Genomic DNA, 223,617 nt, shown 5'->3' with positions numbered 1-223,617 from the left:
CGGCACCGGACTCCTCGCCGAGGAAGCCGTCGTCGGGACGGGCCGCGGTCAGTCGCCCGCGGATGAGCTCTTCGACCTCACGGTCGGCCTCGGTCACGATGTCGGCGATCGACGACTTGGTCGCCGCGAGATGCACGCCTTCGCGTCGCCGCCGGAGCGCCAACTCACCCGCCTCACGGGCGATGCCGACCGCGAGGTCGCGAAGTTCGAGTTCGAGACTCACTGCGCCGGGGGCTGGGGAGCGGGCGGCGGCGGCGGGAAGGCCGCCGGGTCGACCGGCTGCGGAGCCTGCGAGGCCGAACCGGAGCCGGGTCCCTGCGGCGCGGCAGGCGCCGGCGGGATGGGGGGCGCCTCGTGCGGGGGCGGCTCATGCGCGGGCGGGCCGGCCTGCTCGTGCGGTGTCGTCGGCTGCGCGTACGTCGGCGCGGAGGGCGGGGCGAACTGCGGCGCCGACGGCTGCCCGAACGCGGGCGCCGGCTCGGGTGCGACGGGCGACGCGGCGACGGTCGGCGGCAGCGCATGCTGCGCCGGAGCCGCACTGGGGTAGCCCGTGTAATACGCGTTCCAGTCGGGCGAGCCGTCGGCCAGCACGGGCAGCGGGGTGATGCCGTCGGCGTAGGTCGGCCACGACGGAGCCGAAGCCACCGCGCCAGCCGGACGGGGGGCCTTCTTCGGCGCGAACAGGGCGTTCAGCAGCGGGATGAGCGTCGTGCCCACCGCGGCGAGGATGGTCAGCGCCACCACGATGCGCCAGTACAGCTCTCCGTAGTCGAAGCTGTGCGGGAACGCGAGGAAGAACACCAACAGAGCCACGAGCGCCGTCAGGAACACGAGCGTGACGATGTAGATGACACGCGTGAACGTCGTCACGTGACGGCGGGCGGCCGGCGTGAAGAGCCGCACGTGCAGCAGGCCGAGCTGCAGGATGCCGATGACGAGCAGCAGCTGGAAGAACCGCTCCGCCCCGGTGAAATAGGCGTCTTCTTCGGGAAGCCAGATCTTGACCGCGCCGACCAGCAGCGCCACGATCCAGGTCACCATGCTGGCGAGGGCCAGCCAGTCGGGCCGGTTCGGCGCGAGCCCCGCCTCGAGGATCGCGATGCCGGCGAACGCGGCCAGGAGCAGGATCGTCAGGAAGGCGCGACCGATCAGTCCGTCCTGGTCGCCGATCAGCACCCAGATGACGCAGACGAGCGCCGCGGCGATCAGGGCGCCGATGGCGATCCAGATGGCCCCCCGGATGAGCAGCGACATGTTCTTCTTCTCACCCTGCGTCGTCGGACGCGGCGTGACGTCGGGCTGGGACATGGCCATCCTCTCGTTGAGCGGCAATGCCATCATCCTGCCACGGGCGGGGCCGGTTGCCACGGCATCCGAACCGTCCTGGAGAACTCGTTCGCAGATCGGTACCGGTGCAGGAGAAGTCAGCCGGCGCGATTGGCCGAGGCGGCGGCGAAAGCGGCGATGCGCGCCTGCGCATCGGGCGTCTCGAGCGCGGCGCCGATCGACCGCGCCTCTTCGCTCAACTGCTCGACGAACGTGCGCTCCGGCTGCGAGCGCACGAGGCGCTTGGCCTCGCCGTAGGCGTCGGCGGCGCCCGCCAGCCAGAAGCGGGCGATCTCCTCACCCCGCGCGCGCACGAGAGACGCCTCATCGACGCCCTCGGCGGCGTCGACGGCTTCGGCGACCAGTCCCCACTCCACCGCCTCCGCTGCCGAGAGCAGGCGATCCTGCAGCACGAGCTGGAGCGCGCGCCGCTGACCGATGGCCCGGGCGAGCTGGGCCGAGACGGAGAGATCGGGCGTGAGTCCGATGTTCGCGTAGAGGCTGCCGAGCTTCGACCGCGAGCCGACGACGGCGTAGTCGCTGGCGAGGAGGATGCCGAGCCCTCCGCCGGCCGTGGTTCCGTGCGCAGCCGCGACGACCGGGACGGACGACTCGGTGAGAGCACGGATTCCGCTGTTGATCACCTCGGCGAGCGCGGTGATGTCGGCTCCGGAGCCGCCCATGGTCGCCATGTCGATGACGTCGCCGCCCGCGCAGAAGGCGGGGCCGGTCGCGTCGATCAGGATCGCCCCGACGTCGGCCCGCGACACCGCTTCGGTCGTCGCACCCCTCCAGGCGTGCGCCAGGTCGGCGTTGAAGGCGTTGAGGCGCGACGGACGGTTGAGCGTGAGCCGGGCCATCCCTTCGTCGACGGTGAACAGGACGGCGTCGCTCATGGCTTCTCCTTCGAGCACGGAACGGGTGGGTCCAGCGTAATCGCGATCAGCTCTGCTCCCAGACGCGCGAGACGAACGTCTCCATGCGCCGCCGCGTGCCGTCGAGCCGGAAGTCGACCTGTCCGGGTGAGCGGACCTCGTTCGGAGCGAGCGGATGCGCGAGCCGCACGTTCTCGTGACACGAGAGGTCGGCGCAGATGTAGGTGCCGAACGAGTCGCCGCGCCGCCCCGCCTCCCCCGCGCGGCGTGCGGAGAGCAGCGCGACCTGGTTGCCCGGCTGCATCGTGTGGCAGATGTTGCACATCCCCGACCGCACCCTGGCCGGGTCCGATGCGCGCAGCACGACACCGACGACGACGCCCTCGTGCTGGATCAGCACGTATCCCCGACGCGCGGCGCTCGGGTCGCGCCACGCGAAGAAGTCGAGGTAGTCCCAGTCGACGAGCACGAAGTCGTGCGGCATCTCCATCGTGCGCAGTTCGTCGGCATCCGCGTTGACGAACGATGCCCGGACTTCGGCTTCGGTGAGCGCTCGCATCACTCCAGTCTATGAACCGGCGGCCGCTCCGAGGCCGCCGCGCCCTCGTCACCGGCGTCGGCTGCCGCGCGGTCGCGGATGAGGAAGCCGAACCCGAAGGCGATGAAGAACATCAGTACGCCGTACACCGCTGCCGGGAGGCTCAGCTCGACCGATCCGAGGACGGACTGCGCGATGACGATCGCCAGCGTCGCGTTGTGGATGCCGATCTCGAACGACGAGGCGACGGCCTGCCTCCTGCCGACCCGCAGCCATCGCGGGACCAGGAAGCCGATAGCCAGGCTGATCAGGCAGAACAGCACCGTGATGAGCGCCAGCCGGGCGACGTTGTCGACCAGGAGGCTCCAGTTCGACGCGACCGCACCGGCGATCACCACGATCAGGATGACGACGGATGCGATGCGCACCGGCTTGTCCATCGCGGCGGCGAAACGCGGCCAGAACCGGCGCACCATCATGCCGACCGCCACCGGCAGGAGCACGATCGCGAACACCTCGAGCACCTTCGACCACTGCAGACCCAGACGGTCGTCGAACGGCTGGAAGTAGGCGATCGCGAGGTTGGTGATGAGCGGCAGCGTGATCACGGCGATCACCGAGTTCACCGCGGTCAGCGAGATGTTCAGCGCGATGTCGCCGCGGAACAGATGGCTGTAGAGGTTGGCGGTCGTGCCGCCGGGCGATGCCGCCAGCATCATCATGCCGACCGCCAGGACGGGCGGCAGCTGGAACGCGAGCACGAGTCCGAAGCAGATGGCCGGCAGCAGCACGAGCTGACAGAGCAGTGCGATGATCACCGCCTTCGGCTGCTTCAGCACGCGGGCGAAGTCGGCGAGGGTGAGGCTGAGCCCGAGTCCCAGCATGATGATGCCGAGGGCGACGGGGAGTCCGATGGTGGTCAACGCTGATCCCATGGCACTCAGTGTGACGGATGCAGGGCCTCGGTGTCACGGACTATCGCGACGGGAACGGACAAGGGCCCCGCATGCGCGAGGCCCTTCCGGAGTGGTGGCGAGTGAGGGATTCGAACCCCCGAAGTCGAAGACGGCTGATTTACAGTCAGATCCCTTTGGCCACTTGGGTAACTCGCCAGAGCGCACCCGCCCGACTTGGCAGCCAACCGGGGGCACGAAGATCCATCATACCCGCCGGATGCGGGCGCAAGAAATCGGAGCGTCAGCTGCCGAACACGCCGCGGTCGCCCTCGGCGAGCGATTCGGGTGTGCGCAGCAGACCGCCCTCGGCGCGGCATGTCGCGGCGGCGATGTCCATGGCGCGGATCAGCAGTGCCGTCCACTCGTCGAGGTCGTCGGGGCGGCCTGACACGAGGCCGGCGGCGACGGCGGCGAGCGTGGCATCACCGGCGCCCACCGTGTCGACGATGCGCCCGGGGAGCGACGAGATCGGGGCCTCGACGGTGCCGGCATCCGTCTCGAGCACCGCACCGTCGGCACCGGCGGTCGCCAGGACCGCCGCGGCTCCGCGCTCGCGCAGGCGGGCGCGCAGCGCATCGAGATCGCCGTCGTACAGCACGGCCGCATCGTCGGCCCCGACCTTCACGATCTCGGCGCCGACGGCCACGCGCTCGAAGCCCTCGACGAAAGCGGCGCGATCGTGCAGCATCCCCGTTCTCGGGTTCGGATCGATCGCCAGACGCGCGCCGTGGGACGCCTCGACGAGCGCGTCGACCTCGGCGGAGACATCGAAGGGGAAGCAGCTGATCGCCACGAGATCGGCGGCGGCGATCGCCGCGCGCGCTTCGTCGGAATATCGGATGCTGCGCTGCTGCGCCGCGTCGTTAAAGACGTACTCCGGTTCGCCGTTCGCCGCGCGCTGCACCACCGCACGAGAAGACCCGCGCGGCGCCGGGGTCTCGATCAGCTCGACGCCATGATCCGACAGGTATTCGCGGATGTGATCGCCCGCGTCGTCGTCGCCGACCATCGCGATGAGCGCTGTCGTCACGCCGAGGCGCCGAAGGCCGACGGCGACGTTCAGGGCGGCGCCGCCCACCAGCTCGCGCACACCCGATCCGTCGCGGATCTCGTCGATCAGGGCATCGCCGATGACCACGACGGAACCCGATGAGGAAGTGTCATTGCTCATCCGCCGACCCTACCGCGAGACGGCGCTGCCGGCAGGCCCGCGCGCTTCCCCTCGCCGGCGGCGGAGCACGCTACGGTGTGGCCATGAAGGCACGACTCCTCGCATCCGCCGCCGCCCTCGCCCTCCTCGCCGCCCTCACCGGGTGCGGCGCCGGGGCGGATGGCTCAGGAGGGGCGTCGAGCTCGCCGAGCCCGTCGTCCGATGCGACGGAGAGCCCCGGCGCGACCACCGGCCCCGCCCCCAGCCCGTCGCCGACCGCGAAGGGCATCGCGCTCCCGACCGACTGTCGCGCGATCCTCTCGGAGGACGTCCTCGATCAGCTCGACGGCATCCCGCTCAACGACGCGGCCTTCGGCCCCTCGGGCGTCGCCGCCGACGGCAGCCTCACCTGCAACTGGGCCGACCCCGCCGCCGACACCACGCGACTGACGACGACCATCTCGAAGATGAATCGCGGCCCCGCCCTCGACATGCTCAACGCCCTCGCCGACACCGAGGGGTTCACGTGCTTCACGCCCGACGACGGGACCCGTTGCGAGAAGACCTGGCAGAACGAGCAGTACCCCGTGACCGACGGCCGCACGCTCTTCTGGCGTGAAGACGTCCTGATCGACACGCGCTACTCCAACCTCGCCCCCTCCGGCTACACGTCGAGCATCGTGGAGCACATCTTCGGCTAGGCGCGGCATCCGCACACGACGAAGGCCCCGGGCTGATGCCCGGGGCCTTCGTCGTGTGCTTCGCTCGTCAGTTGTACGTGCCCGGCGTGATGTCGTCGGTCGAGAACGCGTCGAAGTCGACGTAGCCGAAGTCGCCGTCGGCGTACGCCCCGTCGGATGCGAAGATCCGGTTCGGGTAGCGCTCGCTCTTGGCTTCCTCCGTCGCCTCGACCGTGACGTCGCGGTACTTCGAGAGACCGGTTCCGGCGGGGATGAGCTTACCGATGATGACGTTCTCCTTGAGACCGACCAGCGGGTCGCGCTTGCCCTGCATGGCGGCCTCGGTGAGCACGCGGGTCGTCTCCTGGAAGGAGGCGGCCGACAGCCACGACTCCGTCGCGAGCGACGCCTTCGTGATACCCATCAGCTCGGAACGACCGGATGCCGGACGCTTGCCCTCGGCGACAGCCTCGCGGTTGATCGTCTGGTAGCGCTTCAGGTCGACCATCTCACCCGGGAGCAGGGTCGTGTCGGCGTGATCGACGACGGTGACCTTGCGGAGCATCTGACGGACGATGACCTCGATGTGCTTGTCGTGGATCGGCACACCCTGCGACCGGTACACGCCCTGCACGCCACCGACGAGGTAACGCTGCACCTCGCGGGCGCCCATGACGCGCATGATCTCCTTCGGGTCGAGCGTGCCGACCTGGAGGGGCTGACCGACGGTGACGTGCTGGCCATCCTCGACGAGGAGCGTGGCACGCTTCAGCACCGGGTAGATGACCGGCTCGTCGCCGCTGTCGGGCGTGAGGATGACCTTCTTGCCCTTGTCGGTCTCGTCGATCGTGATGCGGCCGTCAGCCTCGGCGATCGGGGACGCGCCCTTGGGGGTACGCGCCTCGAACAGCTCCTGCACGCGGGGAAGACCCTGCGTGATGTCGTCCGCCGATGCCGAACCACCGGTGTGGAACGTACGCATCGTCAGCTGGGTACCGGGCTCACCGATCGACTGGGCCGCGATGATGCCGACGGCCTCGCCGATGTCGACGGTCTTGCCGGTCGCGAGCGAGCGGCCGTAGCACTGCGCGCAGACACCGACGGCCGAGTCGCAGGTCAGCACCGAGCGCACCTTGATGCTCTCGACGCCGGCCGCGACCAGCTTGTCGATGAGGACGTCGCCCACGTCGTCTCCGGCTGAGGCGACGACCTCGCCCTTGCTGTCGACCGCGTCGGAGGCCAGCGTGCGGGCGAACACCGAGTTCTCGACGTTCGCGTCGCGCACCAGCTCGCCCTGCGAGTTCGGCGCGGCGATCGGGAGCTCGAGGCCCTTCGACGTGCCGCAGTCCTCCTCGCGGATGATGACGTCCTGCGAGACGTCCACCAGACGACGGGTCAGGTAACCCGAGTCGGCGGTACGCAGCGCGGTGTCGGCCAGACCCTTACGGGTACCGTGCGTCGCGATGAAGTACTCCGCCACCGACAGGCCCTCGCGGTACGAGGAGATGATCGGACGCGGGATGATCTCACCCTTGGGGTTGTTCACCAGACCGCGCATACCCGCGATGTTGCGGATCTGCAGCCAGTTACCACGGGCGCCCGACGACACCATGCGGTTGATGGTGTTGTCCTCGGGGAAGTGCTCGCGCATCGCGGCCTGCACCTCGTCGGTCGCCTCGGTCCAGATCTTGATGAGCTCCTGACGACGCTCGGCGTCGGTGGTGAGACCCTTCTCGTACTGCGACTGGACCTTCGCGGCCTGCTTCTCGTAGCCGGCGACGATCTCGGCCTTGTTCGGCGGGGTGAGGATGTCGCTCAGCGCGACGGTCACACCCGAGCGCGTGGCCCAGTAGAAGCCGGCATCCTTGATGCGGTCCAGCGTCGCGGCCGTCTCGACCTTCGGGTACTCCTCGGCCAGCTTGTTGACGATCTGCGACAGCTTGCCCTTGTCGGCCTGCTCGCGGACGAAGGGGTAGCCCTTCGGCAGCGCGTCGTTGAAGATCGCCTGACCCAGCGAGGCGTCGACCAGCCCGTGCTTCTCGTAGCCCTCGGGAGCGTCGCCCTCGAGGAACGTCAGACCCGGGATGCGGATGCGGACCTTGGCCTGCAGGTCGAGGGAGCCCTCGTCCTTCGCCAGGAGCGCCTCGGCGACCGAGCCGAACGCGCGGCCCTCACCGGCTGCGCCCTCCTTGACCGTGGTCAGGTGGTGCAGACCGATGATCATGTCCTGCGAGGGCAGGGTCACCGGACGGCCGTCGGACGGCTTCAGGATGTTGTTCGACGCGAGCATCAGCACGCGGGCCTCGGCCTGAGCCTCGACCGACAGCGGCAGGTGCACGGCCATCTGGTCACCGTCGAAGTCGGCGTTGAACGCCGCGCAGACGAGCGGGTGCAGCTGGATGGCCTTGCCCTCGACGAGCTGCGGCTCGAAGGCCTGGATGCCGAGACGGTGCAGGGTGGGTGCGCGGTTGAGCAGCACCGGACGCTCGCGGATGATCTCCTCGAGCACGTCCCACACCTCGGGGCGGGTGCGCTCGACGGCGCGCTTGGCGGCCTTGATGTTCTGCGAGTGACCGAGGTCGATCAGGCGCTTGATGACGAACGGCTTGAAGAGCTCGAGCGCCATCTGCTTGGGCAGACCGCACTGGTGCAGCTTCAGCTGCGGGCCGACGACGATGACCGAACGGCCCGAGTAGTCGACGCGCTTGCCGAGCAGGTTCTGGCGGAAGCGACCCTGCTTGCCCTTGAGCATGTCGCTCAGGGACTTCAGGGCGCGGTTGCCGGTACCGGTGACCGGGCGACCGCGGCGGCCGTTGTCGAACAGGGCGTCGACGGCCTCCTGCAGCATCCGCTTCTCGTTGTTGACGATGATCTCGGGGGCGCCGAGGTCGATCAGACGACGAAGACGGTTGTTGCGGTTGATCACGCGACGGTAGAGGTCGTTCAGGTCGGAGGTCGCGAAGCGACCACCGTCGAGCTGCACCATCGGGCGCAGCTCCGGCGGGATCACCGGCACGACGTCGAGGACCATGGCGGCCGGGCTCATGCCGGTCTCGAGGAACGAGTTGACCACCTTGAGCCGCTTGATCGCGCGGATCTTGCGCTGACCCTTGCCCTCGGAGATCTGCAGGTGCAGGTTCTCGGCCTCGGCCTGCAGGTCGAAGGCCGCGAGGCGACGCTGGATCGACTCGGCGCCCATGTAGGCCTCGAAGTACTGGCCGAAGCGGTCCTGCAGCTCGTGGAAGACGTCGTCCTCCGGGCGCAGCGCTCCGACCTCGAGCGTGCGGAAGTCCTCCCACACGCGCTCGAGCTTCATGATCGCCTCGTCGGCACCCTTGCGGATGAGCGACATCTCCTTCTCGGCGGCGTCCTTGACCTTCTTCTTCTGGTCGGCCTTGGCGCCTTCCGCCTCGAGGGCGGCGAGCTCCTCCTCCAGCTTGGCGAGGCGCTCCGCGATCTTGGCGTCGCGGCGGTCGCCGAGCGTCTTCAGCTCGAGGCGGATGTTGTTCTCCTGCGTGCCCAGGTCGCGGTGACGAGCTTCCTCGTCGACCGAGATGACCATGTAGGCGGCGAAGTAGATGACCTTCTCGAGGTCCTTCGGCGCCATGTCGAGCAGGTAGCCGAGGCGCGAGGGAACACCCTTGAAGTACCAGATGTGGGTGACGGGCGCGGCGAGCTCGATGTGGCCCATGCGCTCACGGCGCACGGAGCTCTTGGTGACCTCCACGCCGCAGCGCTCGCAGACGATGCCCTTGAAGCGGACGCGCTTGTACTTGCCGCAGGCGCACTCCCAGTCGCGGGACGGACCGAAGATCTGCTCGCCGAACAGACCGTCCTTCTCGGGCTTGAGGGTGCGGTAGTTGATGGTCTCGGGCTTCTTCACCTCACCGTACGACCACGCGCGGATGTGGTCTGCGGTGGCGAGGCCGATGCGAAGCTCGTCGAAAGTTGTGGACTCGAGCACTAGTTCTCCTGTGTCGGAAATTCTTTGTTGAGAAGTCTGGGCTTCGACAGGCTCAGCCACCCGGTGGGCCCTGATGCCAGAGACGTGGGTCCCTGTGCCAGAGACGTGGGTCCCTGAGCCTGTCGAAGGGTTAGATCTCGTCGATCGAGGCGGCCTCGAAGCGGCTGGAGATGTTGATCCCGAGCTCTTCCGCCGCGCGGAAGGCCTCGTCGTCGGTGTCGCGGAGGTTGACCAGCGTGCCGTCGGCCGAGAGCACCTCGACGTTCAGGCAGAGCGACTGCATCTCCTTCATGAGCACCTTGAACGACTCGGGGATGCCGGGCTCCTGGATGTTCTCGCCCTTGACGATCGCCTCGTACACCTTGACGCGGCCGAGGATGTCGTCGGACTTGATCGTGAGGAGCTCCTGGAGGGCGTACGCGGCGCCGTAGGCCTCGAGGGCCCACACCTCCATCTCACCGAAGCGCTGTCCACCGAACTGCGCCTTACCACCGAGCGGCTGCTGGGTGATCATCGAGTACGGACCCGTGGAGCGCGCGTGGATCTTGTCGTCGACCAGGTGGTGCAGCTTCAGGATGTACATGTAGCCCACCGAGATCGGCGCCGGGAACGGCTCACCCGAGCGGCCGTCGAACAGCTGCGTCTTGCCGCTGGAGTCGATCAGGCGCACACCGTCGCGGGTCGGGGTCGTCGAGTCGAGCAGACCCGCGATCTCCTCCTCGCTCGCACCGTCGAACACCGGGGTCGCGACCTTGGTGCCGGGAGCGGCCTCGAAGGCGTTCTCGGGCAGGCGCGCGGCCCACTCCGGGTTGCCTTCGACCTTCCAGCCCTGCTTGGCGATCCACCCGAGGTGGGTCTCGAGCACCTGGCCGAAGTTCATCCGACCCGGGATGCCGAGCGGGTTGAGCACGATGTCGACCGGCGTGCCGTCGGAGAGGAACGGCATGTCCTCGACCGGCAGGATCTTCGCGATGACGCCCTTGTTGCCGTGACGGCCGGCGAGCTTGTCACCCTCGGTGATCTTGCGCTTCTGGGCGATGTAGACCACGACGCGGCGGTTCACGCCGGAGCCGAGCTCGTCGTCGCCGTCCTCGGCGTTGAACTCCTTGACGGCGATGATCGTGCCCTGCTCGCCGTGCGGCACCTTCAGGGAGGTGTCGCGGACCTCGCGGCTCTTCTCGTTGAAGATCGCGCGCAGCAGGCGCTCCTCGGCCGACAGCTCGGTCTCGCCCTTCGGGGTGACCTTGCCGACGAGGATGTCGCCGGGGCGGACCTCGGCGCCGATGCGGATGATGCCGCGCTCGTCGAGGTCCTTCAGGAGCTCCGGGCTGACGTTGGGGAGGTCACGCGTGATCTCCTCCTTGCCGAGCTTCGTGTCGCGGGCGTCGACCTCGTACTCCTCGATGTGGATCGACGAGAGAGTGTCGTCCTTCACCAGGTCCTGGCTGAGGATGATGGCGTCCTCGAAGTTGTAGCCCTCCCACGTCATGAACGCGACGAGGAGGTTCTTCCCGAGGGCCAGCTCGCCGTTCTCGGTGGCGGGGCCATCGGCGATGACCTCTCCGACCTCGACGCGCTCACCGGCCGAGACGACGACCTTCTGGTTGTAGGACGTGCCCTGGTTCGAGCGGTCGAACTTGCGCAGGTGGTACTCCTGCGTTCCGCCCTCGTCGAGCATGACCACGACGCGGTCGGCCGAGACCTCGGAGACGACACCGGCCTTCTCGGCGGTGATCACGTCACCGGCGTCGATGGCGGTGTAGCCCTCCATACCGGTTCCGACGAGCGGCGAGTCGCTGCGCAGCAGCGGCACGGCCTGACGCTGCATGTTGGCGCCCATGAGCGCGCGCTGCGCGTCGTCGTGCTCGAGGAACGGCACGAGCGAGGTCGCGACCGACACCATCTGGCGCGGCGAGACGTCGATGTAGCCGATCTCCTCCGGGAGGAAGAGGTCGACCTCGCCGCTGCCGCCCTTGGGGCGCGCGAGCACGTGGCTCTCGCGGAAGCGACCCTTGGCATCGAGCGGGGCGTTGGCCTGCGCGATGTTGAAGTCGACCTCCTCGGATGCGGTGAGGTAATCGATCTGCTCGGTCACGACACCGTCGACCACCTTGCGGTACGGGGTCTCGATGAAGCCGAAGGAGTTGATGCGCGCGAAGGTCGCGAGAGCACCGATCAGACCGATGTTCGGGCCTTCCGGCGTCTCGATCGGGCACATGCGCCCGTAGTGCGAGGGGTGGACGTCACGGACCTCGACGCCGGCGCGGTCGCGGCTCAGACCACCGGGGCCGAGAGCCGAGAGGCGGCGCTTGTTGGTCAGACCCGCGAGCGGGTTGTTCTGGTCCATGAACTGCGACAGCTGCGAGGTTCCGAAGAACTCCTTGATCGCGGCGACGACGGGGCGCACGTTGATCAGGGTCTGCGGCGTGATCGCCTCGATGTCCTGCGTGGTCATGCGCTCGCGGACGACGCGCTCCATGCGCGAGAGACCCGTGCGGACCTGGTTCTGGATCAGCTCGCCGACCGCGCGGATGCGACGGTTGCCGAAGTTGTCGATGTCGTCGGTCGCGAGACGGATCTCGGTCTTCTTGCCGCCGCGGATGCCGGTGAAGGTCTCCTCCGTGCCGGCGTGCAGACGCACGAGGTACTTGATCGTCGCCACGATGTCTTCGACGGTCAGCACCGACGAGGTCAGCGGAGCATCGAGGCCCAGCTTGTGGTTGATCTTGTACCGGCCGACCTTGGCGAGGTCGTAGCGCTTCGGGTTGAAGTAGAAGTTGTCGAGCAGCGCGCGGGCGGCCTCGGCGGCGACCTGCTCGCCCGGACGGAGCTTGCGGTAGATGTCGCGGAGGGCGTCTTCCTTCGTGACGATCGTGTCCTTCGCGAGCGTCTCCTCGATGGAGGTGTAGCCGGCGAACTCGGCGAGGATCTCCTCGCTGGTCATGCCCAGCGCCTTGAGGAAGACGGTCACCGACTGCTTGCGCTTGCGGTCGACGCGCACGCCGACCTGGTCGCGCTTGTCGATCTCGAACTCGAGCCAGGCGCCGCGGCTCGGGATGACGCGCGCCGACACGATGTCCTTGTCACTGGTCTTGTCGGGGGTCTTGTCGAAGTAGACACCGGGCGAGCGCACGAGCTGCGACACGACGACGCGCTCGGAGCCGTTGATGATGAACGTGCCCTTGTCGGTCTGGAGCGGGAAGTCGCCCATGAAGACCGTCTGCGTCTTGATCTCACCGGTGAGGTGGTTCATGAACTCGGCCTCGACGTAGAGCGGGGCGGCGTAGGTCTTGCCGCGCTCCTTGCACTCGTCGATCGAGTACTTCTCCGGCTCGAGGTACGGGTTCGTGAACGACAGCTGCATCGTCTCGCCGAGGTCCTCGATCGGAGAGATCTCCTCGAAGATCTCGCCGAGGCCGCTGTTCTCGTTGACGTCGGTGCGACCGGCGGCCTTCGCCTCGGCCACGCGCGCCTTCCAGGCGTCGTTGCCGACGAGCCAGCCGAACGACTCGGTCTGCAGTGCGAGAAGGTCGGGGACCGTCAGCGTGTCGGAGATCTTGGCGAACGAAAGACGGGATGCTCCGCGTCCGTTCTTGGTGGTGGTGGATGTGGATGCGTTGGGAGCAGCAGCCAAGGGAATAACCTCCGTGAGCCCCGCAGGGCTTCTCGATTCCTTTGTCGTCAGGTGGAGTGTGCGCTCAGAAGCTCAGACGAATGCCGACCACCATATGAGGGCATGGAGAAGCGAGCGCAACTACCAACTATAGACGCGATTGTGCGACATGGCAAGCTCAGTCCTTGACCAATTCCGGATGCTGCGGTAAAAGCCCCGACTCACGCCGCCGAGGGATCGATCAACCGGAGTCCCTCGAATCGCGCGAGCCCCCGGTCGAACGACGCCAACGTCGCTCCGTGCTCGATCGCGAGGGCGGCGTGATACGCGTCAGGCACGTCGTTGCCTCGCGCCCCCGCCTGTCGCACCAGGCGGTCGAAGATCCGCCAATGCCGCTCGCCCGGGCGCAGAATGCGCGTGCCCGGAGCGTCAATCGCGTTTCGGCAGGCATCCATCGCCGTGCCGGGATCAGACGGCGGGTCGAAGACCTTCGGATGCGTCAAGAGCCGCACAGCGCCAGACAGAGCGAGTTCTGAGACGCCGATCAGCTCCCCCTCTGCACGGCGTCGTGACATCCACTCCGTGACGAATCGGTACTGCGGATGCCCGATGCGCAGGGCCGGGATCCAGAGATTCACGTCGAGCAGGATCACAGATCTTCCATCAGTTCGAGCATGGCCGAGTTACTCCGCCAGTTGACACCCGGGCGCAGACCTCGGTCTCCGGGAACCTCGACGGCTACGTCCGCCCAGGAGAAGTCGACGACGGGCTTCTGCCGCTCAGCCAGATACTCGCGAATCGCATCATCGACGACGTCCCCGAGAGACGCGTGCTTCCTGCTGGCGATCACCTTGATCTCGGCGAGGAGGTCATCGTCGATGTTGACTGTGGTGCGCATGCTTCAACGATACGCGCATCATGATGCGTCGTCAACGCATCACGATGCGGGCAGGCGACCTCGGACTCAGGAGGCGATGTTCAGCTCGTTGCCCGGGATCGAAGCCAGGAGCTTCCGCGTGTACGGATCGCGGGGGTTCGTGAAGATCTCCTCCGACGACGCCGCCTCGACGAGCTTCCCGTCTTTCATCACGCACACGTAGTCGCTGATGAGACGCACGACGGCGAGGTCGTGCGAGATGAAGAGATAGCTCAGGCCGTATTCGCGCTGCAGGTCGCCGAGCAGCCGCAGGATCTGGTCCTGCACCAGCACATCCAGCGCGGACACCGGCTCGTCGCACACGATCAGATCAGGCGAGAGGGCCAGCGCCCGCGCGATCGCGACGCGCTGCCGCTGCCCGCCGGAGAGCTCCGAGGGGTAGCGCCGCAGCATCGACTGCGGCAGCGCCACGTCGTCGAGCAGCTGCCGCACGCGCTTTCGCCGATCGGCACCGCTCCCGCGCCTGTAGAAGTCCAGCGGCTCGGCGATCAGCCGCTCGATCGTGAACATGGGGTTCAGGCTCGAGTACGGGTCCTGGAAGATCGGCTGCACGCGCTGACGGAAGTTCTTCGTCTCGGCGCGGCTCAGCGACGCGATGTCCTTGCCCTCGTAGCGGATCAGCCCGCTCGTCGGCTCGATCACCTTCAGCAGCATCCGGGCGGTGGTCGTCTTGCCGGAGCCGGACTCCCCCACGATCGCCACGGTCTCGCCGCGCGGGATCGCCAGCGACACGTCGTCGACCGCGACGAAGTCGTCCTTCTGACCCCGCACCGGATACACCTTCGTGAGGTTCTCGATCTCGACGATGTTGTCTCCCTTCGACAGGCTCAGGGACCCACCCTCATGGGCTGCCGAGCTCGTCGGAGCGTCGGCATCCGACCGGTCCTCGACGGAGAAGGCCTCCGGCCGGAGCCGCGCGACGGCCACCGACGGCGCCGCCTTCACGAGCGACTGCGTGTACGGATGCTGGGGATCCTCGAGGATCTGACGCGCAGCGCCCTGCTCGACGACCTTGCCGCGGTGCATCACGACGACGCGCTCGGCACGCTCGGCCGCGAGACCCAGATCGTGCGTGATGAGGAGCACGGCCGTGCCGAGTTCGCGCGTCATCTCGCCGATCTGATCGAGGATGGTCTGCTGCACCGTGACGTCGAGCGCGCTGGTGGGCTCGTCGGCGATCAGCAGCCGCGGCTTGCAGGCGAGGCCGATCGCGATGAGCGCGCGCTGCCGCATGCCTCCCGAGAACTCGTGCGGGTACTGCCGGGCGCGGCGCTCCGGATCGGGCAGTCCCGCGGCGGTCAGCGCCTCGACGACCTTGGCCTGCACGTTCTGCCGGGTGGCGAGTCCGTGCGCCAGCAGCGTCTCGGCCACCTGCGTGCCGATCTTGGCGACCGGGTTGAGGTTCGACATCGGATCCTGCGGCACGAGTCCGATGTCGCGCCCGCGGATCATGCGCAGCTCGTTCTCCGATGCGTGCGCGATCTCGCGCCCGTCGAGACGGATGCTGCCTGCCGCCACCTTGCCGCCTCCGGCGAGGAGGCCGATGATCGCCATCGCGGTCGTCGACTTGCCCGACCCCGATTCGCCCACGATCGCGACGGTCTCGCCCGGCCGGATCTCGAGGTCGACGCCCTCGACGGCGTGCACGACGCCGTCCATGGTGGCGAAGTCCACAGCCAGGCCCTGGACGGACAGCAGCGGTTCGGCCGGCATCCGGTTCTCCCTCTCGGCGCGGATCGCGCCCTCGTCGTGCGCCATCATCGTGCTCTCGTCCGGGGGTCCATGGCTTCGCGGAGGGCTTCTCCGAGCAGCGTGAATCCGAGGGCGGTGACGGCGATGCAGATGCCGGGCAGGAACGCCAGCCAGGGGGCGATCGCGAGCTCTGCCTGCGCGTAGGTCAGCATCCGGCCCCACTCCGCCGTCTCGGGGCGCCCGCCGCCGAGGCCGAGGAACGACAGTGCGGCGGCGTCGATCACCGCGGTGGCGAGGGTGAGCGTGCCCTGCACGATGACCGGGCCGATGGCGTTGGGCAGCACGTGCGACATCGTGATCCGGCCGCGGCCGAGGCCGAGGGTCTGCGCCGAGAGCACGTAGTCGCTGGACCGCTGCTGCAGCATCGAGGCGCGCAGCAGGCGCGCGAAGATCGGCACCTGCGAGGCGCCGATGGCGATCATCACGGCGAACGGGGTCTGTCCGAGGATGGCTGCGATCGAGACGGCGAGCAGCAGGTTCGGCACCGACAGGATGATGTCGACCACGCGCATGATCACGGTGTCGACCCAGCCGCCGAAGGTGCCGGCCAGGAGTCCCAGCAGCATTCCGCCGACCAGCCCCATCGCCGTGGAGACGACACCGACGAGCAGCGACGCCTGTGCACCCCAGATCAGCTTGGAGAGCACGTCACCGCCGAAGCGGTCGAGACCCAACGGGAACTCCGGCAGTTCTCCCGGACCCGGGATGTGAGTGGGCGTGATGTTCTTCGCTCCGGGAAGCGCGGTCTCGGGGTACGGGGCCAGCAGCGACGCGAGCGCCGCGACGAGCAGGAACGCCAGGACGATGACGGCGCCGATCCAGGCTGTCGGATTGCGGCGGATGCGACGGAACACGTCACGCCAGAAACCGCCGGAGCCGCCCTTCAGGTCGGACTGCGCGATCGCGACGGTGTCGATGACCCCGCCGCTCTCGGCGCCCGGGCCCTGCGCGGGAGGGAGTGCGACGCTCATGACGCGGACTCCTTTCGTGCGATGGAGGAGGAGATCACTGCACCCTCACTCTCGGATCGATGAAGCTGTAGGAGACGTCGACCGCCAGGTTGATCAGCGCGTACGCGATCGCGATGAAGATGATGAATCCCTGGAGCACCGGGAAGTCCCGCGTGAAGATGGCTCGCGCCAGGAACGACCCGATGCCGGGGAACGCGAACACGGTCTCGGTGAGCACCGCGCCCGAGATGAGCAGACCGGTCTGCAGACCGATCGTGGTGATGACGGGCAGCATCGCGTTGCGCAGGATGAATCGGCTGCGCAGGGTCGAGGCGCCGACGCCCTTCGCCCGTCCGGTGCGCACATAGTCGGCGTTCTGCACCTCGAGCACGCTGGCCCTCGTGATGCGGACGATGATCGCCAGCGGAATGGTGCCGAGGGCGAGCGCGGGAAGGATGAGGTGCAGGATGGCGTCCCACGAGGCGTCGAACTCGCCGGTGATGATGCCGTCCCACACGTAGAAGCCGGTGGGATGGGTGGCGTCGATCCGCGGATCCTGTCGGCCGTCGGAGGGCAGCCAGCCGAGCTGCACCGCGAAGACGTACTTCAGGATGAACGCCAGGAAGAAGACCGGAATCGTGATGCCGACGAGGCTCAGCACGACCGACGCGTGATCGGTGAACCTGCCGTGACGTCGGGCCGCCCAGTATCCCAGCGGGATGCCCACGCCGACGGCGAAGATCAGCGCTGTGACGCTCAGCTCGATGGTCGCGGGGAATCGTCGGAAGAACTCCTCCACCACGGGGCGGCTCGTCTGGATCGAGGTGCCGAAATCGCCCTGGAGCAGTCGCCCGACCCAGACGAAGTACTGCTCGATGAGCGGCTTGTCGAACCCGTAGAGCTCGTTGACCCTGGCGATCGCCTCCGGTGTCGCCTTCTCGCCGAGGAGGGCGACCGCCGGGCCGCCGGGAAGAGCCCTGACCCAGGCGAACAGCAGGATGCTGAGACCGATCAGCGTGGGGATGAGGAACAGCAGTCGCCTGCCGATGGTGCGCAGCAAAGAGATCTCCGATGATCGGATGCGGCGCCTTCACGAGCCCCTTCGACAGGCTCAGGACCCGAGTGGGTCGCTGAGCCTGTCGAAGCGCTGACAGCCCGAGACGAAGGACGCCCCGTCGGTCAGGTTGGACCTACTCGGTGAGGACGATGTCGGTGAAGACTTCGTCGTTCACGGGGCTGGCCGGGTAGCTCTTCACCCGCGGGTCGAACGCCAGTGTCGGAGCCGGGTGCGCGAGCGGCACACCGGGGATGAACTGCGCGACCTCCTCGTTGATCGCCTCGTACAGCGGGGTCTGCTCCTCGAGGCTCGGCACACCGCGTGCCTCGGCGAGCTTCTGGAACAGCTCCGGGTTGTCGAAGCCCCACTCCGAGCTCTGCTGACCGAAGAAGACGCCGACGAAGTTGTCGGTGTCGTTGTAGTCGCCGGTCCAGCCGAGGAGGTGGATGCCGTGATCGGAGGTGCCGGTGGTGCGGTCGAGGTACTCGACCCACTCCTCGGACACCGGGGTGGTCTCGACGCCGACCTCGGAGAGCTGCGACGACAGGACCGTGAAGATCTGCTCGGGGTCGGGCATGTACGGACGCGACACGTTGACCGGGTAGTTGAAGTCGAGCGCCAGCGGGTTGGACTCGTCGTAGCCCGCCTCGGCGAGCAGGGCCTTGGCCTTCTCGGGGTCGTAGTCGTACGTCGTGACTCCGTCGTTGTAGCCGTTGACCACGGGCGGCACGAACTGCGTCGCCTTCTCGGTGCCCTCGGGGAGCACCTGGCTGATCAGGGCGTCCTTGTCGATCGCGTACGAGAGGGCCTCGCGCACCTTCGGGTCCTGCAGCTCCGGCACCGCCTGGTTGAACGCCAGGTAGAGGATCGTGAACGGCGGACGCGACACCATCGTGAAGCCGTCGTCCTCGAGCGCCTTGGTGTCGGCGGGACCGACGAGGTCGTAGCCGTCGATCGAGCCGGACTCGAGCGCCTGACGGCGAGCAGTCGGGTCGTCGATGGTGCGGAAGATGATCTCGTCGACCTGCCCGGCCTCGCCCCAGTAGTCGTCGTAGGCGGTGAGCGTGACCTGCTCGCCCGGGGCCCACTCCTCGAACTGGTAGGGACCGGTGCCCACCGGGTGAGCCGTGGCGTACTCGGAGAGCTGCGGGGCCTCGGCGGTGCCGCCCACCTCGTCGGCGCCGAACTCGGACATCGCCGACGGGCTCTGCATGCCGAAGGCCGGCAGCGAGAGCGACGGGATGAATCCGGCGAAGGGCTTGTTCAGTTCGATCGTCACCGACGACTCGCCGTCGGGCGTGCACGACTTGTAGACCGCATCCGCCGGGTTCGAGGCGTAGCCCTTGAACAACTTGTTGTAGTAGTAGCCGAAGGCCTCAGACGCCGCGAGGCCGGTCCAGTTGTACCAGCGGTCGAAGTTGACGCAGACGGCCTCGGCGTTGAACGGGGTGCCGTCGTGGAACGTGACGCCCTCCTTCAGCGTGAAGGTGTGCGACATGCCGTCCTCCGACGACTCCCACGACTCGGCCAGAAGCGGCGCGGGGTCTGCGGTGCCCGGCTCGGTGCCGACGAGTCCCTCGAAGATCTGGCGGGAGACGCGGAACGTCTCGCCGTCCTGCGCGAAGGCGGGATCGAGGCTGGCCGGGTCGGACGAGGCGGCGAAGACGAAGGTGCCGTCGACGTCGCCCGAGCCCTCGGCGCCGTCGTCTCCTCGTTCGCTGGCGACGCATCCCGCGAGGACGAGCGCCGCGAGCGCCGCTCCGGTGACGGCGACGAGTCCTCGCCGCCGGCTGACTGTGTGCTGCATGGTGTGACCTTCCCTGTAGGGCGTTCCCTGCACGCGCCGGTGGCCTCTTCGCCCCGGAGCGGTGATTCCACCGACGCTACCCAGCGGAACCACAGATTCCAAACACCCGCGTGTCTCGATCCGGTATCGACGACTCCTCCCCCGGGGCGATCCGGTAGTGTCCAGATCGTGCCCGACTCCTCCCCGCTCGCCGTCTGCGTCGGGGAGGGCATGGTCGCCCTCGTCCCCCTCACCGCGCAGCCGTTGGAGGACAGTCGCACGTTCCACCGCTCCCTCGCCGGTGCGGAGTGGAACACCGCGATCGCGCTCGCCTCGGCCGGCATCCGTACCGCCGTCATCGCCCGCGTCGGCGATGACGGATTCGGACGCTTCCTCACTTCCGAGCTCGACCGGCACGACGTCGACGCCTCGGCCGTGGAGATCGACCCGGATGCTCCGACCGGACTCTACGTGAAGGAACTCGCGCCGCGCGCCGACGGTGCCGTCGAAGGCACGATGCACTACTACCGCGCGGGATCCGCCGGCGCCGCGCTGTCGCCGACCACGCTCGAATCCGCCGCGGCATCCGCACTTCTGAGCGAGGCGGCGCTCGTGCACACCTCGGGGATCACTCCGGCGCTCTCTCCGTCGGCGCGAGCGGCGCAGGAGGCGATCTTCGCGGATCGCCGCCCCGACCGCCTGGTCAGCTTCGACGTGAACTGGCGTCCGGCGCTGTGGCGCGAACGCGAAGAGGAGGGGACGACGCTGCTCGCCGACTTCGCCCGCCGGTCCGACGTGCTGTTCTGCTCCCGTCCCGACGCGCAGGCCGTGTTCGGGGCCGCCGATCCCGACGCGCTGCGCGCCCTCTTCCCCGAACCCCGCTACCTGCTGGTCACCGACTCCGGCGGCGCGGTGGCCTTCGACGGCGTGGAGCGGGCGGCGAGCGCCGCGCTCGACGTTCCGGTGGTCGAGACGATCGGTGCCGGCGACGCCTTCGCCGCGGGCTTCCTCGCCGGGGTGCTGACCGGGCTGTCGCTCCCGGGCAGCCTCGCCCGCGGGCATCGCATCGCCACGCGCGCCCTTTCGAGCACCCGCGACCACGTCGACTGACCGCTGCCCGAGCCCCGGGCTCGCCATTGGGCGGAGAACTCCGCGATGGGCGGAGCCTGGGCGCCCGGACTTCCTCCCCACGGAGAGAGGTCCTCCGGAGCGAACTCAACGGCGGCGGCGCGGAGCAGCCGCGTCGTGCGTCAGCTGCAGCGGAACGGCGACGGGCTCACCGCGGAGCTGCACCACCCGCACGAACAGCACGTCGACGAGCGCGAGCTGGGCGATGCGGCTCGACATCGCCGCCATGCGGAACGGCGACTCGTGCGCGTGGGTGAGCAGCACCACGTCGGCGGCGAGGGCCAGGGTCGAATCCGCGGCGCTGGTGACCGCGACCGCCAGCGCCCCGGCATCACGGGCGACCTCGAGCGCGCGCAGGGTCTCGAGCGTCTCACCGCCGTCCGAGAACGCGATGGCGACGTCTCCGGCGGTCCGCAGCGCGGCCGTCGTGACGGCGAGATGCGGATCGGGTGAGTGCGCCACCGAGCATCCGATCCGAGCGAGCTTCAGCTGAAGGTCCTGTGCGGTGAGCGACGACGCCGCCTGGCCGAACAGATCGATGTGGCGGGCGGCGACGACGGCCCGGGCGACCCGGTCGAGAGCCGCTGCGTCGATCGCCAGCGCCGTCTTCTCGATGGCGTCGATCTCCATGGCGGCGATCTTCGCGGCGATGGCGGGCGGCTCGTCGTCGGGATCGATGGCCGTGCTGTCGAGACCGAACCGTGCCTGCTGCGCCTGCGCCAGCGTGACCGTGCGCGCGACCGCGACGCGAAGCTCGCGGTACCCGCTGAAGCCGAGCGTCTGCGCGAATCGGGCGACCGTCGACAGCGACGTCCGGCAGAGCTTCGCCAGGTCGTTGATCGCGAGGTCGACCACCAGGGTCGGGTCGTCGAGGATCGTCTCGGCGACGCGCGACTCGGCAGCGCTCAGCTTCGGCAGCGAGCGGCGCACCAGCGCGAGAACGTCAGCGTTCATGTCGTCGGGCCCGTCTAGGCGGTGGTCGGGGTCTTCTCCGGAGGAGCGTAGCGGCCCAGGAGCAGTTCGCGCGCGATCTCCGCGCCCAGGCGGCTCGCCGCCGAGACCTCGACGGTCGGCAGCGGAAGCGGATGCCGGGCCGGCAGCCCCACGTTCACGACGACCGCCTTCGGATCGCGCGCGGCGGCACGCTCGACGAGGGCGCGCTGCGCGGCATCCGCATCGGGCCGGTCGATGAGCAGCACCGTGGTGCCCGACGCCGCGACGGCCTCGGCGATCGCGCGGTCCTGGTCGGTGATCGACGCCGTCGCCACATCGACGCGCGCGCGCGACCCGTCGACGGCGAGCGCGGCCGAGACGTAGTCGGCCGCGCTGTCGACGGCCAGGGTCGACCGTCGCCGCGCGTCGATCACGTCGAGGCGACCGGTGGGATCGGGCAGGCGGTCCGAGACCGTGACGGCGCGCCGGAGGATCGAGGCCGCGTCGTAGCCGCTGTCGGGTTCCGATCCGGTTCCGGCCCGGCTCCGCAGCTTCTCCGCGAGCGCGGCGACTCGGGCGGCGGCGTCTTCCACGCGCTCGCGCGACAGGGACCCGTCGCGCAGCGCGCGCACGATGCCGTCGCGCGCCGCGAGGAAGTCCCTCCGGTCCTGGTCGGGGAGGGCGGCGTCGCCCGGATTCGTCGGATTCCCGATGCACAGCAGGTCGGCCCCGGCGGCGAGCGCACGGGCAGCTCCCCCGCCGATGCCGACCGACTCGCGGATCGCCGCCATGTCGAGAGCGTCGGTGATGATCACGCCGTCGAAGCCCCACGAGCGCAGCATCCCTAGCACCCTCGGGTTGAGCGTGGCGGGCGCGTCCCCCCAGGCCGGCACCACGATGTGAGCCGTCATGACGGCATCCACCCCGGCTTCCACGGCCGCGCGGAACGGCTCGAGGTGCACGCGTTCGAACTCGGCGATGTCGAGCGCGATCTCGGGCAGGTCGTGGTGCGAGTCGAGGTGGGTGTCGCCGTGCCCCGGGAAGTGCTTGACGCAGGCGGCGACAGCCGCATCCTGGATGCCGTCGACCGCCGCCACCACGTGGCGGGAGACCAGGTGCTCGTCGGAGCCGAACGAACGGACGCCGATCACGGGGTTCCGCGGATCGGTGTTGACGTCGGCGACGGGGCCGAGGACCACGTTCGCGCCGACGGCGCGCACGCGTCGCGCGAGCTCGGCGCCGGTGCGCTCGGTCGCGACCAGATCGTCGAGCCCTCCGAGCTGCGCGGCACCCGGAACCGTCGACCCGGTACCGGCCTCGAGCCGGGTGACGCTGCCGCCCTCCTCGTCGACGCCGATCAGGGCGTCGGGATTCGCCGCCAGGATCGCCGCGCTGAGGTCGGCCAGCCCTGCGCCCACGTTCTGCCCGAAGTACACCACGCCGGCGAGACCGTCGCGCAGTTCGTCGATCAGCCACGCCGGCGCCTCGGTGCCGAGGAAGCCGGGCCAGAGCACGCCGTTGGCGAGTCGCTCGAGCTCGTCGGTCATCCCTTCACCGCTCCTGCGACCATGCCGGAGGCGAGACGGCGCTGCACGATCACGAAGAAGATCATGACCGGCACGGTGATGATGGTCGACGCGGCCATGATGCTGCCCCAGTCGTTGGAGTACAGGCCGAAGAACGACTTCAGTCCGATGGAGACCGTGTACTGGTCGGTCTCGGCGCCGAGGATCGTCATCGCGAAGATGAACTCGTTCCACGCGGTGATGAAGCTGAAGATGCTCGTCGCGACGAGACCCGGCATGACCAGCGGCAGCAGGATGGAGCGGAACATGCGCCACCAGCTCGCGCCGTCGATGTAGGCCGCCTCTTCGAGCTCGACCGGGACGGCCGCCACGAAGCCGCGCAGCATCCAGATGCCGAACGCCAGCGAGAGTGCCACGTACACCACCATCAGCCCCAGGATGCTGTTGAGCAGCCCGAGACTCTTGACCTGCAGGAACAGCGGGATGACGAGCGCTTCGAGCGGCACCATCTGCACGACGAGGATCATCATGAGGATGGTCGTGCGGAATGTGAAGCGGAAGCGCGCGACGGCGACCGCGGCGAGCAGGCAGACCAGGGCGCTGACCAGCACCGTCACGAGGGCCACGATCGCGGAGTTGCGCAAATAGGTGCCGAAGCCGCCCTCGGTGAGGACGAACGCGAAGTTGTCGAACGTGAACTCCTGCGGGAGCAGCGACTGCCCGCCGCTGGAGGCCTTCTTGTCGAAGGCGCTCGACACCATCCAGTAGACCGGGAACAGGGTGAAGATCAGAACGGCGGCGACCGCGATGCCGATGCCGATGCGCGAGCGGAGGGATGCGCGGGGGTTCACAGCTCGTCCTCCTTCATGAGCGACCGGATGTAGACGATCGTGATGCCGATCAGCACGAGCGTGAGCAGCACAGCGAGCGCGGCGCCGAAGCCGTAGCGGTTCTGCCCGAACGACTCGACGTACGACCACACGCCCAGATTGAGGACCGAGCGGTTGCCGCCCGAGCCGCCGGGCATCAGGTACACCTGCGCGAAGACCTTGAAGTCCCAGATGGTCGACAGGATGATGACGACCGAGAAGACCGGCTTGAGGGTGGGGAAGATGATCTTCCAGAATCGGCGCCAGGCGCCGGCGCCGTCGAGCGCGGCGGCCTCGAGCATCTCCTTCGAGACGCCGAGGAGCCCCGCCAGCACCGTGATGGCCACGAACGGGAAGCCGTGGTGCACCACGTTGAGGAGGACGATCGCGTAGAAGGTCCACTGGTTCGTGAACCAGTTGACGGGATCGTCCATCAGACCGAGATCACGGAGCACGCTGTTGAAGATGCCGCGGTCGGCATCGAAGATGAAGGTCCAGACGTAGGTGCCGGTCACGGCGGGCATCGCCCAGGCGACCATGATGCAGCTGGAGACGATGACGCGCCACGTGGTGCCGAGACGGGCCAGGAGCAGCGCGACGAGGGTGCCGACCGCGACGGTGGCGAACACCGCGACGGCGGCGAAGCCGACCGTGTTCGGCAGCACGACCGTCCACAGCGTCGGGTCGGTGACCGCCTCGACGTAGTTCTCGAGACCGATCCAGTTGTACTCGCCCGTGTTGATCTCGCGCAGACCGTAGTCCTGCAGCGAGTAGACGAACACCTGGACGAGCGGCCACAGCATGAGCACCGCGAGGATGGCCAGCCCGGGCGCGAGGAGGAGCCACGGGCGGGCCGCGACGATCGAGAGACCGCGTCGCGACCGCCCGCCGGCCACGGAGGCGGAGGAGGACTCCGCCTTCGTGGCCGGCAGCGGCGGTTGCACCATCGTCATGACGAGGAGACGTCCTTACTGGTTGAGCAGGTCGGTCATCTCGGCGGCGGCATCCTTCGTCGCGGTGGCGACGTCCTTCTGCCCGCTGAGGATCGCCTGGATCATCGCGTTGGTCGTCTTCTTCGCCTGCACGGCGCCGAAGTTCGGGGTGACGGGGACGGATGCTCCGCCGTCGACCATCTGCTCGGCGAAGGGCGCGACGAGCGGGTCGGTCGAGGCCAGCGCCTCCTCCATCGCCGACTGGACGCCGGGGAAGTAGCCGGTCTCGTTCGACCACTGCTCGGCGAACTCGCCGGTGGTCATGAGCTGGACGAACTCCCACGCGAGGTCGGCGTTCTCCGTGGTGTTGAACACCGACAGGTGCGATCCGCCGAGAACCGACGGGGCGATGCCGCCGTCTTCACCGGGGATGACCGCCGCGCCGATCTTGCCCTCGAGGTCGGGGTTGGCCTCGACAAGCGCCTTCGGCGTCCACGATCCCGACAGCATCATCGCGACGTTGCCCTGCGTGAAGGCGTCGCGGAGATCGGTCTCCTTCCAGGTGGTGGCGCCGGCCGACGAGAAGCCGTGCTCGGTGGCGAGGCCGGTGTAGAACTCGATGCCGGCCTGCGATTCGGCGCTGTCCAGCTCGCTGGTCCACTCGCCGCCGTCCTGCGTGGCGATCTCGCCACCGGCGCCCCACACCCACGGGTACACCTGGAACTCGGCGTCGCCCGGGACCGGGAACGGCAGCATCTCGGGCTTGGCCGCCTTGATGGCCTCACCGGCGGCGATGATGTCGTCCCAGGTCTTCGGGGCCTCGAGACCGAGCTCCTCGAACACGTCGGTGCGGTAGACGATCGAGCGGACGCCCGCGTACCACGGCATGCCGTAGAGCGCGTCGTCGTAGGTGCCGGCGACGGCGAGGCCCTCGACGAGGTCGTCGCGCAGGCCCTTCTCGGCGTCGACGTACTCGTCGAGGGGCTCGAGCGCCCCCGCGTCGGCGAACTCAGCGGTCCAGGTGGTGCCGGTCTCGGCGATGTCGGGGGTGGTGCCGCCCGCGATCGAGGTCACGAACCGGTCGTGGGCGTCGGCCCACTGGATCTCCTCGATGGTGACCGTGGCTCCGGTCTCCTCTTCGAAGGCCTCGGAGACCTTGTCGTAGAACGCGGTGGCGTCGGGGTTGGTGCCCTTCATGATCCAGACGGTGAGCTCCTGGCCCTCTCCGTCGGTGCTGCCGCCGTCGGTGCTTCCGCCGGCGCAGGCCGCGAGGCCCAGCGTGGCCGCGGCGCCCAGCGCCACGACCGGAAGAATGCGCTTGTGCATCAGGGATCTCCTCTTCGAAATGTCTCCGGGCGGCATCGGCTGCCCCGGATAGGAAAAAGTATCCACGACTAACTAATTCGCTGCAAGTTACTCTCATATTCGTCACGCGCCCGTAACATCGCCTCCCCCGTAGGCTCGAGACCATGGGACGGGCGCGATCGAGAGACACCGAGCATCCGCAGACCCGCCTCGACCACGGCGGTATCGCGAGCGTCGTGCCGTCGGAGTTCGGAGGCGGATTCGAGCTCGTCGTCGACGGCACCCCCCAGTCGCACGTCGACCTCGAGGACCCGACCCACCTGCACTTCGAGTACGTCGTGCGCATGGGTGCTGTGATCGATCAGCTGCCCCCGGGGCCGCTCACCGCCGTGCACCTCGGAGCGGGAGCGCTCACCCTCCCGCGCTACGTCGAGGCGACTCGGCCGGGCTCACGGCAGCAGGTGATCGAGCTCGAGGCGCCGCTGGTCGCGCTCGTCCGCGAGCATCTGCCGCTTCCGCGCGGCGCCGGCATCCGCATCCGCATCGGCGACGCGCGCGAGGGGGTGGGCCGACTGCCGGCGGCGCTGCGGGCGCAGTGCGATCTCGTGGTGTCGGACGTGTACTCGGGCGCCCAGACGCCCGCGCACCTGACGAGCCTCGAGTTCTACCGAGAGGTCGCGGCGCTCCTCACCCCGGCGGGCGTGCTGCTCGTCAACGTCGCCGACGGACCCGGGCTGGCCTTCGCCCGCCGACAGGCCGCGACCATCGCCCAGGTGCTGCCGGAGATCGGCATCCTCGCCGACACCCAAGTGCTCAAGGGGCGGCGCTTCGGCAATCTGGTCGTCGCGGCATCCGCCTCTCCCCTCCCCACCGAATGGCTGCCGCGGATGCTCGCCGCCGGCCCCCACCCCGCGAAGATCGCCCAGGGCGCCGAAGTGCGCGACTTCGTGCAGGGAGCGCGCATCGTCACCGACGGCGACGCCACCGCTTCCCCGCGCCCCGACGCCTCGCTCTTCCTGCGCTGACGCCCGGCCCGGCGCGGTGCGGTCCGGTCACGTCCGGTCCGGCTACACCCGCTGAAAGAAGGAACACGCCGGTAAGAAGACCCCGCGCCCGGCGTGTTCCTCCCCCGAGCGACCGAGGCGACGGACGGACGCACCGGCCCGTCCCGGTCACCCCCGCCGAAAGAAGGAACACGCCGGCAACAAGGCCCCGGGCCCGGCGTGTTCCTCCCCCGAGCAACCCGGCCGCGGACGGTCGCACCGGCCCGTCCCGGTCACCCCCGCCGAAAGAAGGAACACGCCGGTAACAAGGCCCCGCGCCCGGCGTGTTCCTCCCCCGAGCAACCCGGCCGCGGACGGACGCGCCGGGCCGTCCCGGCCACCCCGCCGAAAGAAGGAACACGCCGGTAAGAGGGCCCCGCGCCCGGCGTGTTCCTCCCCCGAGCGACCGAGGCGAGCGGGCGGGCGAGCCGGCGAGACGAGCGAGCGCGGGCGAGGCGAGGCGAGCGGGCGAGGCGAGCCGAGCGGGGCGAGACGGAACGAGGTCGGATGCCGCGGGCAGGGCGCGCCGCCCCGACGACGAGGCCCCCGCCGGGCAGACTGGACGGGGACGCTGCGGAAGGAGAGCGATGAGTTACATCCAGGGATACGACCAGGAGACCCTCCGCGAGCTGGTCGATGCCGGCGAATGCGCGGCGCGCCTCGCGGAGATCGAGTCGCAGCGGAGTCTTCCCGCGCTTCTCGAGCGCGTGTGGCTGCTGAAGGTGCTCGGCCGTCTCGATGAGGCGCTCGTGCTCGCCGACGAGACCGTGCGCCAGGCGCGGATGGCCGGAACGCGGAAGGACGTGCTCCGAGCGCGGGTGCTGCACGCGACGATCCTGCAGTATCGCGGCGCCCACGCCGCTGCCGAGCAGGAGCTCGCGACCTGCGCCGACGAGGCGGAGGGACAGCGGTGGCTGTCGATCGCCGCGTTCGCCCATCACCATCACGGCAAGAACGCCTACGACGCCGGCGACTACGAGACCGCGCGCGAGAGCTTCAAGCGCTCGCTGTTCCTGCGGCGCGAGGCCGGTGCCGAGGACCGCGACCTCGAGACGGCGCTCCTCGCGATCGAGGCCGCCGAGCGTCGACGCTCGACGCAGCTCGTGGCGGGGTGAGCCGACCGACTCATCCCGGTGTCGGTGGCATGGCTTAGCCTGAGCGCATGGCGGAACTCGACCGTGTGCGCATCTGGGGTGAGGCGCTGATCCGGATGCACCTCGACGACAGCTGGTCGTTCGACTTCGACCATGCGAAGCGTCGGGCCGGGCTCTGCGACTATTCGAAGAAGCGCATCACGGTGTCGCGGTACCTCGCAGCGCGCTTCGACGACGACGAGATCCATCAGGTGCTGCTGCACGAGGTCGCGCACGCGCTCGCGGGTCACACCGCCGCGCACGGTCCGTCATGGAAGCGCATCGCCCGCGACCTCGGCTACGTCGGCGGCACCACGCACCGGGGCGAGACAGCCGTCGAGCTGGCGCCCTGGGTGGGTCGATGCCCGTCCGGGCATGTGACCTATCGTCACCGCCGCCCCACGCGGGCGACCTCGTGCGCACGGTGCTCCCGCACGTTCGATCCGCGGCACGTGTTCGCCTGGACCCGGCGGGAGATCACCAGCGAGACGCGGCTCGCCGCGCAGGTGTCGCGCTGATCGACCGATCAGCCGTTCGCCCCGCCCGAGTCCGCCCCGCCGGACCCCGCCCCGCCGGACCCCGCCCCGCCCGAGTCCGCCCCGCCCGAGTCCGCCCCGCCCTCCCCTGCAGTGCGCGTCCCCCGACGACGTCGCAGCAGCGCGGCCACCCCGCGCCACCCGAGCAGCAGCACACCGACGACGATGGTCGCGACCACGATGAACGGTGCTTCGGCCGTGTCGCCGCTGGCGACGCGCACCAGCATCCCGCCGCCGACCGTCACGACCCACACGACGACGCCCCAGAGCAGAGACCACGGCCGCCGCGGTCTGCCCGGCAGCAGCGCCGCGACGAGGTGTCCCGCCAGCAGCGCCACGAGGAAGGGCCACGCGGTGAGCAGGAAGCCGCCCGGATCCTCATCATGAGAGGCGCGACCGATCGCGGCGAACACGAGCACGAAGACGGCGTCGCCGACGACGGCGGGAAGGAACCTCATCGGTCGACGGCCCGCCGCTCGAAGCGCGTGAACACTCCCTCGCGCAGCACGGGCACGACGTCGAGCGCGTCGAGCTCGGCGGCATCCTTCGTGGTCGTGGGCTCCAGGCCGGATGCCTCCATTCGTGTCGTCGCCTCGACGCCGGCGTCGATCTCCCGTGCTGATCCGCTCGCGCTCAACAGATGCCGCAGCGCCCGCCGCAGGGCGCGGAAGCCCTCGGCGGCCACGGCCGCATCGGGCGCGGTATGGTCGATGCCCAGATCGGTGAGGGCTGCGACGATCGCCCCGGCGCCGAGCTGATCCTCGACGGCGAAGCGCACTCCGCCCGCGGCATCCGTCTCGCCGGCTGCGATGATCGCGACCGAGGTTCTCGCCTGACGCTCCTCCTGCACGGCCTGGATCGCCCGCGCGACGGCCGAGGCGTTGCGGAGGCCGCCCAGAAGCACCGTGGCCGTGGGCGCGGCGGCGGCGGCGAGCGCCGCCCCGTTGCGCGACCACGTGAGCGAGTCGGCCAGGGCCACCTCGTTACCGGATGCGACGGCGTCGGTCACCGTCGACGAGAACCGCAGCACGTCGACCACCACGACGATGTCGGCGGGAGCCAGGCGGTCGAGACCCGCGGCACCCCAGTCGAGGCGGACCTGATACGTGGACTGATCGAACGGTGACGGCATCCGACCAGCCTAGAGGCGACCCGCCCGCGACGGGATCAGTCCGCGGCGAGCGCTTCCACGGGAGCGATGCGCGTCGCCAGACGCGTCGGCGTCGCGGCGGCCACGAGGGTGAGCACCGCCGTGGCGACGACGATGATCGCGACCGGCACCCACGGCACCTGCGGCACCACCAACCCCGCCGGCTCGAAGTCGGGCAGCGTCGGAACGGCGCCCAAGAGCGACTGCGCCGCGATCCACCCATAGGTGATGCCGAGCACGAGTCCGGTGAGGGTGGCCGCCACCGTGATGTGCGTGGCCTCCAGAAGCACCATGCGACGCACCTGGGCGTTCGAGAGGCCGATCGACCGCAGCAGGCCGAGCTCGCGGCGCCTCTGCACCACGCCGATCGTGAGCAGGTTGACCAGACCGACCGCGGCGATCACCGCCGACACCGCGACCAGCACCATCATGATGGCGGCGAACGCGTCGAACGGGGCGAAGAACTCCGGCGGGATGTCGTCGGTCGTCTGGCGCATCATCAGCCCCTTGGCCGATTCGAGCGCGACGGCGAACATGGTGACCAGCGTCACGCCCATGACGACGCCGATCGCCATGCGCGAGGAGCGCTCGGGATAGCGCAGTGCATTCTCGGCCGCGAGGCGGGCGGTGGCGCTCGAGCCGAGGAGGCGTCCGACCAGGCGCAGGACGGGCGGCATGAACATCACCGCTCCGAGCGCGAGTCCGGTGAACGAGAGGATGCCGCCGAAGAAGGCCACCGCCACGCCGACAGGACTCACGAGTCCGATGACGACCCCGCCCGCGAGCAGCACCGCACCGCTGATGAAGAGCACCCACGCGCCGACGTGCCGGCTGCGGCGGCCTGCGACCTCGTCATGGGCGCGATCGACCGATCCGCCGAGGGCCTGCAGCGGCGTCACGGTCAGCACCCGTCGCGATCCGGCCCAGGCTGCGGCCCAGGTGGTGAGGGCGACCCCGATGACCGGCAGGGCGATGAACGGCTGGGCGAGGGAGAAGCCCGACGGATCGCCGTCGATGAGCTGGGCACCGATGTGCACGCCCACGGCGGCCAGCACGAGGGCGGTCAGCAGACCGAGGAGCGCGCCGATCACCCCGACGACCAGTCCCTGGCGGCCGACCTCGGCGCGCTGCGAGCGGGCGCTGGCGCCGATGAGACGCAGCAGGGCGATCTGCCGCGTGCGCCCGGCGATGATCGTGGCGAACGTGTTCGCGGTCACGATCGCGGCGACGTAGATCGCCACGGCCGTCAGGAGCACCGAGAGCAGCCCGACCACGAAGGCGAGCGTGCCGCTGTCGCCGATGAACGGATCGGCCTGGAGCACCGCCGCGATGTAGGCGGTGACCTCGACGAGGATGACACCGAAGGCGGCCGAGAGCGCCGCCACGAGGATGCTGGCCCCCATGCCGCGGTCGCGGAGCCACGCGAGGCGAGGACCGGCGGCTCTCGTCGCGGGCACGGCGGTCGCGACGGCGGTCATGCCGCCACCTCGGTGGCCAGCATGTACGCCGAGATCTGCTCGGCGGTCTGACGCGGGTGATCGGCGACGATGCGGCCGTCGCCGAGATACAGCACGCGGTCGGCGTGGCTCGCGGCGACGGCATCGTGCGTGACCATCGCGATCGACTGGCCGTGCTCGCGGCTGGCCGTGGCGAGCAGTTGCAGCACCTCGCGCCCCGTCTGCGAGTCGAGGTTCCCGGTGGGCTCGTCGGCGAAGACGAGGTCGGGGGCGGTGGCGAGGGCGCGGGCGATCGCGACCCGCTGCTGCTGCCCGCCGGACAGCTGGTGCGGGCGATGGCTCAGTCGCGAACCGAGGCCGAGCGTCTGGATGAGTCCGTCGATGCGCGCGCGCTCGGTCACACTCGGACGACGACCGTCGAGCTCGAACGGGAGCATGATGTTCCCCAGGGCGTCGAGGGTGGGCACGAGGTTGAACGCCTGGAAGATGAAGCCGACGCGACGTCGGCGGAGGATCGTGAGTTCGAGGTCGCCGAGACCCGTGATCTCGGTGTCTCCGATCCAGACCCGCCCCTCCGTGGGGCCGTCGAGGCCGGCCATGATGTGCATCAGTGTCGACTTGCCCGAGCCCGACGGTCCCATGATCGCCGTGAACTGCCCGCGACGGATGCCGACGCTGACGTCGTCGAGCGCACGAACGGTCCCCTCGCCCGAGCCGTAGGTCTTCTTCAGGTGCTGCACGCGGGCGGCGAGCCCGAGGTCGGTGGTCGTGATCTCCATGACATCGACGCTATTTCCGCGACCCGGCGCCGCGCGTCGGCCGAGGGACGCATCCGCGTACATCGGAAGGATGATCGCGCACGGCGTCGGATCGGCGGATGCCGTCAGACGAGGCCGTGCTCGAACGCGAACACGACGAGCTGCACCCGATCCCGCAGTGCGAGCTTGGTCAGGATGCGGCTGATGTGCGTCTTCACCGTGGCCTCGCTCAGGAACTCCCGCCCGGCGATCTCGGCGTTGGACAGTCCGCGGGCGGCGAGCGCGAAGATCTCCTTCTCCCGATCGGTCAGGTCGGCGAAGTGCGACGGCACGGGCTTGGGCGCGGCGGCGAAATGCGCGAACAGTTCGCGGGTGGCGGCGGCCGCGATCACGCTCGACCCGGAGTTCACGGTGCGGATCGCCGCCAGCAGGAACTCCGGGTCGGCGTCCTTGAGCAGGAAGCCGCTCGCTCCCTGCCGGATCGCGCGCGCGGCCGCCTCGTCGAGGTCGAACGTCGTGAGCATGACGATGCGGGGCGGGTCGGGCCGCGCGAGGATCTCGGCGGTGGCGGTGAGGCCGTCCATCACCGGCATCCGGATGTCCATCAGCACCACGTCGGGCCGCGTGCTGCGCACGACCTCGATCGCCTCCTGCCCGTTGCCCGCCTCGCCCACGACCTCGAGGTCGGGCTGCGAGGCGACGAGCATGCGGATGCCGGCGCGGAACAGCGCCTGGTCATCGACGAGGACGACTCTGATCATCGCGCCTCTCCCCGCTCGTTCATCTGCAGCAGGTCGAGGGAGCCGGCGCCGTCGACCGAGGCCCCGATGGGGAGGGAACCCTCGACGACGAACTGCCCGCCACGGCGTTCGGCGCGCAGGACGCCGCCGACCAGCTGCGCCCGCTCGCGCATGCCGATCAGCCCGTGGCCGTCGGTCGACCCGGTCGCGTCACCGTCGACCGTGTTGCGCACGACGATGTCGACGCGCTCCGGCAACCAGGCCAGGTGCACGTGGACGGTGCCGTCGCCGTGTCGGATGGCGTTGGTCAGCGCCTCCTGCAGGATGCGGTACACCGCGAGCTGGATCGCTCCGGGCGGCTCGCCCGGCGGCATGGGGTCGACGGTGACGAACGGTTCGACGCCGGCCTGGCGCACCTGGGCGAACAGCGTCTCGAGGTCGGCGAGCGTGGGCTGTGGTCCGTCGCCCTGGCGGTGACGGAGCTGGGTGAGCAGCATCCGCACGTCGCTGAGGGCGGCGCGGGCCGTCTGCGCGATCGTTCCGAGCGCCTCGGAGGCCATCTCGGGCTTCACCGCCGCGGCGTATCGGGCGCCGTCGGCCTGCGCGATGACGACCGCGAGCGAGTGGGCGACGACGTCGTGCATGTCGCGTGCGATGCGCACCCGCTCCTGCTCCTCGGCGGCGAGCGACTCGGCCTGCAGCTGTGCCGTGCGGGTGCGTCTCGCCCTCAGCACGACGCGCCACAGCAGACCGCAGACCCAGGAGAACCCGAGCGCGAGCACGGCGACGAGCAGCAGCAGCACGCCGGTGTTCAGCTGCTCCCACCCGATGCCGGGGCCGAACGAGACGCCCTCGATGAGAACCATGTAGGCGGCCGCGACCGCGCCGCCCAGCAGCACCGAGCCGAATCCCCACCAGAGCTCGCGATGCGTGCCCCAGGCGGCCGTCGCGTACAGGACGAGGAGGATGGCGACGTCGATCGGCAGCGGGCCGAATCCGACCGACATCTGCACGATCGCTCCCGCCCAGGCGGCGGCGAGAGCCAGACCGGGGGCGAGGCGCCCGATGGCGACGCCGCCGAACATGAGGACGCCCGCGAGAAGGACTCCGCCGACGCTCGTCCCCTGCACCACCGAGCCGCCGGTGCTCGGACCGTACAGCACGATCGACACCGGAGCGAGGACGAGGAAGAGCAGCACCGCCCCGACGATGTCGAGGATCAGCGCCGCGCGCGAGAGCGGGCGGATCACTTCTCCCACGCTACGCGAGCGACCCGCCGACCGGCATCCGTCGAGAGATGTATCCCGCCGGGTGTCGAGTCAGGCCCGGCAGATGATTTCGCCGTGCGGCACGAGGAACCATCCGTCGCCGTCGTCGGCCCAGCGCTTCCAGGCGTCGCTGATCTCGCGCAGATCCGCGCGAGTCGCCATCTCACCGTCGACGAGCTGTCTCGCCAGAGCGGACTCCAGGATGCGGTCCGCCCACATGCCGCCCCACCAGGCGCGCTCAGCGGGCGAGGCGTAGCTCCACACAGAGGCCGTCGCGGTGATGTCATCGAATCCGGCCGCGCGCGCCCAGGCGAGCAGGCGGCGACCGGCATCCGGCTCTCCGCCGTTGGCCCGGGCGGCCGCGCTGTACAGCGCCAGCCAGCGATCGAGCTCGGGCAGCAGCGGGAACCACAGGAAGCCGGCGTAGTCGGCGTCGCGCGCGGCCACGATGCCGCCCGGCACGGCGACGCGGCGCATCTCCCGGAGGGCCTGCACGGGATCGTCGACGTGCTGCAGCACCTGGTGCGCGTGCACCACGTCGAAGGTGTCGTCGGCGAACGTCAGCGCGTGCACGTCTTCGACCGAGAACTCGAAGTTGTGCAGGCCGCGCTCAGCGGCGAGGTCACGCGAGAGCGACAGGGCCGCCTCGTCGATCTCGGTCGCCGTCACCCGCGAGACGACACCGGCGAAGTCGGCCGAGATGGTGCCCGGTCCGGCGCCGATGTCGAGCAGGTGCGTCGAGGCGTCGAGATGCGGGCGGAGGTAGGCGGCGGAGTTCGCGATGTCGCGCACGTTGTGCGATCGGAGGACGGACTCGTGATGTCCGTGGGTGTACGGGGCCATGCGCTCAGTCTGGCAGGACCGCGCGGTCAGCGAAGGCCGGCCACCACGCGCCGGACCGCCTCGCGGTCGGGCTTGCCCGAGGGAAGCGTCTGCAGCTCGTCCACGAGGATCAGCCGCGTGGGCCGCGCGTGCCGGCCCAGAGCCTCGGCGACCGCGTCTCGCGCGTGCGACAGCTGCTCGGCCTCACTGCGTCGCAGCGCCTCGCCACGCGGGGCCACGATGACCGAGGCCTCGCCCCACCGGTCGTCGTCGACGCCGACCACGACCGCCTGATGGAGGCCGGGAATCGTGCGCACGACGCGCTCCACCCGGTCGAGCGAGATGTTGATGCCGCCCGAGACGATGACGTTGTCGGCGCGGCCGTGCACCCGCACGACGCCGTCGTCGACGAGGCCCAGGTCGCCCGTGCGATACCACCGGATGCCGTGCTCGTCGCGCACGAACGTGCGAGCGGTCAGCGCCTCGTCGTCCAGATAGCCCTCGGCGAGCATGGGGCCCGCGATCCGCAGCTCACCGTCGGACACGCGCACCGCGGCGACGTCGAGCGGCACGCCGTCGTACACGCAGCCGCCGCTCGTCTCGGTCGAGCCGTAGGTGCGCACCAGGTGCACGCCGAGGTCGGCCGCGCGTTCGCGCAAGGGCTCCGCGAGCGCCTGACCACCGACGAGGATCGCCCGATAGGCGCGCAGGGCGGCGCGCACGGCGGCGTCGTCGGCGGCGGCGTCGAGCAGGGTGGCCACCTGCGCGGGCACCAGCGACGTGAAGAGGTCGGGAACGCCGGTCGACTGCGAGCCGGATGCCGGTCGCAGCATCCCCAGCGTCGCCTCGGCGAACGCGTCGGGCGAGAAGCGGCCGCCGAGGGTGGCGGGTTCGGTGCCGGCCAGGATCGATCGGACGAGCACCTGGAGGCCCGCGACGTACCCGGCCGGCAGCGCCAGCAGCCATCGTCCGCTGCCGATGCGGGTCGCCGTCGCCTCGGCGCTCGCGCGCAGCGCTTCGGCGCTCAGGGCGACGCGTTTGGGGATGCCGCTCGAGCCGGAGGTCGCGATGACGATCGCGACGCCGTCGGGCACCGAGCCCGGGGTGTCGGCCAGCATGCCGAACCCCAGCGCTGGGCCGCCTTCGAGCGCGTGCCGCAGCGCGGGCTGCAGCAGGGCCGGATCGTCGGCATCCGTCGGAATGAGTGCGGTCATCGCGCCGATTCCGCGGGGTCAGTAGTGCCAGGGGAACGACGACCAGTCGGCGTCGCGCTTCTCGAGGAAGGAGTCACGGCCCTCGACGGCTTCGTCGGTGCCGTACGCGAGTCGGGTGGCCTCGCCGGCGAACACCTGCTGGCCGACCAGCCCGTCGTCGACGGCGTTGAAGGCGAACTTCAGCATGCGGATCGCCGTCGGCGACTTGGTGAGCACGGTGCGCGCCATCTTCAGGGCCTCGCGCTCGAGCTCGGCGTGCGGAACGACGCGATTCACCGCGCCGGCTTCGTAGGCGCGCTGCGCGGAGTACTCCTCGGCGAGGAAGAACACCTCGCGCGCGAACTTCTGTCCCGTCTGTCGGGCCATGTACGCCGAGCCGTATCCGGCGTCGAAGCTGCCGACGTCGGCGTCGGTCTGCTTGAAGCGCGCCTCCTCCGCCGACGCGATGGTCAGATCGCACACCACGTGGAGCGAGTGCCCGCCTCCGGCCGCCCAGCCGGGCACCACCGCGATGACGACCTTGGGCATGAAGCGGATGAGACGCTGCACCTCGAGGATGTGCAGGCGGCCGACTCGGGCGCCCGCCTTGTCTCGCTGGGCCTGGGTCCCTGAGCCTGTCGAAGCCGATTCCTGGGTCCCTGAGCCTGTCGAAGCCGATTCCTGGGTCCCTGAGCCTGTCGAAGGGTCGGAGTACTGGTAGCCGTCGCGTCCGCGGATGCGCTGGTCGCCGCCGGAGCAGAACGCCCAGCCGCCGTCTTTCGGGCTCGGCCCGTTTCCGGTGAGCAGCACGGCGCCGATGCGGGGATCCTGCCGGGCGATGTCGAGGGCGCGGTAGAGCTCGTCGACGGTGTGCGGGCGGAAGGCGTTGCGCACCTCGGGGCGGTCGAACGCGATGCGCGCCACTCCCCCGTCGTGGGTGACGTGCGCGGTGATGTCGGTGTAGTCCTCGGCGCCGGGCGCGAGCGTCCACTCCGCGGGGTCGAACAGATCGGAGACGGATGCACTGGTCACGGCATCCAGCCTATTCCCCGCCCCGCGGGCACGGCGGAGCGCCGCCTCTCCGCGAGAGACGGCGCTCCGATCGGACTGCGGTCACCGGGTACGCGCGCGGAAGGTCTTCCACCAGCCGTCGATGATGTCCCAGACGACGATGCCCGCGGTCACGACGGCGAAGACCACGGTCACCACCCGGAAGATCCCTCCCTGCGCGGCGGCGCCGGCGTTCGCCTTGGCGAGGTCTTCGGCATGCTCGGTCGCGAGGAAGTGCAGGAACTCGGGGTTCACCAGCTGCCCTGAGACGAGCAGGTAGAGGGCCGGGACGCCGAAGGCGAGCGCGAGCACCGTGTTGACGGTCGCCAAGGGCACGCTCCAGCGACCTGCGCGATAGACGGCGACGGCGAGGATCAGTTCGGCGGCCATCACGACGAACAGGGCGGTGATCCACCACGGCCACAGCTCGGGATTCAGGAGGGGAAGCGCCTCGCCGTCGGGGCGGAGGAAGCCGCGCAGCGAGTCCCACAGGATGGCGGCGGCCCCCAGCACGAGGAAGATGATCGAGCCGATCATCTCGGACAGTCCGGCGCGGTTCTCGACGACCTCGGGCAGCTGATCGACGCTCCAGGCGGTCACCGGCACCGGGACGGTGCGCTCGAGGACGGCGAACACGAGCGTCGTCCAGAATCCGAGGTTCACGATCACCTGGAGGATGACGACGACGATCGCGCCGATCGTCTCGCCGATGGTGGCGAACTCGAGGACCTTCGCGATCGCGATGCCGACAGCGGCACATGCGGGGACGATCCAGAGCAGCAGCTTCAACAGCCGCCACCAGACGAGGAAGTAGCGCGGACCGATGAGATGCAGAGGTCGATCGGCATAGCCGGCGGCGAGGATGCCGGGGTCGCCGAGCTCGCTGAGCACGGCGCGCTCGGCGACCTCGCGCGGCTCGCCCTGGTCGACGCGGGCCTGCACGGCGTCGGCGATCGACGCTTCGAGCTCGGCGCGCACGTCGGCCTGGGCGGCGGCGGGAAGGCTGCGGATCGTGGCGTCGACGTAGCGGTCGGTGAGGGTGGCGGTGGCGGTCATGTCAGTTCTCTTCTTCGGTGAGGGAGGCGATGGCGGTCGTGAGGGAGCGCCATTCGTCGGTGAGGGTGTCGGCCAGGCGGATGCCGGCGGCCGAGGTGCGGTAGAACTTGCGGGGCCGTGCCTCGTCGGTGTTCCACTCGCTCGTGAGGTACTCCTGCTTCTCGAGCCTGCGCAGAAGCGGGTACAGGGTGTTGGCGTCGGTCGCGAAGCCGCGACGTTCGAGGTCTTCGAGCAGTCCGTAGCCATAGCCCGCGGTGCGCAGCAGCTGCAGGCAGGCGAGCACGACGGTGCCGCGCCGGAGCTCCTGCAGATGCGTGTCGAGCGTCTCGTTCATGTCGGTCACATTACTGTGCCTCACACACTATTGTCAACGACACGATTATGTGACGCGGCAGAGCCCGGGAGTACGGTGACGGGATGGGCATGGAGATGATCCGCGTCGATCCGTTCGACGATGGCGCGGTCGACGACTGGTGGTCCGCCTACGCGCACGCCGAGCGCGCCGATCGCGGCGCGAAGGCCGTGGTCTGGACGCGCGAGGAGAGCCGCAGCGAACTGCAGCAGGAGTCGAGCGTGGTCGACCGTCGCGCCTACCTCCTGCGCGCGGGCTCGGTCATCGTCGGCTCAGCCGGCATCGGTCTTCCGCGGAAAGACAACACGCACGTCGCGCACCTGTCCGTCAGTGTGCCGCCCGCGCACCGGCGTCGCGGCTTCGGCTCGGCCGCCCTGGCGTTCCTCGAGGCCGAGGCGGCGGCATCCGGTCGTCGTGTCGCCCACGGCCAGACCTCCTGGCCCTACGCGCTCGGCCCCGACGGCACGGGTTCCCCCGGTCGCGAGTTCGCGCGTCACCACGGCTACGCACTCGCGCTCGGAGACGTGCAGAGCCGCCTCGACCTGCCGCTCGATCCCTCACTCGTCGACCGTGTGACGAGAGACATCACGAGCGCCGTCGACGGATATGAGATCCGCAGCTGGGTCGGCCCGGTGCCCGACGATGTCGTCGAGGGCTGGTCGGTGCTCGATACGTCGATCGAGACCGAAGCCCCCAGCGGCGACCTCGAGATCGAAGCAGCGACGCCCGACGTGGCGAGCATCCGCGAGAACGAGGACCTGCTCGAACGACAGGGCCGCACGTCGTTCGGGACCATCGCGCTCGACCGTGCCGGCGAGGCCGCCGCCTACACGCAGCTCGTCGTTTCGAGCGCCGACGGCAACGCCTATCAGTGGGGCACGCTGGTGCGCAGGCCCGACCGCGGCCACAAGCTCGGCACCGCGGTGAAGGTCGCGAATCTGCGGATGCTGCAGCGCACGGCACCGCAGACCCGCACCGTCTACACGTACAACGCCGAGTCGAACGCCCACATGCTCGCGGTCAACACGCTCCTGGGCTTCTTCCCGAGCGAGCGCATGGGCGAGCTTCAGAAGAGACTGAGCTGACCCGGCGGCGTATCGGGAGACGGGGACCATCCACCGGGCACAATGAACTCATGCCTCCCGCGCTCGCAGATCTCACCGCCTCGGCCCGTGTGGTCGCCCTGCCGATGCACACGCGCTTCCGCGGGGTCGACACCCGTGAGGCGCTGCTCTTCGAGGGTCCGGAAGGGTGGGCGGAGTTCTCGCCCTTCGTCGAATACGACGACGACGAGGCGGCGACCTGGCTCGCCGCGGCGATCGACTTCGCGTGGCGCCCGCAACCGGCGCCGCTGCGCGACCGGATCCCGGTGAACGCGACCATCCCCGCGATCGACGCCGCCCGGGTGCCCGACGTCCTCGAGCGGTTCGCCGGATGCCGGACCGCCAAGGTCAAGGTCGCCGAACCCGGACGAACGCTCGCCGACGACGTCGCTCGCGTCCGTGCGGTCCGCGAGACCATGGGCCCGGAGGGGCGCATCCGCCTCGATGCGAACGGTGCCTGGAACGTCGATGAGGCCGAGCACGCCGTGCACGCTCTCGCCGAGTTCGACCTCGAGTACGTCGAGCAGCCGTGCGCGACGGTCGCCGAGCTCGCCGAGCTGCGCACGCGCGTGAAGTACATGGGCATCCCGGTCGCGGCCGACGAGAGCGTGCGCAAGTCGTCCGACCCGCTCGCCGTCGCGCGCGCGAAGGCGGCTGACCTGCTCGTGATCAAGGCCCAGCCGCTCGGCGGCATCAGGCACGCCCTGCAGATCGTCACCGCAGCGGGGCTTCCCGTCGTCGTGTCGAGCGCGCTCGACACCGCGGTCGGTCTGTCTCAGGGCGCGGCGCTGGCCGCGGCGCTTCCCACCCTCGACCACGACTGCGGGCTCGGCACGGCATCCCTCTTCGTCGACGACGTGGCCGACCGGCGGCCGGTCGACGGAGCGATTCCCGCTGAACGCGTGATTCCCGATCCCGACGCGCTCACCCGCCTGGCGGCATCCGCCGAACGGCGCGAGTGGTGGCTCGACCGCCTCCGCCGCTGCCACGAGGTGCTCGACCGGCGGGACTGACGCGCTCCCCTACCCGAGGAGCAGCTGCACGAGACGACCGAGCTCCTCGCTGTCCGAGCGCCGCAGCTGCTCGGCGTCGTGGCCGGCCATCGCGCCGCGCACGGTGATGCCCTCCCAGACGATCATGAGCATGCGAGCGGCCGACTCGGCGGGGATCCGCAGCTCGAGTGAGCTCGCCTCGACGATGTCGGTCACGATCGTGGCGATGCTCGACACCATCTCGCGCTCCTGGGCGAGGTACGCCGCACCGAACTGCTCGTCGCGCAGGGCACGGATGCGGATCTCGCTCATCAGCATGACGCCCGGGCGGTCGTCGCCCCCGGCATCCATGATCTGCTGCACGAGGTCGACGGGGTCGCAGTCCTCCACGAGTCCGCCGTCGGCGGCGATCTCGTCGACGCGCGTTCGCACGGCGTTCACGCGCTGCTCGGCGACACGACCGGCGAGCATGAGGAACAGCTCGTCCTTCGACTCGAAGTTGGAGTAGAACGCGCCGCGGGTGAAGCCCGCGCGCTCGCAGACGGTCTCGACCGATGCACCCTCGAGCCCGACCTCGGCGAAGACCTGGGCGGCGGCATCGAGGAGACGGGCACGCGTGTTCACGCGGCTGCGGGTCGCAGTCGTCGTCATCGCATCCTCCTGACCCCTCATTCTCACATCGCGTCCCCAGACTTGGGCACGCGGACCACTTTACGATACAACTATGTATCGGATACAGATCTGTATCCAACCTGCATCCTCGGAGGAGCCCCGTGTCCACACTGCTGTCCTCGCTCGGCCGCTGGTCGTTCCGGCACCCGTGGCGCGTCCTCGTGTCGTGGCTGCTGGCGCTCGGCCTCGCCGGTGCCGGCGCCCTCGTGCTCGGCGCCGGGACCGACAACACCTTCTCGATTCCCGGGACCGAGTCGCAGGCGGGCCTCGAGCAGCTCAACCGCTCGTTCCCGCAGGTCAGCGGCACGAGCGCGCAGATCGTCGTCGTCGCGGCCGACGGCGACTCGATCGTCGATGATCCGTACCGGGCAGACATCGAGGATGCCGTCGAGCAGCTCGCGGATCTCGACGACTCCGTGCTCTCGGCGACCTCCCCCTTCGACGAGAACGTCCGCGGCATGGTCGACGACGACGAGACGGCGGCCATCATCCGGCTGCAGTTCGACGGGCAGTCCAGCGACATCGGCGATCAGACGAAGGATGATCTCCGGGCCGTCGTCGCCGACCTCTCCGACGAGCTCCCCTCCGGATCCGAGATCGCTCTCGGCGGCGACCTCTTCGCGACCTCGATCCCCGGCGTGACGCTGACCGAGGCGGTCGGCCTGCTGATCGCCCTGCTCGTGCTGATCGTGACGTTCCGCTCGTTCGTCGTCGCCGGTCTGCCTCTGCTCACAGCCGTGCTCGGCGTCGGCATCTCGATGGCGGGCATCTTCGCCGCCACCGCCTTCGCCACCGTGTCGTCGACGACCCCGCTGCTGGCGCTCATGCTCGGACTCGCCGTCGGCATCGACTACGCCCTGTTCATCATGGCCAGGCACCAGGACCAGGTGAGAGCCGGCACCGACCCCGAGGAGTCCGCATCCCGCGCGGTGGGCACCGCCGGCTCGGCGGTCGTCTTCGCGGGAGTCACGGTGCTCATCGCGCTGATCGGGCTCGGCTTCGCCGGCATCCCGTTCCTCACCACGATGGGCGTCGCCGCGTCCGTCGCCGTCGCCATCGCCGTGGCCATCGCCGTCACGCTCACCCCCGCTCTGCTCGGCTTCATGAAGGGACGAGTGGTCGGGCGACCGCGTCGGGTCCCGAAGGCGAAGAAGGGCCAGGCGACCGCTGCTCCGCGCGGCGGCTTCAGCGACCGCTGGGTCGCCGGTGTCACGAAGCGGCCGATCCTCGTGTCGCTCGCCGTGGTGATCGGACTGGGCATCGTCGCGGTCCCCTCGCTCAGCCTGAACCTCGCGCTCCCCAACGCGGGCGTGCTGCCGAAGGACTCCGAGGCGCGGCAGAGCTACGACCTGGTCGCGGAGGAGTTCGGCGCCGGATTCAACGGGCCCCTGATCCTCACCGGCACGATCGTCACGAGCACCGATCCGCTCACCCTCATGCAGGACCTCGGCGACGAGGTCGCGCGCATCGACGGCGTGAAGGAGGTCGCTCTCGCCACCCCGAACGAGACCGCTGACACCGGCATCGTGCAGATCGTTCCCGAGACCGCGCCCGACGACCCGGCGACCGCCGAACTCGTGCGCGAGCTCCGCGCGCACCACGACGAGTGGCTCGACGAGTTCGGCGTCGATCTCAAGGTCACCGGCTTCACGGCCGTCGGCATCGACATCTCGGACCAGCTCGGTCACGCCCTGCTGCCGTTCGGCGTCTTCGTGATCGGTCTCTCACTGATCCTCCTCACGATCGTCTTCCGGTCGCTGTGGGTGCCGGTGACGGCCGCCGCCGGATACCTGCTGTCGATCGTCGCCGGGTTCGGCGTGGTCGGAGCGGTGTTCGCGTGGGGCTGGTTCGCCGACGCCCTGCACGTGGCGAAGGTCGGTCCGATCATCAGCTTCATGCCGATCATCCTCATGGGCGTGCTCTTCGGCCTGGCCATGGACTACCAGGTGTTCCTCGTCTCGCGCATGCGCGAGGACTACGTGCACGACCCCGCCCTTCGACGGGCTCAGGGACCGGGCCCCGAAGCCCGTGCCGACCGACGCGCAGCGGCTCTCCGCGCCGTGCGCAGCGGGTTCACCGGCTCGGCCAAGGTCGTCACGGCCGCAGGCCTCATCATGTTCGCCGTGTTCGTCGCCTTCGTGCCCGAGGGCGACTCGTCGCTCAAGCCGATCGCGCTCGGCCTGGCGGCCGGTATCGCGATCGACGCGTTCCTCGTGCGCATGACGCTCATCCCCGCGCTGATGGCCATCCTCGGCGAGCGCGCCTGGCAGATCCCGGCCTGGCTCGAGCGCATCCTGCCGAGCGTCGACATCGAGGGCGAGGCGGTCGAGCGCGAGCGGCACTTGGCCGACTGGCCCGGCGACGACTCGGTGGTGGCCGCCGACGACCTCACGATCACGGATGCCGGCATCCACGCCCTGCATCTGCGGGTGCCGCCCCGCGGATCGGCCGTGGTCACCGGATCGTCGGCGGGCGCGCTGCGCGTGCTGGCGCTGACCCTCGCGGGGCGCATCACCCCCGACGGCGGTCGCCTCCGCGTGGCCGGACACCTGCTGCCCGGCCGCGCGGCGTGGGTGCGGGCGCACGTCGGGGCCGTGATCGTCTCGGATGCCGAGGGCACGGCATCCGAGCTCACCGAGGCGCTGCGCGGGCGCCCCCCGCTGCTCGTGATCGACGGCGTCGACCGCCTCGCGCGTGCCGAGCGCGATCAGCTCGCCGCGCGTCTGCGCGATGCCGACCCGACGCTCGCCGTGGTGCTCACCGCGCTCTCCCCCGAAACGGCACTCGCCGTGCTCGAGGCGGCCGCCCGCCCCACCCCCGCCCCCACCCTCATCGCCGAGACCCCGGCTTATCGCCGAGACCCCGCCCTCCTGACGTCAGCAGCCGGGGGTCTCGACGCGAAGTCGGGGTCTCGGCGTGACGACGACACCACCACCGAGGTGAACGCATGACCCGCTCGCTCACGCCCCGCCGCTCGCTCACCTGGCTGACGATCCTCGGCATCCTGCTGCTCCCGGCGGCGATCGGGGGCATTCTCGTCGCCGCGCTGCAGAACCCGACCGAGCGCCTCGACTCGATGACCGCCGCGATCGTCAATCTCGACGACCCCGTCGAGATCGACGGCCAGGTCACCCCGCTCGGCCGCCAGTTGGCCTCGGGACTCGTCGAAGGATCCGACGACCTCGACTCGAACCTCACGTGGGTCATCTCGAACGAGGAGGATGCCGCCGACGGACTCGCCGACGGCACCTACCAGGCCGTCATCACGATTCCCGAAGACTTCTCGGCCGCCGCGACCTCGGCGGGCCAGGCGATCTCCGACGGGGGCGGCTCGGTCGAGCAGGCCACCATCCGGGTCACCACCCCCGACGACGGCCTCGTGGCCGACGACCTCATCACCAGTCAGATCGCGAACGTCGCCGCCTCGAGCATGGGCACGATGCTGTCGGAGGCGACGACCGACAACATCCTCGTCGGGTTCACCACGATCGGCGACCAGATCGGGGAGGCCGCCGACGGCGCCGTCCAGCTCGCCGAAGGAGCGCGGGATGCCGCGACCGGCGCCGCCGCGATCCCCGAGGGCGCGACGCAGCTCGCCTCCGGTGCCTCCCAGCTCGGCTCCGGCGCCTCGACGCTCGCGTCGGGACTCGACACCGTCGCCGGGAAGACGCGCGAGGCCGCCGCGGGCGCCGCGCAGATCGGCTCGGGGCTGACAGCCGGAGCCACCGCCCTCGAGCAGAACGTCGGCGGCACGCAGCAGCTGGTCGGCGCGGTCCAGTCGGGGTCGGCATCGGCGGGCACCGCGGCCGCGCAGACAGCCGCCCTGGCTCAGCAGCTCGGCGCGCTCGCGGCGTCCTGCTCGCCCGCGACCGCGGGCCAGGAGCTGTGCGACCAGCTCGCCGAGGCCGCCGATGGCGCCGCGACCGCGGCGACCTCGGCCGGCACCGCCTCGGGCGTTCTCAACAGTGATCAGGTCGCGGGCGGCGTCGCCGCCCTTCCCGGGACGTTGTCGGCCCTCGCCGCGCAGCTCGGTCAGGCGGGAGCCGGCGCGACGCAGCTCGCCGGCGGACTCACGCAACTCGCCGACGACGGCATCGGCGCATCGGCGACCGGGGCGCGGACCCTCGCGACCGGCGCGGGTCAGCTGTCGAGCGGCGCGACCGACCTGGCGACCGGGGCCACCGAGCTCACGACGGGCCTCGACAGTCTCGCCACCGGCACCGGCGACCTGGCCGGAGGACTGCGCACGGCATCCGACTCCCTCCCCTCGTTCAGCGACGCCGAGTCGACGTCTCTCGCGTCTGTGATCGCCGACCCGGTGACCGCCGAGGGTGCGGGCGACACGATCTTCGGACCGACCGCGATCCCGCTGCTGACCGCCGTCGTGCTGTGGTTCGGAGCGCTGGCCTCGTTCCTCGTGCTGCGCCCGCACACCGCCCGCACGCTCACATCACGCCGCTCCTCCGCGGGCCTCGCGCTCCGCGGCTTCGCACCGGCGGCGGCGATCGGTGCCGGGCAGGGTGTGCTCGTCTCACTGATCGTCCAGATCGTGGCCGGGTACGACGCCGCGACCTGGTGGGCGTTCGCCGGTATGGCCGTGCTCGCCGGGGTGGCCTTCACCGCGGTGAATCAGGCGCTCGTCGCCGTTCTCGGCGGACTCGGCCGGTGGGTCGCGGCTCTCGTCGGCGTCCTCGCCATCGCGACCGGACTGGTGTCGACCGTGCCCGAATGGCTCGCAGCCATGGGGGCGGCTCTGCCGACGGCATCCGCCTTCTCGGGTCTGATCGCCGCGAACGGAGCAGCCGCGGCCGCTCTCGTCGTCTGGGCAGTGCTCGCCCTGGTCGCGACGACGCTCGCGGTCGCGCTCCGACGCACGACGTCGGTGAAGGCGGCTCTCGCGACCGCCTGAGCGGACGCAAGCGGCTCGGGTCAGCTCAGTCCCGAGTAGGCGTGCAGGCCCTTGAAGAACACGTTCACGATCGTGAAGTTGAAGATCACGGCCGAGAAGCCCACGATCGCGAGCCAGGCCGACGGGTTGCCGCGCCAGCCGCGGGTCGCCCGCGCGTGGATGTAGCCGGCGTAGATGACCCAGATCACGAAGGTCCACGTCTCCTTGACGTCGAAGCCCCAGAAGCGGCTCCAGGCGTAGTAGGCCCAGATCGATCCGGCGATGAGCGTGAAGGTCCACAGGATGAAGCCGATGATCGTGAACCGGTAGGCCATGCTCTCGAGGCGCTCGGCTGCCGGGAAGGTGCGCAGGAATCCGGGTCCGGTCTTCGCCGCGCCGTCGTGCAGCAGGCGCTCGCGGCGCGACTGCATGAGCTGGATGACCGACAGCGCGAACGCCAGGGCGAAGAATGCCGTCGCGAGCGACGCGACGAACACGTGGATGATGAGCCACACGCTCTTCAGCGGGTCCATCAGGGGCGAGACCTCGACGTAGAAGTTCGTCGCGGCGAGGCCCAGCAGCACGACCACGAGGCCGGTGATGAACGTGCCGAGGAAGCGCAGGTCGACGCGCGTCAGCACGACGAGGAAGACGGCGACGATCAGCAGGGTGCCGATCATCGCGAACTCGTAGAGGTTCGCCCACGGAACCCGACCGGCGGCGATGCCGCGCGCCAGCGTCGCACCCAGGTGGAAGACGAAACCGAGCACCGTGAGCGACGTGCCGATACGCGCCATGACGAAACGCGGCGGCTTGGGCCCGGCATCCGCCACGATGTCGCCTCGGCCGGAGGCGCCCCGGCCGTCGGCACCGACCAGCGCCGGCTCACGCACGGTCTGAGCGGCGGCCGACACCTCGGAGCGGCGGGCGAGATCGAACGCGTAGGCCACGAAGGCCGCCGCGTAGATCGCGATCGCCGTCCACAGCAGGATCGGCGAGATCTCGTTGAGGTCGAGCATGGTGTCAGTCTACTTTCGGGATGTCGGATGCCGGGGGCCGCGGGTCTGCCGAGCGACCCGCATCGTCCGGCGCGGGGCGCGCCGTCGTGCCGCCCGCTGAGTCGAGCAGCCGGGCGTGACCGGCGACGAGTTCGTCCACGGCCCCGGCCAGCGTCGGGTCCTCACCACGGGCGAGAGCTGCGTACTCGAGGTGCACGGCGCCGTCGCGGGCGGTGGCCTTGACCCACACGCGGCGTCGCGGCACGAACAGGGCCAGCATCAGGCCCGCCAGCGCGAGGATCGCGAAGCCGAGCACGAACGGCCCGGAGTCGTCGCGGTGGATCTGCAGCGACGCGAATCGCTTGACCGACTGCGAGGCGTCGGTCGCGCCGGCGGGTGACTCGTCTTCGAACGTGATGGTGCCAAGGCCGTTCGGCAGGTCGGCCGTCGCCCCCGGGCTGAGCTCGATCGACTCCTTGCCGATCGCGCGGCCGGTGAGCTGGGTGAGCTCGGTCGTGTCGAGCACGTAGACCGAGCGCGGCACGCCGTCGTTGACGCCGAGGTCGCCCTCGAAGACGTCGAGGGTCAACAGCGGGTTGACCAGGTCGCCGTAGGCGGAGGCGATCGTCCCTTCCGCGCCCGTCGCCGCCGTGGGGTAGAACAGCGCACGGATGCCCAGCTGCTCCGGCATCCCGTCGGTGATCTTCACGATGCCGAGCGAGAACATGTTGGTGTCCTGCGGGAGGAAGGGCACGCTGCCGGTGAAGACGACGTCGCCGGCGGCGTTGCGCACCGTGATGGTCGGTGCGTAGCCGTTGCCGAGCAGGAAGATGTCGTCATCGGCCACGGCGAGCGGCTCGTTCACCTTCACCGCGCCGCTGCGCTCCTCGCCGTTCTCCTGCACGGTCACGTTGGCCGAGAAGTCGCCGGCCTGCCCCGAGCCGGGCTCGCCATAGGGCTGATAGGTCACGTCGAAGGAGTCGAGCCGCATCGAGTACGGTGCGAGCGCGTCGTCGCCGACGAAGCGACCGCGGTTCATGGAGTCGTAGTCGATGAGCGTGTTGGCGAAGGTCTCGCCCTCGACGAGGACCCGCTGACCCGTATACGAGAAGCCGCCGCCGATGCCGACCGTGATGAGCATCCCGACGAGCGCGAGGTGGAAGAGGAGGTTTCCGGTCTCGCGCCAGTAGCCACGTTCGGCCGAGACCGAGAACGTGCGCGCGCGGTCGTAGCGCTCGACCCGATAGCCCAGGGCCTTCAGCTGCCGGGTCGCGACGTCGACGGCGCCGGATGCCGCGGCTTCCGCCTGGGTCCCTGAGCCTGTCGAAGGGTCCCGCACGACCGCACGGTAGTCCTCGAGGCGCTGCAGCCTCGCGGGAGTGCGCGGGGGACGCGCCCGCAGCGCCTTGGCGTGGTGCTTGATGCGCGGGATCACGCAGCCGACGAGCGACGTGAACAGCAGCAGATAGATCGCCGAGAACCACGGCGACAGGTAGACGTCGAAGAGCTTCAGCGCATCGAGCACCGGGAACAGGTCGGGGTTGTCGCGCTGCCACTGGGTGACGCCGTTCGGGTCGGCCATCCGCTGGGGGAAGATCGAGCCCGGGATCGCCGCGATGGCCAGGACGAGCAGCAGGATGAGCGCCGTGCGCATCGAAGTGAGCTGACGCCAGCCCCAGCGCAGCCAGCCGACGACGCCGAGTCGCGGCTGAGTGATGGAGTCGTCGCCGTCGACGTGGTCGGACGGGCGAAGCGGGTCGGTGGTGGTGTCGCTGGTCACGGCATCCTGGTTCTTCTTCTCAGAGCGGGAGGAGGACACTGCCCATCACCGCCGTCAGTCGCGACATGATGTCGGTCCAGATCCCGGCGACCATGAGGATGCCGAGCGCGATGAGCAGGACGCCGCCGATGATGTTCACGACGCGGATGTGACGGCGCAGGAAGCCGACCGTCTTGGCCGCCCACCCGAAGCCGAGGGCGACCAGCAGGAACGGGATGCCGAGGCCCAGGGAGTACGCCAGGCCGAGGAAGCTGGCTCGGACGGGATCGCCCGCGTTGAACGACAGCGCCACGATCGCGCTGAGCGTCGGCCCCATGCAGGGCGCCCACCCGATTCCGAGTGCGACGCCGAGCAGCGGAGCACCGATCACGCCGTACTTCGAGTCGACGTGGAAGCGCAACTCGCGCTGCGCGAATCCGAAGAGTCCGAGGAAGACGAGGCCCATGAGGATGATGACGACGCCCAGGATGCGGGTGATCAGGTCGCCCCACTGCAGCAGGAACACGCCGACCGTGCCGCTGAGGGCGGTGATCGCGACGAACACGATGCTGAACCCCAGGATGAACAGCAGCACGCCGATCAGCAACCGTCCCCGAGTGGCCACAGCAGGTCCCTGAGCCGAAGTGGGTCCCTGAGCCTGTCGAAGGGCGCCCGCCCGCGGCGCGACCGCACCGCCGAGGAAGCCGAGATACCCCGGCACGAGAGGAAGAACGCAGGGAGAGAGGAATGACACGAGTCCGGCGAGCATCGCGACCGGGACCGCGAGCCACAGCGCGCCGGTCCCGATGATCTCTCCGGGGTTCACGGCGTTCCTGCGACGGTCATGACGACTCCGCGAGCGCGTCCTTGACGAGCGTCGAGAGGATCGAGGTTCCGTCGATCGGACCGATGATGCGGGCGGCGACCCGGCCCCGCGTGTCGAGCACGAGGGTCGTGGGTGTCGCGGCGATCGGCGTGACCTCGGCGAACGCGAGCTTCGCCTGCGCCGTGTCGGCGTCGATCAGGCTCGGGTACGTGATGCCGTACTCCTCCGCGAACGCGATGGCGGTGTCGGCCTGATCACGGGTGTTGATCCCGACGAACGAGACGCCGTCGTCTTCGAACTCCTGCCAGACGCTCTCGAGATCCGCGGCCTCCACACGACAGGGGGCGCAGCCCGCGTACCAGAAGTTGACCACGGTGACCTGGCCCTCGAGGTCGGCGCTGCCGAGCTTCTCGCCGGATTCGGTCACTCCGCTGAAGTCGACGGGCTCACCGCGTTCGGCCTCGGGAATCTCGACGATTGCTCCGTCGGCGGCGACGTACCCCGTGTTGTCCCCGCTGAGGAACGACTCGCTGACCGGGTCGGGCGCGCAGGCGCTCAGACCGATGGCGACCACCGCGGCGAGCGTGGCTCCGGCGGCGCGGCGGGGAAGCCGGGCGCGGAAGCGGCGGCCGCTGCGGATCATCCCGTCGACGCACGCAGGGACCTGGTTCGCAGATGGCACGATTCCCAGTTTACGTGCGCGTTCCTATGCATGGGATGCACGGCGGACCCGCCGATCGCACCGCGTTTCGTCTCGTCGCTGCGCTCCTCGCTCGACGACCGGGGAACGTCAGACCGCGCCGACGTCGACGGCGCCGCCGGTCGCGGCCGGCTCGGCGTACGCGACCTCGCGCCAGACGTCGCCGACCCGCTCGAACGACGTGACGCTCGACAGAGCGCAGCGCCGCGTGCGCGGGTCGTGACGCAGCGGCAGACCGGCGACGCGCAGGTGCGTGATCCAGATCGGCGCCTGGTGAGAGACCATCACGACGTCGCCGTCGGCCGCCGCATCCCAGGCCTCATCCATCACGCCGAGCATGCGCTCGGCGATCGAGGCGTAGGGCTCTCCCCAGCTGGGCAGGGCGGGCTGGCGCAGATGCCACCAGTTCAGCGGATTGAGCAGAGAGCGTCGCATCTGGGTGCCCTCGAACACGTTCGTCGGCTCGATGATGCGGATATCGATCTCGGGCACCAGATCGAAGCGCTCCGCGAACGGCTCGGCCGACTCCTGCGCGCGCTCGAGCGGTGACGAGTACAGCGCCGTCACCGGTCGGTCGAGACCGGCGACGTACTCAGCAGCCGACTGCGCCATCCGCCGCCCGGCCCTGCTCAGGTGGTAGTCGGGCAACCGCCCGTAGAGGATGCGCCGAGGATTGTGCACCTCGCCGTGGCGGACGAGATGCACCCGGGACGCCGGCATCGTCAGACCCTGCTGTATCGGGCGTCGCCGAAGCCGAGGATGAGGTAGCCGATGTAGGGGAAGACGAACAGGAGGAAGAACGAGAAGAGTCCGCCCTTGCCGAAGCGCTCACCGAGCTTGATCGCGACGATGATGCCGAAGACGATGTTGACGAGCGGAATGAGGTAGAGCAGGGCGAGCCAGCCCGACATCCCGGCGATCTTGACGAGGAAGACGACGTTCACGATCGGGATGATGGCGAGGATGCCGGGATACCCGGCCTTCGTGAACACCTTCCACAGGCCGATGGCGACGAGGATGTAGAAGACCAGAACGATCAGCCCCGTGGTCCCGGAGAAGATCGATGCGTACAGGTCGGAGATGCCGTTGGTGTCCATGGGGCGCCTTTCTGTCGTGGCGATCCTACTGACCGATATGCCACCGGCCGGGGAGGCGATGCCCGCCCACGTAGAATGGGCGGGTTCGCCATTTCCCAGATCAGAAGGAATCCTCCGTGCTTCGCACCCACTCGGCAGGCTCGTTGCGAGCCGAGCACATCGGTCAGACCGTCACCCTCACCGGGTGGGTCGATCGCCGTCGTGACCACGGAGGAGTCGCTTTCATCGATCTTCGGGATGCGTCGGGCATCGCTCAGGTCGTGATCCGCGACGAGGAGGTGGCCCACCCGCTGCGCAATGAGTTCGTGCTCCAGGTCAGGGGTGAGGTCTCGCGCCGCCCCGACGGCAACGAGAACCCGAACCTGCCCACCGGCGAGATCGAGCTGATCGCCTCCGACGTCGTGGTTCTCAACGAGTCGGCTCCCCTGCCGTTCCAGGTGTCGACGGCTCTCGCCGAGACCGAGAACGTCGGCGAGGAGGCCCGCCTCAAGTACCGCTATCTCGACCTGCGCCGCCCCGCCGCGGCATCCGCTCTGCGACTGCGTTCCGACGTGTACAAGGCGATCCGCGACGTGCTGCACGACGAGGAGTTCACCGAGGTCGAGACGCCGACCCTCACGCGCTCGACGCCGGAGGGCGCTCGCGACTTCGTCGTGCCCGCGCGTCTGCACCCCGGCAGCTGGTACGCGCTACCCCAGTCGCCGCAGCTGTTCAAGCAGCTGCTCATGGTCGGCGGTGTGGAGAAGTACTTCCAGATCGCCCGCTGCTACCGCGACGAGGACTTCCGCGCCGACCGTCAGCCGGAGTTCACCCAGCTCGACATCGAGATGAGCTTCGTCGAGCAGGAAGACGTGATCGCCCTCATGGAGCGGCTCGTGGTCGCCATGTGGAAGACGATCGGCGTCGAGGTGCAGACCCCGCTTCCGCGCATGACGTACGCCGAGGCCATGTCGAAGTACGGCTCCGACAAGCCCGACCTGCGCTTCGGCCTCGAACTCGTCGAGGCGACATCGTATTTCGCGGAGACGCCGTTCCGCGTGTTCCAGGCCGAGTACGTCGGCGCCGTGCGGATGCCCGGCGGTGCGAGCCAGCCCCGCAAGCAGCTCGACGCCTGGCAGGACTGGGCCAAGCAGCGCGGCGCGCGCGGCCTCGCGTACGTGCTCTTCAACGAGGATGGGACGCTGGGCGGACCGGCTGCCAAGAACCTGTCGGATGCCGAGCAGGCGGGCCTCGCGGAGTTCGTCGGCGCCGAGCCCGGTGATTGCGTGTTCTTCGCCGCGGGTGCGACGAAGGAGAGCCGCGCGCTGCTCGGCGCCGCGCGCGTCGAGATCGGCCGTCGCCTCGGCTACCTGAACCCTGACGAGTTCGCCTTCACCTGGGTCGTCGACGCGCCGATGTTCGAGCCGGCGTCGGATGCGGTCGCCTCGGGAGACGTGGCCGTCGGTGCGGGCGCCTGGACCGCCGTGCACCACGCGTTCACCGGCCCGAAGCCGGAGTTCGAGGACACGTTCGACACGGACCCGGCATCCGCCCTCGCCTACGCGTACGACATCGTGTGCAACGGCTCGGAGCTCGGCGGCGGATCGATCCGCATCCACCGCGAAGACGTGCAGAAGCGCGTGTTCGAGGTCATGGGCATCAGCGACGACGTCGCCGCGGAGCAGTTCGGATTCCTGCTCGACGCCTTCAAGTTCGGTGCGCCGCCCCACGGCGGCATCGCGCTCGGCATGGACCGCGTGCTGCAGCACCTGTCGAAGACGGAGTCGATCCGCGAGGTCATCGCCTTCCCGAAGTCGGGCAACGGCTTCGACCCGCTGACGGCGGCTCCCGCGCCCATCTCGGCCGCGCAGCGCGCCGAGGCCGGCGTCGACGCCGAGCCGGAGGATGCCGAGGCCTGACGCGCCCCTGGGTGCCTGAGCCTGTCGAAGGGCCCCTGGGTCCCTGAGCCTGTCGAAGGGCCCTGGGTCCCTGAGCCTGTCGAAGGGCCCCTGGGTCCCTGAGCCTGTCGAAGGGCCCCTCACGGATGCTTCGACAAGCTCAGCAACCCGCGGGCGCCGTCAGAGGGCGAGACCCATCGCGGGCATGATGTTCTCGTTCCACACGTCGACGCCGAGCTTCGCGATGAGCCCGATGACGACCACGAGGAACACGACGCGGATGAATCCCGTGCCGCGCGAGATGGCCATGCGCGACCCCAGATAGCTTCCGGCGACGTTCGCCGCAGCCAGGATGCCGCCCAGCAGCCACAGCACCGACCCGTGCGGGATGAACAGCAGCAGTGCGCCGGCGTTCGTGGCGAGGTTCACGATCTTCGCCTTCGCGCTGGCCTGCAGGAAGTCGTAGCCCAGCAGCGCGACGAGGGAGATGACGAGGAACGTCCCCGTCCCCGGTCCGATCATGCCGTCGTAGAACCCGATCACGAGTCCCGCGAGCCCCGCCATGATGTGGTGCTTGTGGCCGTGGAACCGCAGCCGGGTGGCGGCGCCCATCTGCGGCCGGAACGCGGTGAACAACGCGACCGCGAGCAGCGCGACGACGATGATGGGCTTGAACGCGGCGGCAGGCAGCAGTGTCGCCACCGCTGCGCCGCCGAACGACCCGGCGAGCGCGATCGCCGCCATGGGCAGTGCCGTGCGGATGTCGGGCTTCGCCCGCCGGTAGTAGGTGACGCTGCTCGTCGCGGTGCCGAACACCGAGGCGAGCTTGTTCGTCGCGAGCGCCTGGATCGGCGCGATGCCCGGTATCAGCAGCAGGGCGGGCAGCTGCAGCAGACCGCCGCCTCCGACGACGGCGTCGATCCATCCGGCCGCGAACGCCGCGACGACGACGAGGATCAGCACCCCCCAGGTGAGCTGCTCCACCCCGAGTACCGTGCCGATGTCCACCCGTCCATGATTCCAGAGACCGCGACCGTCCCCGACACCACGGCCGCAGCATCCGCCCTTCCTCCCCCTCGCCCCTGCCGAGCAACCGCCGAGCTCCACCGAAGGATTGGTGCGCTTCCGAAGGACGAATCGCGCTCTTCGCTCCTTCCGGAGCGCTCTTCTCCTTCTGAGACGCTCAGCGACCCGTTACCGCCACCGCGCCGTCACCACGCGTTCACCCGTGTCGGGAGCGTCGGCAACCTGGCGCCCATAGTGTCCTCTCGCAACCCCGCACCGGCGACCCGCCGGTCACCCGAGAGGACCCACATGGCTCGTATCACCCGCCGCGCGCGCATCGGCGCCGGCATCGCCCTAGCCGCCACAGCCGCACTCGCACTCTCCGCCTGCTCCGGCGCAGCCGACGCCTCCGCCGGAGACGGCGAGGGGACGGATGCCGCCGCGGCCACGTCCCTGGCCGATTTCGGAACCTTCGCCGACCTCGAGGCCGCCGCAAAGGCCGAAGGACAGCTGAACGTCATCGCGCTCCCCCGCGACTGGGCGAACTACGGCGAGATCCTCGACCTGTTCGCCGAGCGCTATCCCGAGATCACCATCAACGAGGCGTCGCCCGACGTCTCGAGCGCCGAGGAGATCCAGGCCGCCGAGACCAACAAGGGACTCGACACCGCTCCCGACGTCTTCGACCTGGGGCTCACCGTCGCCCTGCAGAACACCGACGTGTTCGCCCCGTACAAGGTGGAGACGTGGGACGACATCCCCGACGCTCTGAAAGAGCCCACCGGCCTGTTCGTCGGCGACTACGGCGGGTACATGTCGATCGGCTACGACTCGTCGAAGTACGACGCCCCCACCTCGCTCGACGATCTGAAGGGAGCCGACTACAAGGGGGCCGTCGCCCTCAACGGCGACCCGACGCAGGCCGGCGCAGCCTTCGCCGCGGTCGGTCTCGCGACCGTGCAGTCCGACGGCACGCTCGACGACTTCCAGCCGGGAATCGACTTCTTCTCCGAGCTGCAGAAGGCCGGCAACCTCCTCAAGGTCGATGTGACGACCGCGACCGTCACGAGCGGCGAGACCCCGGTCGTCTTCGACTGGGACTACCTCAACGCCGCGCACACGGCCGACAACGAGAACTGGGAGGTGGTCGTGCTCGACGGCACCGGTTACGCCGGCTACTACAACCAGGCGATCAACAAGGACGCCCCGAACCCGGCGGCCGCGCGCCTGTGGCAGGAGTTCCTCTACAGCGACGAGGTGCAGAACCTGTGGCTGAAGGGCGGGGCACGTCCGGCCCGCATGGAGGCCATGACCGAGGCGGGCACGATCGACGCCGATCTCGCGGCGGCGCTTCCGGAGGTCCCCGCCGAGACCGTCGTCCCGACCGAGGAGCAGTCGACGAACGCCGGCACCCTGCTCGGCGAGAAGTGGGCAGCGGCGGTCCAGTGACCGTCCTGACCGAACCGGGGGTGGATGCCGCGGCATCCGCCCCCGTGCTCCCCGCCGGGCCTTCGCAGAACGCGAGGGCCCGGCGGGGCGCACCGTCGTGGGCCTGGCTCGGCCTCGTCCCGTTCGCCGCCTACGTCATCCTGTTCCTCGTCGTCCCGACCGTCCTCTCCGTCGGCTCCGGGTTCTTCACCGAAGACGGCACCTTCACCTGGGGCGACGTCGCGGCCCTCGGCGATCCGGTGGTCGTGCAGACCTTCGCGAACTCGGCCGGCCTCTCGCTGCTCACCGCCGTGGTCGGCGCGATCGTGGGCGCCCTCGTCTGCTACGCCCTGCTCGGGATGAACCCCGAGGGCGCGGTGCGCTCGACGGTGGATGCCGCCGCCGGAGTGCTCGCCCAGTTCGGCGGTGTCATGCTCGCCTTCGCCTTCATCGCGACGATCGGCATCCAAGGTGTCGTGACCGTCTTCCTCCAGGACGCTCTCGGCATCGACATCTACGCCGGCGGCACCTGGCTCTACGAGCTGCCGGGCCTCGTGCTGCCCTACATCTACTTCCAGATTCCCCTCATGGTCATCACATTCATGCCGGCGCTCGCGGCACTGAAGCCGCAATGGGCCGAGGCGAATCTCACGCTGGGCGGCACGCGCGCGAGCTTCTGGCTGCGCATCGGCATCCCCGTGCTCGCGCCCTCGTTCCTCGCGAGCCTTCTGCTGCTCTTCGCGAACGCGTTCTCGTCGTACGCCACCGCGGCCGCGCTCGCGAGCCAGGGGTCGCAGATCGTCCCGCTGCAGATCCGCACGGCGCTCACGAGCGAGACCGTGCTCGGGCGGGAGAACCTCGCCGGCGCCCTGGCGCTCGGCATGATCGCGGTCGTCGGGGTCGTCATGGCCCTCTCGTCGCTCATCCAGCGGCGGGCCGCGAGGTGGCAGTCGTGAACCGCCTCGCCCCCTCGCTCGCCACCCGGTGGATCATCGGCATCGCGCTCGGCCTGTTCTTCGCGATCCCGCTCGTGTCGACGTTCCTGTTCACGCTTCGCGACACCCGCGGAGGGATGTCCCTCGAGCGCTGGGCCGCACTGTTCGACCCCGCCGCATCCGCCGCCATCAGACCCATCTGGACCGGTCTGGGCAACTCGCTGGTGCTCGCCGTGGTCACGGTCGCGATCGTGCTCCTCCTGCTCGCGCCGACCATGATCCTGGTCGACCTGCGGTTCCCGAAGCTCCGATCCGCGCTCGAGTTCGCCGTGCTCCTCCCGATCTCGATTCCGGCAATCGTGCTGGTCGTCGGTCTCGCTCCGATCTACCTGCAGATCGGCCGCGGCCTCGGCACCGGGACCTGGACGCTGGCCTTCGCCTACGGCATCACCGTGCTGCCGTTCGCCTTCCGCTCGATCCAGGCCTCGATCGACGCCGCCGACCTGCGCACCCTGTCCGAAGCGGCCCGGTCGCTGGGCGCGGGCTGGCCGACCGTCGTGCTGCGGGTGCTCGCACCGAACATCCGTCAGGGCCTGCTCGCGGCATCCCTCATCTCGATCGCCGTGGTGCTCGGCGAGTTCACCATCGCCTCGCTTCTGAACCGCCAGGTGTTCCAGACGGCCATGGTCGTCGTGCAGAAGCAGGATCCGTACGCTCCGGCGATCTTCACCCTGCTCGCACTGCTGCTCGTCTTCCTCCTGCTCCTCCTCATCGGCCGCGTCGCCCGCGGCACCGGAAAGGCCCGCCCATGACCCTCGATCAGGCTCTCCCCCGCACGGCCGACAACGTGCTGCTCGCCGAAGCGGGCGAAGGCACCCGCGTCGAACTGCGCGGCATCGTCAAGAGCTATGCCGGAAATCGGGTGCTGCACGGCGTCGACCTCGACATCGCCCCGGGCGAGTTCGTCTCGCTGCTCGGCCCTTCCGGCTGCGGCAAGACGACCCTGCTGCGTGTGCTCGCGGGGCTGGAAGGAGCCGACGACGGCGCCGTGCTGCTCGGCGGACGCGATGTCTCCCGCGTGTCGACGAACAAGCGCGACATCGGGATGGTCTTCCAGTCGTACTCGCTGTTCCCGCACCTGCGCGTGGTCGACAACACCGCCTTCGGCCTGCGTCGCCGCGGCGTCGGACGGGCGCAGGCCGCCCAGCGCTCCCTCGACGCCCTCGCGCTGGTGGGGCTCGCGGACTTCGCCGACCGCTACCCGCACCAGCTCTCGGGCGGGCAGCAGCAGCGGGTCGCGCTGGCGCGCGCGCTGGTGACCGAGCCGAAGGTGCTGCTGCTCGACGAGCCGCTGTCGGCGCTCGACGCCAAGGTGCGGGTGCAGCTGCGCGACGAGATCCGACGCCTGCAGCTGCGCCTCGGCATCACGACCGTCTTCGTCACGCATGACCAGGAGGAGGCGTTGGCGGTCTCGGACCGCATCGCGGTGATGGATGCCGGGCGCATCGAGCAGATCGGCTCCCCGGAACAGCTCTACACGACGCCGTCCACGGCGGGTGTGGCCGCGTTCGTCGGTCTCTCGAGCGTCGTCTCGGGGGTCGCCGACGGCGATCGCGTGATGGTGTGGGGGCAGGCGCTTCCCCTGCAGACGCCCGCCGACGGCCCGGTCGACGTGTACCTGCGACCCGAGAACGTGTCCTTCGCCTCGGAGGCGGATGCCGCGACCGACGCTCTCGTCGAGGAGAGCACGTTCCTGGGAAGCATGCGCCGGACGCTGGTGCGCACGGAGGCGGGCGAGCTGGTGCGGGTGCAGCACGCCCCCGGCATCCGTCCCGCCTACGGCGACCGCGTCCGCATCGCTGTCGCACCGGAGCCGGTGGTCGTGCATCCGCGCGGCTGATGCTCGCCGGCGTCGATCCCGACACCGGCTCGGCGAGCTACAGCACGCGCGAGAGGAAGTCCTTGGTGCGCGGGTGCTGCGGGTTCCCGAGCACCTCGCGCGGGTCGCCCTCTTCCACGATGTAGCCGCCGTCCATGAAGATCAGCCGCGAGCCGACCTCGCGCGCGAAGCCCATCTCGTGCGTGACGACGAGCATCGTCATCCCCTCGTCGGCCAGCGAGCGCATGACCTGCAGCACCTCGCCGACGAGCTCGGGGTCGAGGGCCGACGTGGGCTCGTCGAACAGCATCATGTCGGGATTCATGCACAGCGCGCGGGCGATGGCGACGCGCTGCTGCTGACCGCCGGAGAGGTGACCCGGAAAGGCGTCGGCCTTCTCCGCCAGGCCGACCCGAGCCAGCATCGCGCGCGCGACGTTCTCGGCCTCGGCCTTCGAGCGCTTCTTCACACGCTGCTGGGCGATCGTCAGGTTGCCCATGACGTCGAGGTGCGGGAACAGGTTGAAGCTCTGGAACACCATGCCGATGCGCGTGCGCACACGGTCGATGTCGACGTCGGGATCGGTGATGTCGATGCCCTCGATGAGCACCTTGCCGCCGGTCGGCTCCTCGAGGAGGTTCACCGACCGCAGCAGGGTCGACTTGCCCGAACCCGAGGGTCCGATGATGCAGACGACCTCGCCCGCGCTGACGGTCAGATCGATGCCCTTGAGCACCTCGTTGTCGCCGAAGCTCTTGACCAGCCCCTGCAGGTCGATCGCCGGAGCGTGAGTGTCGATCAGGTCGGTGATCATCGCTGCCTCGCCATCCGTCGTTCCAGCCACGCGCTGAAGCGCGTCAGGGGGATCGTCACGATCAGGTACAGGATCGCCGCCATGATGAGCGGCGTTCCGTTGGCGTTCTGGGTGGCCGCGTCACGGGCGAAGTTGGTGAGCTCCTTCGACCAGATGAAGGTTCCCGCCACGAAGAGCAGCGACGTGTCCTTCAGCAGGAGCACGAACTCGTTGGTCAGCGGCGGGATGATGATGCGGAAGCCCTGGGGGACGATGATCCAGAACGTGGTCTTCATCGGCGACATGCCCAGCGAGCGGGCCGCCTCGGTCTGCCCCTTGGGGACGGCCTGGATGCCGGCGCGGATGGTCTCGGCCATGTAGGCCGACGCGACCAGGATGAGTCCGACGAGGCCGAGCACCACCGGCCCGCCGAGCTTCGTGCCCGGCACCCCGAGGCCGATGGGGAGGATGAAGGCGATCGCGAAGATAGTGAGGATCGCGGGAAGACCGCGGAACAGCTCGATCCATGCCGTCGCGATCCATCGGAACGGACCGATGCTCGAGAGCTTCAGCAGCGCCAGGACGACGCCGAGCAGCAGCCCGCCGACGAAGGCGACGGCCGTGAACCAGAGCGTGTTCACGAGCGCCGTCGTCAGGATGCCGGGGAGCATCTTCGCCGCGACCTCGGGGTTGAAGTACAGCGTCGCGATCCTCGCCCAGTCCGTGCTGACGATCAGCCAGACGGCGACCGTGATCAGCACCACGTAGACGGTGTACCGATACAGCTTGCTCTTGGTGGTGCGCCTCAACGCCATCGTCAAGGTCCTCTCGACCCGCCGTGCCCGCCGCTTACTTCGCGGTGAAGTACGTGTCGTAGATCGTCTGGTAGTCGCCGCTGTCGCGCAGCTCCTGCAGCGCGCCGTTGACCGCCTCGAGGAGGGCGTCCTTCTCGCCCTTGGCGAAGGCGAAGCCGTACGACTCGCCGGTCTCGTACTCCTCGACGATCTCGTAGGCGCTGTCGGCCTTCTCGTGCTCGAGGTTCACCGGCTGGTCCTGCAGGATGGCGTCGATCTGCCCGGCCTGCATGGCCGGCCACAGCTCGCCGTCGGACGGGTACTGCACGATCTCGGCGCCGGTGGCGTTCTCCTGGGCGTACGCCTCACCCGTGGTGCCCTGCTGAACGCCGACGTTCTTGCCGCCGAGGTCGTCGATCGAGGCGATGCCCGAGTCGGTGCGCACCAGGAGCGACTGCAGCGACTCGTAGTACGGGTCGGAGAAGTCGATGTTCGCCTTGCGCTCGTCGGTGATCGTCATCGCCGACGCCCCGATGTCACAGGTTCCCGCGGCGAGGGTGGTTCCCGACTGCAGCGCGTCGAACCCGACGTCCTGCACCGACAGCTTCAGGTCGAGCTTCTTGGCGATCGCGTCGAGCAGGTCGATGTCGAAGCCGGTGTAGCCGGTGCCGTTGTCGCCGCCCTCGAACTCGAAGGGCGCGTAGGGGATGTCGGAGCAGACGGTCAGCGTGCCCGCCTCGATGAGGCCGTACTCGTCGCCCGCGCCCGAGTCGCCGCCGTCGGAGCCGTTCCCGCCCGCGCTCGTCGCGCAGCCGGAGAGGACGAGGGTGGCGGTCGCCGCGAGGGCGAGACCGGCGAAGATGGTGCGACGGTTCATGTCGGCTCCTGTGAGACGAGGGCGAAGAGGCCCACGGACGTTAGGTGATCATCTAAACATGCGCCCCGTCGCCGCGACCAACGAGAGGCCCGTCCGGCGGATCACATTTGTGTTGCAAGTGCAGGTCGGGCCCTCGACACCGGTCGGGACCCGGGTTCAGACCTCGAAGTCGACCGCGACCCGAGAGGCGACGACCGAGCGGACGAACGCGACGACCTCTTCGTGTGCGGGATGGACCTGATACTCCTCGAGCGCTTCGATCGATGCGAAGTCGGCGACCAGCGTCGCGTCCCAGTTCGCACCCGGGTACGCCATGTTCGCACCGGCCGAGATCGACAGCAGCTGGGGAACCACTCCGTCGAGTGCGTTCAGTCGGCGGGCGATCTCCTCCGCCTGCCGTGCGCGCTCCGCCGGGTCTTCCGTGGCGAGCTTCCAGCTCACGACGTGCCTGATGGTCATGCGTCCTCCATGCGCTCGTTCGGCTCGTCGGCCCGGATCGCGTCTTCGAGAGCCGCCCGCAGCCGGTCCGGCGACACCCGCCAGTGGCCGTGGAGCTCCCCGTCGATGAGCACGACGGGGATCTTCTCCCACCAGAGGTCGTACAGCGCCGGATCGTCTTGGATCGACGCCTCCACGATCCGGATCCGCTCCGCCGCGGCATCCGGCATCTCGGCGACGACGGCGTCGATCACGTCGGATGCGACGGAGCAGAGGTGGCAGTCCGGCTTGCCGATCAGGGTCAGCGTCGTCACGCCGACGGAACCTCGACCGCGCGCCCCTGCGCGATCCACTCGCCGGTGCCGCCCTCGACGTTGGTCACGTCGTATCCGCGTGCTTCGAGCGCTTCGGCGACGCGGGCGGAGCGACCGCCCATCTGGCAGATGACGTCGAACGCGCCGTCGGGCAGCTCGTCGAGCCTGTTCCCGATCTCGGACATCGGGATGTTGACGGCCCCGGGCACGTGACCGGACGCGTACTCGTGCGCCTCGCGCACATCGACGAGGGGCGTGCCGGATCGCTCGGCGAGTTCGGTGACGGTGATCGACTTCATGGCGTCCTCTCGGCGGTGCGGAGATGCGGGCGGAGACACAAAGCGCCCGTCCGAAGACAGGCGCTCGTGTCTGGCCGCTTACTTCTTGTTGCGGCGCTGGTGGCGAGTCTTGCGAAGCAGCTTGCGGTGCTTCTTCTTCGCCATGCGCTTGCGGCGCTTCTTGATGACAGAACCCACGGAAACCTCACTAAGTCAGCGGCTGGGTGTCGCGCGAAGTCGGACACCCGGGTAACGGGCACGGAAAAATGCCTCGGATCAGTCTAGCAAATCCCGGCAGCCGCTCTGCGCCGCGTCACTCCTCGACGTTCTCCGTCACGAGGAAGCGCCAGACCAGCGCGTGTCCGAGAGCGACCAGAACGATGAGCAGGAGCGCCTCGATCTGAATGCCGGTGAGGCCGAGCGGCGCCACCAGCTGCGGCGCGACCCCGATCACGGCGATCGCCACGTACAGCGCGACGGCCGCGATCTGGGTCCACAGGATGGTGGCGGGGGTGCCGTCGCCCCGGGCGCGCGAGATCAGTCGGACCATGGACGCGCCGCCCACCACGGCGACCACGACGAACGACAGCCGCCACAGCAGCGGGTTCTCGGTGCCGCCCACCTGAGCGAAGAGCCCCATCATCGCGGGCAGGAGGAAAGAGAGGTAGATGCCGCCGATCGTGCGGCGCATGGCGGGGTTCGACGTCCAGTCGCGACGGGAGCGGACGACGTTCCACCAGAGACCGGTGAGGGTGAAGCAAGTGGTGGAGAAGAGGGCGTAGAAGGTGCTGACGTCCACGGCTTCTCCTCGTCGTCAGCCGATGTCGGCGATCGGACGCTGGAGCGCCTCGGCGACCGCGGACTCCGGCACACGGTAGCTCCGGCCGAAGCGGATGGCGGGCAGATCGCCCGCGTGGACCAGTCGGTAGACGGTCATCTTCGACACGCGCATCAGTTCCGCGACCTCGGCCACCGTCAGGAACCGGACGTCAGGCACTTCGGGCATCCCACGTACCCCTTTCTCGATGGAGACACTCTATGGGGTACGTGGGACGCGTGTAAACCCATGTGGCTGCTGTGATCAACGCTGTCCGACGACAGCGAACGCGCGCACCGGGAACGTCCCGAACGCGCGCACGGCCGGCGGTGCCGCTGTGAAGCGCGCGCCGCGCGCCGGAACCGCGTCCAGGTTCGTCAGATGCTCGACCACGTGCACACCGGCAGTGAGAAGGATGCTGTGCGCCGGGCGCTCGCCACCGCTCTCGGTGTCGTCGATGTTCAGGGAGTCGATGCCGACGAGGCGGACGCCGGCGTCGACGAGGAAGCGCGCGCCGTCCTCGGTCAGGAACGGCGCGCCCGCGGCGTACGCCGGCGTGCCGAAGTTCCGGCTCCACCCGGTGTCGAGGAGCACGGCGGTTCCGCGGAGATCGCGGTCGGCGAGAGTGGCGGAGCCGATCCCCCGGCCACCTGCGCTCCACGCGTCGCGGAGGTGGAACACCTCGGCCGGCAGGTCGACGAGCGTGTCGAGATCGAGCGCCGCCAGGTCGGCACCCTCCGCGTAGCGGTGGAAGGGCGCGTCGAGGTAGGTGCCCGTGTTGCCGATCATCGTGATGACGTCCATCGCGAACTCGGTCCCCGGCGCGTACTTCGACTGCGAGTCGCGCCGCGTGAGGTAGGAGGTGATGGTGGGCGCCGGAAGACCCGGGTAGGTGATCAGTCCCTCCTCGATGGGGTGGCTCAGGTCGATCACCCGCCGCGCGATCTCCGGAGCGCGGGTGTCGACACCGCGGCTGCCGCGATGCGCCTCCTCGACGATCCGCAGGTCGTCGAGCCGCACCTCGCTCACCAGCGCCAGCCCGAGGTGGGCGACCAGCAGGCGACCGATCTCGGCCGACGACATGTCGGGGCTCGGCAGATCGAGCCGGAAGCCCTCGCCGTTCATGCCGCCGCCATTGGCGAAGGCGATCGTGAAATCGAAGTGGGCGCGGTGCTCGGTCGTCATCCGTCCATCATGGCAAGGGCCGGCAGCACGGAGATGCTCAGACCGATCTCCTGGATTTGGCAAGGCGTTCGCCGGCATCGCGCCGCGCCTGGCGCTCGATCTTGCGCGCGTCCCTCAGCGCCTTCTCCGCCTCGCGCACCGCCTTCTGCGCCTCCCGCAGCCGGCGATCCCCCGCGAGCTCGGCCGGGTCGAGAGCGACCCAGGCGTCCACCGTCGCATGCGGTTCGCCGCGATCGAGGTCGGAGATGTAAGCGGCGACACCGTCGAGCACCCGGTCCACGGCGAACCGGAACGGGTCGGCGGGCGATTGGAACACGTCGTCGTCGACGGCTCGGCGGAGCGCGGGGAACTCGTCGGCGGTGATCACCCGGTCGTAGAGCGTCGCTTCTCGCAGCGCCACCTCGCTCGGACTGAGACCGGTGCCCCGGCCCTGCTCGGTGTAGCCCGCCTGGACGATGCCGCACCACCGCGCGTCACCGGTGATCGCCAGCGCGACGGCCATCCGCTCGTCCGCCGTGAGCGGCGTCTCCTCCAGAGCGGCGAGAGAGGCGTCGAGCCAGGCCGAGCTGTTCGGCGTGATCGGTGAGCCCGTGATGGGCAGCGAGAGCACCCACGGATGCCGCAGATAGAGGAGGACCTGCTCTTCATACAGGGCCACCAGCTTCTCGCGCCATCCCGTCGCTTCGAGATGGCTCTCCGGCGGCAGACCGGTCGCCTGCTCCTGCATCAGCAGCAGCAGGTCGTCCTTGGCGCTGACGTAGCGGTAGAGCGACATCGGGGTGAAGCCGAGCTTCGCGGCGACCGCCGCCATCGACACCGCCCCGATCCCCTCGGCATCGGCCAGCTCCACGGCGGCTTCGACGATCTTCTCGACGCTCATCTCGCGCTTCGGACCCCGCTGCGGGTCGGCGGCCACGCCCCACGCGAGTGCGATGCCGCGGGGAAGCTCCGGAGGCTCCACATCCGTCATGCCCTCATCCTACTTCTGTTTATTTTGTAAACAGTGTATTACCGTCATACACACTTGTTTACGGGTTACACAGTGACCGTCTCAGAAAGGAAGCGGATGGAAACCGCCATCGAAGTGCGCGGCCTGCGCAAGGCGTTCGCCGACAGAGTCGTCATCGACGATCTCGACGTCGCCGTCGGCACCGGCGAGGTCTTCGCCCTCCTCGGCCCGAACGGTGCCGGGAAGACGACCACGATCAACATCCTGACCACGCTCACGCCGCCCGACGCCGGCACGGCGACCGTGGCGGGCTGGGACGTCGCGCTCCACGGCACCGAGGTGCGACGCCGGATCAGCCTCACCGGCCAATCCGCCGCCGTCGACGACGCGCTGACGGCGACCGAGAACGTGGTCATGTTCGCGCGCCTGTCGGGGCTCGGACGCACGGCGGCGAGACGGCGGGCCGCCGAACTCATCGCGCAGTTCGACCTGACGGATGCCGCCAGGCGAGCCGTGCGCACCTTCTCCGGCGGCATGCGCCGTCGGCTCGATCTCGCCCTGAGCTTCGTCGTCACCCCCGAGGTGCTCTTCCTCGACGAGCCGACGACCGGCCTCGACACCCGCAGCCGACGCGACGTCTGGGACACGGTGCGGATGCTGGCCCGCGGCGGCACGACGGTGTTCCTCACGACCCAGTACCTGGAAGAGGCCGATCAGCTCGCCGATCGCATCGCCGTGCTGCACGACGGCCGCATCGCAGCCCTCGGCACCCCGGCCGAACTGAAGTCGCGCATCGGCGGCGACACGGTCGAGCTGCGCGACGACCGGGGCGAGCTTCTGCGCGAGATCCCGACCGACGGCACCGTCGCCGACCTGCGGCGGGCTCTCGACGTCCTCGACGAGCAGAGGGCGCACGGCACGGTCACCCTCCGCCGTCCCACCCTCGACGACGTGTTCCTCGCCGTCACCTCCGCCGCCGTGTCGACCACCCCCACCATCGAGGAGCTCGCATGACCATCGCCTCCGCCGCGGCATCCGTTCCGGCACCGCCCCTCCCCCGTCCGCGTCTGCGAGGACTCCGCGCCGAGGGCATCTTCGTCGGTCGCAGCCTCCGCCAGTCGCTCCGCGACGGGGAATCGCTGCTCATGGCGATCATGCTTCCGGTGATGCTGATGCTGATGTTCACCTGGGTGTTCGGAGGGGCGATCGATCCCTCGGGGGCGTACGTCGACTACGTCGTTCCCGGCATCATCCTCACCTGCGCCGGATTCGGCGCGTCATCGACCGCGGTCTACGTCGCGGGCGATATGCGCACCGGCATCATCGACCGGTTCCGCACGATGCCCCTCCGTGCGGGAGCCGTGCTGACCGGGCACGTCGTCGCCAGCGTGCTCAGGAACCTCGTGGCCACGGCGATCGTCATCGGGGTCGGCGTGCTGGTCGGCTTCCGTCCGCGCGCGACGGTGTGGGAGTGGATCGCGTTGACGGGCCTGATCGCCCTGTACATCCTCGCGATCACCTACCTCTTCGCCGCCATCGGCCTGGCGGCGCGAAGCCCCGAGGGCGCGAACGGCTACGGTTTCGTGCTGCTGTTCCTGCCGTACCTCTCCAGCGCCTTCGTGCCCGTCGCGAGCATGCCGGGCTGGCTCCAGCCGGTCGCCGCGCACCAGCCGATCACGCCGATCGTCGAGACGATCCGGGGCCTGCTCTCCGACGCGCCGCTGCAGGGCGACCCCTGGTGGGCTCTCGGCTGGTGCCTGGCGATCCTGCTGATCGCGGCCGTCTGGGGCGCGTGGCTGTTCCGCCGCAAGGCCGCCCGCCGCTGACACCGTGACGGGAGCCGGGGCGATGGCCGAGCCTCAGGCTCCGAGGCGCTTCAGGGCCGTGGCGACGACGTGCTTCGCCGACGCCGCCGCGCGGCCGACGACCTCGGCCGCGTGCGCGGCGCTCTCGGGGAGCGGCGCCACCGGGTAGGCGATGTCGGGCGCGTCGTCGCCGTAGGCGTCGACGAGGAAGGGCACCAGCCAGTCGTCGACCACCTCGAGAGGTTCGACCGACAGGCTGTAGAAGCGACGCTGACCGTCTTCGCGCACCGAGACGAGCTCGGCGTCGCGCAGCACCTTGAGATGCTTCGACACGGTCGGCTGGCTGATGCCGAGGTCGGCGACGATGTGGCTGACGCTCGTTCCGGACTCGCCTTCCGACGTGCGTCGCAGCAGGAGCTGGAGGATGTCTCGCCTCGTACCGTCTGCGATCACGTCGAAGATGTCCGTCATGCAGATCAGGGTAGTCGTCCCCGGCACGGAGTACCATGACGAAGGCTCGGCGAAGGACGCCGTGTGAGCGCCCCGCACGGGTACGCGCAGGATGAAGGAGGACGCGATGTCGGGCATCGCTTCGGCGTCGTCTCCTCGCGAGCGCCTCGAGGGCGTGGTCGGCTGGGCCAAGCACGTCGTCACGTCGTCTCCGTCGCGATTCGCGATCGTCGTCTTCGCCCTGCTGATCCTCGTCTTCACGGCTCTGCTGTCGTTGCCCATCGCCTCGGCGAGCGGAACGGTGACACCCCTCAGCGACGCGCTCTTCACCGCCGTCTCCACGATCTGCGTCACGGGACTCGCGACCGTCGACATGGCGAACCACTGGTCGCCGTTCGGTCACGTCGTGGTGTTCGTGGGCGTCAACATCGGCGCTCTGGGCGTGCTGACCCTCGCGTCGCTGATGGGCATGCTCATCTCACGCCGTCTCGGGCTGCGGGCCAAGCTGATGGCCGCCGGCGACACCAACCCGCTGCGCGCGCACGGCGGGGTGGTGAACGAGAGCCAGACGGTCCGTCTCGGCGAGGTCGGTCAACTGCTCACCACCGTCGCACTCTCGGCGTTGATCATCGAGGCGTCGCTGGCCGCTCTGCTCTACCCGGCCCTCGTCATGGCGAAGGTCGATCCCATCGCGGCGCTGTGGGAGGCGCCGTACTTCGCGGCCATGGCCTTCACCAACACCGGCTTCGCGCCCAACGACGGCGGAGTGGCGGTCTTCGCCGACGACTACCTCGTGCTGTTCCTGCTCATGGTGGGCGTGTTCCTCGGCAGCATCGGGTTCCCGGTCATCTACACGCTCGCCAAGCACGTGTGGCACGTGAAGCGCTGGTCGCTGCACACCAAGCTCACCCTGGTCACGACCGTCCTGCTGTTCGTGGTCGGAGCGGCGGTCTTCCTGATCCTCGAGTACGACAACCCGAGGACCTTCGGGTCGATGGACGCGGCGGACACCACGTTCCAGGCGTTCTTCCTGTCGGCCATGACCCGGTCGGGCGGATTCAACGTGATCGAGATGGACGACCTCAACGGGTCGTCGCTGCTCGCCGCGAGCATGCTCATGTTCGTCGGCGGCGGATCGGCGTCGACCGCCGGCGGGATCAAGGTCACCACGCTCGCCGTGCTCGCCATCGCCGTCTGGTCGGAGGCGAAGGGTCGGCAGTCGGTCGAGGTGTTCGGCCGCCGCATCCCGAGCGACGTGCAGCGCGTGGCGCTCAGCGTCGTGGCCTGGGGAGCGACCATCGTCGCGCTCTCGACGATCGTCATCGCCCAGATCACCAAAGACGACATCAGTCACGTGCTCTTCGACGTGATCTCTGCTTTCGGCACGGTCGGTCTCTCGACGGGGCTCACCGCGAGCCTCCCCGACTCCGGCTCGTACGTGATGGCGGCCACCATCTTCATGGGCCGCGTTGGTACAGTGACACTCGCCGCGGCAGTCGCCGCGACATCGCGATCGCAGTATTACTCGCTGCCCGTGGAAAGGCCGATCGTTGGTTGAAGTCCTCCGTGGCGACGCGCCCGTCCTCGTCATCGGTCTCGGCCGGTTCGGCGCCGCCTGCGCCGGAGAGCTCGACCGTCTCGACCGTGAGGTGCTCGCGATCGACGACAACCTCGAGCTCGTGCAGAAGTGGTCCGACCGGGTCACCCACACCGTGCAGGCCGACGCGAAGAACATCGACGCGCTGCGGCAGATCGGGGCCGGCGACTTCCAGGTGGCCGTCGTCGCCGTCGGCTCGTCGATCGAGGCGTCGGTCCTCATCACCGCCAACCTCGTCGATCTGAAGGTGCCGCAGATCTGGGCCAAGGCCGTGTCGCAGTCGCACGGCAAGATCCTCGCCCGCGTCGGCGCGAACCACGTCATCTACCCGGAGCGCGAAGCCGGCGAGCGCGTCGCCCACCTCGTGAGCGGGCGGATGCTCGACTTCATCCGCTTCGACGACGACTTCGTGCTGGCGAAGATGTACCCGCCGAAGTTCATCCGCGGCGTCGGCCTCAACGAGTCGGGTGTGCGCAGCAAGTACAAGGTGACGGTCGTCGGCGTGAAGAGCCCGGGCAAGCCGTTCCGCTATGCCGAGGCCGCGACCATCGTGACGAACCACGACCTCATCATCGTGTCGGGAACCAACAGCGACATCGAGCGCTTCGCGTCGCTCGACCGCTGACCGGCGTCGCCGCTCACGCCCCGGCGGCGAGCTCCCGTGACCGGGCGAGCGCGGCGGCTGCGGCATCCGCGAACGTGCGGTCCAGGCGCGCGTCCTGCAGCACGGCGATGGCCCGCTCGGTGGTGCCCTTGGGGCTCGTGACGCGGCGGCGCAGTTCGGCAGGGTCGTCGCCCGAGGCGTCCAGCAGAGCGGTGGCGCCGATGAAGGTCTGCTCGGCCATGAGTCGGGCGTCGGCATCGTCGAAGCCCAAGCCGATGGCCGCCCGCGTGAACTCCTCGATCAGCAGGTACACGTAGGCCGGTCCCGACCCGGAGATCGTGCCGAGCGCGTCGATCTTCGACTCGGGCACCTCCACCACCACGCCGACGGTCTCGAACAGCCGACGCACGATCGCCCGATCGTCGGGGTCGGCCGACGCGCCGGCGGCGAGACCCGTCACTCCCCGACCCACGGTCGACGGGGTGTTGGGCATCGACCGGATGACGCGGGCCTCGTGTCCGAGCACCGACGCGAAGGCCTGCAGGGTGACGCCGGCGGCGAGGCTGACGACGATGGCGTCGGGCGCGAGGTGCGGGGCGATCTCTGTCAGGAGGTCGGGCACCATCGCCGGCTTCACTCCGACGAGCACCACTCGCGCGTCGGCGACGGCATCCGCGTTGCCGTCGGGCCGTTCGGCGAGGGCGATGCTGGTGACGCCGTCGAGTCCGGCGAGGGCCTCGGCCTTCTCGACCGTGCGATTGGTCGCGGTGATGCCGCCGTCGACGCGCATGCCCGACGCGAGCACGCCGCGAAGGATCGCGCCGCCCATCGAACCGGCACCGAGGAAGGCGAGGGAGGGAAGCGCGTCAGCCATGTGGTCATCCTACGGCGGGCGCTCCGGCATCCGTCGACGACCAGATCTAGACTCGTGCCATGAGTGCATCCGGAGGCAGCAAGGCCATCGTCGCGGCGTTCCTGGCGAACCTGGGAATCGCTCTTGCGAAGTTCCTCGCGTGGGCGCTCTCGGGATCGGCGTCGATGCTTGCCGAGGCGATCCACTCGGTGGCCGACTCGGGCAACCAGCTCCTGCTCATGCTGGGCGGACGCAGGGCCCGGCGCGAAGCCGACCGCTCCCACCCCTTCGGCTACGGCCGCGAGCGGTATGTGTACGCCTTCGTGGTCTCGATCATCCTCTTCTCGGTCGGCGGACTGTTCGCCATCTACGAGGGCGTCGAGAAGCTGACCCACCCGCACGAGCTCGACCGAACCTGGTGGTGGCTGCCCCTGGCCGTGCTGGCCGTCGCGATCGGTCTCGAGTCGTTCTCCCTCCGCACCGCCGTCCGCGAGAGCAATGTCGTGCGCGAGAAGGGCCAGTCGTGGGTGTCGTTCGTGCGCCGCTCGAAGGCGCCCGAGCTTCCCGTCGTGCTCCTCGAGGACGTCGGGGCCCTGACCGGTCTCGCCTTCGCGCTGCTCGGTGTCGGACTCACGCTGATCACCGGCAACCCGCTCTTCGATGCGCTGGGCACCGTCATGATCGGCGTGCTCCTGGTGCTGATCGCGATCGTGCTCGGTGTCGAGACCAAGAGTCTGCTCGTCGGCGAGGGCGCGACCCAGGCCGACCACGATCGCATCGTCGACGCCATCAACGCCGGCGACGAGATCGAGAAGATCATCCACATGAAGACGCTCTACCTCGGCCCGGACGAGCTGATGGTGGCCGCCAAGATCGCGCTCAACGCCGACAAGCCGCTGCGCGAGGCGGCCGACGACATCAACGCGATCGAGGCTCGCATCCGCGATGCCGTTCCCGTCGCCCGCGTCGTCTACATCGAGCCCGACGTCTACCGGCCGGCCATCGACCCCGAGCCCTCGACCGACGTGTTCGTGCTCAAGTCGTCGGATTGAGACGGCGCGGCCGGCCCGCGGTCAGCGCCGCTGCTCGAAGAACGCCCGCAGCAGCGCCGTGGCGGCATCCGCCTGCACCCCGCCGATCACCTCGGCCCGGTAGGGCAGCCGGCGGTCGCGCAGCACGTCGTACAGCGATCCCGCCGCTCCCGCCTTGTCGTCCCAGGCACCGAACACCACGCGGCCGATGCGCGCCTGAAGGATCGCGCCGGCGCACATGATGCACGGCTCGAGCGTGACCACGAGAGTGTGCCCGGTGAGATTCCAGGAGCCGGCGGATGCCGCGGCGCGGCGCAGCGCCTCGATCTCGGCATGACCGGTGGGATCGTGCGTGAGCTCGCGCGTGTTGCGCCCCTCGGCGACGATGCGTCCGCCGGCGTCGAGGATCACGGCGCCGACGGGGATCTCCGACGACGACGCAGCCTCCGACGCCAGCTGCAGGGCGCGCACCATGGCGAGATCGTCGGCCGCGGTCATGCGTCGAGCCTACGGCAGGGCGACCGGGAGGCCGAGGTGGGATGTCGTGCCCGGGCGACGGCGCGCATTAGCCTGTATCCATGCGTGTTCACGTCGCCGACCACCCCCTCGTCACCCACAAGCTGTCGGTGCTGCGCGATGCGCGCACGCCGTCGCCGGTCTTCCGCCAGCTCACCGAAGAGCTGGTGACCCTGCTCGCCTACGAGGCGACCCGCGGCGTCAAGGTCAGCCCGATCGAGATCACCACCCCGGTCACCACGACCATGGGCGTGAAGATCTCCGAGCCGCGCCCGATCGTCGTGCCGATCCTGCGGGCCGGACTGGGAATGCTCGAGGGCCTGGTCAAGCTGCTGCCGACCGCCGAGGTGGGGTTCCTCGGGATGGTGCGCGACGAGACGACGTTCGAACCGTCGACGTACGCCGAGCGGCTGCCGGAAGATCTCAGCGACCGTCAGTGCTTCGCGATCGACCCGATGCTCGCCACCGGCGGATCACTGGCGGCCGCGATCCAGTTCCTGTTCGACCGCGGCGCGAGAGACGTCACCGCCATCTGCCTGCTCGGCACCCCCGAGGGCGTCGCGGCGATCGAGGCGATGGCCGGCGACCGCGATGTCACGCTGGTGCTGGGAGCCCTCGACGAGCGCCTCAACGACAAGGGCTACATCGTGCCCGGGCTCGGCGACGCCGGCGACCGCCTCTACGGCACGGTCTGAGCGCTCGAGCCGCCTGAGACGACCAGACGATAGGCGCGTTCGTCGCCGAAGTGACGGAACCCTGCTCGGTGCAGGATCGGCGCGGAGGTCGAGACGCGGCCCTTGACCAGTGCGGTGATCGCTCCGAACTCGGCGCTCACCCGCAGCCGCTCGGCGAGGACGGCACGGTACGCCCCACGACCCCGGGCGCTCTCGACGGTGGCGGCGCCCCAGAGGCGGGTGAAACCGTCGACGATGGTGCAGCCGCCGGTGCTGACGGCGAGTCCGTCGAGGCGAGCGAGCACGCGCGCGTGGTCTCGGGCAGCGAGGCCCGCCTCCACCTCGTCGAGCTCAGTCCGGAGGCCCGCCTCGTCGAGCGGCTCCTGACCCCAGACCGGGACGTTGATGCGGTCGACCTCGCGTATCTGGTCGGGCGTGCACACCACCTCGGCCTGCACGTCGGGAGGCACGTCCACGACGAGTTCCTCGAGAGGCGCGGCGAACACGGCGACGGTGTCGACGTGCTCAGCTCCCCGTCGTCGGAGTTCGTCCTCGAGATCGGGGTCGTCGGAGGGGTTGGTCCAGAAGGTGAGGTGCTCCTCCTCCCAGTCCCGCGTGCGCTCGATGGCGTGATCGAGCACGGCGGCGGCATCGTACGGCGACCTCACCTGGGACCCCCGCACTCCCCCGCCGAACCGGGCCGGATAGCGCACGAGCTGGAGGTGCTCGCGTACCTGATCGCCGCCCCGGGGGAACCACACCCAGGCCGCGGAGGCGCGCAGCACGTCGTCGGTCGTGTGTGCCCGCGCCGTCATCCTGCGGCTCCGACGAGTCGGGCGAAGGCGCTCAGTCGGGCGACACCCTCGGGGGTGTAGGGCAGGTCGTCGAGCAGCGCCGGCGAATGGATCAGGTAGGCGACCGCCTGCGCGCGGGAGATGGCGACGTTCAGCCGGTTCTGCAGAAGCAGGAACTCGGGTCCGCGCGGTGCGTCGCGCCCGCTCGACGCGGCGAGCGAGGTGATCGAGACGACGGCCTCCTTGCCCTGGAAGTTGTCGACGGTGCCGACCGGCACCTCGGAGAACCCCGCATCGGCGAGCGCGTCGTGCACGAGCTGGCGCTGGGCGTTGTACGGCGTGACCACGATGATGTCGGCAGGGGCGAGAGGTCGGGTGGACCCCTTCTCGTCGTTGTCGGTGAAGGTGCGCCCCACCAGGTCGCGCACGAGGCGGACCACCTCGGCCGCCTCTTCCGGCGACTGTGTGGCGTTGCCGCGATGGCGCAGCGGGATCACGTGGAGACCGGCATCGATGCCCGCGATCGAGCGTCGTTCGGTTCCGGGTGCCGAGGCGAGCTGCCCCGCGTAGGCCAGCTTCGACACCGGCGCGGCGACGAGCGGATGCATCCGCCACGACGACGCCAGGAAGTACCCGTACTCGGGCCGGACCACGGGATCGCCGTCCATGACCCAGCCGAGCGCCGACGTGTCGACCGGCTCGGGATGAGCGCCCTGACTGACCTGCGGCAGTTGCTGCGGATCGCCGAGGAGGAGCAGCCTCTTCGCCCCCGCCGCGACGGCGATCGTCGATGCGAGGGAGAACTGGCCCGCCTCGTCGATCACCAGGAGGTCGAGTCCCGCTCGCTCGACGCGCTGCGTGTTGCTGAAGTCCCACGCGGTCCCGCCGACGACGACCCCCTCGTCTGCGTGGTCGGCCAGGAAGGCCGCCATGCCGTTCTTGGCGATCGCCGTGTACGAGATCGCCGCCCCGGCATCCTTCGGCGCCTTCGCGACGCGCGCCGGATCCACGCCGTCGGCGACCACGCGCTCGAGCAGCGTCTCGATGATCGCGTGCGACTGCGCCACCACGCCGACCCGGAATCCGTGCTCGTTCACGAGTCGGGCGATGACCTGGGAGCCGGTGTACGTCTTGCCGGTGCCGGGCGGACCCTGGACCGCGAGGTAGCTGCGGTCCAGATCGAGCACCGCGCGCACGATGGCGTCGATCGCATCGCCGTCGGCCGGAGGGATCGTCCGCCCCGACACGGTGCGCGGAGGGATGCGCCGGAGGATGTCGGTCGCAGCATCCGCCGGGAAGTCGGGCGCGGCGGCGTGGAGCGCATCGGCCCACTCGTCGATCGCTCCCTGCAGCGACACGACACGCGGTGGAGCGGCCGGGGTCAGCGCCAGAGGCAGCTCGTCCCACGTCTGCCCCTGCACGGCGGACTCGGTCACGAGGTAGCCGTCGTCGAGGACCTCGGTCACGGCGACCGAGTGCGGCACGTGCACGGCGCGCGACGGCACCTCGGTGTCGAAGGGAGCCGGCACCTCGTAGAGGGCGAACGGCTGCGCCCCGGGACCGAGCGTGGTGCCGGGTGACACCTCGCCGCGGATCTCGATCTCGCGCGACATCACGCGTCGTCCTTCGCCGATGCTCCAATCGCGGCGCACCGAGGATGCGGCGCGATCGACTCGCACGACGTCGCGCGTGCCGTCCCACATCGTGACCGGTTCGCGCAGACGCTGGAAATGCGAGACCCAGAAGCTCTTCGCCTCGCGGGGGAAATAGTCGATGGCGGCAGCCGCGAGCCGGTGCACGAGGCCGTCCTGCCCGGCGTCAGCGGCGCGCTCGGCGTCAGCGAGGAGAGCGATGGACCGCGGCGAGGGTTCGTACACGACTTCGTCGATCTCGTCGGGCGGTGCGGGTGTCACGCCTTCCTGTCGAGCGATGTCGATCAGCCAGTTGCGCAGTCGACGCGTCGAGACGCAGTCGTAGCGGTTGTAGTCGGCGAGGTCGGCCAGCACGGCCTCTGCCGCGGCGTCGTCTCCGGCGTCCGCGAGCTCACGCGCTGCGACGTACTGCACGATGGAGTCGTCGCCCTTCTGCACATCGCTCGTGCGGACGTCGTCGCCCATGTAGAGCGGTTCCAGCTTCTTGATCGAATACGACCGCGAGCCGACCCTGACGGTGCGGAGCACGAGGGGGTACAGGTCGACGAACACGCCCTCGCGCAGCAGGCGATCGACCTCGCCCTCGCGCACGCCGTGCCGCGCCGCCATGGCGACGAGGTGCGAGGTCTCGTACGGGGCGTAGTGGTAGATGTGCATGCCGGGGTGGGCCGCCCGGCGCGCGGCGACGAAGTCGAGGAACGACTCCAGGGCTCGGCGCTCGTCGGCGAAGGTGTGAGCCCACAGCGACGAGTACTGGTCGGCGTTGTCGACCCAGCCGAAGAGGTAGTCGATGCCCCAGTGCGCGTCCCCCTCGGCGGCGGGCTCGGTGTACAGCGGATCGCCCTCGAAGTCGAAGAAGATGTCGCCGTGACTGGGGAGCGGCAGGGTATGGATCGCCGGCGCGTAGTGCACCTCGTACGTCGGCGCGTCGTCGGCCTCGGCGCGGAGCTGCAGGGCGGCCTGGGCCCGGAGCGTCTCGAACGTGTCGGGATTCATCCCGGCCGGCGCCTCGGCGGCCGTCGCGAGCGCGTCGATCGTCTCGATGCCGGCCGCCCGCAGCCGAGCGCGCTGCACCGGACGCATGCGCGCGACCATGAGCAGGTCGCGGTGCGCGAGCACCTGCTCCTCGCACGTGGCGCATCGACCGCAGGCGACGATCTGCAGCTCGTCGCGGTCGTCGCCCCAGGCGAGCGGCCGACCGGCGGGGCCCTCCGCGATGCGCCGGTCGGCGATGAGCGCGCGCAGGCGCGCGCGGCGGACGTGGAACAGCGGAAGCAGGTCGTCGACGACGTGCGTGCTCAGGGTGCCGTCGCCGAGGATGAGATCGACCTCGTCGGAGCGCGGGATGCCGAGCCGGTCGAGCTGATCGACGTATGCCGCCAGCTGCATGAGTGCGGTCACCCGCGCCTTGCGAGCGAGCTTCGAGTCCTGGACGCGCCAGCGCCCCTGGTCGTCTCGTCGGAGGAAGTCGGCGAATCCCACGAACTCCTCGGTCGCGAACGCCGCCTGGAACACGACCAGAGCGTCGGACCCCAGCGCCTCGATCGTCTCGTCTGTGGCTGCTCTCAGCGCCTCGGCGTCGCTGGACGAGACCTTCTCGACCTGATGGACCCGACGGTCGCCGAGGTCGTCGACATAACGCGCGAGAACGGCGCGCTCATGCACGTCGCCGAGGAGCGCGGCGCGCTGGAGCGTCGCGTCTTCGGGCTCGTCGACGGCCGGCACGCGGCCGAGCTTCGCGTCGATCGCGCGACACCAGGCGAACTCGCACTCGGCAGCCGCCTTGAGGTCGCTGGCGCTCCAGATGACGCGCTGCGCCTCGGTGTCGATCCGCACGATGCTCCCGTTCTCTCGGATGCTTCGACACTATCCGCGGCATCCGACACGGGGAGAAACGGCTCGCGCCTCACCGCCACCAGTCGTCGTCGGGCGTCACCGGCAGGCGTCGCTTGTGCTCCGTCGCGAAGTACCTCGCCTCGATGCGCCCCGCGACCTCCGGATCGACGGGTCGGCCCTCGAGGAAGTCGTCGATCTGCTCGTAGGTGAGACCGAGCTCGTCCTCGTCGGCGCGGCCCGGCTGCCCGTCGAGCAGGTCGGCGGTGGGAACCTTCAGCGCCAGGCGGTCGGGGGCATCGAGGAACCGCAGCATCGCGCGCCCCTGTCGCTTGGTCAGTCCCGCCAGCGGCAGCACGTCGGCTGCGCCGTCGCCGAACTTCGTGTAGAAGCCGGTGACCGCCTCGGCCGCGTGATCGGTGCCGATCACCAGCAGCCCTTCGTGACCGGCGAGCGCGTACTGCGTCACCATGCGCAGACGTGCCTTGATGTTGCCGCGGTTGAAGTCGCTGACATCGTCGGTGACGGCCGCCTCGATGTCCTTCTCCACGCCGTCCACGCCGTTCTGGATGTTCACCTCGATCGAGCGGTCGGGTGCGATGAACGCCAGCGCCGCCTCGGCATCCGCTGCGTCGGCCTGGACCCGGTAGGGAAGCCGCACGGCGAGGAAGGTCGCCTCGCCGCCCTCGGCGCGCACCCGTTCGACCGCCAGCTGAGCGAGTCGTCCGCCGAGCGTCGAGTCCTGACCGCCGGAGATGCCGAGCACGAATCCTCGCGCCCCCGTGCTGCGGAGATAGTCGGCGAGGAAGCCGACTCGCCGGTCCACTTCGGTCTCGGGATCGATGTCGGGCCGGGCACCGAGGTCGTCGGCGATCTGCTTCTGCACTGTCACGGGATCCTCCACTCTTCCTTCGAATCAGTATCGCGCCTCCCGGGACGACCGGGGCGATCGGCGGCGGAGATCGGTCCCGGCATGACCTGACAGAATGGGGAGGTGAAGCTCCTCGTCGCCGCCCTCGCCTCCGAACTGTCTGCATTCCCGGAGGAGCTCGACGGCTTCGATCGACTGGTCACCGGCCCCGGCAAGCTCCAGGCCACGTACGCACTGACCCGTGCCCTCGACGCGCGCGACTACGACGAGATCGTGGTCGTCGGCACGGCGGGAGCGATCGATCCGACCCTGGAGTCGACGGTCCACGAGGTCGAGACGGCGTTCCAGCACGACGTCACCGACCTCGACGGCATCGCCGGACAGCACGTCTCGCTGCCCGCGCGTGTCACCACGGGGCGGACGGGGGTGCTGATCGCGACCGGCGACCATTTCGTCGACGACGCGGAGGTCACGGCGGTGATCCGTCCGAGCGGTGCCGCACTCGTCGACATGGAGACCTACGCCTACATCTGGGTCGCGGAGCAGTTCGGTGTGCCGATCCGCGTCTTCCGGGCCGTGTCGGATCAGGCCGAGGACGGCGCCCTCTCCGATTGGCGTGCGGCGGTGGCACGGTGCAGCGTGCAGCTTCGGGACGTCATCCGCAGCGAGTACGGCGTCTGACCGCGACGCTCGCCGCGAGGGATCGCCGCGATGCGGTCACCGCGTCTCGATGATGCTCGGCCCCTCGGCGGTCGCCCGAACGGTCAGCTGCGCGGGGATCTGCTCCTGCATGGCCTCGACGTGGCTGATCACTCCGACGGAGCGCCCCCCCTGCCGCAACTCGTCGAGAGTTCGCATCGCGACGTCGAGCGTGTCTCCGTCGAGCGAGCCGAAACCCTCGTCGATGAACAGCGTGTCGAGTCGGATGCCGCCGGCTCGCGCCGTGACGACCTCGGCGAGACCGAGCGCGAGCGCGAGGGAGGCGAGGAACGTCTCGCCCCCGGAGAGCGACTGCGGCGGGCGGGTCTGCCCGGTGAAGGCGTCGGACACCACGATCCCCAGACCGGATGCCGCGCCGCGGGCGGCCAGCGCGTCGGAGTGCTGCAGCTGGTAACGGCCCGTGGACATGTCGTGAAGGCGCCGGTTGGCCGCGCCGACGATCTCCTCGAGCTCGGCCGCGAGCACGAACGTCTCGAGAGTCATCTTGCGTGTGTTCGCGCCTCGCCCGGCGATGGTGTCCGCCAGGCCCTGGAGCACCTCGAACTCCTCGGCGGCGTCGGCCGTCTTCGCGTGCTCGGATGCCGCGGAGTCGATCAGCGACTCGAGTCTCTCGGCGATGCCCGCGGCGCGACCGGCATCGTCCACCGCCTGCAGCCACGCCGCACGGGCGGCCTCCGCGGCTTCTTCGGCGGGGGCGAGCTCGATCGGCTCCTCGGGCAGCGTGCGCAGCTCGAGGTCGAACAGGATCGCCCGCTCCTTCTCCCAGTGCACCGCGTGGTGGACGATCCGGGCATCGAGCGCCTCCTGCGCGGCGGGTGAGCGCAGCGCGCGATCGACCGCGTCGACATCGGCGAAGGACGACTCGGAGAGTGCGGCTGCGAGCGCGCTCTCGCTCTCGACTGCCCGTGCGGCCCGCCGCACGCGTTCCGCACGTGCGTCGGCGAATCGCCGTGCCGTGTCGACCTTCGTCTCGAGATCGGCCAGGCGCTCGGCGACCGTTGCGAACGAGCCGCGCGCTGCGGCGACGAGGGCCTGCGCCTCGGCCGCCTTGTCGGTCAGCACCGCCAGCCGCTCGCGGGCCGAGGCGAGCGCGGCGGCGTCACGATCGCGATCGCGCTCGAGCTCCTCGGCGCGCTCCATCAGTCGCTGCAGTCGCGTCTCGAGTTCCTCCTGCCGTGCGGCGGCGGTGACGCTCTGCGCGTGGGCGTCGAGAGCCGCCGCCTGGGCGACGGTGGCTTCGGCGACATCGAGGCCCTCCGATCGCGACTCCGCCACGGCGAGTTCGGCCGCGAGGGCGGCGAGCGACGACACGGCTTCCCGCTCGCTCGCGGCGGCCTCGTCGCGAGCGGACTCCGCCTCCGCGATGTCGTCGACCGACACCGGATCGGAGTGCGAGGCCGGATCGGGATGCTCGTTCGCGCCGCACACGGGGCAGGGCTCGCTCTCGCGGAGGCCCGTCGCGAGCTCTCCGGCCATGCCGTCGAATCGTCGCTGTCGAAGTCGAGCAAGCGCGGTCTGCGCCGCCGCATGCTCGGTCGTGGCGACGGTGAGCCGCTGGTCGGCGACCGTGCGCTGGGCTCGAAGCCGTTCCGCGAGCTGCGCGGCCGCGACACGGCTCTCGGCCACGGCCAGGGCCGTCTCCCGATCTTCCAGGCGATCGGCTGCGCGCCGTCCCTCGTCGCGCTCGGCCGTGACCGCGGTGATCTGCGCGGGGAGAGCTTCTCTCGTGGCCGCACCCGCCGCGATGCGGTCCGCGGCGCTCTGCACGGCGAGCTCGGCGGTGGCCGTCTCGGCGGCCAGAGTCGGCTCCTGCTCCTCCAGCTCTCGCGCGCGCTGCCAGCCGCCGCTCTCGCGGAGGCGTTCCGCCGCCCATGCCTCCAGATCGGCGACATCGCCGATGTCGAGGGCGTGCCAGTCGGCCTGGGCGGATCGCTCGGCGGCGCTCGCGTCGGCCAGCTCCGTCTGCGCTGCACCCCGTGCGGCGATGACCGTCCGGAGCCGCTCCGCCGCTCTCGCCTCGGCGAGCTCGACCCGGGCGGCGCCGATCGACGGCTCCTCCGCCTCGAGCCGGGCGATCGCGGCGCGTGCTCTGTCGCGTTCGACCTGCGCTCGCTGCTCCTCGCGCGAGACGGTGAGAACGGCATCGGCGTCGCGCGACCGCTTCTCCGCATCGAGGCGCTCCGAGGCGCGGCGCTCGGCCCGGTAGTCTGCGCGCGCCTTGGCCCGACGGAGCGCGTCGAGGCGGTCGGCCGTGGTCGCGACGACGAGGGGACGAGCGGAACCGTCGTCAGCGAGGCCGTCGTCGGCCGCGGCGCCGTCGGCCGCGACGCTGTCGCCGGCCTCGACACTGTCGCCGCCGAGGTCGGCGCTCACGATCAGCCGCTCCGCCTCATCCAAGCGGGCGGCGACGGTCGCCAAGCGAGCGCCGAGAGCGTGTTCCGCCGCGCGACGGCGCTCGTCGAAGCGCGACTGCACGTCTTCGAAGCGCTGCGTGCCGAACAGCCGTCGAAGCAGCGCCTGTCGGTCTCGGCTGCCGGCGAGCAGGAACTCCGAGAACCGGTTCTGCGCCAGCAGGATGACCTGCAGGAACTGCTCGCGGCTGAGCTGCAGGATCTCCTCGAGCTCGTGGGCGACGTCGACGGCCCGCGCCGCACGGCCCACCCACCCGGCGTCCGTCCACTCGTGGAGCGAGGCGGCGGCCGCCTGCTTGGTCATGCCACCGCCGCGCTTCGCCGGGCGCAGGTACTCCGGCGAACGCGTGACCCGGAAGCGCCCCGCCGACGCGCTGAACTCGACCATGACCTCGGAGATGTCATCGGGTTCGCAGTGATCGCTGCGGAGCCGTTTCTCACCTCCGTCGTAGCGGGGCACGCCCCCGTAGAGGCCGAAGCAGACCGCGTCGAGGATGCTCGACTTGCCGGCGCCCGTGCGGCCCGCGATGAGGAAGATGCCGTCGTCGACGAAGGCGTCGAAGTCGACGGTCTGGCGCGACCGGAACGGGCCGAACCCCTCGACCTCCAGACGGTGCAGGCGCATCTAGACGAGCGCCTCCGCGCGCACACGGTCGTCGAGGACCGCGTGGATGAGCTCGGTCTCGGTCTCATCGGGACCACGGCCGGCTCGCACGTGCTCGAGGAAGGCGCCGATGCGCTCGGCATCGGTCACCGCGGTGCGAAGTCGCTGCGCGTACGACCGCTCCTGCTCCGCCGGGGCCGCGAGAGGCTGGTGCTGCACCATCGCGCAGAACGGGAACCTCTCGCGAAGCCGGCGCATCGGCTCGGCCTGCGGCACCTCGTCGGTGTACACGGCGCAGATCCAATGGTCGGCGTGCTCGGCGACGATCGCATCGGCGAGGATCTCGGTCAGGAGGCCGGTGAGCGTGACCAGGCGGCGCGGCACAGGAAGGTCGAGCCATTGCACCGAGGCGAGACCGTCGGCGTCGAGGTCGACGAGCCACGAGCCGCGCGGCTTGTGCTGCTCGCCGAAGCTGTAGTGCAACGGCGCCCCGGCGTAGCGCACCCGGTGGGTGATCGCCTGCCGACCGTGGATGTGGCCGAGCGCGACGTAGTCGGGTCCGTCGAAGACGCTCAGCGGCACCACATCGAGGCCGCCCTGCCGAACCTCGCGCTCGAGCCCGGCCGTCGCGTCGACCCCCGCAGCGAAGCAGTGCGCGACGGCGACCGAGCGCCCGGGGTGCTCGCTCATGCCCGCCCGCACCAGGTCCATCGCGTGCGACATGGTCTGGGCCTGGGTGCGGAGCTGACGCCCCTCTGCGTCGCCCGCCGGCCAGTGCTGCCGCACGATCGCCGGTTCGAGATAGGGGATGCCGAAGAAGTGCACCGGCCCGTCCGCGTCGGCGATCGTCACGGGCACACCGACGGACAGAGGGTCGGTGAGCACGTGGATGCCCTCGCGCAGCAGGCGCGCCTGGAAGCCGAGTCGGGCCGCCGAGTCGTGGTTGCCGCTGGTCACGAGGACGCGCGCGCCCGTCTCGTGCAGGGAGACAAGCGCGTCGCCGAGCAGCGTGTACGCGGGACCCGACGGCGTCGCGGAGTCGAACACGTCGCCGGCGACGACCACGACGTCGACCGAGCGACTCCGCACCTGCTCCGTCAGCGCGGCGAGCACCTCGGCCAGCGCGTCCATGGTCGAGTGACCGTGGAACGTGCGGCCGATGTGCCAGTCGGAGGTGTGCAGGATTCGCATACCCACACGCTACGAACCGCCTCGGACATTCCGTCCGAGGCGTGCCGCCGAACGCCGGACGGGCTGCTCGCGGCATCCGTCCCGCACGGGCCGTCGACGTAACAGAACGTCACATCGGACGGCTCAGCGCGAGCGCAGCAGACGGGCGTGCTCCGGGTGGGCCGCGAACCACTCCGACACATACCAGCACACGGCGTCGACCTTGCGGTCGCCGCGCGACTCGATGTCGGCGACCGCTCCCTCGACGACCTTGCCCGCGTAGCCGTTGCCGCGGAAAGTCGGGACGGTGAAGGCGCGCGTCAGGGCGACGGTGCGGCCGTCGTCCCGATAATCGAGCACGCTCACGAGCTTGCCGTCGCGGGTGAGCGTGTAGCGCGATTCATCCTTCTCGTCGGTCAGGATGAACCCGCCGACGGTGCTCGAGATCGTCATTCGAGCAACGTTACGCCTGCTTCCCGGCCGTGCGGCCGTTTTGACACGGGGCGACACGATCGGACATAATCCCCCCATGACTACCAACGCAAGCCCTTTGTCCGCCCAGGAGGCGAACGGGACTGCCGGGATGATGATGCCCGGTCGCGTTGGCATGTGTTGCCGAATGTGTCGCTGAACGAACAGCCACCCCGCCTGACCTGATCCTCCGCCATCTGCGGGTTCAGAGTCTCCGAGCATCCACCCTTGCTCGCTCCCCCGGCTCCGCCCGGTCATTCATGCAACGCATCAGAGCCTTCTGCCGGCTCACGTCCTGAGGACCACATCATCATGTCGAACACCGCACTTCTCGAGCGCCCCACCCGCATCGCGCCGAACCGCACCGCCCGCCCGACGCAGCCCGAGTCGACTTCCGCGCTGAACGCCGCCGCCGACCTCCCCGCCGTCCGCTCGCCTCGCGGCTTCGCCCTCTACGTCGGACTCGACGAGATCAAGGCCGCCGAGGCCGGCGTCAGCCTCCCGCTCCTCGTCGACGCGCTCCGTCGCACACTGGCCGAGCTCGCCCCCGGCGCCGAGACCCACGCGACGGTCGCCCTCGCCCCGCACGGCTCGGGCGGTCGCGACCTCGACGTCGTGCGCCTCGCCCTGCAGGAGCCGGGCGCGATCGCTCGCACCAAGGCCGCGGCCGAGGACGAAGTCGCCGAGGAGGAGATCGGCGTCACCGTCGACATCTCCCGCAAGCGGGTGCTGATCGACGGCGACTCGGCGGCGTTCACCTACAAGGAGTTCGAGCTGCTGCAGTACCTCGTGCTCCGCGAGGGACGCACGATCGAGCGCAGCGAGCTCGTCTCGGCCCTCTGGCAGGCCCAGGACGACGAGACCCCCGGAGAGCGCACGATCGACGTGCACGTGCGCCGTCTCCGCGCCAAGCTGGGCCGCTACGAAGACATCGTCCGCACGGTGCGCGGCATCGGCTACCGGTTCGACCGGCACGCCGACGTGGTGATCCGCTACGGTCACGGAACCCCCTCGCCCGACCGCTTCTGAGGCCTCTGCGAGCACTGTCGGAACCGCGGCGTAGGGTGGGCGCATGACCCTGACGACGCCCGACACCGCTGCCCCCGGCGTGCGGAACCCGCGTCGGGAGGCGGTCTACCGGCCGCCGCACGCGTTCGACCTCCGGCGCAGCGTCGGCATGCTGCGACGCGGCCCGGGCGACCCGAGCATGGTGATCGAGGGCTCGGTCATCTGGCGAGCGCTCCGCACGCCGCTCGGGACTGCGACGCTCGCGCTCCGCGCCGTGGGCGACGAGATCAGGATCAGCGCGTGGGGCGACGGCGCCGGCGAGGCGATCGACCGCGTGCCCGCGCTGTGCGGCGACGGCGACGACCCGTCCGGTTTCGATCCCACCCACCACCCCCTCATCGCCGAGGTCGCCCGTCGCGTCCCCGGCATCCGCCTCGCCCGCACCGACGAGATCTTCGACGCCCTCGCCTGCGCCGTCCTCGAGCAGAAGGTCACCGGCCTCGAGGCGTTCCGCGCGTGGCGCCTGCTGGTGACGGCGTTCGGCCGACGCGCGCCGGGTCCGACTCCGCGGCCGATGCACGCTCCGCCGACGGCCGCCGAGTGGCAGCGGATCCCGTCGTGGGAATGGCACCGCGCCGGCGTGCAGCCGCCGCAGTCCCGCACCATCGTGCGCGTCGCCCCGCGAGCCGACGGCATCGCGCGGGCCCTCCTCGCCGCGCCGACCGGCGACGAACGGGATCGCGTGCTCACGAGCTTCCCCGGGGTCGGCCTGTGGACGTCGGCCGAGACCCGCCTCCGCGCCCTGGGCGACCCCGATGCCGTGAGCGTGGGCGACTACCATCTCGCGCACGAGGTGGGGTACGCGCTCACCGGCCATCGCACCGACGACGACGGCATGCTCGAACTCCTCGCCCCCTGGGCGGGGCACCGGCAGCGCGTCATCAGACTGATCTTGGCGAGCGGTGTGAGCGAGCCGCGCCGCGGGCCGCGTCTCACGCCCGCCGATCACCGGCGCCACTGAGATCGTCCCTCTAGGCTGTGACCATGTCCCGCACCGCGCTCCGCATCCTCGTCACCGTCGGCCTGCTGATCCTCGGCGTGGTGATCGGGCTGATCTTCCAGAACGTGTGGCTGGGTCTGCTGCTCGCCGCGATCGTGTGGCTCGGCTGGTTCCTCGGATACGAGTCGCGCCGCGGGAACAACGCGGGCGTCAACGACGAGGACCACGGCGTCGAGCTCTGAGCTCCGGGCAGGCGCTCAGTAGTAGACGGCGAGGGGACCGGAGGGGCCCTCGATGACACGCACCGGGGTGTCGAAGACGCGGGTGAGCACGGCATCCGTCATGATCTCGGCCGGAGGTCCGAATTCCACCACCGCTCCGTCCTTCATCGCGCAGATGTGATCGGCGTAGTGCCCGGCGAAGTTCACGTCGTGCAGCACGATCACGATGGTGCGCCCGAGCTCCTCGGCCGCGCGTCTCAGGTGCTTCATCATCTGCACGGCGTGCCGCATGTCGAGGTTGTTCAACGGCTCGTCGAGCAGCACGAAGGCGGTGTCCTGCGCGAGCACCATGGCGACGTAGGCCCGCTGGCGCTGCCCTCCGGAGAGCTCGTCGAGGTATCGACCCTCCAGCGCTCCCAGGTCGAAGAAGTCGATGGCCCGGCTGATGATCTCCTCATCGGCGCGGGTCAGTCGCCCCTGCGAGTGCGGGAACCGGCCGAAGCCCACGAGCTGACGCACCGTGAGCCGGGTGACGAAGTGGTTCTCCTGCCGCAGGATCGACACCACCTTCGCCAGATCCTTCGACTTCGTCCGGGCGACGTCGAGACCGGCGATCTCGATCGCCCCGGCATCCATACCGTTCAGGCGCCCGATCATGGTGAGCAGGGTGGACTTGCCCGCGCCGTTCGGCCCGATGAGCGCGGTGATCCCGCCGGCGGGGATGCGCAGATCGACGGGGCCGATGGCGACCTCGCTGCTGTAGTCCCGGCGGACGCCGTCGAGTGCGATCACAGTCGGCCCTTTCTGAGGATGACGATGAGGAACACGATGCCGCCGACCAGCTCGATGAGGATCGACACCATCCCCTGCGCGTAGAAGACGTGCTTCATCACGAGGAAGGCACCGGCGAGGATCGTGAAGGCGGTGAGGACCGCGACGGGGAAGATCAGGCGATGGTCATGGGTGTCGGCGAACTGGTAGGCGAGGGTTGCGACGAGGAATCCGAGGAACGTCATCGGCCCGACGAGCGCCGTTGAGGTCGCCATGAGGACGGCCACGAGGGTCAGCACGAGGAACAGCTCGCGTCGGTGGTCGAGCCCGAGCGAGCGGGCGGTGTCGGAGCCGAGCGCCATGAGGTTCAGACGCCGCGAGCGCAGCCAGAGCAGAGCCGACGCCGCGACCACGAGCGGAACGGCGAGCGGCAGATACGCCGGATCGGCGTTCGACACGTTGCCGAAGAGCCGTGCCGCGAGAACGTCGAACTCGCTCGGAGTGAGCAGGCGCTGCATGAACGTCGACACGGCGCCCAGCCCGCCGCCGATCACGATGCCGATCAGCAGCATGATCTGCAGATTGCCGTAGCGCCCCGAGAGCAGCCAGCCGTACAGCGCCACCGCGAGTCCCACCATGATCGCCACCTGGATCGCGAACTGGCCGATCCCCTGGATGGCGACGAGCCCCGCCACGCCGAACAGGAAGACCGTCGAGGTCTGCACGACGCGATAGAGCGACTCGAACCCCATGATCGAGGGGGTGATGATGCGGTTGCCCGTCACGGTCTGGAAGCTGACGGTGGCGACGGCCTGCGCGACCGCGACCAGCAGCATGACCGTGACGTCGGTGGCCCGGTGCTGCGCGATGCGCCAGAACCCCGGCGACCCCGCCGGCATCGGATTGCCCCAGGCGATCAGGCCGAAGCCCGATCCGACGGTCAGGAGCAGCAGGATGCCGACGACGACCAGGTACCGCCGACGCGCACGCGTCGTTGCGAGGGAGCCCGCGCTGCGCGCCTCGCGCGGGATCGCGGCCGTGCCCGCGCCGCTATCCACGGCGACGCTGCCGAAGGAGCAGGAAGACGAACACGAGGGCCCCCACGACGCCGAGGATCAGCGACACCGGCACTTCGAACGGCATGATGATCGTCCGGCCGATGATGTCGCAGACCGTGACGATCGCTATGCCGAGCAGGCACACCCACGGCAGGTTGCTGCGGAGATCGTCGCCGCGCATCATCGAGACGATGTTCGGCACGATGAGACCGAGGAACGGCAGGTTCCCCACGACCACGGTGACGACGCCGGTCGTCACGGCGATGAGAACGGTGCCCCACAGGATGACCCGGTTGTAGTTCACGCCGACGCTGGTCGCGATCTCCTCGCCGAGCCCGGCGATCGTGAGGCGGTCGGCGACCACGAAGACGATCGCGCCGACGAGGGCGACGATCCAGAGCATTTCGTACTGTCCGCGCATCACCGAGGTGAAGCTCCCCGCGAACCAGACGCCGATGATCTGCAGCGACTGCGTGGCGAGGGCGAGGTACGTCGAGACGGCGCCGACGACGGCTCCGAGCATGATCCCGACGATGGGGACGATGAGCGACGACTTCAGGGCGACTCGCCGGAGGAAGGCGAAGAACACGAGCGTGCCGATGAACGCCGCGAGCACGGCGCCGACCATCCGGAGCGTGAGCGACGGCTGCGGGACCAGCACCATCACGGCGAGGAGGCCGAGACCGGCCCACTCCGTGGTACCGGTGGTCGTCGGTTCCACGAAGCGGTTCTGGGTCAGCAGCTGCATGACCAGACCCGACATCGCCATCGCGGCCCCGGCCAGGACCAGGGCGATCGTGCGCGGAATGCGGGTGATCTGGAACATCTCGCCGCCGTCGTCGGCGCCCGCGATGTCGTAGACCCCGGTGAGCAGTGAGACGACGAGGAGACCGGCGACGACGAGCACGCCGATGAGGAGCTTCGCGTCGAAGAGGCGCCCGGCGGAGCGCGGCGTCGTGGCGGCGACGGTGGATGTCATGGGAGTGCCCCGGCCGTCGGTGGCCCGACGGCCGGGAAGGATCACCGGACGCTCTCGAGCGCGTCGGCGAGGTCGTTGAAGAACGTCGTGTATGTCTGGATGCCCTCGTTGAGGTAGGTGTCGGTCGGCATGTAGACGATCTGCTCGTCCTTCACCGCCGTGACGCCCGCGAGCGCTTCGGAGCCCTCGAGGATCTCCGCCGCCTGCACGTAGTCGGGGGTCTCGGCGGCGAACACGGCGTCACGATCGAGCACGAGGAGCCAGTCGGGATTCGAGGCGGCGATCGCCTCGACCGAGATCTCGTCGCCCTGGTGGTCGTCGGAGGCGTCGTCGACCTCGAGGGCCGGAGTGAGGCCGAGGATGTCGTAGACCGGCCCGAGAGAGCGTCCGACGGTCGGAGCCAGATAGCCGATCGATCCTCCCGAGGTGTTCACGGCCATCACCGTGTCGGCCTCGTCGTATGCCGCCCGAGCGCGCTCGACGGCGGCGTCGAAGTCGTCGACCAGCTCCTTCGCCTCGGCCTCCTTGCCGAAGATCTCGCCGAGAACGGTGGTCTGCCGCTTCAGTTCCTCATCGAAGGGCTCGCCCTCGCGCGGCTCGAGGTCGATGATCGTCGCGTCGGGGACGAGCTCGGCGATCGCGGCGTTGTGCTGGGTGAAGCGCTGACCGCTGATGATCAGGTCGGGTTCGACGGCGACGACCGCTTCGAGGTTCGGCTCGCTGTGCAGCCCGATGTCGACGATGGCGTCGTCGTCGATGTACGAGACCGTCTCGGGCATGAGGGCCACGGCTCCGGCCGCGAGCTCGACGCCCCAGTCCGACAGCGTCTGGAAGGTGCGGTTGTCGAGCGCCACGACGGACGCGGGCGGTGTCGCGATCTCGTGGGATCCGGTGTTGTCCTCGATCGTGACAGATCCGGCCGCCGCTTCGGTCTCCTCCGGTTCGGCGGCGTTGCCTGCGGCGCAGCCGCTGACGGCGAGAAGGCCGACGAGGCTGAGACTCGTCACGGCGAGGATTCTGGGCATGGACATGGAGGGACTCCTGTTCTGCGGGGATCGTCGCGCTCGCAATGGCGCCGGCACGAGCTGAGGGTGTCCTCACCTCGTCCTGATTAGGTTAGCCTTACTTTATGAGCAATGAGAAATCCCCGTTCCGGATCGAGCGTCGAGGGCTCGACCTCCGCTTCCGCTCCGTTGCGCTGAGCGCCCGTGAATGGCTCACTCCCGCCTACGTGCGCGTTCGCCTGACCGGGAGCGACCTCGCAGGATTCGAGTCGCTCGGAGCCGATGACCACATGCGCCTGTTCTTCCCCGCCGGCCCCGTCGACTCGGTCGAGGGGATGCGGGCTGCGCCGAGTCGCGAATACACGCCTCTCGCCTGGGGCGACGACTGGCTCGACGTGGAGTTCGCCGTGCACGGCGACGAGGGTGTGGCGGCGCCGTGGGCGGCCACCGCCCCGCTGGGTTCGGCGATCGGCGTGGGCGGCCCGCGCGGATCGGCGGTGATCGAGGGGGCACCGGGCTCCTGGCTCCTCGTCGGCGACGAGACCGCGATCCCCGCCATCCGGCGCTTCGCCCGGCAGATCCCCGCGGACCGCCCCGCCCGCATCGTCGTCGAGACGTCGGCATCCGATCACGAGGTCGCCGTCGATGCCCCCGTCGCCGTCGAGTGGCTGCATCGCGGGGATGCCGCGGCGGGCTCTGCGGTGATCCGACTCCTCGAGTCGCTGACGGCCGACGACGCGGTCGGCGACGATCCCTTCGTCTTCATCGCGGCGGAGCAGTCGGTGGTGAAGCCGGGACGCGCCCTTCTGACGCGGTGGGACATCGACGCGGGGAACGCCGTCGTGAAGGGCTACTGGAAGCGCGGCGAGGCGGAGTACCACGCACCGCACTAGAGACCATCCGCGTCGTTTGGAAGACTGAGCGGCATGGCTCTTCTGGATCACCTGGGCATCACCGTCGACGACCTCGAGCGCGGCCGCCTCCACACGATCGCGATGGATGCCGGGTGGACGGCCGTGCGCGACCCGAAGCCGTACCCCCGCTACTCCGAGGGCTACTACGCCTCGTTCGTCGAGGACGCCGACGGCATCCGCATCGAGTTCATGGTCAACGGAGCCGCCTGATCCGGCGTGACATCGGGCCACGTCGTGCCTCTTCGGCGTCACCGCGCCGGCAGCGGCTTCATTCCTGCACCGACGAGCACCGAGCCGCTCTCTCTCCACATCCGGGATGACCGATATCCTCGTGCGCCGCGCCCTGGCATACTCGCCGTGGAGGTGCGACGATGAGGGGGTGGGGTTCTTGAACGACGCGCAGATCTGGACGATGATCGGGTCGTTCGTCGCGCTCATGTTCAGCACTCTGACGGTCGTCTCGACCCTCTTCATCCGCGTTGTCCGCAGCGAGATCGGCGGCCTGCGCAACGAGATGAACGGGCAGATCGGCGGCCTGCGCAACGAGATGAACGGGCAGATCGGCGGCCTGCGCAACGAGATGAACGCACGGTTCGATGCGGTCAACACCCGCATCGACGGGCTCGACCGCGACGTGCAGGCGATCGTGAAGCGCACCTTCGGGCTCGACCGCGACTGACGCCGGTCCCGGCGGTCGACGAATCAGACCGCCGGCGCGGCCTCCGTCTCGGTGACGTGATCGGTGAAGGCCGTTCTCGGCACGAAAACAAGCAGGACGGCGGCCACGAAGGCCGTGACACCGCAGACGATCCAGACCGTGACGTATCCGGCCAGCGATCCGGCTGTTCCCTCCGCTCCCCCGGCGGCCGAGGTCACTCCGTGCAGCAGGGCGATGCCGAACACGCACGAGGCGATCGCGCCCCCGACCGTCTTCACGGAGTTCGTCAGCCCGGTCGCCACACCGGTCTGCGACGCGGGTGCCGCGGATGCCGCCGCCGCAGGCAGCGCCGCGACGAGCGCTCCCGACCCCAGGCCGGCGATGACCATGTTCGTGACCACCTGTGCGTACGAGTCGTGGAACGGCAGGAACAGCAGGAACCCGACGCCGACCAGCGCGGAGGCGCCCATGAGCGTCCGACGCGGAGAGATCCGCCGGGCGACGACCGGGAAGAGCAGGGCGCCGGTGATCATGGCGATGAGGTAGATCCCGATGATGAGCGACGTCGCGAAACCGGTGGTGCCCAGCCCGTAGCCGTACACGTCGGGATCGGTGCGAGCGAACGTCGACAGAGGAGCCTGGGCCCCGAGCACGCTGACCCCGAACAGACCGGCGGTGAGGAAGACGGGACCGAGGGCCGGCGAGCGGAACATGCTCACGTCGATGAGCGGGTCGTCGGTGCGGAGCTCCCACCGCACGAACGGGACGACCAGAAGGATGCCGAGCACCACGACCGTCCACGACCAGGGGTTCACGAGTCCGCCCTCGAGTCGGAGAAGGCTGAGCCCGCCGGTGAAGCACACCAGCGCGAGCGAGATGAGGATGAGGCCCACGGTGTCGAAGACGCCGCCGACGGGCTCGGGAGACTCCGTCACTCCGAAGAGGATCACGAAGAAGCAGATGACGACGAGCACGGCGGGGATCAGCAGCACCGCCGTGAGAGGGAGCACATCGACCAGCGCGCCTCCGGCGAGCGCTCCGAGGATCGCACCGCCCTCCAGTGCCGCGACGAGAAGTCCTGCCGCCGTCGCGGTGACCGACGCCCGCGCCTCCATCCGCCGTGATCGCGACCAGATGAGCGCGATCTCGAGGGGAAGCCACACGACGTAGAAGCCCATGAGCGTCCACGCCGCCAGGAAGACGCCGAACGAATCGGTGAAGGGCAGCACCAGCGCGGCGGCCGCCGTGAGGGCGGTGGAGATCAGCAGCATCCGCTTGTGGCCGATCATGTCGCCCAGCTTCGCGAACGCGGGGACCACGAGGGCCGACAGCATGAGCTGCGTGCCTTCGAGCCAGTTGACGTCGGCGTCGTGGATGCCGAGGTGGCGCGCGATGTCGGTCAGCATCGGCGTGTAGTACCCCTGCAGCACGCCGCTCGTGAACTCGACGAACGCGAGGAAGCCGACGACCGTCGCCAGGGCGCCGAGGGTTCGGGTGCGTGTCATGCGGATGACCTCTCGGTCGCGGCTCGGGGTGCGGACTCGGGCGGAAGGCCGGAGGAACCCGCCACCCGTTCGAGAAGAGCTCGGTGGAAGACCTCGCCCCGCTCGAGCGCGGCGATCTCGACGCTCTCGTCGACGCCGTGGATCGACGCGCGCTGCGCGTTGCTCATGTCGAGCGGAGCGAACCGGTAGACCGCCGGCGCGAAGCGATGGAAGTGACGGGAGTCGGTCGCCGCCATCATCACATACGGCACCGCGGGCACTCCCGGGTGCGAGACGGCGAGTGCGTCGGCGAGCGAGGCGAACTGCGCGTTGTCGGTCGGTGACTCGGGAGTCGGCTCACTCGCGTCGAGCACCCGCACCGAGACCAGAGGGTCGCGGATGCGGCGCCGCACGCGCAGGATCGTCTGCTGCACCGTCTCGCCGAGAGCGATCCGCAGGTTGACGGTGGCCGAAGCCTGGGACGGGAGCACGTTCGCCGCGGTACCGCCCGCCTGCATGGTCGCGGCGACGGTCGTGCGCACGAGGGCCGCGGGCTCTCCACCGAGAGCGGCGAAGAGCCGCGCTGTGAGCAGCGGAGCCGAGCCGAGCAGGCGCAGCAGATGCCGTGCCGGCCCGGGCGTCTGCCCGGCCAGCTGCGACAGCATCCGCAGGATCGCCTGGGATGCCCGCGGACGGAAGGTGTGCGGCCCGAGGCGATCGACCGCCCGTGCGACGCGGCCCACTGCGGTGAGCGCAGGCGGTGCAGAGGCGTGCCCGCCGGCGCCTCGGGCCGAGAGCCGCACCGTCATGATTCCCTTCTCGCCGACGCCGATCATCGCCGCACGGCCCGGCACGAAGGGCAGCGGCGCGTCGACCACGGCGCCGCCTTCGTCGATCACGAGCCACGGCACGACGCCGCGCTCGCGCAGGACGCGTGCGATCTCCTGCGCCGCGTCGCCCGAGGTCTCCTCGTTGCCGCCGAACGAGAGATAGACGTCGCGCGCGGGAGCGAAGCCCTGGGCGAGCAGGTTCTCGACGGCCTCCAGGACGACGATGAGCGGACCTTTGTCGTCGAGGGCTCCCCGCCCGTGCACCGACCCGTCGGCGATGACGCCGTCGAAGGGCGGATGCGTCCAGGCGTCGCTCTCGTCGACCGGAACGACGTCGTAGTGGGCCATGAGCACGACGGCTCCCTCGGATGCTGCGCGGTCGCTGCCCTTCCACCGGAACAGCAGTCCGAAGTCGGTGTGGCGTTCGAGCGTCAGACGTTCATGCGTGAGGGGATAGAGCTCGGCGATCAGCTGCACGAAGTCCTCGAACGGCTGCGCCCCTCGCGCCTCGAGTTCGGCGGAGACCGTGCGGAGCCGGATCATCTGCGAGAGCCGGTCGGCGATACCGGGGCGTACGGCGGCGGCGGACACAGCGGCGATGGAGGGCACAGTCGTCATCGTAGCCACCGCCGGGCGATCACCATTGCGTGAGCTTGTCGGGATTGCGGACGATCAGGACCTCCTCGATCCCCTCCTGCCCGACCACGAAGGAGATGATCGCGTCGGTCCGCCCGTCCCGCATCGCGCGAAGGGCGATACCGTCGGCGGTCTCGGCGAGGACGGACTCGATGCCGGGGGTGAGGCGCGGCACGCCGAGGAGGAACCGGGCCACCCGATCGGCACCCCGCACGGGTCGGAGCGCCGCGGAGACCTTGCCCCCACCGTCGGATCGGAGCACCACCTCGGGGCCGAGGACGGAGACGAGCCGGTCGAGGTCGCCGCTGGCGGAGGCCTCGACGAAGGCGCGCACAACGGCGTCGTGCTGTTCGCGCGACGCCAGAGAGGTGCGCCGCCTCTGCACCCGTCGCCGCGCGTGCGACGCCAGCTGACGCACCGCCTCCACGCTTCGCCCCATCGTCTCGGCGATCTCGGCGAACGGCACGCCGAACACGTCGTGCAGCACGAAGGCCACCCGTTCGGCGGGCGTGAGCGCGTCGAGGATCACGAGCAGCGCCATGCTCACCGACTCGTCGCGGGCGACCCGATCGAGAGGATCGATCTCTGCCGACCCCGCCGGAACCGACGCCAGAGGCACCGGCTCGGGAAGCCAGGGTCCCACGTAGCGCTCCCGCCGCGCACGGGCGGAGCCGAGCATGTCGAGGCACACCCGGCCGGCGACCCTCGTCAGCCACGCCGCCGGATTGCGGATCGCCGCCCGTTCGCCGGGAGCGAGGCGGAACCAGCGCACGAAGGTCTCCTGCACCGCGTCTTCGGCGTCGGCCACGGTCCCCAGCAGTCGGTAGGCGACCGAGAGCAGCGCGCCGCGCTCGGCCTCGATCGCATCGATCTGTTCCATCCCTCTCATTGTGGTGCTTCGCCGACGTCGAAGGCGTCTTGCGCGCGACCGACCGTGAGCGCAGACTGTCGTGCATCGATGTCGGCGCGGGAGGCATCCCGCTCAGCCCTGGAGTCGCTCATGCCGGATCTCAACCCGTATCTGTCCTTCCGCACCGAGGCGCGCGACGCCCTCGAGTTCTATCGGAGCGTTCTCGGGGGCGACCTCGAGATCAGCGTCTTCGGCGACTTCCCCGACATGGTCCAGGACGAGAGCCAGAAGAATCTCGTCATGCACGGACAGCTGAACACGCCGGACGGCCTCGTGCTGATGGCCTCGGACACCCCCGACGGCATGACCTACGAGAAACCGCAGGGCATCTCGGTGTCGCTCAGCGGGAACACGCAGGCGGTGACGCAGCAGGTCTGGGACAGGCTCTCCGAGGGCGCCACGATCACGATGCCCCTCGATGTGCCCCCGTGGGGCGGCACGTTCGGGATGCTGGTGGATCGCTTCGGCATCGCGTGGATGCTGCACGGCGACCCCGAGTGATCACGAGCCGCGAGACGCCCGCCCGGGCGCGGGAGGTCAGTGGAGCGCGTTCTCCTCGATGAAGGCGCGAAGCGCATGCTCGTCGTCCGGCATCTCGGTGACGTGCTGCGGGGCGTCGAGCATGGCGCGCAGCTCGGGCGCGTACGACAGCTCCACGCCGATGGCCTCATGGATCGTCTCGGCGAACTTCTCGGGCTTCGCGGTCTCGAGCACGAGCATGGGGACTCCCGGCTCGACGAACCGGCGCGCGACGTGCACCCCGTCGGCCGTGTGGGGATCGACGATCTCGCCCGATGACTCGTAGACGGAGCGGATCGTGGCGAGGCGGTCGCCATGGGTCGAGGTTCCGCTCACGATCCCGAACTCGTCGACGAAACGCGTCGACTCGGCCGAGAAGTCGAAGAACCCCTGATCCGCCAGCTCGCGCCACGCTCCCACGACGCGCGCGGGATCACGCCCGACCAGCTCGAAGATGAAGCGCTCCAGGTTCGACGCCTTCGAGATGTCCATCGACGGGCTCGACGTGGCGAGGGTCTGCGCTGCGCTGCGCGGCCGGTAGACGCCCGTGCGGAAGAACTCGTCGAGGACGTTGTTCTCGTTGGCGGCGAGGACCAGGCGGCGGATCGGCAGACCCATCTGCCTCGCGTAGAAGCCCGACAGGATGTTGCCGAAGTTGCCCGAGGGCACCGTGAACGACAGCTCGGTCCATCCGCCGGCGTCGGTCGCGCGCAGCCACGCCCAGAAGTAGTAGACGACCTGCGCGGTGATGCGGGCCAGGTTGATGGAGTTCACGGCGCCGAGGTGCTGGGAACGCTTGAAGACCAGGTCGCCGGCGAGGTGCTTGACGAGGTTCTGGCAGTCGTCGAAGACGCCTTCGACGGCGATGTTGTGAACGTTCTCGTCGTCGAGCGAGAACATCTGGGCGCGCTGGAACGCGCTCATGCGGCCTTGCGGCGAGAGCATGAACACCGCGACGCGCTCCTTGCCGCGCAGCGCGTGCTCGGCAGCGGAGCCCGTGTCGCCCGAGGTGGCGCCGAGGATGTTCAGCACCGACCCCTCACGCTCGAGTGTGTACTCCAGCGCCTGGCCGAGGAACTGCATCGCCATGTCCTTGAACGCCAGCGTCGGCCCCTCGGAGAGCCCGACCAGCGTGATCTCGTCGTCGATCGAGCGCAGCGGCACGACATCCGCGGGGAAGTCGGCGTACGCGGCGGCGGTCATCCGCGCCAGATCGGCGCGCGGGATGTCGGTGGCGAAGAGGCCGAGCACCTCGGTCGCGAGCTGCGGATACGTCAGTGCCCGCCACCGCTCGAGCGTCTCGCCGTCGACCGCCGGCATGTCCTGGGGCACCGCGAGACCGCCGTCGGGTGCCAGGCCCTCCAGCAGCGTCTCGCTGAACGTCTGCGGCTGCATGCCACCGCGGGTGGAGATGAACTGCACGTGGGCTCCTCGGGTCGGGTCTCGGCCACCTCATTCTCGCAGGACGACCGGGCACTCGACGACGCGATGACGGATGCCGGCCGCGCGACCGTCGGACGGAGTCAGATCCAGCCGCGCTCCTCGGCGATCAGCACGGCCTGCTGGCGTGTTCCGACCGACAGCTTGGCGAGGATCACCGACACGTGATTGCGCACGGTCCCCGGCGCGAGGGCGAGCGCGCGGGCGATCTGACCGGTGGTCTCGCCGCGTCGTCCCGCCCGCAGCACGTCGAGCTCGCGATCGGTGAGCGGCGATCGCTCATCGCTCAGGGCGTCGGCGGCGACCTCCGGATCGACGTATCGCCCTCCGGCGGCGACCCGGCGGATGACGGCCGCGACCTCGTCGGCGCCGCGGGACTTCGGCAGGAACCCCGCGACGCCGGATGCCAGCGCGCGACGCAGTACTCCGGGGCGCGCGTGCCGGGTGACGACGACGCAGCGCGTGGCGATCGCCCGGTTGAGGCGTTCGGCGACCTGCACGCCGTCGAGACCCGGCATTTCGAGATCGAGCAGGCAGATGTCGGGCTGCAGCCGCAGCGCCTCGGCGACGGCGGCCTCGCCGTCTTCGCACTCGGCGACCACCTCGATGTCGTCCTCCAGCCGCAGCAGGGCGGCGAGCGCGGAGCGGATCATGCCTTCGTCGTCGGCGAGGAGCACGCGGATCATCGGCCTTCCTCCTCGGCGGGCGGCACGGTGACGGTCACCGCGAACTCGTCCGCACCCCGATGCACCTCGAGACCGCCGTGCGCCTCGCGGATGCGGCGGCCGACGCCCTCCAGACCCGATCCCTCACCGTCGTCCCGCGCACCCGGCGCGACGTCGTTGACGATCTCGTAGCGCCATCCCTCCGTCGTCCGGAGCAGGGCGAGCCGCGCGCGTCGTCCCCCGCCGTGCCGGAGGACGTTCGTCGTGGTCTCGCGGATCACCGGGCCCAGATCGGACGCCGGCGCGGAGGCGGCATCCGGGTCGATGACGGCCTCGACCTCGAGGCCCGCGGCACGGAGCAGATCGCGCGCGTTGGCGAGCTCGTCGCTCAGCGGGACGGAGCGGAATCGGGTCGCCAGATCGCGGGTGCCCTGTCGGGCTTCGTCGACACTCAGCCGGGCGGCGTGGAGCTGCTGCAGGCCGGCATCCGGATCGCGCGGGAGAAGACGCTCGGCCAGTTCCAGCTGCAGCGCGATGACCTGGAGGTGATGGCCCTGGAGGTCGTGCACGTCGGTCGCGACGCGCAGTCTCTCCTGCGTCGCGGCGAGCCGCGCCTCCGAGGCTCTGGCGCGGTCCAGTGCCACCAGGACGTCCCAGAACCACAGCGAGCTGACGCTCATCGCGGGCAGCATGACGCTGTACACGAGCGGCAGGAACCACGGGGTCTCGGGATCGAGGACGCCGGTGCTCGCATCGACGAACGCGAGCGCCACGAGCAGCAGCGTCGCCGCGACGACGACGCGGAGGCGGATGCCGCGCTGCCAGTTGAGCAGCACGATCGACTGCGTCAGCGGCATCAGAGCCAGCTGCCAGCTGCCGACGGCCGCGCCGGCGGCGGCACCGAAGGCGGCAGCCACGAGCAGCGGCACGGTCAGACGCCGCCACGGCACTCCCGGCCCCGCGTCGGTGCGGTGACGGTAGTCGAGCAGCAGGAGGACCGTCGCGGCGCACCACACGAGACCGCCCGCGCCGATGACCCAGGGGACGGCGGCGCTGAGATCGGTCGCCGTCGACGTCACCGCCCACAGGCCGACGAGCATCACCTCGATGAAGAGCACCGCCGTCGCCGTGTACCACCAGGTGGCGCTGATGCCGCGGGACAGGTGGAGGGCGGCGGGGCTGGATCGCGCGGCGTCGGGCGCGGTTCGGCTGCTCACGATGAACACCCTACGGGGGTGACAGATGTCACGGGTGCGGCGTGCGATGCGCCGGGAACTCGGTGACGGCCCGGCACTCCCGCTCGGGGCCGGCAGGCGGTGGACTGGGATCACTGCGACGGACACGCCGATCGCACCGATCTCCGGGAGCATCCCATGAACCTCATCGAGACCTTCCAGACCTGGGTCGCCCAGGTCCCCGACCTCGTGCAGCCGCTCATCGTGGCACTCGCCGGCGCGATCCCCTTCATCGAGGGCGAGGGCGCGGCCACCATCGGCATCATCGGCGGCATCCACCCCGTCATCGCCGCCGCGGCGGCGATCGTGGGCAACTTCCTGTGCGTCGCCGTGCTCGTGCTGGCGAGCTCCGGGGCCCGCAGCGCCATCGTGAGTCGCACGCGCACCGACGCGCGCGTCCTCGCCGGGGGCGAGCCTGCTCCGGCGACCGAGCTCGATCGGGAGGCGGGCCGCCCGTCCGCACGTCGGCAGAAGTTCCAGCGCGCGTTCGAGCGCTACGGCGTTCCCGGAGTGAGCCTGCTGGGCCCCCTCCTCCTGCCGACGCAGTTCACCGCAACCATGCTCGCGGCGGCGGGCGTCGGAAAGGCACGCGTGCTGCTGTGGCAGGCGATCGCGATCATCGGCTGGACGACGGCCGTCGCCGTGATCGTGGGAAGCGCGGTGTACGCCGTCACGTGATTCGACGGACTCGCGTCATCATCTGCTCTCGTCGGCGTCTTGCCTATGACGAGAGCAGAGCCCTTTGGGGATATTCGGCTCGCTCGCGTCGAGCCGCGACCCCTCACAGAGCGGCTCCGCGGATGGGGTCCCTTTCCCCGGGACCCCATCCGCTCTCGTGTCCGGACGTCGCTGCGAAATATAGGAAATAGGAATATCGGTATATAGTCGCAGTACAGGGGAGGCGACGGCGAGGTCGCCGCATGACGTAGAGGGCACCCATGGACATCCCACCCGGAACCGCCGACGAGCCATCGGACGCACAGCTTCTCAGGCACAGCCGCAACGGCGACCGCCATGCCTTCTCGGAGTTGTGGCGACGCCATTCCCCCATCGCGGTCGCCTATGCGCGCAGCCTCGGCGCCGCGCCCCCCGATCCGGAGGACGTGGTCTCCGACGCCTTCCTGCGTATCCTGATGCTCCTGCGATCCGGAGGCGGACCCGAGGAGCGTTTCCGCCCGTACCTGCTGACCACCGTCCGCAACACCTGGCTGACGGCCGTCCGCAGGCTCCCGGCCTCGACGCCGTGGGATGAGGTCGACGCGCCGATCTCCGACATCGGAACCGTCGACCTCGACCGGATGGTGAACACCGCCGCTCTCGGAGAGGCCTTCCGCTCCCTGCCCGAGCGCTGGCAGCACGCCCTGTGGCTCAGCGAGGTCGAGCGGCTTCCGGCGCGCGAGATCGCCGCGGCGCTCGACGTGCGTCCGAACACCGCGGCCGCTTTGACCTACCGGGCGCGCGATGGCCTGCGGAAGGCCTGGATCGTCGCCCACCTGCGTCGGGCGCCGGCCGGAACCGATCACCAGCGCGTCATCGAACTGCTCGGGACCTACGCGCACGGCGATCTCGCCCCCCGGGCGTGCCGTGTCGTCAGCGACCATCTGGCGGGGTGCGGCTCGTGCCGCTCCGCGGCGGCCGAAGCGCGGCACCTCGCCCGCGCCGTCACGCTGGGCCCCCTCCTCGCCGGCGGCGCCGGCCTCGTGGTCGCCCCTGCGCTGTTCGCCGAACCTGCGGCCGCCGCCCTGACCGCGGCGACGGGAGCCGCCGGAATCGCGTCAGCGACGTCGGCGCTGCCGTCGCTCGCGGCGGCATCCGAGACGCTGACGCCCGCGCTGTGGGCGTCAGCCGCCAGCGTCGTGGGAGCCGTGGTCGTCTCCGGGACGCTGCTGCTCTCCGCGCCATCACCGCCCGAGGCGGTCGTCGACCCGGCGACCGTGGTGGCGACGTCGACGCCGCCCACGACCAGATCTCTCACCGACCGCGCCGCTCCGCCCGCATCCGAGACCCTCGCACCGCACGGTCCCGAATCCCCGTCGATCCCCGACGACGATCAGGCCGACGATCCGGTCGTCGAGACCCCCGGCCCGGAGATCGCGGACGAGGTCGGCGCGGTCGATCCGTCGCCGATCGTGCACAGCACGACAGAGACTGACGAGACCGCCGGCGTCGATGAGGCCGCGACCGACCTCGGTGCGCCCGTCACCGACGAGGTGATCGCCCCGTCACCCCCGGAGGAGGCGGATGCCGATCCGCAGGCGATGATCACCGCCCTGCCGCCACTGCCACGCTGGGGGATCGACGTCACGGTCTCATCCGACCCCGTCGCTCGCGGATGCCTCCCGGTCGTCACGGCGGCCCTCACGGGTCCGGCCGGGTCCCGCGCCGCGATCGCGATCGACTCCGCCGCTCCCCCGGTGGTCGTCACGCTGGACGAGACGGGCGCGTGGACCGGCATCCTTCCCCTGCCGCCCGCGAGCGGACGTCAGACGGTCTCCGTCCACGACGTCGACGCGAGCGGTGCGACGGGAGGGATGGTCGCGCAGACGGTCGTGCGGTTCCCCACCTGACCGGCGCCGCGGCCGCCGCCTCAGCCGAGCTCGTCGGCGCGCGACGTGACCTGCACCCGCGCGATCCGCCTCCGATCGAGCTCGGTGACGCGGATGGTCGCTCCTCCGACCTCGATGGTGTCTCCCACGACGGCGAGGCGTCCCAGCTGCTCGGTGACGACACCGGCGACGGTGTCGGACGATCCGCGCGGCAGGGCGACACCGGTGATCTCCTCGAAGTCCTGCAGATTGAGCCGCCCGTCGATCCCCCCGTCGTGCGAGAGGGCGTCCTCATCGTCGTACTCGTCGAAGATCTCGCCGACCACCTCTTCGACGAGGTCTTCGAGCGTCACCAATCCGTCGGTTCCGCCGTACTCGTCAACGACGACCGCGATCTGGTGTCCGTCGGCGCGCAGCTTCGTCAGGGTCGGCAGCACTCGGGCGGTGGAGGGGATGTACGGGATCGGCCGGACGACCGAGAGCAGCGGGCGCTCGGGATCGACCGCCGCGACCTCGAAGAGATCGCGGACGTGCACGAATCCGGTGATGTCGTCGATCGAGCTGTCCGAGACGGGGTACCGCGAGAACGGGAGTTCGCGCACCTGTGCGAGAGCGGCAGCCACGCTCGAGGTCTCGTCGAGCGAGACGACCTCGGGGCGCGGTCGCATGACCTCGCTGATCTGCCGTCCGCGCAGCGACAGGACGTCGTCGAGAATGCGCCGCTCGTCGTCGGGCAGCCCCTGGTGCGAGGCGACGATGTCACGGACCTCCTCGTCGGTGAGCTCGTCGCCGACCTTGTGCGGATCGCCCCCGAGGAGCCGTACGAGCGCGTTCGTCGAGACCGAGAGCAACCAGATGACCGGTCGCATGACCGTCGCGAAGCCGTTCAGCGCCGGTGCCACCGCGTACGCGAACTGCGCGTTCCGCTGGATCGCCAGCCGCTTCGGCACGAGCTCTCCGAGCACCAGCGAGAGATAGGCGATGACCAGCGTGAGCGCGAGGGTCGCGATCGTGAGCGCCAGCGGCGGCGCCACTCCCCACGACTCCAGCACCGGGGCGAGCGACGGGGCGATCGACGTCGCACCGTAGGCCGCCGAGGCGAAGCCGGCGACGGTGACGCCGATCTGCACCGCCGAGAGGAAGGTGTTGGGATTGCGGGCAAGGGCCGCCACCTTCGCGCCTCGACGTCCGCGCTGACCGATCGCGTTGATCTGGCTCTCGCGCAGCGTGACGAGGGCCATCTCGGTCGCGGCGAAGACGCCGCCGATCAGCACGAACACGACCACGAGGCCGACGTTCCACAGCAGGTCGCCCATCAGCGGGCGCCTCTTTCGAGAGCGGGGTGCGCGCCCGGGGTGGACCGGGCGCTCGTACTGTCAGGATCCGATGGGTCGGGGCAGCGCGAGGCGCTCAAGAACGCTCCTTGGTGATCTCGATGGTGGTGGTGGGGGGCGTGACGGATGCCGGCTCACGACGTGTCTTGACGAGGCTGGCCACCGTCGCGACGGTGATCGTGAGAGCGATGAACAGCAGAGAGAACCAGATCGGGATCTCGGGCGCCCAGAGCATCGGCTCGCCGCCGTTGATGAAGGGCAGCTCGTTGACGTGCATGGCGTGGAGCACGAGCTTCACGCCGATGAACGCGAGGATGACGGCGAGGCCCTGGGCCAGGTACACCAGGCGCTCGAGGAGTCCGCCGATGAGGAAGTAGAGCTGACGCAGTCCCATCAGGGCGAAGGCGTTCGCGGTGAACACGATGTACGCCTCGTCGGTGAGCCCGTAGATCGCGGGGATGGAGTCGACCGCGAAGACGAGGTCGATGAAGCCGATCGCGATGATCGTGAGCAGCATCGGCGTGACGAAGCGCTTGCCGTTCTTCACGACCGTGAGCCGGTCCCGGTCGTACTGGTCGGTGACGGGCAGGTGGCGGCGGACGAAGGTCATGAAGCGCCCGTTGGCGGGGTTGCTCTCATGGTGGCTGAACGCCTGACGGTAGGCGAGGAACAGCAGCAGGGCACCGAAGAGGTAGAAGATCCACGAGAAGTTCTCGATGAGCGTGGCTCCGACGGCGATGAAGATGCCGCGCAGGATCAGGGCGATCACGATGCCGATCATCAGCACCTTCTGCTGGTAGATCTTCGGAACGGCGAAGCCCGTCATCACGATCAGGAACACGAAGAGGTTGTCGATCGACAGCGCCTTCTCGGTCAGGTAGCCGGCGAAGTACTCTCCGCCGAAGGTCCAGCCGGAGAAGACGCCGATGCCGATGCCGAAGAGGACGGCCAGGCCGATGTAGAACGCCGACCAGCGGGCGGACTCGCCGATCGACGGCTCGTGCGGCTTGCGCACGTGCGCGAAGAACTCATAGACGAAGAACGCGATCGTGACGGCGATCGTGATGACCCAGATGAGTGGGGTGATTTCCACGTGAAGACTCCAGACTCGGGGCGCGACTGCGCCGCCAAAGTCTTCCCCATTCCTCGGTGGAACCGGTGGTCCGGGATGCGACGTGCACCCGTAATGACGAACTCACCGTTTCGGAGTACTCCCCTTGGTGAGACCAGTATACGGGCACTCGGCGCCCGCCACTCACTCGCGCGCGTGCACGGTGAGCTCGGAGCGCCTCCGATGACGTCGCATGAGGTCGGATGAAGCAATGTGACGCCGCAGGGCGTCGCGTGACGGACGAGGTGTGCATCGAGGGACGGCTCGGGATGATCGCTGGGACACCCCCATTCGACGAAAGGCACCCGAGTTCCATGAACGCACCCAGGACCCGCCGTGCGCTGACGACAGCCGCCACCGCGGCCGTGATCGCACTCGCCCTGTCCGCCTGCGGCGGCGCCTCGGTCGCCGCGCCGGCCGCCGACGCCGAACGCGTCGACGGCGGGACGATCGTCTACGCCCACCAGCAGGAGCCGCAGTGCCTCTTCGGCGGCTGGATCGAGCAGGCGTACATCTCCTACCAGTTCCTCGACAGCCTCTTCTCGCTGACGGAGGACGGCGAGGTCGTGCCATGGCTCGCCGAGGACTGGGCCGTGAGCGACGACGGCCTCACCTACACGCTCACCCTCAAGGAGGGCGTCGAGTTCACCGACGGCACCCCGGTGGATGCCGAGGCCGTCGCCTACAACTTCGACTACTGGGTCGATGGCGGCAACAGCACCGCCGCCGTGTGGCTCGGCGGATACTACGAGTCGGCCGAGGCCGTGGACGACCTCACGGTCGCCGTGCACCTCTCCCGCCCGTACACGCGCTTCGTCGAGAACCTCACCCAGGGATACTTCGGCATCCAGTCGCAGCAGGCGCTCGAGACCCGCACCGAGGAGCAGAACTGCGAGCAGCCGATCGGCTCGGGAGCCTTCGTCGTCGAGAAGTGGAACCGCGGCGAGAACGTCATCCTCGTGCGCAACGACGACTACACCTCATGGCCGGAGAACGCGAAGCACACCGGTCCGGCCTACGTCGAGAAGGTCGACTGGCGGTTCGTCGCCGACGGCGTCACCCGCGTCTCGGCGCTGCGCTCGGGCGAGGCCGACGCGATCTACGACATCCCGGCCATCGAATGGGCGGGGCTCGAGGGCGAGCAGTACGACCTGCACAAGTACGTGACCCCGGGCCGGCCTCAGCAGATCTCGTTCAACACGACGAGGGCGCCGTTCTCCGACGAGAACCTGCGCAAGGCCTTCATCTTCAGCCTCGACCGCGAGAGCATCGTCGACACGATCGGCCACGGGGTGATCCCGTTCGAGGGCAACGGCGGGGTGAGCAGGGCGACACCGGGGTACAGCGAGAAGGCCGCCGACTGGTACGCCTACGACGCCGACGCGGCGAACCGGCTGCTCGACGAGGCCGGATGGACCGAGCGCGACGACGACGGCTACCGCGTCAAGGACGGGAAGACCCTCGAGGTCGTGTTCCCCTACAACGCCGGCACCATCATCAACGCCGACGGCGCGTCGATCTTCCAGGCCGTGCAGGAGCAGGCGAAGGCCACCGGATTCAAGGTCGACCTCATCCCCGTGCCGCCGTCCGAGACCTGGGCGGGCACATACGCCGGACGCGACGCCTACGACATCTCGGCCGGGTACTGGACCTCGGTGAACGCCGGCATCCTCTACATCAACTGGCGCCCCAACACGGAGGCGAACCCCAACTTCGCCAACAGCGCCTTCTATGACGATCCCGCCCTCGAGGCGATCATCCTCGCCGCGAACTCCGAGCCGGATGCTGAGGCGCAGAACGCCCTGTACCAGCAGGCGCAGGAGTACATCGCCGACCACGCGCTCTCGTTCGGTCTGTACGACCGGCTGAGCACCCTCGGGGTCAACCCGCGACTGCGCGACGCCTGGCAGGAGCACGCACAGGGAGGACCGACGTTCTATGACGCTCACTTCGTCGAGTGACGCGCGACCGGCCGACCGGATCTCCTCCGGTCGGACGGTGGCCCCGAAGCCCACGCTTCGCCGCCTCCGACGCCTGGCGTCGAGCCTGGTCGGCGCCCTGGTCGTGCTGTGGGGCGCGGCCACCGCCGCCTTCCTCGCGCAGACCGCCCTGCCCGGCGATCGGGCGACCGCGATCCTCAACATCCGCACCGGCCAGGCGCAGGAGCGCACTCCGGCGGAGCTGGCGCCGATCGTCGACGCGTACGGGCTCGACCACCCGCTGGTCGTTCAGTATCTGAACTACATCGGCGGCCTCCTGCGCGGCGACCTCGGCACGTCTTATCAGCAGTTCCGGCCGGTGTGGGACCTCATCGGCGAGCAGTTCGGATCGACGCTCGTGCTCACGCTCACCGGCATCCTGCTCGCCTGGGTGCTGATGATCGTGTGGGTGACGCTCACCGCGGGTCGCGGCCCGCGGGTTCGGGCGCTGGGCTCGGCGGTCGACACCGTCACCGCCGCGCTGCCGCCCTACTGGCTCGGCATCCTGCTGCTGCTGGTCTTCGCCCTCACGCTGCGCTGGTTCCCCGTGATGGGCGGCAGCGGGGTCAACGGCATCGTCCTGCCCGCGCTCACGCTGGCGATCCCGCTCGCGGGATTCATGGGCCAGTCCGTCCGCGCCGAGTACGAACGGGCGCTCGATCAGCCGTTCGTGCTCAGCGCGCGGATGCGGGGCATGGGCGACCTCGGCATCCGCCTGCGTCACGTGCTGCGGCACGGGTCCCTCCCCGCCGTGACGCTCACGGGGTGGGCGCTCGGCGCGACCGTCTCGGGTGCCGTGATCGTCGAGCAGATCTCCTCGCGTCCGGGCATCGGCAAGACCCTCGTCGCCGCAGTCGGCGCGCAGGACCTGCCGGTCGTCACCGGCATCGTCGTGCTCGTCGCCGTCCTCTACGTCGTCGCCAATCTCCTGGTCGACGTCGTCTACACGCTCATCGACCCGAGGTTGAAGACGTCATGACCACCGCACCCCCCTCTCCGTCCCGCGCCCCCATCACGACGCAGGCGCGCGCTCGTCGCCGCCTGCGGCTGAACGGGTCGCTGCTCGTCTCGATCGTCCTCGCCGTGCTCTTCGCGATCGCCGCCCTCGCGCCGGGCGTGCTGGCCACCCACAGCCCGACGGCGCAGAGCTTCGCCGACGCGCTCCAGGCCCCGTCGCTCGCGCACTGGTTCGGCACCGACGAAGCGGGGCGCGATCTGTACAGCCGCGTCGTGCACGGCACCAGGGAGTCGCTGCTCATCGGCATCGGCGCGGCCGGGATCGCCCTGGTCGCCGCCCTCGTGCTCGGCTCACTCGCCGCACTCGGCGACCGCGTCACCGCGGCGATCGTGAACCGCGGCATCGAGGTCGTCTTCGCCTTCCCGAACCTCCTGCTCGCCCTGCTGCTCGTGTCGATCCTCGGGCCGTCGCCCTGGACTCAGGTCGTCGCCGTCGGGGTCAGCACGGCTCCGGGATACGCGCGCATGGTGCGCGGGCAGATCCTGTCGGCCAAGAACGCCGGCTACGTCGAGGCCGCCCGCGCGCTCGGTCACGGATGGTGGCGCATCCTCGGACGGCACGTCCTGCCGAACGCGATCCGCCCGCTCGTCGCGGTGTTCACGATGGCGATCGGTCAGTCGATCGTCTGGGCATCGGGGCTGTCGTTCCTCGGGCTCGGCGTCGCGCCGCCCTCCTCCGAGTGGGGGGCGCTGCTGGATGCGGGTCGGGCGAACATCCTGCAGGCGCCCTGGCTGACGTTCATCCCCGGTCTCGTCATCCTCGTGCTCGCGCTGACGGCGACGACGATCGGCACGCACATCCAGAACAGCCTCGAGAAGGGACGCTGACATGAGCGTCGTGGAACTCCCCGCACGATCCGCCACGCCTGCGGGCGCGACTGATCCTCGGTTGACCGTCCGCAACCTGCACGTCGGATTCACGCGCGACGGCGAGGCCCGCAGCGTCGTGCGCGACGTGTCGTTCACACTCGGCGCAGGGCGGTGCGTCGCGATCGTCGGCGAGTCCGGCTCGGGCAAGAGCGTCACGGCGCGAACGCTGGCTGGGCTCACCGGGCTCGGCGCGGTCGTCGAGGCGGAGGAGATCACCCTCGGTGGTGTGGATCTCGAGGAGCGCGCGGATCTCACCGCCCAGACCGACCGTTCGTGGCGCGGCATCCGCGGCCGGCGCATCGGATTCATCCAGCAGGATGCTCTCGTCTCGCTCGACCCGCTGCGCCCCGTCGGGCGCGAGATCGAGGAGGCGCTGCGGCTGCACGGCTGGCGCGACCGCGCGGCGCGACGACGGAAGGCCGTCGAGCTTCTGGCGGCCGTCGACGTGCCGCAGCCCGACCTCCGGGCGCGGCAGCGGCCGGGCGAGCTGTCGGGCGGTCTGCGCCAGCGCGCGCTGATCGCGTCCGCGATCGCGCTCGACCCCGAGGTGATCATCGCCGACGAGCCGACCACCGCGCTCGACGTCACGGTGCAGGCGCAGGTGCTGTCGCTGTTGAACGACGCGAAGACCCGCGGCGCGTCGATCATCCTCATCAGCCACGATCTGTCGGTGGTGGCGCAGCTCGCCGACGAAATCCTCGTGATGCGGGGCGGAGAGGTCGTCGAGCAGGGCGCGGCAGCGCAGGTGCTCGGTGCACCGCAGCACGAGTACACGCAGAGCCTGGTCGACGCCGTGCCGAGCGGACACACGCGCGGCGAGCGCCTCGCGCCCCAGCAGCGCCACGTGCCGAACCTGCACCTGGCGCGGCCGTCGTCCGGGGAACGCGGCGAACCGGTGCTCGAGGCGCGTGACCTGGTCAAGCGGTTCGTCGCCCCCGACGGCCGCCACAGCACCGCCGTCGACCACGTATCGTTCACCCTGCATCGCGGCGAGACGCTCGGGATCGTCGGCGAATCGGGGTCGGGCAAGAGCACGACGGCCCGCATCGCGCTCGCACTGGAGACAGCGGACGAGGGAGAGGTCCGGCTGCTCGGGTCGCCCTGGTCCGGAGTCTCCGAGCGGAAGCGACGTGCGCTGCGCCCCCGCATCGGCGTCGTCTACCAGGACCCGCTCAGCTCGTTCGACCCCCGGTGGAACGTCGAGCGCATCCTCCTCGACGCGATCCCGGCGGATGCCGGACTGACACGCCGCCAGCGCGAGCAGCGGGTGATCGACCTGCTCGCTCAGGTGGCTCTCCCCGCGTCGGTGCGGGAGCGCTTCCCCCTGCGGCTCTCGGGCGGGCAGCGGCAGCGCATCGCGATCGCGCGGGCTCTCGCGACATCGCCCGAGATCCTCGTGCTCGACGAGGCCGTGTCGGCGCTCGACGTGTCGGTGCAGGCGCAGGTGCTCGATCTCCTCGTCGACCTGCAGGACGAATACGGCCTCAGCTACCTCTTCATCTCGCACGACCTCGGCGTGATCCACCACCTCAGCGACCGCGTGCTCGTGATGAAGGACGGCCGTGTCGTCGAGGAGGGCGACGCCGAGCGGATCTTCCGCGAGCCCGAACACCCCTACACGCAGGAGCTGCTGAGGTCGCTGCCGACGCTGGAGGTGTCGAGCGGCGAGCAGGGCTGACGGCGATGTCGGAGGAGTGAGGCACCCTGGTGACATGATCCCTGGCTACGATCCCGATTTCCTCGAGACGGAGGTCACGATCCCCCGACCTCCTGGGCCGGTGCGCACGCTCTCGTACCCGCGGTTCTCGGTGCTGCTCGACCCGACCCGACGACTCGCGGCGGTGACCGCGGTGAACGTCGACGGCGCGCGCCTGGTCGACCTCCCGCGCCAGGGCGAATGGCGACTCGATCCGCGCGTCGACGCGGGCGCGCAGACGGGACCGGGGGTCTATGCGCGGAACGACCTCGACCGCGGCCATCTCGTGCGCCGCCGCGACCCGGGGTGGGGCGAGGCCGCCGAGGCGCGCTCGGCGATGGAGGCGACGTTCTTCTACCCGAACGCCGCTCCGCAGGCGGCCGGTTTCAACCAGTCGAAAGACCTCTGGCTCGGGCTCGAAGACCATGTGCTCGCCTATGCCGAGAGCACCGATCAGCGGCTGAGCGTGTTCACCGCGCCCGTCCTCGCGCCCGACGACCCGCCGTACCGCGGCATCCGCATCCCGCTCCGGTTCTGGAAGGTCGTCGCGTGGAGCACGCCCGGCGGCCTGCGCGCCACCGCCTTCGTCCTCGATCAGACCGAGCTGGTCGACACGCGTGACGGTATCGTCTCGGCGCCGCCGCTCGCCGGCTTCCGCACGTTCCAGGTGCGGATAGCCGAGGTCGCGGCGCTCACCGGTGTCGATGTCGGCGCTCTCGCGTCGGCCGATGTGCTGCGCGACGAGGGCGTGCATGCGGCGCAGTGGCGCCCGTTGCACTCCGACGGCGACATCGTGCTCTGAACCGTCGGCACCGGCGGGAACCAGGCGGGCGACCTCATCCCATCGGATGACGAGGATACGGCACTGAGCGGATGCCGCGCCGCGCGGTCGCGCGGAACGCTGGAAGCATGGCCCTCCTGCTCCCTGCGACCCGCCCCGCGGCACCGTCCACCGTCGCGGTGTCGTCGAACGCGATCCGCGACAACACCGCGCTTCTGCGCTCCCGCTGCGGCACCCCCGTGATGGCGGTCGTGAAGGCGGGCGGCTTCGGGCTCGGCGCCGTCACCGCGGCCCGCGCGGCCCTCGCCGGAGGAGCCGACGAGCTCGGCGTCGCGACGTGCACGGAGGCGATCGAACTCCGTCGAGCGGGCATCGAGGCGCCGATCCTCTCCTGGATGCTGCACGATGACGCCCCGATCCGCGACGCGGTCGCCCTCGGCGTGAGGCTCGCGCCCACATCGACGGCGCAGCTCGCGCGCGTCGCGGAGGCGGCCCTCTCGGCGGGCGTGGTCGCCGAGATCGAGATCGAGGTGGAGACCGGGATGAACCGTTCCGGCGCTCCGCGCGCGCAGTGGCGGGCCCTCTTCGAGGCAGCCTCCGCGACGCCCGGAGTGTCGGTCGCCGGCATCTGGACCCACCTGTCGGGTGCCGCTCCGGAGCATTTCACCGAGCCCCTCGCCCAGCTCGACGAAGCCCTCGCCCTCGCACGTTCCCTCGGCCTCGCCCCGCGTCGCCACGCCGGCGCCTCGCTCGCAGCCACGGTCGATCCGCGCACCCGGCTCGACATCGTCCGCCTCGGCGCGAGCATCTTCGGCATCGAGCCCGTCCCGGACAGGCCCGTCGGGCTGACACCGGTGGCCACCTGGGAGACCCGGGTCAGCCAGACGCGCGACGCCCGCGGCGGTCAGACCGTGGGCTACGGCCGAACGCCCGTGCACACCGCCACACGGCTCGCACTGATCCCGGTCGGATACGCCGACGGCATCTCGCGACGCGCCTCGGCCGACCGGCATCCGATGACCGTCTCGATCGGCGGTCGACGGTTCCCGCTCATCGGCGCGGTCTCGATGGACCAGTCGGTCATCGAAGCGGGCGACGCCCCGGTGATGCCCGGTGACCGAGTGGTGCTGCTGGGCGATCCCGCCCGGGGCGAGCCCTCGCTGTCGGAGTGGGCCGATGCTCTCGGCACCATCCCGCAGGAGGTGCTCACGGCGATCGGACCGCGGGTCGCGCGACGCGAGGTCGACGCATGAGCCGGGTGGTCGTGCTGTCGGGCGGGCAGAGCACCGAGCACGAGGTGTCGCTCGCATCGGGTGTCGACGCCGCCGCCGCGCTCGCACGGCGTCACCGCGTGACGAGCGTGCGCATCGATCGCGCGGGGTCGTGGTGGATCGAGGGGGCTGTCGCCGCGCACACCGCGTCGGAGGTGCTCGACGATCTCGAGCCCGACGACATCGTCTTCCCGGTGCTGCACGGCGGGTGGGGCGAGGACGGCGGACTGCAGCGCGAGCTGGAGGATCGCGGCATCGCGTTCGTCGGGGCCTCGTCGACCGCCTGCGAGATCGGCATGTCGAAGCTCGCCACGGCCCGGGTCTCGGCCCTCGCCGGAGTGCCCACCATCCCGACCCGGGTGATGCACCGCAGCGCCTTCCTCGCCGACCCCGATCTCGTCGTCTCGGCCCTCGCGCGCGTCGCGGATTGGCCGCTCATCGTCAAGCCCGAGGCCGGAGGGTCGAGCGTCGGCGTGGCCGTCGTCTCCTCCGGGCGGGCGTTGCGCTCCGCCCTCGACGATGCCTTCGAACTCGACCGGACGGCCCTGCTGCAGCCCCTCGTCGTCGGACAGGAGGTGAGCATCGGCGTGTGGAGCGGCGCGCATGGCGGGCTGCGCGCCACGGGCGCCTCCCTCGTGCACCTTCCCGATGGAGAGGCGGCCTTCACCTACGACCACAAGTACGCCGGCGCAGGCGGGTGGCTCGAGATCCCGGCGACTTTCGCCGACCGCGTGCTGAACGATCTGCAGTCCGCCGCTCTCGACGTCGCGGCCGCCGTCGGCGTGGAGGGGCTGGCACGCGTCGACTTCTTCGTCACACCCGACGGCATCCTGCTGAACGAGATCAACACCATGCCGGGCCTTCGCCGCGAGTCGCACTTCCCGCGCCTCGTCTCCGCGGCCGGCACCTCGTACGACGACCTCCTCGACGGACTCGTGGCCGGCGTCGCGGGCGCGAGGACGGCCCTCGTGCCGGGCGGTCGCGACTCTAGGCTGTCGTGATGAGCGATGCACTCGATGAAGGGCCGTTCTACCACGGCACGAAGGCCGACCTGCAGATCGGCGACCTGCTGACGGCGGGCTTCCGGTCGAACTACCGGCCCGAGATCGTGATGAACCACATCTATTTCACGGCGCTGCGCGACGGCGCCGGACTCGCGGCCGAGCTGGCGGCCGGCGAGGCGGAACCCCGCGTCTATCTCGTCGAGCCCACCGGCGCGTTCGAGAACGACCCGAACGTGACCGACAAGAAGTTCCCCGGCAACCCGACGCGCTCCTATCGGAGCCGCGAGCCCATCCGCGTCGTCGGAGAGGTGCTCGACTGGACCCGGCTGACGCCGGAGGCCCTGCGGAAATGGCGGGACACCCTCGCGGCGATCCGCGCCGACGAGCGCGGCGAGATCATCAACTGAGGTCGAGATTTCCGTGATCAAACCGTTGCATTCGTTACCTTGCCGTTATACAGTGATCACACGGTGAATGTTTGCTGTGGCATCCACCGCATGTGATTGCAGGACACTCTTGGTGCAAGGGACAAGGGCCGGTCGGTAGCCTCTCCGACCGGCCCTTTACCGTTCCCACTATCCTGTGACCATGACCGATCGCCAGCTCGCCCTGGAAGCGTGGGAGAGCCTCTTCCGCGCGCAGCACGAGCTGTTCGAGGAGATGGCCGCCGACTTCGATCAGGGCGAGCTCGCCCAGGCCGAATACGACGTGCTGCTCACCGTCACCCGTGCTCCCGAGATGACCGCTCGCCTCCGCGACGTCACCGCGAACATGCTGATCAGCCAGCCGAGCGTCTCACGGCTCGTCGACCGCATGGTCACCCGAGGACTCGTCGCGAAATGCCCCGATCCCGACGACGGCCGCGGCGCGCTGATCAGGGCGACGGATGCCGGAGCGCGCACGTTCCGCGCCCTCGCCACGGTGCACGGCCGCTCGATCGCGGCGCGCATGTCGCGCCTCGACGACGACGAGCTGCGCACCCTGCGCGACCTCGCGGAGAAGCTCCGCAGCGCCTGATCCCGGGCTCCCGTCCCCGCCGACCCATCTGGCAAGGTGGACGGTGAAGGCGCGCATCCTCGCGCGTCGGGGGAACAGGGAGGTCATCCATGGAGATCGCCGGAATCGTCGGCATCCTCATCATCGTCGGCATCGCCGTCGTCGCGCTCATCGTCATCCTGCTCATCCTGCTGCTGTTCGCACGCAGCTGGATCAAGGTCGCCCGGGCCGACGAAGCTCTCGTGATCTCCGGCCGCAAGCAGAAGGTGCAACGCGCGGTGATCACGCCAGACGGCTCCAGCCGGTCGGAGCTCGAGGACTCTCCCGTCACGGTCATCGTGAACGGCAAGTCGCTCGTGAACCCGATCACCCAGCGCCACGAGATCATCTCGCTGCGCTCGCGCCAGGTCTCGCTGAACGCCGAGGCCCAGTCGCTCGACAGCGTCACCCTCAACGTCGACGGCGTCGCGATCGTGAAGATCGGGTCCGACCCGCTGTACGTCCGGCGTGCAGCCGAACGCTTCGCGTCGCAGGACAAGGCCATCGAGCAGTTCACCACCGAGCAGCTCGAAGGTGCCCTGCGCGGCATCGTCGCCACCCTCTCGGTCGTCGAGCTCATGCGCGAGCGCAAGAAGTTCTCCGACCAGATCGCCGCCGACGTCTCGCAGGAGCTCGCCGAGCAGGGGCTCATCCTCGACTCGTTCCAGATCAAGGGCATCACCGACAAGGTCGGCTACATCCAGTCGCTCGGTGCGCCCGAGATCCAGGCGAAGCGCCAGCAGGCCGAGATCTCGCAGACCAACGCCGACCGCGCGATCAACCAGAAGAACATCGCCAATCAGGAGGCCAACCTGGTCGAGCAGACCGCGCTCGACACGAACACCGCCAACGCCAACGCCGGGATCGGCCGCGCTCGGGCCGAGGCCGAGCAGGCCGAGCACCTCGCGCGCGCCCAGGCCGAGCAGGCCGTGCTGCAGCAGCAGGCAGAGAACCGTCAGGCTCAGCTCGACGCCGACGTCAAGCGCGTGGCCGACGCGCAGCGCTACGAGGCCGAGACTCGCGCTCAGGCCGACCTGTACACGCGCGAGCGCGCCGCCGAGGCCGCGGCGATCGAGCAGGTGAAGCAGGCCGAGGCCCGCACCCGCATCGCGGAGCAGCAGGCGCAGGCCGACAAGGCCCGCGCCGACGGTGAGGCCGCCGCCGCGATCGCCAAGGCGACCGGTGACGCCGACGCTCTCCGCGCCCAGGCCGAGGCCGAAGCCGAAGCCCGGCGCCTGCGCGCCAACGCCGAGGCGGAGGCCATCCGCGCCGAGGGTGAGGCGCGCGCCGCCGCCGTCGAGGCCGAGGCCAAGGCCATCGCGTCGAACCAGGACGCGTTCCTCTCGCAGCGTGTGCTCGAGGTGCTGCCGTCGATCATGGCCGAGTTCGCCAAGGGCTACTCCGCCATCGGCAGCGTGTCGATCATCGGCGGCTCGGGCGACGACGGTGCGTCGACCGTGGTCGGAGCCGACAGCGCCAAGGCGCTGCGCTCGGTGTTCGACAGCGTGCACTCGGCGACCGGTCTCGACCTCGCCGGCATCATCCAGGGCCAGGCCGTGGGTCGCGGGATCGGCGAGGGTGTCGCTGCCGCGGCGCCCGCCCCGACGCGCACCCCGTCGCCGACGACGCCGCCCCCGCCCGCGCCTCCCGCGGCGAAGACAGCACCGCCCGCCGCGGCCGAGTAGCCGCTGCACCCGCGGATGCCGCGACCGAGACGGTCGCGGCATCCGCGTGCGGCGCGGGTCAGCGCGTGCGGCGGCGCAAGGTCAGCGAGGCCAGCACCAGCGCCCCGACGGCGAACGCGACCACGATGAGAAGCGGGCCGAACACATCCCACCCCTCGTCGCCGGCCGCGACCGCGTTGATCGTGTCGATCGCGTGGCTCAGCGGCAGCCAATCCGAGATGGCCTGCAGCACGTCGGGCATCTCGTCGCGGGGCATGAACAGTCCGCCGACGATGATCTGCGGGAAGACGAGAAGCGGCATGAACTGCACCGCCTGGAACTCGGTCTGGGCGAAGGCGCTGGCCAGCAGCCCGAGTGCGGTGCCGAGCAGGGCGTCGACCACGGCGACGAGACCCAGCTGCCAGAGCGGACCGTCGACATCGAGCCCGCACACCCCGACCGCGAACGACACCGTGACGAGGGCCTGCAGCAGCGCCATCGTCCCGAAGGCGAGCGCGTAGCCCAGGATGAGATCGGCCTTGTCGAGAGGCGTCGTCATGAGGCGCTCGAGCGTGCCCGACCGTCGCTCGCGCAGCGTCGTGATCGACGTCACGAGGAACATCACCACGAACGGGAACAGGGCGAGGATCGCCCCGCCGAACTGATCGAACACGCCGTCCTGGTCGCTGAACAGCCACGCGAACAGGCCGACCAGCAGGCTGGGTGCGATCAGCATGAGCGCGATGGAACGGGGATCGTGCCGCAGCTGGGCGAGCACGCGTCCGGCGGTGGCGAACATGCGGCGGCCGTTCACTCCCCCACCTCCTCGTGGCGCTCGCGCGCGTCGCGACGCGAGCGGCGCGTTCCGGCGCCGATGGCGCGATCGCGTTCGATGAGCGCGAGGAACGCGGCCTCGGGGTCCGTCGTCCCCGTGTCACGCAGAAGCGCGTCGGGAGAGGTGTCGGCGATGATCCGACCCTCCCGCATCAGCAGCAGGCGATCGCAGCGCAGTGCTTCATCCATCACGTGACTCGACACGACAAGCGTGACGCCGCGCTCCGCGAGGCCGCGGAAGAGCTCCCAGAGCTCCGCCCGCAGCACCGGGTCAAGGCCCACGGTCGGCTCGTCGAGCACGACCACCTCCGGCGCGCCGATCAGGGCCATGCCGAGCGAGACGCGGGTGGCCTGTCCGCCGCTCAGCGACTCCACGAGCTGGCCGCTCTGCGCGCGCAGCCCGACCTCGTCGATCACCCGGTCGACGTCGCCTTTCGGCGCGCCGAGCAGGGCGGCCACGTAGGCGAGGTTCTGTCGGACGGTGAGGTCGCCGTAGGTCGCCGCCCCCTGCGTTCCGTAGGCGACCCGATGCCGCAGCCGTCGCGAGCCGCCCGGCTCGCCGAGCACGGTCACGTCGCCCGACGCGATCCTCTGCACGCCGACGATCGAGCGCATCAGCGTGGTCTTGCCGCACCCCGACGGACCCAGCAACCCGGTGATCTGTCCGCGCGGGATCGTGAGGTCGACGCCGTCGAACACGTGCGTGCGCCCGCGACGCACGCGGAGCTGCGAGATCTCGACAGCGACGTTATTCATCATGCGATGAATTATGCGCGCGATGAGCGACCGCGTCAACGGGCGCCGGCATCCGCGGCTCAGTCGAACAGGTAACGCTGCACCGTGGGGCCGATGCGGCGCACGAGCTCGTCGACGGATGCCGCGGCGATGGGCGCGATCCGCAGGACGTACCGCGTCAGCAGCATCCCGCTCACCTGCGAGGCGACGAGAGTAGCGCGCAGCTCGGCATCCGGCACTCCGAGCGTCCGCGCGATCCGTCCGATGAGCTCGCGCGAGAGGAAGCCGGCGAGCAGCGGCGCGGTGACCCGGCTGCCGATCGCCGTGCGCATGAGCATGACGCCGCGACGGCGGATGTCGGGCTGCTCGAACGCCTCGAGGACGTAGCGCACCAGCCGATCGCCCACCTCGTCTCGCGGGCCCGCGACGATGGCGGGAACATCGACATCGGGACGCAGCGGAATGCCGACGGCCTCGGCGAACAAGTCGGCCTTGGTGCCGAAGTAGTGGTGCACGAGTGCGGAGTCGACGCCCGCTCGGGCCGCGATCGAGCGAACGGTCGCGCCGTCGTATCCCTGCTCACCGAACTCGTGGACCGCTGCCGCGATGATCCGCTCGCGGGAATCCGAGCCGCCCTTCGGACGGCCGCGCCGGCGCACGGGTCTCTGCTCGGTCATGCCCGCCAGCCTACGACTCCGGCGGCGGCGACGGTCGCGACGCTCGATCCCGTCGCTCTCACGGATCTAGGAGGTGCCGCAGATAGCGGCCGGGGGCGTCGAGGAACGAGCGCCAGTGGGCGACGATCTCCAGCTCCGCCCACTCGGCGGGCCGGATCCCCCACTCGCCGATCTCGAGGATGCGCGCTCCGGGCAGCGCGGCGAGAACGGGCGAGTGCGTCGCGCAGAGCACCTGCGCGCCGTCGTCGGCGATCCGACGCAGCACCGCCATGAGAGCGAGGGTCGAGGTGAACGACAGGGCGGCCTCCGGTTCGTCGAGGCAGGAGAAGCCGGGGCTGTCGAAGCGGCTCTCGAGCACCGCGAGGAACGATTCGCCGTGGCTCATCTCGTGGAACGAGACGTCGGGTCCACGCGTCGACGGGTTCTGCTCGAGGTAGGTGTAGAACGAGTGCATCGTCTCGGCGCGGAGGAAGAAGCCCCAGCGATCGGCACCCACCCCGCGCTGCAGACGGAGCCATTCCGACAGCGGAGACTCGGTGGCGCGCGTCGAATGGCGGGCCTGGCGCGAACCGCCCTCGGGCGAGAGCCCGTAGGCGACGGCGACACCTTCGACGAGGGTCGACTTGCCGCTGCCGTTCTCACCGACGAGGAACGTCACCCCGGGGTCGAGCCGGAGACCTTCGCGCAACACCTGCGCGACGGCGGGGATGCTCGACGGCCATCGCGCGTCGGGTTCGGGCGCATCGTCGGAGCGGAGCACCGCGACCACCGGCTGCTGCCGTCGCCGCGAAGCCATCGACACCCCGTCGTCGTCTCTCACTCCGGCCTCCGCTCCGCCCGCGACGGACACTACCGCAGACGACCGACACCGACGGGCGGCCGAGCGCCGGCATCCCTCAGCACTCGATGACGTTGACCGCCAGCCCGCCCTCGCTGGTCTCCTTGTACTTGGTCGACATGTCGAGCCCCGTCTGCCGCATCGTCTCGACCACGGCATCCAGCGAGACGTAGTGGCTGCCGTCGCCGCGCAAGGCCAGGCGGGCGGCCGTCACCGCGGTGGAGGCCGCGATCGCGTTCCTCTCGATGCAGGGAATCTGCACCAGACCGCCGATCGGGTCGCAGGTGAGTCCGAGGTGGTGCTCCATCGCGATCTCGGCCGCGTTCTCGATCTGGCGATTGGTGCCTCCCATCACGGCCGTCAGGCCGCCGGCCGCCATGGCGCAGGCCGAGCCGACCTCCGCCTGGCATCCGCCCTCCGCTCCCGAGATCGAGGCGTTCGCCTTGAACAGCGAGCCCAGCGCCGTCGCGGTCAGGAGGAATCGACGGATGCCGCGGCGGCGATTCGCCTCGGCGACGAAGGCACCGGTCGGCGGCTCCTCAGGTCGGTCGCCCGACGACCCGGGAGAGCCGTGGAAGCCGAGCAGCGCGCTGCCGACCAGCTCGCCGTAGGGGGTGACCGCGTTGCCCGCGCCGAGTCCCGAGTCGGCGAGGAAGCGCCACCAGTACATCGCGACGGCCGGCAGGATGCCGGCGGCGCCGTTCGTCGGAGCGGTCACCACGCGACCACCCGCGGCGTTCTCCTCGTTCACCGCCAGGGCGAAGGCGCCCAGCCACTCGCCCGGCAGCTCTCGATGCCCGCCGGCCTCGGTCTCCTCCAGCTGGGCGCGGATCGTGCCGGCGCGCCGCCTCACCTTCAAAATGCCGGGGAGGATGCCGTCGGTGTGCAGCCCCGCCTCGACGCACGCCGCCATCGCATCCCAGATGGCGTCGAGACCGGCGGCGACCTCCTCCTCGCTGCGCAACGCCGTCTCGTTGAGGCGGGCCACCTCGGCGATCGACAGCCCGTGCTCGTCGCAGAGCGCGAGCAGCGACGCGGCATCCGCGAAGGAATGGGGGAATCGGTGCGTCGCGATCGGGGCGTCCTCGCCCTCTCGACGGATGAAGCCGCCGCCCACCGAGTAATACGTGTCTTCGGCGACCACGGCGCCCTCGGCATCCCGGGCGGTGAGCGTCATCGCGTTCGGATGGCCGGGCAGTCGGGTTCGTGGGGCGAAGACGATGTCGTCCTTCGCGAAGGCGATCTCCCGGCGCCGGTTCAGCAGCAGCGGTGTGCCGGACGGGTACTCCGTCCAGGCGGACCGCACGTCGGCCGGGTCGCAGGTCTCGGGGGCGAGTCCGCGGAGCCCGGCGACGACGGCATCCGGGGTTCCGTGACCGATGCCGGTCGCGCCGAGCGAGCCGTAGAGCGTCGCCCCCACTTGGGCGATCCGGTCGAGCGCGGACGACGCGTCGAGCCGCCGCGCGAAGTCGAGCGCCGCCCGCATCGGCCCGACCGTGTGAGAGCTCGACGGCCCCACTCCGATGGAGAACAGGTCGAAGGCCGAGACGTACGCAGTCACCCGTCCAGGCTACGCCGCTTTCGCCGTTCGGTTCAGGATCGTTAACCCGCACGGAGGGCCCGCAGGTCAACCCCGTTCCGCGAGGAGGCGCCGCCGGGCAGAGTGGACGCATCGACCGAACGAAGGAGCGATCATGACGAGCGACACGCCGCAGACGCAGCCGGACCAGGAGGCTCAGCCGGGCCAGGAGCCGCAGGAGGAGCAGTCGACCTCGCCCGAGCCCGACCGACCGGTCGGCGAGGCGGAGACGCCGGCGCAGGCCGACTCGCCCGAGGAGGCCGACGCCGCCGAGGTGCCGAGCAATGAGGAGCTCGAGGAGCCCAGCACCGAGAAGGATCCGGGCGAGGAGCCGAAGGCGCCCACGCGTGACGAGCCCGAGCCCGACCACGAGGCGATCGGCATCGGCGTCATCGACACCGAGGAGCCGCAGGCCGGATGACCCCTGGGCGGGCCCTTCGACAGGCTCAGGGACCCACCTCGCTGGAGGCTCAGGGGCCCACCTCGCTGGAGGCTCAGGGACCCACCTCGCTGGAGGCTCAGGGACCCACCTGGCTGGATCGCTGAGCCTGTCGAAGCGCCGGGAGGACTATTCGACAGGCTCAGGGGCCCACCTGGCTGGGTCGCTGAGCCTGTCGAAGCGCCGGGAGGACTATTCGACGAGCTTGCCCGCGGTGTCGACGTCGCGCATGAGCTCGGCGATCTCCGCGGGGATCTCCGGGATGGCCTCGCGGGTCACCTCGTCGCGCGGGCTCCACACCAGGTTGACCTGGAGCGACGGGTCGGTGTCGGGGAAGTCACTGCGGTTGTGGCATCCGCGGGTCTCGCGTCGCTCCCGAGCCGCCTCGAGGGTCGCGCGAGCGGCGAGCGCCGACGCCTTGAGGTCGAACGCGTGCGCGAGGTCTTGGAAGCCGGCGATGTCGGGGTGGATGCCGATGTCCTCCATGCGCCCCTCGATCATGTCGAGCTCGGCGAGGCCCGCGAGCAGGCCCTCTTCCGAGCGCACCACCCCCGCGTGCTCGGTCATGAGGTTGCGGATCGCCCGCTGCAGCGCCCGGACGTTCTCGCGGCCGTCGGCGGCGAGGAGCGCGTCGATCTCGGCGCGGGCCTGCGCCACGGCATCCGCCGACCTCCGCTGCGCGTCGAGGCCCGCGGCGTGCGCCATCGCGGCCTGGCCGACGATGCGCCCGTAGACGAGCAGCTCGATGAGCGAGTTGCCGCCCAGGCGATTGGCGCCGTGCAGTCCGCTCGACGCCTCGCCGATCGCGTAGAGGCCGTCGACGTCGGTCTGATGGTCGTCGGGCCGCACCCACACGCCGCCCATCGAGTAGTGCGCGGTCGGGGCGATCTCGATCGGCTCTGCGGTGATGTCGAGCATCTGCAGCTCCATCATCGTCTGGTAGACGCGCGGCAGCCGGGTCATGATCGTCTCGCGCGGCAGGTGCGAGACGTCGAGCCAGACCCCGCCGTTCTCCGTGCCGCGCCCTTCGGCGATCTCGGTGTAGGCGGCGAGCGCGACCCGGTCGCGGGTCGACAGCTCCATGCGCTCGGGATCGTACTTCGCCATGAATCGCTCGCCGAGCGCGTTGCGCAGGATGCCGCCTTCGCCCCGCGCTGCCTCGGAGATCAGCGTCCCCGCGGCGTTCTCAGGCTCGATGATCCCGGAGGGATGGAACTGCACGAGCTCGGGGTCGCGCAGGCGCGCGCCGGCGTCGACCGCGAGGCGGAAGGAGTCGCCCGTGTTCTCGTCGCGTCGAGAGGAGGTGCGCCGCCAGATGCGGTTGTGGCCGCCCGCGGCGAGGATCACGGCATCGGCGTGGATGAGGTACCGGGTGCCGTCGGCCTGATCGAAGCCGTACGCGCCGAACACGACGTTGTCACGCACGAGCAGCCGCGTGATGTAGACGTTGTCGAGGATCGGCACGTCGAGCTGCTCGGCCTTGGCGACGAGCGTGCGCTGGATCTCGAGGCCGGTGTAGTCGCCGGCGAAAGCCGTGCGGCGGAAGGTGTGCGCGCCGAAGAAGCGCTGCGAGATGCGGCCGTCGTCCTCGCGCGCGAAGTCCATGCCCCAGCGCTCGAGATCACGGATGCCGCGCTCGGCGCCCCGTGTCACGATCTCGACCGTGTGCGGGTTGGCGAGGAGGTAGCTCTCCTTGATGGTGTCGGCGGCGTGCTGCTGCCAGCTGTCGTCGGCGTCCATGGTGCCCAGCGCCGCGTTGATGCCGCCGGCGGCGAGTGAGGTGTGGGCGTCCTGCCGCGGGCGCTTGCCCACGGCGAGCACGTCGACGCCGTGCTCGGCCACCTCGATGGCCGCACGCAGACCGGATCCCCCGGTGCCGATGACGAGGACGGTGGTGGAGATCTGACGTTCGCGGGTGCTCATGGTTCCACGCTAGAAACCGGTGAGCGATAACTCCAATGCATTGTTCGTCTGGTGTCGATAGACTCACGACATGAATCTCGAGCAGTTGCGCGGCTTCGTCGAAGTCGCGCGGCTCGGACACTTCACCCGGGCCTCGGAGTATCTCCACCTCGCGCAGCCGTCGCTGAGCCGGCAGATCTCGACCCTGGAGCGCGAACTCGGGGCCGAGCTGTTCCACCGGGCCCGTGGGCACATCGCGCTCACCGCCGCGGGCGAGGCACTGCTCCCCCGCGCCCAGCGGATGCTCGCCGAAGCCGAGGCGATCCGCGACGAGATGGGCGAGATGGCCGGTCTGCGGCGCGGACGCGTGCGCCTCGGAGCGCCGCCCACGCTCTGCATCAGCCTCGTCGCCGAAGCCCTGAGCACGTTCCACGATGCGCACCCCGATGTCGACCTGCATCTCACCGAGAGCGGGTCGCGCCTGCTCGTCGACGAGCTGGCGGTGGGCGCCGTCGACATCGCCCTCATCACAGCCTCGGGCGGCCAGCCCCCGCCCGGGGTGAGTCTGACGAGGACTCCCCTGCTGGCGGAGGAACTCGTCGTCGTGTCTTCCGCCGCGCGCCAGCCCGTCGCCCGCACGCCGGCGATCGGTCTCGAACATCTCGCGACCCTGCCCCTGATCGTCTTCGACGAGAGCTACGAGCTGAGAGCGACGACGGATGCCGCCTTCCGCGCCGCCGGCCTCGACCCGAATCCCGTGCTCGAAGGGGCGGAGATGGACGCCGTTCTCCGCTTCGTCGAGCGCGGCCTCGGCGTCGCCGTGGTGCCGGCGATGGTGCTGCTCGACCGGCCGGCGCTGCGATCGGTGCGCCTGTCGCACCCGATGATGTCGCGAACGGTGAGCCTCGCTCATCGCTCCGATGTCACCCCGGCGGTCGCCGTCGCGGCGATGCGCGACGTGATCGTCGCGACGGCGGCCGAGGTCGCCCGCCGAGACCCCGCCATCGCGAGCCTGCTCTAGTCGGGGGCGCCCATCTCGGCGACGATCTGTGCGATCCGCCCCCGGTCGGCGATGAGTGCCGCCAGATGCGTCCCGAGCGCGCGCAGGGCCGACCCGTCAGGGCCGTGCGCCACGAACATGTCGGCTTCGGGGTCGAAGGCGATGCTCGGAGCGAGGTCGGGGAGGTCGCGGCGCACCACCCGGCGCACGACGCGCTCCCAGGTGTACCCGTTCGGTTCCCATCCGGCGTCGTTCAGGATGGCGTCGGCGGCGGGCGCAGAGCCCACGACGAGGATCAGCGAGCAGCTCTGCGCATGCTCGACGAAGAGAAGCGGTTCCATGGACCGACCGTACGGGCGGGTCGTCTCCTCGGCCTGGCGACGTGCGCGGTTCGCCGACGAGTATGCCGGTATGCGGTTCGCCGCGCCGCGACGGACAAGGAAAAAGCCCCGCGGACGGGGCTTCTTCGTCACTGTCTCAACACAGTGTGCGCCTCGAGGGACTCGAACCCCCAACCTTCTGATCCGTAGTCAGATGCTCTATCCATTGAGCTAGAGGCGCAGGACCCGGGGCGTGAACCGCCCGGCGGGCCGACGTCAAGCCTACAACAGTCGTGACGGGATTGCGAAACGGGGCTCAGTCCTCGACGGATGCCGCCTTCTCGAGCTTCCTGCGTCGTCTGGCCTTGGCGCGCTGCTCCGACGAGAGCGCCTGCAGGTCGACGAGGCGCAGGGCCTGCATCCGTGCATCGCGCATCCTGCCGTAGTCGGGATCGTGATCGGGCCGCATTCCCTCCACCCGCAGACGACGGTCGAGATTGTGCCGCACGTCGGCCCACGCCGCCTCGCGCGCCTCCTCGACGATGACACCCAGCTGCTCGCGGTCCTGCATGATCTCGCGCAGACGCACCGCGACGCCGGTGGACTGTTTCGCGCGTCGGCGCAGGTTGCGCACATCGCGATCGCGATAGTCGTGGGTGCCGTGCGGGTCGGAGTGACGGCCACGGGCACGCTTGCGCAGCGCCGTCACGGTGGCGGCCGCCTCTTCGGCCTCGTCGGCCATCGCGCCCAGCGCCTCGCGTGCGTCATCGATGTACTTGTCGATGTCGAACACCCCGCCCTCGGCGATCGTGCCGACGAGGATGTGATTCTTCACGGCGAGGCGCGCCGCAGCGGTCGCGATCGCTACGCCTTCGGCGATGGCATCGGCTGTTCGTCCCACCGCGACCTCCTCCCTTCGAGGGTACCGGTACGACCACTCCGCGGTGTCGGCGAGAATGGTCCCGGTACAGGTTCCCGCACCCGTCCGACATCCGCCTCGGGCGCTGCCCGACCCCGTCTGCAGGAGGCCGCATGAAACCCCTCGATCTCGTCGGCAGCACGACCGTGGTGACGGGGGCGGCGCACGGCATGGGGGCCGAGATCGCGCGGCTCCTCGCCGCCCGCGGGGCGCACGTCGCGCTCATCGACCACGACGCCGCGGCCCTGGCCGCCCTCGCCGAGGCCCTGTCGGGATCGACGGTGACGACCCACGTGATCGACCTCCGCGACGACGAGGCGGTGTTCGCCGGGGCGGCGGAGATCATCGCCGCGCATCCGCGCATCAACGCCCTGATCACCTGCGCGGGGTCGAGCATGCTCGGCACTCTCGACCAGCTCACGATGGAGGAGATGCGGTGGCTCACCGACATCAACCTGTGGGGCACGGTCTCGGTGACCAAGGCCCTGCTGCCCGCACTGCGCGCGGCACCGGCGGCGCACATCACCCACCTCGCGAGCGTCTACGCCCTCGCGGCACCGGCAGGCCGCATCCCTTATGCGATGAGCAAGTTCGCCGTCCGCGGGTTCTCCGAGGCCCTCCGTCACGAGCTCGAGGGAGGGTCGGTCACCGTCGGCGCCGTCTATCCGGCCGGCGTGCGGACCGGCATCATCCTGCACGGTCGCTACGCGGCCGCGATCGACCCGGCTGTCGCCGCACGCGCCGCGGCCGCGCAGGCGGCGATGTATCACACGGAGCCGTCGGATGCCGCGGCGCGCATCATCCGCGCGACGGAACGTCGCACGACGCGGACGATGATCGGACGGGAGGCGCGCCTGATCGACGCCCTCGTGCGCGTGTCGCCCACGGGCTACTGGCGCGCGATGCGGCGTCCGCTGCGCGCCGCGGTCGACACCACCACGCCGGTCGCCTGAGCGGACGGCCGTCCGCCCCCGTCGGCGGGTCAACGGACGGCGCCGACCCAGATGCCCGACGCCCAGGCCTGCTGTTCGCCGTTGCACCCCACCGACCCGGGGAAGCCGCGGACCACGGCCATGCAGTTCGCGAGGAATTCGGGATCGCCGCCGAACAGCGAGCCGTAGGCCGACGACGAGGTGAGGGCGCCCCAGACCCGGAACTGGTAGATGTGGGCGAGCTCGTGCGCCATCGCCCAGTTGAGCCGGCCGGTGCTCCAGTCGGCGATGTCGGCGCGGTACTTGATGTAGCCGTTGCTGTTGGCGCAGGCGGGCGCGTTGCCTCCGGCGCACGACGACGATTCGTACAGGCCCACCCCGCCCCCGCCGACGCGATCGAGCGCGGCGCGCACCCGGGCATAGCCGTCGGGACCGCTCGTGGTCCACGCCGGCCCGGCCGGTCCCGCGCTCCGCGCGGCCTGCGCCGCCTGCCACGACGCCACCTCGGAGCCCACCTTCTCGGTGATGGCGTGCACGGTGGCGGTGGCGGCGGTCACCGTGTCGGGATCGCCCTTCTCGGCGAGAACCGTCTGCTGGACCGAGAGAGCGGATGCGCGGTGGGCGGCGGTGTCGACCTTGCCGGTCGCGCCGTCGAGGGCGGTGCTCAGGGCGGCGAGCTCGGCGAGGAATGCCGGGCGCACCTCGAGCACGGCGGCCCGGTCGGCGGTGTCGCCCTCGGCGATGTCGACGGCACCGGTCAGGTAGTCGGTCCGCTGGGCGGCCGCGTGCGCCTGAGACGCGAGGGCGCGCAGTTCGACGACGGCATCCGCGCGGTCCTGGTCGAGCCCGTTCGCCCGGCCGATGAGACCCGCCGTCAGCACGACGGCCGAGGCCAGCGTGACGGCGAGCGCCCGGCGGATCACTGCAGGAATCCCGTCGTGTCGGCGATGGCCGCATCCTGTTCGGCGATCCGAGAACGCAGCTCGGTGAGTTTCTCCGCCAGGCGGAGGTTCTCGTCGTGCGAGTCGGCGATCTCCTGCTCGAGCTGCTGGATCTGCGTCCGCACTTCATCGACGGCCGCCGCGCGCTCCTGGTCGGCCACCGCCACGAGAACGGCGCCGCCGATGAGCAGCACCCCTCCGGCCACGACGGCAAGACCTCGCATCTCACTCCCCGGGGAATCGCGACAGCTCCGGAACCGTTCCGACCGTGCTCAATATACCGCCGCGGGGCGAGCGTCTCAGATCGCGATGTTCTCGCTCGCGAGGCGGCGCTCCGCCGTCTTCTGGCCGCTCGACAGGTGCTCGGGGACGAGGCGTCGCAGTGCGTCGAGGTCGCGGGCGATGATGGCGTCGAGGAGCACCCGATGCTCGTCGGCCATGGCCAACAGGTCGTCATGCTGCCCGAACAGCCAGCGCAGACGTGTGGCGAACACGTCGATCAGCTCGCACAGCATGTCGTTGCCGGCGAGGATCGCCACGACCTCGTGGAACTCCGCCGCGGCGATCCGGGCGGCCTCCGCGTCTCCCTCGCGTGCGGCCGCCACCTCGCGCTCGTGCACCGCTCGCAGGCGCGCGATGCCGTTCTCGTCGTGCCGTTCGGCGGCGAGGGCGAAGATCAGCGTCTCGATCGACTCACGCACCTCGGCGAAGTCGCGGATGTCGCGTTGCGTGAACTCGCGCACCACGGCCCAGCTGCGGGGGCGTGCGATGACGACACCCTCGGCCACGAGTGTGCGGATGGCCTCGCGCACCGGCAGCCGCGACACGTCGAGCTCGGCGGCGATGTCGCGTTCGACGAGGCGGGATCCGGGAGGTCGTCGACCCAGGACGATGTCGTCGCGCAGGATGCGCGTCACCCTCACCGACTCGAGTTCGCCGGTAGCCCCCACCGCCGTCATCCCCGCATTGTCTCATCCGCGGCGTCGGTTCACCAAGTTTGGTATCCCAACGCCATCGCGGGAAGCGACGGCAGGACCGCCGGCTCAGGGCACGCGGTTCGCGATCGCGAGGTTCGCCCGGAGCTCTTCGGCGTTCTGCCGGACGACATAGGCGGGGCGGTCGCGCTCGACGCGCCACGACTCGCTGAGCGGGCCGATGTTCACGGTGTCGAAGCCCGCCTCGTCGTAGAAGCGCGTCACGAAGTCCACAGCCTCGGCGTCGTCGCCGGCGGTCGCCAGAGCACGGCGGTCCGGCGTGCCGGCGGGAGAGCCGTCGGTCGTGATGGCCGAGGCGTAGATGTGGTTGAAGGCCTTCGCGATCTTCGATCCGGGCAGCCTCTGCTGCAGCAGCTCCGACGTCGTCGTCTCGCCCTTGTCGAGCGCTTCGATGTGCCCATCGCGCTCGAAGTAGTAGTTGTTGGTGTCGAGCACGATCTTCCCGGCGAGCTGCTCGACCGGGAGGCTGTCGATCGCGTGCAGCGGCACCGTGACCACGACGGCGTCACCCGCGGCCGCGGCATCCGCTGGGGTGGCGGCGCGAGCCCGGGGCCCGAGCTGTGCGACGAGGTCGGCGAGCGTCTCCGGTCCGCGCGAGTTGGCGATCACCACGTCGTACCCGTTGGCGACCGCGACGCGCGCGATCTGGCTGCCGATGTTTCCTGCACCGATGATTCCGAGAGTCGTCATGGTGGGGCCAACGCGTGCCGGCTTCGGCTATTCCCGGCTGAGCGCGTCCTCGGCGGCGACCCACGCCAGCATCGCGCACTTGACCCGCGCCACGTACTTCGAGACCCCGCCGAGAGCTGCGGCGTCTCCGAGCAGCGCCTCGTCGGGCTCGATCCTCCCGCGCGACCGCATCGCCTCGCGGAAGGCGGCGATGCGCACCCCGAGGTCGTCGGTCGAGAGCCCCTCGGCGAGCTCGGCGAGGAGCGACGCCGAGGCCTGCGAGATCGCGCACCCGTGCCCTTCCCACGCGATCGCCTCGACCCGGCCGTCGGCGCCGCGGTGCACCTGCAGGGTCACCTCGTCGCCGCAGGTCGGGTTCACCTGATGCGACTGCGCGGCGACGGCCTCGCGCAGCCCGTAGCCGTGCGGCGTGCGCGAATGGTCGAGGATCAGCTCCTGATACAGGTTCTGCAGATCGCTCATGCGCCCCTCCGGAAGAACTCGATCGCCCCGGCGACGCCGTCGATCACCGCGTCGACCTCGGCATCCGTCGTGTACAGATAGGTGCTCGCCCGCGTCGACGAGGTCACCCCGAGCCGGCGGTGCAGCGGCTGCGCGCAGTGATGGCCGACCCGCACGGCGATGCCCAGGTCGTCGAGGTACTGCCCGACGTCGTGCGAGTGGATGCCGGCCACGTCGAAGCTGGCGAGGCCGACGCGCGGAAGGGCGATGTCGGCGCCGAGGACGCGCACCCCTTCGATGGCGGAGAGGCCGTCGACCAGGCGCGCTCCGAACGCGGCCTCGTGCGCCGCGATACGCGCCATGCCCACCGACGACAGGTAGTCCACGGCCGCGGCGAGCGCGACGGCCTGCGAGACGCGCTGCGTTCCGGCCTCGAAGCGCTGCGGCGGCGGCAGGTACTCGGCCTCGGTGGTCGTGACCGTGGTGATCATCGACCCTCCGGTGAGGAACGGCGGCATGATCTCGAGCAGCGCCCGGCGGCCGTAGAGGGCGCCGATTCCGCTCGGCCCCAGCATCTTGTGGCCGGAGAGCACCGCGAAGTCGACGTCGAGCGCGCGGAGGTCGAGGGGAAGGTGCGGTGCCGACTGGCAGGCGTCGAGAAGCGTCATCGCGCCGGCCCGCCGCGCGAGGGCGACGAGCTGGTCCACCGGGTTGATCACCCCGAGCACGTTCGACACGTGGGTGAACGCGACCAGACGGGTGCGCTCGGTGATCATCTCGGCGGCGACGTCGAGGCGGAGGGCGCCGTGGTCGTCGAGAGGCACGACCCGCAGCGTCGCACCGGTCCGCGCCGCGAGCTCCTGCCAGGGGATGAGGTTGGCGTGATGCTCCATCTCGGTCGTGACGAGCTCGTCTCCCGGGCCGAGACGGAGCGGCGCGGCGGCTGCTCCCCCGCGACCCGCGGCGGCGTTCGACAGCGAATAGGCGACGAGGTTGATCGCCTCGGTGGCGTTCGACGTCCAGACGATCTCGTCGTCGTCGACGCCGACGAACCGGGCGAGCGCGGCACGCGCGTCTTCGAACAGCTCGGTCGCCTCCGCCGCCAGGGTGTGGGCGCCGCGATGGACGGCCGAGTTGCTGCGGGTCGCGAACTCGCGCTCGGCGTCGAGCACGGCGAGTGGGCGCTGCGACGTCGCTCCCGAATCGAGGTAGACGAGCGGATGCCCGTTGACCTCGGTCTGCAGGATGGGGAAGTCGTCGCGCAGTCGCCGCACCTCGTCGTCGCTCAGCGGGGCGATCACGTCGGGGGCGGCGGACATGCTCATCGTTCCAGTTTCTCATCCACGGCGGTGCCCTAGGCTCGCATCATGTTCAGCGTCGACACTCTCGTGGCGTTCATCGTGGCGGCGTTCATCATGGTGGTGATCCCGGGGCCTACGGTGATGTTCACGATCGGCCGCGCCATGGCGCTCGGACGGGTGGGCGGACTCCTCAGCATCGTGGGCACCGCCGTCGGATCGATCGTCCTCGTCGTCGCCGTGGCTCTCGGCGTCGGCACGATCATCGCGCAATCCGTCGTCCTCTTCACGATCGTGAAGGTGCTCGGCGCCGGATACCTCGTCTTCCTCGGCATCCAGGCGATCCGTCATCGGAAGGATGCCGCGGGAGCCGTGCTGGCCGGGAAGACGCGCCGTTCGGGTCGACGTCTGCTGATGGAGGGGTTCGTCGTCGGGCTCACCAACCCGAAGTCGATCGCCTTCTTCCTGGCGATCCTCCCGCAGTTCGTCGATCTGCAGGCGGGATCGGTGCCCGTGCAGCTCTTCGTGCTCGGCGCGATCGTCGTGGCGATCGGCGTCTCGTGCGACGCGCTCTGGGTGCTGCTGGCGAGCGCTGCGCGCGACTGGTTCGCGCGCTCTCCCCGCCGCGTGGAGGCGATGGGGGCCACCGGCGGAGGACTCATGATCGGTCTGGGCGCCTTCCTGCTCGTGTGGAGCGAGAAGCCCGCGACGGCATGAGGGGTCACATCCGGGAGTAACGGGAACGCGCGATGCAGAAGAGCCCGTAGACGGCGAGCCCGACCCCGACGACGCACAGGACGACCGGGCCGAGCGGCAGGTCGAGCAGACTGCGCAGTGCTCCGTCGAGACCCGACGACGCGTCGGGATCGTCGGTGAAGGCGGCGATGACGAAGAGCACCCCGGTGACGGCGACCGCGATGCCCTTGGCGATGTAGCCGATCACGCCGAAGGTCACGATGCCCTCGCGCGGAGCCGTGTCGGAAGGGAGATGAAGCAGCTTCTTGAACCCGCGGGTGAAGCCGCTGACGATGAAGCCGATCCCGACTCCCGCCACCGTCGCCCCGATGATGACCAGGAGCACGACGCCCGCCGGAGCCGCCAGCAGCACGGCGCTGAGGGTCTGCGACGCCTTCTCGGAGTGCGCGCTGCCGCCGAAGGCGAAGATGACGGCCAGGCCCGCGACGACGAGATACGAGAGCGCGATGCCGAAGAACTTCACGCGCTTGCCCCACTTCTTCGTGTCGGCGCGATCGGTCACGAGGAAGGCGGTGGCGATCTGCCATACGGCGAGCGCGACGAGTCCGGCGGCGATGATCGCGAGGAGCAGCCCGCCGATCGGGCTCTGCCGGATCGCCTGCATCACGCCGTCTTGATCGGCGTCTCCGCCTCCGCCGAGAGCGATCGAGACGGCGAAGCTCCCGATCATGATGTGGATCAGCCCGACGACGATGAAGCCGATGCGCGCGGCGAGACGGAACGCGTCCGAGTCCTTCGCGGCCCGGGCGGCGTCTTTGGCGGTGCTCATCCTCGAAGACTATCCATCGCGTCGGACGCTGCCGAGCGGGTCGACCTCGACCCGCGGGACGACATGCTCATCCGGTTCTCTCCACGGGTTGCCGCAGGATCGTGCGCAGTCTCGCGGGCTCCGTTCGACGAAGATCGCTCAGGTAGATCTCATGGTGCCGACCGCGCATCCGCAGCCCGTTCTCGGGGATGAACCGGCGATGGAGCTCGTCGAGCAGCGGGCCCTCCTCATCGAAGGGGCCGACGTGCAGCGTCTGCACGCAGAGCCCCTCTTCCAGCGTCTCGAGACGCACCGAACGCAGCGCCGGCGACGGGTCCTCCTTCTTCTTGGCGGCCTTCTCCTCCACCGCCTCGATCGCGTCGGCGACCATGTCGGCGGTCACGTGATCGGGCACCATCAGGAGCAGCGTCCAGAGCCAGCTCGAGGCGTCGCGCCGCGAGGTGAAGGCCGCCATGTCGCGAGCGTGCCACAGGCCCTCGAGCGGCATGACCACCGTGTCGATGCCCCGCTCCTTCCTGGCGGCGAACTTCAGGGTGTAGGCGAGGGGGAAGAGCGCGCTCACCGCCTCGCCGAACGCCGCGTCCGTGTTCGGATCGCCGGAGCCGTCGACCATCAGGTACTGCAGCGGCGGCACGTCGACGATGCGCGTCTCGCCGCGCTTCGCCCGATACGCGTCGAGGGTCTTCTTCGGGTCGATCGCCATGGCGCACCTCCGTCTCGCTGCTGCCCAGTGTGCCAGGGGCCACCGACGATCACAGCTGCGGGATGAGTGTGAACACCGCCTGGCTAGGCTCGGGGCTTCTTCCGGACACGGCGAGGGCGGAGCGGCATGAGGGTGCACGACCTCCTCTCGGGCCTGCCCTCCGGCATCCGTTCGCTCGGCGAGACCGAGGACCCGCTGCGGAGGCCGCACCTGATGGTCGGGGGGCAGGTGACACGCGTGGTCGTCGACGTCATCGCCGCGACCGTCCATGTCCTGTTCGAGCTGCGGCAGGCGTCGCGACTGCCCGCGAACACCGCACTGCTGCGCGTCGACGGCGTGGTACGGCAGGACTGGATCCGCTCGGCATGGACCGACGACCACACGTCGTGGACGATCACCGACGCGACGGCTCATCGGCGCCGGCAAGAGGTGGTGTTCTCGGTGCGATGCGGTGAGGCGGGCGCCCTGCGGCTGGTCGGGGCCTCGGCCGAAGTCGTCCTGCTCGACGTCACGGGCGCTGCGGCACCGCCCTCCGAACCGATCGACCCCCGCGCGCTCGCGCGCCTCACCGTCGCCGACGAGTCGTCGGCGTGCGAGATCGTCGGCGTGGCCCGCTGGCCGCGCGACGGATGAGTCGGATGCCGCGCCGCCGGCGACTCAGTGCCGGAAGGCCCCCAGCGCCTCGTCGATGATGTCGAGTCCGCGCGTCGCGTCGTCGGCGGTGATGACGCACGGCGGCACGACGTGCAGACGGTTGTCGGCGAAGAAGGGCAGCAGGCCGCGCGCGAGCAGGTCGCTCTTGAGCGTGGCGATCCCCGCGGCCGGGAGGGGCGCGCGGCTGTCACGGTCGTCGACCAGCTCGACCGCCCAGAAGACGCCGCTCCCCCGCACCTCGCCGATGACCTCGTGCCGTTCGGCGAGCTGCCGCAGGCGCGGACCGATCACCTCGGCACCGACGCGGCGGGCGTTGTCGACGACACCCTCGGCGCGCATGGCCTCGATCGTGGCGACCACGCTCGCCGCCGCCAGGGGATGGCCGGAGTAGGTGAGGCCGCCCGGGTAGACCCTCTCGTCGAAGTGATGGGCGATCTCTCCCGGGATGATGACCCCGCCGATCGGCACGTACCCGGAGTTGACGCCCTTGGCGAAGGTGATGAGGTCGGGCCGCACGTCGAAGCCGTCGAGCGCCAGCCATTCACCCGTGCGTCCGAAGCCGGCCATCACCTCGTCGAGGATGAGCAGGATGCCGTAGCGGTCGGCGATCTCGCGCACGCCCGTCAGATAGCCGGGCGGCGGGACGAGGATGCCGGCCGTGCCCGGGACCGTCTCGAGCAGGATCGCCGCGATGCTCTCGGGCCCTTCCGACTGGACGACCCGTTCGAGGTGGTGCAGCGCGCGCGCCGACTCCTCCCCGGGCGTCGTGGCCCAGAACTCGGATCGGTACAGGTAGGGCCCGAAGAAGTGCACATGGCCGCGCGCGTACTCGTTCGGGATGCGGCGCCAGTCGCCGGTCGAGACGATCGCCGCACCGGTGTTGCCGTGATACGAGCGGTAGGTCGAAAGCACCTTGTCGCGTCCGGTGACCAGTCGCGCCATGCGGATCGCGTTCTCGTTGGCATCGGCGCCGCCGTTGGTGAAGAACACCTTCTCGAACCCGTCGGGGGCGATGTCGACGATCAGCCGTGCGGCCTCGGCGCGCACGGCGTTGGCGTGCGCGGGTGCCACCGTGGTCAGGATCTCGGCCTGGGCTTGGATGGCCGCGACGACCTTCGGATGCTGGTGGCCGATGTTCACGTTCACGAGCTGGCTCGAGAAGTCGAGGAAGCGATTGCCCTCGGCATCCCACACCGTCGTCCCCGAGCCGCCGGCGAGCGGGAGCGGAGCGAGCGAACCCTGCGCCGACCACGAATGGAACACGCGCGAACGATCGGCGTCGGCGACCTCGGCGTTCGTGACGGTCACGGCGGTCGTGGAGCCGCCGAGCGGCAGAGCGTCGGCGTGAGGGCTGTCGGTCATGGGAGTCCTTCGTGATCGTGCGGCTGCGGCACCACGATCCTCTCAGTCGCGGGAGGGGTCAAGACCGCCAATCCGTCGATCCTTCGAGCACTTGACGGACAGATCGTCATCGGTCAGGATGCCGGAGTGCCCGCCCGTCTCCGCGCCCTGATGAACGAGTCGCGCTTCGCCCTGCGGGCGGTGAGCGGGGTCGACGACGCGCTGCTCGAACAGCCCGTGCTGTGGGCCCACAACTCCGATCTCCCCGACCCGACGCCCTGGCTCGACTCGGGCGGCCTGCTCCTCACCGACGGCGTGCAGTTCGACGGCAGCGAGCCGACGCCCGTCGCGCCCTACGTGCGCCGTCTCGTCGATCACGGCGTCCTCGCGCTCGGGTTCGCGGTGGGCGTCGCGCACGAGCGGATCCCCGAGGATCTGCGCACCGCCGCTGCCGCGCACGGGCTGCCGCTGGTCGAGGTTCCCCGGGCGACGCCCTTCATGGGCATCATCCGCTACATCTCCGACGCGGTCGCCGCCGACGAGCGGCTCATGCTCGAGACCTCGCTCAGGGCGCAGCGGTCGGTCGCCCGCGCGGCGCTGCGACCGGACGGTCTCGCCGAGATCCTGCGCGAGCTCGAGCGCAACCTCGACTGCTGGGTCGCGTTGTTCGACGCGTCGGGCGCCCGCGTGCCGGCGCCCACACGACGCGGAATCCCGTCGTCGCTCGCACCGGAGGTGGCGAGAGCCGTCACGAGCATGCTCGCGCGCGGCCGCACCGCCGCCGTGCGCCTCAGCATCGCCGAGGGCGGCACGGGCTCCGGCCTCGCGCGCGAGGTGACGCTGCAGACTCTCGGGCAGCGCGGCGACCTGCGCGGCATCCTCGCCGTCGGAACCGGCACCGGATCGCTCGATCGCGCGCGAGCCGATCTCGTCGACGCGGTGATCGCCCTCGCCAGCATCGCGCTCGAGCAGAGCCGCACTCTCGACGACGCGCGTCGGCGCCTGCGGTCCGGCGTGCTCGAGCTGCTGATGGCTGGTCTGATCGGGGTGGCGCAGCGCACGGTGACGCACCTGTGGGGACCCCTCCCCGACGGGCCCATCCGCGTGGGCACGATCGCACCGCCGGACGACGGCGACGTGCAGGCGCTTCGCGCGGCGATGGAGCTCCTGGCGGTCGAGCACCGCGGCGCGCTGTTCTTCGCCGAGCACGACGAGGGCATCGTCGCGATCGCGCCCGCCGACGGCCGGGCCGAGCTGCTCGCCCTGCTCGCGCGACACGGCGCCCGTGCCGGCTTCTCGGCGCCGTCTGCGTGGAATGATCTGGGCGAGGCGGTGGCCGAGTCGCAGCGGGCGCTGGCGCGCACTTCGACAGAGCGCCCCGTCGCGGAGTTCGACGACGTCGTCCGCGGGGGGCTGCTCGGGCACCTCGAGCACACCCGCGCGCATGACGTGGCCCGTCGGATGCTGCTGCCGCTCGAGAGCGCTCAGGCGCCGCCGGAGCTGCGGCGCACGCTCGAGGTCTGGCTCGAGCACAACGGCGCGTGGGACCCCGCGGCGAAGGCTCTCGGCATCCACCGGCACACCCTGCGTGCGCGCGTCGACGGGGCGGGAGCGCTGCTCGGGCTCGACCTGGAGACCTTCGCCGCGCGCAGCGAGCTGTGGGGCGCGCTGCAGCTCACGCGTCGCTGACGTCGCTTCCCGCCGGCTCAGGTGTTCTGGGGGAAGCCGAGGTCGATGCCGGTGTGGTCGCTTGTGTTGCGGGTGGCGGGGTCGATCCACCGGGCGGTGATGGCTTTCTCGCGGGTGAAGAAGTCGAAGCCGTGGGGGCCGTAGGCTTTCGCGTCGCCGAAGAGGGATTTCTTCCACCCGCCGAAGGAGTGGTAGGCGACGGGGACGGGGATGGGCACGTTGATGCCGATCATCCCGACCTGGACCTCGTTCTGGAAGCGGCGGGCGGCGCCGCCGTCGTTGGTGAAGATCGCGGTGCCGTTGCCGAACTCGCCGGAGTTGATCAGGTTCAGGCCCTCGTCGTAGCTGGCGACGCGGACGATCGACAGGACGGGTCCGAAGATCTCCTCGGTGTAGGCGCGGCTGGTGGTGGGGAGGGCGTCGATGAGGGTGGGGCCGAAGAAGAAACCGTCCTCGTGCCCGTCGACGGTGAACCCGCGGCCGTCGACGACGATCCGCGCCCCGTCGGCTTCGGCGATGTCGACGTAGGACGAGACCGTATCGCGGTGCACGTCGGTGATCAGCGGGCCCATGTCGGGTTCCACACCGTCGACACCCGCACCGTTGCCGACACGCAGCTTCGCGATGCGGTCGGTGATCTTGCCGATCAGCTCGTCCGCGACGGGCTCGACCGCGAGGACCACGCTGATCGCCATGCACCGCTCACCCGCCGCCCCGTATCCGGCGTTCACGGCCTGGTCGGCGACGAGGTCGAGATCGGCGTCGGGCAGGACGAGCATGTGGTTCTTCGCCCCGCCGAGGGCCTGCACCCGCTTGCCGTTGCGGGATGCCGTCTCGTAGATGTACTGCGCGATCGGGGTCGACCCGACGAAGCTGATCGACTGCACGACCGGGGATTCCAGCAGCCCGTCGACGGCGAGCTTGTCGCCCTGCAGCACCGTGAACACCCCGTCAGGGAGCCCCGCCTCCTGCCACAGCCGCGCCAGCCACAACGCCGCCGACGGGTCCTTCTCGCTCGGCTTCAGGACCACCGCGTTGCCCGCCGCGATCGCGATCGGCGCGAACCACAACGGCACCATCACCGGGAAGTTGAACGGGCTGATCACCCCCACCACACCCAACGGTTGCTTGATCGAGTACACATCGACGCCACTGGACGCGTTCTCGCTGAACGCGCCCTTGATCAGATGCGGGAACCCGGTCGCCAGCTCCACGACCTCCTGCCCCCGCAGGATCTCCCCCCACGCGTCCGAGACCACCTTGCCGTGCTCGGCCGTGATGATCGCCGCCAACTCCCCCTTACGGGCGTTCAACAACTCCCGGAACGCGAACAACACGCTCTGCCGCTTCGCGACCGAGAACCCCGACCACACCCGGAACCCCGCCTCCGCCGACTCGATCGCCGCATCGATGTCCGCCCGATCCGCCAACGCGACACGCGCCTGCACCGCACCCGTCGCCGGATCGAACACCGGCGCCGTACGACCGCCGTCCGAGACGCGAACATCCCCGTCGATCCAATGACCGATGATCGGGAGGGCGGACTCCGCGGTCGAGGCGGCGGACAGGTCGGTGATGGTCATTCTGCACCTCGGGGTCGGGGACTGGTCAGACCAGTAAAGCAAGGCGTCGCTCGCAGAGAAGCTGCCAATACGTCGAACCCTCACAGCATCGTTCGACGATGAGGCAGACCTGGTCGCCCTTCGCCGGTGCGGCATCCGTCTGGCATCCTCGTATCCATGAACCGGCCCACAGATCCGCCTTCGCCGCCCGCCACACCTTCCCGGGTGCCGCGAGCGGCGTTCGACGTCGTGCGTCTCGCCGTCGCCTGCATCGCCGGGGTGAACGCCTCGTGGATCACCCTGGTGATCGTGGTGCTGGTGCGCGGCTGGGAGCCGCGCACCGACCTGATGGCGCTCTGCGTGTTCGCGTTCTCGGCGGCATCCTCGATCGCCTATCTGGTGCACACGCTGCACGTGTTCGGCCGGCTGAGTCCCGCATCGCTGCGGACGCTGCTGGAGGCGAGCACCCCGAAGGGCAGGTTCGGCAGGCTCGGGGAGATGGTCTCGGGAACGGGGCCCACGATCGCGGTGCAGTGGTCGATCATCGCCGTGGGCGCGGTGCTCACGTTCACGCTGTGGCCGGGGCTGCTCACCCAGCCGATCACGGTCCTGTTCAGCGTCGCCGTCGTCGCCGCATCGTGGTCGGTGACCGTCGTCGCCTACGCGGTGCACTACGCCCGGTACGACATCGCCTCCGGCGGACTGCAGTACCCCGGGAAGAGCGACCAGCGCGTGTTCATCGACTACGTCTATCTCGCCGTGCAGGTCCAGACGACCTTCTCGACGTCGGACGTCTCGGTTCTCGATCCCGCCGGGCGCCGCATCGTCACCGGCCACACGCTCGTCTCGTTCGCCTTCAACACCGTCATCATCGCCATGCTGATCACGGTGCTGTTCCTCGGGCGCTGAGCTCGCCGCGCGTCAGAGCTCGACCGGCACCTCGGGCTCGTCGTCGGAGGCCTCGGGATGCCGCGCCAGGTTCACGACCGCGGCGACGAGCCCTCCCCAGACCGTGACCATGGCGATGATCATCATGACGATGGCGGTCGGGGTCATGAGCGTGCTCCCTTCCGGCTCGATGCCGGGATGTCGACGGCGCCCGTCTCGGGATCGGGCTCGTACTCCTCCACGACGAGGAACTCGTCGTAGTCGGGGTCGTCCTTCGCGTGCGAGCGCCGGCTCCACGGCAGGAGCGACAGCAGCACCCCGATGACGACGAGGGCGATGACCAAGCCCCAGCCGAACACGCCGACGAACCAGACGGGATAACCGCTGTAGGGCTCGGAGATCTTGGTGATGAGCTCGGTGACGAGAAGGTACCCGAGCACGACGGGGGCGAGCACCCCGACGGCGATTTTCCACGTGCGTCCGACGCGGAAGCTCGACCGCCTGTTGAGGTGCTCCTCGAGCACGGGCAGCTTGTGCAGCAGCCACGCCACGACGACGACTGCCACGAACGCGACCGCCATGATCCCGAAGGCGTTGACGAACGCGTCGGCCGTGTCGAGCACTGACAGCGCCGTGGTCGTCGAGAACAGCGCCACCGAGATCACCCCCAGCGGGATCGTCACGATGAGCGTGGTGCGCACGCGCCCCCAGCTCATCTTGTCCTGCAGGGAGGCGACGATCACCTCGATGACCGAGATGAGAGACGTGACCCCGGCGAAGACGAGCGCACCGAAGAACAGCACCCCGATGATCGACCCGCCCGTCGCCTGCGACACGATCGTCGGGAAGGCGATGAATGCCAGGCCGATGCCCGACGAGGCGACGCCCGACACCTCGGCCCCCTGCGCCTGCGCCATGAATCCCAGGGCGGCGAACACCCCGATGCCCGCGAGGATCTCGAATCCCGAGTTCGCGAACGCCACGACCAGGCCCGAACCGGTGAGGTCGGTCTTGCGCTTCAGATACGACGAGTAGGTCACCATGATGCCGAAGGCGACCGACAGTGAGAAGAAGATGTGACCGTAGGCCGACGCCCACACGCCGGGATCGGCGAGCGCCTCCCAGTTCGGGGTGAAGAAGGCGTTGAGGCCCTCCATCGCGCCGGGCAGGAACAGGGCCTGCACGACGAGCACGGCGAACATGAGCGTGAGCAGCGGCATCAGGATCGTGTTGGCGCGACCGATGCCCCGCTTCACCCCGAGTGCCATGATGACGATCACGATCAACCACACGGCGATCAGCGGCAGGCCCACCTGCGGCACGAACTCGGCGGAGACGCCGACCTCGGCCACGTCGGCCGATCGGAGGAAGTCCTCGAAGAAGAAGGCCTCCTCGTTGCCCGCGCCCCACGAGAGCTGAGCCGAGAACCAGGTGTACATCGCCGCCCACGCGATGATCACGGCGTAGTAGACCGCGATCACCACGCAGATGAGCACCTGCCACCAGCCCAGAGGCTCGGCCGCGCGGTGCATGCGCCGGAAGGCGAGCGGCGTCGATCCCCGGAAGCGGTGACCGATCGCGTAGTCGAAGAACAGCAGCGGGATGCCGGCCGTCAGCAGCGCGCACAGGTACGGGATCAGGAACGCCCCGCCGCCCCCCTCGTACGCCACGTACGGGAAGCGCCAGATGTTGCCGAGTCCGACGGCCGAACCGATCGCGGAGAGGATGAACACGTTCCGCGACCCGAAGGCCTCGCGTTTCGGGGAGTGCGTGGTTGCGGTGGCCATGCCCGTGACCCTACCCGAGTCGCCATCGCCCGCGCGCGTCAGTGCACGCGCAGGGCCACGATGCGCGCGTGGGGATCGCCGTTGGTGGCGTGCACCACGACGCGCAGCGCGCGCGTGCGCACCGGTGCGTCGAGCCGGTGCACGCGGTGACGGCGTCGGTTGCCCTCGACCCGGACGACGGGCTCCCAGCCGTCGTCGTCTCCGCGCACCTCGACGGTGTAGTCGCGGACGATCTCGGGGAACACCAGATCAGGGCTGCGGTGATGGTGGAGGGTGTTGAGCTCGACATCGAGGTCGTCGTCGAAAGTGAGTCGCACCTCCGCGATCTCCTCCGGAGACTCCCACTCGAGCGCGAGCCACTCGTCGGCATCGCCGTCGGCGACCCACATCTGAGGCCCGCCGAACGGACGCGAGTAGCCGCCCACCGCCTTGTCCGGGGCGAACGCGTCGGAGAGCGGGGTGACGCGCACGCGCGGTGCCCACCCCCGCAGCGGCCGCGCCGGCCAGCTCACGACGGCCTCGCTCTCGTCGACCTCGACGTTCTCGTCGCCGTCGGCCTGGGGGATGTGCGGCAGCGCGAGCATGCCGGGCACGTGATTGGGCACGAGCACGACCGAGACGTCGGGCGCGGCGTCGACGATCACCACCACGTTCTCCGGGGTGTCGGGATGCCACTCCAGCGGCAGCTCGACCCACTGCAGCTCGTCACTCCCGGTCACCGAGACGCTCACCCGTCGCTGCTCGGCGATCGGCACGAAGTTCTGGGGCCGGCCGGTCGTCCACAGCGAGGCCGTCAGCTGCACGTCGCGCGGGGCGCGGACCTGCAGCGCGAGCGAGTCGAGCCGCGGGTCGACGGGCACGACGACGGCGAGATCGGCGTCGAGCGCGTGCCCACGCGCCGAGGAGCCGCCCGCCTGATCGAGGTCGCGACGCCGGCTCGACGCGCTGACGGCAGCCCGACGCGCGGCATCATCGTCGTCGGTGTTGGCGACCCCGAAGATCGACGCGTCCTGCTTGAGCAGCAGCTGCTGCACGTCGGACGCATGGCGGGTGGCGAGCTCGCGCGGTCCGACGCCCAGGTCGAGCGCGAGCGAGGCGGCCGTGCCGACCGCTTCGCCCGTCGTGGCGCAGGTGGCCATCACGCGGGTCGAGCCGAACGCGACGTGCGAAGCCGAGATGTCGCGTCCGGCGACCAGCAGATTCGGCACGTTGCGCGAGTAGAGCGAGCGCAGCGGGATCCCGTAGATGCCGTCGGAGTACCGCTGGTGCGCTCCGGATGCCGTCGCGTACATGCCCTCGACCGGGTGGAGGTCGATCGACCAGCCGCCGAAGGCGACGGCATCCGGGAAGACCCGCTGCTCGAGGATGTCGCGCTGCGACAGCACGTGGTCGCCGAGGAACCGCCGGTACTCGCGCTTGCCCGGCAGGGACCCGACCCACTCGAGGTCGAGGTTCTCGGCGTCGAAGCGTCCCGAGTTCTTGATGTGGTCCCAGATGCCGAAGATGACGGAGCGCAGCTCGTCGCGGATCGCCTCGTTCTGGTCGACCGTGTCGAGGTGTCCGCCCCATTCGATCCACCAGTAGTGCGCGCCGGAGTCTCCGGAGCGGATGATGCGCGATTCCGGGATGGGGGTCTGGAGGATGTCCTTCGCCGAGTCGGGGGCGATGAATCGCACGGGGTGGCCGACGTCCTTCGTGTAGAAGAGGAGCGTCGAGCCGAGCAGTTCGCCGTCGGCCTCGTCGGGCGCCCATTCCTCGTCGTACTCCGACCGCGCCTCGCGACCGATGCGGTGGTCGGCCCCGGCGAGCGCGCCGATGAGCCCGTCGCCGGTGGCGTCGACGAAGAGGGGCGAGGTGAAGGTGGTCTCGATCTCCGACCCCATCGTCCATCCCGTGACCGAGCGGATGCCGGACTCGCCCGCGTCGATGGTGCGCACGTCGGTGTTCAGGAACAGCGAGATGCCGGGTTCGGCCCGCACGGCGTCGAGCACGACCTCGTCCCAGTGGATGGGGTTCCCCTCGGGATTGCGGTACTGGTTCTCGGTGTACAGCTCGCCGATGACACCGGTCTCCCTGGCGTAGCGCTGGATGCCGTGGGATGTCGCCCCGCAGACCCACACGCGCACCTCGGATGACGAGTTGCCGCCGAGCACCGGTCGGTTTCCGACGAGGGCGACCTTCTTCCCGAGGCGGGCCGCGCTGATGGCGGCCGCCACTCCGGCGAGTCCACCGCCGATCACGGTGAGGTCGCTGCTGATGCTCTGGTGACGCATGTCTTCCTTCTGTTTCGCGTGCGGGCCTGCGGGGGCGGGGGTCAGCCGACGAGCGCCTGCACCTTCTTGCCGGCGGCGACCATGGCATCCTTCGGCGTCGTCGAGCCGATCAGCACGCCCTGCACCTCTTCGGCGATGGCGGCCTCCATCTGCGCGTACTGCACGAACTCCCACAGCGGGCTCGGCTTCGCGTCGACGGTGACCCGCTCGGTGAACTGGCTCACGAACGCGTTGCCCGACACGGCCGACGACGCGAGGGCCTCGTCGGTCGCCGGCGGCAGACCGAGCGCGGTGAAGTAGCTCACCTGCTGCGCCGGGTCGGAGGTGATCCACTGCGCGAAGTCGCCCGCGGTGCCGGCTCCCTTGCCGTCGACGACGACGAGCAGGTGGCCCCACAGCACCTCCTGCGGGGTGTCGCCCTTCTTGACGACCGGACGCGCGAACGGCGCCATCTTCGATGCCAGCTCCGGGTCGGACGCCGACTTGAGCACTGCGGCGCGACCGGCGGGGGCGTCGTCGTAGACGGCGGCCTTGCCCTGGCCGAACAGCGCGCGGGCCGCGGCGCGGTCGACGTCGGCGGCGATCAGCCCCTGGTCGAAGAGTTTCTTGTACCAGGTGACCGCCTCGATCGAGGCCTCGTCGCCGATGGTGACCTTGCCGTCGTCGATGATCTTCGACCCGAAGGTCTGCATCCACACGACGATGTCCTTGAGCTGCGCCGTCTTCGTCGACGCGGCGTAGGGGATGACCCCGCCGCCGAGCGCCTTCAGCTCGACCAGCGCCGCCTCGAAGTCCTTCGTCGTCTGCGGCAGCGCGTCGAGGCCGACCTTGCCGAGCAGCTCGGTGTTCGCGATCGGCCCGATGGCCGCGATGGTCCAGGGCAGGCCGAGCTGCTTGCCGCCGAACGACCCCGCCGTCAGACCGGCCTCGGTGTAGCCGCGGCCCTTGGCCTTGGCACCGAGGTCGGTGAGCTTGCCGAGAGCGGCGAGCGTCGAGAGCCAGGCGACGTCGAGCTGCGCGGCGCCGGTGAACTGCCCGCCCCGCACCTGGAGGGTGAGCTGGTTCAGGTAGTCGTTGAAGGGGTAGCTCGGGGTCTCGATCGAGATCCCGTCCTTCTTGGCGAACGCGTCGACCGAGGACTGCAGCGCGGGCTTGGTCGCCTCCTCCGACATCCCCCAGCTGGCGAAGGCGAAGTCGGTGGGCTTCGCCGGTCCCGCGGAGGCGCTGCTCCCGGGGCTGGGCGATCCCGACGGAGCGCAGCCGGCGGCGATGCCCGCGAGCGCGAGCCCGCCCAAGCCGACGGCCGAGAAGCGCAGCAGATCGCGACGCGAGAGATCAGATGCCATGGACGTATCTCCTTTGATGTGGTGCAGCAACAGCGATGTGATGGGGGTGAGCCGTCAGCCCTTGACCGCGCCGGCGGTGATGCCGCCGACGAGGTAGCGCTGAAGGACGATGAAGGCGATGCACACGGGCGTCGACACGAGCAGCGACGCCGCCATGAGCTCGGGCCACGCGGTCGCGGCCTCGCCGATGAAGGTGTTCACCAGGCCCGGGGGCAGCGTCTGCTTCTCGGGTCCCGCGAGGGTGAGGGCGAACATGAAGTCGTTCCAGCCGCGCACGAAGGCGAAGAGACCGGCGGCGACCAGTCCGGGGGCCGCCAGCGGGAGGATGACGGAGTGCAGGGTGCGCCAGTGACCGGCGCCGTCGATGCGGGCCGCCTCGATGAGATCGTCGGGCAGCGCGTCGAAGAAGCCCTTCAGCATCCACACGCAGAGCGGCAGGGTGAACGTCGTGAAGGAGATGATCAGCGCCTGGTAGGTGTTCAGGAGGCCGAACTGGGCGAACACCACGTACAGCGTCACCAGCAGCAGCGCCTGGGGGAACATCTGGCTCGACAGGACGAAGTACATCAGCGACACGCGGCCGCGGAAGCGGTACTTCGAGAAGGCGTACGCCATGTACATCGAGACCACCACCGACAGCACCGCGGTGATGACGGAGACCAGGATGCTGTTGAGCAGATACCCGAAGATGGCCGGGTTCGTGAGCACCGTCGCGTAGTGCTCGAACGTGATGTCGGTCGGCAGGAAGCGCGGCGGGAAGCTGAAGACGTCGCCGTCGGGGGTCAGCGAGGTCACCACGAGCCAGTAGACGGGCAGGAACGCGAACAGCGAGATGACGACGAGCGCGATCCACATCCCCCACCGCGGACGACGGCGGGCGCGTCGGCGCGGTGCGCTCTCTCCGGCGGCGATCGTGGCGAGGGCTTCCTCGGTGTGCGCGAGCTCCGGCGAGGCGGAGGACGAGACGGGGGCGGCGACGTTCACGGTCACTTCTTCTCTCCGCGCTCCGAGAAGCGCACGTAGATGACGACGAGCACGAGCAGGAGCACCATCCACAGCAGCCCCAGCGCGCCGGCGTGGCCCAGGTCGTAGCCCTTGAAGGCGGTGTCGTAGACCTCGGTCGCGAAGGTCTGCGTGGTGCCGGCGGGGCCGCCGCCGGTCATGACGAAAATGGTGTCGAAGTGCTGGAAGTTCCAGATGAACTCGAGCAGGATCACGAGTCCGGCGACGCCGCTGATGTGCGGCCAGGTCACGGAGAAGAAGCGGCGGATGCTGCCCGCCCCGTCCATCGCCGCCGCCTCGTGCAGTTCGCGCGGCACCGTCTGCAGCGCGGCGAGGAGCATGACCATCACCCAGGGGAACGAGTTCCAGGTCTTGGCGATGATGAGCGCCCCGCGCGCGGTGTCGGTCTGGAACAGCCAGGCCACCGGCGAGTCGATCATCCCCAGCTGCATCAGCAGACCGTTGAGCACCCCGTAGTTGGCGTCGAAGATCCACATCCACAGGAACGAGACCACCACGCCCGGGACCAGCCACGGGATGAGGAACGCGCCGCGGAGGATGCGCTGCCCGCGGAACCGCTCGTTCAGCACCAGCGCCAGGGCGAGTCCGATGAGGAAGGGCATGATCGTGGCGCCGACGGTGAAGATGAGCGTCTGCCAGAGGAGCCGGTCGAAGCCGTCCTGGAGGACCGCGACGATGTTGTCGAAACCGGCCCAGGTCGTGCCGGCGAACAGCAGGCTCTCGGTGAAGAACGCCGAGGCGAGGGAGCGCAGCAGCGGGAACATCACCACTCCCAGCAGCAGGGCGGTGCCCGGCAGCAGGAGGAGCATGATGAATCGCACCTCGCTCAGGCGCCCGGCCCGACGGGTACGCGTCGTGGCATCCGTCATGGGATTCCCTTTCCTCTTCGAAAGAAGGCCTCGTACATAGGAAACCGCAAGGTGGGACCCTTGCCTTCCTGATGCACCACTATTGCATAATACGCACGGCTAGTCCAGCCAGTGGGTCATATTCGTCGGATTCCGAGGCGCGCCTGCCGGTTCACGAGACGGATGCCACCCGCCGGGCGAAATCCGCCATCGCGTCTCGGACCTGCACGGGCTCCTCCATCCAGGGGAAGTGGGCGCCGCCGGCGATGACGGCGCGGGTGACTTGCGCGCCTTCGAAGCGCGGACCGTTCCACAGCGACTGGTCGACGATCCGATCCTCGCTGCCGCTGATGATCAGGGTCGGCAGAGACGCCGGCCACCACGTGGCCGTGTACGTCTCGTCGAAGTTCCGCGCGGACCAGTCGACGGCCTCGCGGTTGTACGGCATGGCCGCCAGGAGCTCACTCCCCCGCACGACCGTGTCGGGACGGAAGTTCCACGGCGCCGAGGCCACGGCGATCTCGGCGAGGTGCGCGTTCGTGGGCGTTCGCTCGTATACCTGGGTCGCGGCGTCGACGGCCGGGAGGGGGTTCTCGCGCGTCATCCGCTCGAAGGTCGGCATCCAGGAGGCGTTCGGGGCCGTGCTCATCAGAACGAGTCCGGCCAGCATCCGCTCGAGCACGGGCACCGACAGCAGGTATTCGCCACCGGTCGAGTGCCCCACGAAGACCGGGCGCTCGACGGCGGCAGCCGCTTCACGCAGCACCGACGGCCAGGCCTCGAACGTGTCGGCCGGCGCTCCCGGCGCATCGACGTTCGAGCCGTCGCCCGGCAGATCGACCATCCAGATCCGCCCCGGCACCTCGATCGCATCCGCGAACCCGTGCAGGCTCTCCGAGCCCAGGCCCGGCCCCCCGGGGAGCAGAAGCCAGTCGAGGTCGCCCGGGCGCTCGTGCCTCTTCCGCAGGCGCACCCCCGAGGGCGTCCATTGCTCCGTCATATCCATCGCGATCCCCTTACTCTTGGTCTACACCGTAGATTCGTGTTCTACAGTGTAGATAAAATTCGAAGGAGATGTGGATGCCGCGTTCCCAGGAAACCTCGACCCCGCGACGCCCGCGGGGCCGGCCCGCCGGCGTCTCCCGCGAGGCGGTGCTCGACGGAGCCCTGGGGCTGCTCGACGAGGTCGGGCTGGACGCCTTCAGCATGCGCACGCTCGGCGGGCGCCTGAACGTCGATCCGATGACGATCTACCGGCACTTCCCCAGCAGGACGGCGCTGCTCGACGGCGTGGTCGAGCGGGTCTTCGCCGAGATGCCGATCGCCGCCGAGACCTCGGACTGGCGCGAAGACGCGGCCGCCTGCCTCCGCGCCCTGCGCACGACCCTGCTCGCCCATCCCGAGGCCGTTCCGCTGATCGCGATGCGTCCGCCGGTGACACCCGGCGCGTTCGACGCGACCGAGGCGCTGCTGCGCGCGCTGGAGCCGGCCGGGCTGTCGCCGCGTGAGACCCTGGATGCCGCGCAGATCCTCGCCCGCACCACGGTGGGCCACGTCGTGGCCCAAGCGGGGCCGCCTCCGGGCGCGGACCGCGACGGGCGCGAGACGGCGCACGCCCAGTCGGCCGCAACGCTGCCCGCGGACCGCTTCCCGCGCCTCGCCCGCGCGTATGCCGAGGGCTACGAGATCGACCACGACCGGCTCTTCGAGAGGTCCGTCACCGCGATGCTGGACGAGATCGGCGCGCGCGCCGCCACGGCCCCGGCGGAGCCTGATCGCGCGGAGGCGTCGTCGGCGCAGGTCAGCGCACGACCACCGTCCGGGGCGCGCTGAGGGTCGATCCGGCCGCGTTGACGAACTCCACGGTATAGGTGTGCGCCCCCGCGGAGCGCCCCTCGAGGAGCAGCTGCGCTCGCTGGTGCTGCGGCGTCGCCGGCGCGAGATCGCCCGACCCGACGACCACGCCGTCTTCGAGGAAGCGGTAGGAGGAGGCGTTCGTCCCCCACCACAGATCGGCCGTCAGGGTGAAGGTGCCGTCGCCGTCCCAGTTGTCGTCGCTGAGCACGGGGGCGCCGGGCCGAGCGTGCTTCACCGTCACGGTCACCGGGGCGACCTCTGTCTCACCCTTCGAGTTCGCGAGCACACCGGTGTAGACGTACGTGCCGTTGCCGCGGCCGGCGATCGGCACGGTCGCGCTCTGCGCCTGAGGAGAGCCCGGCGCGAGGGCCTTGGTCGCGATCAGCTCGCCGTTCTCGTACAGCCGGAACGTCGACGCGTTCTCGCCCCACCAGAGGTTCATCGTCAGGTCGAACGTGCCGTCGTGGAGTCCGGTCGCCACCCCGCTCGTGCTCGACAGCACCCCGCGCGCCGGAGCGGCGGTCGCGCCGTCCGACGTCGCCGCACGCACGACGACGGTGGCCGTGGCGGTGCCGACCCACCCGTCGTCGTCGCGCTCGAGGACCGTGACGGTCCACTCACCGGCAGGAAGAGCGCTGTCGACCGACCAGAGGCCGTCGGCCCCGACCTCGGTCTTCCCGACCGACGTGCCGTCGGAGAGCGACACCTCGATGACGTCGCCCGGGGCGCTTCCGCCGCCCGCGATCTCGCCCTCCTCGTCGATCGACTGGTCGGCGACGGTCGGCTGAGGCGCGACGGGGAACATCGACGGGTCCGGCACCGGCGTGAACTCCACCGCAGAAGCGCGGAGGAAGCCGCTCCCGGTCGCAGCGAGCTGCACCGTCGCAGGGTGGTCGGCGTCGACCAGGACCTCACCGAGATCGACCCACGTGCCGCGCTGCGCGACCTGGTCGACGGCGACGGTGCGGCTGCCCTGTGCGCCGGTCACGGTGTAGCGGGCGCCCTTGGCCGCGTCGCTGCTCGAGGGGATCGAGACGCGGAGCCGGTACGTTCCGACCAGGGTCGGCGCGGTCCAGGTGGCCGTCGCCTTCGGCTGCGCCGAGAGATCGGCGTAGACCGACGGATGCGACCCCGGGCCCTGCAGCGAGCTCTTCGGCCAGGTTCCGGTCGACCGGAACGGAACGGATCCGTCGTCGCGGGGCGCGGTGTCGGTCGGGGTGATCACGAAGGGGCAGGCCGAGACACCCGGAACCGTCACCGCGGCGCTCCAGTCCGACAGCCCAGCACCCAGCGCGCGGACCCGATACGTACCCGGCTGCGCGCCGATCAGCCCCAGCGACGCCTCCGTGCCGGTCACGAGGCGCTGCGTCGTGGCGCCGCACTCGACACGTTCGACGAGGTATCCGATCCCGCCCTGGCCGTCCCACCGGAGGAAGGCGTCGTTCCCCCGGTTGGTGGCGGCGACACCGGTCGGCGTGCCGGGAGTCGTGTCGCTCGCCGCTGCGGGCGTCGAGATCGTGCCGCTCCACGACGCGGATGCACCCGCGGCACCGACCGCGGCGACGCTGACCTGGTACGTGCGAGACGGCGCGAGGTCGTCGATCGGCAGCACCTCCACGGCCGCCCGTTCGATGTCGTAGCTCCGATCGGTGCTCGGACCGGTGATCCTCACGCGGTAGCGCTCCGTGCCCTCGGAGGGTGCGACGACGATTCCGCCCGAGTGCGCACCGGCCACGGTCCCCCGCACCTGCAGCGCGGGAGTGCTGTCGGCCGCGAGCGGCACAGCCGTGAGCCTCTCGCTCCAGGCCGACGGTGTGCTCGCCGCCTCCCTCAGGCGCACGTCGTACGCCGTGCCCGCGTCGAGCCCTTCGATCCGTGTGCCCGGACGATTGCTCGTCGAGTAGGCCTGCACCCGCGTCTGCGTGCCGTGCTCATAGACCTCGACGTCGTAGGTGCCGTTCTTCGTGTCGTCGGAGTAGCCCAGCACCAGCGCCCCCGGCGCAGGGGTGAGCGCGACCACCTTCGGCGGCAGCGCGCCCCCCGCCGCCGGCGCGAGAGCGATCTCGGCGGCCGGACCCGCCCCTTCGGTCCCGACGGCCGCCACGCGCACGGTGTAGGTGCGGCCGTTCTGCAGGCCGGACAGGTCGGCGAACGATTCGGCGGTGGTGACCGTCGCCGCGATGGTGCCGTCGGCGTCGGTCGCGGTGACCGAGTAGCGTCCGATGTCGGCAGGGTCGTCGAAGCGGATGCGCAGAGCGCCGTCGGCCGCCACGGTCTGGCCGATGACCGGCGCGGCGGGCGGGACGACGTCGCGCACCGCCACGGCGACCTCGTAGCCGGCGGGCGACAGCAGAGACACCGTGACCCGGGTGGCCGCAGCGGAGGCGCTCCAGCTGAGCGGCAGCTTCTTCGCCGCGGATCCCGGCTCGATGGTCGGCAGATCGACGACGGTGCCGCCGACGACCGTGCCGTCGGCCGCCGCCGTGCGCACGACCAGTCGGTGGTCGGTCAGGGTGCGCAGAGGCCCTCCCGGGTTCGTCGCCGGGCGCGGTGTCAGCGTCACCAGGCCGACTCCGGTGGTCGCATCGGCCGTGGCGGCGTCGATGGTGAGCGATGAGACGGGCGCGTTGGCGGCCTGCGTGGCGGTGTACCCCGCCTTCAGCCGTCCCCACACGTCTTGATTGCCCCAGCCGCGCACGAGGTTCGCGCCGGTGCCCTGGAAGTCGCTGCGGTAGTCGTTGTACGTCCACTGCGACCAGCCGAACACGTGCGGCAGGTCGGCGAACGCCTTCGCCGTCGCCGCGGACTGCGTCGAGAAGTCGAGCGTCTCGCGGTTGACCCCGAAGGTGTAGCCGTCGGGACTGTACTCCGAGACGAAGACGGGCTTGCCCCAGAAGTTCAGCGGCTTCGTCGCGTTGAAAGCGAAGTATTCGCGGTCGTAGGTGTTGATGCTGACGAAGTCCATGAACTGCGACCCGTCTTCGTCGGCCTGTCGCACCTTGCTCGGGTCGTCATCGGGCTTGCGCTTCTCCACCACCCAGTTCATCGTGTTGGTCGCCTGCGTCACGAAGCGGGTGGGGTCGATCTCCTTCGAGTACTCCGCCATCACGCGGTCGTACTCCTTGCCCACCGGGAAATGCGACTCGATCTCGTTCGCCACCGAGTGGGCGAAGATGCTGGGGTGGTTGAAGTCCCGCTCGACCATGACGCGGAACTCGGTCTTGATCGGATCGATGTCCTTGATCGCGAGGCTGCGCCCGTTCTGCCAGACGGGGACCTCGTCGATGAGCAGCATCCCGATCTCGTCGGCGTAGTCGAGCAGCTCCGGCGTCTGCGCGTAGTGCATGATGCGCGCGAGGTCGAGGCCCGACGCCTTCATCCGGTCCATGTCGCGTCGCACGAGGTCGAGCGGCTCGGTGTTGCCGTGCACCGGGTCGTCCGACACCCGGTTCGCTCCGGCCAGGCGCAGCTGCTCCCCGTTGAGGGTCACCTTGATGCCGTCGATCTCGAAGAGACGGATGCCGAAGCGGTCGCTCACGGCGCTGTCGGTGTGTCCGGCGGACGCGTCGAGCGAGACGTCGAAGCGGTACATCGCGGGGTCGTCGAGGTTCCAGAGCCGGAACGTGCCCGCCGCGAGGTTCGCGACGAGATCGGTCGACGCCGTCTTGCCGGCCGGAATCTCGAGTCGGGCCGTCAGGCCGTCGACGAGGACGGCGCCGGTCGCCGCGTCGGTGATCGTTCCGCGGAGCGCGACCGACTGCGCCGACGGACCGGCGTTCTCGACGAAGACCGTCGAGGTGACCTTCGCGGTCTCGGCGGCGAGATCGGGCGTGGCGACGATCTGCTGACGGTCGATGCCGACGGTGTCGCTCTTGATGAGCTCGACCGACCGCGAGATGCCGCCCCACGACCACCACGCTCCCTGCTGGAAGGTGTTGTCGGCGCGCACGACCACGGTGTTCTCGCCGCTGACGAGCAGGTCGGTCACGTCGAACTCGAACGGCGTGTAGCCGCCGCGATGATTGCCGGCGGGCTTCCCGTTGATCCAGACGTCGGTGTTCTCGTAGACGGCGCCGAACGCGATGCGCACGCGCTCGTTCGCGGAGGGATTCACGGCTCCGATCTGAAAGGTCCGCTGATACCAGGCCGCGCCGACGTACGTGCCGTAGCGGTCGGACAGGTCCCAGTTGTCGGGAACGGTGCGCTTCTCCCAGGCCGCGGCGCCGGTGCCCTGGTGCCAGCCCTTCTCTTCGCCCTTCTTGTCGGGGTCGGTCGAGAACGACCAGGCGCCGTCGAGCGACATGGTCGACTCCCCCGCGGTCACCTCGTGTCCCGGACGGTCGGACGCGGCGGCGACCGAGGGCACCCACACGCCCGAGCCGGTGATGCCGCCGGGGCCCTGCGGGGGCGTGTCGGATTCCTTCCAGCCGCATCCCGCGTTCGCCGCGGGGTGGCCGGCCGGCGCGCTTCCGAGGACGTCGACCGAGATCGGACCGAAGCTGGCCGCGGCGCGATACGTCCCGAGCCCGATCGTGCCGCCCGCGGCAGGAGAGGCCGCGGCGGCGACGAGCTGGTCGTCGACGTAGACGGCGGTGACGTCGTTCGCGCGCCGCACGGTGAGGGCGACCCACTGTCCGGCCACGATCGGCGTCGACCCCGAGCACAGCACCGTCGACGCGATCGGCTTCGACAGCCTCACACCCGCGCGATCCTTCGCCGCAAAGGCGGTGAACTGCGCGCTGATCCCGCTCGCCTTCAGCGCGGAGGTGTCGCGCATGTCGAGCAGCAAGGACACCGTTCCGTCGGACGCGACGGCGTCGATCTTCATGTGGGTGCGCAGCTCGTACGCGGCCGGCAGGGTGAGAGCGCCGCCCGGGCGGAGGTAGCTGCCGCTGGTCGCCCCCCGGGTGTCGCCGGAGAGGATGCCCGCGGCGGCGGACCACTTGTCGGCCGAGCCGCTCACGGGAGTCCAGTCGTCGATCGACGCGAAGTCCTCCGCGTACACGGCGCCGGGGCCGACCGCGCCGGGTCCGTCGAGCGCGGCAGCCGCGGCCGGCGGCACGAGAGACGGCAGCAGTAGCGACGCGGCGGCGGTGACCGCGATGAGGAGGGCTCGGGGTGACGGCATGGCATTTCTCCTTCGAAAGGACCAGCGGGATCTCGAGTCGCGTCTCCCCGGCCCTTCGGCATCGAGGGGCCGTTGCTCGCGCGAGGAGCGTCGAGCGGAAGTTCTGCGTTCTTGCTGCATCAGCATTGCATAGTACGCAACAGACATACAAGAGGCGGATTCGTGACACTCGCGGTCGACGCCGCTCGTCGCCCTCGCCGCAGATCGCGACGACGCGAGCTCCGGTAGGTCAGGCCCGTGAGATCAGACGTTGCCGGTGTAGCCGAGGTTCGCGCCGATCCGGTCGGCGACCTCGATGGCGGTCGCCGCGAGGTCGGCCTCGCGCTCGTCGAGCCGCACGGCCGTGGTCGGCCCGGCGATGGAGATGGCCCCCAGCACCGAGCCGTCGACGCCGCGGATGGGAACGGCCACACTGGCCCTGCCCAGAGCGAACTCGTCCTGATCCTTCGCGTAGCCGGTCCGCGCGATCTCCGTCACCTGCTCCTCGAGCACGCCGAGGTCGGTGATGGTGGCGGGGGTGAAGACCGTCAGCTCACCCAGGAGCTCCGGCCACTCCGCCACGGCCACTCCGAGGAGGAGGCACTTGCCGGCGCTGGTCGCGTGCATCGGATCGTGACGACCGACGATCGAATGGTTGCGCGGCGCCTCCGCGCCCTCGAAGTTGGCGAGATACATGACGGTGGCCCCGCTGCGCACCGCCAGATTGACTCCGAGACGCGACGACGCCGCGAGATTCTGCAACACCTGCCGGGCGCCGCGGAACAGCGGCTGCTGGTTCACGGCGACGCCGCCGAAGGTGATCATGTCGGGTCCGAGTCGGTAGAAGCCGCTCACCGGATCGCGCTCCACCAGGCCTTCGGCTTCGAGGGTCGCGAGCAGGCGCGAGGCGGTCGAGACGCCGAGGCCGGCCTCTTTCGCCACATCGGTGACCCGCATGGCCTGTCCCCGGCCCAGCAGCCGGAGGATGCCGACAGCCTTGCCGACACTCTGAATACTCCCGGTAGCCGCGCCCATGAGCCCATCTTATGATCAGCGCACCCGAGTTGAACGATACGCACGGGCCGTGCGTGTCTCGCGCCCCTCCTCTCACCCCGTCGTCGCGGTGTCCTCCCACAGCATCCGCCAGTCCCACGCCGCCAGCCGCACGGCCGACACCTCCTCGCCCGTGAGCACGTCGCGTCCGCTCAGCGCGATCTCCGCCACCGGGCCGCCGTGATTCACGAGGGTGAGCATCGATCCGCGTCGCGCGACCTCGACGTGCTCGGGCAGTCCGGGCAGAGTCGGCTCCACCGCGGCATCCGCCAGCGCGGCGTCGACGACGGTCTGCACCCCGGCCTCGTCCGGCAGGGTGGCGAGGTATCGCGCCACCCCGCGGCCGTGGGTGTTGCGGGTGACCGCCGCGTGCCCTCGACGGCGACCGGTCGTGAACCGCGCCTCGACCGATGCGCCGAGCGCCTCGATCTCCTCGGCGTGGACCGTGCCGCGGAACCCGCCCCACGGCGCCTTGACCAAGGCCTCGCGTTCACCGGGCCCGACGGCATCCACGGGGACGAGCGCTCCGAAGTCCTCGAGGCGGATGCCGACGACCGGTCCGAGCCGGGTCAGATAGCCGCCCGGACACAGGCGGTCGTGCTCGTCGACGACATCGCTGAACGGACCGGTCAACAGGTGACCGCCGCCGGCGACGAACCTCTCGAGCGCCGCGGCTCCGGCGGGGCGCAGCAGATAGAGAAGAGGGGCGACCGCGAGTGCGTACCGGTCGTCGACCCGTTCGGGCGGCACGATGTCGACCTGCGCGTGGCGTCGGTGCAGCGCCCGGTACCAGCGGTGCATCTCGGCGTAGTAGTCGATGCCGTTGTGCGGATGGTCGAGCCCCTCGACGCCCCACCAGTTCTCCCAGTCGAACACGAGGGCCACGTGACCGTCGCGCTCGTCGGGAGGCGGCAGAGGCGGCAGGGCGGCGAGGTCGGCGCCCAGCGCGACCACCTCGCGCCACGAGCGGGTGTCGGTACCGGCATGCGGCAGCATCGCCGAGTGCAGGCGCTCGGGACCGCTCACCGACTGACGCCACTGGAAGAAGAGGATGCCGTCGGCCCCGCGGCCGACCGCCTGGGCACTGAGCGCGGCCATCTGCCCCGGCGCCTTCGGCGCGTTCGCCTGCCGCCAGTTCACGGCGCCGGTCGACTGCTCCATGAGGTACCACGCCGCGCCGGGCTTCAGCGACCGCATCAGGTCGCGCTGGAACGCTGCATCCCGGAACGACTCGGGATCGTTCGGATCGGGGTAGCAGTCGTCGCTCAGGACGTCGAGGTGCTCCGCCCAGCGGTTGTAGTCGGCGGGCTTGAACGCCCCCATGAAGTTCGTCGTGATCGGCTGGGTGGCGCCGTGAGCGCGCAGGACGTCGCGCTCCAGGAGGAAGCACTCGAGAAGCATGTCGCTCGTGAAGCGCCGGAAATCCAGAAGCTGATGGGGGTTCCGACTGCACGGGGCGAGGCGCGGCGGGACGATCTCGTCGAACGAGCCGTAGCGCTGAGACCACACGTCGGTGCCCCAGGCGGCGTTCAGCGACTCGATCGAGCCGTAGCGGTCGGTGAGCCAGCGGCGGAAGGCGTCGCGCGCGGCATCCGAGTAGTCGGCGTGCACGTGGCATCCGTACTCGTTGTTCACGTGCCACATCACGACGGCGGGGTGATCGGCGTACCGGTCGGCCAAGGCGGCCGCCACCGTCGCCGCGAGCCTCCGGTACACCGGCGACGACGGCGCGTAGTGCTGTCGGGCACCGGGCCAGTAGGTGGCACCGCGCTCGTCCTGCGGAAGGATCTCCGGATACTTCGCCGAGACCCACGGCGGCGGCGAGGCCGTGGGGGTGGCCAGGTCGACCGCGATCCCTCCCTCGTGCAGCAGATCGAGGATGCGGTCGAGCCACGCGAAGTCGAATCGGTCCTCCTCGGGCTGCAGCCGTGCCCATGAGAAGATGCCGAGGTTGACGAGGGTGACGCCCGCCTCGCGCATCCGGGCGATGTCGTCGGGCCAGATGTCTTCCGGCCACTGGTCGGGGTTGTAGTCCGCTCCGTAGTGCATGTCGGGTGCGCGCCGCTCAGTCGACGCGCACGGCGTGCACCAGGCGGGCGGTCTGCGGCCAACGCGCGGGCGGCAGCAGTCCGACCGCGGCGAGCGCGAAGCCCGACGCCTCGGTCGCCGCCGGTTCGGCGTCGTCGGGCGACACGATGCTCACGCGATACCGCGCCGACGGCTCGAGCCCCGGCAGCCGGAACGGAGGCGGGTCGGCGACCGTCTCCTCCAGGTGCGCGTAGACGAACAGGGCTTCGGCACGGTCCTCCGCGACGACGCCGGTCACGGCGACGGCATCGGGGAGGTCGTCGCCGCGCACCAGGCGCCCGGTGTGCACGAGCCGTCGATGCCGCCGGTACAGGCCGATCCAGTCGCGCAGCCGGGAGCGTTCCTCGGCCGTGGCGGACGACAGGTCCCACTCGATGCCGAGGTCGCCCAGGAACGCGGTGAGCACGCGGAAGTCGAGGTCGCTGACGCGTCCGGTCTGATGGTTGCGCGGAGCCGAGATGTGGGCGCCGATCCAGGCCAGCGGCGCGAGCTGTGCGGTCCAGCGCTGAATGCGCTGGCGCGAGAGGGCGTCGGTCCCGTCGCTCGTCCACAGTCGCTCCACCCGGGTGAGAGTGTCGAGGTCGACGCGGGCACCGCCCGACGCGCACCCCTCCCACACGATGTCCGGATGGGCGGCGCGCAGGCGCTCGAGCAGTGCGATGTAGCCGCGGGTGTGCGCGTGGATGCCCGACGCTCCCCCGCGGGTGCCCGAGCCCGCATCGAACAGCTGGCGGTTGTGATCCCACTTCACGTAGTCGACACCGCTGTCGGCCAGCACGCGGGAGATCTGCGCGAAGAGGTGGTCGGCGACCTCGGGGCGAGCGAGGTCGAGCACCTCCTGCGCCCGCATCGGCACCGGCACGCGACCGCCCGTGGACAGGATCCACTCGGGGTGCGCGCGGTAGAGGTCGGAGTCGATGTTGACCATCTCGGGCTCGAGCCACAGCCCGAACCGCATACCGAGGTCGTGGACCAGGTCCGAGAGGGGGCGCAGGCCCTCCGGCCCGAAGTGCTCCGACACCACCCAGTCGCCGAGTCCGCGCGAGTCGTCGCGACGCGAGCTGAACCAGCCGTCGTCGAGCACGAAGCGCTCGACACCGACCTCGGCGGCGAGGCGGGCGAGCTCGGCGAGCCGGTCGACGTCGTGGTCGTGATACACCGCCTCCCACACGTTGCTCGTGACGGGGCGTTCGGAGAGGGCGTCGGGATGCCACGAGCGCACGAGCGCATGCGTCTGAGCGGCGATGCCGTCGAGCCCGTCGTCGGCGGCGAACGCATAGACCCACGGCGTCTCGTACGTCTCGCCGACCGCCAGCACCACCTCGCCGGGGCCGAGGGCCTCGCCCCCGCCCATCGTGACGATGCCGGTGCGCTGACGCTCGAGCACGTGCCGGGTCTCGCCGGCCGAGGCGACGTGCACGCCGATCACCTGCCCGCGCCCGAAGCCGAAGCCCTGCTCGCCGGCGACGAGCATGGTCGCCGAATCCCAGCCCGGTCTCCCCTCGGTGCTCTCTCGAACCCACGTGCCGTCGGCGATGAGCCGCCGCTGCGGCATCCGCTCCAGCGCCCAGCGGCCCGTGAAGTCGAGCTGCTCGCTCATGGTGACCGGAACAGGAAGGGCGACCTCGAGCGACTCGACCACGTATGCGCCCGATCCGGTGTTGCGCACCGCGTGGCGCATGCGCACGCCGCCGCCCGCCACCGCCTCGATTCGCGTGGTCAGGGCGAGGCCGGCCGCCGCGTCGACCGCTTCGACCAGCAGTGCGTCGTCGCGCCGGTCGATCGCGACCGGCACGAACCGCGTCGACCAGTCGCGGCCCGCGCTCGCGGCATCCACGATCCGGTGCCCGCGGAGCGCGCGTCGGCCGATCCAGCCACGCGACACCTCGCCGAGCAGCGGAACGGCTCGGCCGAGGGTCTCGAACGGCGTCGGCAGCTCGGGCGGCGTGCCCGTGAGCGCGGCCAGGTCGCCGGCGGCGTCGGAGCGGATGCCGCCGGCCGGTGCCGCCCCGAGCCACGCCAGCGCGGGGAGCCGATCGGGGCGCTCGACGACGACGAGGGACGTGCGGGTGCCGATGACGTGCGTGGTCATGCAGGATCTCCGATTCGTGGCCCGCGGTCTCAGCCCTTGACGGACGAGCCCATGGCCGAGGTCATGAAGTAGCGCTGGCCGAAGAGGAACACGGCGATCACGGGCAGCATATAGATGATCGCGCCCGCAGCCTGGAGGGGCACCAGCGGGTTGCCGCGGGGGTCGGCGTACATCGACGTCGTCGCGACCGCCAGCGTCGTGTTGTCCATGTTGAGCAGCAGCGCCGGCGCGAGGTAGTCGCCCCAGGCGCCCGTGAACGACAGGAGGAAGACGGTGAGCAGCGCGGGCCGCGCGAGCGGGAGGAACACGGTGAGATACGAGCGGATCCATCCCGCGCCGTCCATGATCGCGGCGTCTTCGAGTTCGCGCGGAACGGCCGAGAAGAACTGACGGAACAGGAAGATGAAGAACGGCGCTCCGGCGAGCCCCCACAGCACCCACGGCCAGTAGGTTCCGACGAGGCCGAGCCGGGCGAACAGCACGTAGGTCGGGATGAGGGTCGCCATCGCCGGGATCATCATCGTCGAGACGACGAGCAGGAAGAGCGCGTTCTTGCCCGGAGCGCGCAGGCGCGCGAACGCGAACCCGACGGTCGCGCTGCTGAAGGTGGTGAGCACGCTGGTCACCAGCGACAGGAACAGGGTGTTGGCCCCGTACGCCAGATAGTCGACCTTGGTGACCGCGTCGATGAAGTTCGACCACGTCGGCGACGACAGGTCGAGCAGCCCCGCCACGCCGTCGTTCAGCTGCTGAGGGGTGGCGAGCGCGGTGAGCACGATCCAGATGAACGGCAGTCCGAACAGGGCGATCGCGAGGACGACCATGATGTAGATCGCGACGGAGGGGCGCTGGCCCGGTGCCGCATCGGCGCGTCTGCGTCTGCGTCGCGACGGCACCGTGAGGCTGAGCGTCGTGATGGGCGGCGCGGTGGCCGTTCCCAGCGGGCTCTGCGCGAGCTGCGTCATTTCTCGTCCTCCTGCTCGTCGACGTCGTTCTGGTAGAACACGACCCGCCTGCTGACGCGCTGCATGAGCACCGTGAACAGAAGGATGATGACGAAGAACACCCATAGCATCGCCGAGCCGTATCCGAAGCGGTTGTTGAAGAAGAACTCGTTGTACACGTGCACCATGAAGAGGGTCGTGCTCTCGGGCACCATCGACGACGAGAGTTTGCCCGACGACTCGGCGAGCAGCATGGGCTGCACGAGCATCTGCAGCGTCGCGATGATCCCGGTGATCACCTGGAAGTAGAGCACGGGAGAGATGAGCGGCACGATGACGCTCCGCAGCACGCGGAAGCGCCCGGCGCCGTCGAGGCGGGCCGCCTCCTGCAGCTCGGCCGGGACGTCCTGCAGCGCGGCGAGGGAGATGATCATCCCGCCGCCGAGGCCCCACAACGACATGACGATGAGGGCGTAGATGACGTACGGGTCGGCGAGCCAGGTGACCTTCGCACCGCCGAACAGCTCCACGATGCCGTTGAGGAGACCGGCGTCCTTGTTGAAGATGAGTCGCCACATGATCGCCGTCGCGACGATCGGCACCACCGACGGCACGAAGAAGATGGCGCGGACCACGCCGCGGGCGCGGATGCGCTCGTTCACGAGCAGCGCCAGGAAGAGCCCGCCCGCCACACTGAGGGGGACGACGACCGCGGTGTACGCGAGCGTTCGCACCAGGCTCTCCCATACGGCGGGACTGCTGCTGAACAGCTCGACGTAGTTGCGGATGCCGATGAAGCGCCACTTCGACGACGCGCCGTCGTAGTTCGTGAAGCTCACCACCAGCGCGTAGACGACCGGGGTCAGCGTCAGCAGGACGAATCCGGCGATCCACGGCGACGCGAAGAGATAGAAGGTGCGGGCCCGGTAGCGGCGCCACCCGCGGGTGCGGGTGGCGCCACCGGAGACGGCCTGAGCCGCCGCCTCGACCGTTGTCATCCCAGCTGGTCCTTGCCCTGGGCGAGGAGGGTGTTCATCCGGTCCTCCAGCTCCTCGGCGATCTGCTTCGCGGTCTTCTCCCCGAGGATGCCGGCCTGGACGCCCTTGTCGAGCTCGGGGTTCCACTGCTCGACCGAGAGGTACGGCGAGTCCTGCAGCGGGACGACGTACTCCATCTCCTGCTTGGCGACCTCGATCGCCTGCTGCTGGTACGGCTCCTTCGTGGGCAGGTACTCCCACATCGACTGCAGACCCGGCAGTCCCCAGCCGCTCTTCGCGCGGTCGATGGCCGGCTGACCGCCGATGAAGTACTCCATCACGCGCCAGGCCTCTTCCTTGTTGTCGGAGCCCTCCGGGATCCAGGCGCCGACCGCGCCGTTGACGGCGCTGATGCGCTCGCCGAAGGTCGGCGCGGGGGCAAGGGTCGAGGTCGATGCGACGCGTGCGGCCTCCTCGGCGGTGAACTGCCCGGCGAACCAGTAGCCGTCCATCGTCGCCGCCATCTCGGCCGACGTGTACGCGGGACCGTCCTGCCCTGCCGCGAGCGGGTCGAGCGACGTGGGGCCGACGTCGGCCTTGCCGTAGTCGATGAGCCACTGGATGGCCCGGATCGCCTCCGGCGAGGTCACGTCGGCCTCGGTCAGGTCGTCGTTGAAGATCTTCTCGCCCTGCTGCTCGACCATCTCCTGGAAGAGGCTCCCGATGCCCCACTGCCATTCGATGCCGATCGGCAGCTCGACGCCGGCGGCCTTGAGCGCGACGCCCTTCTCGATGATGTCGTCCCAGCTCGACGGCTCCGTCGTGCTCAGCGGCTCGACTCCGGCCGCCTCGAACATCGCCTCGTTCTGCCAGAAGGTCGTGTCGGGGCTGAAGTCCTTCACCAGCCCGTAGAGCTCGCCCGACCCGCGCTCGGTGCCGTTCCAGCGCCACAGATCGTTCACCGGCAGCAGGTCGTCCTTCTTGATGACCTCGCTGTCGGCGAGGAAGTCGTCGAGCGGTGCGGCGAGCTCGCGCGCGAAGAGGTTCGCGCTCGGCTTGCCGCGCACGAGGTCGGGCGGGTCGCCGGCGGTGAGCATCGCGTTGAGCCGGTTCGTGTCGAACTCGACGAACTCGATGTTGATGTCGGGGTTCTCCTTCTCGAAGGCCTTGACCTGATCGGCGGTGAACTCGCTGGTGGCGTACATGACGGTCACCGTGGTGACTCCGGCGGCGTTCGCGCCGCCGGCCGTGCATCCGGTGAGAGCAAGCGCGCCGGTCGCCAGCAGCGCTCCTGCGCTGAGCGCCGTACGGCGGGGGGTGGTGTTCGACATCATCGTCCTTTCGCTGCGGGGGGTGGGGGAAGTGCGTCAGTGGTCGTGGTTCAGGATGGCAGTCTCGCGCCAGCGTGCCGGTTCGACGACGCGGACGGCGTCGATCCGGCCGATGGGCGTGTCGGAGCGATCGCGCAGCGCCTGCCCCGCCTCCCACACCCGCACCGGTGCGTCGGGATGGAGGGGAAGGAGCTCGAGCACGACGTCGGAGTCGGCAGCCGCTCCGACGTCGGCGAGATTGACCACGAAGTCGTGCCCGGTCCAGAACTGGTCGTAGACGACCTCGCCGTCGACGACCAGCTGCAGGACGTCGCCGTGCCACGAGACCTCGAGCTCGGCATCCGTCTCGCCGATGTCGGCCGGGAGGGGAACGCGGATGCGACGGGCCAGGGCGCGACGCTGCTCGAGGTCGGGCGCCGACCAGATCTCGTGGAAGCGCCCGTAGCCGTCGGCCGGCACGGCACCCTCGGGCCGCAGGAGCTCCGTCGTGATCACGCGGTCGGTCGCCGGGTTGTCGAGCGCGACGTCGAGATCGACGAAGGCACGCGCGGCGGTGTCGTAGCGACGGACGGGGCTGGGCGTCGTGGTCCGTCCGGCGAGCGCGCCGTCGGGCCCGACCCACAGTGCTCCGTCGGCGACCACGAGACGACGCTCCGGGTCTTCGAGCACCCACACGCGGGCGGCGTCTTCGGGCGAGAGCACGAGGAGGTCGAGAGTCCTGTCGCCCGAGCGGACACCGACCGTCGTCGATGTCGCAGCGTCGATGATGACGGTGCGGCCGTCCAGGCGCGCGTCCGCGGCGTCGATGCGGACGTCTTCCGTGAAGGCCACCTGCACCGGCACATCCGCCTCGGCGATGAGGACGAGCGTCGGCGCGCCGGCTCCGGCGCCGGCGCCCGGGAGCAGGGTGAGGGCGCTCGCCGTGGCCCAGCGCATGGTGATGCCGTCGACCGCGAGGTTGACGGGCCAGTGCGCCATCGTCCCCGCGGGGATCCGCACCGGCTCGTCGGGGAAGACGATGGTCTCGTGATCGAGGTCGAGCTCGAACCGGGTCGCGGGCGGGTCGAGGGGCTCGTAGGGCTGGTGGGCGTTGACGAACACGAAACCGCTGCGGCCGTCGCTGCGCAGCGCCCATCGGAGGGTCTGCGTGTCGCCGAGCGTGGGGGGCTTCACCGCGGGCAGGGTCGAGGGCATCGTGGCGAGCTGCTCGCCGAACGCGGCGAGGAACGCGTGCTGGCGTCGCAGGAGCGCGTGACTCTCCCGCACTCGACCGGTCGTGCTGACGGGGGCGTGGAAGTCGTAGTCGAAGGCGGGCATGTCGTTGGGGTAGCCCGAGGCGTGCGACTCCTGGAAGGTGGTGCGTCCTCTCGGGTTCACTCCCCCGACGTACATGTAGAAGCCCTGCCAGGCCGATCCGCTGCCGATCTTGGCGAGACCGACCGCCGCCACGTCCGCTCCGCCGACCTTCGGCCGGCGGTGATAGGCGCCGATCATGCCGCCGCCGAGCTCGCACGTCGCGGGCGGGAAGACGCCCGACGGCGACCGGCGCCCGCTGAGGATCTGCGGTCCGCCGAAGTGCCAGCGCAGATCCGCGCCGATGTGCGGGTCGTCCCACAGGTGGGTGAAGAAGAACTGCTCGCGGAACGCCTCCGGCCACCCGGCATCCGGCTTCGCCCAGAAGCCGTCGGGATAGCCGCCGTAGAGGGGGAAGACCTCGCCCTCGGGGAGCGCGGCCTCCCCCCATCCGGTGGCCGTCCAGATCGGAGCCTCGAGGCCCACACGACGCGCCATGTCCTTGAGCGCGGCGATGTGGTCGGGCTGGTCGTAGAGCTCGTTCTCGATCTGGATCGCGATCACCGGACCGGGTTCCCCGACGAGTCCTTCGAGTTCGGCCGCCAGTCGCGCGTACCAGGGCTCGACCAGGGCGAGGTAGGCCGGGTCGTTCGTGCGGTGCACCACCTCGGCCGCCTGCACCCAGTCGGGGAAGCCGCCGTTGCGCACTTCGGAGTGCACCCACGGGCCGATGCGCAGCACGACGTCGAGTCCGACCTCGGCGGCCGAGGCGACGAAGGCGCGGATGTCGCGGTTGCCGTCGAAACGGGCGTCGCCCCGCGTCTCCTCGTGATGGATCCACGGCACGTAGGTCGCGACCGCCGTGAGGCCTCCGGCGCGCATCAGCCGCAGACGGTCGAGCCAGCGGCTGCGCGGCACGCGCGAGTAGTGCATCTCGCCGGAGACCGGGATGAAGGGTCGGCCGTCGCGCTCGAGGAACCGGTTGGTCACCGTCACCCGCGCCGCGGACTGCGGCTCGTTGCTCATCGGCGGCCGGGATGCCGCCGTCGCCCACGGCGTGTGGCGGGCGTGAGCCGCGACGGCGGTAACCGCCGCTGCGGTCTCGGTCGTGACGGTGGTCATGGATCTCCTTCGATCGGCTGGTCTGGAACGACCATGACCTAAAATCGATTGCCGGTCAAGCATCAATTCGTGAGATCGTTTTCGTCGAATAGCTCGCATTCGTGCGGATAGAAACCCACAATCGTTTGTTGTGACGACGAACAATCGCGTCGCACCCAGCCCGACGATCCCGCCCCGGCGGGGAAGGAGAACCCTAGGATGACTGGCATGCCCTCCCCGTCCGCCGCCGCTGCCGGGCGGCCGACGATCGCGCAGGTGGCCGATCTGGCCGGCGTCTCGCCCGGCACGGCATCGCGGGCGCTCAACGGCAAGCGGTGGGTCAGCGACGAGACCCGCAGGGCGGTCGAAGAGGCCGTCCGCAAGACGGGATACCGGCCCAACGCCCAGGCGCGCGGACTGAAGCTGCGCCGTTCCGGCATCGTCGCCGTGCTGCTGGGCGAGCGCATCGACCGCCTGTTCGGCGATCCGAACTTCGAGGTGCTGCTCCGCGGGATCTCCGCCTCGCTCGCCGCCCGCGACACGACCATGGTGCTGCTGCTCGCCGGCGAGGAGCACGACAGGGCGCGCGCCCTCGACCTCGCGGCATCGGGCCAGGTCGACGGCGCGATCTTCGTGTCGTGGTACGACGGCGACGCGATCGTCGAAGCCCTCGATCGCATCGCCGTGCCGGTGGTCTTCTGCGGAAACCCCACTGCGGCTCGACCGGGCGCGAGTTTCGTCTGCGCCGACGACTTCGCCGCCTCGTCGCGCATCGTCGGCCACCTGCTCTCCCGCGGCCGGAAACGCATCGCGATGATCGCGCACTCCACGCCCGAGCGCGTCGACGGCTACCTGCACGCACTCGGCGACGCCGCCGACGAGTCGATCATCGAGCACGGCGACTACTCGCGGCAGAGCGGGTACGAGGCCATGCAGCGACTGCTGGCCAAGGACTCGTCGATCGACGCCGTGTTCGCGGGCAACGACCTGATGGCCGCGGGTGCGATCGACGCGATCCGCGACGCCGGCCTGAGCGTGCCCGCAGACATCGCGGTGGGCGGTTTCGACGACAGCGCGGTCGCCTCGCAGACGGTCCCCGCACTGACCACGGTCCGGCAGTCCTTCGACCGGATCAGCAGCGAATTGACGCGCCTGCTGATGGAGCAGATCGAGGGTCGCCCCGGCGCGCAGATCCGGGTCGGGAGCGAGCTCGTCGTCCGCGAGTCGACCTGACCGAAAGCATGCCGTTTCGGTGATGCATCCGGAAATTCGTCCTTCCCAAAGCGTCGCGGATGCTGCTAGCGTCGCCGCCCATGATGATTCGACGAGGTTTCCCGGGTCGCGCACCGTCGCCGACCGCAGCCCCGCGACGCGCCCTGCGCGCCGCCCTGATCGGCACCGTCGCCCTCGCCCTGACGGTCGGCGCCGCAGCCCCCGCGGAGGGCACTTCCGCCGCCGCGTCACCCCCGGCCGACACCGCGGGCGCCCTCTCGGCAGCGCCGGTGCGAACCGAGGCGGCAGGAGGAGGTTCGATCGCCGACCCCCTCCCCGACCCGGGATTGCAATCCCTGATCAGCGGCGCAATCGAGAGCGGACAGGAAAGCCTGACGATCGAACCGGGCACCTACGCCGTCGGCCCGACCGATGGCTCCTTCGGCAAACTTCTCACCATCGACGGCGCCGACGGCCTCACGATCGAGGCCGCCGGTGTGACGATCGTCGGCACCGAGCTGACCCGTGCGCTCGACATCCGCAACTCCACCGATCTGACCATCAACGGCCTGACGATCACCTACGATCCACTCCCTTTCACCCAGGGCGAGGTGACGCAGATCGCCGCCGATCTCGGCTCGATCGACGTCCGTCTCGATGAGGGATATCCGCAGGTCGCGTATTCCCGAGTGAGTATATACGACCCGCAGACCGGCTTCCAGAAGGCCGGCATCAATCACCTGTGGGGCACCACAGCCGCCTTCGTCGCCCCGGGAGTCGTGCGCGTCACGCTCGGCGGCATCGGCACGAACGTCGCCGTCGGTGACCCGATCACCCTCGCCGGCGGACCGACCGGCGAGGCCCATGCGATCTCCATGGAGGAGAGCGGCGGGACCGTCCTCCGCGACGTGACGGTGCACACGGCGCCGGGCTTCGGGCTGATCGACACCAGCGGCGACGGCGGCACCCTGCTCGAGCGCTTCCGGCTCACGCCGGGCTCTCCCCCGCCGGGCGCGACGCGAGCGCCTCTGCTGTCGGCCGTGTGGGACGGGCTGCAGTTCCAGTCGCTCGGCACCGGGCCCACGATGATCGACTCCGAGATCCGCAACGCGGGCGACGACTCGTTCAGCATTCAGACCCGCGCACTGCCCGTCCTCGCGGCGGACGGCGATCGGATCATCGTCGGCTTCCCCGACCGGTGGAAGGCGGCCTCGCTCGAGATCGGCGACCGCCTGGCGCAGTTCCGCGGCGACCCCGACGTGCACGTCACGGCGATCGCGCAGGTCGACTACGCCGCTGCGGCCATCGCACCCGAGATCCGGGCGAAGGTCGAGCAGGCGCAGTCCGAGGGATGGAACCCCTGGAACCTCGACAAGACGAGCGTGTACGAACTGACGCTCGACGCGACCGACGCGTTCGCCGCGGCGGACTTCGTGTTCAACCCCGACCGCATGGGCAACGACTTCGTCTTCAAGGACAACGTCGTGCGCAGCCCGGGCCGCGGCATCCTGTTGAAGGCCGGGAACGGCATCATCGAGGGCAACACCTTCGAGGGCGGCGACAAGGCGATCATGATCGCGACGGAGAACGAGGCCGACTCGCACGGCGGCACCGCCTACGACCTCACGATCCGCGACAACGTGTTCCGCGGCACCGGGTACCACCACGACATGCCGTGGTCCGATCAGGCGGGTTCCGTGGGCATGGCCGGCAAGAACGTCGTCAGCCGACGCGCCTACAGCAACATTCTCATCGAGGACAACCTGTTCGAGTCGATCCGGGGGCTGAATCTCAACGTCAGCAACGCCGAGGACGTCACGGTCCGGGGCAACGTGTTCCGCGACACCCATCGCAGCGACACGGGCGGCACCGGCGCCAACGGCGCGAGCTTCGGCATCCCGGCCGATGCGGTGGCCTACGTCGCCGAGTCGGATCGCGTCGTGTTCGAGGGCAACACCGTCGAAGGCATCGGCCCGTTCGGCAACGCCGCGCTCGTCGTGTCGCCCACCGCCGACGTCACCGGTGCGGAGACCATGACCGACGCGGTGCCCTCGGTGTCCGTGAAGAGCGGCGCGGAGTTCACCGTCGCCACCGGCGGCACGTACGACCGGGTGTCGTTCAAGCTCCACAGTCCCCGCAAGATCGACCGAGTCGTGCTCAACGGGGTGACGAAAGACCTCACCGACAACGCGTGGTCCGACGTCAACTTCGTGAAGCCGGGCACCTTCGGAGCCGTGAAGGGCCGGAACACGCTCGTCGTGCACGACACCCAGGGCGGCACGCGGACGATCGTCTTCACGCTCAACTGATCGCGTCGCGGGGTCGGATCGATCGGGTCCGACCCCGCGCCGACGCGCGACGACAGGTCAGCGTGGCACGAGCATGTTCACCACGCCGACCACGAGGAGCACCGTGCCGATGACGGCGAGCGCGATCGTCGTCAGGCGCCCGGAGTTGTGCGAGAACCATCTCTTGACCCGTCCGAGCACCGGGCCCGCCCGTTCGCCCCAGATCGCGGACGCGGCGCTCGGCAGGGCGACCGTCGACACCGCGACGACGGTGAACGCCACGGCGGCGAGCGCACGGCCGGCGGAGTCGAAGACCGCTGCTTTCGCCGCGGCGGCCGCGATGAGGATCAGGTTCTCGGGATGCACGGCGAACTGCAGACCGACGAGGGCTGCCTGGACGGGGCCGATCCGGCCGTGATCCGACGCCGCCCGCGGAGAGCGACCCGTCCCCTTCTCACGTCCGCGAAGGAGGTGCAGGACGAGGGCCACGACCAGCAGCGCCGCTCCCGCGACGACCTCCACCACTGCGGGATGTGCCAGCTTCGGGATCGACAGACGCACGAGCCCTGCGGTGGCGACGAGAAAGACCGAGGCGAGTCCGACCGCATACCCCGCCGTCAGCATCCAGCCCCGCGAGGCGCGGCCGGTGTCGACCAGGATGCCGATGATCGCCACGATCGGGAGCACGGTGAACGCCACCGCGATGGCGAGGGAGATGATCGGCGCCATGTCGGGCACGGCGGTCAGCCGCCGGTGAAGCCTTCGGCTGCGAGGTCGTATCCGGCCGCCGCGCAGGCCGTCGCGAGGTCGTTCACCGCGAGGTTCCACTCCTCGGATCCGATCCCCGGGGCTCCCGCGGCGCCCTGCGTCACGGCCGGCGCCGCATCGCTCACGGCCGCCAGAGCCTCCGCCACGGCCCCCTCGTCCGGTGAGGGGATGCGGGCGAGGACCCGCGTCGCCAGACGGTACCACCCGAGCTGCTCCTGCTCCTCCATCCGCCCGTCGACGAATCCCGCGTCGGCGTTGTGCACGATGGTCAACACGTCTCCGAATGCGGTGCAGGTCTCGGCCTCCGAGCCCTCCGCCGCCGACGTCACGGTGGGCGCGGGGGTCGCCCGTGCGACGTCCTCCGTGAGCACCGGTCCCTCCGGTGCGGCGGTGGCGGCGCACCCCACGGTGCCGGCGACGGTCAAGGAGGACACGAGCACCGCGAGGGCGATCGGCCGACGGCTGGGACGCGTGCGGGGTGAACTCATAAGCGGATCGTAACCCGCGGGAGCGCCCGGCGCTGAGCGCGCCGCACGTTCACCTGGATGGTGATGGGCGAGGCGGTCGACGCCGCCATGATGCTCGGAGATCGCGCCATCCCCGAGCCTGCCGCACGGAGGAGGATGTCCGAGGACATCTAGGACGCCTCGACGGTCGCCGCGCTCGACGCCGTCGTGAGCAAGTACGAAAACCACGGCAAGACGGCCGCGATCCGAGGCCCCAGCGACACCGCCGCCGCGTTCCACGGCCCTCAGCCGCAACCTCGGCTCGGGGAACTGAGCCACCGGAGGCCGGCCGGCCCGGTCATCGACCGGCTGTCCACGTCGAACGAGACGCTCAGGCTCCGCGCGACGACCGGATCGGCGGGATGCCGCGCGTGACGGCGGTCATTCCCGCTTCTCCATCGCGTCGACCACGCGCGAATACGACGCGTTCACATGGTGGCGGATGCGCTCGACAGCGGATTCCTTGTCGCCTGCTCGGATCAGATCGAGGATTCGACGATGATCGGGTTCCCATTCGGCGTCGTAGTCCTTGCGCAACGCCATCCGGGTCATGAGGAACGACAGGATCTGAGAGCGCAGGGCTTCCCACGCGTTCGCGAGACGGTCGTGATGAGCGGCCGCGATCAGGCCGTCGTGGAATGCCAGGTCGACTTCAGAGATGAGCTGAGGTGTTCGCCCCTCGCTCGTGGCGTTGACATAGCGATCGAGGACGGTGTCCAATCGGTCGAGTTCCTCTTTCGTCGCATGATCGCATGCCCATTCGACGGCGAGCGTCTCGAGGGCCCGGCGGAGGCTGAACACCTGATCGATATCGCTCCGATACAGTTCCGCGACCCGAGCGCCCTTGTATCGCTCGATGATCACGAGCCCCTCGCGTTCCAACGTCACGAGAGCCTGACGAACCGGGCCTCGGCTCACCTGCATCTGGGCGGCGAGTTCGTCCTCCCGCAATCGAGCGCCCGGCCTGAGCTTTCCGACGACGATGGCGTCGCGCAGCTGATCGGTCACCTCATCGGAGAGCACCCGCCGGACCGCCGGGTCGAAACCGGTTGCGTCGATAGCCACGAGGCCTGCTTTCTCCGAGAGGTCCGACCCCGCGATCGAATACTGTTGACAATATGCAATTGTAGCAGGCGCGCGAATCGCGAGCACGTGCGACGCGTCAAGCAGCCAACCATCCGCCGTCGACGGGCAGCACGATGCCGGTGATGTATGCGGCCGCAGGCGACGCGAGGAAGGTGACCGCGCCGACCAGGTCATCGGGCTCGCCCCACCGGCCGAGCGGAATACGCTCGAAGATCTGCCGGGAGCGCTCGGCATCGGCGAAGAGCGGCCCGTTCATCGCCGTGTCGATGAAGCCCGGCGCGATGGCGTTGACACGGATTCCGGACGGCGCCCACGTGTTGGACATCGCCTTCACCAGCCCCGCGATCGCATGCTTCGACGCTGCGTATCCCGGCACACCCCGCCCGCCGTGGAAGCTCAGCATCGACGCCGTCATGATGATGACTCCGCCGCCGTCAGCCGCCATCGCCCGCGCGACGCGGCCGGCGATCACGGCATAGGAGTTCTGGTTCACCTCGATCATCGCGTCCCAGGCGTCGTCCTCATCCGCGGCGGTCGGCGCGCGGCGACTGAGACCGTGATTGAGCACCAGGATGTCGGGAGCATCGGCGGCAAGGCGCTCGCCGAGTGCCACGCTCTCCGCACGATGCGAGAGATCCGCACGGACCGACCGGAAGGTGCCCCGACCGCGCCGGGGATCGCGCGATCCGTCGACGACGGAGGACGAGCGCGCGACTCCGACGACATCCGCGCCGGCGTTCCTGAGACCGTCCACGACTGCCGCGCCGATGCCGCGGCTCGATCCCGTCACGACCGCAGTCCGGCCGTCCAGTCGGAACACCGCGTCGTTCATCCCTTCACTGCTCCCGCCGTCATCCCGGCGATGACGTACTTCTGGGCGATCATGTACAGGATCACGGGCAGCAGAGCGTACAGCAGCCCGGCCGACAGCAGCTCCCCCACAGGCGTGTCGAGTTGCGAGATCATCGTCGCGAGCCCGACGGAAGCCGGGTACAGCTCAGCTCGGGAGATCAGCGTCGTCGCGAAGAGGTATTCTCCCCAGCTCGCGAAGAAGGCGACCACGGCGACCGAGACGACGGCCGGGAGCGACAGCGGCAGCACCATCCTCCACAGCACCCCCAGCTGTCCGCAGCCATCGATGAGGGCAGCCTCCTGCACGGAATCCGGAACTCGGTCGAAAGCTCCTTTGAGGATCCAGATGCAGACCGGGAGCACGAACGCGGCATGGAGCAACGACAGGGAGATAAGGCTCTGAAGGAGCCCCAGATCCTTGTACATCCCGAAGATGGGCACGACGATCACGGCCTCGGGCATCATCTGCGTCAGCAGCAGACCGAAGCCGAAAACGAGCTTCCCCCGCCAACGCAGGGACGACAGCGCATAGGCGCCGAACACCGAGAGCACCGTGGTGAGGATCATGGTCGCGATGGCCACCAGCGCCGAATTCGTGAGCCAGAGGGGCAGCGGCACCGCGGTGAGCACATCAGCCATCGGCCCGATGTCGATGGAGATCGGCACCAGAGGCGGCGGGAAGCGCAAGGAGGCATCGAGCGGTTGGATCGCCGTCACGATCATCCAGTACACGGGGAAGAGAACGAGCGCCGTCACGGCGATGACAGCGAGAACTCGGAGCGCATGGTGCAGCCGGAGGCGATCGCTCTGGCGGATGCGACTCATCTCAGCCCTCCATCCGGTCGACTCGCCGCTGGACGAGAGCGTAGAGCGCGGTTGCGACGATGGTCACGAGCAGGCAGGTCACGCCGATCGCCGCACCATAGGAATAGTCGAAGAACTTGAACGCCGTGTTGTAGATCGAGATCACGAGTGTCTCGGTGGAGCGGCTCGGCCCTCCGCCTGTCGTCAGCCAGATCAGCGCGAACTGCTTGAAGGAGAAGATGAACGCCAGCAGAGCCAGCAGCGCAAGTGTCGGCGTGATGGCCGGCAGGGTCACGTGCCGGAAACGCTGCCAGCCGTTCGCGCCATCGACGATGGCAGCCTCGTGGAGATCATCGGGTACCGATTGCAGCGCCGCCAGGATCACGATGCTGTAGAAGGGAAAGTTCTTCCACGTGGCGATGATGATGATCGAGACGAGCGAGAGGGGAGACGACGTCAACCATCCCCCGGCTCCCTGCGCCCACGGAGCGATGAGGTTGATGATCCCGAAGGAGGGGTTGAAGATCCAGATGAAGACGAGCACGGTCGCGATCTCCGGGAACGCCCAGGGCGCGGTCATGAGACCTCGCACCGCGCCCCTCCCACGAAACGGGCGGTTGACGAGGAGTGCTGTTCCGAGCCCCATCCCGACCGCGAAGACGACGACCGACAACGCGAACACGAGCGTCACGCCGAGACTGTTGAAGAAGTTCGGATCGCTCACCAGCCGCTCGTATTGTGCGAACCCGACGAATTCGCCGCTGGACGCCCCGAGACGGATGTCCTGGAAGCTCATCAGCGCTCCCTGCACGATCGGCGCGATGACGAAGACCGTTTCGTAGATCGCGATCGGTGCGACGATGAGCAGAACCAACCAGTTCCGGCGCCGCCTCCGCGAGGCGGGGGACGGCGCGCTCCGCCGGTCAGGCTGAATACGCTCCTCCAGAAGCGGCGCGACCATGGGTCCTCCGCCTAGCCGAGTCGACCGGCCAGCGCTTCGAGCTCGGCCTGCGCCTTGCCCATGGCATCCGCCACCGGAACGCCGCCCGTCAGCGACGACTGGAAGTGAGACAGGACGATGTTCCCGAACTCGTCGTTGGCGTTGATGAAGTCTCCCATCAGGTCCATCGGCGTCACCGGATCGATGCCCATGTACCCCTCGACCCATGGCAGATCCTTCAGATAGGTCTCGAAGGCGGGCACCTCGTTGAGCTGCGGATAGGGCGCCAGCATGTCGAGCGATTCCATGGTGAGGTCGGCCATGTGCTCGGGCTCCAGAAGCCAGCTGAGGAACTCGTTCGCCGCGTTCTTGTTCCTGCTTCCGCTGTACAGCGAGATCGGGTGCACTCGCGCGGTCCCCTTCTTCGACGCCCAGGGAGCCGGGATGCTGCGGAGTTCCTTGTATACCTCCGGGTTCGTCGACTTGAGGACGTTGACGGTCGCGGAGACCAGGAGCGCCTGCGATCCCCGGCCGTTCGCCATCAGCTCCATCTGCTGCGCGTCGTTGCTGCCCTGCGGGATCGCACCCTCGTACATCCGCTTGTACAACTCGAGGGTCTTCACGACCGGGCCGCTCGTCACGAGCGGCGTCTTTCCCTCGGCCCACGTGCCGTCGTATGCGTTCACCCAGTTCTGCAGCTGGAACCACCAGTTGGCCTGCTCGGCCATGGTGTTCGCCGCGATCAATCCGAACGAGTCCGGTCGTCGTGTCAGCTCCGCGGCCTGCGCGACCCAGTCGTCGACATTCGTCGCCGGCTCCAGCCCGGCGGCACCGAGGACGGCCTGGTTGTAGAGGAGGCCGAAGCTCACCGTCACCACGCTGACTCCGTAGATCTTGCCGTCTTTCGTGACGAACTTGTGAAGTCCGGGATCCGGCGTCACGCCTGCGGCGTCGATGGCCTCCGTCATCGGGTCGAAGGCGTCGAGTGCGAAGAGTCGCGACGCGAGGTCCGGTGGAGCGGTGATCAGATCGGCTTCCAGTCCGCCCGCCTGGACCTGGGTGAGCATCTGATTCGAGTACTCGGCGAAGGGCCATCCGACGAACTCGACTTCGACGGACTTACTCTGAGCATTGAAGTCGTCGATGACCTTCGCCCACGCTTCTTTGCGGCCAGGTTCGAACTGCATCCACGACGCGATCCGTACGGTGGTCTTTCCTCCCGCCCCGGAACTCGATCCTGAGGTGGAGGGCGCGCAGCCGGCCAGGGCACCGCCGAGCGCAAGGCCACCCAGGGTCAAGCCTCCGAGGAAGGTCCGGCGGCTGAGCTGGCCGGTGGGCAAAAGATGGTCGTTCAACTTTTCCTCCTTGAAAGGTCGATCGATGCAGACAGTGCGGACGTTGAGGCATAAATGAAATTCGTTAGACGTCCGACGTGACTGCACTCTATCGATCTGTGGACGTGCGGTCAATGCGCGGCGCGATGTCGTTCTCCGCTGAAGCTCCGAGCGCGATGGAGTCGAAACCTGCGAGAAGGTCACGGACGAACCTCAATCGCGGTGCGGGGATCCCACGACGCTCGGCCCGCTCGACGATGTCGCCGAATGTCTCTGCCGACTCCGTCGGACGCCCCGCGAGGACGTCCTGCGCCATCGATGACAGAGAGCCGGGTCCGGCTGCGGCAGCGCGCGCCGCGGTCACGATCTCCGTGGCGACGCGATCCGGATCGCGGAGCACGTACGACCCCATCGGGATGTCGGGATAGTCGGCGACGACGGCTCCCTCCGCGACCGCGACGGCAGCGCCCTCGCCGATCAGGTCGAGATACGCTGCGACGAGGGACGGCGATTGCATGATGGCTGTCGAGGTCTTGCGTGTGAGAGCGGACGTACCGAACACACCGAGGGCGTTGACGAACTTCATCCAGGTGAGACTGCGGATACTGTCGGACACGGCGGCATTCAGATCCGCTCGTCGGAAGAGATCGACGATCTGCGCGACTCTCGCGGACGAGCCGCCGCTCAATTCCCCGAAATAGGAGTACCCCTTTCCTCCGATGATGACGTCGGCCCCCTCCCTTCTCGCGTTGAACAGAGTGACGGCGCCCACGACGTTCTCTGCGCCGAAGCGAGCCATGAGGATCTCATCCTTCAGCACACCGTTCTGCAGGCCGGCGACGAGGCTGTTCCGCCCTCTGGGAACCTGCCGCACGACTCCCGCGAGTTGCGGCCCCTTCGTCGTGAATATGAGTGCATCATCGGGCGAAACCCTGGCGGGATCGAGTTGGAGACCCAGGCGGCCCGGTGCCACTGCGTTCCCATCGCTCAGTTCCGCGTGCAGGCGGCTCAGCCCTCCGACGGTGACAGCGCCCTTCGCCCGAAGGTCGGCACCCGTGCGTTCGGATGCCACCAACGTCACCGGAATGTGAGCGCTGAGGTGAGCGGCGATGCCCTGCGCGAGCGCACCAGCGCCGATGAATGTGATGCCGCGCATCGATTCTCCCTACGGTCGTGGTGGAGAGTCATCCGACTGTCGCACCCTGGGTGGTCCCCGACACCAGGTAGCGCCGGAAGAAGATGAACAGCATGAGCGGGATGACCGCGTAGATCATGCCGCTGGCCATGAGCTGCGGCCAGGGCGCGTTCTCCGTCGCGATCGAGTACATCGCGACGGGCACGGTGAGCTGCTCGGCACGTGTCAGGAACATGAAGGAGTAGAGGAAGTCATTCCACGCCAGAAGGAAGACATAGAGGCCGACCGGCACGAGGGCGGATCGGATCAGCGGAAGATACACGGAACCGAAGATCCGCACCGGTCCGGCACCGTCGAGTTTCGCCGCCTCCTCGATCTCGATCGGCAGCGTCGCGCCGAACTGTCTCAGCATCCACACCGAGTACGGGAGCGAGATCATCGTGAGACCGACGATGAGGCCGACCAGTGTATCCAGCAATCCCATACCCCCGAGGAGGAGGTAGAGCGGAATCACCAGGAACGATGCGGGAACGATGTAGAGAACGAGCGCCGCAGAGGACACCGGGGTACCCCACGACGGCATCAATCGAGAGATCGCGTAGCTGGCGGCGGCGGAGATGGTCAAGGCGAGCACTGTGACCGATGCGGCGGAGATGAGGCTGTTGCCGAGTTGAAGCCAGAACAGCGGTAGCGGCGATTCCGCACCGCCGAAGAGCAGCAGCCGGAAGTTCTCGAACGTGGGGTGCTCCGGCCACAGCCGACCGCTGAAGATGTCGGAGCGCGACGTGAATGCGGCGGAGATCGCCGTGTAGAGCGGGAGAAGCGTCCAGAAGACGAAGAGGATCCCGAACACGACCCGGCCGACCATGGTTCCGACGCCGACCGACTCCAGTGCGGAGCGCCGACGTCGTGAAGCGAGACCGATCACAGGAGCACTCCTTTCTTCGCCGAGCGGCGGATCAGATAGGTGACACCGATCACGAGCACCGGAAGGGCCGTGAGCACGATCGATGCACCCAATGACGGATCGGCCTGGCGGAAGGCGTAGTTGACACCGAGGGTGGCGAGCACCTGGGTCGTGTCGGCAGGGCCGCCTCCCGTGATCAGGTAGATGCTGTTGAAGTCACCCAGCGCCCAGATCGTGGCGAGGACGGTACCTGTGAAGTAGACGCCGGCGATGCGGGGCCAGGTGATGAAGCGGAACAACTGCCCGCGGTTCGCTCCGTCGAGAGCCGCAGCCTCGTAGGTCTCCCGACTGATGGCCAGTCGGGCTGCAAGGATGGTGAGCGCCCAGAACGGGGTGAGCTTCCATATGTGCATGGCGATCGCCGCACCGAGCGCCCATTCCGGGCGGTCGAGCCACGGTGCCGGTCCGAGCGAGAGCATCGCCAGCAAGGAGTTCAGAAGGCCGGACTGGGTGTTGAACATCCATCGCGCTGACAGCAGTGCGACCACTTCCGGAATCATCCAGGGGACGAGGGCGATGATCGTGACGACCCGAAGCATCCTCGACGGCGACACCATCGCACTCGAGAGCGCGAGTGCGAGAAGCATCTTCAGGTTGACGGCGACCAGGACGAAGACCGCCGTGTTGGTGAGAGTGCGCAGGTAACGGGGGTTCTCCAGCAGTGCGGCATAGTTCTCGATCCGCAAACCGATGAAGAGTTCGTAGACCAGCGGATAGACGGCGAACCATCCGAAGACGAGGATGAACGGCGTCAGGAAGATGAGCGCCCAGACTCCGCCGCGGCGCACTCCCCCCTCACCGCGGAGACCCGTGGGGGCCCCCGCGGTGACGATGGCGCGCGTCTCGCTCACTTGACGAGCGCCTCGACCTGATCGAGGAAGGCCTGCGCAGCTGCGTCGGGCTCCACCGCACCGAGGAGGACCTCTCCCGCCGGCCGGGTGAACAGCGCCTCATTGAAGACATCTGCGAACTTCCGGTTGTAGGCGTACGGCCAGGGCACGATCTTTCCCGTCGTGACCTCGTCCTTGACGATCTGGTGGAAGCTCGACTCCGACCAGAACGGATCTTCCCACTGTGCGCGATTCACCGGCACGAACATGCCGTTGTGCGTCTCCATGTAGGTCTGCAGGTTCTCCGGCTGGATGAAGTACGTGAGAAGTTCCTCGGCGAGTTCGGGGTTCTTCGACTGTTCGAGGATGACCGCGGACGTCGTCTTGAGCGGAAGGGGGACGACATCACCGTCGGGACCGGTCGGCCATGGTGCCACCGCGAGCTTGTCGAAGTACTCCGGGTTGCTCACGAGCGCGCCGGTAGCAACCGACAGGGTCGGGTTCGGCGTCATGACGAGGCCGCCGCGTTCGAGCTCGGTGTTGTTGTCCGGACCTGCCCAGTTGATCGCGGCGGAGGGCATGTAATCTCGGTCGTAGAGGTCTTTCAGGAACGCATACGCCTTTCCGATGGCTTCCGCGTTCTCGAGGGTGTTCTCCAATTCGGGCGATGCGCCGAACGCCGCGAAGAGCCACATGATGAAGTTGTCGCCATCCTGCGCGACCGTCGAGACAGGCAGTCCGATCCCGTGAACCGCATCACCCTGCGCTCGAAGCTCATCCTGGGCGCTCATCCAGAAGTCCCAGTAGCCTTCCCAGTCCGACGGCGGTTCCGTATCCATCCCCGCCTTCTCGAGCAGGTCGGTGCGATAGAACACGTCGAAGGGCTGCAGCTGAATCGGCACCGAATAGATCTCGCCGTTCTCCCCCTTCGGTGAGCTGTCGATTCCGACCGGCAGCAGGTCTTCGCGGATGGCGTCGACGATCTGGCTGACGTCTGCGAGCACCCCATCCGCAGCGAGTGTCGGGAAGAGCTGCGCATCCGCCGCCGGAGAATACGCGATGTCCGGCCCACGGCCGGCCTGCACGGCAGCGCTCAGCTTGGTCGGGAAGTCCTCGTTGAGCATGAGCACCAACTCGACCTTGTTGCCGGTCTCCTCCGCCCATGCGTCGACGATCGCCTTGACGGCTTCGTCCTCGGCGTCGGTATTGCCCTTCGCCCACCACACGGTGAGGGTTCCCGGCTGGGAAGCCGGTTCCTCATCGGGCGGCGTCGCGCCCCCCATGCATCCGGTGAGCATCAGAGCAGCGGCGGCGAGCCCTGCCCCTATCACAGTGCGCTTGTGCATGTTTCTCCCTCGGTACGTCATCGTCGTTGGCAGACCGGCGGTTCCGATTATTGTTTACAAAATGACAATTGGCAATATTCACTTAGACGTCTAATGTCTGTTACGCTGAGCGCGTGGAAGCGACCAGGGCATGACCGACCTCCTCCTCGGACTCGACATCGGCACCTCGTCGCTCAAGGCTCTTCTCGTCGATTCACGAGGACGCGTGGAGGCGCGGGTGACGGAGCGCTACGACACGCGTCATCCCGCGCACGGACACGCCGAACAGGACCCCGATGAGTGGCTGAGCGCGCTCGATCGAGTCTTCGACTCCCTTCCGTCGGAGGTGCGAGATCGTATCGCAGGCATCGGCGTCGACGGACATGTGCCGTCGCTCGTCGCTGTGGACGCCGACGGCCGTCCCGTCCTTCCGTGTCTGACCTGGCAGGATGCTCGGGCGACTGCGGAAGCCTCGCATCTCGCCGATCGACTCGGCGACGCCGAGCAGCTCTTCGGCACCCGAATCCCCTGGGCGGCCAGCCAGCTTCCCGCGAAGACGGCCTGGCTGGCGGCGCACGCCCCCGAAACGGCTGCGCGAACCGCCCACCTGCTCCAGCCGAAAGACTTCGTCAATCTGCACCTGACGGATGTCGTGGCGACGGATGCATGGAGTTCCAAGGGCCTGTGTCACGTCACCGCTCTGACGCCGGCCGTCGAGCTCTTCTCCGAGATCGGCCTCTCGCCGGCGCTGCTGCCGCCTCTGCGCGCGCCGTGGACTCGGCTCGGTGGCCTCAGCCTGCGCGCCGCGCGCCGATGGGGGCTGCCCGCAGGTATCCCGGTGGCAGTGGGCTGGTCCGATGCGATGGCATCTGTTCTCGCGACGGGCGGCTTCGATCGCCCCAGCGCGGTGGTCCTGACCGGCACGAGCGAGATCGTGGGCATGTCGGCGCCCGCTGCCCATGAGACGTCGGGCGTCTACCTCGTCCCCCGCGCCGTCGCACCTCTGGCTCTGTCGTACGGACCGACGCAATCGAGCGGTTCATCGTTGCTCTGGATCGCGAGGAACCTCGGGATCGATGTCGGGAAGGCGTTGGATCTGGCAGCCGAGGCCGGAGAGCCGCCCACCTTCGCGCCGTACCTCGACGGTGAACGAGCGCCGCTGTGGGATGCCGATGTCCGAGGCCTCTTCCTCGGGCTGCATCACAGCCATGGCCCTGGAGAACTCGTGCGCGCCGTGCTCGACGGAGTCGCCTGCAGTGCAGCGCACGTGCTCACGACGGCGGGAAGCGGAACGGGCCTGACGCCGACCGTGGTCAACGTCGGCGGTCGAGGCATCGATCATCCCGCCTGGCTTGCAGCCCGGGCCTCGGCTCTCGCGCTCCCCCTCCGACTGCACACGGAATCGCACCTCACCGCACTGGGCGCCGCGATGCTCGCCGCCCTGGCAGCAGGGGCGGTACTCACTGATCTCGACGCGATGCGCGGGAAGACCGGACATCGCGAGCCCACCTCGTCCGAGATCGAGCGCGGCGTCGGACTGCGCGACCGATACCTCGCGGCAAGTCGTGTCGCGCAAGATTGGAGCACTCGATGACCACCCCGCTCTCCACCGTTCCTTCCGGTGTGATCCTCGTCCTGCGCACCGACGATCGAGAGGCGGCCGCAGCCGCCGCTCGCGCAGCGGCGAGAGGCGGCATCGACGCGGTCGAGATCACGCTGACCGTTCCCGATGCGGTGGGACTGATCGCTGAACTCGGCGACCTCGGGGTGCCGCTGGGAGTGGGAACCGTGCTCTCGAGCGACCAGGTCGCCCCCTCGGTGGCCGCCGGCGCGTCGTTCATCGTCGCTCCGGGCACCAACGCCGAAGTGATCCGAGCGGCGCAGGACCACGACGTGCCGATGATCGCCGGAGCACTGACCCCCACCGAGGTGGAAACGGCTCACCGGCTGGGGAGCGCCGCCGTGAAGGTGTTCCCTGCGGGCTCCGTCGGTGGCCCGCTCTACATCGGCGAGCTCAAGGGGCCTCTGCCCCACATCCCTTTGGTCGTCTCGGGAGGGGTGACGCGCAAGACAGCACCCTCGTACTTCGCCGCAGGGGCTCACGCCGTCTGCGTCGGTCGTGATCTGTTCACGTCGGACGCGCTCGCGCGCCGCGACATCGACGAGCTGGCGCTCGAGGCGCGTCGCTTCCTCCAGGCGCTCGGGTCGTGACGGCGGGACCGATTCACATCAGCCGCGCCGTCAAGCCTCCGTCGATGACCAGCGCGGAGCCATTGATGAAGGATGCGTCGTCGCTGACGAGGAAGCGGACCGCATGGGCGACTTCGTCGGGGTCTGCCATGCGACCGATTGCGCCCGCGGGCACATGGACCCTGACGTCGTCTCGCGCGAGCTCGACGCCGTGCAGAGTCGACATGGCCGTGTCCACCGAACCGACCACGAGGCTGTTGGCGCGGACGCCCCGGTCGGCATACTCGACGGCGACCTCCCGCGAGAAGGAGACGACGGCTCCCTTGGAGGCAGCGTAGGCAGCGGTGCCCGGCACGGTCGAGAGAGCGTGGACGCTCGACAGGTGGACGACGGATCCACCACCATGCTCGATCATCGTGGGCAAGACGGCCCTGGTGCAGAGGAAGACGCCCCGGAGGTTGATCGACATGGTCTCCTCCCAGATCTCCAGCGACATCTCGTGCAGCGGAGCCGTGCGCAGCACCGCTGCCGAGGTCACGAGGACGTCGATCCGTCCGAAGAGGCGAAGAACCTCGTCCGTCGCTCCCTCGACCTCGTCTGCGTCTGAGACATCGCAGCGCAGGAACGACGCACCGGGCACCGGATCGCTCGGCTCGTGTCGCCCCCACCCGACCACCGTGAAACCCGATGCGGTCAGATCGGCGACGATCGCGCGCCCGATCCCTCCGCCGGCTCCGGTGACGACCGCGACGCGCTTCGTCACTGCCATGCCATCGCCCCGTGGGGCAGCGAGCCGTCGACCGAGTAGGAGACCGCGTCGAGGATGCACCAGTTCGCCAGTCGCTCCCCGGAGGACACCGAGTACCAGGCCAGATGCGGCGTCAGAAGGATGTTCGGCGCATCACGGAGCGGGGAGTCGGCGGGCAGAGGCTCCGTCTCGAACACATCGAGGCCCGCGCCCGCGATCCGACCCGCTCGGAGGGCATCGGACAGAGCGATCTCATCGATCAGGCCGCCGCGGGACACGTTGACGACGATCGCTCCTTCGGGCATGCTCGCGAGCGCGTCCGCATCGACCAGATGATGCGTGTCCGGAGTGTAGGGAACGTGCAGCGAGAGCAGGTGCGCGGCGCGGAACACATCCGCCGCGGAGTTAGCCCACTCGACGTCCTTCAGCGACGGGTCACGGTGTGCATCGAAGACGACGACACGTCCGAAGAACGGGGCGAGTCTCGATATCAGGGAGCGGCCGATCCGCCCCGTTCCGATCACGCCGAGCGTCGATTCCTGCATCGCCCGCACCACACCGAGCTCGGCGGCCGACGTCCAGCCGTCCGCTCGCACACCGGCATCGGACTGGCTGATCCGGCGCCAGGCCGCGAGCGCGAGGGCCGCGGCCTGATCGGCGACTTCGTTGGTGGCGTAGTTCGGCTGGTACACCACGCGGATCCCGCGTTCGCGGGCGGCGCTCACATCGATCGAGTCGAGCCCGACCCCGGCGCGCACGATGACCTCGACCGACGGCGCCAGCGCCGCGATGTGAGACGCGCGCAGAGGATGCAGTGTCACGATCAGTGCTGTCGCACCGGCCGTCGTGCCGGCGATCTCGAGCGGCGTCCCGATCGGCCCGGTGCGCAGTGTCGCCCGATCCGAATAGGTGGCGGACAGCTGCTCCATCGTCGCGAACGCCCCGTCTGCGACGGCGATCACCGGAAGGTTCGGCTCGGTCATGTGTTCCCCTCTCATTCGGTCATCACCCCTTCACGGCTCCGCCCTCGTACGCAGCTGCCAGCTGGCGCTGCGTCAGTGAGAGCAGGATGATCGCTGCCGCGATCGGGATGAGGAGATACACGGCCTGCTGACCCGGTGTGGTCGTGGCCGCGAAATTGTACGACGACATGTATTGGCTCAGCGCCGCCGGGAAGGTGCGGGTGCTGCTGTCGGAGATCAGGGTGGTGGCGAGCAGGTACTCGTTCCACGTGTTGATCAACGTGTACGCGGTCATCGCTCCGATCACGGGCCGCGCAAGCGGACGGACGACCTGCATGAGGATTCGTACCGGCCCCGCGCCGTCGAGCGCTGCGGCCTCTTCCAGTTCGATCGGGGAAGAGGCGAAGAAGACTCGGAAGAACAGCGTTCCCATGGGGAGGAACAACACGGAGGTGGCGAGGATGAGACCGAACTGGGACCCCAGCAGCCCGAGGGCGCTGAGCACCTCGTACAGCGGGAAGACGAGAACGATGACCGGGACGAGCTGGAAGAAGACCAGAACCGCCGTGAGCACTCGCGACATCCGTCCGCCCAGCCGAGACAGCGCGTAGCCACCGAGAAGACAGAGAAGGATGACGAGAACGGTCACGCCGAATGTCACCACGATGCTGTTGAGGAAGTTGTACGCGAGCGGGGGCACGGCGATGCTGTTCGTGTCCCACAGAGCGGGCGAGCTGAGGACCGTCCCGAAATTCTGCAGCGTCCATTCGCGAGGGATGATCGACACCGCTTCCGCTCCGCCGGGTGTCGCGTCGAAGGAGCGCGACAGGACGAACAGAATCGGCGCCATGGAGAGGATCGCCACGGCGATCGCTCCCGCCGTCGGACCGACCGCCGAGGCGGCGCGACGCCCGTGCGACCCGCGTCGGCGTGGGAGCCTCCACTCCAGAAGATGTGGCTTCAGCTGCCGGTGCAGCCGCCAGAGGAGAAGACCGAGAAGAAGCACGACGATGATCGCGACCGCCATGATGACGAGGCTCATGGTGGTGAGCGTGGTCGCGTACCCGAGGTCGTAGTCGGAGAACGCCTTCAGATAGGAGTAGGTCGCCAAGGTCTGCGTCGCGCCGAGCGGCCCGCCGCCGGTGAGGATGTAGACGAGGTTGAACTCCTGAAAACTGTTGATGAAGTGCAGTCCGCATGCGGCCACCGTGACCGCGCTGATACCGGGGATCGTGATGTGCACGAAGCGCTGCCACACCCCGGCTCCGTCGACGCGGGCCGCTTCATAGCGTTCCTCGGGGATGCTGGTCAGCCCCGCGAGGAGGAGCATCGTGTAGAACTGGAACGATCCCCAGGCGTTGATTCCCAGCAGCACCCACCACACGATGTCCGCGTCGGCGAACACGTTGTCGATGTGGAAGCCGAGCGCTGCCGGCACCCCGGTGTACGGATCGAGCAGCAGCTTCCACATGCCCAGTCCCACCGGAGCGGAGATGACGAACGGCACGAGAACCAGCAATCGCAGGACGGTTCTTCCCCGCGTGAGGCGGTGAAGCGCCAGCGCGGCGCACAGGCCCAGAAGATAGCTCGGAATCACCCCGCCGACTCCGCGGATGAACGAGTTGCGGATCGTCTGGCCGATCGCGGGGTCGGCGAAGAACCGTTCATAGTTCGCCAGCCCCAGCCAGGTGCCGGTATTGCCGCTCTGAAAGCTCGTCACCACGCTCAGAACCAGCGGGTAGGCGAGGAAGACGATGACCATCACGAGGAGGGGCAGCAGGAAGATGCCGTAGGCGACCGCGTCGGTACGTCGGAGTAGGCGCATGGAGGAAGACCTTCGAAGTGCTCCGCCGGCCCTCGGCGGGCCGGCGGAGCGGGGAGAGGAACCGGATCAGGAGCGATTGAGTTCGGCGAGCGTGCTTTCCATCGCCGCCATCGCCGTATCGACCGCCGCGTCGACGCCTCCCGCACTGGCAGCGACCGAACCGATGGCGGGCAGCAGCACATTGTTCATGATCGGCGCCACATTGACGGCTTCGGGTACGACGGCATCGCTGAGCAGTGCACCGAATCCCTTGAGCGCCTCGTTCTTGATCTCGGTCGCGTTCACCTCGGGACGGACCGACAGCTGTGCGTCGCCTTCGCGAGAGGCGATCAGCGTCTGCGTCTCGAGGCTGCGCATGTTGGCCAGGAACTGCAGCGCGAGGTCACGTCGTGGCGACTCGTCGTGCACCATCAGAGTGTGCTCCTCCCAGAACGAGGTCTGCGTTCCGGCGTTCGGCAGCGGAGCCACGGCGAGGTTGTCGCGCGTCTCTGCGAACTGTTGCACCTGCTGGAACACGAACGGCCCGGCGGAGTACGAGCCGATGACGCCCTTCGCGAAGTTTCCGTCGGTCTCCTGATAGCCCCACGTGGACACGTCAGGCGGTGTGCTCTTCCACTTGTGCACAGCGGCGTCGTAGAAGCCGAGCAGCGTCTTGAGCTGGTCCGCCGTGAAACCGGTCTCGAACGACCCAGCCTCTCCGGTCACCACCTTCGCCCCGGTGGACCACAGCAGAGGCAGGATGTTGGAGGATGCGCGGCCGTCGCCGACCTTCGCCTCGAAGGCGAATCCGTAGCGGTTGCCGTCCGTCATTCCCGAGGCGAACTCTCCGAACTCATCGAAGGACCACGAGGTCGGGACCGTGAGGCCCGCCTTCTCGGCATAGTCCGATCGATAGGTGATCCCCCGACTCTGGCACCGGAACCCGAGTCCGTACAGCTTGTCACCGATCGTCGACGCCTCGTAGTTCTGCGGATAGAAGTCGGCCTTGTTCTCGTCCGCCGCGAAATCGGAGATGTCGGAGAGCTTGACCCCCGTCGCCAGCAGCGCGGGAATGCCCTGCGCGGTCCAGAAGATCAGATCGGGAACGTCGCCGGACTTCTGGGCGGCCAGCGCCTGCGCCGGATACGTGCCGTCGTCGACGGTCATCAGGTTGAGCTTCACGCCGAGGGGTCCCGCGGCGGACTTCTGCATGACCTCCTCGATGAACGCGGGATCGACCCACGACGCGAGCATGAGGTTGAGCGTCTTGTCTCCGCTGCCGCCCGAACCTCCACTGCCCCCTGAGCCCCCGCCGGATCCTGCGGGGGCGCAGCCCGCGAGAACCGTCGAGCCGAAGAGCGCTGCAGCACCGGCGCCCAGCAGGAAGCCCCGACGCGACAGGTGCTGCGCTGAGAGCTGCGAAACAGACTGTGTCATTTCTATCTCCGTCTTCATTGAGGGTGGATATTGTAAGAAGTTAATTGCTAACAATATACTAAATGTAGCCCTCGTCAAGGCCGAAAGGGAAGCCGCCATGTCGTCACGAACACACCGCCCCGAAGCACTGCTGTCGAAGGCGACAGCAGTGCTCACCGCCCTGGGCACTCCCCCGGACGCGGCCAGTGAGGTGGCCGAGGCGCTGGTCGGCGCCAATCTCGTGGGCCATGATTCGCATGGCATCGTGCGCTTGCGGGAGTATGCGGCGTTCGTCGCGCGAGGAGTGGTCGAGCCGGGCGCCACCCCGTCGGTCGTCTCGTCGTTGCACGCCGTCCAGGTCGTCGATGGTCGGCGCGCATGGGGCCAGATCTCTGCTCGGTTCGCCGCCGACCTCGCCGCGCGCACGGCGGGCGAGTTCGGCGTCGCCGCCGTGTCGATCCGCAACTGCAACCACATCGGCCGGATCGGGGAGTATGCGGAGATTCTGGCCGCCCGGGGATATGCGTCTCTTCTCTGGTGCAACGCCGACCCGGCCGTCGCGCCGTTCGGCGGCACGGAGCGGATGCTGGGCACGAACCCCCTCGCGGTCGGCATCCCGGTCGCCGGTGGCCACCCGTTCATCCTCGATTTCGCGACGTCGGCGACGGCGGAGGGCAAGCTTCGAGTCGCCCGGGCGAGCGGACGCGACGTCGAACCAGGGGCGGTGATCACCCGCGAGGGCACGCCGTCGACCGACCCGGAGGCGTTCTACGCGGGAGGAGCCCTTCTCCCCTTCGGTGGCCACAAGGGCTACGGACTGAGCGTGTTCATCGAACTGCTCGGCGGAGGGCTCTCGGGGAATCACCCGGGTATCAGCGCGCGCTACCGAGCCGGCAACGGCGTCATGATGGTCGCCATGAAGCCTGAGGCTTTCGCGGCGATGGACTTCGAGGCCGACATTCGTGAGACGATCGACGCCCTGCGAGCCAGCCGCCCCGCAGACCCCACCCGCCCGGTCCTCATCCCCGGCGACGTGGAAGACGCGCAACGCCACGACCGATCGGCAGGGATTCCGGTGGACGACGCGATCTGGGCCGATGTCGAGGCGTTGCACGCCGAACTCCTCGCCGCGCAGCAGTAGCAGACCGAGAGGATTGACCGACCGTCAGGCGCGAGGTCGTTCGGCCCGCCCTGCCGGTTCGGTCGTCCAGAGCGTGGCCGGCCGCCCGGTCCGTCCCACATCCACACGGAAGAGGCATCCTGCTTCGGGGTGTGCAGCCAGGTAATCCGCGTCGAGGTCGACCGCAGCGGTCGTGATGAACAGGACCCCGCCCTCGCCGAAAGCGCAACTGGTGACGTTCGGCACGGTGAACTCCACGCGGGCGTCGATCGATCCGTCCGGCGCGTGGCGCACGACAGCACCACCACCCCAGAGCGCGACCCATACTCCGCCGTCATCGTCGACGCAGAGTCCGTCGGGCAAGCCGGCGGAGATCTCGGCGAACACTCTTCTCCCGCTCAACACCCCGTCATCGAGGTCGTAGTCGAAGGCGTCCACTCGCCCCGTCGGCGTGTCGACGTAGTAGAAGGTGCGGCCATCAGGAGACCAGCCGAGGCCGTTCGAGAGGGACACCGGCTCCAGCAGCGGATGCAGGGAGCGATCCTCATCGAGGCGATAGAGGGCGCTGGCCGCCGGCCGGTCGCTGAGCGAGAGCGTGCCGACGACGGCACGCCCTCGAGGATCGATCTTGCCGTCGTTGAAGCGGAGATCCGGCCGTGCAGCGATGTCGTCGTTGATAGCCGTCACCGTCCCGTCATCCCGGCGTACGAGGATGCCGCGGTCCGAAGCGATGAGGAGGGACCCGTCATCCGCGGGCATGACCGTGCCGGGCGTCGCGTCCAGCGCGATCTCTTCGAGATGGTCACCGCGCGGATCGGCGACATGAAGTCGGCGGCCGAGGATATCGATCCACAGCAGCCTCGATCGGGCGGCATCCCACACCGGCCCCTCTCCGAGCAGGGCCGACGGTCCGGTCGTCCTCTCGGGACGGAAGACTGCGATCACCGCCGTGGATCCCTCAGCGAACCGCCGGCGTGCAGGGCCATGCTCCCGCCGTCGACGGGAAGCGTGGCACCGGTGACGAAGGAGGCATCCGGCCCGGCCAGGAAGAGGATCACGGAGGCGACCTCCTCCGGCTCGGCGAGCCGTCCCAGCGGAATGCCGCGCAGCGCGTGTCCGAGTGCTTGTCCGTGCGCGACATCGGGGGCATCGACCAGATCACGGAAGCCCTCGGTGTTCACCTGAGAGGGCGCGACAGCGTTCACCCTGATGCCGTACGGCGCCCATTCGACGGCCAGGTCGCGTGTGAGGGCGATGATGCCGGACTTGGCGATGCTGTAGGCGTAATTGCCGCGGCCGAGCGACGCCAGACCACCGATCGAGCTGAGGTTCACGATGGCACCGCCGGCCTCGCGCGCGATCATCGAGCGTCCGACCGCCTGCGAGGCGAACACCATCGACCCGAGACTGACGTCGATGACGGCGTGCCATTCCTCGGGTGTGATCTCCTCCGGCGCCGTGTGGCTGCCGCGAGCGGCGTTGTTGACGAGGACGTCGATGGGTGCGACTTCGCGCTCGATGTCTCGGATCAGGCCGGAGATCTCGGTCGGCCGGGAGACGTCGCAGGCGAAGGCATGGCCTTCGCCGCCGCCCGCCCGCACGGCATCGGCGGTCGAGTTCGCGCTCTCCTCATCGATGTCGATGCCCACCACCCGGTATCCGCGTTCGGCGGCGAGGAGCGACACAGCTCGGCCGATGCCCCGGCCGCTGCCGGTGACGAGAAGGGTTCGAGGGTCGGTCATGCTGCGGTGACTCCGTTCTCGAGAGAGGGCAGCCCGTCGATCTCCACGCGCACGACATCTCCCGGGCGCAGGAATCGCTGGGGATCTCGCGCCGCACCGATTCCCGAAGGCGTGCCGGTCGCGATGATATCGCCCGGTCGGAGAGCGCAGACACCGCTGACGTACGAAACGATCGTGGCGACATCGAAGACCATGTCGCTGGTGTTCGCCTCCTGGAGCACCTCGTCGCCGATCCTCAGACGGATGGAGTGTCCGGCGGGCGGCCCGAACTCGTCGGGTGTGACGAGGAAGGGCCCGGTCGGCGCGAACGTGGGGAACCCCTTGCCCTGGGTCCATTGACTCGTGCGGTTCTGGAAATCCCGTGCGCTGACGTCGTTGAAGGTGAAGTAACCGCCCACGTACGAGAGAGCCCCTTCGGCCGGAACTTCGCTCGCCGGCCGTGCGATCACGATGCCGAGCTCGGCCTCGTAGTCGGGTTGCGTGCTCTCCTTCGGAAGGATGATCGGTGCACCGTGGGCGCTGATCGAGGATGTGAACTTCGAGAAGAGAAGAGGGAACGGCGGGACCGAGTCGTTGGTCTCCGTCGCATGGTCCACATAGTTCACGCCGACGGCGATGATGTTGCGCGGGTCGGGGATGACAGGCAGGAGCTCCAGATGGTCCAACCGCACGGCATCCCCGCGGAGAGCGCCGACGATGTCGCGCAACTCGTCGTAGCGGGCCAGGAAGCCGGCAAGGTCGTTCGGTGCATCCGCGAGATTCGCAGGGATGTCGATCACCAACGCCGCGGAATCGTCCACGTCGGCTGCGGCGTCGACGACTCCGTAGCTGTCCCTGCCGTCGAGACGGTAACTGGCGAGTCTCATGCGCGCGCCTCGATCACGGCGCGCACACCGGCCACAGCACGCTCGACGCTCGGCAGCAGGGCATCGATGAGCTCGGGCGCGTGCGGAATGGGGCTCTGCGCAGCAGCGACGACGGTCACCGGCGCGTCCAGATGCCAGAAGGCCTCCTGCTGGAGGATCGCCGCGACCTGCGACCCCACGCTGCCGAAGATCGGAGCCTCGTCGAGGATGACGGCACGGCCGGTACGGCGCACCGATGCGACGAGCGTCGCCACGTCGATGGGGTAGATCGATCGGAGGTCGATGAGATCGACCGAGACACCATCGGCCGCAAGGGCATCGGCCGCCTTGGTCGCGGTCGTCATGCCGTTGCTGTAACTGATGACGGTGACATCGTCGCCTTCCCGCACACGACGCGCACTGCCGATCCTCACGAGTTCGTCGGCTCCGCCGACGGGCCCCCGAACGCCTGTGAGCTTCTTGTGCATCAGGAAGATCACCGGATCGTCCGCTCGGAGGGCGGACTTGATCAGACCTTTGACGTCGTAGGCGGTCGAGGGAGTGACCACCGCCAATCCCGGGATGCTGGCGAAGAGCATCTCCATGCTGTTGTTGTGCTGTGCGCCGCCGAGCGCGACGCCCGAGGTCGCGCGGATGACGAGGGGGACATTGCGGCCCCACATGTATCGGATCTTCGCCGCCTGATTGGAGATCTCGTCGAGCGCCCCATAGGCGAAGTCGTCGAAATTGAGATCGACGAGGGGGCGGGCGCCGCTCATCGCCGCGCCCACGCCGGCGGCGACCATCGCCGCTTCCGAGATCGGCGCATCGCGCACGCGATTCCGACCGAACTCCGGACCGATGCCCTTCACCTGCGCGAAGTGTCCGCCTCGCTCGTAGAGGTCGGTGCCGAGGATGAAGATGCCGTCGTTTTGAAGCATCTCTTCGCGCACGCCCTGTTGGAAGGCAGCCGAGTAGCTGACGTTCGCCATCAGTGGCTCCTGTTCTCGTCGTTCCAGGACGAGACGTTCTCGCCTGCGGTGGAGGGGTCGGCGTATGTCGATGCCTCCGCGAATTCGATGGAGTGCGTGACGGTCTCCTCGACGCTCGCGTTGATGTCGGCAAGCACTTCGTCGGAGAGGATGCCCCGTTGGGTGAGGAAGTAGGTGAAGCGATCGATCGGATCCTTCGATGAACGCCAGTGCTGCGTCTCCTCCTCGGTGCGGTAGGTGATGACCTCGCCCGCGTTATGCCCCTTGTAGCGGTAGGTGAGCAGTTCGAGGAACTGTGCTCCCGCGCCGGAGCGCGCGGCGCGCACCGCTTCGGATGCGGCGTTGTACACGGCGACCACGCTCTGGCCGTCGACCTGCTTCGCCGGGAGTCCGAAGCCTCGCGCCCTGTGCGCCACATTCGCTCCACCCGTCACGCTGGCGCTGGGCGTCTCGACCGCGTACAGGTTGTTCTCGCAGATGGCGATCAGCGGAAGCTTCCACACGCTCGCCAGGTTGACGAATTCCCAGACGCGGCCGGTGTTCGCGCCGCCGTCGCCGAAGAAGCCAACGGACACTCGGTCGGTGCCGAGCTGCTTGGCCCCGAGCGCGGAACCCATCGCGATGCCGAGTCCCCCTCCGACGATGCCGTTGGATCCCCAGAGCCCCTGATCGAAGTCGGCCAGGTGCATCGAGCCTCCTCGCCCGCCCACGACACCCGTCTCCTTGCCATAGAGCTCCGCCATCACCGCGTCGGGGGAGAGCCCTTTCGCGAGCGCGTGATGGTGGGAGCGATGCGTGCTCGTCACGACGTCGTCGGGGCGAAGAGCGCGGGTGACTCCCACGGCGACCGCCTCCTGGCCGATCGCCGGGTGGATGCCACCGGGTATCCGGCCACGGAGGGACAGCTCCTCGCCGGCCTCCTCGAAGCGACGGATGAGGATCATCTCGTGAAGCCATTCCAGGAGCTCTTCGGATGGCACGTCATCGATGGGCGCTTCTGTGCGCTCGGTCTGCAGTGATGTCACGGTCTCTTGCTTTCCCTGTGCTCGATGTTCTCTGGTCTTCTCGTCAGCGGGTCAGCGCACCGAGCAGGGCGGGCTGGGCGATGATGGCGGCGAGCTTCTGCAGCACGAGAGCGGCATGCTGGCCGTCCCAGCTGCGGTGGTCCACGTTCAGTGTCGCCTGCATTGTGACGTCGACTGTCAGGGCGCCGTCGTCGACGACCGGCCTCTCGGCTGCTGTGCCGACGGAGAGGATGCTCGTCTGCCCGAACGGCACGATCGCCGTGAAGGCATCGACCCCGTATGCCCCGAGGTTGGAGATCGTGCTGTGGGGAGTGTCGGCATCGTCCAGAGATGAACGTCCGTTCAGCGCACGTCCGACAGCATCCCGACGGAGCTCGGAGATCCGGAGAACGTCGGCGAGTGCAACGTCACGGAGGACAGGGATGCTGACGCCGCGCTCGGTTGCGACGGCGAGGCCGAGGTCGATGGTCCGGGTGCCGAATCGCTCCATGAGCGACATCGCGTAGGCCCTGATGAGCACATCCGTGAGAGAGACGTTCGAATTCAACGCCCGCATCATCTGTTGAACCTCGATCAGTGGCCGGACCCGCAGCTCTCGCTGAACGCTGAAGTGTGGAATCTCGGCCCACGAGCGCGACACCGCTGTGGAGACGGCCGCACGGTATCGGGTCGCGGCGTCGACGGACGTGCGTCGCTCATTCGCGACCATCGCGGTCACGACGGGAACATCCGCTGTACTCGGGCGCGAGATCGACGCGGCTCCGTCGCGATCTGCTTCTCCGAGGACACCGCTGCGTCGACGCCGCTCCCGCGGGCTCAACGCGTAGGAGCGCAACTCTCCGGTCGCTTCGTCACGGCCGCGCTCCTCGCGTTGAAGAGCGGATGCCGCCGGAGAGGAGATTGTGCGAGCGGGTTCGGCGTCGCGTGTGGCGAGCGTCGCCTCTTCGGGCGTCCTCTCCTCCTCCGAGCGCGTCGGCTCCGAGGCCGACGGCAACGGCGCGAGGCCAGCATCCGCCGCCTCCTCCCGTGCTCCAGCCTCGTCGGCGGCATGAGCCCCCGCCACTGCATCCGATCCTTCATTGCCGCCGTCGTCGGTCTCGCCCTCCTGCAGCACGACCGCGATCGTCGCCCCGCTGGGCACCTCGCTGTCGGCGGGGAATCGGTGACGCCCCAAGACGCCCGCGAATGTCGACTCGACTTCGAGCTCCGCCTTGTCGGTCTCGATGTTGGCGATCACGTCACCGACTTCGATCCGATCGCCGGGCTGTTTGAGCCATTCCGCCAGATACACGCTGTCGCTGGCCATACCCAGCGCCGGCACAAAGATCTCCTGCACAGTTTCTCCGTTGAAATCCCGAATCCGTTAGACGTCTAATGAGTTGCAATGCTAGAAGCGCGGTGAACAGAAGTCAATCCTCATTCGCCGATGAGGCTCACCCATTCTCGCGTCGGTGCGAAATGATCCTTCATGGCCGCTGCAGCCGCCTCCGCATCGCCGCTGCGCACGGCATCCAGAATGGCGCGATGCTTCTCCACCGCTTCGTGGCCGGTCATGAACGCTTGGGGCAGGGCAGGACGTGCGGCCGCCAGGGCGAGCCAGAACGCCTCGAGCAGCTGGTTCACCAAGCGTCTGTCGAGCGACGCGTACAGGGCACCGTGGAACTTCCGGTCGAGATCGTCCGCTTCCTGGTGGTGGTCCGCGCGGTCGCCCATGCGCTCGACCAGGACGTCGAGCGCGGCAAGCTGCTCATCGTCGATCGCTCCAGCCACCCGGCGGATCAGAGCGGTTTCCAGCACCTCGCGGATATCGGCCAGCTCAGCGATGGTCGAAAGATCGTCTGCCCCGCCGAGCTTCGTGTGGAAGACCAGTCCGGCCGCGAGTCGCTCGAACGAGAGTTCGGCCACGAACGTTCCCGAGCCGTGGCGGGTTTCGAGGATGCCGAGCGACTGCAGACTCTTCAACGCCTCACGCAGCGACCCACGGCTCACTCCCAACTGCTCGATCAGCGATGCTTCCGACGGGATCGCATCGCCCGGACGCAGGCGGAGTTCGAGCAGCAAACGCTTGATGTCCTCCTGCAACGCATCGGCGTGCCCTCCGTAGCCACGCCGGCCGCGCTGCGCTTCAGGCAGTGCCTCGGTCTTGATTGTCGCCATGCGGACATGGTAGCCGTTGGGGCACGAGAAAGATTAGACATCCGACAACTCGTCGCTCATCACGACCCGTCACACATTCGGCCGCGCTTCCGGCCCTGCATCCGATTGATCCGATCACGCCATTCCGACACTTCGTCAGCCCGCACTCCTTGGTAAAACTAATCACATTCGTTTATCATCGATGGATGAAGACCTTCACGACTCCCCGCCTGCGGATGCCCGCCGAGACCGATGCGCATGAGCGGCTGTGGATGGCGTGGCCCGCGGCCGACTACATGCTCGACGGCACCGCCGCACCGCGTGACGACGTGCTCGCCGCGTGGGCGGCCGTCGCGCACGCAGCATCCGCCTTCGAGCCGGTGACCATGGTCGTCGATCCCGCTCACGAAGCCGTGGCGCGACGACTCCTCTCCCGCGACATCGAGCAGTGGATCGCGCCCGTCGACGATGCGTGGCTGCGCGACTCGGGCCCGACCTTCGTCCGCACGCCCGACGGCATCGCCGTCGTGGACTGGGTCTTCAACGCGTGGGGCGGGCTCCCCTGGGCGGGCACCGCAAGCGACGCCACCATCGCGCGACGCATCGGCGAGCAGCTCGACATCGCGGTCATGCCCTCCCGCCTCGTCGCCGAGGGCGGGGGCATCCACGTCGACGGAGCCGGAACGGCCCTCGTCACCGAGACGGTCATGCTCGACCCCGCCCGCAATCCCGGGTGGACGCGAGACCACGTCGACGCGGAGCTCGCCCGCACGATCGGCGCCGAGCGCGTCGTGTGGCTGAGCCGCGGCCTCTCGCGCGACTACGGACCCTACGGCACGCGCGGGCACGTCGACATGATCGCGACGATGCCGGCCGTCGGCACGGCCCTGGTGCACGACCAGCGCGATCAGCGGCACCCCGACCACGCCGTATCGGCACTGCTGCGCAGGGAGCTCAGCGCCGCGGGCCTCGACGTCGTCGACCTGCCCGCGCCGGAGGTGCTCCGCGACCAGGACGGCTGGGTGGACTACACCTACGTCAACCACGCGGTCGTCAACGGCGGCGTCGTGGCCTGCGCGTTCGACGATCCTGCCGACGAGCGCGCCGCCGGTGTCCTGCGCGACGCCTACCCGGGACGCGACGTCGTGAGCATCGACGCACGCGCGATCTTCGCCCTGGGCGGCGGCATCCACTGCATCACGCAGCAGCAGCCCGCCGCGCTCTGAGGCGGCGGTGCATCGACGCGCGCACACGAGAGGGCCGGCGATCCCCAGGTCGCCGGCCCTCTCGTGTGTCGGGTGAACCCCCCAGAGGCTCAGGCCATCGACATCCCCAGCATCGCCGCGAGCGCCAGGACGATCCCCATCGTCTGCAGGCGCGACGGCCGCTCCCCCAGGAAGAGCAGCGCCAGGAGGATCGTCACGGCCGGGTAGAAGCCGCTGACGACCGAGAGCACCGACAGGTCGCCGAAGCTCAGCCCCACGAGGAACAGCGTGTTCGCCGAAGCATCGAGCAGACCGCTGGCGCAGGCGATCGCGACGGCCGCCGCGATCACGACGCTGCGCCGCGTGTCGACCCTGGTCGCCGTCACCGTCATCACGCCCCCGCCACCGGCGTCCCGCACGACCCCGCCGACGGCGTCCGCGGCGCCCCCGCCGCCGCCGACGTCGACCGGATGCACTCCACGGCTGCGCCACGCGAGAACGCCGGCGATCGCGAACGCGAGCACGGCGCAGCTGATGCGGTTCGCCGTGAGGGGCGTGAGACCCGCGTCGAGCGGCGCGCTGTCGAGGTGGATGTAGAGCACGCCGAGGAAGGCGCCGGCGACGGCCGCCTTGATCACGTCCACGCGGTGGGCGCGGGTGCGCTCGCCTGCGCCCGGCCGGGAGACCAGCGCGATCGCGACGAGCCCGATCACGAGCGCCGTCCATCCGAGCGGAGAGAACGTCTCTCCCGAGAGCAGACCGGCCGACATCGGCACGACCGTCGACACGATGGCGACCACGGGAGCGAGCGTCGTCATCGGTCCGCGCGCATACGCCGAGTACAGCAGCCAGATGCCGAGGCAGGAGGTGACACCGGTCGCGAAGCCCACGAGCGTCGTCTCGAGGTGCCAGACCCCGCCGTCGATGGGGGCCGCGAGGGTCAGGGCGGCGACGCCCGCGAGGGCGGCGACGGCCGTGACGAGCATCGCGATGATGCGGCGTGCGGCGATGCCGCCGAGGAAGTCGGCCGCGCCGTAGCCGACGGCGCTGGCGAGACCGAGAAGTACCGAGATCACGAGGTTTCCTTTGTGTCGTGGTGACCCGAGGTCACACGCTAGTGAGAGATCGAGGAACATCGGCAGTGGTGTTCACTGCCATGGCACGGGGCCGCCAGGCGCGTCGCCGTCGGCGCGCGACGTGACGTGTCGGCAGCGGCGCAGCCGCCGGCACGCCCGCGAGGGCGGCGCTGACACCCCCGGCGACGGCGACGAGGACGATCCCGCCGACGGTCAGATGGTCGAGCGACTGGCCGAGGACGAGGGCGCCCAGCACCGCGGCCAGAACCGGGTCGAACGAGAACAGCACGGCGACGGTGCGTGCGGAGGAGATCTTCACCGCGACGTAGTCCGCCGCGAAGGCGACGACGATGCCGAGGACGGCACTGCCGACGAGGATCACCACGTCGCCTCCGACGACGGCAGGCAGCGCTGACGCGCCGAACGGCGCCATCAGCACGGCGGCGACGACCAGGGCGAGGGCCAGCCCGTCGAAGCCGCGCGTCGCACGCCCGACGCGCTCGGCCAGCAGGGCGTATGCCGCGAGCGATGCGGCCGCGACGAGTCCGAGCGCGACTCCCCCGACGTCGAGGTCGCCCGACGGACGAACGACGAGCACGACGCCGACGAACCCGACGACCGGGAAGACGATGGCCCGAGGACGCCGCGCACCGGCCACGGCCAGCGCGAACGGACCGAGGAACTCGAGCGTGAGGGCGATGCCGAGCGGCAACCGCTCGAGAGCGAGGTAGAGGAAGGCGTTCATGCTCGCCATCGACGTGCCGAACAGCACGATGGTCGCCCACGTCGCCGCGCTGCGTCCTCGCAGGCGCGGCCGCACGATCGCGAGGGCGATCACCGCGGCGAAGGCGAAGCGCAGGCCGCTCACGCCGGCGGCGCCGAGCCGGTCGAACAGGGTGTGAGCGAGGATCGCCGATACCTGCACGCTGAGGGACGCCGCGACGACGAGACCGAGCGTCGCCAGACCGCGGCGGTTCACGACGCGCGCTCTTCGTATCGGGCGAGGAGTTCCCGCGCGAGGTCGATGGTCGCCTGCTCCGCACCCCCGGTGAAGCCCGAGCGCACGCTGAGATACACGTCGCCCGCGATGAGGGCGAGTCTCGTGCCGCCCCAGTCGGCCTCGAGGTACGAGTCGTCGCCGAGGTCGTCGAAGGCGTGCGGCAGGTCGGGATCGCTCTCGAGCATGATCTCCATCGACTCGTCCCAGCTGTCACGCGCGACTCCGGGCTTGATCGCGATGTCGAGCGTCAACTGCTCGTCGTCCGCGCGATGCCACGAGCAGTACAGCTCGACACCGTTGGCCTCGATGCCTCCCTCCCCGGGAGCGGCGAGGGGTCCTTCCAGGAACGCCTCCGCCTCCTCATCACCGAGCAGTTCGCAGGCCGACACGAGCGACGCCGGCGCCTCGTCCTGGCCCGCGCCACCGCCGCCGTCGAGCGGCGCGGGAGCCGCAGCATCCGGTGCCACGGCTCGATGGTCCGAGACCGCGAGCAGCGCGCCGTCGGCGTCGAAGGCGGCGACCGACCACCACGCGGCGGTCGTGAGGCGCAGCGCGCCGACGCCGTGAGCGGGCGACGAGTCGTATCCGCCGTACCGCACCGAGGTCGACTCCCCCGTCCACCCCCACACGGGGCCGTCGGCGGTGACGACGGAGAGACGGTACTCGGTCGCGCCGTCGACGGCGTTCCATTCGAAGGTCGGCGAGGTACCGGCATTCATCGACGCCGGAGACGTCAGCGCGACGGCGGCGTACTCGGCCAATGAGGGATCGCGGGGCGCGGTCGGTGCCTCGTCGTTCTCCGCGGCGCACGCCGTCAGGAGAGCGAGCAGGGAGGCAGTGGCGGCGAGGAACGCGAGACGACGGCGAGTGTTCATGAGAGCTTCTCCTGAAGGTCGGTCATGCCGAACTGGTGCAGGGCGGCGGCGATGACGGCGTGCTCCCGCGGGTCGTCGTCGCGCGAGACTCGATCGAGGCGGGCGGCCAGTACGTCGTGGAGCAGAGCGATGATCCGCTCGCGGTAGTCGAGGGCCGTCGGATCGGCGCCGCACTGGGGCGCGTCGAACAGGCCGGCCTGCAGGGCGAGCGTCGCCGTGCGGATGACCGCCTCGGTGGAGTACGCACCGGCATCACGTGCCGTCTCGAGGAATCGCTCGACGACTGCTCCGAGCGTCTCGCGGGCGAACGATGCCGCGGGCGAGCCGAAAGCCGTGCCCTTCGGCGCCTCGCCGCAGGCCGAGGCCTGGCCGATGAGGTCGTTGAGAGCGATGAGCTGCCGCGTGGCCAGATCGACCTCGGTCGGATCGGGCTCCTGCTCGAGCAGGAGGGCCTGCGCGTGGGCGAGCACGCGGTCGAACCGATCGGAGAACTCGGCTGCCGTCGCGGCATCGCCCCCTCGGCTGGCGACCCACGCCAGACCGTCGCCGACGCCCACTCCGTCGAAGGTGCCGTACGCCATGGTGCAGTCGACCTCGATGGCGGCGAACCCGCCCGAGATGTCTCGGTCGAAGCCGTAGTCGAAGCCGAGCACGTCGTCGCCGACGTCGACGACACCGTCGACCGCGAACGTCATCGTCCCCTCGACGAGCACCGCGGAGGCGCTGCCCATCAGGTCGGCGGAGAGCGTCCAGGCGCCGGTGGAGGCGCCGATGACATCGCTCGACGTCGAGTTCCCGCCGCCGGTGATCTCGATGGTGCCGGATGCCGCGCCGCCCTCGTCGACGGTGAGCTCGAAAGCGCCCTCCTCCGATGCGTCGACGAAGAGCCCCTCGAGGGGCGACGACAGATCGCGGTAGCCGTAACCCGCCCATTCGCCGGGAAGGAAGGTGCCTGCGCGCGGAAGGCAGTCGGCTGCGGATGCCGGCGCCGCCGACAGGACGAGCAGCGGCGTGAGCGCGAGAGCCGTCGCGATCGCGAACGGCGCTCGGTGTTGAAGGTGAGGCACGACGACTCCTAAAACTAATCTTGTTTGTTAATTGAGGACAGGGCGAGGCGGATCCCCACCGCGACCGTGCAGCGATGCGGCGCTTTTCTGCGGATGCGGGGCTTCGCCCGCACCTGTCACGTTAAACGAAGGCGATTAGTTTTTCGAGAGCGAGGACATGCCATGGCAGGATGCTGCCACGCGCAGTCAGTGCGTGAGACGCGCCTCGAGTGCCGAGACGAGGGCCTCGACGGCGAAGGCGAAGACGAAGTCCGCTCGCGCGCGCCCCTTCGGCGCCGCCCGCAGGGCGCGGCCGAAGGCGTCGTCGGCGAGCTCGGCCTCGATCGAGTACACACGCTCGGGCGCGTTGAGGTCGAGTGCTCCTCCGGCGGTGAGCAGATCGACCGTTCCGACGATGGCGAGGACGTCGTCGGGCTCGAAGCCGGCGTCTTCGAGCACACGCGCGAACGTGCGCACCGAATCGAGCGCCTCGTCGGCCTCGACCGTCGAGATCATCAGGTCGGCGACGGTCCACGGATGCTGTCCGATCGAGTCGCGATCGTGCTGTGCGACATGGCGGACGACCTCCTGCCACGACCACGTGGTGTCGATCTTCGGCCCCTGCTGCACGTGGATGCGCTCGCGCACGAGCTCGACGATCTCATCGAGCCCCGATACGTGGTTGTACAGCGAGGGCGGCGAGACCCCCAGCGACTTCGCCACCTCCGACACGGTCACCTTGCCGTTGCGGTCGATGAGGGCGAGGGCGGCCTCGGCGATGGCGTCGCGCGAGAGGAGCGCGGTCTTCGGTCGTCCCATGCGTGCTCCGTTCTCGGTGGGGGAATGCGATCAGTTTCCCATGCCGTTTCCGGCGGTGGCGACCACCTCGGGTGTGCGGGCCCAGGCGATGCCGAGCTCGAAGCGCGATCGCGCACCGACCGCGGCCATGGCTTCGCCGATGCGGCGCTGCACCGTCCGCACGCTCGTGTCGAGGATGGCGGCGATGTCGCCGTCGCCGCAGCCGAGCCCGAGCAGCGCGAAGACGTCGAGGCGGTCGACGGCGACCGCGCCGTCCCAAGCGTCGTCGAAGAGCCAGGTCAGGGCCGCCACGATGCTCCCGTCATCGGTGAGGGTGGCTCCGCTCGGGGCGCTCTCGCGCCAGCGGAGGCCCAGCGCGACGGCATCGCCGACGGCGAGCCATCCCGGCACCTCGCGCACGGCGCGGACGTTCGCCTGCGAGAGCGCCCGACGGACGGCGGCGTCGCGGAGCTCGCCGACGGCGACGAGCAGGCGGATGCCGGTGGGGGGCGCGCCGGGCAGCTGTGCGAGCGAGGGCGCGGCGATACCCGATGCCCCGGGAAGAGCCATCGCGGATCGCCACCACTCGGCGGCGTCGCCGACGGCGACCGTTCCCGGGACCGCCGTCCCGGTGCGGGCGGGCTCGTTCCACGCGCGCACGAGGGTCGCGAGATCGGCGGATGCCGTCGCGGCTGAGGCCCATGCGCACCGCCGTCGTTCGAGTTGCGCTTCGATGAGCTGCGGCACCGCGGCGCGAGGATCGCGGATCTCGAGCCCCTCCCGCCCCACGGCGATGAGCCCCCCGGCCTCGAGCGCTTCGAGCGCGGTCGCGAGGTCGAGACCCGCGGGGGCGAGGGCGCGGATCTCCTCGGTCGAGCGCGGGCGTCCCCTCAGCAGCCGCACGTAGAGATCCGCCACCGCGCCCTGCTCGAGCGCCGGCGGACTCGGCGCCCTCCGTCCCGATCGGCGCGTCACGACCGCTGGCGCGCCCAGGCGGCGCCGAGTTCGAAACGCGTCGTCACGCCGAAGCGCTCCATCGCCTCGGCGATGCGTCGACGCACCGTGCGGAGGCCGAGGCCCAGCATCGCGGCGATCTGCTCGTCCGACCGGCCCCGGCTCATGAGCTCGAGCACCGGACGCCATCCCTCGGTCGCGACGGGCAGCGGAGTGGCGGCATCCCACAGCGACTCGAACAACCAGCTGATCGCCTCGACGACCGGGGTGGAGTACACCATGACCATTCCGCCGGGCGAGGTCGCCCCCCAGGTCTGCGGCAGGCCCGCCATGACCCCGCGGTCGACGTAGAACCAGCTGGGCAGCGCCGTCGTGACACGGACAGGCGCCTCGAGGGTGTGCAGCACCTCGATCGCGGCGCGGTCGCGCTCGGAGGCGATCGCGGATGCCGGGAAGAGGTACCGGATCGCGAACCCCTTGCCGAAGAACTCGTCTCGGAAACGGTCGAGGTTGGGGACGACGTGGTCGTGGATGAAGCTGAGGTCGGGGTGGCTCGCCCCCGGGTCGTTCGGCGTCATCCGCGCGATGAGCGTGTACCAGCGGTTGAGGGCGTTGGCGTCGCCCTCGATGACCTCGCCCTGGATGGCCTGCCCCTCGGGCGAGAGCCCGAGATCCCAGGCGCGGGCGAGATCGGGCAGCTGGGCGAGCAGAGACGCCACGGCATCCGTCGCCCGCCGGTCCTCCTCGATCCTCTCCATGATCGCCGCCGCCACGACCCGGTCGGGAGGCGTGATGTCGACGCGATCGCCGTCCATCGCGAGGAACCCGTGCTCGACGAGTTCGGCCACGTGCCCGGACGACTCCGGCCCGGCCGCGAGCGCCTCGAGCTCTTCACGGAACCGCGGCCGTGCGCGCAGCACCCGTTCGAGCAGCTCGCTCGCCTGGGGACTCACGGGGGCGCCCGTCACGTCAGCGCTCTCGCGCACCTGGGGTCATGACGCGAGTGTAGCGCCGCCGCGCGATCGCGCACGGAAGGCGTCCGCCGAGGAATGTGGCGGAGACGAGGGGATTTGAACCCCTGGTCCCCGTAAGGGGACTCCACCTTAGCAGGGTGGTGCACTAGGCCGGACTATGCGACGTCTCCAGGCATCCGACCCGAAAGCGCGGATGCACCTAGCCATCGTAACGGATCGCGGACCATGTCACGAACCGGCAGCGGACGGCGGCCTCGCGGCTGTGCGTCTCCGGCTCGGCGCCGCCTTCCACGGCAGAGCGGACGCGGTGGGACCTGGCCCGCGAGAGAACGGGCGCGAGGTGTTCCTCTCGCGCCCGCCCTCACGAGAGACTCTAGAAGTCCAGCCGAATGGAAAGCCAACCCGGTACGGGTCGCGCGGTGCCGCTGGGCTGCACGACCGGCGACGAGCATGCCTGATTCACGCAGTTCAGGTACTGGGGCGTATCGGCAGAGCCACGGAACTTGACAGCCGATTCATTGACGACGACGGCCGCTGAGCCACCGCCATCGAGCTCGATCGCCAAGCTGGAGTTCAGCGCTCGCATGACGGCGGTCAGACTCTCACGGGTGAATCCATCGCGATAGCCGCCACCCTGCACGATCAGCAGTCGATCGTTTCCGCGGTCGTACCCCAGAGCGATCCTCGTCGTGGAACTCGCGCCACTGTCGGGGCTCGGAAGTTCGCCACCGCCGCCAGCGCGCGGAAGCAGGGCGGTTCCCGACACAGCGGAGAACTGCTCCCCGAGAGCCTCCAGCTCCCTCGCCCGATTGACGGAGCTCAACGAGTCTCCGCCCGCATTGGTCACCAACTCGAAGCTGTTCGTCGGGCGCGGACCTCGCTTGTTCGCGTCGATGAAGAAGAACGTGTCGAGGGGCGCAGTGATGCCGGTCTCCTCATGGAAGAATCCCGGGAGTCCGGCGAGGAACGGCCAACCCTCCGCTTCCGAATTCTGGGTCGGATTTCCCGGATGATTGTCGTAATAGACGCCGTAGGGCGACGAACAGCGGTTGTCTCCCCATTTCGTGCCGCCCCCTTGGGGACGAACTTCGAAGTAGTTCGCGTTGAGCAGGACCGACGGCTGATGCATGCGCTCCCACGCTTCCGCGGGGGTATACAGCTCAGCATCCTGATGCCGCCCGGCGACGGTCGCGTTGTCGTTGTTCTCGCAGCGCAGCGCGTCTCCCTCGTGATCATCGGGCAGCAGCGCTGGTCGGGGCCGCAGCCGATCCTGCCGGATGCCCGACGCGTTCGGAATGATGATCACGCTCGCTTTCGTCGCGACGACATTCCTCTCACCAGAGGCATGCGCGGCCGGAAGGGGATGCGTGCTGTCGGCCTGATAGACGATCGGCTGACCGGACGCTTGGCTCTCGTTCGCCACGACAGCGAACGCGGCGAGCGCCTCGTCGTACGCAGGAACAGCCTGCGCGGCCGCTCCGGACGCCGGCGATGTCGACACGATGAGCGCCGCGGCGATCATCCCGGCGACAAGGGAGCCCGTCCTGGTCTTGGTCGAGATGCCCATTGCCGTCAGAGCGCGATCGGGACACGCAGGGCGGTCACCTCGATGATCTCGTCGTGCATCACCTCGGTGCTGTGCCGCCGCTTCCAGAGGAGGTGGCCGTCCATGATCACCTCGTAGTCACCGGGCACGACGATCGGCAGAGAGAAGTGATGAGCGATCTCATCGTCGGTTCCACCCTCTACTGTCGCGAAATCCTTGAGAGTCTTGGTGAACGGGTACGAGGCCACAGTCGCGCCGTCGCGGGTGACGACGAGGTTGCCCTGGAAGGTCCAATCGCCGGGCAGGGCTCGAAGGTGGCTGACGACGGCGGAGAAGTAGAGAGTCCCGCTCTCGTAGCGAGTGCAGAGGTAGGCTTTCCCTTCCGCGGCGAACGATACGAACTCCTGGGATGAAGAGCACGTGGGTTTGAGGTCGGCGACCGCGGCGGTCGCCGGTGCGGCGACCACCCCGCCGAGTGCGAGTACAGAGGCGAGCAGGGCTCCGGTCATCATCTTGCGCATTGTCTGTCCTTCGAGATCGAGGCGCTCCGTCCCCCGTGACATCAGAAGCGCCGGATGGTGTGTGTCACAGGTCTATTGACGGATCAGCGAATCCGCGGTCGCTCGTCGCGACAGCGTCCCTCCGGGGATGAACTCGCCCCTCAGCCGTCGCTGGCGAACGGCGGTGCCGGAGTCCCGGAGCAGGGTGGACATGAGCTCCACGCCCGCTTCCGCAGTCTCCTCCACGGGAAGGCGATAGCTCGTGAGACCGAGAGAGGGATCTGCGAAGGAGCCCACATGGTCGCAGCCGACGAGTGAGAGATCCTCCGGAACGGAGATCCCCTCACGATGGGCCACTGTTGCATAGCGAAGGAGCGCCGCGTCATTGGCACACGCGATCACGGTTGAGCCGCTCTCCATCGCCGCCGTGATTCCCTTGGCATCATCGTGTCGCCGACCGTAGGGAATACGAACGACCTCCGCGCCCGCACGGCGACAGGCGCTGATGATCGAGCTGGTTCGCATGTGAACGCTCAACGATTCGGACCGAGACACCTCGTGCACGGCGATCGTACGATGCCCCGCGTCGACGATCTCATCGGCGATGGTCCGGCCAGCAGCCCGCTCGTCGTAGGCGACGCTGTGCATCCCGGAGTCGCCGACCGGACTCGCGAGAGAGATCATCGGGACACGCCCCCTCACCGAGGCGATATCGTGCGATGCGGCTGTCGCGCTGCAGATCAGGATGCCGCTGACGCGAAGTTCCAGGAGCGTTTCGATCGCCCTGATCTCGTTCTCCGGGTGGTCCGGATCCACCGCGGTCAGCGCGACGACGGACATACCGCGTGCATCGGCACTCCGCTGCAACGCCACATGCAGCGCACCGTAGATCGGATTGCTGGAGTCTCTGAGCACTGCGCCGACGATGCTCGGAGCCGCCGAGCGCAGTGCTTGAGCGTGGGCGTTCACGACATAACCCAAGTCCCGGGCGACGGCGAGGACGTGCTGGCGTGTCGAAGGAGACGTGTCGGGGTCGTGGCGAAGGGCCCGTGAGACAGTCGCTTTCGATACTCCAGCGGCGGTTGCGATGTCGATGATCGTGACAGGTCGGTCCAGCGCGCTCATCGACTGTTCCCTGTGTCTTCTCGATCCGACGACAGGGCGATGGACGCGTCGTCGTGACGCTTCGCGCGCGGCCAGCGCTTTCCCTGAGGATCGCCGGCTTCTATGCGGCGGAGTTCTTCGATGAGCGCTTCGGGCCCTCGGTCCTTGAGCGCGCGAACGAATTGCGCGACCGTCATGGCTTCGAAGAGATCGAAGACCCGGGAGGCGCCGTCGGACATGACGGCGACGACGGCTCCGCGTCCGAGCGCCGTCGTTCCTCGGATGGCCTCTGACGCCACCGCGGCGTCCGCGGCGGCGACCCAGAACCCGCCGCGACGGTTCCGGACTGATCGCATGTCCGACATGTAGGCCGCGATCTCCTCCTGGTGATGTGGACCATCGATGTGCGACCACATCTCGGGGGTGCGGAACCTCGCACCCACCTCGGCTTCGCGTCTGTCGGATATGACTTCGACCCGCTCTCCGTCTGCGAGGACCACGGAGCAGTCCGCGAGGACGAGGTAGTCGAGAAGGAGGCCGGATGCCGTCTCACGCAGGCGGGCGATGGCGACAGCCGCGGAGGGTGTACCGGGATGATCCAGATCGCAGGTCCCCGAGTGGAGGTCTCCGACTTCGGCGATCGCGCTCGCCAGGACATCCACCAGACAAGAGTCGCCGTCTTGGAGGTGCTTCAGGACAGATGCACCAAGGCTGCTCGAGTACCAGGCGACGGAATGGACACATCCCGATGCCAGCGCCGGAGGCGTCCCGGCGCCATCGACGACCACCATGGTGCCATCGGCGGCACCGACCCAATCCTCGTTCTCGCGCTGACGATCGCCAGGCAGGGAATAACACTCCGCTGACATGACCGTCCTTCCGATTGAGCGATATTACGCATGCGTGCGGGCTTGACAGATTTCTCTGCACCCTTGAAACTCGGATTCCTGACGGTACCGGGAACGTTCTCGGTGTGTCAAGCGAGAACGTTCCCGGTCACGGCGAGCTCGTGATCAGCCCGACAGGCCGATAAGGAGGCCCCATGCGCCGTGTCACTCGCGCGCGTTCCGCCGAGCCCCGATCCTGGGCCCGACGAGAGGGTCTCTGGGGCTACCCGTTCATCGCTCCGACGTCGGTGCTCCTCGCCGTCTTCTACCTGTTCCCTCTCCTGCAGACGGGTATCTACAGCTTCACCGACTGGAACCCGGCTGGGTTCTCTGAGGCGCGTCCCGTCGGTCTGGCCAACTACGCTCGGCTCCTGTCCGATGCCGGCTTCTTGCGAGCAGCCGGGGTCACTGCGACCGTCGTGGTGACCGTCGTGCCCTTCTCCCTCGCCATCGGCCTTCTTCTCGCCGCAGTGATGCGCGTTCCGTTCCGAGGCCGATCAGTCGTGCGGGCGACGGTGTTCCTTCCGTTCATCGCCCCGACCGTCGGGAGTGCGCTGATCTTCACCTACCTGCTGACGCCTTTCGGCGGGCTCGCGAACGCCCCCTTGCAGGCGTTGGGTTTGCCACCGCTCCCCTTCTTGACCTCGGCACCGTGGTCGCTTGTCGCGATCGTCGTTTTCACGATCTGGACGCAGGTCGGATTCACGATGATCATCTACTCCTCCGCAATCGCGGTGATCCCCGACTCGTACTACGAAGCAGCGGAACTCGACGGCGCCGGCCCGATCCGCAGATTCGTCTCCCTCACCTGTCCCCTCGTCGCCCCGACGACCGCATTCCTGGCCGTCACCGGCACGCTCGGCGCGCTGCAGGCGTTCACGCAGATTCTCATTCTCACGAGAGGCGGCCCCTCCGGCTCGTCGAGCACGATCCTGTACTGGGTCTACGAGCAGGGATTCGTGCGGTTCGACGGAGGAGCGGCGACTGCGGGCGCGATGATCCTGTTGATCATCGGACTGGTCATCGCCGGCATCCAGTTGAGGTTCTTCGGGAGGCGGGGAGGGGTGGAGATGCAATGAGCACCCATCACGAACGACGTCGAATCAAGCGCTTTCGCGCGGCAACGATCTTCCGCCTGGGGCTGCTCTCCGTCGCCGTGATCCTGGCCGCAGGTCCATTCATCTGGATGCTGCTGTCGAGCGTCAAGAGCGCCGCAGAGATCGCGACGTTCCCGCCGACGTTCTGGCCCCGCGAGTGGCGGTTCGACAATTACTCGCAGGTGTTCGAGCGAGCTCCGTTCCTGCTCTACTACGGGAACAGCCTACTGGTGACGATCACCGCCACGATCGGCCAAGTCCTCACCAGCCTCATGGCCGGCTACGCGTTCGCGCGGCTTCGCTTCGCCGGGCGCAACGTGATCTTCGCGGTCCTCCTCGCCGCCCTGCTCGTTCCCTTCGAGTTGGTCTTCAGCCCTCTCGTCGACCTGCTCGCGAGCCTCGGATGGACCAACTCCTACGAAGGTCTGATCATCCCGAACCTTCCGTCGATCCTCGGCGTATTCCTGTTCCGTCAGTTCTTCGTGAACATGTCGACCGAGATCGAGGAGGCGGCCTCGCTCGACGGCGCGGGGGTGTGGCGGAGGTTCTGGACGATCGTCGCGCCGATGGCAGCCCCCATGATCGGCGCCTTCACGATCCTGTCCTTCACCTACAACTGGAACAACTTCTTCTTCCAGCTCGTGGTCGTGACGAAGTCCGAGCTTTTCACCGTCCAGCTCGGCCTTGCGATGTTCCGCACCGCCGACAGCGCATCCAGCTTCAACGTGCTGATGGCTGCCTCGACGCTCGCCATCCTCCCCGTTCTCATCGTCTATCTCGTCCTGCAGAAGCAGATCCTCAACGCCGTGTCGGGTCAGCTCCGCTAGCGGTCGACCCACCTCGGTCAATACACGAAAGGAAGCATTCCATGCCCACAGTCAGTCGCCGCCGCACCAGAGTCGTCGCGCTGATCGCCGCCCTCGCGGCCGCCTCCGGTGCCATTGCGGGGTGTGCGTCGCCGTCCACTGATGGCGAAGCCGAGGGTCCGACGACAGTCACCGTATGGGACCAGAAGGGCGGCGACGCTTCGGTGGTGCTCGACGAGCTCATCGCGGATTTCAACGGCTCCCAGGATGCCTATGTGGTCGATCGGCAGTTCATCGCAGGTACAGCGGATCAGTTCGCCTCTCAGATCCAGAATGCGATACGCACGGACGACACGCCGAACCTGGTCTTCGGTGACAGCAATGCCGCGCGCATCGGAACCCTGCTGGAGTCGGGCAATGTCATGGACCTCGAACCGTTCTTCGGAACGGGCGAGTATGAGGTCGAGAAAGCTGATCTCTTCCCCGGCATGCTGGAGCCGAGCATCTTCGATGGAACCGTGTACTCGCTGCCCACGGACGGCGGCGCCTATGGGCTGATCTACAACACGAAGGCGTTCGAAGAGGCGGGGATCGAGACTCTGCCGGAGACCTGGGAAGAGGTGGCGGACGCCGCCGAATCGCTCACTGCCGACGGCAAGTACGGGATCTACCTTCCCATCGGGGCAGGTGAGTGGACGTCATTCACCTGGTTGTCGATGCTGTGGAGCGCCGGAGGGAAGTTCCTGAGCGAGGACAACGCTTCCGCCGAGTTCGACAGTCCGGCCGGGGTGCAGGCGCTGCGTACCTGGACGGATCTCGTGAAGGCTGGTCACGCGTACCCGTCGAGCCTCGACGACGATTCGCAGCAGACGGGGATTCCCGGGTTCATCGCCGGGCAAGTGCAGATGTTCATCGGTCGTCCTGCCGACCTGAAGATTCTGGATGAAGCCCTCGGCGAAGGTGTCGCCGGCGTCATCCCGTTTCCTCGGGTAGAGGAACCAGCCATGAACACGGGGACGAATGTGTCCTACATCCTGGAGGGTGCGGAAAGCGAGAACGAAGGAGCATGGGCCTTCCTCTCCTGGATGCTGCAGCCCGATCAGCAGGCGAAATGGGACATCGGCACGGGGTACCTCCCCACGAACAAGCGCACGGAGGAGAGCCCGGATTGGCAGAAGCACCTCGCAGCCGACGAGCGCATCGGCGTCTTCACCGACGAGCTCGGCTACGCCCGCGCCCGGCCTGCGATCCCGGAGTACGCGGCTGTGAGCAGCGCACTGGCCAGCCAGATCGAGCGAGCGATGCTGCAGGAGATCTCGCCGGAGGAGGCCCTCAGGACCGCCTCAACCGAAGCGAACGCGGTTCTTGCGCAGTGATGCAGCGGTGGTGCGGCGTGGGGACGCCGCACCACCCCGCTTGTGAAGCACCGGGGAAGAGTGCAGACCGAGAATGACGGAGAGTCAGGGCGATACGGTGACTCGCGAGGATGCCGTGCAGCGAGTGCGACTGTGGCGTGCCGAGCAATGGGCGCGCGTCGCGGTGGCGCGAGCTGCTCACGAGACAGCAGTCGGCAACCTGATCGAGGCTGCGTCCTGGTTCCGCCGCGCCGCAGATGCGGCGCCGCACGCTGTCGAGCCTCAGGTCTTCCTCGTCTCCGTCCTTCGCGCGCTGCGGTCCTCAGAGGAGCGATCGGCCTGGGCGCGCCTGCAGACGCACTCGCCGACATCGGCAGAGCTCGCTCGTTCCACCATGCACGAGGTGGACGCGATCGCGAGGCGCCGAAGCGGTTCGCAGCCGTCTGAGCCGGCCTGCGACTTGATCATGGTCCTGGGATTCCGTCTCGAAGTCGACGGCCGCCCGACGCAACGCCTGCTGCGACGCCTCGACGCCGCGATCGAGTTGTCACGGCGAATGCCGGAAGCCAAGGTCCTGGTCTCGGGAGGCGCCGTCGGGGGGACGGGCGTCAGCGAGGCGTCGGTCATGGCGCGCCGACTCATACGATGCGGCATCGAACCGGCGAGACTGCTCGAGGAACGGCATTCACGCGACACGCTCGAGAACGTCGAGTTCGCGGCCCAGTTCGCCGTGGACGAAGGCGTGAAGTCTGTCGTCGTGGTCTCCGAGGAACCGCATCTCACCCGCGCGGCGGCGCTGCTCGAGCTCTCCGGCTGGTTCGAAAGCTCGCATCCTTTCAGCGGGTCGTCCGGCCGTCCTTTCACTCCCGTCGATCTCGCCGCGACATATCGAGACGCGCTACGGCTCCGGGGCTTCCGGCTGCACTCGGAGCGCACGAAGGAGATGGAGGATCGGATGACAGATCGGCGGACCATCGGCGATGGATAACGCGATGAAGATCGTCGCCGTCGACATCGCCTGGGTGAGCGCCCACACTCTGACGGAGATGACGCTGTTGGGTCTCGCATTCCTCCTCTCTGCAACGGTGGGGCTGGAGCGCCATCGCAGTCTGAAGAGTGCCGGGTTGCGCACGCACGCGCTGGTCGGTGTCGGATCGGCAGTCTTCACGCTGGTATCCGCATACGGGTTCGACACCGTCACAGCGCAGGATGCGATCGTCGACCCCTCGCGCATCGCCGCCCAGGTGGTATCGGGGATCGGTTTTCTCGGCGCCGGGGTGATCTTCGTCCGGCAGAACACCGTGGCCGGACTGACCACAGCCGCGTCGATCTGGGTCTCTGCCTCGATCGGGATGGCGTGCGGAGCCGGTATGCCCGCCCTCGCGATCAGTGCCACACTGCTGCACCTGCTCGCTGTATGGTCCTTGGGGAAGCCCGGCAACCGCATCCGTCCGCAGCGCGCGAGCACGGTCGTGAAGATCGGTTACAGGGAAGGACGTGGGGCGCTGCGCACCTTGCTGACACTGTCCGCGACGACCGGATTCGAAGCGATCGTCGCTGAGACCCGGGATATCTCCAAGACCGGCAAACCCGTGCGATACCAAGCCCGCGTAACGCTCCGGAACCCGACCGGGAAGAGTCCGCACGAGCTCATCGAAGCCATCTCCGAGATACCGGGCGTCCTTTTCGTCCGTGTTGTCGACGCCACCACGGATTGACGCGACCTCAGAGCTAGCCCTTGACCGCTCCCCCCAGCCCGGCCGAACGCAGGAACACCGACTGGAACAGCAGGAACATCGCGATCGGGATGAGCGTGGCGATCGCGAGCGCGGCAAGGAACACGTCGAGCTCGGTCTGCGACTGCACCGCGGGAAGCCGCACCGACAGCGGCTGCACCGCCGGGTCGGGCAGCACCAGCATCGGCCACAAGTAGTCCTTCCACGCGGCGATGATGGCGAACACCGAGACCACGCCGAGGATGGGCTTCGACATCGGCAGCACGATCGACCAGAACAGCCGGAACGGACCGGCCCCATCGGTGCGGGCGGCCTCGAACACCTCGCGCGGCAGCGAGTCGAAGAACCGCTTCACGAGCAGGATGTTGAAGGCGTTCGCACCCATCGGCAGCCACACGGCCAGATAGTTGTTGAGCAAGCTGGCATCGCCCGGCAGCGGCGGGTTCACGATCGTCAGGTACAGCGGCACGAGCAGCACGATGCCGGGGATGAACAGCGTGGCCAGCACGAGCGCGTTCAGCAGCGGCGCGTAGGCCGGACGCAGCACCGACAGGGCGTAGCCCGCCGTGGTGGCGATGAAGAGCTGCACGAACCACGCCCCCGCGGCGATGACGACCGTGTTGAGGAAGTACTGGTCGATGTGGATGTCGTTCCACGCGGTGGCGAGGTTCGCCCAGTCGATGCCGTTCGGCCAGAGCGCGAACGGCTGCTGCAGGGTGTCCTGCGTCGGGGTCACGGCCGACTTCGCCAGCCACAGGATGGGGCCGAGTCCGGCGACCACCAGCCCGACGGCGAGGAAGACGTGGGTGATCGTCAGACCGAGACGGATGCCGGGGCGCCGGCGCTCCGAATCCGAGACGACTGTGCGGTCGCCCACACGATCGGCCGCGCGCTCGGCGGCCCGTTCGGTGGCCCGGGTGGCGAGGCGTGTCGTGAGGCTCATGTCGTGCTCCATCGGTCGGTCAGCCGGAAGTACAGCCACGACAGCACCGCCAGCACGATCGCGAGCAGCACCGAGACCGCGGTGGCCTCGCCGTAATCGCCGCCGAGGCTGTTGCGGAACGCCTTGTCGTAGATGTACAGCAGCACGGTCTTCGTGGCGCCGGCGGGACCGCCGCCGGTGAACAGGAACGGCTCGAGGAACACCTGCGCGGTCGCGATGATCTGCAGGATCAGCATGATGAAGAGGATGCCGCGCAGCTGCGGCAGCGTGACGTGCCAGACCTTCTTCCAGATGCCGGCGCCGTCGACTTCGGCGGCGTCGTAGAGCTCCGGGGGAACGGCGAGCAGCGCGGCCAGGTAGATGATGATCGACCCGCCGGCACCCGCCCAGGTCGCCTCGAGCACCAGGGAGGGCATCGCCTGCGCGGCATCCTGGATCCACGGCTGGGGCGGAATGCCGACGGCGCCGAGAACGGTGTTGAACACGCCCGATGGGTCGGCGCTGTAGAAGAACTTCCACAGCAGCACGGCCACGACCGGCGGGATGACGACCGGCAGATACGCCAGCGCCGAGTAGACGCCCTTGCCGCGGCGCACCTCGCTCATCAGCACGGCCATCAGCAGCGGGAGGGGGAATCCGAAGAGCAGGGCCAGAACGGCGAACCACAGGGTGTTGATCACGGCGCGACCGAGTTCGGGATCGCTCAGCACGACGAGGTAGTTGTCGAGGCCGACCCACTCCGAGACGATCAGGTTCGTCTTCTGCAGGCTCATGACGACCGACTGCACGATCGGCGACCACGAGAAGAACACGAACACGAACAGCATCGGCAGCACGAAGAGGAGGTTCGCGAACCCGCCGCCGCGGAGCCACGTGAGCGGCGTGCGGCGGCGGATGCGGCGCACAGCGGGCGGCGGCGTGTCGTCCACCGCCGCCCGCTGCCGGGAGAGCGTCATCGTCACGGGATCACTCGTCGAGCTTCGCCTGCGCGTCGGTCTGGGCCTGGGCGAGCAGCGCGTCGATGTCGGCATCCTGCACGGTGAGCACGGTCTGCACCACCGAGTCGAGGAGCGAGTAGACCTCCTGCGTCTTGACCTTCGGCTCGCCCACCGGCGTCTGCTCCCAGATGCGCTCGCTGAATGGCCTCATCTGGTCGACCGGCACGTTGATGTAGTCGGCGATCCACACCAGCGACTCCTCGTAGAGGTCGCGGCTCAGCACCGGCAGCAACGGGGTGCCGACGGCCTGACCCGACTCGTCGAGCGTCTTCGCGTCGAGCACCGCGGCGTCCTCGTCCATGAGCTTCTGCATGTAGTACCAGTCGATCCATTCGACGCCGGCGGCCTTCGTCTTGTCGTCGATGGTCGGGCTCATCACGGCGATGTCGCCGCCGCCGAGCGTTCCCGGGTCGTCGCCTTCCAGCGGGACGACGGTCATGCCGTAGATCGACGAGTCCATGCCGAAGTCGCGCACGAGGGCCGTGTAGATGTCGGAGCCCGAGGTGTACATGCCGATGTTGCCGGCGGCGAACTCCTGGTTGATCGAGCCCCAGTCGAGGTCGACCTTCGATCCGAAGGAGCCGTCCTCCCATTTCACATCGTGCAGGAACTGCAGGGCCGCCTTGGTTGCCTCGTTGTCGATCGTCGACTCCGCCGTGCCGTCGCCGTTGTCGGTCTGGGTGCGGCCTCCGCGGGCGACCGTCTGCGAGGTGAGCTGCCACCCGCCGGTGTTGTTGATCGCCATCTGCGCGTAGCCCGCCTTGCCCGTGGCGTCGGTGATCGCCTTGGCCGCCTCACGGATCTCGTCCCAGGTCTCCGGCGGGCTGTCGGGGTCGAGCCCCGCCTGCTCGAAGAGGTCGCGGTTGTAGTGCAGAGCGGCCGCATAGGCCTGCCGCGGGAATCCGTAGATCCTGCCGTCGTCGCCGGTGACTCCCTCGAGGATGATCGGGTTGAACTTGTCGGTGTAGCCGAGCTCGTCGATCGCGTCGGTCACGTCCATGAGCTGGCCGTTCTCGAGCAGCGTCTTCGAATCGGTGAAGGGAACCGTGAACACGTCGGGCAGGCTGCCTCCCGCGAGCTGGACCGCGAAGGTCGGCCCCTCCCACTCGTACTCCACGCCGACGATGTCGATGTCGGGGTGCTCCTTCTCGAACTGCTTCTCCTGCGCGGCGAACGCCTCGTAGGCGGCGGCGTCGGCGCCGGGCGGGAACGTGGCGACCCGCAGCTCGGTCTTGCCGCCGGCTCCGCCCGCGTCTCCTCCCGCCGAGCATCCGGCGAGCGCGCCCACGGCGGCCGCCGCGGCGACGCCGAGGACCAGGGTCTTCTTCGGTGACTTCATCGTCTTTCCTTCCAGTGATTGCTGATCGGTTCGTGCAGGGTTCGGGCGACGCCGCGGTTCAGGTCGTCGTCGCAGCGGGTGCCGCGGTGGGCAGGAGAGCGAGCCAGGCGGTGGTGTCGGGCGGAAGCCCGTCGTCGAGCGGGCCGCTCGCCAGGAGGATCCGGTGGTGGGCGGGGAGCGGCACGGCCGTCGATCCGAGGTTCGTGATGCTGAGCACTCCGTCGCCGCGGCGGAAGGCGAGCACGTCGGCATCCGCCTCGAGCCAGGTGAACGCGCCGTCGCCGAACTCCGGCAGCGCCCGACGCAACCGGATCGCGCTCCGGTAGAGATGCAGCGTGGATGCCGCGTCGCTCTCCTGCGCCTCGACGGTCAGCGACGCCCAGTCGTCGGGTTGCGGCATCCACGGCGCTCCGCCGAACCCGTAGGGGGTGGCTTCGCCCGACCAGGGCAGCGGCACACGGCATCCGTCTCGCCCCGGATCGACGCCGCCCGAGCGGAAGTGCATCGGGTCTTCGATCGCGTCGCGCGGCACCTCGACCTCGGGCAGTCCCAGCTCGTCGCCCTGGTAGATGTACAGGCTCCCGGGCAGTGCCGCCACGAGCAGCGCGGCGGCGCGGGCGCGGGCGAGACCGCGCGCGGCATCCGTCGGCGTGCCGAAGCGCTTGCGGTCGAAGGCGAACGACGAGTCGGCACGGCCGTAGCGCGTCGCCGGCCGGGTGACGTCGTGGTTCGACAGCACCCACGTCGCCGGGGCTCCGACGGGTGCGTGCTCGGCGAGCGTGCGGGTGATCGAATCGCGCATCGCGCGGGCGCTCCACGGCTGCGTCATGAAGCCGAAGTTGAAGGCGGTGTGCATCTCGCCGGGGCGCAGGTAGCGGGCGAATCGCTCGGCGTCGTCGAGCCACACCTCGCCGACGAGCACCCTCTCACCGTCGTACTCGTCGGCGACCGCGCGCCACTCGCGGTAGATGTCGTGCAGCTCGTCCCGGTCGATGTGGGGGTGCCCGGTCGTCGGCGCGCCGCCGGCGGGGAGGTCGGGCAGGGCAGGGTCTTTCACCGGGAGGGCGGCCGAATCGATCCGCACGCCGGCGACGCCGCGGTCGAACCAGAAGCGCAGGATGTCTTCGTGCTCGCGGCGCACATCGGGGTGGTTCCAGTTCAGGTCGGGCTGCTCGGGAGTGAAGAGGTGCAGGTACCACTCCCCGGGGGTGCCGTCGGGGTTCTGCGTGCGCGTCCAGGTCTCGCCCTGGAAGCTCGAGACCCAGTTGGTGGGGATTCCGGCGCCGTCGGCTCCGCGGCCGGGGTGGAACCAGAAGCGTTCGCGCTCGGCACTGCCGGGTCCAGCGGCCAGGGCGCCCTGGAACCACTCGTGCCGGTCGGAGATGTGATTGGGGACGATGTCGATGATGGTGCGGATGCCGAGCGCGAGAGCCTCGGCGATCAGCTGTTCCGCCTCGGCGAGGGTGCCGAAACGGGGATCGATGTCGCGGTAGTCCTGCACGTCGTATCCGCCGTCGGCGAGAGGGCTGCGGTACCAGGGGTTGAACCAGAGCGCGTCGACACCGAGGCTCTTGAGATAGCCGAGTCGCGCACGAACGCCGGCCAGATCGCCGACGCCGTCGCCGTTCCCGTCGGCGAAGCTGCGCACGTAGACCTGGTAGATCACCGCCGTGCGCCACCAGCCCTCGTCGTCGGGCATGGTCGGCACGCGGTGCGGGGCGGATGCCGCGCGGCGCAGAACATCGGTGTTCACGGAACTCCTCGTCATCGGGGGATGACTCGAATGTAGCTTTCCGGGTTATCTGATGCAAGAACTAAACAGAATGTCGTAATTTTGCAATCCTTGCGGAGCGCGTGAAATGCCCGGGCGGGGCGGGATCGTTCACTCGAGCGGGCCGGTGGACGCCCGCAGCACGAGCTCCGGCTCGAACAGCAGTTCATCGCCGGGTTGGGCGGTGCCGGCGATCTGCGCGAGCAGGAGGGCGATGATCGCTCGACCCATCGACTCGATGGGCTGCCGCACGGTGGTCAGCGGCGGCTCGGTGCAGCTCATGAGCGCCGAGTCGTCGAAGCCGACGACGCTCACGTCGCGGGGAACGGCCAGCCCCGCGCGCCGCGCCGCGCGCACGGCGCCGAGCGCCATCGGATCGCTGGCGCACACGATGGCCGTCGCGCCCTCGGCGAACAGGCGCGATGCCCCGGCCTGCCCCGACTCCAACGAGTACAGACCGCGGATCACGAACTCGTCGCGAAGCGGGGTGCCGAGGCGCTCGAGCAGTCGACGCGCGGCGTCGAGCTTGCGCTGAGAAGGAACGTGATCGGCCGGTCCGAGCAGCAGGCCGATCCTCCGGTGCCCGAGCTGATGCACGTGAAGGATCGCCTGCTCGGCGGCGGCGGTGTCGTCGGTCGACACCGTGGCGAACGGGAGCTCCGGCACGCGGGCGTTCACGAGCACGGTCGGCAGATTCACCTGCCGAAGCCGCTCGTAGTGCTCGTGCGAGGCATCGGCCTGGGTGTAGTTGCCGCCCAGGAAGATGACGCCCGACACCTGCTGGGCGAGGAGGAGGTCGACGTAGTCCGACTCGGTCACTCCGCCAGCGTTCTGAGTGCACAGCAGCGGCGTGTAGCCGTTCTGGGTGAGCGCACCGCCGACGATCTCGGCGAACGCGGGGAAGATCGGGTTCTGCAGCTCCGGCAGCACGAGGCCGACCAGACGGGCTCGCTCACCGCGCAGCTTGGTCGGCCGCTCATACCCCAAGACGTCCAGCGCGGTGAGGACGGCCTGCCGCGTCGCATCCGACACTCCGGGCTTGTCGTTCAGCACACGGCTGACGGTGGCCTCGCTCACTCCGACCTTGCGCGCCACCTCGGCGAGTCGTTTCGACATGGCGTCAGTGTACGCAAGTTCTTGCAGGATCGCGCAAGCGACCTGCAGCAGGGGGACGAGCTAGCGGACGTTGCCGTTCGAGCAGGTCTGCTGAGCGGCGGAGTTGCCTTTGATCGTGTTGGGGAGTGCGACGATATTGTCCGGCGTCGCACTCGGGTCCGGGGTGGTCCCGTCGCTCGGGATCACCGGATCCTGCACGATGACGCCGTCACTGCTGCCGTTCTGATGGGTGATCTGCAGCTGGGCGTTCGCCTCGATCGCATCCCACAGCACGCTCGCCGCCTGCTGGTTGGGCACGACCTTGTTCGGGTCGGCGCTGTCGCCCACGGTCGGGTATTGCACGAACACGATGTCCTCGAAGGGCACCGACTTGACGGCCAGGGCGATCTGCACGATCTTCATCGGGTCGGCGAGCGACGTGCTGGTCTCGAGGTTGGTGAGGCCGATGTTGGCCAACTTCAGCATGATCGGCACGTTGCCGAGGGTCTCGCCGCTGATGAGGGCGCGGGCCAGGCTCGACATGTACTGCTGCTGGTTGCCGATGCGGCCGAGGTCGCTGCCGTCGCCGACGCCGTGGCGGGTGCGCAGGAACTGCAGCGCCTGCAGGCCCTGCAGATAGTGGGTACCCGCCTCCATGTCGAGGCCGGTGTACCGGTCCCTGATCGGGTTCGCGAGACACACCTCGACCCCGCCGATCGCGTTCGTGATCTCGATCACGCCGCCGAAGGTGACGGATGCCGCGAACTGGATCTCCTGACCGGTGAGCTCGCCGATCGTCTTGGCCACGCAGTTCAGCCCCGCGTCGGAGTACGCGACGTTGAGCGGCTGCTTGCTCATGCCCGAGTGGACCCGGCCGTCTTCATCGGTGCACTCGGGGATCGGGATCATCAGGTCTCGGGGGAAGCTGACCACCGTGATGCGCCGAGGCTCCTGTGAGACGTGCACCAGAAGGTTGACGTCGTTGAGCGTGCCACCGGCGTCCTTGCCGGTGCAGCGATCACCGAAGAGATCCTTGTACTTGTCTTCGCACGTGTCGACGCCGGTGAGGACGAGGTTGAACCCTCCCTTGTACTCGCCGATGTCCGGCGGCACGGCCTCCTGACCCTCCAGGTCGACGGCGTTCGCCGAGACGGTGCTGGAGAAGTCGTAGAGCAGGTATGCCCCGACACCGAAGCCGCTGACCAGCACCACCGCGAGTCCGATGGCGACGAACTTGAGAAGCTGGCTGACCGCGCCCGGGGTGCGCTGCTGACCGTGCCTCGCGATGGTGCGACGGCGTCGGGCGTTCTCGCTCACTCGTGGCCTTTCGGATTCTTGGATGCGGAGGGTGTGGGATTCGAACCCACGAGACATCTCTGCCCACTGGTTTTCAAGACCAGCTCCATCGGCCGCTCGGACAACCCTCCCGACAGAAGCATCTGCCGACAAGGCGTGAGTCTAGCCGAGTTCTATTCTGCCGCGTCGACCTGGGCGGGTGCTGGAAGGGTGTCGAGCGCCGCGGCGAGACCCCCGTCGATCACGTCGTCGGTGATCTCTCCGGCCGCGTCCTTCACCTCATCGGGAGCCTGGCCCATCGCGACCGCGCGCCCGCCCAGCGAGCGGGCCCAGCCGAACATCCCGATGTCGTTGCGCCCGTCGCCGGCGACGAACACGCGGTCGCCGTCGACACCGAGGGCCGTGCGCACCTGCTCCAGAGCAGTCCCCTTGTCGACGCCCTGCGGCGCGATGTCGAGCCATGCCGTCCACCCGATCGCGTATGAGACCTCGTTGAGCCCGGCATCCGCCACCAGACGGTGGAAGTCCTCCTCGTCGTGCTCGGGCGAGACGACGACGATGCGCGACACCGGCTCGGCCCCCAGCTCGTCGAAGTCGACCTGGCGCCCGCCGTCGAGGGTCCAGTCGTCGAGCACGGCCGTGTACAGGCGCTGGGCCGAGGCGAGCTCGACCATGTAGCGGGCCTCCGGCAGACGCTCCTGCAGCAGGGCGAGCACAGGCCTCGGATCGAAGGTCTCGACCTTCCAGCGCTCCCACTCGCCGTCGACGCGGCGCATCGTCACGGCGCCGTTCGAGCACACCACGTACTCGGCGGTGAGCCCGAGCTCTTCGACGTAGCGCTGCGTGGCCATCCAGCTGCGACCGGTCGCGATCGTCACCTCGTGCCCCGCGTCGCGCACCCGAGCGACGGCTTCGGGCACACCCGGGCTCATGGTCTCGTCCTGCAGCAGGATGGTGCCGTCGACGTCGAGGCCGACGAGCCAGGGCGAGTTCACTCGGCCCCCTGCGTCTGAGTCGATGCGGCTTCCCATCCGAGCGGGCGGATCACATCCATGCCGCCGAGGTACGGACGCAGCACCTCCGGGACGCGCACGGAGCCGTCGGCAAGCTGGTGGGTCTCGAGGAGGGCGACGATCCACCGGGTCGTCGCGAGCGTGCCGTTCAGCGTCGCGACGTGCTGGGTCTTGGCAGCACCATCGCCCTGCGTCGCCGAGTCGGTCGAGGCGCCCGGGCGGTACCGCACGTCGAGGCGGCGGGCCTGGAACGTGGTGCAGTTCGACGTGGAGGTCAGCTCGCGGAAGGCGCCCTGCGTCGGGACCCACGCCTCGATGTCGTACTTGCGCGCGGCGCTCGATCCGAGGTCGCCGGCGGCGACGTCGATCACGCGATAGGCGAGGCCGAGCGACGTCAGCATCTCCTCCTGGAGCTCGACGAGGCGCAGGTGCTCGGCCTCGGCATCCTCCGGGGTCGTGTAGACGAACATCTCGAGCTTGTTGAACTGGTGCACGCGGATGATGCCCCGGGTGTCCTTGCCGTGCGAGCCGGCTTCGCGGCGGTAGCACGTCGACCATCCGGCGTAGCGCAGCGGCCCTCCGCCGAGGTCGACGATCTCGTCTTTGTGGTAACCGGCGAGCGCCACCTCGCTCGTGCCGACGAGGTAGAGGTCGTCGTCCTTGTCGAGGTGATAGACCTCGTCGGCGTGCTCGCCGAGGAAGCCGGTGCCCTGCATGATATCCGGGCGCACGAGGGTCGGAGTGATGAGCGGCACGAACCCGTTCTGCAGGGCCTTGTCGAGTGCGAGGTTCATCAGCGCGATCTCGAGCCGTGCGCCGATGCCGCGGAGGAAGTAGAAGCGCGCGCCCGACACCTTGGCGCCGCGCTCCATGTCGATCGCGCCGAGGATCTCACCGAGCTCCAGGTGGTCACGGGGCTCGAAGTCGAAGGCGGGCACCTCTCCGACGCGCCTCAGCTCGACGAAGTCGGCTTCGCCGCCCGCGGGGACCCCGTCGATGACGACGTTCTCGACTCGCGCGAGGGCCGCCGCCGCCGCATCCGCCGCCTCGTGGGCCGCGTGCTGCGCGCGCTTGACGCGATCCGCGAGGTCTCGGGCCTGCGCGACCAGTGCCGCCTTCTCCTCCTTGGGAGCCCGGGCGACCTCCTTGCCGAACGCGTTCTGCTCGGCGCGCAGCTCTTCGAAGGCCGTCAGCGCGGCGCGGCGCGATCGATCGGCCTCGAGCGCGTCGTCGACGGTGCTCTGGTCGTTGCCCCGGGCGGCCTGCGAACGGCGGACGATCTCGGGCTTTTCGCGGAGGAGTGCGAGGTCGATCATCCACCAAGTCTAGGAGGTGCGCGAGAGGCGGGCGGATGCCGCGATTAGAGTAGCGCCATGACCTCGAGCGTGCCCGCCCGTCGACAGGCGGCCCTCGTGTACAACCCGATCAAGGTCGACGGGAAGAGGCTGCGCGCCGCCGTGCGCGAGCTGTCGGCGGAAGCCGGCTGGGAGCGCCCGGTCTTCTTCACGACGACGATCGAGGATGCCGGTCAGGCGGCGACCGCCCAGGCGCTGGCTCGCGGCGTCGACGTCGTTCTGGTGGCGGGCGGAGACGGCACCGTGCGCGCGGTGTCCGAGGCGATCTCGCACACGGGCATTCCGCTGGCGATCCTGCCCAGCGGCACGGGGAACCTGCTGGCGCGCAACCTCGGACTGCCGCTGGGGGATCCGGCCGAGATGATCCGCGCGGCTCTCGGCGACTTCCGGCATCCGATCGACATCGGCTGGGCGCGCCTCATCCGCGACGACGGGACCGACTCCGAGCATGCGTTCGTGGTGCTCGCGGGCATCGGGCTGGACGCCGACATGATCGCGAACACCCGCTCCGACCTCAAGCGATCGGTCGGCTGGATCGCCTACGTCGACGGCGCGGCACGCTCGCTCCCCCGCGCGCGTCCCTTCCGGGCGGTGTACCAGATCGACGACGGGCGCCTGCACACGACGCGCGTGCACAGCATCCTGTTCGCGAACTGCGGCACCCTCCCCGCGGGCATCGCACTCATCCCGGACGGGTCGATCACCGACGGCATCCTCGATGTCGCCGTCATCCAGCCGACGGGCGTTCTCGGATGGCTGGGCGTGTGGCGGAAGATCTGGTGGGACAACTCGGTCCTGCGCCGCTTCCGGGCCGGGCGACGGGTGCTCGAGCGACGCGGCAAGGACGCCTCGGTGCACTACCTGCGCGGGATCGTCGCGGAGGCCGCGGCGTCGCGACCCACTCCGATCGAGCTCGACGGCGACGAGTTCGGCGCAGCGGTGCGGATCACGTGCCGAGCCGATCCGGGCGCACTGCTGCTCGCGCTCCCGCCCGGACACCCCGTGACGTCGATCTGACGCGGGTGGCTCGGGTCAGCCGCGCTGCACGGTGACCGAGCCCTCGAGTCCTCCGCCCGAGAGCGTGAGCGTGAAGTCGTCGTCGTCGATCTCGGAGTCGCCGAACGAGACGATGGTGCCGCGCGGCCCGATGTCCATCGTGCAGACCTGATCTGCCTGGGTGACGAACGTGACCGTGCCCGCGTTCCCCGACCCTTCGACCGATTCGACGACGGGCGGGCACGACGACGATCCCCACGTCAGCAAGACGAGGCCTTCGTCGTCGAACCATCCGGCCGAGGGCTGATACTCGGTCGACGTGCCGGGGACTCCGGTGAAGGCGGGGTTCCCGTCGAGGTCGACGTCGCCCCTGGCGTCGCGGTAGGTGACCTCGAGCGTGATCTCGGCGGTGGGATCCACGCCGTCGGGAAGGGCCCCGAGGCTGGCACGCGGGGCGTAGTCGGCCGTGCAGGCCTTCTCCTCCCCCTCGGCGTCCTCGTCGCCGAGCAGGTCGGCGAGGACGACCGTGACCGTCTGCCCCTCGGCCGACACGTCTTCGACCTGTGGGACGCAGCCCGACGACCCCCAGGTGACGACCGCGAACATGCGTCCGTCGTCGAGAAGGGTGCCTTCGAGGTCGTCGAGGTCTCCACCGCCGTCGGCGGACGGCGCGGGCGAGCTGGTCGGCGTGTCGGAACCGGGCGACGAGGTGCAGCCCGCGAGGAGCAGCAGGACGACGAGCGGGGTGACGGCGGCTGCGAGACGCGTGCGGGGGGCCATGGTCACAGGGTACTCGCCCGGAATCTCCCGTTCACCTGGTCGCGCGGCACGTCACTGCAGCGCCGAGGTGAGGCGGGCGAGGTTGTCGAGCACGGTCGATCGGAGCGGCTGCTGCATCCACTCGTCGAGAGTCAGCTCGCGGCTCAGCGATCGGTACTTGTCTTCGACCGCGCGCATCTCGGCCACGAACTCCTGCCCGCGCACGAGCATCGAGACCTCGAGGTTCAGGCCGAACGAGCGCATGTCCATGTTGCTGGAGCCGATGACCGCCACCTCGTCGTCGATCGTCAGGCTCTTCGTGTGCAGGATGTACGGCTTGCGATACATCCAGATGCGCACCTCGGAGCGCAGCAGCGCTTCGTAGTAGCTGCGCTGGGCGTGGTAGACCATCGCCTGGTCGCCCTCTTCGGAGACGAAGAGCTCGACCTGCACGCCGCGGTCGACGGCCGCCGTGACGGCGAGCAGCAGCGCCTCGTCGGGCACGAAGTAGGGGCTGACGATCATGATGCGCTTCTTGGCGGCGTAGAGCAGCCCGAGGAACAGCTGGAGGTTGTTCTCGACCTCGAACCCGGGTCCTGACGGCACGACCTGGCAGTCGAGGTCGCCCGAGCCGATGTCGGCGTGCGCGATGTCGATCTCTTCGAGCACCTGATCGGTCTCGCTGTACCAGTCGCTGAGGAAGATCGCATTCACGCTCAGCACGACCGGCCCGTCGATGCGGACCATGAGATCGACCCAGTGCAGGCCGCGCTTGATGTTCTTCGGCAGGTTGTACGTCGAGTCGGTGATGTTCTGCGAGCCGAGGAACGCGACCTTGCCGTCGACGACGAGCAGCTTGCGGTGGTTGCGCAGGTCGGGTCGCTGCATCCGCCCCTTGAGGGGCTGCACGGGGAGCATCAGCTGCCAGTCGGCGCCCATGGCGTTGAGCCGCTTGATCGTGGCGCGGTAGCGGGGTTTCCACCGGTTGGCCCAGTGGTCGAGCAGGACCCTGACCTCGACGCCACGGGCGGCGACCTCCTCCATCGCGCGGAAGAAGTTGTCGGTCGAGTCGTCGGATTGCAGGATGTAGAACTCGGCGTGCACGTAGCTCTTCGCCTGGCGGATGGCGTCGGCCATCGCGTCGAGCGACTCCTGGTAGTCGGAGATGAGGTGGGCGCCGTTGTCGCCGGAGAGCGGCAGTGCGCCGAGCTTCTGATTCATCTCGACGATCGGACCGAACCAGGCGGGGGCGTTCGGGCGCAGGGTGCCGAAGTGCAGGTGCTCGCTCGTCCGCGCGATGTACTGGTTGATCTGGTCCTGCTTGCGTCGGCGGGCCCGCGGTAGACGCGGGTTGCCGATCAGCAGGAACAGGAACACGCCGACGAACGGGATGAAGAACACCGCGAGCAGCCAGGCCATGGCGGCGGTGGGCCTGCGGTTGCGCGGGATGATGATGATCGCGGCGGTGCGGATGACCAGGTCGAGCACCAGGAGGAAGGCGGCGATCCACCACCCCACGCCCTCCGGTGTCATCGTTTCCCCTCGCTCCAGCGGCGCCCATCGCCGAAGGTCGGCGCGGTCAGCCGCGCGTCTGCTTCACAGTAGCCGATGGCACCGACGGCGTTCAGGAACGCGGGGGCAGACCGCGCGCCGCGCGCTCCTCGGCCTCGATCTTCGCGTGCACCTTCCGCTCGGTGCGATCGGAGCGGAGGATTCCGCGCATAACGTAGAAGAAGACCGCGCTCACGCCGAGGGTCGGCAGGATCGACCATGCCGCGGCGAGCCAGAAGTTCTCCATCGTCCCATCGTACGCGAGCGACTCTTCGTCCACAGTCGCCCGAATCTGTCCGAGCCTTCCACAACGCCGCTGCGGCCCTCTCGGCGTCGCGGCGGTCGACGAAACTCCTGGGATGACAACAGTTCTTCGCGCCTCCGGCTCCGCCGAGTTCCTGCGCATGGTCCCCTCCCTCGCCGGCTTCACACCGCGGCAGAGCGTCGTCCTGCTGCCCTTCCGCGGCGCGCGCACCTACGGTGCGATGCGCCTCGACCTGCCGCACGACGACGTGCCGCTCGAGCGGTACGCCGATGCCGCCGTCGGACTCGTCGCCCGTGTCGAGGGGACGGATGCCGTCGCCGTGGTCGTGTACACCGACGAAGGCATCCAGCACACGCGCGACGGGCTGGTGCTGCCGTTCGCCGTGGAGGTCGACGAGCTGCTCGGATGCGCCGACGACGACGGACTGCGCGTGGTCGACGCGCTGTGCGTGACGCCGGAGGGGTGGTCGAGCTATCTCGCCGCCGAGCCCGAGCTGCGGCCCTCGGCGGAGATCGAGCCGCCGGCGGGCGGCGGCCTCGGCGACGACGTCTCGGGAGACCAGAGCGCGGGATCCGGCCTCCCGACCGTCGACCTGGCCGAGAAGGAGCGCGTGGGCCGGGCGCTGCGCGACCTGGAGACGGCGCTGGGCGACGGCGGGCGCGAACGCTCCGGACGCATGAATCCTCAAGCGGTCGCCGCGATCGCGATGCTCGAGAACATTCCCGCCTTCTTCGAGTCGGTGCTGCGCACGACGGAGGAGCTGCCGCCCTACGGGACGGCGGCTCTGCTGTGGTGCCTCGATCGCCCGCTGTTCCGCGACGTCGCGATCGTGCAGTGGGGAAGCGATCTCGCCGGCGGCCTTCGGGCACTCGGGGCTCAGCTCGCCTTCGCCGACGCCGCGGAGGTACCGCCCGACGAGCTCGGAGACGTCCTCCTCGGCCAGGGTCCCGCACCCGATGTCGAACGGCTGCGCCTCGCCCTCTCCGTCGTCCGCCAGGCGGCCGCCCGCGCGCCACGGGCGTCACGTCCCCCCGCACTCACCGTGGCGGCCTGGCTGTCCTGGGCGCTCGGCCGCTCGACCCACGCCGGCCAC

General features: G+C 69.4%; 209 protein-coding genes and 4 tRNA genes (2 of these 213 running past the window's edge). 62 read left to right on the top strand and 151 right to left on the bottom strand.

Features of this window, described 5'->3' with window-relative positions:
• From AB3M90_RS01355 to AB3M90_RS01325, 7 genes are all read right to left on the bottom strand, one after another.
• On the bottom strand, positions 1–223 hold the 5' portion of the coding sequence (locus AB3M90_RS01355) for an inositol monophosphatase family protein (protein ID WP_412949489.1). 575 nt of this gene lie to the left of the window's left edge; only the first 223 of its 798 coding nucleotides appear in the window; its start codon is at positions 221–223; the stop codon falls past the left edge of the window.
• Complete coding sequence (locus AB3M90_RS01350; RefSeq protein ID WP_412949488.1) at positions 220–1,308, bottom strand: hypothetical protein; 1,089 nt, start codon at positions 1,306–1,308, stop codon at positions 220–222. Before AB3M90_RS01350 ends, AB3M90_RS01355 begins: the two co-directional genes overlap by 4 nt.
• Positions 1,309–1,424: 116 nt before the next feature.
• Positions 1,425–2,222, bottom strand: a complete 798-nt coding sequence (locus tag AB3M90_RS01345; protein ID WP_412949487.1) for an enoyl-CoA hydratase/isomerase family protein — start codon at positions 2,220–2,222, stop codon at positions 1,425–1,427.
• A gap of 46 nt (positions 2,223–2,268) precedes the next feature.
• A complete protein-coding gene (locus AB3M90_RS01340; RefSeq protein WP_412949486.1) occupies positions 2,269–2,760 on the bottom strand; it encodes an FBP domain-containing protein in 492 nt (163 codons plus the stop codon).
• On the bottom strand, positions 2,760–3,674 hold the full coding sequence (locus AB3M90_RS01335) for a bile acid:sodium symporter family protein (protein ID WP_412949484.1): 915 nt from the start codon (positions 3,672–3,674) through the stop codon (positions 2,760–2,762). The genes AB3M90_RS01340 and AB3M90_RS01335 overlap by 1 nt, the downstream gene beginning before the upstream one ends.
• 92 nt (positions 3,675–3,766) lie before the next feature.
• Positions 3,767–3,851: transfer RNA gene (locus AB3M90_RS01330), tRNA-Tyr, on the bottom strand.
• An 85-nt stretch (positions 3,852–3,936) separates the two neighbouring features.
• Complete coding sequence (locus AB3M90_RS01325; RefSeq protein WP_412949483.1) at positions 3,937–4,866, bottom strand: PfkB family carbohydrate kinase; 930 nt, start codon at positions 4,864–4,866, stop codon at positions 3,937–3,939.
• 83 nt (positions 4,867–4,949) lie between these two features.
• Between AB3M90_RS01325 and AB3M90_RS01320 the strand changes: the two genes are divergently transcribed.
• Entirely contained in the window at positions 4,950–5,546 is a 597-nt protein-coding gene (locus tag AB3M90_RS01320) for a hypothetical protein (protein ID WP_412949482.1), read from the top strand.
• A gap of 67 nt (positions 5,547–5,613) precedes the next feature.
• Here AB3M90_RS01320 and rpoC read toward each other — a convergent pair whose 3' ends face one another.
• The 8 genes from rpoC to AB3M90_RS01280 form a co-directional block, all read right to left on the bottom strand.
• Complete coding sequence (gene rpoC / locus AB3M90_RS01315; RefSeq protein ID WP_412949481.1) at positions 5,614–9,489, bottom strand: DNA-directed RNA polymerase subunit beta'; 3,876 nt, start codon at positions 9,487–9,489, stop codon at positions 5,614–5,616.
• Positions 9,490–9,619: 130 nt separating this feature from the next.
• Entirely contained in the window at positions 9,620–13,123 is a 3,504-nt protein-coding gene (gene rpoB / locus AB3M90_RS01310) for a DNA-directed RNA polymerase subunit beta (RefSeq protein WP_412949480.1), read from the bottom strand.
• Positions 13,124–13,323: 200 nt separating this feature from the next.
• Positions 13,324–13,740, bottom strand: coding sequence for a TA system VapC family ribonuclease toxin (locus tag AB3M90_RS01305; RefSeq protein ID WP_412949479.1), 417 nt, complete (start codon positions 13,738–13,740; stop codon positions 13,324–13,326).
• A gap of 11 nt (positions 13,741–13,751) precedes the next feature.
• Complete coding sequence (locus AB3M90_RS01300; protein WP_412949477.1) at positions 13,752–14,000, bottom strand: CopG family ribbon-helix-helix protein; 249 nt, start codon at positions 13,998–14,000, stop codon at positions 13,752–13,754.
• A gap of 66 nt (positions 14,001–14,066) precedes the next feature.
• On the bottom strand, positions 14,067–15,800 hold the full coding sequence (locus tag AB3M90_RS01295) for an ABC transporter ATP-binding protein (protein WP_412949476.1): 1,734 nt from the start codon (positions 15,798–15,800) through the stop codon (positions 14,067–14,069).
• Entirely contained in the window at positions 15,797–16,762 is a 966-nt protein-coding gene (locus tag AB3M90_RS01290; protein WP_412949475.1) for an ABC transporter permease, read from the bottom strand. The genes AB3M90_RS01295 and AB3M90_RS01290 overlap by 4 nt, the downstream gene beginning before the upstream one ends.
• Positions 16,763–16,796: 34 nt before the next feature.
• A complete protein-coding gene (locus tag AB3M90_RS01285; RefSeq protein ID WP_412949474.1) occupies positions 16,797–17,801 on the bottom strand; it encodes an ABC transporter permease in 1,005 nt (334 codons plus the stop codon).
• Between the two features lie 130 nt (positions 17,802–17,931).
• Positions 17,932–19,605 (bottom strand): ABC transporter substrate-binding protein, encoded by a 1,674-nt coding sequence (locus AB3M90_RS01280; protein ID WP_412949473.1) that lies wholly within the window; start codon positions 19,603–19,605, stop codon positions 17,932–17,934.
• 168 nt (positions 19,606–19,773) lie between these two features.
• On the opposite strand from AB3M90_RS01280, the gene AB3M90_RS01275 reads away from it, so the two are divergent.
• Entirely contained in the window at positions 19,774–20,694 is a 921-nt protein-coding gene (locus tag AB3M90_RS01275; RefSeq protein WP_412949472.1) for a sugar kinase, read from the top strand.
• Between the two features lie 105 nt (positions 20,695–20,799).
• Here the strand turns inward: AB3M90_RS01275 and AB3M90_RS01270 are convergent, their stop codons facing one another.
• The 5 genes from AB3M90_RS01270 to AB3M90_RS01250 are packed head-to-tail and all read right to left on the bottom strand — an operon-like array spanning position 20,800 to position 26,298.
• The gene (locus AB3M90_RS01270) at positions 20,800–21,666 is read right to left on the bottom strand and encodes a MurR/RpiR family transcriptional regulator (protein WP_412949471.1); all 867 of its coding nucleotides are present in this window, start codon (positions 21,664–21,666) and stop codon (positions 20,800–20,802) included.
• A gap of 14 nt (positions 21,667–21,680) precedes the next feature.
• A complete protein-coding gene (locus tag AB3M90_RS01265; protein ID WP_412949470.1) occupies positions 21,681–23,192 on the bottom strand; it encodes a glycoside hydrolase family 3 N-terminal domain-containing protein in 1,512 nt (503 codons plus the stop codon).
• A complete protein-coding gene (locus tag AB3M90_RS01260; protein ID WP_412949469.1) occupies positions 23,189–24,022 on the bottom strand; it encodes a carbohydrate ABC transporter permease in 834 nt (277 codons plus the stop codon). Before AB3M90_RS01260 ends, AB3M90_RS01265 begins: the two co-directional genes overlap by 4 nt.
• Positions 24,019–24,993 (bottom strand): carbohydrate ABC transporter permease, encoded by a 975-nt coding sequence (locus AB3M90_RS01255; RefSeq protein WP_412949468.1) that lies wholly within the window; start codon positions 24,991–24,993, stop codon positions 24,019–24,021. The genes AB3M90_RS01260 and AB3M90_RS01255 overlap by 4 nt, the downstream gene beginning before the upstream one ends.
• Before the next feature lie 15 nt (positions 24,994–25,008).
• Positions 25,009–26,298 carry a sugar ABC transporter substrate-binding protein gene (locus AB3M90_RS01250; protein WP_412949467.1) on the bottom strand — a complete coding sequence of 430 codons (1,290 nt, stop codon included), beginning with the start codon at positions 26,296–26,298 and terminating at the stop codon, positions 25,009–25,011.
• Between the two features lie 143 nt (positions 26,299–26,441).
• Between AB3M90_RS01250 and AB3M90_RS01245 the strand changes: the two genes are divergently transcribed.
• The 3 genes from AB3M90_RS01245 (at position 26,442) to AB3M90_RS01235 (ending at position 28,971) form a co-directional block, all read left to right on the top strand.
• A complete protein-coding gene (locus AB3M90_RS01245) occupies positions 26,442–27,302 on the top strand; it encodes a spermidine synthase (protein ID WP_412949466.1) in 861 nt (286 codons plus the stop codon).
• Positions 27,303–27,907: 605 nt separating this feature from the next.
• Complete coding sequence (locus tag AB3M90_RS01240) at positions 27,908–28,435, top strand: hypothetical protein (RefSeq protein ID WP_412949465.1); 528 nt, start codon at positions 27,908–27,910, stop codon at positions 28,433–28,435.
• 47 nt (positions 28,436–28,482) lie between these two features.
• Positions 28,483–28,971: a SprT-like domain-containing protein gene (locus AB3M90_RS01235; protein ID WP_412949464.1), complete on the top strand. Its 489-nt coding sequence runs from the start codon at positions 28,483–28,485 to the stop codon at positions 28,969–28,971.
• An 8-nt stretch (positions 28,972–28,979) separates the two neighbouring features.
• Here the strand turns inward: AB3M90_RS01235 and AB3M90_RS01230 are convergent, their stop codons facing one another.
• The 11 genes from AB3M90_RS01230 to AB3M90_RS01180 all read right to left on the bottom strand — a co-directional run bounded on the left by AB3M90_RS01230 (position 28,980) and on the right by AB3M90_RS01180 (position 38,817).
• Entirely contained in the window at positions 28,980–29,447 is a 468-nt protein-coding gene (locus AB3M90_RS01230) for a DUF3054 domain-containing protein (protein WP_412949462.1), read from the bottom strand.
• Entirely contained in the window at positions 29,444–30,121 is a 678-nt protein-coding gene (locus AB3M90_RS01225) for a 2-phosphosulfolactate phosphatase (protein WP_412949460.1), read from the bottom strand. Before AB3M90_RS01225 ends, AB3M90_RS01230 begins: the two co-directional genes overlap by 4 nt.
• Before the next feature lie 35 nt (positions 30,122–30,156).
• Positions 30,157–31,617: an ABC transporter permease gene (locus AB3M90_RS01220; RefSeq protein ID WP_412949459.1), complete on the bottom strand. Its 1,461-nt coding sequence runs from the start codon at positions 31,615–31,617 to the stop codon at positions 30,157–30,159.
• Entirely contained in the window at positions 31,614–32,375 is a 762-nt protein-coding gene (locus AB3M90_RS01215) for an ABC transporter ATP-binding protein (protein WP_412949458.1), read from the bottom strand. The genes AB3M90_RS01220 and AB3M90_RS01215 overlap by 4 nt, the downstream gene beginning before the upstream one ends.
• Before the next feature lie 104 nt (positions 32,376–32,479).
• Positions 32,480–33,115 (bottom strand): response regulator, encoded by a 636-nt coding sequence (locus AB3M90_RS01210; RefSeq protein WP_412949457.1) that lies wholly within the window; start codon positions 33,113–33,115, stop codon positions 32,480–32,482.
• A complete protein-coding gene (locus AB3M90_RS01205; protein ID WP_412949456.1) occupies positions 33,112–34,344 on the bottom strand; it encodes a sensor histidine kinase in 1,233 nt (410 codons plus the stop codon). Before AB3M90_RS01205 ends, AB3M90_RS01210 begins: the two co-directional genes overlap by 4 nt.
• Positions 34,345–34,413: 69 nt before the next feature.
• Entirely contained in the window at positions 34,414–35,205 is a 792-nt protein-coding gene (locus AB3M90_RS01200) for a class I SAM-dependent methyltransferase (protein ID WP_412949455.1), read from the bottom strand.
• A 26-nt stretch (positions 35,206–35,231) separates the two neighbouring features.
• A complete protein-coding gene (locus AB3M90_RS01195; protein WP_412949454.1) occupies positions 35,232–36,398 on the bottom strand; it encodes an AMP-binding protein in 1,167 nt (388 codons plus the stop codon).
• An 18-nt stretch (positions 36,399–36,416) separates the two neighbouring features.
• A complete protein-coding gene (locus AB3M90_RS01190) occupies positions 36,417–37,409 on the bottom strand; it encodes a 1,4-dihydroxy-2-naphthoyl-CoA synthase (RefSeq protein ID WP_412949453.1) in 993 nt (330 codons plus the stop codon).
• A gap of 81 nt (positions 37,410–37,490) precedes the next feature.
• Positions 37,491–38,483 carry a permease prefix domain 1-containing protein gene (locus tag AB3M90_RS01185; protein ID WP_412949452.1) on the bottom strand — a complete coding sequence of 331 codons (993 nt, stop codon included), beginning with the start codon at positions 38,481–38,483 and terminating at the stop codon, positions 37,491–37,493.
• A 1-nt stretch (position 38,484) separates the two neighbouring features.
• Positions 38,485–38,817 (bottom strand): PadR family transcriptional regulator, encoded by a 333-nt coding sequence (locus AB3M90_RS01180; RefSeq protein WP_412949451.1) that lies wholly within the window; start codon positions 38,815–38,817, stop codon positions 38,485–38,487.
• An 83-nt stretch (positions 38,818–38,900) separates the two neighbouring features.
• Here AB3M90_RS01180 and AB3M90_RS01175 point away from each other — a divergent pair, with 83 nt between their 5' ends.
• Complete coding sequence (locus AB3M90_RS01175) at positions 38,901–39,920, top strand: GNAT family N-acetyltransferase (protein ID WP_412949450.1); 1,020 nt, start codon at positions 38,901–38,903, stop codon at positions 39,918–39,920.
• A gap of 50 nt (positions 39,921–39,970) precedes the next feature.
• Positions 39,971–40,951 carry an o-succinylbenzoate synthase gene (locus AB3M90_RS01170; RefSeq protein WP_412949449.1) on the top strand — a complete coding sequence of 327 codons (981 nt, stop codon included), beginning with the start codon at positions 39,971–39,973 and terminating at the stop codon, positions 40,949–40,951.
• A 9-nt stretch (positions 40,952–40,960) separates the two neighbouring features.
• On the opposite strand, the gene AB3M90_RS01165 is transcribed toward AB3M90_RS01170, so the two are convergent.
• Positions 40,961–41,581: a TetR/AcrR family transcriptional regulator gene (locus AB3M90_RS01165; protein WP_412949448.1), complete on the bottom strand. Its 621-nt coding sequence runs from the start codon at positions 41,579–41,581 to the stop codon at positions 40,961–40,963.
• Between the two features lie 122 nt (positions 41,582–41,703).
• Between AB3M90_RS01165 and AB3M90_RS01160 the strand changes: the two genes are divergently transcribed.
• Together AB3M90_RS01160 and AB3M90_RS01155 are read left to right on the top strand one after the other, a co-directional pair.
• Positions 41,704–44,553, top strand: a complete 2,850-nt coding sequence (locus AB3M90_RS01160) for an MMPL family transporter (RefSeq protein ID WP_412949447.1) — start codon at positions 41,704–41,706, stop codon at positions 44,551–44,553.
• Positions 44,550–46,511, top strand: coding sequence for a YhgE/Pip domain-containing protein (locus AB3M90_RS01155; RefSeq protein ID WP_412949446.1), 1,962 nt, complete (start codon positions 44,550–44,552; stop codon positions 46,509–46,511). The genes AB3M90_RS01160 and AB3M90_RS01155 overlap by 4 nt, the downstream gene beginning before the upstream one ends.
• 20 nt (positions 46,512–46,531) lie before the next feature.
• On the opposite strand, the gene ccsB is transcribed toward AB3M90_RS01155, so the two are convergent.
• The 6 genes from ccsB to AB3M90_RS01125 form a co-directional block, all read right to left on the bottom strand.
• Entirely contained in the window at positions 46,532–47,509 is a 978-nt protein-coding gene (ccsB, locus tag AB3M90_RS01150) for a c-type cytochrome biogenesis protein CcsB (protein WP_412949445.1), read from the bottom strand.
• A gap of 4 nt (positions 47,510–47,513) precedes the next feature.
• Entirely contained in the window at positions 47,514–49,307 is a 1,794-nt protein-coding gene (gene resB, locus AB3M90_RS01145; protein WP_412949444.1) for a cytochrome c biogenesis protein ResB, read from the bottom strand.
• A complete protein-coding gene (locus AB3M90_RS01140; RefSeq protein WP_412949443.1) occupies positions 49,288–50,073 on the bottom strand; it encodes a cytochrome c biogenesis CcdA family protein in 786 nt (261 codons plus the stop codon). Before AB3M90_RS01140 ends, resB begins: the two co-directional genes overlap by 20 nt.
• A 16-nt stretch (positions 50,074–50,089) precedes the next feature.
• A complete protein-coding gene (locus tag AB3M90_RS01135; RefSeq protein ID WP_412951185.1) occupies positions 50,090–50,716 on the bottom strand; it encodes a TlpA family protein disulfide reductase in 627 nt (208 codons plus the stop codon).
• Positions 50,717–50,863: 147 nt separating this feature from the next.
• Positions 50,864–51,493, bottom strand: a complete 630-nt coding sequence (locus AB3M90_RS01130) for a histidine phosphatase family protein (RefSeq protein ID WP_412949442.1) — start codon at positions 51,491–51,493, stop codon at positions 50,864–50,866.
• Between the two features lie 2 nt (positions 51,494–51,495).
• Positions 51,496–51,870, bottom strand: a complete 375-nt coding sequence (locus AB3M90_RS01125) for a DUF5684 domain-containing protein (protein ID WP_412949441.1) — start codon at positions 51,868–51,870, stop codon at positions 51,496–51,498.
• 116 nt (positions 51,871–51,986) lie between these two features.
• On the opposite strand from AB3M90_RS01125, the gene aspS reads away from it, so the two are divergent.
• Positions 51,987–53,768, top strand: a complete 1,782-nt coding sequence (gene aspS / locus AB3M90_RS01120) for an aspartate--tRNA ligase (protein ID WP_412949440.1) — start codon at positions 51,987–51,989, stop codon at positions 53,766–53,768.
• Between the two features lie 159 nt (positions 53,769–53,927).
• Here aspS and AB3M90_RS01115 read toward each other — a convergent pair whose 3' ends face one another.
• The gene (locus AB3M90_RS01115) at positions 53,928–54,755 is read right to left on the bottom strand and encodes a sulfite exporter TauE/SafE family protein (RefSeq protein ID WP_412949439.1); all 828 of its coding nucleotides are present in this window, start codon (positions 54,753–54,755) and stop codon (positions 53,928–53,930) included.
• A gap of 306 nt (positions 54,756–55,061) precedes the next feature.
• Between AB3M90_RS01115 and AB3M90_RS01110 the strand changes: the two genes are divergently transcribed.
• From AB3M90_RS01110 to AB3M90_RS01095, 4 genes are read left to right on the top strand one after another with little or no spacing between them, the layout of a single operon-like run.
• Positions 55,062–56,201: an ABC transporter substrate-binding protein gene (locus AB3M90_RS01110; protein ID WP_412949438.1), complete on the top strand. Its 1,140-nt coding sequence runs from the start codon at positions 55,062–55,064 to the stop codon at positions 56,199–56,201.
• The gene (locus AB3M90_RS01105; protein ID WP_412949437.1) at positions 56,198–57,136 is read left to right on the top strand and encodes an ABC transporter permease; all 939 of its coding nucleotides are present in this window, start codon (positions 56,198–56,200) and stop codon (positions 57,134–57,136) included. The genes AB3M90_RS01110 and AB3M90_RS01105 overlap by 4 nt, the downstream gene beginning before the upstream one ends.
• Entirely contained in the window at positions 57,133–57,927 is a 795-nt protein-coding gene (locus AB3M90_RS01100; protein ID WP_412949436.1) for an ABC transporter permease, read from the top strand. The genes AB3M90_RS01105 and AB3M90_RS01100 overlap by 4 nt, the downstream gene beginning before the upstream one ends.
• Complete coding sequence (locus AB3M90_RS01095; RefSeq protein WP_412949435.1) at positions 57,924–59,015, top strand: ABC transporter ATP-binding protein; 1,092 nt, start codon at positions 57,924–57,926, stop codon at positions 59,013–59,015. Before AB3M90_RS01100 ends, AB3M90_RS01095 begins: the two co-directional genes overlap by 4 nt.
• A 37-nt stretch (positions 59,016–59,052) precedes the next feature.
• Here AB3M90_RS01095 and AB3M90_RS01090 read toward each other — a convergent pair whose 3' ends face one another.
• The 11 genes from AB3M90_RS01090 to AB3M90_RS01040 all read right to left on the bottom strand — a co-directional run bounded on the left by AB3M90_RS01090 (position 59,053) and on the right by AB3M90_RS01040 (position 65,460).
• Positions 59,053–59,808 (bottom strand): amino acid ABC transporter ATP-binding protein, encoded by a 756-nt coding sequence (locus AB3M90_RS01090; protein WP_412949433.1) that lies wholly within the window; start codon positions 59,806–59,808, stop codon positions 59,053–59,055.
• Positions 59,805–60,602 carry an amino acid ABC transporter permease gene (locus AB3M90_RS01085; protein WP_412949432.1) on the bottom strand — a complete coding sequence of 266 codons (798 nt, stop codon included), beginning with the start codon at positions 60,600–60,602 and terminating at the stop codon, positions 59,805–59,807. Before AB3M90_RS01085 ends, AB3M90_RS01090 begins: the two co-directional genes overlap by 4 nt.
• A 34-nt stretch (positions 60,603–60,636) precedes the next feature.
• On the bottom strand, positions 60,637–61,458 hold the full coding sequence (locus AB3M90_RS01080) for a basic amino acid ABC transporter substrate-binding protein (RefSeq protein ID WP_412949431.1): 822 nt from the start codon (positions 61,456–61,458) through the stop codon (positions 60,637–60,639).
• A 156-nt stretch (positions 61,459–61,614) separates the two neighbouring features.
• The gene (locus tag AB3M90_RS01075) at positions 61,615–61,917 is read right to left on the bottom strand and encodes a Dabb family protein (protein ID WP_412949430.1); all 303 of its coding nucleotides are present in this window, start codon (positions 61,915–61,917) and stop codon (positions 61,615–61,617) included.
• On the bottom strand, positions 61,914–62,210 hold the full coding sequence (locus AB3M90_RS01070) for a glutaredoxin family protein (protein WP_412949429.1): 297 nt from the start codon (positions 62,208–62,210) through the stop codon (positions 61,914–61,916). Before AB3M90_RS01070 ends, AB3M90_RS01075 begins: the two co-directional genes overlap by 4 nt.
• Positions 62,207–62,509, bottom strand: coding sequence for a rhodanese-like domain-containing protein (locus tag AB3M90_RS01065; RefSeq protein WP_412949428.1), 303 nt, complete (start codon positions 62,507–62,509; stop codon positions 62,207–62,209). The genes AB3M90_RS01070 and AB3M90_RS01065 overlap by 4 nt, the downstream gene beginning before the upstream one ends.
• A 78-nt stretch (positions 62,510–62,587) precedes the next feature.
• Complete coding sequence (locus AB3M90_RS01060; RefSeq protein ID WP_003792170.1) at positions 62,588–62,686, bottom strand: 30S ribosomal protein bS22; 99 nt, start codon at positions 62,684–62,686, stop codon at positions 62,588–62,590.
• A 115-nt stretch (positions 62,687–62,801) separates the two neighbouring features.
• Complete coding sequence (locus AB3M90_RS01055) at positions 62,802–63,287, bottom strand: hypothetical protein (RefSeq protein WP_412949427.1); 486 nt, start codon at positions 63,285–63,287, stop codon at positions 62,802–62,804.
• A 15-nt stretch (positions 63,288–63,302) separates the two neighbouring features.
• Positions 63,303–63,494 carry a helix-turn-helix domain-containing protein gene (locus AB3M90_RS01050; protein ID WP_412949426.1) on the bottom strand — a complete coding sequence of 64 codons (192 nt, stop codon included), beginning with the start codon at positions 63,492–63,494 and terminating at the stop codon, positions 63,303–63,305.
• Between the two features lie 75 nt (positions 63,495–63,569).
• Entirely contained in the window at positions 63,570–64,490 is a 921-nt protein-coding gene (locus AB3M90_RS01045; protein WP_412949425.1) for a cyclase family protein, read from the bottom strand.
• Positions 64,491–64,527: 37 nt separating this feature from the next.
• Entirely contained in the window at positions 64,528–65,460 is a 933-nt protein-coding gene (locus AB3M90_RS01040; protein ID WP_412949424.1) for a TetR/AcrR family transcriptional regulator, read from the bottom strand.
• A 96-nt stretch (positions 65,461–65,556) separates the two neighbouring features.
• Between AB3M90_RS01040 and AB3M90_RS01035 the strand changes: the two genes are divergently transcribed.
• Both AB3M90_RS01035 and AB3M90_RS01030 read left to right on the top strand, forming a co-directional pair.
• On the top strand, positions 65,557–66,453 hold the full coding sequence (locus AB3M90_RS01035; protein ID WP_412949423.1) for an ATP-binding cassette domain-containing protein: 897 nt from the start codon (positions 65,557–65,559) through the stop codon (positions 66,451–66,453).
• The gene (locus AB3M90_RS01030; protein WP_412949422.1) at positions 66,450–67,265 is read left to right on the top strand and encodes an ABC transporter permease; all 816 of its coding nucleotides are present in this window, start codon (positions 66,450–66,452) and stop codon (positions 67,263–67,265) included. Before AB3M90_RS01035 ends, AB3M90_RS01030 begins: the two co-directional genes overlap by 4 nt.
• 33 nt (positions 67,266–67,298) lie before the next feature.
• On the opposite strand, the gene AB3M90_RS01025 is transcribed toward AB3M90_RS01030, so the two are convergent.
• Positions 67,299–67,715 carry an ArsR/SmtB family transcription factor gene (locus AB3M90_RS01025; RefSeq protein WP_412949421.1) on the bottom strand — a complete coding sequence of 139 codons (417 nt, stop codon included), beginning with the start codon at positions 67,713–67,715 and terminating at the stop codon, positions 67,299–67,301.
• A gap of 106 nt (positions 67,716–67,821) precedes the next feature.
• Here AB3M90_RS01025 and AB3M90_RS01020 point away from each other — a divergent pair, with 106 nt between their 5' ends.
• Positions 67,822–69,252: a TrkH family potassium uptake protein gene (locus AB3M90_RS01020; RefSeq protein ID WP_412949420.1), complete on the top strand. Its 1,431-nt coding sequence runs from the start codon at positions 67,822–67,824 to the stop codon at positions 69,250–69,252.
• Positions 69,245–69,916 (top strand): potassium channel family protein, encoded by a 672-nt coding sequence (locus tag AB3M90_RS01015; protein WP_412949419.1) that lies wholly within the window; start codon positions 69,245–69,247, stop codon positions 69,914–69,916. The genes AB3M90_RS01020 and AB3M90_RS01015 overlap by 8 nt, the downstream gene beginning before the upstream one ends.
• 13 nt (positions 69,917–69,929) lie before the next feature.
• Here AB3M90_RS01015 and proC read toward each other — a convergent pair whose 3' ends face one another.
• Complete coding sequence (proC, locus tag AB3M90_RS01010) at positions 69,930–70,769, bottom strand: pyrroline-5-carboxylate reductase (RefSeq protein ID WP_412949417.1); 840 nt, start codon at positions 70,767–70,769, stop codon at positions 69,930–69,932.
• A 59-nt stretch (positions 70,770–70,828) separates the two neighbouring features.
• Here proC and AB3M90_RS01005 point away from each other — a divergent pair, with 59 nt between their 5' ends.
• On the top strand, positions 70,829–71,800 hold the full coding sequence (locus AB3M90_RS01005; protein WP_412949415.1) for a cation diffusion facilitator family transporter: 972 nt from the start codon (positions 70,829–70,831) through the stop codon (positions 71,798–71,800).
• A 21-nt stretch (positions 71,801–71,821) separates the two neighbouring features.
• Here the strand turns inward: AB3M90_RS01005 and tadA are convergent, their stop codons facing one another.
• Positions 71,822–72,277: a tRNA adenosine(34) deaminase TadA gene (tadA, locus tag AB3M90_RS01000; protein WP_412949414.1), complete on the bottom strand. Its 456-nt coding sequence runs from the start codon at positions 72,275–72,277 to the stop codon at positions 71,822–71,824.
• An 80-nt stretch (positions 72,278–72,357) separates the two neighbouring features.
• Here tadA and upp point away from each other — a divergent pair, with 80 nt between their 5' ends.
• Positions 72,358–72,990: a uracil phosphoribosyltransferase gene (gene upp / locus AB3M90_RS00995; RefSeq protein WP_412949413.1), complete on the top strand. Its 633-nt coding sequence runs from the start codon at positions 72,358–72,360 to the stop codon at positions 72,988–72,990.
• On the opposite strand, the gene AB3M90_RS00990 is transcribed toward upp, so the two are convergent.
• The 3 genes from AB3M90_RS00990 to nadE form a co-directional block, all read right to left on the bottom strand.
• The gene (locus AB3M90_RS00990; protein ID WP_412949412.1) at positions 72,975–73,784 is read right to left on the bottom strand and encodes a hypothetical protein; all 810 of its coding nucleotides are present in this window, start codon (positions 73,782–73,784) and stop codon (positions 72,975–72,977) included. The two genes, upp and AB3M90_RS00990, sit on opposite strands and share 16 nt — an antisense overlap.
• A complete protein-coding gene (locus AB3M90_RS00985) occupies positions 73,781–77,251 on the bottom strand; it encodes a TM0106 family RecB-like putative nuclease (protein WP_412949411.1) in 3,471 nt (1,156 codons plus the stop codon). Before AB3M90_RS00985 ends, AB3M90_RS00990 begins: the two co-directional genes overlap by 4 nt.
• A gap of 70 nt (positions 77,252–77,321) precedes the next feature.
• The gene (gene nadE, locus AB3M90_RS00980) at positions 77,322–78,140 is read right to left on the bottom strand and encodes an NAD(+) synthase (protein ID WP_412949410.1); all 819 of its coding nucleotides are present in this window, start codon (positions 78,138–78,140) and stop codon (positions 77,322–77,324) included.
• A gap of 102 nt (positions 78,141–78,242) precedes the next feature.
• Between nadE and AB3M90_RS00975 the strand changes: the two genes are divergently transcribed.
• Positions 78,243–78,800, top strand: a complete 558-nt coding sequence (locus AB3M90_RS00975) for a phosphorylase family protein (RefSeq protein ID WP_412949408.1) — start codon at positions 78,243–78,245, stop codon at positions 78,798–78,800.
• 36 nt (positions 78,801–78,836) lie between these two features.
• Here the strand turns inward: AB3M90_RS00975 and AB3M90_RS00970 are convergent, their stop codons facing one another.
• The 3 genes from AB3M90_RS00970 to AB3M90_RS00960 form a co-directional block, all read right to left on the bottom strand.
• Complete coding sequence (locus tag AB3M90_RS00970) at positions 78,837–81,875, bottom strand: AAA family ATPase (protein WP_412949407.1); 3,039 nt, start codon at positions 81,873–81,875, stop codon at positions 78,837–78,839.
• A complete protein-coding gene (locus AB3M90_RS00965; protein ID WP_412949406.1) occupies positions 81,876–83,045 on the bottom strand; it encodes an exonuclease SbcCD subunit D in 1,170 nt (389 codons plus the stop codon).
• Positions 83,046–83,168: 123 nt separating this feature from the next.
• On the bottom strand, positions 83,169–83,477 hold the full coding sequence (locus tag AB3M90_RS00960; protein ID WP_412949405.1) for a GNAT family N-acetyltransferase: 309 nt from the start codon (positions 83,475–83,477) through the stop codon (positions 83,169–83,171).
• Positions 83,478–83,807: 330 nt separating this feature from the next.
• Between AB3M90_RS00960 and AB3M90_RS00955 the strand changes: the two genes are divergently transcribed.
• The 3 genes from AB3M90_RS00955 to AB3M90_RS00945 are packed head-to-tail and all read left to right on the top strand — an operon-like array spanning position 83,808 to position 85,745.
• The gene (locus AB3M90_RS00955) at positions 83,808–84,524 is read left to right on the top strand and encodes a winged helix-turn-helix domain-containing protein (RefSeq protein ID WP_412949404.1); all 717 of its coding nucleotides are present in this window, start codon (positions 83,808–83,810) and stop codon (positions 84,522–84,524) included.
• 43 nt (positions 84,525–84,567) lie between these two features.
• Positions 84,568–85,524 (top strand): DNA-3-methyladenine glycosylase family protein, encoded by a 957-nt coding sequence (locus tag AB3M90_RS00950; RefSeq protein WP_412949403.1) that lies wholly within the window; start codon positions 84,568–84,570, stop codon positions 85,522–85,524.
• 23 nt (positions 85,525–85,547) lie between these two features.
• A complete protein-coding gene (locus AB3M90_RS00945) occupies positions 85,548–85,745 on the top strand; it encodes a hypothetical protein (RefSeq protein ID WP_412949402.1) in 198 nt (65 codons plus the stop codon).
• Between the two features lie 15 nt (positions 85,746–85,760).
• Here the strand turns inward: AB3M90_RS00945 and AB3M90_RS00940 are convergent, their stop codons facing one another.
• Genes AB3M90_RS00940 through AB3M90_RS00925 form a run of 4 tightly spaced genes read right to left on the bottom strand, consistent with a single transcriptional unit; the run spans position 85,761 to position 89,563 of the window.
• Entirely contained in the window at positions 85,761–86,516 is a 756-nt protein-coding gene (locus AB3M90_RS00940; RefSeq protein WP_412949401.1) for an iron ABC transporter ATP-binding protein, read from the bottom strand.
• Positions 86,513–87,553, bottom strand: coding sequence for an iron chelate uptake ABC transporter family permease subunit (locus AB3M90_RS00935; protein WP_412949400.1), 1,041 nt, complete (start codon positions 87,551–87,553; stop codon positions 86,513–86,515). The genes AB3M90_RS00940 and AB3M90_RS00935 overlap by 4 nt, the downstream gene beginning before the upstream one ends.
• Positions 87,546–88,532, bottom strand: a complete 987-nt coding sequence (locus AB3M90_RS00930) for an ABC transporter permease (RefSeq protein WP_412949398.1) — start codon at positions 88,530–88,532, stop codon at positions 87,546–87,548. Before AB3M90_RS00930 ends, AB3M90_RS00935 begins: the two co-directional genes overlap by 8 nt.
• A 41-nt stretch (positions 88,533–88,573) precedes the next feature.
• Complete coding sequence (locus AB3M90_RS00925; RefSeq protein ID WP_412949397.1) at positions 88,574–89,563, bottom strand: siderophore ABC transporter substrate-binding protein; 990 nt, start codon at positions 89,561–89,563, stop codon at positions 88,574–88,576.
• Between the two features lie 98 nt (positions 89,564–89,661).
• On the opposite strand from AB3M90_RS00925, the gene AB3M90_RS00920 reads away from it, so the two are divergent.
• From AB3M90_RS00920 to AB3M90_RS00910, 3 genes are all read left to right on the top strand, one after another.
• A complete protein-coding gene (locus AB3M90_RS00920; RefSeq protein WP_412949396.1) occupies positions 89,662–90,429 on the top strand; it encodes a siderophore-interacting protein in 768 nt (255 codons plus the stop codon).
• Between the two features lie 33 nt (positions 90,430–90,462).
• Positions 90,463–90,660, top strand: coding sequence for a VOC family protein (locus AB3M90_RS00915; protein WP_412949395.1), 198 nt, complete (start codon positions 90,463–90,465; stop codon positions 90,658–90,660).
• A gap of 106 nt (positions 90,661–90,766) precedes the next feature.
• Entirely contained in the window at positions 90,767–91,129 is a 363-nt protein-coding gene (locus AB3M90_RS00910) for a hypothetical protein (RefSeq protein WP_412949394.1), read from the top strand.
• Between the two features lie 23 nt (positions 91,130–91,152).
• Here the strand turns inward: AB3M90_RS00910 and AB3M90_RS00905 are convergent, their stop codons facing one another.
• Genes AB3M90_RS00905 through sigJ form a run of 3 tightly spaced genes read right to left on the bottom strand, consistent with a single transcriptional unit; the run spans position 91,153 to position 94,938 of the window.
• Positions 91,153–92,613 carry an MFS transporter gene (locus AB3M90_RS00905; protein WP_412949393.1) on the bottom strand — a complete coding sequence of 487 codons (1,461 nt, stop codon included), beginning with the start codon at positions 92,611–92,613 and terminating at the stop codon, positions 91,153–91,155.
• Positions 92,610–94,031, bottom strand: coding sequence for a M20/M25/M40 family metallo-hydrolase (locus AB3M90_RS00900; protein WP_412949391.1), 1,422 nt, complete (start codon positions 94,029–94,031; stop codon positions 92,610–92,612). The genes AB3M90_RS00905 and AB3M90_RS00900 overlap by 4 nt, the downstream gene beginning before the upstream one ends.
• Before the next feature lie 28 nt (positions 94,032–94,059).
• Entirely contained in the window at positions 94,060–94,938 is an 879-nt protein-coding gene (sigJ, locus tag AB3M90_RS00895; protein ID WP_412949390.1) for an RNA polymerase sigma factor SigJ, read from the bottom strand.
• A gap of 120 nt (positions 94,939–95,058) precedes the next feature.
• On the opposite strand from sigJ, the gene AB3M90_RS00890 reads away from it, so the two are divergent.
• Positions 95,059–95,469: a VOC family protein gene (locus tag AB3M90_RS00890; RefSeq protein WP_412949389.1), complete on the top strand. Its 411-nt coding sequence runs from the start codon at positions 95,059–95,061 to the stop codon at positions 95,467–95,469.
• A gap of 36 nt (positions 95,470–95,505) precedes the next feature.
• Here AB3M90_RS00890 and thrC read toward each other — a convergent pair whose 3' ends face one another.
• The 3 genes from thrC to AB3M90_RS00875 form a co-directional block, all read right to left on the bottom strand.
• Positions 95,506–96,909 (bottom strand): threonine synthase, encoded by a 1,404-nt coding sequence (gene thrC, locus AB3M90_RS00885; RefSeq protein WP_412949388.1) that lies wholly within the window; start codon positions 96,907–96,909, stop codon positions 95,506–95,508.
• A gap of 101 nt (positions 96,910–97,010) precedes the next feature.
• Positions 97,011–97,613 carry a response regulator gene (locus AB3M90_RS00880; RefSeq protein ID WP_412949387.1) on the bottom strand — a complete coding sequence of 201 codons (603 nt, stop codon included), beginning with the start codon at positions 97,611–97,613 and terminating at the stop codon, positions 97,011–97,013.
• The gene (locus AB3M90_RS00875) at positions 97,610–98,809 is read right to left on the bottom strand and encodes a sensor histidine kinase (RefSeq protein ID WP_412949386.1); all 1,200 of its coding nucleotides are present in this window, start codon (positions 98,807–98,809) and stop codon (positions 97,610–97,612) included. Before AB3M90_RS00875 ends, AB3M90_RS00880 begins: the two co-directional genes overlap by 4 nt.
• A 156-nt stretch (positions 98,810–98,965) precedes the next feature.
• On the opposite strand from AB3M90_RS00875, the gene AB3M90_RS00870 reads away from it, so the two are divergent.
• Both AB3M90_RS00870 and AB3M90_RS00865 read left to right on the top strand, forming a co-directional pair.
• Positions 98,966–99,505 (top strand): small multidrug efflux protein, encoded by a 540-nt coding sequence (locus AB3M90_RS00870; RefSeq protein WP_412949385.1) that lies wholly within the window; start codon positions 98,966–98,968, stop codon positions 99,503–99,505.
• Between the two features lie 260 nt (positions 99,506–99,765).
• Complete coding sequence (locus tag AB3M90_RS00865; RefSeq protein ID WP_412949384.1) at positions 99,766–101,394, top strand: sigma-70 family RNA polymerase sigma factor; 1,629 nt, start codon at positions 99,766–99,768, stop codon at positions 101,392–101,394.
• Between the two features lie 20 nt (positions 101,395–101,414).
• Here the strand turns inward: AB3M90_RS00865 and AB3M90_RS00860 are convergent, their stop codons facing one another.
• Entirely contained in the window at positions 101,415–102,689 is a 1,275-nt protein-coding gene (locus AB3M90_RS00860) for a hemolysin family protein (protein WP_412949383.1), read from the bottom strand.
• A gap of 94 nt (positions 102,690–102,783) precedes the next feature.
• A complete protein-coding gene (locus AB3M90_RS00855; protein WP_412949382.1) occupies positions 102,784–103,800 on the bottom strand; it encodes a TerC family protein in 1,017 nt (338 codons plus the stop codon).
• 332 nt (positions 103,801–104,132) lie between these two features.
• Here AB3M90_RS00855 and AB3M90_RS00850 point away from each other — a divergent pair, with 332 nt between their 5' ends.
• From AB3M90_RS00850 to AB3M90_RS00805, 10 genes are all read left to right on the top strand, one after another.
• Entirely contained in the window at positions 104,133–105,779 is a 1,647-nt protein-coding gene (locus AB3M90_RS00850) for an ABC transporter substrate-binding protein (protein ID WP_412949381.1), read from the top strand.
• 37 nt (positions 105,780–105,816) lie between these two features.
• The gene (locus AB3M90_RS00845) at positions 105,817–106,776 is read left to right on the top strand and encodes an ABC transporter permease (protein WP_412949380.1); all 960 of its coding nucleotides are present in this window, start codon (positions 105,817–105,819) and stop codon (positions 106,774–106,776) included.
• Positions 106,773–107,642, top strand: a complete 870-nt coding sequence (locus tag AB3M90_RS00840) for an ABC transporter permease (RefSeq protein WP_412949379.1) — start codon at positions 106,773–106,775, stop codon at positions 107,640–107,642. The genes AB3M90_RS00845 and AB3M90_RS00840 overlap by 4 nt, the downstream gene beginning before the upstream one ends.
• Position 107,643: 1 nt before the next feature.
• Complete coding sequence (locus tag AB3M90_RS00835) at positions 107,644–109,362, top strand: dipeptide ABC transporter ATP-binding protein (protein ID WP_412949378.1); 1,719 nt, start codon at positions 107,644–107,646, stop codon at positions 109,360–109,362.
• A gap of 34 nt (positions 109,363–109,396) precedes the next feature.
• On the top strand, positions 109,397–110,182 hold the full coding sequence (locus AB3M90_RS00830) for a DNA/RNA non-specific endonuclease (protein ID WP_412949377.1): 786 nt from the start codon (positions 109,397–109,399) through the stop codon (positions 110,180–110,182).
• A gap of 107 nt (positions 110,183–110,289) precedes the next feature.
• A complete protein-coding gene (gene alr, locus AB3M90_RS00825; protein ID WP_412949376.1) occupies positions 110,290–111,414 on the top strand; it encodes an alanine racemase in 1,125 nt (374 codons plus the stop codon).
• On the top strand, positions 111,411–112,433 hold the full coding sequence (locus AB3M90_RS00820; RefSeq protein ID WP_412949375.1) for a D-alanine--D-alanine ligase family protein: 1,023 nt from the start codon (positions 111,411–111,413) through the stop codon (positions 112,431–112,433). Before alr ends, AB3M90_RS00820 begins: the two co-directional genes overlap by 4 nt.
• Positions 112,433–112,843: an NAD(+)--rifampin ADP-ribosyltransferase gene (arr, locus tag AB3M90_RS00815; RefSeq protein ID WP_412949374.1), complete on the top strand. Its 411-nt coding sequence runs from the start codon at positions 112,433–112,435 to the stop codon at positions 112,841–112,843. Before AB3M90_RS00820 ends, arr begins: the two co-directional genes overlap by 1 nt.
• 181 nt (positions 112,844–113,024) lie before the next feature.
• Complete coding sequence (locus AB3M90_RS00810) at positions 113,025–113,453, top strand: MarR family winged helix-turn-helix transcriptional regulator (protein ID WP_412949373.1); 429 nt, start codon at positions 113,025–113,027, stop codon at positions 113,451–113,453.
• 89 nt (positions 113,454–113,542) lie between these two features.
• Positions 113,543–115,156, top strand: a complete 1,614-nt coding sequence (locus tag AB3M90_RS00805; protein WP_412949372.1) for an SPFH domain-containing protein — start codon at positions 113,543–113,545, stop codon at positions 115,154–115,156.
• A 58-nt stretch (positions 115,157–115,214) separates the two neighbouring features.
• On the opposite strand, the gene AB3M90_RS00800 is transcribed toward AB3M90_RS00805, so the two are convergent.
• The 5 genes from AB3M90_RS00800 to AB3M90_RS00780 all read right to left on the bottom strand — a co-directional run bounded on the left by AB3M90_RS00800 (position 115,215) and on the right by AB3M90_RS00780 (position 119,780).
• Complete coding sequence (locus AB3M90_RS00800) at positions 115,215–115,949, bottom strand: ABC transporter permease (RefSeq protein ID WP_412949370.1); 735 nt, start codon at positions 115,947–115,949, stop codon at positions 115,215–115,217.
• Entirely contained in the window at positions 115,946–116,728 is a 783-nt protein-coding gene (locus AB3M90_RS00795; protein ID WP_412949369.1) for an ABC transporter ATP-binding protein, read from the bottom strand. Before AB3M90_RS00795 ends, AB3M90_RS00800 begins: the two co-directional genes overlap by 4 nt.
• 56 nt (positions 116,729–116,784) lie before the next feature.
• Positions 116,785–117,381, bottom strand: coding sequence for a TetR/AcrR family transcriptional regulator (locus tag AB3M90_RS00790; protein WP_412949368.1), 597 nt, complete (start codon positions 117,379–117,381; stop codon positions 116,785–116,787).
• Between the two features lie 58 nt (positions 117,382–117,439).
• A complete protein-coding gene (locus AB3M90_RS00785; RefSeq protein ID WP_412951184.1) occupies positions 117,440–118,177 on the bottom strand; it encodes an AAA family ATPase in 738 nt (245 codons plus the stop codon).
• A 100-nt stretch (positions 118,178–118,277) separates the two neighbouring features.
• Positions 118,278–119,780, bottom strand: a complete 1,503-nt coding sequence (locus AB3M90_RS00780) for an L-serine ammonia-lyase, iron-sulfur-dependent, subunit alpha (protein WP_412949367.1) — start codon at positions 119,778–119,780, stop codon at positions 118,278–118,280.
• 133 nt (positions 119,781–119,913) lie between these two features.
• On the opposite strand from AB3M90_RS00780, the gene AB3M90_RS00775 reads away from it, so the two are divergent.
• Positions 119,914–120,219: a hypothetical protein gene (locus AB3M90_RS00775; protein ID WP_412949366.1), complete on the top strand. Its 306-nt coding sequence runs from the start codon at positions 119,914–119,916 to the stop codon at positions 120,217–120,219.
• Between the two features lie 210 nt (positions 120,220–120,429).
• Here AB3M90_RS00775 and AB3M90_RS00770 read toward each other — a convergent pair whose 3' ends face one another.
• Complete coding sequence (locus AB3M90_RS00770; RefSeq protein ID WP_412949365.1) at positions 120,430–122,160, bottom strand: L-aspartate oxidase; 1,731 nt, start codon at positions 122,158–122,160, stop codon at positions 120,430–120,432.
• A gap of 70 nt (positions 122,161–122,230) precedes the next feature.
• Here AB3M90_RS00770 and AB3M90_RS00765 point away from each other — a divergent pair, with 70 nt between their 5' ends.
• Positions 122,231–123,160 (top strand): LysR family transcriptional regulator, encoded by a 930-nt coding sequence (locus tag AB3M90_RS00765; RefSeq protein ID WP_412949364.1) that lies wholly within the window; start codon positions 122,231–122,233, stop codon positions 123,158–123,160.
• On the opposite strand, the gene AB3M90_RS00760 is transcribed toward AB3M90_RS00765, so the two are convergent.
• The 3 genes from AB3M90_RS00760 to AB3M90_RS00750 all read right to left on the bottom strand — a co-directional run bounded on the left by AB3M90_RS00760 (position 123,157) and on the right by AB3M90_RS00750 (position 124,360).
• On the bottom strand, positions 123,157–123,480 hold the full coding sequence (locus tag AB3M90_RS00760) for an Imm51 family immunity protein (RefSeq protein WP_412949363.1): 324 nt from the start codon (positions 123,478–123,480) through the stop codon (positions 123,157–123,159). The two genes, AB3M90_RS00765 and AB3M90_RS00760, sit on opposite strands and share 4 nt — an antisense overlap.
• A gap of 147 nt (positions 123,481–123,627) precedes the next feature.
• A tRNA-Arg gene (locus AB3M90_RS00755) sits at positions 123,628–123,700 on the bottom strand.
• Positions 123,701–123,775: 75 nt separating this feature from the next.
• Entirely contained in the window at positions 123,776–124,360 is a 585-nt protein-coding gene (locus AB3M90_RS00750; RefSeq protein WP_412949361.1) for an asparagine synthase, read from the bottom strand.
• 131 nt (positions 124,361–124,491) lie between these two features.
• Between AB3M90_RS00750 and AB3M90_RS00745 the strand changes: the two genes are divergently transcribed.
• Positions 124,492–125,331, top strand: a complete 840-nt coding sequence (locus AB3M90_RS00745; RefSeq protein WP_412949359.1) for an SDR family NAD(P)-dependent oxidoreductase — start codon at positions 124,492–124,494, stop codon at positions 125,329–125,331.
• Between the two features lie 29 nt (positions 125,332–125,360).
• Here the strand turns inward: AB3M90_RS00745 and AB3M90_RS00740 are convergent, their stop codons facing one another.
• The 6 genes from AB3M90_RS00740 to AB3M90_RS00715 form a co-directional block, all read right to left on the bottom strand.
• Entirely contained in the window at positions 125,361–126,233 is an 873-nt protein-coding gene (locus AB3M90_RS00740) for a hypothetical protein (RefSeq protein ID WP_412949357.1), read from the bottom strand.
• Positions 126,230–126,475, bottom strand: coding sequence for a hypothetical protein (locus AB3M90_RS00735; protein ID WP_412949355.1), 246 nt, complete (start codon positions 126,473–126,475; stop codon positions 126,230–126,232). Before AB3M90_RS00735 ends, AB3M90_RS00740 begins: the two co-directional genes overlap by 4 nt.
• 75 nt (positions 126,476–126,550) lie before the next feature.
• Complete coding sequence (locus AB3M90_RS00730; RefSeq protein WP_412949354.1) at positions 126,551–127,210, bottom strand: GntR family transcriptional regulator; 660 nt, start codon at positions 127,208–127,210, stop codon at positions 126,551–126,553.
• Between the two features lie 84 nt (positions 127,211–127,294).
• Complete coding sequence (locus AB3M90_RS00725; RefSeq protein WP_412949353.1) at positions 127,295–127,936, bottom strand: NADPH-dependent F420 reductase; 642 nt, start codon at positions 127,934–127,936, stop codon at positions 127,295–127,297.
• Positions 127,937–127,963: 27 nt separating this feature from the next.
• Positions 127,964–128,398 carry a Fe-S cluster assembly sulfur transfer protein SufU gene (gene sufU, locus AB3M90_RS00720; protein WP_412949352.1) on the bottom strand — a complete coding sequence of 145 codons (435 nt, stop codon included), beginning with the start codon at positions 128,396–128,398 and terminating at the stop codon, positions 127,964–127,966.
• Positions 128,395–129,702 (bottom strand): aminotransferase class V-fold PLP-dependent enzyme, encoded by a 1,308-nt coding sequence (locus AB3M90_RS00715; protein WP_412949351.1) that lies wholly within the window; start codon positions 129,700–129,702, stop codon positions 128,395–128,397. The genes sufU and AB3M90_RS00715 overlap by 4 nt, the downstream gene beginning before the upstream one ends.
• 42 nt (positions 129,703–129,744) lie before the next feature.
• Here AB3M90_RS00715 and AB3M90_RS00710 point away from each other — a divergent pair, with 42 nt between their 5' ends.
• On the top strand, positions 129,745–130,392 hold the full coding sequence (locus AB3M90_RS00710; RefSeq protein ID WP_412949350.1) for a LysE family translocator: 648 nt from the start codon (positions 129,745–129,747) through the stop codon (positions 130,390–130,392).
• A 4-nt stretch (positions 130,393–130,396) separates the two neighbouring features.
• Here AB3M90_RS00710 and AB3M90_RS00705 read toward each other — a convergent pair whose 3' ends face one another.
• Positions 130,397–131,200 carry a DUF1206 domain-containing protein gene (locus AB3M90_RS00705; protein WP_412949349.1) on the bottom strand — a complete coding sequence of 268 codons (804 nt, stop codon included), beginning with the start codon at positions 131,198–131,200 and terminating at the stop codon, positions 130,397–130,399.
• Positions 131,201–131,267: 67 nt separating this feature from the next.
• Entirely contained in the window at positions 131,268–131,903 is a 636-nt protein-coding gene (locus AB3M90_RS00700) for a GyrI-like domain-containing protein (protein ID WP_412949348.1), read from the bottom strand.
• Between the two features lie 126 nt (positions 131,904–132,029).
• Here AB3M90_RS00700 and AB3M90_RS00695 point away from each other — a divergent pair, with 126 nt between their 5' ends.
• Positions 132,030–132,536: a hypothetical protein gene (locus tag AB3M90_RS00695; RefSeq protein WP_412949347.1), complete on the top strand. Its 507-nt coding sequence runs from the start codon at positions 132,030–132,032 to the stop codon at positions 132,534–132,536.
• 24 nt (positions 132,537–132,560) lie between these two features.
• Here AB3M90_RS00695 and AB3M90_RS00690 read toward each other — a convergent pair whose 3' ends face one another.
• A complete protein-coding gene (locus tag AB3M90_RS00690; RefSeq protein WP_412949345.1) occupies positions 132,561–133,919 on the bottom strand; it encodes an aspartate aminotransferase family protein in 1,359 nt (452 codons plus the stop codon).
• A 126-nt stretch (positions 133,920–134,045) separates the two neighbouring features.
• Between AB3M90_RS00690 and AB3M90_RS00685 the strand changes: the two genes are divergently transcribed.
• Positions 134,046–135,587, top strand: a complete 1,542-nt coding sequence (locus AB3M90_RS00685; protein ID WP_412949344.1) for a PucR family transcriptional regulator — start codon at positions 134,046–134,048, stop codon at positions 135,585–135,587.
• Between the two features lie 17 nt (positions 135,588–135,604).
• Here the strand turns inward: AB3M90_RS00685 and AB3M90_RS00680 are convergent, their stop codons facing one another.
• Positions 135,605–137,170 carry a CoA-acylating methylmalonate-semialdehyde dehydrogenase gene (locus AB3M90_RS00680; RefSeq protein ID WP_412949343.1) on the bottom strand — a complete coding sequence of 522 codons (1,566 nt, stop codon included), beginning with the start codon at positions 137,168–137,170 and terminating at the stop codon, positions 135,605–135,607.
• 156 nt (positions 137,171–137,326) lie between these two features.
• Between AB3M90_RS00680 and AB3M90_RS00675 the strand changes: the two genes are divergently transcribed.
• Positions 137,327–138,058, top strand: a complete 732-nt coding sequence (locus tag AB3M90_RS00675) for a DUF1345 domain-containing protein (protein ID WP_412949342.1) — start codon at positions 137,327–137,329, stop codon at positions 138,056–138,058.
• Between the two features lie 12 nt (positions 138,059–138,070).
• Here AB3M90_RS00675 and AB3M90_RS00670 read toward each other — a convergent pair whose 3' ends face one another.
• The 7 genes from AB3M90_RS00670 to AB3M90_RS00640 all read right to left on the bottom strand — a co-directional run bounded on the left by AB3M90_RS00670 (position 138,071) and on the right by AB3M90_RS00640 (position 146,320).
• A complete protein-coding gene (locus AB3M90_RS00670; protein WP_412949341.1) occupies positions 138,071–138,205 on the bottom strand; it encodes a methionine/alanine import family NSS transporter small subunit in 135 nt (44 codons plus the stop codon).
• Positions 138,202–139,824 carry a sodium-dependent transporter gene (locus AB3M90_RS00665; RefSeq protein WP_412949339.1) on the bottom strand — a complete coding sequence of 541 codons (1,623 nt, stop codon included), beginning with the start codon at positions 139,822–139,824 and terminating at the stop codon, positions 138,202–138,204. The genes AB3M90_RS00670 and AB3M90_RS00665 overlap by 4 nt, the downstream gene beginning before the upstream one ends.
• Positions 139,825–139,862: 38 nt before the next feature.
• Complete coding sequence (locus tag AB3M90_RS00660) at positions 139,863–142,097, bottom strand: FAD-dependent oxidoreductase (RefSeq protein WP_412949338.1); 2,235 nt, start codon at positions 142,095–142,097, stop codon at positions 139,863–139,865.
• 41 nt (positions 142,098–142,138) lie between these two features.
• Complete coding sequence (locus AB3M90_RS00655; protein WP_412949337.1) at positions 142,139–143,443, bottom strand: ABC transporter substrate-binding protein; 1,305 nt, start codon at positions 143,441–143,443, stop codon at positions 142,139–142,141.
• A 54-nt stretch (positions 143,444–143,497) separates the two neighbouring features.
• The gene (locus AB3M90_RS00650; protein ID WP_412949336.1) at positions 143,498–144,427 is read right to left on the bottom strand and encodes a carbohydrate ABC transporter permease; all 930 of its coding nucleotides are present in this window, start codon (positions 144,425–144,427) and stop codon (positions 143,498–143,500) included.
• Between the two features lie 2 nt (positions 144,428–144,429).
• Entirely contained in the window at positions 144,430–145,335 is a 906-nt protein-coding gene (locus AB3M90_RS00645) for a carbohydrate ABC transporter permease (RefSeq protein ID WP_412949335.1), read from the bottom strand.
• Positions 145,336–145,486: 151 nt separating this feature from the next.
• The gene (locus AB3M90_RS00640) at positions 145,487–146,320 is read right to left on the bottom strand and encodes an alpha/beta fold hydrolase (RefSeq protein ID WP_412949334.1); all 834 of its coding nucleotides are present in this window, start codon (positions 146,318–146,320) and stop codon (positions 145,487–145,489) included.
• Positions 146,321–146,394: 74 nt separating this feature from the next.
• Here AB3M90_RS00640 and AB3M90_RS00635 point away from each other — a divergent pair, with 74 nt between their 5' ends.
• Positions 146,395–147,147: a TetR/AcrR family transcriptional regulator C-terminal domain-containing protein gene (locus AB3M90_RS00635; RefSeq protein ID WP_412949333.1), complete on the top strand. Its 753-nt coding sequence runs from the start codon at positions 146,395–146,397 to the stop codon at positions 147,145–147,147.
• Here AB3M90_RS00635 and AB3M90_RS00630 read toward each other — a convergent pair.
• The 8 genes from AB3M90_RS00630 to AB3M90_RS00595 form a co-directional block, all read right to left on the bottom strand.
• A complete protein-coding gene (locus tag AB3M90_RS00630; protein WP_412949332.1) occupies positions 147,116–152,299 on the bottom strand; it encodes a glycoside hydrolase family 2 TIM barrel-domain containing protein in 5,184 nt (1,727 codons plus the stop codon). The genes AB3M90_RS00635 and AB3M90_RS00630 overlap by 32 nt on opposite strands.
• Before the next feature lie 243 nt (positions 152,300–152,542).
• Complete coding sequence (locus AB3M90_RS00625; protein ID WP_412949331.1) at positions 152,543–153,313, bottom strand: IclR family transcriptional regulator; 771 nt, start codon at positions 153,311–153,313, stop codon at positions 152,543–152,545.
• A gap of 72 nt (positions 153,314–153,385) precedes the next feature.
• Positions 153,386–155,380, bottom strand: coding sequence for a beta-galactosidase (locus tag AB3M90_RS00620; RefSeq protein ID WP_412949330.1), 1,995 nt, complete (start codon positions 155,378–155,380; stop codon positions 153,386–153,388).
• A 16-nt stretch (positions 155,381–155,396) separates the two neighbouring features.
• Positions 155,397–157,511, bottom strand: coding sequence for an alpha-galactosidase (locus AB3M90_RS00615; protein ID WP_412949329.1), 2,115 nt, complete (start codon positions 157,509–157,511; stop codon positions 155,397–155,399).
• 29 nt (positions 157,512–157,540) lie between these two features.
• A complete protein-coding gene (locus AB3M90_RS00610; RefSeq protein ID WP_412949328.1) occupies positions 157,541–158,476 on the bottom strand; it encodes a carbohydrate ABC transporter permease in 936 nt (311 codons plus the stop codon).
• A complete protein-coding gene (locus AB3M90_RS00605; protein ID WP_412949327.1) occupies positions 158,473–159,453 on the bottom strand; it encodes a carbohydrate ABC transporter permease in 981 nt (326 codons plus the stop codon). The genes AB3M90_RS00610 and AB3M90_RS00605 overlap by 4 nt, the downstream gene beginning before the upstream one ends.
• Positions 159,450–160,763: an extracellular solute-binding protein gene (locus AB3M90_RS00600; RefSeq protein ID WP_412949326.1), complete on the bottom strand. Its 1,314-nt coding sequence runs from the start codon at positions 160,761–160,763 to the stop codon at positions 159,450–159,452. Before AB3M90_RS00600 ends, AB3M90_RS00605 begins: the two co-directional genes overlap by 4 nt.
• A gap of 36 nt (positions 160,764–160,799) precedes the next feature.
• Positions 160,800–163,178: a beta-galactosidase gene (locus AB3M90_RS00595; protein WP_412949325.1), complete on the bottom strand. Its 2,379-nt coding sequence runs from the start codon at positions 163,176–163,178 to the stop codon at positions 160,800–160,802.
• A gap of 207 nt (positions 163,179–163,385) precedes the next feature.
• On the opposite strand from AB3M90_RS00595, the gene AB3M90_RS00590 reads away from it, so the two are divergent.
• Both AB3M90_RS00590 and AB3M90_RS00585 read left to right on the top strand, forming a co-directional pair.
• On the top strand, positions 163,386–164,390 hold the full coding sequence (locus tag AB3M90_RS00590; protein ID WP_412949324.1) for a LacI family DNA-binding transcriptional regulator: 1,005 nt from the start codon (positions 163,386–163,388) through the stop codon (positions 164,388–164,390).
• Positions 164,391–164,470: 80 nt separating this feature from the next.
• A complete protein-coding gene (locus tag AB3M90_RS00585; protein ID WP_412949323.1) occupies positions 164,471–166,678 on the top strand; it encodes a right-handed parallel beta-helix repeat-containing protein in 2,208 nt (735 codons plus the stop codon).
• A 57-nt stretch (positions 166,679–166,735) separates the two neighbouring features.
• Here the strand turns inward: AB3M90_RS00585 and AB3M90_RS00580 are convergent, their stop codons facing one another.
• Together AB3M90_RS00580 and AB3M90_RS00575 are read right to left on the bottom strand one after the other, a co-directional pair.
• On the bottom strand, positions 166,736–167,386 hold the full coding sequence (locus tag AB3M90_RS00580) for a GAP family protein (RefSeq protein ID WP_412951183.1): 651 nt from the start codon (positions 167,384–167,386) through the stop codon (positions 166,736–166,738).
• Between the two features lie 14 nt (positions 167,387–167,400).
• Complete coding sequence (locus tag AB3M90_RS00575; RefSeq protein ID WP_412949322.1) at positions 167,401–167,913, bottom strand: hypothetical protein; 513 nt, start codon at positions 167,911–167,913, stop codon at positions 167,401–167,403.
• 186 nt (positions 167,914–168,099) lie between these two features.
• Between AB3M90_RS00575 and AB3M90_RS00570 the strand changes: the two genes are divergently transcribed.
• Complete coding sequence (locus AB3M90_RS00570; protein ID WP_412949321.1) at positions 168,100–168,306, top strand: hypothetical protein; 207 nt, start codon at positions 168,100–168,102, stop codon at positions 168,304–168,306.
• A gap of 6 nt (positions 168,307–168,312) precedes the next feature.
• On the opposite strand, the gene AB3M90_RS00565 is transcribed toward AB3M90_RS00570, so the two are convergent.
• From AB3M90_RS00565 to AB3M90_RS00525, 9 genes are all read right to left on the bottom strand, one after another.
• Positions 168,313–169,083 (bottom strand): GntR family transcriptional regulator, encoded by a 771-nt coding sequence (locus tag AB3M90_RS00565; RefSeq protein ID WP_412949320.1) that lies wholly within the window; start codon positions 169,081–169,083, stop codon positions 168,313–168,315.
• A 10-nt stretch (positions 169,084–169,093) separates the two neighbouring features.
• Entirely contained in the window at positions 169,094–169,849 is a 756-nt protein-coding gene (locus tag AB3M90_RS00560; RefSeq protein WP_412949319.1) for an SDR family oxidoreductase, read from the bottom strand.
• The gene (locus AB3M90_RS00555; RefSeq protein WP_412949318.1) at positions 169,846–170,694 is read right to left on the bottom strand and encodes a carbohydrate ABC transporter permease; all 849 of its coding nucleotides are present in this window, start codon (positions 170,692–170,694) and stop codon (positions 169,846–169,848) included. The genes AB3M90_RS00560 and AB3M90_RS00555 overlap by 4 nt, the downstream gene beginning before the upstream one ends.
• A 1-nt stretch (position 170,695) precedes the next feature.
• Positions 170,696–171,547 carry a carbohydrate ABC transporter permease gene (locus AB3M90_RS00550; protein WP_412949317.1) on the bottom strand — a complete coding sequence of 284 codons (852 nt, stop codon included), beginning with the start codon at positions 171,545–171,547 and terminating at the stop codon, positions 170,696–170,698.
• Positions 171,548–171,645: 98 nt separating this feature from the next.
• Positions 171,646–172,800, bottom strand: coding sequence for an ABC transporter substrate-binding protein (locus tag AB3M90_RS00545; RefSeq protein ID WP_412949315.1), 1,155 nt, complete (start codon positions 172,798–172,800; stop codon positions 171,646–171,648).
• A 256-nt stretch (positions 172,801–173,056) separates the two neighbouring features.
• Complete coding sequence (locus AB3M90_RS00540) at positions 173,057–174,103, bottom strand: ketopantoate reductase family protein (RefSeq protein WP_412949314.1); 1,047 nt, start codon at positions 174,101–174,103, stop codon at positions 173,057–173,059.
• A 28-nt stretch (positions 174,104–174,131) separates the two neighbouring features.
• Positions 174,132–175,010: a carbohydrate ABC transporter permease gene (locus tag AB3M90_RS00535; protein ID WP_412949312.1), complete on the bottom strand. Its 879-nt coding sequence runs from the start codon at positions 175,008–175,010 to the stop codon at positions 174,132–174,134.
• Positions 175,007–175,900 (bottom strand): carbohydrate ABC transporter permease, encoded by an 894-nt coding sequence (locus AB3M90_RS00530; RefSeq protein ID WP_412949310.1) that lies wholly within the window; start codon positions 175,898–175,900, stop codon positions 175,007–175,009. The genes AB3M90_RS00535 and AB3M90_RS00530 overlap by 4 nt, the downstream gene beginning before the upstream one ends.
• Positions 175,897–177,225 (bottom strand): ABC transporter substrate-binding protein, encoded by a 1,329-nt coding sequence (locus AB3M90_RS00525; RefSeq protein ID WP_412949309.1) that lies wholly within the window; start codon positions 177,223–177,225, stop codon positions 175,897–175,899. Before AB3M90_RS00525 ends, AB3M90_RS00530 begins: the two co-directional genes overlap by 4 nt.
• Before the next feature lie 130 nt (positions 177,226–177,355).
• Here AB3M90_RS00525 and AB3M90_RS00520 point away from each other — a divergent pair, with 130 nt between their 5' ends.
• Together AB3M90_RS00520 and AB3M90_RS00515 are read left to right on the top strand one after the other, a co-directional pair.
• The gene (locus AB3M90_RS00520) at positions 177,356–178,798 is read left to right on the top strand and encodes a xylulokinase (protein WP_412949308.1); all 1,443 of its coding nucleotides are present in this window, start codon (positions 177,356–177,358) and stop codon (positions 178,796–178,798) included.
• Entirely contained in the window at positions 178,795–179,415 is a 621-nt protein-coding gene (locus tag AB3M90_RS00515; protein WP_412949307.1) for a bifunctional 4-hydroxy-2-oxoglutarate aldolase/2-dehydro-3-deoxy-phosphogluconate aldolase, read from the top strand. Before AB3M90_RS00520 ends, AB3M90_RS00515 begins: the two co-directional genes overlap by 4 nt.
• A gap of 13 nt (positions 179,416–179,428) precedes the next feature.
• On the opposite strand, the gene AB3M90_RS00510 is transcribed toward AB3M90_RS00515, so the two are convergent.
• The 4 genes from AB3M90_RS00510 to AB3M90_RS00495 form a co-directional block, all read right to left on the bottom strand.
• Entirely contained in the window at positions 179,429–180,163 is a 735-nt protein-coding gene (locus AB3M90_RS00510) for an SDR family NAD(P)-dependent oxidoreductase (RefSeq protein WP_412949305.1), read from the bottom strand.
• Complete coding sequence (locus tag AB3M90_RS00505) at positions 180,154–181,125, bottom strand: NAD(P)-dependent oxidoreductase (protein ID WP_412949304.1); 972 nt, start codon at positions 181,123–181,125, stop codon at positions 180,154–180,156. Before AB3M90_RS00505 ends, AB3M90_RS00510 begins: the two co-directional genes overlap by 10 nt.
• A 22-nt stretch (positions 181,126–181,147) precedes the next feature.
• Positions 181,148–182,929 carry an ABC transporter permease gene (locus tag AB3M90_RS00500; protein WP_412949303.1) on the bottom strand — a complete coding sequence of 594 codons (1,782 nt, stop codon included), beginning with the start codon at positions 182,927–182,929 and terminating at the stop codon, positions 181,148–181,150.
• 66 nt (positions 182,930–182,995) lie between these two features.
• The gene (locus AB3M90_RS00495; RefSeq protein ID WP_412949302.1) at positions 182,996–184,345 is read right to left on the bottom strand and encodes an ABC transporter substrate-binding protein; all 1,350 of its coding nucleotides are present in this window, start codon (positions 184,343–184,345) and stop codon (positions 182,996–182,998) included.
• 97 nt (positions 184,346–184,442) lie between these two features.
• Here AB3M90_RS00495 and AB3M90_RS00490 point away from each other — a divergent pair, with 97 nt between their 5' ends.
• Positions 184,443–185,465: an Ldh family oxidoreductase gene (locus AB3M90_RS00490; RefSeq protein ID WP_412949301.1), complete on the top strand. Its 1,023-nt coding sequence runs from the start codon at positions 184,443–184,445 to the stop codon at positions 185,463–185,465.
• Positions 185,466–185,489: 24 nt separating this feature from the next.
• Here the strand turns inward: AB3M90_RS00490 and AB3M90_RS00485 are convergent, their stop codons facing one another.
• The 7 genes from AB3M90_RS00485 to AB3M90_RS00455 form a co-directional block, all read right to left on the bottom strand.
• On the bottom strand, positions 185,490–186,389 hold the full coding sequence (locus tag AB3M90_RS00485) for an SMP-30/gluconolactonase/LRE family protein (RefSeq protein ID WP_412949299.1): 900 nt from the start codon (positions 186,387–186,389) through the stop codon (positions 185,490–185,492).
• Positions 186,386–187,186 (bottom strand): SDR family NAD(P)-dependent oxidoreductase, encoded by an 801-nt coding sequence (locus AB3M90_RS00480; RefSeq protein ID WP_412949298.1) that lies wholly within the window; start codon positions 187,184–187,186, stop codon positions 186,386–186,388. The genes AB3M90_RS00485 and AB3M90_RS00480 overlap by 4 nt, the downstream gene beginning before the upstream one ends.
• Positions 187,183–188,052 (bottom strand): fumarylacetoacetate hydrolase family protein, encoded by an 870-nt coding sequence (locus AB3M90_RS00475; protein ID WP_412949297.1) that lies wholly within the window; start codon positions 188,050–188,052, stop codon positions 187,183–187,185. Before AB3M90_RS00475 ends, AB3M90_RS00480 begins: the two co-directional genes overlap by 4 nt.
• On the bottom strand, positions 188,049–189,023 hold the full coding sequence (locus AB3M90_RS00470) for an alpha-ketoacid dehydrogenase subunit beta (RefSeq protein WP_412949296.1): 975 nt from the start codon (positions 189,021–189,023) through the stop codon (positions 188,049–188,051). Before AB3M90_RS00470 ends, AB3M90_RS00475 begins: the two co-directional genes overlap by 4 nt.
• Positions 189,023–190,048 (bottom strand): thiamine pyrophosphate-dependent dehydrogenase E1 component subunit alpha, encoded by a 1,026-nt coding sequence (locus AB3M90_RS00465; RefSeq protein ID WP_412949295.1) that lies wholly within the window; start codon positions 190,046–190,048, stop codon positions 189,023–189,025. The genes AB3M90_RS00470 and AB3M90_RS00465 overlap by 1 nt, the downstream gene beginning before the upstream one ends.
• A 43-nt stretch (positions 190,049–190,091) precedes the next feature.
• The gene (locus AB3M90_RS00460) at positions 190,092–191,369 is read right to left on the bottom strand and encodes a 2-oxo acid dehydrogenase subunit E2 (RefSeq protein ID WP_412949294.1); all 1,278 of its coding nucleotides are present in this window, start codon (positions 191,367–191,369) and stop codon (positions 190,092–190,094) included.
• A 95-nt stretch (positions 191,370–191,464) separates the two neighbouring features.
• Positions 191,465–192,205: a FadR/GntR family transcriptional regulator gene (locus AB3M90_RS00455; RefSeq protein WP_412949293.1), complete on the bottom strand. Its 741-nt coding sequence runs from the start codon at positions 192,203–192,205 to the stop codon at positions 191,465–191,467.
• Positions 192,206–192,390: 185 nt separating this feature from the next.
• Here AB3M90_RS00455 and AB3M90_RS00450 point away from each other — a divergent pair, with 185 nt between their 5' ends.
• Positions 192,391–193,410: an agmatine deiminase family protein gene (locus AB3M90_RS00450; protein WP_412949292.1), complete on the top strand. Its 1,020-nt coding sequence runs from the start codon at positions 192,391–192,393 to the stop codon at positions 193,408–193,410.
• 89 nt (positions 193,411–193,499) lie between these two features.
• Here AB3M90_RS00450 and AB3M90_RS00445 read toward each other — a convergent pair whose 3' ends face one another.
• The 12 genes from AB3M90_RS00445 to AB3M90_RS00390 all read right to left on the bottom strand — a co-directional run bounded on the left by AB3M90_RS00445 (position 193,500) and on the right by AB3M90_RS00390 (position 204,053).
• A complete protein-coding gene (locus AB3M90_RS00445; protein WP_412949291.1) occupies positions 193,500–194,465 on the bottom strand; it encodes an EamA family transporter in 966 nt (321 codons plus the stop codon).
• Between the two features lie 31 nt (positions 194,466–194,496).
• Positions 194,497–195,444 carry an EamA family transporter gene (locus AB3M90_RS00440; RefSeq protein ID WP_412949290.1) on the bottom strand — a complete coding sequence of 316 codons (948 nt, stop codon included), beginning with the start codon at positions 195,442–195,444 and terminating at the stop codon, positions 194,497–194,499.
• Positions 195,441–196,340 (bottom strand): hypothetical protein, encoded by a 900-nt coding sequence (locus AB3M90_RS00435; RefSeq protein WP_412949288.1) that lies wholly within the window; start codon positions 196,338–196,340, stop codon positions 195,441–195,443. Before AB3M90_RS00435 ends, AB3M90_RS00440 begins: the two co-directional genes overlap by 4 nt.
• Positions 196,337–197,407 (bottom strand): hypothetical protein, encoded by a 1,071-nt coding sequence (locus tag AB3M90_RS00430; protein WP_412949287.1) that lies wholly within the window; start codon positions 197,405–197,407, stop codon positions 196,337–196,339. Before AB3M90_RS00430 ends, AB3M90_RS00435 begins: the two co-directional genes overlap by 4 nt.
• 186 nt (positions 197,408–197,593) lie before the next feature.
• Complete coding sequence (locus tag AB3M90_RS00425) at positions 197,594–198,205, bottom strand: TetR family transcriptional regulator (RefSeq protein WP_412949286.1); 612 nt, start codon at positions 198,203–198,205, stop codon at positions 197,594–197,596.
• Between the two features lie 30 nt (positions 198,206–198,235).
• A complete protein-coding gene (locus AB3M90_RS00420; protein WP_412949285.1) occupies positions 198,236–199,102 on the bottom strand; it encodes a hypothetical protein in 867 nt (288 codons plus the stop codon).
• 53 nt (positions 199,103–199,155) lie between these two features.
• Entirely contained in the window at positions 199,156–200,106 is a 951-nt protein-coding gene (locus AB3M90_RS00415) for a helix-turn-helix transcriptional regulator (protein ID WP_412949284.1), read from the bottom strand.
• Positions 200,107–200,190: 84 nt separating this feature from the next.
• Positions 200,191–200,282, bottom strand: a tRNA-Ser gene (locus AB3M90_RS00410).
• A 203-nt stretch (positions 200,283–200,485) separates the two neighbouring features.
• Positions 200,486–201,679, bottom strand: a complete 1,194-nt coding sequence (locus AB3M90_RS00405) for a phosphodiester glycosidase family protein (RefSeq protein WP_412949283.1) — start codon at positions 201,677–201,679, stop codon at positions 200,486–200,488.
• Between the two features lie 5 nt (positions 201,680–201,684).
• Entirely contained in the window at positions 201,685–202,170 is a 486-nt protein-coding gene (locus AB3M90_RS00400) for a hypothetical protein (protein ID WP_412949282.1), read from the bottom strand.
• An 81-nt stretch (positions 202,171–202,251) separates the two neighbouring features.
• Complete coding sequence (locus AB3M90_RS00395) at positions 202,252–203,283, bottom strand: LacI family DNA-binding transcriptional regulator (RefSeq protein WP_412949280.1); 1,032 nt, start codon at positions 203,281–203,283, stop codon at positions 202,252–202,254.
• Positions 203,280–204,053 (bottom strand): hypothetical protein, encoded by a 774-nt coding sequence (locus AB3M90_RS00390; protein WP_412949279.1) that lies wholly within the window; start codon positions 204,051–204,053, stop codon positions 203,280–203,282. The genes AB3M90_RS00395 and AB3M90_RS00390 overlap by 4 nt, the downstream gene beginning before the upstream one ends.
• A 251-nt stretch (positions 204,054–204,304) precedes the next feature.
• Here AB3M90_RS00390 and AB3M90_RS00385 point away from each other — a divergent pair, with 251 nt between their 5' ends.
• From AB3M90_RS00385 to AB3M90_RS00365, 5 genes are all read left to right on the top strand, one after another.
• A complete protein-coding gene (locus AB3M90_RS00385; protein ID WP_412949278.1) occupies positions 204,305–205,228 on the top strand; it encodes a carbohydrate ABC transporter permease in 924 nt (307 codons plus the stop codon).
• The gene (locus tag AB3M90_RS00380; RefSeq protein WP_412949277.1) at positions 205,225–206,073 is read left to right on the top strand and encodes a carbohydrate ABC transporter permease; all 849 of its coding nucleotides are present in this window, start codon (positions 205,225–205,227) and stop codon (positions 206,071–206,073) included. Before AB3M90_RS00385 ends, AB3M90_RS00380 begins: the two co-directional genes overlap by 4 nt.
• Before the next feature lie 41 nt (positions 206,074–206,114).
• Positions 206,115–207,428: an ABC transporter substrate-binding protein gene (locus AB3M90_RS00375; protein ID WP_412949276.1), complete on the top strand. Its 1,314-nt coding sequence runs from the start codon at positions 206,115–206,117 to the stop codon at positions 207,426–207,428.
• 445 nt (positions 207,429–207,873) lie between these two features.
• Positions 207,874–208,395, top strand: a complete 522-nt coding sequence (locus AB3M90_RS00370; protein ID WP_412949275.1) for a YdcF family protein — start codon at positions 207,874–207,876, stop codon at positions 208,393–208,395.
• Positions 208,396–208,399: 4 nt separating this feature from the next.
• A complete protein-coding gene (locus AB3M90_RS00365) occupies positions 208,400–209,125 on the top strand; it encodes an MgtC/SapB family protein (protein WP_412949273.1) in 726 nt (241 codons plus the stop codon).
• Between the two features lie 13 nt (positions 209,126–209,138).
• On the opposite strand, the gene AB3M90_RS00360 is transcribed toward AB3M90_RS00365, so the two are convergent.
• The 9 genes from AB3M90_RS00360 to serS all read right to left on the bottom strand — a co-directional run bounded on the left by AB3M90_RS00360 (position 209,139) and on the right by serS (position 218,914).
• Positions 209,139–210,086 (bottom strand): carbohydrate ABC transporter permease, encoded by a 948-nt coding sequence (locus tag AB3M90_RS00360; RefSeq protein WP_412949271.1) that lies wholly within the window; start codon positions 210,084–210,086, stop codon positions 209,139–209,141.
• Positions 210,083–211,042, bottom strand: a complete 960-nt coding sequence (locus AB3M90_RS00355; protein ID WP_412951181.1) for a carbohydrate ABC transporter permease — start codon at positions 211,040–211,042, stop codon at positions 210,083–210,085. Before AB3M90_RS00355 ends, AB3M90_RS00360 begins: the two co-directional genes overlap by 4 nt.
• A gap of 10 nt (positions 211,043–211,052) precedes the next feature.
• On the bottom strand, positions 211,053–212,423 hold the full coding sequence (locus AB3M90_RS00350) for an extracellular solute-binding protein (protein WP_412949269.1): 1,371 nt from the start codon (positions 212,421–212,423) through the stop codon (positions 211,053–211,055).
• 58 nt (positions 212,424–212,481) lie between these two features.
• Positions 212,482–214,122, bottom strand: coding sequence for a glycoside hydrolase family 13 protein (locus AB3M90_RS00345; protein ID WP_412951178.1), 1,641 nt, complete (start codon positions 214,120–214,122; stop codon positions 212,482–212,484).
• Positions 214,123–214,305: 183 nt separating this feature from the next.
• On the bottom strand, positions 214,306–215,310 hold the full coding sequence (locus AB3M90_RS00340) for a LacI family DNA-binding transcriptional regulator (protein WP_412949267.1): 1,005 nt from the start codon (positions 215,308–215,310) through the stop codon (positions 214,306–214,308).
• A gap of 60 nt (positions 215,311–215,370) precedes the next feature.
• Positions 215,371–216,606 (bottom strand): LCP family protein, encoded by a 1,236-nt coding sequence (locus AB3M90_RS00335; RefSeq protein WP_412949264.1) that lies wholly within the window; start codon positions 216,604–216,606, stop codon positions 215,371–215,373.
• 25 nt (positions 216,607–216,631) lie between these two features.
• Positions 216,632–216,716 (bottom strand) — tRNA-Ser (locus AB3M90_RS00330).
• 42 nt (positions 216,717–216,758) lie between these two features.
• The gene (locus AB3M90_RS00325) at positions 216,759–217,580 is read right to left on the bottom strand and encodes an HAD family hydrolase (protein ID WP_412949261.1); all 822 of its coding nucleotides are present in this window, start codon (positions 217,578–217,580) and stop codon (positions 216,759–216,761) included.
• Entirely contained in the window at positions 217,577–218,914 is a 1,338-nt protein-coding gene (gene serS / locus AB3M90_RS00320) for a serine--tRNA ligase (RefSeq protein ID WP_412949259.1), read from the bottom strand. Before serS ends, AB3M90_RS00325 begins: the two co-directional genes overlap by 4 nt.
• A 57-nt stretch (positions 218,915–218,971) precedes the next feature.
• Here serS and AB3M90_RS00315 point away from each other — a divergent pair, with 57 nt between their 5' ends.
• The gene (locus AB3M90_RS00315) at positions 218,972–219,970 is read left to right on the top strand and encodes a diacylglycerol/lipid kinase family protein (RefSeq protein ID WP_412949257.1); all 999 of its coding nucleotides are present in this window, start codon (positions 218,972–218,974) and stop codon (positions 219,968–219,970) included.
• A 15-nt stretch (positions 219,971–219,985) separates the two neighbouring features.
• Here the strand turns inward: AB3M90_RS00315 and AB3M90_RS00310 are convergent, their stop codons facing one another.
• From AB3M90_RS00310 to AB3M90_RS00300, 3 genes are all read right to left on the bottom strand, one after another.
• Positions 219,986–220,729, bottom strand: coding sequence for a hypothetical protein (locus tag AB3M90_RS00310; protein WP_412949255.1), 744 nt, complete (start codon positions 220,727–220,729; stop codon positions 219,986–219,988).
• 51 nt (positions 220,730–220,780) lie between these two features.
• The gene (gene cls / locus AB3M90_RS00305) at positions 220,781–222,241 is read right to left on the bottom strand and encodes a cardiolipin synthase (RefSeq protein ID WP_412949253.1); all 1,461 of its coding nucleotides are present in this window, start codon (positions 222,239–222,241) and stop codon (positions 220,781–220,783) included.
• Between the two features lie 91 nt (positions 222,242–222,332).
• Positions 222,333–222,506 carry a hypothetical protein gene (locus AB3M90_RS00300; protein WP_412949251.1) on the bottom strand — a complete coding sequence of 58 codons (174 nt, stop codon included), beginning with the start codon at positions 222,504–222,506 and terminating at the stop codon, positions 222,333–222,335.
• A 112-nt stretch (positions 222,507–222,618) separates the two neighbouring features.
• On the opposite strand from AB3M90_RS00300, the gene AB3M90_RS00295 reads away from it, so the two are divergent.
• Positions 222,619–223,617: the 5' portion of a DUF4192 family protein gene (locus tag AB3M90_RS00295; protein ID WP_412949249.1), read on the top strand. 117 nt of this gene lie beyond the right edge of the window; only the first 999 of its 1,116 coding nucleotides appear in the window; the start codon lies at positions 222,619–222,621; its stop codon lies beyond the right edge, outside the window.

The organism is Microbacterium martis (assembly GCF_047246685.1).
Classification (GTDB): domain Bacteria; phylum Actinomycetota; class Actinomycetes; order Actinomycetales; family Microbacteriaceae; genus Microbacterium.
The sequence above is the reverse complement of the archived record's forward strand: the minus strand, read 5'-3'. Positions and strand labels throughout refer to the sequence as shown.

What these genes read in the sequence shown, in the direction of transcription:
- AB3M90_RS01350 (WP_412949488.1), bottom strand. Translation starts at nt 1,308, where the DNA reads ATGTCCCAGCCCGACGTCACGCCGCGTCCGACGACGCAGGGTGAGAAG.
- AB3M90_RS01345 (WP_412949487.1), bottom strand. Translation starts at nt 2,222, where the DNA reads ATGAGCGACGCCGTCCTGTTCACCGTCGACGAAGGGATGGCCCGGCTC.
- AB3M90_RS01340 (WP_412949486.1), bottom strand. Translation starts at nt 2,760, where the DNA reads ATGCGAGCGCTCACCGAAGCCGAAGTCCGGGCATCGTTCGTCAACGCG.
- AB3M90_RS01335 (WP_412949484.1), bottom strand. Translation starts at nt 3,674, where the DNA reads ATGGGATCAGCGTTGACCACCATCGGACTCCCCGTCGCCCTCGGCATC.
- AB3M90_RS01325 (WP_412949483.1), bottom strand. Translation starts at nt 4,866, where the DNA reads ATGAGCAATGACACTTCCTCATCGGGTTCCGTCGTGGTCATCGGCGAT.
- AB3M90_RS01320 (WP_412949482.1), top strand. Translation starts at nt 4,950, where the DNA reads ATGAAGGCACGACTCCTCGCATCCGCCGCCGCCCTCGCCCTCCTCGCC.
- AB3M90_RS01300 (WP_412949477.1), bottom strand. Translation starts at nt 14,000, where the DNA reads ATGCGCACCACAGTCAACATCGACGATGACCTCCTCGCCGAGATCAAG.
- AB3M90_RS01295 (WP_412949476.1), bottom strand. Translation starts at nt 15,800, where the DNA reads ATGATGGCGCACGACGAGGGCGCGATCCGCGCCGAGAGGGAGAACCGG.
- AB3M90_RS01290 (WP_412949475.1), bottom strand. Translation starts at nt 16,762, where the DNA reads ATGAGCGTCGCACTCCCTCCCGCGCAGGGCCCGGGCGCCGAGAGCGGC.
- AB3M90_RS01280 (WP_412949473.1), bottom strand. Translation starts at nt 19,605, where the DNA reads ATGCAGCACACAGTCAGCCGGCGGCGAGGACTCGTCGCCGTCACCGGA.
- AB3M90_RS01270 (WP_412949471.1), bottom strand. Translation starts at nt 21,666, where the DNA reads ATGAACGCTGACGTTCTCGCGCTGGTGCGCCGCTCGCTGCCGAAGCTG.
- AB3M90_RS01265 (WP_412949470.1), bottom strand. Translation starts at nt 23,192, where the DNA reads ATGACCGACGAGCTCGAGCGACTCGCCAACGGCGTGCTCTGGCCCGGC.
- AB3M90_RS01255 (WP_412949468.1), bottom strand. Translation starts at nt 24,993, where the DNA reads ATGACGATGGTGCAACCGCCGCTGCCGGCCACGAAGGCGGAGTCCTCC.
- AB3M90_RS01250 (WP_412949467.1), bottom strand. Translation starts at nt 26,298, where the DNA reads ATGCACAAGCGCATTCTTCCGGTCGTGGCGCTGGGCGCCGCGGCCACG.
- AB3M90_RS01245 (WP_412949466.1), top strand. Translation starts at nt 26,442, where the DNA reads ATGGGACGGGCGCGATCGAGAGACACCGAGCATCCGCAGACCCGCCTC.
- AB3M90_RS01240 (WP_412949465.1), top strand. Translation starts at nt 27,908, where the DNA reads ATGAGTTACATCCAGGGATACGACCAGGAGACCCTCCGCGAGCTGGTC.
- AB3M90_RS01235 (WP_412949464.1), top strand. Translation starts at nt 28,483, where the DNA reads ATGGCGGAACTCGACCGTGTGCGCATCTGGGGTGAGGCGCTGATCCGG.
- AB3M90_RS01230 (WP_412949462.1), bottom strand. Translation starts at nt 29,447, where the DNA reads ATGAGGTTCCTTCCCGCCGTCGTCGGCGACGCCGTCTTCGTGCTCGTG.
- AB3M90_RS01225 (WP_412949460.1), bottom strand. Translation starts at nt 30,121, where the DNA reads ATGCCGTCACCGTTCGATCAGTCCACGTATCAGGTCCGCCTCGACTGG.
- AB3M90_RS01220 (WP_412949459.1), bottom strand. Translation starts at nt 31,617, where the DNA reads ATGACCGCCGTCGCGACCGCCGTGCCCGCGACGAGAGCCGCCGGTCCT.
- AB3M90_RS01215 (WP_412949458.1), bottom strand. Translation starts at nt 32,375, where the DNA reads ATGGAGATCACGACCACCGACCTCGGGCTCGCCGCCCGCGTGCAGCAC.
- AB3M90_RS01210 (WP_412949457.1), bottom strand. Translation starts at nt 33,115, where the DNA reads ATGATCAGAGTCGTCCTCGTCGATGACCAGGCGCTGTTCCGCGCCGGC.
- AB3M90_RS01200 (WP_412949455.1), bottom strand. Translation starts at nt 35,205, where the DNA reads ATGGCCCCGTACACCCACGGACATCACGAGTCCGTCCTCCGATCGCAC.
- AB3M90_RS01195 (WP_412949454.1), bottom strand. Translation starts at nt 36,398, where the DNA reads ATGACCGCACTCATTCCGACGGATGCCGACGATCCGGCCCTGCTGCAG.
- AB3M90_RS01185 (WP_412949452.1), bottom strand. Translation starts at nt 38,483, where the DNA reads ATGACCGCCACCGCCACCCTCACCGACCGCTACGTCGACGCCACGATC.
- AB3M90_RS01180 (WP_412949451.1), bottom strand. Translation starts at nt 38,817, where the DNA reads ATGAACGAGACGCTCGACACGCATCTGCAGGAGCTCCGGCGCGGCACC.
- AB3M90_RS01175 (WP_412949450.1), top strand. Translation starts at nt 38,901, where the DNA reads ATGGGCATGGAGATGATCCGCGTCGATCCGTTCGACGATGGCGCGGTC.
- AB3M90_RS01170 (WP_412949449.1), top strand. Translation starts at nt 39,971, where the DNA reads ATGCCTCCCGCGCTCGCAGATCTCACCGCCTCGGCCCGTGTGGTCGCC.
- AB3M90_RS01165 (WP_412949448.1), bottom strand. Translation starts at nt 41,581, where the DNA reads ATGACGACGACTGCGACCCGCAGCCGCGTGAACACGCGTGCCCGTCTC.
- AB3M90_RS01155 (WP_412949446.1), top strand. Translation starts at nt 44,550, where the DNA reads ATGACCCGCTCGCTCACGCCCCGCCGCTCGCTCACCTGGCTGACGATC.
- ccsB (WP_412949445.1), bottom strand. Translation starts at nt 47,509, where the DNA reads ATGCTCGACCTCAACGAGATCTCGCCGATCCTGCTGTGGACGGCGATC.
- AB3M90_RS01135 (WP_412951185.1), bottom strand. Translation starts at nt 50,716, where the DNA reads ATGATCCGCAGCGGCCGCCGCTTCCGCGCCCGGCTTCCCCGCCGCGCC.
- AB3M90_RS01130 (WP_412949442.1), bottom strand. Translation starts at nt 51,493, where the DNA reads ATGCCGGCGTCCCGGGTGCATCTCGTCCGCCACGGCGAGGTGCACAAT.
- AB3M90_RS01125 (WP_412949441.1), bottom strand. Translation starts at nt 51,870, where the DNA reads ATGGACACCAACGGCATCTCCGACCTGTACGCATCGATCTTCTCCGGG.
- AB3M90_RS01110 (WP_412949438.1), top strand. Translation starts at nt 55,062, where the DNA reads ATGGCTCGTATCACCCGCCGCGCGCGCATCGGCGCCGGCATCGCCCTA.
- AB3M90_RS01095 (WP_412949435.1), top strand. Translation starts at nt 57,924, where the DNA reads ATGACCCTCGATCAGGCTCTCCCCCGCACGGCCGACAACGTGCTGCTC.
- AB3M90_RS01090 (WP_412949433.1), bottom strand. Translation starts at nt 59,808, where the DNA reads ATGATCACCGACCTGATCGACACTCACGCTCCGGCGATCGACCTGCAG.
- AB3M90_RS01085 (WP_412949432.1), bottom strand. Translation starts at nt 60,602, where the DNA reads ATGGCGTTGAGGCGCACCACCAAGAGCAAGCTGTATCGGTACACCGTC.
- AB3M90_RS01080 (WP_412949431.1), bottom strand. Translation starts at nt 61,458, where the DNA reads ATGAACCGTCGCACCATCTTCGCCGGTCTCGCCCTCGCGGCGACCGCC.
- AB3M90_RS01075 (WP_412949430.1), bottom strand. Translation starts at nt 61,917, where the DNA reads ATGACCATCAGGCACGTCGTGAGCTGGAAGCTCGCCACGGAAGACCCG.
- AB3M90_RS01065 (WP_412949428.1), bottom strand. Translation starts at nt 62,509, where the DNA reads ATGAAGTCGATCACCGTCACCGAACTCGCCGAGCGATCCGGCACGCCC.
- AB3M90_RS01050 (WP_412949426.1), bottom strand. Translation starts at nt 63,494, where the DNA reads ATGCCCGAAGTGCCTGACGTCCGGTTCCTGACGGTGGCCGAGGTCGCG.
- AB3M90_RS01045 (WP_412949425.1), bottom strand. Translation starts at nt 64,490, where the DNA reads ATGACGACCGAGCACCGCGCCCACTTCGATTTCACGATCGCCTTCGCC.
- AB3M90_RS01040 (WP_412949424.1), bottom strand. Translation starts at nt 65,460, where the DNA reads ATGACGGATGTGGAGCCTCCGGAGCTTCCCCGCGGCATCGCACTCGCG.
- AB3M90_RS01035 (WP_412949423.1), top strand. Translation starts at nt 65,557, where the DNA reads ATGGAAACCGCCATCGAAGTGCGCGGCCTGCGCAAGGCGTTCGCCGAC.
- AB3M90_RS01030 (WP_412949422.1), top strand. Translation starts at nt 66,450, where the DNA reads ATGACCATCGCCTCCGCCGCGGCATCCGTTCCGGCACCGCCCCTCCCC.
- AB3M90_RS01025 (WP_412949421.1), bottom strand. Translation starts at nt 67,715, where the DNA reads ATGACGGACATCTTCGACGTGATCGCAGACGGTACGAGGCGAGACATC.
- AB3M90_RS01020 (WP_412949420.1), top strand. Translation starts at nt 67,822, where the DNA reads ATGTCGGGCATCGCTTCGGCGTCGTCTCCTCGCGAGCGCCTCGAGGGC.
- proC (WP_412949417.1), bottom strand. Translation starts at nt 70,769, where the DNA reads ATGGCTGACGCGCTTCCCTCCCTCGCCTTCCTCGGTGCCGGTTCGATG.
- AB3M90_RS01005 (WP_412949415.1), top strand. Translation starts at nt 70,829, where the DNA reads ATGAGTGCATCCGGAGGCAGCAAGGCCATCGTCGCGGCGTTCCTGGCG.
- tadA (WP_412949414.1), bottom strand. Translation starts at nt 72,277, where the DNA reads ATGACCGCGGCCGACGATCTCGCCATGGTGCGCGCCCTGCAGCTGGCG.
- upp (WP_412949413.1), top strand. Translation starts at nt 72,358, where the DNA reads ATGCGTGTTCACGTCGCCGACCACCCCCTCGTCACCCACAAGCTGTCG.
- AB3M90_RS00990 (WP_412949412.1), bottom strand. Translation starts at nt 73,784, where the DNA reads ATGACGGCGCGGGCACACACGACCGACGACGTGCTGCGCGCCTCCGCG.
- AB3M90_RS00970 (WP_412949407.1), bottom strand. Translation starts at nt 81,875, where the DNA reads ATGCGCCTGCACCGTCTGGAGGTCGAGGGGTTCGGCCCGTTCCGGTCG.
- AB3M90_RS00965 (WP_412949406.1), bottom strand. Translation starts at nt 83,045, where the DNA reads ATGCGAATCCTGCACACCTCCGACTGGCACATCGGCCGCACGTTCCAC.
- AB3M90_RS00960 (WP_412949405.1), bottom strand. Translation starts at nt 83,477, where the DNA reads ATGACGATCTCGAGCACCGTCGGCGGGTTCATCCTGACCGACGAGAAG.
- AB3M90_RS00955 (WP_412949404.1), top strand. Translation starts at nt 83,808, where the DNA reads ATGTCGAACACCGCACTTCTCGAGCGCCCCACCCGCATCGCGCCGAAC.
- AB3M90_RS00950 (WP_412949403.1), top strand. Translation starts at nt 84,568, where the DNA reads ATGACCCTGACGACGCCCGACACCGCTGCCCCCGGCGTGCGGAACCCG.
- AB3M90_RS00945 (WP_412949402.1), top strand. Translation starts at nt 85,548, where the DNA reads ATGTCCCGCACCGCGCTCCGCATCCTCGTCACCGTCGGCCTGCTGATC.
- AB3M90_RS00930 (WP_412949398.1), bottom strand. Translation starts at nt 88,532, where the DNA reads ATGACATCCACCGTCGCCGCCACGACGCCGCGCTCCGCCGGGCGCCTC.
- AB3M90_RS00925 (WP_412949397.1), bottom strand. Translation starts at nt 89,563, where the DNA reads ATGTCCATGCCCAGAATCCTCGCCGTGACGAGTCTCAGCCTCGTCGGC.
- AB3M90_RS00920 (WP_412949396.1), top strand. Translation starts at nt 89,662, where the DNA reads ATGAGCAATGAGAAATCCCCGTTCCGGATCGAGCGTCGAGGGCTCGAC.
- AB3M90_RS00915 (WP_412949395.1), top strand. Translation starts at nt 90,463, where the DNA reads ATGGCTCTTCTGGATCACCTGGGCATCACCGTCGACGACCTCGAGCGC.
- AB3M90_RS00910 (WP_412949394.1), top strand. Translation starts at nt 90,767, where the DNA reads ATGACCGATATCCTCGTGCGCCGCGCCCTGGCATACTCGCCGTGGAGG.
- AB3M90_RS00905 (WP_412949393.1), bottom strand. Translation starts at nt 92,613, where the DNA reads ATGACACGCACCCGAACCCTCGGCGCCCTGGCGACGGTCGTCGGCTTC.
- sigJ (WP_412949390.1), bottom strand. Translation starts at nt 94,938, where the DNA reads ATGGAACAGATCGATGCGATCGAGGCCGAGCGCGGCGCGCTGCTCTCG.
- AB3M90_RS00890 (WP_412949389.1), top strand. Translation starts at nt 95,059, where the DNA reads ATGCCGGATCTCAACCCGTATCTGTCCTTCCGCACCGAGGCGCGCGAC.
- AB3M90_RS00880 (WP_412949387.1), bottom strand. Translation starts at nt 97,613, where the DNA reads ATGATCCGCGTGCTCCTCGCCGACGACGAAGGCATGATCCGCTCCGCG.
- AB3M90_RS00870 (WP_412949385.1), top strand. Translation starts at nt 98,966, where the DNA reads ATGAACCTCATCGAGACCTTCCAGACCTGGGTCGCCCAGGTCCCCGAC.
- AB3M90_RS00865 (WP_412949384.1), top strand. Translation starts at nt 99,766, where the DNA reads ATGGACATCCCACCCGGAACCGCCGACGAGCCATCGGACGCACAGCTT.
- AB3M90_RS00860 (WP_412949383.1), bottom strand. Translation starts at nt 102,689, where the DNA reads ATGGGCGACCTGCTGTGGAACGTCGGCCTCGTGGTCGTGTTCGTGCTG.
- AB3M90_RS00850 (WP_412949381.1), top strand. Translation starts at nt 104,133, where the DNA reads ATGAACGCACCCAGGACCCGCCGTGCGCTGACGACAGCCGCCACCGCG.
- AB3M90_RS00840 (WP_412949379.1), top strand. Translation starts at nt 106,773, where the DNA reads ATGACCACCGCACCCCCCTCTCCGTCCCGCGCCCCCATCACGACGCAG.
- AB3M90_RS00835 (WP_412949378.1), top strand. Translation starts at nt 107,644, where the DNA reads ATGAGCGTCGTGGAACTCCCCGCACGATCCGCCACGCCTGCGGGCGCG.
- AB3M90_RS00830 (WP_412949377.1), top strand. Translation starts at nt 109,397, where the DNA reads ATGATCCCTGGCTACGATCCCGATTTCCTCGAGACGGAGGTCACGATC.
- alr (WP_412949376.1), top strand. Translation starts at nt 110,290, where the DNA reads ATGGCCCTCCTGCTCCCTGCGACCCGCCCCGCGGCACCGTCCACCGTC.
- AB3M90_RS00820 (WP_412949375.1), top strand. Translation starts at nt 111,411, where the DNA reads ATGAGCCGGGTGGTCGTGCTGTCGGGCGGGCAGAGCACCGAGCACGAG.
- arr (WP_412949374.1), top strand. Translation starts at nt 112,433, where the DNA reads ATGAGCGATGCACTCGATGAAGGGCCGTTCTACCACGGCACGAAGGCC.
- AB3M90_RS00810 (WP_412949373.1), top strand. Translation starts at nt 113,025, where the DNA reads ATGACCGATCGCCAGCTCGCCCTGGAAGCGTGGGAGAGCCTCTTCCGC.
- AB3M90_RS00805 (WP_412949372.1), top strand. Translation starts at nt 113,543, where the DNA reads ATGGAGATCGCCGGAATCGTCGGCATCCTCATCATCGTCGGCATCGCC.
- AB3M90_RS00795 (WP_412949369.1), bottom strand. Translation starts at nt 116,728, where the DNA reads ATGATGAATAACGTCGCTGTCGAGATCTCGCAGCTCCGCGTGCGTCGC.
- AB3M90_RS00790 (WP_412949368.1), bottom strand. Translation starts at nt 117,381, where the DNA reads ATGACCGAGCAGAGACCCGTGCGCCGGCGCGGCCGTCCGAAGGGCGGC.
- AB3M90_RS00785 (WP_412951184.1), bottom strand. Translation starts at nt 118,177, where the DNA reads ATGGCTTCGCGGCGACGGCAGCAGCCGGTGGTCGCGGTGCTCCGCTCC.
- AB3M90_RS00775 (WP_412949366.1), top strand. Translation starts at nt 119,914, where the DNA reads ATGACGAGCGACACGCCGCAGACGCAGCCGGACCAGGAGGCTCAGCCG.
- AB3M90_RS00770 (WP_412949365.1), bottom strand. Translation starts at nt 122,160, where the DNA reads ATGAGCACCCGCGAACGTCAGATCTCCACCACCGTCCTCGTCATCGGC.
- AB3M90_RS00765 (WP_412949364.1), top strand. Translation starts at nt 122,231, where the DNA reads ATGAATCTCGAGCAGTTGCGCGGCTTCGTCGAAGTCGCGCGGCTCGGA.
- AB3M90_RS00760 (WP_412949363.1), bottom strand. Translation starts at nt 123,480, where the DNA reads ATGGAACCGCTTCTCTTCGTCGAGCATGCGCAGAGCTGCTCGCTGATC.
- AB3M90_RS00745 (WP_412949359.1), top strand. Translation starts at nt 124,492, where the DNA reads ATGAAACCCCTCGATCTCGTCGGCAGCACGACCGTGGTGACGGGGGCG.
- AB3M90_RS00735 (WP_412949355.1), bottom strand. Translation starts at nt 126,475, where the DNA reads ATGCGAGGTCTTGCCGTCGTGGCCGGAGGGGTGCTGCTCATCGGCGGC.
- AB3M90_RS00730 (WP_412949354.1), bottom strand. Translation starts at nt 127,210, where the DNA reads ATGACGGCGGTGGGGGCTACCGGCGAACTCGAGTCGGTGAGGGTGACG.
- AB3M90_RS00725 (WP_412949353.1), bottom strand. Translation starts at nt 127,936, where the DNA reads ATGACGACTCTCGGAATCATCGGTGCAGGAAACATCGGCAGCCAGATC.
- sufU (WP_412949352.1), bottom strand. Translation starts at nt 128,398, where the DNA reads ATGAGCGATCTGCAGAACCTGTATCAGGAGCTGATCCTCGACCATTCG.
- AB3M90_RS00715 (WP_412949351.1), bottom strand. Translation starts at nt 129,702, where the DNA reads ATGAGCATGTCCGCCGCCCCCGACGTGATCGCCCCGCTGAGCGACGAC.
- AB3M90_RS00710 (WP_412949350.1), top strand. Translation starts at nt 129,745, where the DNA reads ATGTTCAGCGTCGACACTCTCGTGGCGTTCATCGTGGCGGCGTTCATC.
- AB3M90_RS00705 (WP_412949349.1), bottom strand. Translation starts at nt 131,200, where the DNA reads ATGAGCACCGCCAAAGACGCCGCCCGGGCCGCGAAGGACTCGGACGCG.
- AB3M90_RS00700 (WP_412949348.1), bottom strand. Translation starts at nt 131,903, where the DNA reads ATGGCGATCGACCCGAAGAAGACCCTCGACGCGTATCGGGCGAAGCGC.
- AB3M90_RS00695 (WP_412949347.1), top strand. Translation starts at nt 132,030, where the DNA reads ATGAGGGTGCACGACCTCCTCTCGGGCCTGCCCTCCGGCATCCGTTCG.
- AB3M90_RS00690 (WP_412949345.1), bottom strand. Translation starts at nt 133,919, where the DNA reads ATGACCGACAGCCCTCACGCCGACGCTCTGCCGCTCGGCGGCTCCACG.
- AB3M90_RS00680 (WP_412949343.1), bottom strand. Translation starts at nt 137,170, where the DNA reads ATGACCATCACCGACCTGTCCGCCGCCTCGACCGCGGAGTCCGCCCTC.
- AB3M90_RS00675 (WP_412949342.1), top strand. Translation starts at nt 137,327, where the DNA reads ATGAACCGGCCCACAGATCCGCCTTCGCCGCCCGCCACACCTTCCCGG.
- AB3M90_RS00670 (WP_412949341.1), bottom strand. Translation starts at nt 138,205, where the DNA reads ATGACCCCGACCGCCATCGTCATGATGATCATCGCCATGGTCACGGTC.
- AB3M90_RS00665 (WP_412949339.1), bottom strand. Translation starts at nt 139,824, where the DNA reads ATGGCCACCGCAACCACGCACTCCCCGAAACGCGAGGCCTTCGGGTCG.
- AB3M90_RS00660 (WP_412949338.1), bottom strand. Translation starts at nt 142,097, where the DNA reads ATGCGTCACCAGAGCATCAGCAGCGACCTCACCGTGATCGGCGGTGGA.
- AB3M90_RS00655 (WP_412949337.1), bottom strand. Translation starts at nt 143,443, where the DNA reads ATGGCATCTGATCTCTCGCGTCGCGATCTGCTGCGCTTCTCGGCCGTC.
- AB3M90_RS00645 (WP_412949335.1), bottom strand. Translation starts at nt 145,335, where the DNA reads ATGACGGATGCCACGACGCGTACCCGTCGGGCCGGGCGCCTGAGCGAG.
- AB3M90_RS00640 (WP_412949334.1), bottom strand. Translation starts at nt 146,320, where the DNA reads ATGGATATGACGGAGCAATGGACGCCCTCGGGGGTGCGCCTGCGGAAG.
- AB3M90_RS00635 (WP_412949333.1), top strand. Translation starts at nt 146,395, where the DNA reads ATGCCGCGTTCCCAGGAAACCTCGACCCCGCGACGCCCGCGGGGCCGG.
- AB3M90_RS00630 (WP_412949332.1), bottom strand. Translation starts at nt 152,299, where the DNA reads ATGCCGTCACCCCGAGCCCTCCTCATCGCGGTCACCGCCGCCGCGTCG.
- AB3M90_RS00625 (WP_412949331.1), bottom strand. Translation starts at nt 153,313, where the DNA reads ATGGGCGCGGCTACCGGGAGTATTCAGAGTGTCGGCAAGGCTGTCGGC.
- AB3M90_RS00620 (WP_412949330.1), bottom strand. Translation starts at nt 155,380, where the DNA reads ATGCACTACGGAGCGGACTACAACCCCGACCAGTGGCCGGAAGACATC.
- AB3M90_RS00615 (WP_412949329.1), bottom strand. Translation starts at nt 157,511, where the DNA reads ATGACCACGCACGTCATCGGCACCCGCACGTCCCTCGTCGTCGTCGAG.
- AB3M90_RS00610 (WP_412949328.1), bottom strand. Translation starts at nt 158,476, where the DNA reads ATGACGCAGCTCGCGCAGAGCCCGCTGGGAACGGCCACCGCGCCGCCC.
- AB3M90_RS00605 (WP_412949327.1), bottom strand. Translation starts at nt 159,453, where the DNA reads ATGACAACGGTCGAGGCGGCGGCTCAGGCCGTCTCCGGTGGCGCCACC.
- AB3M90_RS00600 (WP_412949326.1), bottom strand. Translation starts at nt 160,763, where the DNA reads ATGTCGAACACCACCCCCCGCCGTACGGCGCTCAGCGCAGGAGCGCTG.
- AB3M90_RS00595 (WP_412949325.1), bottom strand. Translation starts at nt 163,178, where the DNA reads ATGACCACCGTCACGACCGAGACCGCAGCGGCGGTTACCGCCGTCGCG.
- AB3M90_RS00590 (WP_412949324.1), top strand. Translation starts at nt 163,386, where the DNA reads ATGCCCTCCCCGTCCGCCGCCGCTGCCGGGCGGCCGACGATCGCGCAG.
- AB3M90_RS00585 (WP_412949323.1), top strand. Translation starts at nt 164,471, where the DNA reads ATGATGATTCGACGAGGTTTCCCGGGTCGCGCACCGTCGCCGACCGCA.
- AB3M90_RS00580 (WP_412951183.1), bottom strand. Translation starts at nt 167,386, where the DNA reads ATGGCGCCGATCATCTCCCTCGCCATCGCGGTGGCGTTCACCGTGCTC.
- AB3M90_RS00575 (WP_412949322.1), bottom strand. Translation starts at nt 167,913, where the DNA reads ATGAGTTCACCCCGCACGCGTCCCAGCCGTCGGCCGATCGCCCTCGCG.
- AB3M90_RS00560 (WP_412949319.1), bottom strand. Translation starts at nt 169,849, where the DNA reads ATGAACGACGCGGTGTTCCGACTGGACGGCCGGACTGCGGTCGTGACG.
- AB3M90_RS00555 (WP_412949318.1), bottom strand. Translation starts at nt 170,694, where the DNA reads ATGAGTCGCATCCGCCAGAGCGATCGCCTCCGGCTGCACCATGCGCTC.
- AB3M90_RS00545 (WP_412949315.1), bottom strand. Translation starts at nt 172,800, where the DNA reads ATGCAGTTCGAACCTGGCCGCAAAGAAGCGTGGGCGAAGGTCATCGAC.
- AB3M90_RS00540 (WP_412949314.1), bottom strand. Translation starts at nt 174,103, where the DNA reads ATGCGCGGCATCACATTCATCGGCGCTGGTGCGCTCGCGCAGGGCATC.
- AB3M90_RS00525 (WP_412949309.1), bottom strand. Translation starts at nt 177,225, where the DNA reads ATGCACAAGCGCACTGTGATAGGGGCAGGGCTCGCCGCCGCTGCTCTG.
- AB3M90_RS00520 (WP_412949308.1), top strand. Translation starts at nt 177,356, where the DNA reads ATGACCGACCTCCTCCTCGGACTCGACATCGGCACCTCGTCGCTCAAG.
- AB3M90_RS00515 (WP_412949307.1), top strand. Translation starts at nt 178,795, where the DNA reads ATGACCACCCCGCTCTCCACCGTTCCTTCCGGTGTGATCCTCGTCCTG.
- AB3M90_RS00510 (WP_412949305.1), bottom strand. Translation starts at nt 180,163, where the DNA reads ATGGCAGTGACGAAGCGCGTCGCGGTCGTCACCGGAGCCGGCGGAGGG.
- AB3M90_RS00505 (WP_412949304.1), bottom strand. Translation starts at nt 181,125, where the DNA reads ATGACCGAGCCGAACCTTCCGGTGATCGCCGTCGCAGACGGGGCGTTC.
- AB3M90_RS00500 (WP_412949303.1), bottom strand. Translation starts at nt 182,929, where the DNA reads ATGCGCCTACTCCGACGTACCGACGCGGTCGCCTACGGCATCTTCCTG.
- AB3M90_RS00495 (WP_412949302.1), bottom strand. Translation starts at nt 184,345, where the DNA reads ATGACACAGTCTGTTTCGCAGCTCTCAGCGCAGCACCTGTCGCGTCGG.
- AB3M90_RS00490 (WP_412949301.1), top strand. Translation starts at nt 184,443, where the DNA reads ATGTCGTCACGAACACACCGCCCCGAAGCACTGCTGTCGAAGGCGACA.
- AB3M90_RS00480 (WP_412949298.1), bottom strand. Translation starts at nt 187,186, where the DNA reads ATGACCGACCCTCGAACCCTTCTCGTCACCGGCAGCGGCCGGGGCATC.
- AB3M90_RS00475 (WP_412949297.1), bottom strand. Translation starts at nt 188,052, where the DNA reads ATGAGACTCGCCAGTTACCGTCTCGACGGCAGGGACAGCTACGGAGTC.
- AB3M90_RS00470 (WP_412949296.1), bottom strand. Translation starts at nt 189,023, where the DNA reads ATGGCGAACGTCAGCTACTCGGCTGCCTTCCAACAGGGCGTGCGCGAA.
- AB3M90_RS00455 (WP_412949293.1), bottom strand. Translation starts at nt 192,205, where the DNA reads ATGGCGACAATCAAGACCGAGGCACTGCCTGAAGCGCAGCGCGGCCGG.
- AB3M90_RS00450 (WP_412949292.1), top strand. Translation starts at nt 192,391, where the DNA reads ATGAAGACCTTCACGACTCCCCGCCTGCGGATGCCCGCCGAGACCGAT.
- AB3M90_RS00435 (WP_412949288.1), bottom strand. Translation starts at nt 196,340, where the DNA reads ATGAACACTCGCCGTCGTCTCGCGTTCCTCGCCGCCACTGCCTCCCTG.
- AB3M90_RS00425 (WP_412949286.1), bottom strand. Translation starts at nt 198,205, where the DNA reads ATGGGACGACCGAAGACCGCGCTCCTCTCGCGCGACGCCATCGCCGAG.
- AB3M90_RS00405 (WP_412949283.1), bottom strand. Translation starts at nt 201,679, where the DNA reads ATGGGCATCTCGACCAAGACCAGGACGGGCTCCCTTGTCGCCGGGATG.
- AB3M90_RS00400 (WP_412949282.1), bottom strand. Translation starts at nt 202,170, where the DNA reads ATGATGACCGGAGCCCTGCTCGCCTCTGTACTCGCACTCGGCGGGGTG.
- AB3M90_RS00395 (WP_412949280.1), bottom strand. Translation starts at nt 203,283, where the DNA reads ATGAGCGCGCTGGACCGACCTGTCACGATCATCGACATCGCAACCGCC.
- AB3M90_RS00390 (WP_412949279.1), bottom strand. Translation starts at nt 204,053, where the DNA reads ATGGTGGTCGTCGATGGCGCCGGGACGCCTCCGGCGCTGGCATCGGGA.
- AB3M90_RS00385 (WP_412949278.1), top strand. Translation starts at nt 204,305, where the DNA reads ATGCGCCGTGTCACTCGCGCGCGTTCCGCCGAGCCCCGATCCTGGGCC.
- AB3M90_RS00380 (WP_412949277.1), top strand. Translation starts at nt 205,225, where the DNA reads ATGAGCACCCATCACGAACGACGTCGAATCAAGCGCTTTCGCGCGGCA.
- AB3M90_RS00375 (WP_412949276.1), top strand. Translation starts at nt 206,115, where the DNA reads ATGCCCACAGTCAGTCGCCGCCGCACCAGAGTCGTCGCGCTGATCGCC.
- AB3M90_RS00370 (WP_412949275.1), top strand. Translation starts at nt 207,874, where the DNA reads ATGGTCCTGGGATTCCGTCTCGAAGTCGACGGCCGCCCGACGCAACGC.
- AB3M90_RS00365 (WP_412949273.1), top strand. Translation starts at nt 208,400, where the DNA reads ATGAAGATCGTCGCCGTCGACATCGCCTGGGTGAGCGCCCACACTCTG.
- AB3M90_RS00360 (WP_412949271.1), bottom strand. Translation starts at nt 210,086, where the DNA reads ATGAGCCTCACGACACGCCTCGCCACCCGGGCCACCGAACGGGCCGCC.
- AB3M90_RS00355 (WP_412951181.1), bottom strand. Translation starts at nt 211,042, where the DNA reads ATGACGCTCTCCCGGCAGCGGGCGGCGGTGGACGACACGCCGCCGCCC.
- AB3M90_RS00350 (WP_412949269.1), bottom strand. Translation starts at nt 212,423, where the DNA reads ATGAAGTCACCGAAGAAGACCCTGGTCCTCGGCGTCGCCGCGGCGGCC.
- AB3M90_RS00345 (WP_412951178.1), bottom strand. Translation starts at nt 214,122, where the DNA reads ATGCCCGACGACGAGGGCTGGTGGCGCACGGCGGTGATCTACCAGGTC.
- AB3M90_RS00340 (WP_412949267.1), bottom strand. Translation starts at nt 215,310, where the DNA reads ATGTCGAAACGACTCGCCGAGGTGGCGCGCAAGGTCGGAGTGAGCGAG.
- serS (WP_412949259.1), bottom strand. Translation starts at nt 218,914, where the DNA reads ATGATCGACCTCGCACTCCTCCGCGAAAAGCCCGAGATCGTCCGCCGT.
- AB3M90_RS00315 (WP_412949257.1), top strand. Translation starts at nt 218,972, where the DNA reads ATGACCTCGAGCGTGCCCGCCCGTCGACAGGCGGCCCTCGTGTACAAC.
- AB3M90_RS00310 (WP_412949255.1), bottom strand. Translation starts at nt 220,729, where the DNA reads ATGGCCCCCCGCACGCGTCTCGCAGCCGCCGTCACCCCGCTCGTCGTC.
- cls (WP_412949253.1), bottom strand. Translation starts at nt 222,241, where the DNA reads ATGACACCGGAGGGCGTGGGGTGGTGGATCGCCGCCTTCCTCCTGGTG.
- AB3M90_RS00300 (WP_412949251.1), bottom strand. Translation starts at nt 222,506, where the DNA reads ATGGAGAACTTCTGGCTCGCCGCGGCATGGTCGATCCTGCCGACCCTC.